At 40.9% G+C, this 209011-nt stretch carries 180 protein-coding genes, 7 tRNA genes, 1 other RNA gene, 3 pseudogenes and 2 riboswitches; of the genes and pseudogenes, 123 read left to right on the top strand and 68 right to left on the bottom strand.

Annotated features, from left to right (window positions below):
• Positions 1-3: 3 nt before the first annotated feature.
• From ACTG7Q_RS07065 to ACTG7Q_RS07005, 13 genes are all read left to right on the top strand, one after another.
• Positions 4-79 (top strand) — tRNA-Lys (locus tag ACTG7Q_RS07065).
• A 48-nt stretch (positions 80-127) separates the two neighbouring features.
• Positions 128-203, top strand: a tRNA-Lys gene (locus tag ACTG7Q_RS07060).
• Positions 204-424: 221 nt separating this feature from the next.
• A complete protein-coding gene (locus ACTG7Q_RS07055; RefSeq protein WP_439242295.1) occupies positions 425-2026 on the top strand; it encodes a transferrin-binding protein-like solute binding protein in 1602 nt (533 codons plus the stop codon).
• A 294-nt stretch (positions 2027-2320) separates the two neighbouring features.
• A complete protein-coding gene (locus tag ACTG7Q_RS07050) occupies positions 2321-2845 on the top strand; it encodes a prepilin-type N-terminal cleavage/methylation domain-containing protein (protein ID WP_439242301.1) in 525 nt (174 codons plus the stop codon).
• Positions 2842-3573, top strand: coding sequence for a hypothetical protein (locus ACTG7Q_RS07045; protein ID WP_439242293.1), 732 nt, complete (start codon positions 2842-2844; stop codon positions 3571-3573). The genes ACTG7Q_RS07050 and ACTG7Q_RS07045 overlap by 4 nt, the downstream gene beginning before the upstream one ends.
• Positions 3574-3579: 6 nt before the next feature.
• On the top strand, positions 3580-4266 hold the full coding sequence (locus tag ACTG7Q_RS07040) for a DUF2572 family protein (RefSeq protein ID WP_439242291.1): 687 nt from the start codon (positions 3580-3582) through the stop codon (positions 4264-4266).
• On the top strand, positions 4250-4546 hold the full coding sequence (locus ACTG7Q_RS07035) for a DUF5374 domain-containing protein (protein WP_439242289.1): 297 nt from the start codon (positions 4250-4252) through the stop codon (positions 4544-4546). Before ACTG7Q_RS07040 ends, ACTG7Q_RS07035 begins: the two co-directional genes overlap by 17 nt.
• A gap of 33 nt (positions 4547-4579) precedes the next feature.
• A complete protein-coding gene (gene recC, locus ACTG7Q_RS07030; RefSeq protein ID WP_439242287.1) occupies positions 4580-7984 on the top strand; it encodes an exodeoxyribonuclease V subunit gamma in 3405 nt (1134 codons plus the stop codon).
• A 72-nt stretch (positions 7985-8056) separates the two neighbouring features.
• Positions 8057-9277: an ROK family protein gene (locus tag ACTG7Q_RS07025; RefSeq protein WP_439242285.1), complete on the top strand. Its 1221-nt coding sequence runs from the start codon at positions 8057-8059 to the stop codon at positions 9275-9277.
• Between the two features lie 139 nt (positions 9278-9416).
• Positions 9417-9493 (top strand) — tRNA-Met (locus ACTG7Q_RS07020).
• Positions 9494-9514: 21 nt separating this feature from the next.
• Positions 9515-9597: transfer RNA gene (locus ACTG7Q_RS07015), tRNA-Leu, on the top strand.
• Between the two features lie 27 nt (positions 9598-9624).
• Positions 9625-9699: transfer RNA gene (locus ACTG7Q_RS07010), tRNA-Gln, on the top strand.
• 46 nt (positions 9700-9745) lie between these two features.
• A tRNA-Gln gene (locus ACTG7Q_RS07005) sits at positions 9746-9820 on the top strand.
• A gap of 15 nt (positions 9821-9835) precedes the next feature.
• Here ACTG7Q_RS07005 and birA read toward each other — a convergent pair.
• Complete coding sequence (gene birA / locus ACTG7Q_RS07000; protein WP_439242283.1) at positions 9836-10771, bottom strand: bifunctional biotin--[acetyl-CoA-carboxylase] ligase/biotin operon repressor BirA; 936 nt, start codon at positions 10769-10771, stop codon at positions 9836-9838.
• A 130-nt stretch (positions 10772-10901) separates the two neighbouring features.
• Between birA and guaB the strand changes: the two genes are divergently transcribed.
• The 3 genes from guaB (at position 10902) to guaA (ending at position 14337) form a co-directional block, all read left to right on the top strand.
• Complete coding sequence (gene guaB, locus ACTG7Q_RS06995) at positions 10902-12365, top strand: IMP dehydrogenase (protein ID WP_439242281.1); 1464 nt, start codon at positions 10902-10904, stop codon at positions 12363-12365.
• Positions 12366-12436: 71 nt separating this feature from the next.
• The gene (locus ACTG7Q_RS06990; RefSeq protein WP_439242279.1) at positions 12437-12757 is read left to right on the top strand and encodes a hypothetical protein; all 321 of its coding nucleotides are present in this window, start codon (positions 12437-12439) and stop codon (positions 12755-12757) included.
• 8 nt (positions 12758-12765) lie between these two features.
• Positions 12766-14337 carry a glutamine-hydrolyzing GMP synthase gene (gene guaA / locus ACTG7Q_RS06985; RefSeq protein WP_439242277.1) on the top strand — a complete coding sequence of 524 codons (1572 nt, stop codon included), beginning with the start codon at positions 12766-12768 and terminating at the stop codon, positions 14335-14337.
• 54 nt (positions 14338-14391) lie between these two features.
• On the opposite strand, the gene ACTG7Q_RS06980 is transcribed toward guaA, so the two are convergent.
• The 5 genes from ACTG7Q_RS06980 to ACTG7Q_RS06960 all read right to left on the bottom strand — a co-directional run bounded on the left by ACTG7Q_RS06980 (position 14392) and on the right by ACTG7Q_RS06960 (position 20360).
• On the bottom strand, positions 14392-15582 hold the full coding sequence (locus ACTG7Q_RS06980) for a ribosomal protein uL16 3-hydroxylase (RefSeq protein WP_439242275.1): 1191 nt from the start codon (positions 15580-15582) through the stop codon (positions 14392-14394).
• A 102-nt stretch (positions 15583-15684) separates the two neighbouring features.
• Complete coding sequence (locus ACTG7Q_RS06975; RefSeq protein WP_439242273.1) at positions 15685-16566, bottom strand: Rpn family recombination-promoting nuclease/putative transposase; 882 nt, start codon at positions 16564-16566, stop codon at positions 15685-15687.
• 136 nt (positions 16567-16702) lie between these two features.
• Positions 16703-17035 carry an RnfH family protein gene (locus ACTG7Q_RS06970; RefSeq protein WP_439242271.1) on the bottom strand — a complete coding sequence of 111 codons (333 nt, stop codon included), beginning with the start codon at positions 17033-17035 and terminating at the stop codon, positions 16703-16705.
• Positions 17022-19919: a bifunctional [glutamate--ammonia ligase]-adenylyl-L-tyrosine phosphorylase/[glutamate--ammonia-ligase] adenylyltransferase gene (glnE, locus tag ACTG7Q_RS06965; protein WP_439242269.1), complete on the bottom strand. Its 2898-nt coding sequence runs from the start codon at positions 19917-19919 to the stop codon at positions 17022-17024. Before glnE ends, ACTG7Q_RS06970 begins: the two co-directional genes overlap by 14 nt.
• A gap of 120 nt (positions 19920-20039) precedes the next feature.
• Positions 20040-20360: a DUF5339 domain-containing protein gene (locus ACTG7Q_RS06960; RefSeq protein WP_439242267.1), complete on the bottom strand. Its 321-nt coding sequence runs from the start codon at positions 20358-20360 to the stop codon at positions 20040-20042.
• Between the two features lie 500 nt (positions 20361-20860).
• Here ACTG7Q_RS06960 and ACTG7Q_RS06955 point away from each other — a divergent pair, with 500 nt between their 5' ends.
• Together ACTG7Q_RS06955 and cydB are read left to right on the top strand one after the other, a co-directional pair.
• Entirely contained in the window at positions 20861-22423 is a 1563-nt protein-coding gene (locus ACTG7Q_RS06955; RefSeq protein ID WP_439242265.1) for a cytochrome ubiquinol oxidase subunit I, read from the top strand.
• 14 nt (positions 22424-22437) lie between these two features.
• Positions 22438-23574: a cytochrome d ubiquinol oxidase subunit II gene (cydB, locus tag ACTG7Q_RS06950; protein WP_439242263.1), complete on the top strand. Its 1137-nt coding sequence runs from the start codon at positions 22438-22440 to the stop codon at positions 23572-23574.
• Positions 23575-23846: 272 nt separating this feature from the next.
• On the opposite strand, the gene cmoA is transcribed toward cydB, so the two are convergent.
• Together cmoA and ACTG7Q_RS06940 are read right to left on the bottom strand one after the other, a co-directional pair.
• Positions 23847-24572 (bottom strand): carboxy-S-adenosyl-L-methionine synthase CmoA, encoded by a 726-nt coding sequence (gene cmoA / locus ACTG7Q_RS06945; protein ID WP_439242261.1) that lies wholly within the window; start codon positions 24570-24572, stop codon positions 23847-23849.
• 111 nt (positions 24573-24683) lie between these two features.
• Positions 24684-24923 (bottom strand): hypothetical protein, encoded by a 240-nt coding sequence (locus ACTG7Q_RS06940; protein ID WP_439242259.1) that lies wholly within the window; start codon positions 24921-24923, stop codon positions 24684-24686.
• A gap of 231 nt (positions 24924-25154) precedes the next feature.
• Here ACTG7Q_RS06940 and aspS point away from each other — a divergent pair, with 231 nt between their 5' ends.
• The 8 genes from aspS (at position 25155) to ruvB (ending at position 31972) form a co-directional block, all read left to right on the top strand.
• Entirely contained in the window at positions 25155-26924 is a 1770-nt protein-coding gene (aspS, locus tag ACTG7Q_RS06935; protein ID WP_439242257.1) for an aspartate--tRNA ligase, read from the top strand.
• A 35-nt stretch (positions 26925-26959) separates the two neighbouring features.
• The gene (locus ACTG7Q_RS06930; RefSeq protein WP_439242255.1) at positions 26960-27523 is read left to right on the top strand and encodes a hypothetical protein; all 564 of its coding nucleotides are present in this window, start codon (positions 26960-26962) and stop codon (positions 27521-27523) included.
• The gene (gene nudB / locus ACTG7Q_RS06925; protein WP_439242253.1) at positions 27513-27950 is read left to right on the top strand and encodes a dihydroneopterin triphosphate diphosphatase; all 438 of its coding nucleotides are present in this window, start codon (positions 27513-27515) and stop codon (positions 27948-27950) included. The genes ACTG7Q_RS06930 and nudB overlap by 11 nt, the downstream gene beginning before the upstream one ends.
• 319 nt (positions 27951-28269) lie before the next feature.
• Positions 28270-29010: a YebC/PmpR family DNA-binding transcriptional regulator gene (locus ACTG7Q_RS06920; protein ID WP_439242251.1), complete on the top strand. Its 741-nt coding sequence runs from the start codon at positions 28270-28272 to the stop codon at positions 29008-29010.
• Between the two features lie 88 nt (positions 29011-29098).
• A complete protein-coding gene (locus ACTG7Q_RS06915; protein WP_439242249.1) occupies positions 29099-29641 on the top strand; it encodes an ACP-like domain-containing protein in 543 nt (180 codons plus the stop codon).
• A gap of 63 nt (positions 29642-29704) precedes the next feature.
• The gene (ruvC, locus tag ACTG7Q_RS06910) at positions 29705-30277 is read left to right on the top strand and encodes a crossover junction endodeoxyribonuclease RuvC (RefSeq protein WP_439242247.1); all 573 of its coding nucleotides are present in this window, start codon (positions 29705-29707) and stop codon (positions 30275-30277) included.
• Positions 30278-30337: 60 nt separating this feature from the next.
• On the top strand, positions 30338-30952 hold the full coding sequence (gene ruvA, locus ACTG7Q_RS06905; RefSeq protein ID WP_439242245.1) for a Holliday junction branch migration protein RuvA: 615 nt from the start codon (positions 30338-30340) through the stop codon (positions 30950-30952).
• A gap of 12 nt (positions 30953-30964) precedes the next feature.
• The gene (ruvB, locus tag ACTG7Q_RS06900) at positions 30965-31972 is read left to right on the top strand and encodes a Holliday junction branch migration DNA helicase RuvB (RefSeq protein ID WP_439242243.1); all 1008 of its coding nucleotides are present in this window, start codon (positions 30965-30967) and stop codon (positions 31970-31972) included.
• A 55-nt stretch (positions 31973-32027) separates the two neighbouring features.
• On the opposite strand, the gene ACTG7Q_RS06895 is transcribed toward ruvB, so the two are convergent.
• Positions 32028-33950 (bottom strand): hypothetical protein, encoded by a 1923-nt coding sequence (locus ACTG7Q_RS06895; protein WP_439242241.1) that lies wholly within the window; start codon positions 33948-33950, stop codon positions 32028-32030.
• Between the two features lie 186 nt (positions 33951-34136).
• Here ACTG7Q_RS06895 and metF point away from each other — a divergent pair, with 186 nt between their 5' ends.
• From metF to ACTG7Q_RS06855, 8 genes are all read left to right on the top strand, one after another.
• Complete coding sequence (gene metF, locus ACTG7Q_RS06890; RefSeq protein ID WP_439242239.1) at positions 34137-35015, top strand: methylenetetrahydrofolate reductase; 879 nt, start codon at positions 34137-34139, stop codon at positions 35013-35015.
• A gap of 148 nt (positions 35016-35163) precedes the next feature.
• Positions 35164-35940 carry an ABC transporter ATP-binding protein gene (locus ACTG7Q_RS06885; protein ID WP_439242237.1) on the top strand — a complete coding sequence of 259 codons (777 nt, stop codon included), beginning with the start codon at positions 35164-35166 and terminating at the stop codon, positions 35938-35940.
• A gap of 11 nt (positions 35941-35951) precedes the next feature.
• The gene (locus ACTG7Q_RS06880) at positions 35952-36806 is read left to right on the top strand and encodes an iron-siderophore ABC transporter substrate-binding protein (RefSeq protein ID WP_439242235.1); all 855 of its coding nucleotides are present in this window, start codon (positions 35952-35954) and stop codon (positions 36804-36806) included.
• Positions 36800-38710, top strand: coding sequence for a Fe(3+)-hydroxamate ABC transporter permease FhuB (gene fhuB / locus ACTG7Q_RS06875; RefSeq protein ID WP_439242233.1), 1911 nt, complete (start codon positions 36800-36802; stop codon positions 38708-38710). The genes ACTG7Q_RS06880 and fhuB overlap by 7 nt, the downstream gene beginning before the upstream one ends.
• A gap of 24 nt (positions 38711-38734) precedes the next feature.
• A complete protein-coding gene (locus ACTG7Q_RS06870) occupies positions 38735-40837 on the top strand; it encodes a TonB-dependent siderophore receptor (RefSeq protein ID WP_439242231.1) in 2103 nt (700 codons plus the stop codon).
• A 153-nt stretch (positions 40838-40990) separates the two neighbouring features.
• Positions 40991-41578 carry an aminoacyl-tRNA hydrolase gene (pth, locus tag ACTG7Q_RS06865; protein ID WP_439242229.1) on the top strand — a complete coding sequence of 196 codons (588 nt, stop codon included), beginning with the start codon at positions 40991-40993 and terminating at the stop codon, positions 41576-41578.
• 10 nt (positions 41579-41588) lie between these two features.
• The gene (gene ychF, locus ACTG7Q_RS06860; protein ID WP_439242227.1) at positions 41589-42680 is read left to right on the top strand and encodes a redox-regulated ATPase YchF; all 1092 of its coding nucleotides are present in this window, start codon (positions 41589-41591) and stop codon (positions 42678-42680) included.
• Positions 42681-42749: 69 nt separating this feature from the next.
• Positions 42750-43970 (top strand): DUF711 family protein, encoded by a 1221-nt coding sequence (locus ACTG7Q_RS06855; protein ID WP_439242225.1) that lies wholly within the window; start codon positions 42750-42752, stop codon positions 43968-43970.
• 127 nt (positions 43971-44097) lie between these two features.
• Here the strand turns inward: ACTG7Q_RS06855 and ACTG7Q_RS06850 are convergent, their stop codons facing one another.
• Entirely contained in the window at positions 44098-44442 is a 345-nt protein-coding gene (locus ACTG7Q_RS06850; protein ID WP_439242223.1) for a DUF496 family protein, read from the bottom strand.
• Between the two features lie 200 nt (positions 44443-44642).
• Between ACTG7Q_RS06850 and serC the strand changes: the two genes are divergently transcribed.
• From serC to recR, 5 genes are all read left to right on the top strand, one after another.
• Positions 44643-45725 carry a 3-phosphoserine/phosphohydroxythreonine transaminase gene (gene serC, locus ACTG7Q_RS06845; protein ID WP_439242221.1) on the top strand — a complete coding sequence of 361 codons (1083 nt, stop codon included), beginning with the start codon at positions 44643-44645 and terminating at the stop codon, positions 45723-45725.
• A 66-nt stretch (positions 45726-45791) separates the two neighbouring features.
• Positions 45792-46898: a histidinol-phosphate transaminase gene (hisC, locus tag ACTG7Q_RS06840; protein ID WP_439242219.1), complete on the top strand. Its 1107-nt coding sequence runs from the start codon at positions 45792-45794 to the stop codon at positions 46896-46898.
• Positions 46899-48203 (top strand): 3-phosphoshikimate 1-carboxyvinyltransferase, encoded by a 1305-nt coding sequence (gene aroA, locus ACTG7Q_RS06835; protein WP_439242217.1) that lies wholly within the window; start codon positions 46899-46901, stop codon positions 48201-48203.
• A gap of 97 nt (positions 48204-48300) precedes the next feature.
• Positions 48301-48630, top strand: a complete 330-nt coding sequence (locus ACTG7Q_RS06830; protein ID WP_439242215.1) for a YbaB/EbfC family nucleoid-associated protein — start codon at positions 48301-48303, stop codon at positions 48628-48630.
• An 80-nt stretch (positions 48631-48710) separates the two neighbouring features.
• Positions 48711-49310 (top strand): recombination mediator RecR, encoded by a 600-nt coding sequence (gene recR, locus ACTG7Q_RS06825; RefSeq protein ID WP_439242213.1) that lies wholly within the window; start codon positions 48711-48713, stop codon positions 49308-49310.
• 13 nt (positions 49311-49323) lie between these two features.
• Here the strand turns inward: recR and ACTG7Q_RS06820 are convergent, their stop codons facing one another.
• The 5 genes from ACTG7Q_RS06820 to clpB form a co-directional block, all read right to left on the bottom strand.
• Positions 49324-49947: a DUF1919 domain-containing protein gene (locus tag ACTG7Q_RS06820; protein ID WP_439242211.1), complete on the bottom strand. Its 624-nt coding sequence runs from the start codon at positions 49945-49947 to the stop codon at positions 49324-49326.
• Between the two features lie 109 nt (positions 49948-50056).
• The gene (locus tag ACTG7Q_RS06815; RefSeq protein WP_439242209.1) at positions 50057-50845 is read right to left on the bottom strand and encodes a cell envelope integrity protein TolA; all 789 of its coding nucleotides are present in this window, start codon (positions 50843-50845) and stop codon (positions 50057-50059) included.
• Position 50846: 1 nt separating this feature from the next.
• The gene (gene exbD / locus ACTG7Q_RS06810; protein WP_439242207.1) at positions 50847-51233 is read right to left on the bottom strand and encodes a TonB system transport protein ExbD; all 387 of its coding nucleotides are present in this window, start codon (positions 51231-51233) and stop codon (positions 50847-50849) included.
• Between the two features lie 18 nt (positions 51234-51251).
• Positions 51252-51707, bottom strand: a complete 456-nt coding sequence (exbB, locus tag ACTG7Q_RS06805; RefSeq protein ID WP_439242205.1) for a TonB-system energizer ExbB — start codon at positions 51705-51707, stop codon at positions 51252-51254.
• Between the two features lie 494 nt (positions 51708-52201).
• A complete protein-coding gene (clpB, locus tag ACTG7Q_RS06800) occupies positions 52202-54772 on the bottom strand; it encodes an ATP-dependent chaperone ClpB (protein WP_439242203.1) in 2571 nt (856 codons plus the stop codon).
• Between the two features lie 193 nt (positions 54773-54965).
• Here clpB and dapF point away from each other — a divergent pair, with 193 nt between their 5' ends.
• A complete protein-coding gene (dapF, locus tag ACTG7Q_RS06795) occupies positions 54966-55790 on the top strand; it encodes a diaminopimelate epimerase (protein ID WP_439242201.1) in 825 nt (274 codons plus the stop codon).
• Between the two features lie 82 nt (positions 55791-55872).
• Here the strand turns inward: dapF and ACTG7Q_RS06790 are convergent, their stop codons facing one another.
• The 3 genes from ACTG7Q_RS06790 to ACTG7Q_RS06780 all read right to left on the bottom strand — a co-directional run bounded on the left by ACTG7Q_RS06790 (position 55873) and on the right by ACTG7Q_RS06780 (position 57703).
• Positions 55873-56649: an ion transporter gene (locus tag ACTG7Q_RS06790; RefSeq protein ID WP_439242199.1), complete on the bottom strand. Its 777-nt coding sequence runs from the start codon at positions 56647-56649 to the stop codon at positions 55873-55875.
• Positions 56642-57343 (bottom strand): hypothetical protein, encoded by a 702-nt coding sequence (locus tag ACTG7Q_RS06785; RefSeq protein ID WP_439242197.1) that lies wholly within the window; start codon positions 57341-57343, stop codon positions 56642-56644. Before ACTG7Q_RS06785 ends, ACTG7Q_RS06790 begins: the two co-directional genes overlap by 8 nt.
• A gap of 63 nt (positions 57344-57406) precedes the next feature.
• Positions 57407-57703, bottom strand: coding sequence for a 5-fold beta-flower protein (locus tag ACTG7Q_RS06780; protein ID WP_439242195.1), 297 nt, complete (start codon positions 57701-57703; stop codon positions 57407-57409).
• Positions 57704-57913: 210 nt separating this feature from the next.
• On the opposite strand from ACTG7Q_RS06780, the gene ACTG7Q_RS06775 reads away from it, so the two are divergent.
• The 3 genes from ACTG7Q_RS06775 to ACTG7Q_RS06765 are packed head-to-tail and all read left to right on the top strand — an operon-like array spanning position 57914 to position 60216.
• Complete coding sequence (locus tag ACTG7Q_RS06775; protein ID WP_439242193.1) at positions 57914-58609, top strand: DUF484 family protein; 696 nt, start codon at positions 57914-57916, stop codon at positions 58607-58609.
• Positions 58609-59493: a tyrosine recombinase XerC gene (xerC, locus tag ACTG7Q_RS06770; protein ID WP_439242191.1), complete on the top strand. Its 885-nt coding sequence runs from the start codon at positions 58609-58611 to the stop codon at positions 59491-59493. The genes ACTG7Q_RS06775 and xerC overlap by 1 nt, the downstream gene beginning before the upstream one ends.
• Before the next feature lie 9 nt (positions 59494-59502).
• Positions 59503-60216 (top strand): HAD-IA family hydrolase, encoded by a 714-nt coding sequence (locus tag ACTG7Q_RS06765; RefSeq protein WP_439242189.1) that lies wholly within the window; start codon positions 59503-59505, stop codon positions 60214-60216.
• Here the strand turns inward: ACTG7Q_RS06765 and ACTG7Q_RS06760 are convergent.
• The 6 genes from ACTG7Q_RS06760 to lpcA all read right to left on the bottom strand — a co-directional run bounded on the left by ACTG7Q_RS06760 (position 60205) and on the right by lpcA (position 64866).
• Complete coding sequence (locus tag ACTG7Q_RS06760; RefSeq protein WP_439242187.1) at positions 60205-60630, bottom strand: EamA family transporter; 426 nt, start codon at positions 60628-60630, stop codon at positions 60205-60207. The genes ACTG7Q_RS06765 and ACTG7Q_RS06760 overlap by 12 nt on opposite strands.
• Positions 60631-61023: 393 nt before the next feature.
• Positions 61024-61707 (bottom strand): arginine ABC transporter permease ArtM, encoded by a 684-nt coding sequence (artM, locus tag ACTG7Q_RS06755; protein WP_439242185.1) that lies wholly within the window; start codon positions 61705-61707, stop codon positions 61024-61026.
• Positions 61707-62378, bottom strand: coding sequence for an arginine ABC transporter permease ArtQ (gene artQ, locus ACTG7Q_RS06750; RefSeq protein ID WP_439242184.1), 672 nt, complete (start codon positions 62376-62378; stop codon positions 61707-61709). Before artQ ends, artM begins: the two co-directional genes overlap by 1 nt.
• A complete protein-coding gene (locus ACTG7Q_RS06745; RefSeq protein WP_439242182.1) occupies positions 62378-63094 on the bottom strand; it encodes a transporter substrate-binding domain-containing protein in 717 nt (238 codons plus the stop codon). Before ACTG7Q_RS06745 ends, artQ begins: the two co-directional genes overlap by 1 nt.
• A gap of 30 nt (positions 63095-63124) precedes the next feature.
• Positions 63125-63853, bottom strand: a complete 729-nt coding sequence (gene artP, locus ACTG7Q_RS06740; RefSeq protein ID WP_439242180.1) for an arginine ABC transporter ATP-binding protein ArtP — start codon at positions 63851-63853, stop codon at positions 63125-63127.
• A 428-nt stretch (positions 63854-64281) separates the two neighbouring features.
• Entirely contained in the window at positions 64282-64866 is a 585-nt protein-coding gene (gene lpcA / locus ACTG7Q_RS06735; RefSeq protein ID WP_439242178.1) for a D-sedoheptulose 7-phosphate isomerase, read from the bottom strand.
• Between the two features lie 265 nt (positions 64867-65131).
• On the opposite strand from lpcA, the gene ACTG7Q_RS06730 reads away from it, so the two are divergent.
• Positions 65132-65503, top strand: a complete 372-nt coding sequence (locus tag ACTG7Q_RS06730; RefSeq protein WP_439242176.1) for a cytidine deaminase family protein — start codon at positions 65132-65134, stop codon at positions 65501-65503.
• Between the two features lie 51 nt (positions 65504-65554).
• Here the strand turns inward: ACTG7Q_RS06730 and ACTG7Q_RS06725 are convergent, their stop codons facing one another.
• Genes ACTG7Q_RS06725 through ACTG7Q_RS06715 form a run of 3 tightly spaced genes read right to left on the bottom strand, consistent with a single transcriptional unit; the run spans position 65555 to position 70748 of the window.
• Positions 65555-65947, bottom strand: a complete 393-nt coding sequence (locus tag ACTG7Q_RS06725) for a GFA family protein (protein WP_439242175.1) — start codon at positions 65945-65947, stop codon at positions 65555-65557.
• Between the two features lie 40 nt (positions 65948-65987).
• The gene (gene mfd / locus ACTG7Q_RS06720; protein ID WP_439242173.1) at positions 65988-69506 is read right to left on the bottom strand and encodes a transcription-repair coupling factor; all 3519 of its coding nucleotides are present in this window, start codon (positions 69504-69506) and stop codon (positions 65988-65990) included.
• A gap of 6 nt (positions 69507-69512) precedes the next feature.
• Positions 69513-70748 (bottom strand): DUF2254 domain-containing protein, encoded by a 1236-nt coding sequence (locus ACTG7Q_RS06715; protein WP_439242171.1) that lies wholly within the window; start codon positions 70746-70748, stop codon positions 69513-69515.
• A gap of 190 nt (positions 70749-70938) precedes the next feature.
• Here ACTG7Q_RS06715 and ACTG7Q_RS06710 point away from each other — a divergent pair, with 190 nt between their 5' ends.
• Positions 70939-71793 (top strand): Rpn family recombination-promoting nuclease/putative transposase, encoded by an 855-nt coding sequence (locus ACTG7Q_RS06710; protein ID WP_439242169.1) that lies wholly within the window; start codon positions 70939-70941, stop codon positions 71791-71793.
• Positions 71794-72131: 338 nt separating this feature from the next.
• Entirely contained in the window at positions 72132-76757 is a 4626-nt protein-coding gene (locus tag ACTG7Q_RS06705; RefSeq protein WP_439242167.1) for an exo-alpha-sialidase, read from the top strand.
• A gap of 59 nt (positions 76758-76816) precedes the next feature.
• Here the strand turns inward: ACTG7Q_RS06705 and ACTG7Q_RS06700 are convergent, their stop codons facing one another.
• Positions 76817-78835: a BCCT family transporter gene (locus tag ACTG7Q_RS06700; protein WP_439242165.1), complete on the bottom strand. Its 2019-nt coding sequence runs from the start codon at positions 78833-78835 to the stop codon at positions 76817-76819.
• Positions 78836-79179: 344 nt separating this feature from the next.
• Between ACTG7Q_RS06700 and ACTG7Q_RS06695 the strand changes: the two genes are divergently transcribed.
• From ACTG7Q_RS06695 to ACTG7Q_RS06660, 8 genes are all read left to right on the top strand, one after another.
• Complete coding sequence (locus tag ACTG7Q_RS06695) at positions 79180-79338, top strand: DUF1328 domain-containing protein (RefSeq protein WP_439242163.1); 159 nt, start codon at positions 79180-79182, stop codon at positions 79336-79338.
• A 140-nt stretch (positions 79339-79478) separates the two neighbouring features.
• Entirely contained in the window at positions 79479-81329 is a 1851-nt protein-coding gene (gene typA, locus ACTG7Q_RS06690; RefSeq protein ID WP_439242161.1) for a translational GTPase TypA, read from the top strand.
• A gap of 141 nt (positions 81330-81470) precedes the next feature.
• Entirely contained in the window at positions 81471-81731 is a 261-nt protein-coding gene (locus ACTG7Q_RS06685; protein WP_439242159.1) for a type II toxin-antitoxin system Phd/YefM family antitoxin, read from the top strand.
• The gene (locus tag ACTG7Q_RS06680; protein WP_439242157.1) at positions 81721-82029 is read left to right on the top strand and encodes a type II toxin-antitoxin system RelE family toxin; all 309 of its coding nucleotides are present in this window, start codon (positions 81721-81723) and stop codon (positions 82027-82029) included. Before ACTG7Q_RS06685 ends, ACTG7Q_RS06680 begins: the two co-directional genes overlap by 11 nt.
• A 144-nt stretch (positions 82030-82173) precedes the next feature.
• The gene (locus tag ACTG7Q_RS06675) at positions 82174-83196 is read left to right on the top strand and encodes an amino acid ABC transporter substrate-binding protein (protein WP_439242155.1); all 1023 of its coding nucleotides are present in this window, start codon (positions 82174-82176) and stop codon (positions 83194-83196) included.
• A 38-nt stretch (positions 83197-83234) separates the two neighbouring features.
• On the top strand, positions 83235-84413 hold the full coding sequence (locus tag ACTG7Q_RS06670) for an amino acid ABC transporter permease (protein ID WP_439242153.1): 1179 nt from the start codon (positions 83235-83237) through the stop codon (positions 84411-84413).
• 7 nt (positions 84414-84420) lie between these two features.
• Positions 84421-85548, top strand: a complete 1128-nt coding sequence (locus tag ACTG7Q_RS06665) for an amino acid ABC transporter permease (RefSeq protein ID WP_439242151.1) — start codon at positions 84421-84423, stop codon at positions 85546-85548.
• Between the two features lie 37 nt (positions 85549-85585).
• A complete protein-coding gene (locus tag ACTG7Q_RS06660) occupies positions 85586-86311 on the top strand; it encodes an amino acid ABC transporter ATP-binding protein (protein ID WP_439242299.1) in 726 nt (241 codons plus the stop codon).
• Between the two features lie 78 nt (positions 86312-86389).
• Here the strand turns inward: ACTG7Q_RS06660 and ACTG7Q_RS06655 are convergent, their stop codons facing one another.
• Positions 86390-87673 (bottom strand): citrate synthase, encoded by a 1284-nt coding sequence (locus ACTG7Q_RS06655; RefSeq protein ID WP_439242149.1) that lies wholly within the window; start codon positions 87671-87673, stop codon positions 86390-86392.
• A gap of 326 nt (positions 87674-87999) precedes the next feature.
• Between ACTG7Q_RS06655 and sucA the strand changes: the two genes are divergently transcribed.
• The 5 genes from sucA (at position 88000) to ACTG7Q_RS06630 (ending at position 94852) form a co-directional block, all read left to right on the top strand.
• On the top strand, positions 88000-90816 hold the full coding sequence (gene sucA, locus ACTG7Q_RS06650) for a 2-oxoglutarate dehydrogenase E1 component (RefSeq protein WP_439242147.1): 2817 nt from the start codon (positions 88000-88002) through the stop codon (positions 90814-90816).
• A gap of 29 nt (positions 90817-90845) precedes the next feature.
• Entirely contained in the window at positions 90846-92057 is a 1212-nt protein-coding gene (gene odhB / locus ACTG7Q_RS06645; protein ID WP_439242145.1) for a 2-oxoglutarate dehydrogenase complex dihydrolipoyllysine-residue succinyltransferase, read from the top strand.
• A 59-nt stretch (positions 92058-92116) separates the two neighbouring features.
• Positions 92117-93277 carry an ADP-forming succinate--CoA ligase subunit beta gene (gene sucC, locus ACTG7Q_RS06640; RefSeq protein ID WP_439242143.1) on the top strand — a complete coding sequence of 387 codons (1161 nt, stop codon included), beginning with the start codon at positions 92117-92119 and terminating at the stop codon, positions 93275-93277.
• Between the two features lie 9 nt (positions 93278-93286).
• Entirely contained in the window at positions 93287-94156 is an 870-nt protein-coding gene (gene sucD, locus ACTG7Q_RS06635) for a succinate--CoA ligase subunit alpha (RefSeq protein WP_439242141.1), read from the top strand.
• A 159-nt stretch (positions 94157-94315) separates the two neighbouring features.
• On the top strand, positions 94316-94852 hold the full coding sequence (locus ACTG7Q_RS06630; RefSeq protein WP_439242297.1) for a DUF5358 domain-containing protein: 537 nt from the start codon (positions 94316-94318) through the stop codon (positions 94850-94852).
• Positions 94853-94859: 7 nt separating this feature from the next.
• Here the strand turns inward: ACTG7Q_RS06630 and ACTG7Q_RS06625 are convergent, their stop codons facing one another.
• From ACTG7Q_RS06625 to ACTG7Q_RS06585, 9 genes are all read right to left on the bottom strand, one after another.
• Entirely contained in the window at positions 94860-97211 is a 2352-nt protein-coding gene (locus ACTG7Q_RS06625; RefSeq protein WP_439242139.1) for a DUF2357 domain-containing protein, read from the bottom strand.
• Between the two features lie 2 nt (positions 97212-97213).
• On the bottom strand, positions 97214-98875 hold the full coding sequence (locus ACTG7Q_RS06620) for an McrB family protein (RefSeq protein ID WP_439242137.1): 1662 nt from the start codon (positions 98873-98875) through the stop codon (positions 97214-97216).
• A 9-nt stretch (positions 98876-98884) separates the two neighbouring features.
• A complete protein-coding gene (locus ACTG7Q_RS06615) occupies positions 98885-100087 on the bottom strand; it encodes a DNA cytosine methyltransferase (RefSeq protein ID WP_439242135.1) in 1203 nt (400 codons plus the stop codon).
• Positions 100087-101148 carry a DNA cytosine methyltransferase gene (locus ACTG7Q_RS06610; protein WP_439242133.1) on the bottom strand — a complete coding sequence of 354 codons (1062 nt, stop codon included), beginning with the start codon at positions 101146-101148 and terminating at the stop codon, positions 100087-100089. Before ACTG7Q_RS06610 ends, ACTG7Q_RS06615 begins: the two co-directional genes overlap by 1 nt.
• 7 nt (positions 101149-101155) lie before the next feature.
• Positions 101156-101818 (bottom strand): NAD(P)H-dependent oxidoreductase, encoded by a 663-nt coding sequence (locus ACTG7Q_RS06605; RefSeq protein ID WP_439242131.1) that lies wholly within the window; start codon positions 101816-101818, stop codon positions 101156-101158.
• 133 nt (positions 101819-101951) lie between these two features.
• Positions 101952-102533 carry a division/outer membrane stress-associated lipid-binding lipoprotein gene (gene dolP / locus ACTG7Q_RS06600; protein WP_439242129.1) on the bottom strand — a complete coding sequence of 194 codons (582 nt, stop codon included), beginning with the start codon at positions 102531-102533 and terminating at the stop codon, positions 101952-101954.
• Positions 102534-102586: 53 nt separating this feature from the next.
• Positions 102587-103174 (bottom strand): D-sedoheptulose-7-phosphate isomerase, encoded by a 588-nt coding sequence (locus ACTG7Q_RS06595; RefSeq protein ID WP_439242127.1) that lies wholly within the window; start codon positions 103172-103174, stop codon positions 102587-102589.
• A 2-nt stretch (positions 103175-103176) separates the two neighbouring features.
• Entirely contained in the window at positions 103177-103551 is a 375-nt protein-coding gene (locus tag ACTG7Q_RS06590; RefSeq protein ID WP_439242125.1) for a YraN family protein, read from the bottom strand.
• Positions 103551-105296 carry a penicillin-binding protein activator gene (locus ACTG7Q_RS06585; RefSeq protein ID WP_439242123.1) on the bottom strand — a complete coding sequence of 582 codons (1746 nt, stop codon included), beginning with the start codon at positions 105294-105296 and terminating at the stop codon, positions 103551-103553. The genes ACTG7Q_RS06590 and ACTG7Q_RS06585 overlap by 1 nt, the downstream gene beginning before the upstream one ends.
• A 74-nt stretch (positions 105297-105370) precedes the next feature.
• Between ACTG7Q_RS06585 and rsmI the strand changes: the two genes are divergently transcribed.
• Both rsmI and cra read left to right on the top strand, forming a co-directional pair.
• On the top strand, positions 105371-106213 hold the full coding sequence (gene rsmI / locus ACTG7Q_RS06580) for a 16S rRNA (cytidine(1402)-2'-O)-methyltransferase (RefSeq protein WP_439242121.1): 843 nt from the start codon (positions 105371-105373) through the stop codon (positions 106211-106213).
• A 101-nt stretch (positions 106214-106314) separates the two neighbouring features.
• Positions 106315-107301, top strand: a complete 987-nt coding sequence (cra, locus tag ACTG7Q_RS06575) for a catabolite repressor/activator (RefSeq protein WP_439242119.1) — start codon at positions 106315-106317, stop codon at positions 107299-107301.
• Between the two features lie 34 nt (positions 107302-107335).
• On the opposite strand, the gene ACTG7Q_RS06570 is transcribed toward cra, so the two are convergent.
• Positions 107336-107902: a DUF1439 domain-containing protein gene (locus ACTG7Q_RS06570; protein ID WP_439242117.1), complete on the bottom strand. Its 567-nt coding sequence runs from the start codon at positions 107900-107902 to the stop codon at positions 107336-107338.
• 109 nt (positions 107903-108011) lie between these two features.
• Here ACTG7Q_RS06570 and ACTG7Q_RS06565 point away from each other — a divergent pair, with 109 nt between their 5' ends.
• The 7 genes from ACTG7Q_RS06565 (at position 108012) to truB (ending at position 114547) form a co-directional block, all read left to right on the top strand.
• On the top strand, positions 108012-108134 hold the full coding sequence (locus ACTG7Q_RS06565) for a hypothetical protein (RefSeq protein WP_439242115.1): 123 nt from the start codon (positions 108012-108014) through the stop codon (positions 108132-108134).
• Between the two features lie 52 nt (positions 108135-108186).
• Positions 108187-108263, top strand: a tRNA-Met gene (locus tag ACTG7Q_RS06560).
• A gap of 261 nt (positions 108264-108524) precedes the next feature.
• Positions 108525-108980 (top strand): ribosome maturation factor RimP, encoded by a 456-nt coding sequence (rimP, locus tag ACTG7Q_RS06555; protein ID WP_439242113.1) that lies wholly within the window; start codon positions 108525-108527, stop codon positions 108978-108980.
• Between the two features lie 35 nt (positions 108981-109015).
• Entirely contained in the window at positions 109016-110548 is a 1533-nt protein-coding gene (gene nusA, locus ACTG7Q_RS06550) for a transcription termination factor NusA (RefSeq protein WP_439242111.1), read from the top strand.
• 20 nt (positions 110549-110568) lie between these two features.
• Positions 110569-113082 carry a translation initiation factor IF-2 gene (gene infB / locus ACTG7Q_RS06545; protein WP_439242110.1) on the top strand — a complete coding sequence of 838 codons (2514 nt, stop codon included), beginning with the start codon at positions 110569-110571 and terminating at the stop codon, positions 113080-113082.
• A gap of 158 nt (positions 113083-113240) precedes the next feature.
• A complete protein-coding gene (gene rbfA, locus ACTG7Q_RS06540) occupies positions 113241-113630 on the top strand; it encodes a 30S ribosome-binding factor RbfA (RefSeq protein ID WP_439242108.1) in 390 nt (129 codons plus the stop codon).
• Positions 113630-114547, top strand: coding sequence for a tRNA pseudouridine(55) synthase TruB (gene truB / locus ACTG7Q_RS06535; protein ID WP_439242106.1), 918 nt, complete (start codon positions 113630-113632; stop codon positions 114545-114547). Before rbfA ends, truB begins: the two co-directional genes overlap by 1 nt.
• A 37-nt stretch (positions 114548-114584) precedes the next feature.
• Here truB and tyrS read toward each other — a convergent pair whose 3' ends face one another.
• The 3 genes and pseudogenes from tyrS to ACTG7Q_RS06520 form a co-directional block, all read right to left on the bottom strand.
• On the bottom strand, positions 114585-115775 hold the full coding sequence (tyrS, locus tag ACTG7Q_RS06530) for a tyrosine--tRNA ligase (RefSeq protein WP_439242104.1): 1191 nt from the start codon (positions 115773-115775) through the stop codon (positions 114585-114587).
• Positions 115776-115982: 207 nt separating this feature from the next.
• Positions 115983-116729, bottom strand: a pseudogene (locus tag ACTG7Q_RS06525) (Rpn family recombination-promoting nuclease/putative transposase).
• Positions 116730-116877: 148 nt separating this feature from the next.
• Positions 116878-117210 carry a helix-turn-helix domain-containing protein gene (locus ACTG7Q_RS06520; RefSeq protein ID WP_439242102.1) on the bottom strand — a complete coding sequence of 111 codons (333 nt, stop codon included), beginning with the start codon at positions 117208-117210 and terminating at the stop codon, positions 116878-116880.
• A gap of 123 nt (positions 117211-117333) precedes the next feature.
• Between ACTG7Q_RS06520 and ACTG7Q_RS06515 the strand changes: the two genes are divergently transcribed.
• From ACTG7Q_RS06515 to ACTG7Q_RS06380, 28 genes are all read left to right on the top strand, one after another.
• Positions 117334-117660, top strand: a complete 327-nt coding sequence (locus tag ACTG7Q_RS06515; protein WP_439242100.1) for a hypothetical protein — start codon at positions 117334-117336, stop codon at positions 117658-117660.
• 3 nt (positions 117661-117663) lie between these two features.
• Positions 117664-118722, top strand: a complete 1059-nt coding sequence (locus ACTG7Q_RS06510; protein WP_439242098.1) for a hypothetical protein — start codon at positions 117664-117666, stop codon at positions 118720-118722.
• A 35-nt stretch (positions 118723-118757) separates the two neighbouring features.
• On the top strand, positions 118758-119276 hold the full coding sequence (locus ACTG7Q_RS06505; RefSeq protein ID WP_439242096.1) for a hypothetical protein: 519 nt from the start codon (positions 118758-118760) through the stop codon (positions 119274-119276).
• Positions 119277-119306: 30 nt separating this feature from the next.
• Positions 119307-119654: a hypothetical protein gene (locus ACTG7Q_RS06500; protein ID WP_439242094.1), complete on the top strand. Its 348-nt coding sequence runs from the start codon at positions 119307-119309 to the stop codon at positions 119652-119654.
• Between the two features lie 110 nt (positions 119655-119764).
• Positions 119765-120709, top strand: a complete 945-nt coding sequence (locus tag ACTG7Q_RS06495) for a 2-hydroxyacid dehydrogenase (protein ID WP_439242092.1) — start codon at positions 119765-119767, stop codon at positions 120707-120709.
• Positions 120709-121914 (top strand): lipoprotein-releasing ABC transporter permease subunit, encoded by a 1206-nt coding sequence (locus ACTG7Q_RS06490; protein ID WP_439242090.1) that lies wholly within the window; start codon positions 120709-120711, stop codon positions 121912-121914. The genes ACTG7Q_RS06495 and ACTG7Q_RS06490 overlap by 1 nt, the downstream gene beginning before the upstream one ends.
• 513 nt (positions 121915-122427) lie before the next feature.
• Positions 122428-123111 carry a lipoprotein-releasing ABC transporter ATP-binding protein LolD gene (lolD, locus tag ACTG7Q_RS06485; protein ID WP_439242088.1) on the top strand — a complete coding sequence of 228 codons (684 nt, stop codon included), beginning with the start codon at positions 122428-122430 and terminating at the stop codon, positions 123109-123111.
• Between the two features lie 3 nt (positions 123112-123114).
• Positions 123115-124353, top strand: coding sequence for a lipoprotein-releasing ABC transporter permease subunit LolE (gene lolE / locus ACTG7Q_RS06480; RefSeq protein ID WP_439242086.1), 1239 nt, complete (start codon positions 123115-123117; stop codon positions 124351-124353).
• Positions 124354-124454: 101 nt separating this feature from the next.
• The gene (gene aroG / locus ACTG7Q_RS06475; RefSeq protein WP_439242084.1) at positions 124455-125534 is read left to right on the top strand and encodes a 3-deoxy-7-phosphoheptulonate synthase AroG; all 1080 of its coding nucleotides are present in this window, start codon (positions 124455-124457) and stop codon (positions 125532-125534) included.
• Positions 125535-125761: 227 nt separating this feature from the next.
• Complete coding sequence (locus ACTG7Q_RS06470) at positions 125762-127156, top strand: replicative DNA helicase (protein WP_439242082.1); 1395 nt, start codon at positions 125762-125764, stop codon at positions 127154-127156.
• A gap of 9 nt (positions 127157-127165) precedes the next feature.
• Positions 127166-128242 (top strand): alanine racemase, encoded by a 1077-nt coding sequence (gene alr / locus ACTG7Q_RS06465; RefSeq protein WP_439242080.1) that lies wholly within the window; start codon positions 127166-127168, stop codon positions 128240-128242.
• Positions 128243-128380: 138 nt separating this feature from the next.
• Positions 128381-130030 carry a glucose-6-phosphate isomerase gene (pgi, locus tag ACTG7Q_RS06460; protein ID WP_439242078.1) on the top strand — a complete coding sequence of 550 codons (1650 nt, stop codon included), beginning with the start codon at positions 128381-128383 and terminating at the stop codon, positions 130028-130030.
• A gap of 175 nt (positions 130031-130205) precedes the next feature.
• Positions 130206-131282 (top strand): LPS O-antigen chain length determinant protein WzzB, encoded by a 1077-nt coding sequence (locus ACTG7Q_RS06455; RefSeq protein WP_439242076.1) that lies wholly within the window; start codon positions 130206-130208, stop codon positions 131280-131282.
• 15 nt (positions 131283-131297) lie between these two features.
• Entirely contained in the window at positions 131298-132548 is a 1251-nt protein-coding gene (locus ACTG7Q_RS06450; protein ID WP_439242074.1) for an oligosaccharide flippase family protein, read from the top strand.
• Positions 132548-133003, top strand: coding sequence for an adenylyltransferase/cytidyltransferase family protein (locus tag ACTG7Q_RS06445; RefSeq protein WP_439242073.1), 456 nt, complete (start codon positions 132548-132550; stop codon positions 133001-133003). The genes ACTG7Q_RS06450 and ACTG7Q_RS06445 overlap by 1 nt, the downstream gene beginning before the upstream one ends.
• Complete coding sequence (locus ACTG7Q_RS06440; RefSeq protein WP_439242071.1) at positions 133000-134100, top strand: CDP-glycerol glycerophosphotransferase family protein; 1101 nt, start codon at positions 133000-133002, stop codon at positions 134098-134100. The genes ACTG7Q_RS06445 and ACTG7Q_RS06440 overlap by 4 nt, the downstream gene beginning before the upstream one ends.
• A 25-nt stretch (positions 134101-134125) precedes the next feature.
• Complete coding sequence (locus tag ACTG7Q_RS06435) at positions 134126-135466, top strand: DUF6418 domain-containing protein (RefSeq protein ID WP_439242069.1); 1341 nt, start codon at positions 134126-134128, stop codon at positions 135464-135466.
• A 31-nt stretch (positions 135467-135497) separates the two neighbouring features.
• Complete coding sequence (gene glf / locus ACTG7Q_RS06430) at positions 135498-136604, top strand: UDP-galactopyranose mutase (protein WP_439242067.1); 1107 nt, start codon at positions 135498-135500, stop codon at positions 136602-136604.
• A gap of 6 nt (positions 136605-136610) precedes the next feature.
• Positions 136611-137384 carry a DUF4422 domain-containing protein gene (locus ACTG7Q_RS06425; protein ID WP_439242065.1) on the top strand — a complete coding sequence of 258 codons (774 nt, stop codon included), beginning with the start codon at positions 136611-136613 and terminating at the stop codon, positions 137382-137384.
• A gap of 25 nt (positions 137385-137409) precedes the next feature.
• A complete protein-coding gene (wbaP, locus tag ACTG7Q_RS06420; protein WP_439242063.1) occupies positions 137410-138825 on the top strand; it encodes an undecaprenyl-phosphate galactose phosphotransferase WbaP in 1416 nt (471 codons plus the stop codon).
• Positions 138826-139044 carry a hypothetical protein gene (locus ACTG7Q_RS06415; RefSeq protein ID WP_439242303.1) on the top strand — a complete coding sequence of 73 codons (219 nt, stop codon included), beginning with the start codon at positions 138826-138828 and terminating at the stop codon, positions 139042-139044.
• A complete protein-coding gene (locus ACTG7Q_RS06410) occupies positions 138947-139927 on the top strand; it encodes an acyltransferase family protein (RefSeq protein WP_439242061.1) in 981 nt (326 codons plus the stop codon). Before ACTG7Q_RS06415 ends, ACTG7Q_RS06410 begins: the two co-directional genes overlap by 98 nt.
• Positions 139928-139934: 7 nt before the next feature.
• On the top strand, positions 139935-141020 hold the full coding sequence (gene rfbB, locus ACTG7Q_RS06405) for a dTDP-glucose 4,6-dehydratase (RefSeq protein ID WP_439242059.1): 1086 nt from the start codon (positions 139935-139937) through the stop codon (positions 141018-141020).
• A 2-nt stretch (positions 141021-141022) separates the two neighbouring features.
• Positions 141023-141901 carry a glucose-1-phosphate thymidylyltransferase RfbA gene (gene rfbA / locus ACTG7Q_RS06400; protein ID WP_439242057.1) on the top strand — a complete coding sequence of 293 codons (879 nt, stop codon included), beginning with the start codon at positions 141023-141025 and terminating at the stop codon, positions 141899-141901.
• Positions 141901-142776, top strand: coding sequence for a dTDP-4-dehydrorhamnose reductase (rfbD, locus tag ACTG7Q_RS06395; RefSeq protein ID WP_439242055.1), 876 nt, complete (start codon positions 141901-141903; stop codon positions 142774-142776). The genes rfbA and rfbD overlap by 1 nt, the downstream gene beginning before the upstream one ends.
• 9 nt (positions 142777-142785) lie before the next feature.
• Complete coding sequence (rfbC, locus tag ACTG7Q_RS06390) at positions 142786-143328, top strand: dTDP-4-dehydrorhamnose 3,5-epimerase (RefSeq protein WP_439242053.1); 543 nt, start codon at positions 142786-142788, stop codon at positions 143326-143328.
• A 150-nt stretch (positions 143329-143478) separates the two neighbouring features.
• On the top strand, positions 143479-145632 hold the full coding sequence (gene rlmKL / locus ACTG7Q_RS06385) for a bifunctional 23S rRNA (guanine(2069)-N(7))-methyltransferase RlmK/23S rRNA (guanine(2445)-N(2))-methyltransferase RlmL (RefSeq protein ID WP_439242051.1): 2154 nt from the start codon (positions 143479-143481) through the stop codon (positions 145630-145632).
• 147 nt (positions 145633-145779) lie between these two features.
• Positions 145780-146679, top strand: a complete 900-nt coding sequence (locus ACTG7Q_RS06380; protein WP_439242050.1) for a hypothetical protein — start codon at positions 145780-145782, stop codon at positions 146677-146679.
• Between the two features lie 114 nt (positions 146680-146793).
• Here ACTG7Q_RS06380 and lysS read toward each other — a convergent pair whose 3' ends face one another.
• On the bottom strand, positions 146794-148305 hold the full coding sequence (lysS, locus tag ACTG7Q_RS06375; protein WP_439242048.1) for a lysine--tRNA ligase: 1512 nt from the start codon (positions 148303-148305) through the stop codon (positions 146794-146796).
• Positions 148306-148379: 74 nt separating this feature from the next.
• Positions 148380-149478, bottom strand: a protein-coding gene (gene prfB / locus ACTG7Q_RS06370; RefSeq protein ID WP_439242046.1) for a peptide chain release factor 2 whose coding sequence is annotated in 2 segments (ribosomal slippage) — positions 148380-149402 and positions 149404-149478 — 1098 coding nt in all. Because the reading frame shifts where the segments join, the coding sequence is not laid out codon by codon here.
• Positions 149479-149638: 160 nt separating this feature from the next.
• Here prfB and dsbC point away from each other — a divergent pair.
• From dsbC to ACTG7Q_RS06295, 15 genes are all read left to right on the top strand, one after another.
• Entirely contained in the window at positions 149639-150328 is a 690-nt protein-coding gene (gene dsbC, locus ACTG7Q_RS06365; protein ID WP_439242044.1) for a bifunctional protein-disulfide isomerase/oxidoreductase DsbC, read from the top strand.
• A 66-nt stretch (positions 150329-150394) separates the two neighbouring features.
• Positions 150395-152119 (top strand): single-stranded-DNA-specific exonuclease RecJ, encoded by a 1725-nt coding sequence (recJ, locus tag ACTG7Q_RS06360; RefSeq protein WP_439242042.1) that lies wholly within the window; start codon positions 150395-150397, stop codon positions 152117-152119.
• A gap of 4 nt (positions 152120-152123) precedes the next feature.
• Entirely contained in the window at positions 152124-152837 is a 714-nt protein-coding gene (locus ACTG7Q_RS06355; RefSeq protein WP_439242040.1) for a thiol:disulfide interchange protein DsbA/DsbL, read from the top strand.
• Complete coding sequence (locus tag ACTG7Q_RS06350) at positions 152838-153539, top strand: 5'-methylthioadenosine/adenosylhomocysteine nucleosidase (RefSeq protein ID WP_439242038.1); 702 nt, start codon at positions 152838-152840, stop codon at positions 153537-153539.
• A gap of 135 nt (positions 153540-153674) precedes the next feature.
• Positions 153675-154871 carry a cystathionine beta-lyase gene (gene metC / locus ACTG7Q_RS06345; RefSeq protein WP_439242036.1) on the top strand — a complete coding sequence of 399 codons (1197 nt, stop codon included), beginning with the start codon at positions 153675-153677 and terminating at the stop codon, positions 154869-154871.
• A gap of 182 nt (positions 154872-155053) precedes the next feature.
• Positions 155054-155311, top strand: coding sequence for a phosphocarrier protein Hpr (gene ptsH / locus ACTG7Q_RS06340; RefSeq protein ID WP_439242034.1), 258 nt, complete (start codon positions 155054-155056; stop codon positions 155309-155311).
• 112 nt (positions 155312-155423) lie between these two features.
• Positions 155424-157151, top strand: coding sequence for a phosphoenolpyruvate-protein phosphotransferase PtsI (gene ptsI / locus ACTG7Q_RS06335; RefSeq protein WP_439242032.1), 1728 nt, complete (start codon positions 155424-155426; stop codon positions 157149-157151).
• 69 nt (positions 157152-157220) lie between these two features.
• Positions 157221-157721 carry a PTS glucose transporter subunit IIA gene (gene crr / locus ACTG7Q_RS06330; RefSeq protein ID WP_439242030.1) on the top strand — a complete coding sequence of 167 codons (501 nt, stop codon included), beginning with the start codon at positions 157221-157223 and terminating at the stop codon, positions 157719-157721.
• Between the two features lie 212 nt (positions 157722-157933).
• On the top strand, positions 157934-159529 hold the full coding sequence (locus tag ACTG7Q_RS06325; RefSeq protein WP_439242028.1) for an L-lactate permease: 1596 nt from the start codon (positions 157934-157936) through the stop codon (positions 159527-159529).
• Between the two features lie 32 nt (positions 159530-159561).
• Positions 159562-160725, top strand: coding sequence for an FMN-dependent L-lactate dehydrogenase LldD (gene lldD, locus ACTG7Q_RS06320; RefSeq protein ID WP_439242026.1), 1164 nt, complete (start codon positions 159562-159564; stop codon positions 160723-160725).
• A gap of 298 nt (positions 160726-161023) precedes the next feature.
• Entirely contained in the window at positions 161024-163681 is a 2658-nt protein-coding gene (gene aceE, locus ACTG7Q_RS06315) for a pyruvate dehydrogenase (acetyl-transferring), homodimeric type (protein ID WP_439242024.1), read from the top strand.
• Between the two features lie 129 nt (positions 163682-163810).
• A complete protein-coding gene (aceF, locus tag ACTG7Q_RS06310; protein WP_439242022.1) occupies positions 163811-165685 on the top strand; it encodes a pyruvate dehydrogenase complex dihydrolipoyllysine-residue acetyltransferase in 1875 nt (624 codons plus the stop codon).
• Between the two features lie 57 nt (positions 165686-165742).
• Positions 165743-167167 (top strand): dihydrolipoyl dehydrogenase, encoded by a 1425-nt coding sequence (gene lpdA, locus ACTG7Q_RS06305; protein WP_439242020.1) that lies wholly within the window; start codon positions 165743-165745, stop codon positions 167165-167167.
• A gap of 206 nt (positions 167168-167373) precedes the next feature.
• A complete protein-coding gene (locus tag ACTG7Q_RS06300) occupies positions 167374-167910 on the top strand; it encodes an NlpC/P60 family protein (RefSeq protein ID WP_439242018.1) in 537 nt (178 codons plus the stop codon).
• A gap of 164 nt (positions 167911-168074) precedes the next feature.
• Positions 168075-168641, top strand: coding sequence for a hypothetical protein (locus tag ACTG7Q_RS06295; protein ID WP_439242016.1), 567 nt, complete (start codon positions 168075-168077; stop codon positions 168639-168641).
• A 66-nt stretch (positions 168642-168707) separates the two neighbouring features.
• On the opposite strand, the gene ACTG7Q_RS06290 is transcribed toward ACTG7Q_RS06295, so the two are convergent.
• The 9 genes and pseudogenes from ACTG7Q_RS06290 to fdnG form a co-directional block, all read right to left on the bottom strand.
• Positions 168708-168959 (bottom strand): hypothetical protein, encoded by a 252-nt coding sequence (locus ACTG7Q_RS06290; RefSeq protein ID WP_439242014.1) that lies wholly within the window; start codon positions 168957-168959, stop codon positions 168708-168710.
• On the bottom strand, positions 168952-169923 hold the full coding sequence (hemH, locus tag ACTG7Q_RS06285; protein ID WP_439242012.1) for a ferrochelatase: 972 nt from the start codon (positions 169921-169923) through the stop codon (positions 168952-168954). Before hemH ends, ACTG7Q_RS06290 begins: the two co-directional genes overlap by 8 nt.
• Positions 169916-170341 carry a hotdog fold thioesterase gene (locus tag ACTG7Q_RS06280; RefSeq protein WP_439242010.1) on the bottom strand — a complete coding sequence of 142 codons (426 nt, stop codon included), beginning with the start codon at positions 170339-170341 and terminating at the stop codon, positions 169916-169918. The genes hemH and ACTG7Q_RS06280 overlap by 8 nt, the downstream gene beginning before the upstream one ends.
• Before the next feature lie 7 nt (positions 170342-170348).
• Complete coding sequence (ydiJ, locus tag ACTG7Q_RS06275; RefSeq protein WP_439242008.1) at positions 170349-173447, bottom strand: D-2-hydroxyglutarate dehydrogenase YdiJ; 3099 nt, start codon at positions 173445-173447, stop codon at positions 170349-170351.
• 119 nt (positions 173448-173566) lie between these two features.
• Positions 173567-174382, bottom strand: coding sequence for a pyridoxal phosphatase (locus tag ACTG7Q_RS06270; protein ID WP_439242006.1), 816 nt, complete (start codon positions 174380-174382; stop codon positions 173567-173569).
• Positions 174383-174411: 29 nt separating this feature from the next.
• Positions 174412-175311, bottom strand: a complete 900-nt coding sequence (gene fdhE / locus ACTG7Q_RS06265; protein WP_439242004.1) for a formate dehydrogenase accessory protein FdhE — start codon at positions 175309-175311, stop codon at positions 174412-174414.
• A gap of 197 nt (positions 175312-175508) precedes the next feature.
• Positions 175509-176210, bottom strand: coding sequence for a formate dehydrogenase subunit gamma (locus tag ACTG7Q_RS06260; protein WP_439242002.1), 702 nt, complete (start codon positions 176208-176210; stop codon positions 175509-175511).
• A 107-nt stretch (positions 176211-176317) separates the two neighbouring features.
• A pseudogene (gene fdxH / locus ACTG7Q_RS06255) lies at positions 176318-177211 on the bottom strand (formate dehydrogenase subunit beta); the annotation flags it as partial.
• Positions 177211-180273 (bottom strand): formate dehydrogenase-N subunit alpha, encoded by a 3063-nt coding sequence (fdnG, locus tag ACTG7Q_RS06250; protein WP_439242000.1) that lies wholly within the window; start codon positions 180271-180273, stop codon positions 177211-177213. The gene fdnG and the pseudogene fdxH, both read right to left, overlap by 1 nt.
• A 333-nt stretch (positions 180274-180606) precedes the next feature.
• Between fdnG and fdhD the strand changes: the two genes are divergently transcribed.
• The gene (gene fdhD / locus ACTG7Q_RS06245) at positions 180607-181431 is read left to right on the top strand and encodes a formate dehydrogenase accessory sulfurtransferase FdhD (protein WP_439241998.1); all 825 of its coding nucleotides are present in this window, start codon (positions 180607-180609) and stop codon (positions 181429-181431) included.
• Here fdhD and ACTG7Q_RS06240 read toward each other — a convergent pair.
• Positions 181428-182483: an ABC transporter substrate-binding protein gene (locus ACTG7Q_RS06240; RefSeq protein WP_439241996.1), complete on the bottom strand. Its 1056-nt coding sequence runs from the start codon at positions 182481-182483 to the stop codon at positions 181428-181430. The genes fdhD and ACTG7Q_RS06240 overlap by 4 nt on opposite strands.
• Before the next feature lie 74 nt (positions 182484-182557).
• Positions 182558-182659: riboswitch (TPP riboswitch) on the bottom strand.
• A 112-nt stretch (positions 182660-182771) separates the two neighbouring features.
• Here ACTG7Q_RS06240 and uvrD point away from each other — a divergent pair.
• The 4 genes from uvrD (at position 182772) to thiP (ending at position 188756) form a co-directional block, all read left to right on the top strand.
• Positions 182772-184982, top strand: coding sequence for a DNA helicase II (uvrD, locus tag ACTG7Q_RS06235; RefSeq protein ID WP_439241994.1), 2211 nt, complete (start codon positions 182772-182774; stop codon positions 184980-184982).
• 26 nt (positions 184983-185008) lie between these two features.
• Complete coding sequence (rarD, locus tag ACTG7Q_RS06230; protein ID WP_439241992.1) at positions 185009-185881, top strand: EamA family transporter RarD; 873 nt, start codon at positions 185009-185011, stop codon at positions 185879-185881.
• A 53-nt stretch (positions 185882-185934) separates the two neighbouring features.
• Positions 185935-186043, top strand: a riboswitch (TPP riboswitch).
• A gap of 56 nt (positions 186044-186099) precedes the next feature.
• Complete coding sequence (gene thiB, locus ACTG7Q_RS06225; RefSeq protein WP_439241990.1) at positions 186100-187113, top strand: thiamine ABC transporter substrate binding subunit; 1014 nt, start codon at positions 186100-186102, stop codon at positions 187111-187113.
• Entirely contained in the window at positions 187089-188756 is a 1668-nt protein-coding gene (thiP, locus tag ACTG7Q_RS06220) for a thiamine/thiamine pyrophosphate ABC transporter permease ThiP (RefSeq protein WP_439241988.1), read from the top strand. Before thiB ends, thiP begins: the two co-directional genes overlap by 25 nt.
• A gap of 55 nt (positions 188757-188811) precedes the next feature.
• Here the strand turns inward: thiP and ACTG7Q_RS06215 are convergent, their stop codons facing one another.
• Both ACTG7Q_RS06215 and adk read right to left on the bottom strand, forming a co-directional pair.
• Positions 188812-190776, bottom strand: coding sequence for an LTA synthase family protein (locus tag ACTG7Q_RS06215; RefSeq protein WP_439241986.1), 1965 nt, complete (start codon positions 190774-190776; stop codon positions 188812-188814).
• Positions 190777-191100: 324 nt separating this feature from the next.
• Entirely contained in the window at positions 191101-191745 is a 645-nt protein-coding gene (gene adk, locus ACTG7Q_RS06210; RefSeq protein WP_439241984.1) for an adenylate kinase, read from the bottom strand.
• A gap of 164 nt (positions 191746-191909) precedes the next feature.
• Between adk and ACTG7Q_RS06205 the strand changes: the two genes are divergently transcribed.
• From ACTG7Q_RS06205 to ACTG7Q_RS06195, 3 genes are read left to right on the top strand one after another with little or no spacing between them, the layout of a single operon-like run.
• On the top strand, positions 191910-192485 hold the full coding sequence (locus ACTG7Q_RS06205; RefSeq protein ID WP_439241982.1) for a VOC family protein: 576 nt from the start codon (positions 191910-191912) through the stop codon (positions 192483-192485).
• A 3-nt stretch (positions 192486-192488) separates the two neighbouring features.
• Positions 192489-192809: a hypothetical protein gene (locus ACTG7Q_RS06200; protein ID WP_439241980.1), complete on the top strand. Its 321-nt coding sequence runs from the start codon at positions 192489-192491 to the stop codon at positions 192807-192809.
• 18 nt (positions 192810-192827) lie between these two features.
• On the top strand, positions 192828-193289 hold the full coding sequence (locus ACTG7Q_RS06195) for a glycine zipper 2TM domain-containing protein (RefSeq protein ID WP_439241978.1): 462 nt from the start codon (positions 192828-192830) through the stop codon (positions 193287-193289).
• Between the two features lie 64 nt (positions 193290-193353).
• Here the strand turns inward: ACTG7Q_RS06195 and ACTG7Q_RS06190 are convergent, their stop codons facing one another.
• The 4 genes from ACTG7Q_RS06190 to ACTG7Q_RS06175 all read right to left on the bottom strand — a co-directional run bounded on the left by ACTG7Q_RS06190 (position 193354) and on the right by ACTG7Q_RS06175 (position 200643).
• Positions 193354-194229, bottom strand: coding sequence for a DUF808 domain-containing protein (locus ACTG7Q_RS06190; RefSeq protein ID WP_439241976.1), 876 nt, complete (start codon positions 194227-194229; stop codon positions 193354-193356).
• A 12-nt stretch (positions 194230-194241) separates the two neighbouring features.
• Positions 194242-195999 carry a 30S ribosomal protein S12 methylthiotransferase accessory factor YcaO gene (gene ycaO / locus ACTG7Q_RS06185; protein WP_439241974.1) on the bottom strand — a complete coding sequence of 586 codons (1758 nt, stop codon included), beginning with the start codon at positions 195997-195999 and terminating at the stop codon, positions 194242-194244.
• Between the two features lie 570 nt (positions 196000-196569).
• Positions 196570-198333 (bottom strand): ABC transporter ATP-binding protein/permease, encoded by a 1764-nt coding sequence (locus ACTG7Q_RS06180; protein ID WP_439241972.1) that lies wholly within the window; start codon positions 198331-198333, stop codon positions 196570-196572.
• Positions 198334-198399: 66 nt separating this feature from the next.
• Entirely contained in the window at positions 198400-200643 is a 2244-nt protein-coding gene (locus ACTG7Q_RS06175; RefSeq protein ID WP_439241970.1) for a TonB-dependent receptor, read from the bottom strand.
• A 243-nt stretch (positions 200644-200886) separates the two neighbouring features.
• Between ACTG7Q_RS06175 and ffs the strand changes: the two genes are divergently transcribed.
• Positions 200887-200984, top strand: an RNA gene (gene ffs / locus ACTG7Q_RS06170) — signal recognition particle sRNA small type.
• A gap of 25 nt (positions 200985-201009) precedes the next feature.
• Here the strand turns inward: ffs and ACTG7Q_RS06165 are convergent.
• On the bottom strand, positions 201010-202407 hold the full coding sequence (locus tag ACTG7Q_RS06165; RefSeq protein WP_439241968.1) for an MATE family efflux transporter: 1398 nt from the start codon (positions 202405-202407) through the stop codon (positions 201010-201012).
• A 58-nt stretch (positions 202408-202465) separates the two neighbouring features.
• Here ACTG7Q_RS06165 and ACTG7Q_RS06160 point away from each other — a divergent pair, with 58 nt between their 5' ends.
• Genes ACTG7Q_RS06160 through zevB form a run of 3 tightly spaced genes read left to right on the top strand, consistent with a single transcriptional unit; the run spans position 202466 to position 204702 of the window.
• A complete protein-coding gene (locus tag ACTG7Q_RS06160) occupies positions 202466-203077 on the top strand; it encodes a riboflavin synthase subunit alpha (RefSeq protein ID WP_439241966.1) in 612 nt (203 codons plus the stop codon).
• Entirely contained in the window at positions 203078-203707 is a 630-nt protein-coding gene (zevA, locus tag ACTG7Q_RS06155; protein ID WP_439241964.1) for a zinc transporter binding subunit ZevA, read from the top strand.
• A complete protein-coding gene (gene zevB / locus ACTG7Q_RS06150; RefSeq protein WP_439241962.1) occupies positions 203698-204702 on the top strand; it encodes a zinc transporter permease subunit ZevB in 1005 nt (334 codons plus the stop codon). Before zevA ends, zevB begins: the two co-directional genes overlap by 10 nt.
• Position 204703: 1 nt before the next feature.
• On the opposite strand, the gene nth is transcribed toward zevB, so the two are convergent.
• From nth to ACTG7Q_RS06115, 7 genes and pseudogenes are all read right to left on the bottom strand, one after another.
• Positions 204704-205339, bottom strand: coding sequence for an endonuclease III (gene nth / locus ACTG7Q_RS06145; RefSeq protein ID WP_439241960.1), 636 nt, complete (start codon positions 205337-205339; stop codon positions 204704-204706).
• A complete protein-coding gene (locus tag ACTG7Q_RS06140) occupies positions 205336-205983 on the bottom strand; it encodes an electron transport complex subunit E (RefSeq protein ID WP_439241958.1) in 648 nt (215 codons plus the stop codon). Before ACTG7Q_RS06140 ends, nth begins: the two co-directional genes overlap by 4 nt.
• Positions 205984-206164: 181 nt before the next feature.
• Entirely contained in the window at positions 206165-206737 is a 573-nt protein-coding gene (rsxG, locus tag ACTG7Q_RS06135) for an electron transport complex subunit RsxG (RefSeq protein WP_439241956.1), read from the bottom strand.
• A 2-nt stretch (positions 206738-206739) separates the two neighbouring features.
• Positions 206740-207828, bottom strand: coding sequence for an electron transport complex subunit RsxD (rsxD, locus tag ACTG7Q_RS06130; RefSeq protein WP_439241954.1), 1089 nt, complete (start codon positions 207826-207828; stop codon positions 206740-206742).
• Between the two features lie 38 nt (positions 207829-207866).
• A complete protein-coding gene (locus ACTG7Q_RS06125; RefSeq protein WP_439241952.1) occupies positions 207867-208178 on the bottom strand; it encodes a helix-turn-helix domain-containing protein in 312 nt (103 codons plus the stop codon).
• Positions 208165-208557, bottom strand: coding sequence for a type II toxin-antitoxin system RelE/ParE family toxin (locus ACTG7Q_RS06120; RefSeq protein WP_439241950.1), 393 nt, complete (start codon positions 208555-208557; stop codon positions 208165-208167). Before ACTG7Q_RS06120 ends, ACTG7Q_RS06125 begins: the two co-directional genes overlap by 14 nt.
• Positions 208558-208704: 147 nt before the next feature.
• A pseudogene (locus tag ACTG7Q_RS06115) lies at positions 208705-209011 on the bottom strand (electron transport complex subunit RsxC); the annotation flags it as partial.

Below are 209011 nucleotides of genomic sequence, written 5' to 3'. Positions count from 1 at the left end.
AGTGGGCCGTTAGCTCAGTCGGTAGAGCAGCGGACTTTTAATCCGTTTGTCGAAGGTTCGAATCCTTCACGGCCCACCACTTAATTAAATACCATTTTTTAACCCCAAAAATAATAACTTCCCAGACGGGTCGTTAGCTCAGTTGGTAGAGCAGCGGACTCTTAATCCGTTAGTCAAGGGTTCGAATCCCTTACGACCCACCACGATTTTACCCTTAACATTAATTTGTCATTTATGACAACATATTTAATTTTAACTTTACAACTTTTTAAAATCGCTTTATTATTAAATGAGAATTGTTTCTATTTTATATTAGGCAATTCTTAGGTTGGCAGATAAAGCAAAATCGTCTCACATGCACATTGCTTTTTTGCCATAAAATCTTAAACTTTTATTTATTTACCCATCTTTAAGAGGTCATGCTATGCAAACTCCATTCAAGCTCAGTGCGCTTGTTATCGCTTGTAGCCTTGCGCTTTCTGCTTGTAGCTCATCATCCGATGGCAATACATCAGATAAAACCAATAATGTGAATTCATCTAGTGTTGTAATCCCTCCCTCTAACCCACTAAAAGCCGAAGAACCTAAGGCAGAAGAACCAAAAGCCGAAGAACCAAAAGCTGAAGAGCCTAAAGCCGAAGAACCAAAAGCCGAAGAACCTAAGGCAGAAGAGCCTAAAGCCGAAGAACCTAAAGTCGAAGAACCAATCCATTTTGTTTACACTGCGCAAGAGCAAGAAAGCGTAGATAAAGCGGTTGACACAGCCAGAAATGCCAACTCCAAAACAGATAGTGCTTTTATTGCATCATTCCAAGCCACTAAAGCTGTAACCCGTGCGAATGAAACCCTCACAGCAGCCAATGCCGAAAATGAAACGGCCAAAAATACAGCGACTGCTGAAACAGCATCCGACAATGACAAACAAGCCTACCTAAATAAAGCAACAGCCTACGCCATGGCAGCAACGGAATCCTTAACAGCGGCGCAAGCAGCAGTTGAAAAAACGCAAGAGGCTGTCACAGCGGCTGAGGCGGCCAATACTTCCGTTGCTCAAGCATTAGCTCAAGCTGAAGACTTACTGAAAAAAGCACAAGCGGACAGTGAAAAAATCACTACCGATGCCAATATAACGGAAGAACAAAAAACGCAAGTCGCTGAGAATCTAAAAGCAGCAGAACTGGCTTATGAACGTGCTAAATATATTCAAAAAGAGGTGGCAGACAATCTTGAGTTAGCGAAGAAAGATAAAGAAAGTGTGGCGAATGCTATCTCTGAGGCTCAAAAAGCCGTGGATGCGGCAACAGCTGAAAAAGCAGCAGCAGAAGAATTAAATAAAAATATTGTCGTCACACCGTCTACCCCTAATGAATCACCAAAAAATGATACAAAAACGGTGTACTTAGATAAAGCGGCTGATTACAATAAAATTACCATCGATGGTGTTGACATTGATTTAGCCAGTGTGAAAACGGACATAACAACGGGTAATCCTCATTATGTTCGGTCTGTGTTTGCGGCAGATAAAGCAAGCATTGGATATCATTCTTCAGATTTTTCTGAAACAAGCGTTATCTCATCTCAAGTCTATGGCTTGCAACATGTCGTTGCGGGTGCGGCAAAAGTGGGTGATGCTCAGTATCTCTTCGTTCAAGGGGAGAAAACCAAAGCACCAACAGCAGGTTCAGCAACCTATGAGGGGGGTATTTTACGCTTTGCTCAGGCAAATGCCGATAATTTATTCCAAGAAGAAGGTGTTGCAACAGGTAAATTTGATGCAACCATTGACTTTGCTAATAAAACCATTTCTGGACAAATTCGAGATCATGGTTGGGGTGGTGAAGATCAGCCATTCTCTGGTACTGTCACAAGCGATGGATTTAATGCAACTTGGACAGATTCTGACAGCGGTAGCGGTTTAAATGGTCACTTCTATGGCGCAGATGCTGCAGAAGTCGGTGGCGACTTTAAACGCTCTGATTCATTCGGTGTGTTTGTCGGTAAAAAAGCCTCCCCTGAAGAAGAATAAGCGCTAGACGATCAGATCTCATCTGACAAATCAAGCTAAAAGATGAGAGTTTCCTGTTTAGAATCGGAATGTGAATATTCCATCTAAACAAACAAGGAAACTCTCATATTTGATCTTCGCTATTGGATAATGGTGATGAAGATCATCAAAAAATCATTTTCTTACTCTCATAACAAAACCTGTCAGTCACCCTATTTCCCCTCATTTTGTGATCTCCATTCCAAAAAATGATCCTGTTTCTTGCACCCTGTCTATTTTCTTTTTAAAGTGCGGTTAAAAAAAAGAGAAGATGTGATGAAAAATGGGTTTACTTTGTTGGAAATGATGATCACTTTGTTGATTATTAGCATATTGGCGTTGGTGAGCTTGCCTGCTTGGCAAGGGGATAATCAACGGATTTTAGCGAAAGAGCAACAGCGGTTATATTTGTTTTTACGTCAAATACAAGCACGAGTGGAAAATTCGAATCAAATTTGGTATCTCGTTCTGAATCGAGATAGCAGTAAGCAACGTTGGTGCGTGACGGCGCAAATTAAGTCAGACACAATTTGTGATTGTTTTCAGCCACATTTTTGCCCAGAAAATTTATCCGCCCAATTTTATTCACCGCTTACTCCACAACAGACCATGATTGTAGCGAAAGCCTATTATCCACAAAAATTAATTAGTTTTAATGGTACCAGAAATTCGTCAGATTCGGGCTGTTTTATGTTGCAAAATACGCAATCTCGAACCTTGTTTTCATTTTCTAATTTGGGGCGAATTCGTCTTAAACATGATCAGGCTGAGAATGCTTGTGGTGGGAGTGCTGAAGAATGAGGCAGTTTTATAAAGGACAAACTCTGTTGGGGTTAATGATCAGCTTGACGTTATCATCATTGTTATTGTGGGTTATCGTACAATTTTATACCGATTCACAACGGCAGAATCAACAGATGTTAAGGCGATTACAACTACAAACCGAATTACAACGGGCCTTGCAAACCATGGCAAAAGATTTACGGCGAGTAGGTTTTCGTGCGTTGTCCTCGAAAGTGACACAGGAAAATTTTTCTTTATTTGAACTGGATGAAATGGGAACCAGTGTGGGGATTTATCCCATGTCGGGTGAAAGTGCGGTGAAAAATAATTGTGTTTTATTTTTTTATGATTTGGATGCGAATGGTTGTTTAGGGTCGACTGCAAAACAATGTGCTAAAAACGAACAAAATGCCACCTCGGAAGTGGGGCGTGAGTTATTAGGCTATCGTCAAAACGGCTTGATTTTAGAAAGCCGTACTTATGGCAATAAAGCCAATACGAAGTGTAAAAAAGCTGAATGCCAGAGTTATTTGCAACAACAAGCCTGTCAGGATTTAGGTTGGACCAAAGTGTTGGATGAGGACAGTTATGAAGTGACGGCATTATCTCTTGACTGGTTAGATAATAGCAAGCAATACAAGGGGTTAAGTCTTTCTTTGGTTGGACGATTAAAGCAATATCCAGAGATTCAGTATGAAAGTTCGGTGGTGATTCCGTTGTTGAATCAACCATGGGCAAAGGAGTAATGTGGAATGCAAAAGTTAGCGAAAAAACACCGCGGTTTTGTGACTATGAGTTTGCTTATTTTACTTTCAAGTCTGTTATTGGTGGCCTTATGGTTTGATGATGAATATTTCCGCTTACATTCTTCCATGGCAATGCAACGGCACCGTTACGTTCAGCAACATAGCCGTTTACAACAACAATTTCAGCAACAGCAAGGACATTTGTGTGATACGTTGGCGTTAAGTGTAGCGGGAAATATGGCGAGTGTGGCGGTGACATCTGAAAATAGTGAAGAACATCAGCAATTTATCTGGTGTCAGCGACAAGCCTTATTTAAGAAATCGCCAACTAAAAATTTGAATGAGGGGCAATTTGAGAAATTTGTGGATCCCTCGGCATTTACATTATTCCAAGCCAATGCGATACAAAACCTTAAGGCGTTTCCGAGCGATAAAAGCAATGCGTTATTTTGGTTTGATCAAGCGAATACGGAATGGGAGCTTAGCAGCAACATTAATGGGGTGGTGATTGCCACGGGGGCGTTGCATATTGTGGGTAAGGGGAAAATCACGGGTGCGGTGATTACACAAGGGGCATTTAGCAAAGCGGATTCGGTGACCTTAACCTATAAAAAAGCGGTGGTCACGGACATTGTGCAAGGTTTCAGTCAATGGCAACAGGTGGAGAAAACATGGTATGATTTTATTCCCTAAATTTCAGCGAGGCATGAGTTTAGTGATCTTACTCGTGGCGCTTAGCTTATTTAGTGGCATTTTTCTGGCAATCAATCAATGGACGAGTCACCAACGGAAAACCGCCAATGAAATTTATCAACGTTATCAAGCGATTCAAATTGCGGAAAATCAGCAACAACGGCAATTTCTCGGCTTGCCTTGTGAAAACCAAGTGCAACAAAACCAACTGACTTTTAGCATTTTTTGTACGGGAAAACAGGTGAAAGTGCGGTATATTTTAGGTGAAATTAGTTTATAATGGAGGAAATTCATTCTCACCCATGGGGCTATTATGTTTAAAATTTATCATTCTAATGATCTTGACGTGCAAAAAGATATTTTATGTGAATTAATTAAGCGAGAGCCCTTGGATGATCCCTTTGAAACGGAAACCATTTTGGTGCAAAGCCCTGGTATGGCGCAATGGTTACAACTGCAGTTAGCAGAGAAACAAGGGATTGCGGCCAATTTCAAGTTTCCCATGCCAGCCAGTTTTATTTGGCAACAATATGTGGATAATTTACCAAATGTGTTGCCGAATGCAGTGGAGCAAAGCCAATTTAGTAAAGAGGCCATGACGTGGCGGTTAATGGGGTTGATTAAGCCACTTGATTTTCAACCTATTTTGCATTATCTACATTATTCGATTGATTCCGAACAACACAAACTCTATCAATTAGCCAGTAAAATAGCCGATCTCTTTGACCAATATTTGGTTTATCGACCTCAATGGATTACGGCTTGGGAACAACAGCAACCTGAGATCATTGTACAAGAGATTTTAAGCCAACAAAAACAGTTGGATGAATGTTTTAAACAGCAAATTATGCAAGATGTGGCGTGGCAAGGGAAATTATGGTGTGCTTTGATTGGCGAGGTTGCCAGTGAGGGGCATCTTGTACAACACCGTGCTAATTTATACCGTCAATATTTGCAATTATCGAGCTATAAAAATTTACCCAAACGCCTATTTATCTTTGGTATTTCCGCCTTGCCAAAAACTTATTTAGACACCTTGGCTGTGATGGCAGAACATTGTGATGTACATCTGTTCTTTAATAACCCGAGCCAATATTATTGGGGCGATATTGTAGATCCCACTTTTGCCCAAAAACGCGCGTTGAAAACCTTAACCAAACAGCAGAGTGGGCAAGCGATTTCCTTGTTTAACGACACGCAACTGGAAGATTATTTTGCCAATAAACAAGAATTAACGGCGGAAGATGAACATTTATCCATCGGTCATCCTTTGTTGGCCACTTGGGGCAAATTAGGACGGGATTTTTTCTATTTATTAAGCCGATTAGACAGCCAAGAAATTCAAGCCAATACAGAATTAACCGGTGATTCGCATTTATTAACCCAAGTAAAACGCAAAATTTTGCAGTTGGCACCTAGCCAAGGGAAATCGTTGCATTGGACAGCGCAGGATCCGTCTTTGTCTTTTCATGCTTGCCATAGTCCAATGCGTGAAGTGGAAGTCTTGCACGATTATTTATTACAATGTTTTCAACAAGATGAAGACCTTACACCAAAAGATATTGTGGTTATGGTGGCCAATATTGATCGCTACGCGCCTTATATTCAGGCAGTCTTTGGCCAGTATCAAGTAAAAATTCAAGATGCTAAAGGGAAATGGGGCGAAGATAAGCGTTATATTCCGTTTTCCATTGCGGATCAAACCTTATCCGAAAGCGATGTCTTGTTGGCGACGTTCTTGCATTTATTACGCTTAAAAGACAGTCAATTTAGTGCGGAAGACGTGTTGGCACTGTTAGATATTCCCGCAATCAGTCAACGTTTTTCGATCACCCTAGGGGATCTGGATAATTTACGCCATTGGGTCAAGGACAGTGGCATTCGTTTTGGATTGGAAAAATCCAGTACGCAAGGGGTGAATTTCAATGCGTGGCAAGCGGGGTTGGAGCGCATGTTATTGGGTTTTGCACTACGTGAAGAAAATGGTATTTGGCAACAAGAAAATCTGGGCTTTGATAATAGTTATGGGCTGAACAGTCGCTTAGTGGGGGCATTGGCTCGCTTTATTGAACAGTTACATAGCTGGCAAATCACCTTGTCTCAACCGCATACTGTGACGCAATGGGAAACAGCATTGACGGCGTTACTGGCGGATTTCTTTAGTGAGGAAGCGCATACCATCGACATGTTGCGTTATATTGAAAACAGCATTCAGCAAGTCAGCCAATCATTACAAGCGTGGCAAGTGGATGAACTTTTGACCACAGAGGTGATGGTGGATGTGTTGACGGAAAAATTAAATGCACCAGAGAATAGTTTAAAATTCTTGGTGGGGAAAGTGAGTTTTTGTACCCTCTTACCAATGCGATCCATTCCATTTAAAGTGGTGTGCTTGTTAGGTATGAACGAACAGGATTATCCACGCCATACGACGCCAAATAGTTTTGATTTAATGCAATATCACCGTCAAAAAGGCGATCGTTTTCGCCGTGATGATGATCGTTATTTGTTCCTTGAGGCCTTGTTATCGGCACAACAACGGTTATATATCAGTTATGTGGGGCAATCGATTATTGATAATTGTCCGTTAGAACCATCGGTGTTGGTTAATCAATTATTGGATTATTTGTATGATAATCTGGATGTGGACTGTCAACCGCAAGGCGATAAAAAAGCTTTGGTTCAATATCACGCCATGACCGCCTGGAGTGCGAAAAACTTTAGCGAAACGCACCGCACTTTTGCCAAACAATGGGCCAATATTGCCAATGTACATCAGCCACCGTTGGATTTTGTGCAAGCCGCATCTTCTTCAACTGAAGTCGATATGACGCCTGTCAAGATTGATTGTGAGCAATTAATTAAATTTGTGAAAAATCCCGTACAGTTTTTCTTTGAACAACGGCTTGGCGTGTATTATCGTGATCAAGATGAGCAGATTAGCGATACAGAATATTTTACCTTAGACGGTTTAGACACTTATCAAATTCAACAAGATTTGTTAATGAACGAAGATCTGGATATTGAACAATATTTTGCCAAATTAACCGTTAAAGGGCGATTGCCTCGTGGTGAATTTGCCCAGATTTACCAACAACAACTACGCTCGGATGTGGAACAATTTCGTACGGTGATTGCCGCTTATCAAGGCAAACCAATGGAAAGCCGTTACATTGATTTCACCTTTAATATTAAAGGACAACTGGTGCAATTAAGTGGTTACATTGATCGACTATTCAGCACTGAAAACGGTTTGCAACGCATTCAATGGCAAGCGGGCAAACACAAGGACAGCTATACCATTGAGAATTGGCTGAATTGGTTAATATTGCGTGTGTGTTCAGGAGATGAACCTTTGTTACCGGCTATTTTTTATGGGAAAGACAAGAAAAATTTAGTTGGGAAAACCTTTTTAACGGAGCCTGAATTTGCTCCTCAAGCGTTGTTGCAATCTTATATTGCGGATTATTTAGCGGGTGAACAACAGGTCGTGTTAGCGGTCAGTGATGGCATTAGCGGTTATTTAAAAAAAGAAACAGATAGCGCTAAGTACCAATTCATTCAAACCATGGCGGAGGGGGATAAATACAAAGCGGGTGATATTTATTGGCAGCGTATTTTGAAACAAACCGCAGACTTAAACAAGTATCTGGAAAAAATCAGCGAAAATACGGAAAAATGGTTTAGGGATATGTTGGATTCCACAAAATCTCTGTAAACTGCGGTTAATTTTTGCGATTTTTTCAGGTAAAATAACACAAATTTTATAGCGTAAAATAAGGATTGGCGGATGCGAATTAATCAAATTGTGAATGTGGATTTGGTTAAACAGATGAATAGTGCGGTGGTGTATAAATTAATCGACCAACAAGCACCGATTTCACGAATTAAAATTTCGGAATTAAGCCAGTTGGCACCGGCGAGTGTCACCAAAATTACTCGGGCATTATTGGCTCGAGGGTTAATTAAAGAAGTGGAACAGCAAGAATCCACAGGGGGCCGTCGTGCTACCTCGATTGTGGCAGAACAGAAAGCCTTTCGGACGTTACTGATTCATTTGGGGCGAGAAGAAATTGTACTGGCTATCATGGATTTGTCGGCCAAGTTGCTGAAATATCAGCATTTTGATTTGCCTGATATGTCGGATTTGAGCCATTTAGAAGATTTCTTATTTGAGCAATTAGACAAATTTATTGCCGATAATCAAGCAAAATCCAGTGAGTTGATTGCCATTGGCGTGACGGTTGCGGGGTTTGTGAATGGCCAAAATAATCTGATTGAAAATTTACCGCACTTTGCGCTTGCAGAACCTTGGGATCTGGTGCAACGACTCGAAGAACGCTTTCATTTACCGAGTTATATCGGGCAAGATGTGCGCAGTTTGGCCTTAGCAGAACATTATTTTGGTGTGACCAAAGATTGCTATGATTCTCTGTTATTACGCATTCATCGTGGTGTCGGGGCGGGAATCGTGATTAATCACGAAGTGTTTCAAGGCTACCGCAATAACGTGGGTGAAATTGGCCATATTCAGGTGGATCCGTTGGGAAAACGCTGTTTGTGTGGCAATGTGGGCTGTTTGGAAACCGTGGTCAGCAATGAGGCCATTGAAAATAAAATGCAACAAATGCTAGAAGATGGCTATCAAAGTAAATGGCTCTCATTAGAAAGCCATGATATTGAGGCGATTTGCAAAGCCAGTAATAAGCATGATGCGGTGGCGACGGAATTAATTGAACATGTGGGTGTGCAAATTGGCCGAGTGTTGGCCATGTCGGTGAATATGTTTAACCCTGAAAAAATCGTGATTTCGGGGGAAATTACGCAGGCAAAAAATACATTATTTGCTGCCATTCATCGGACGCTTGAAAGCCATGCGTTGCCCGCTTTTGTGAAAAATACGCCGTTAGTGGTGTCAGCATTACATCATGAAGATGTGATCGGCGCATTTGCGTTGGTGAAACGGGCATTGTTAGACGGCCGTTTATTGCAACATCTTTTGGAGGAGTAAGGCCGTATTTTAGGGCGATTTGTTTAATCTGTATTCGAACGAACGTCAATTTTGTGATTATCAGGAAAAAAGTGTTGACGTGTTAGCGTGAAATAAGCATAATACGCACCGCAACGCTGATTACGGTGACGCAAAATATGGCTACATAGCTCAGTCGGTTAGAGCACAACACTCATAATGTTGGGGTCGCAAGTTCGAATCTCGCTGTAGCCACCATTTTAAAGTGGTCAATATATTGCGGAAGTGGCGAAATTGGTAGACGCACCAGATTTAGGTTCTGGCGCCTGTGCGTGTGGGTTCAAGTCCCTCCTTCCGCACCATTTTCAGTTTGCAACTCTTTTAGTAGGTGGGGTATCGCCAAGCGGTAAGGCACTGGGTTTTGATCTCAGCATCCCTAGGTTCGAATCCTAGTACCCCAGCCATACTATTCAAATAAAACAAATCACTATCTGTTTAAGATAATTTAATTGGGGTATCGCCAAGCGGTAAGGCACTGGGTTTTGATCTCAGCATCCCTAGGTTCGAATCCTAGTACCCCAGCCATATTTCTAATGTTTTTTACTTTCTCCGCAACGACACTTCTCCACCATTAAACGTCAATAATTCACCATTATCAGTGAATAATTTTAAATAACCACGTTCATCAATGCCTTGTTCCACGCCTGAAATCACTTGTTTCTCGGTGATAATATTGACGGTTTCGCCAAAATAAGCATCAACCTCTTGCCATTTCCGTTGAAATTCCGCATCTATGCCAGTTTGCTCAAAGGTGTCTAATGCTTGATAAATCTGCTGGATCAACGCAATTAACAATGAAGTGCGGTCTATTTTAGGCAAAATTTCGGTTAAATTCGCCCAACGTTGGTCAATTTGTTGGTTATCTTTGGGAATATCCACATTTAACCCAATCCCCACCACCAAATTAAGTTGACCATTCTCGGTATGCGCAATTTCAATTAAAATGCCGGCTAATTTTCGGCCTTTTAACAAAATATCATTGGGCCATTTCAGCATAATGTCGGTACCGCCTAATTTGATTAACGCATGATTTATCGCCATGGCAACCACAGAACTTAAGCCATCAAGGGGCTTTCTGGCATCCACTTGCCAAATAAAACTCAACATTAACTGGCTTGCAAAAGGCGAAATCCATTGCCGCCCCCGTCGCCCTCGCCCTGCGGTTTGACATTCTGCAGTGCAAATATCGCCTTTGTTTAAGCGTTTGATATTTTCTAGCAGAAATTGGTTAGTGGAATGAATCACCGGACGGTAAAACACTTGATAAGGCAAACGCTGGCGTAATTTTTCAGGGTTTAATAAAGCGGTTTGGGGCAATAATTTTACCTCGCCAAGCGTGGTATCAAGATGAATCCCTTGTTGTTGTAATTGCTGAATTTGAGCCAATAATGCCTCGTCATCACAACCTAAAAGCGCGGTTAAATTTTCAAAAGAATAGGCTTGACCGTCGGCCAGTTTTTCTAATAAATCGTACATAGATTTCCTTTTTAATCCTGCGTTAAAAAAAGCCAGATTTTTCACAAAAATTCGTTCACAAAATAAGGTTAAATCTGTATAATGCGTTCGCAATATTTTATAGCATACACTTAAAAGAGAGAATATTGCAATGTTACGAATTAAGCAAGAAGCCTTAACTTTTGATGACGTTTTACTCGTCCCCGCACATTCCACCGTGTTACCCAACACCGCTGATTTGTCCACCCAATTAACCAAAACCATTCGCTTAAATATCCCAATGCTGTCTGCGGCAATGGATACCGTGACGGAAACCAAATTAGCGATTTCCTTAGCGCAAGAGGGCGGAATTGGTTTTATTCATAAAAATATGTCTATTGAACGCCAAGCGGAACGTGTGCGTAAAGTGAAAAAATTTGAAAGTGGGATTGTATCCGAACCTGTTTGTGTGCAACCCGATATGACCTTGGCGCAATTAGCCGACATTACCCAGAAAAATGGCTTTGCCAGTTTCCCTGTGGTGGATCATGCGGGCGAATTGGTCGGTATTATCACCGGCCGTGATGTGCGTTTTGTCTCAGATCATAGCAAAACTATTGCAGAATTTATGACGCCAAGAGAACGTCTTGTTACCGTGAAAGAAAACGCCAAACGTGAAGAAATCTTTGGTTTAATGCACCAACATCGTGTGGAAAAAGTGTTGGTATTAGATGCGAATGAGAAGTTAAAAGGCATGATTACCTTAAAAGACTATCAAAAAGCGCAAAATACCCCAAATGCTTGTAAAGATGAATTTGGTCGTTTACGTGTCGGGGCCGCTGTCGGTGCGGGTGCGGGCAATGAAGAACGCATTGAGGCGTTAGTGCAAGCGGGCGTAGATGTGTTATTAATTGATTCTTCCCATGGCCATTCTGAGGGTGTATTGCAACGAGTGCGTGAAACTCGAGCCAAATACCCCGATTTACAAATTGTGGCCGGCAATATTGCAACGGCTGAGGGAGCCATAGCCTTAGCAGACGCGGGCGCCAGTGCCGTAAAAGTCGGGATTGGACCCGGTTCCATTTGTACGACTCGTATCGTCACTGGCGTGGGTGTGCCACAAATCACCGCCATTGCCGAGGCCGCAGCTGCGCTGGCTGATCGTGGTATTCCTGTGATTGCTGACGGGGGGATTCGTTTTTCAGGTGATATTGCCAAAGCCATTGCAGCAGGGGCAAATTGCGTGATGGTGGGATCCATGTTTGCGGGAACCGAAGAGGCGCCGGGCGAAATTGAACTCTATCAAGGACGTTCTTTTAAATCTTATCGAGGTATGGGATCCTTAGGCGCCATGGCAAAAGGGTCTTCAGACCGCTATTTCCAATCGGATAATGCCGCTGATAAACTCGTGCCAGAGGGCATTGAGGGGCGAATTCCTTACAAAGGTTATTTACGTGAAATTGTCCATCAACAAATGGGCGGATTACGTTCTTGCATGGGCTTAACCGGCTCTGCCACCATTGAAGATCTTCGCACCAAAGCACAATTTGTACGAATCAGTGGCGCAGGAATTAAAGAAAGTCATGTGCATGATGTGACGATTACGAAAGAAGCGCCGAATTATCGCATGGGATAAGTAAAACTGCGGTCAAATTTCGTCGCATTTTTTTGAACGATTAAATATTGTTAACAAACAAGGAAATTAAAATGAAAAAATTTTTGCTATTGATTGCAACGATATTCTTTATGACGGCTTGTGCAAATGACTGGTCTGCTAGTGGTGTACCTGATGTGTATGAAGGGCAATCTCAAGAGAGTGTTTTAAGCACATTACAAAAAAATAACTGGGTTATTCTTAAACAAACTCAAGATGAACAAGGTAATTTATTTTTTATTGCACAAGGTAAGACAACAAAGCAATTTCAGAATCTTTTTGGATCAGATTGCCGAGAGGGTTCATTTGGCGTATATAAAAAAGAAGGATTGCAAATCTTAGAAACAAGAGCTTGTGAGAATACTAAAAAATAAGGTAAAAAATGAACAACATTCACCAACATAAAATTTTAATTTTAGATTTCGGTTCACAATATACCCAATTAATCGCACGTCGTGTGCGTGAAATTGGGGTATACTGCGAACTTTGGGCGTGGGATGTCACGGAAGCTCAAATCCGTGAATTTAACCCAACGGGGATTATTTTATCAGGTGGTCCTGAAAGTACCACGGAAGACAACAGCCCTCGTGCGCCAGAATATGTGTTTACCGCAGGCGTGCCTGTGTTAGGCATTTGCTACGGCATGCAAACCATGGCAATGCAATTAGGCGGTTTAACCGAAAATTCCGATCACCGTGAATTTGGTTATGCACAAGTGGATTTACAGGCAACTTGCCAATTATTCGCTCAATTAAATGATGATGTTAATGCCTCGCAACCTAAATTAGATGTATGGATGAGTCATGGCGACAAAGTGACTCGTTTACCCACCGATTTCCAAGTGACTGGCACCACGCCAACTTGTCCGATTGCGGCTATGTCAGACGAAAAACGCCGTTGCTATGGTGTGCAATTCCACCCTGAAGTGACCCACACCAAAAGCGGCTTGGCGTTACTCACCAATTTTGTGGTGAATATTTGTGGTTGCGAAACCAAATGGACGGCGGAAAATATTATAGAAGATGCCGTGGCCCGCATTAAAGCCCAAGTGGGGAATGATGAAGTTATTTTAGGCTTGTCTGGTGGCGTGGATTCTTCCGTCACGGCCTTGTTATTACACCGTGCTATTGGTAAAAATTTACACTGTGTATTTGTGGATAATGGTTTGTTACGCCTAAACGAGGGCGATCAAGTCATGGAAATGTTTGGTGATAAATTTGGCTTAAACATTATCCGTGTTAATGCCGAAGATCGTTTTTTAGACGCCTTAAAAGGTGAAAACGATCCCGAGAAAAAACGCAAAATTATCGGTAAAGTGTTTGTGGATGTGTTTGATGAAGAATCCCACAAACAAACCAACGTGAAATGGTTGGCACAAGGCACCATTTATCCAGATGTGATTGAATCGGCAGCCAGCAAAACAGGCAAAGCCCATGTCATCAAATCTCACCATAATGTCGGCGGTTTACCGGATTATATGAAACTTGGTTTAGTGGAGCCATTGCGTGAATTATTTAAAGATGAAGTGCGTAAAATCGGTTTAGCCTTAGGCTTGCCGGCTGAAATGCTGAATCGCCACCCATTCCCTGGCCCCGGTTTAGGCGTGCGTGTGCTAGGCGAAATCAAAAAAGAATATTGCGATTTACTACGTAAAGCCGACGCAATCTTTATTGAAGAACTTTACAATTCAGGCTGGTATTACAAGGTCAGCCAAGCCTTTACCGTATTCTTGCCGGTGAAATCCGTCGGCGTGATGGGGGATGGACGTAAATATGATTGGGTTGTTTCCTTGCGTGCCGTCGAAACAATTGATTTTATGACCGCACATTGGGCGCATTTGCCTTATGATTTACTTGGCAAAATCTCCAATCGGATTATTAATGAAGTGAGTGGGATTTCAAGGGTGGTGTATGATGTAAGTGGCAAACCACCGGCCACGATTGAGTGGGAATAACCAGTTTCTATCAATAAAGACAAAGAACCCCGATATATCGGGGTTCTGTTTATCTTACTCAATGACGACCCAGCCATCATCCACCCAGTTACAAATACTGTCTATCAACAAATCCATGTCAATATCGTCACTGGTTAATTGCTGAATGGCGGATAAATCAAGGTGTTCACCGTCTGCAAGGGCTTTTAAAATGGCTTTTTCCAACGGATTTAGTTCATCTAACCATTCGCCATTGGCGTAAATTTCTAATTCAGGTTGCTCTAAATACGCCAGTTTGCAATTATTATCCTGTGAAATCACCGCACTTTCTTGTTGCAATAATTCTAGAATTTCATCAGGATCAGCCATATCATCAGACACCAACATTTCATAACGGCGTGATGTGACGGTTTGAGCGAGAGCCTGTTGGAATAGGCGATCAAATTCAGGCGATTCAGATAATTTCTCTATCAATTTGCTTTTAATTGCTTGAATTTCGGGTTGCCCCAGTTTGCCTGTGGCTTGTGGGGTTTGCGCTAAACGTAATGGCAATAAAAACGCGGACAAATCAATATCAGGATTTTTATGACAAAAGCCTTTGTTCACGTTCTCTAAAATATCACTCAAATTCGGGTAACGCAGCCCAAAAGAAAAGGTTAAACAATCGCTTTCTGCCACGCCGTAATGGGACATTCTGGCGGGGACATACAAAATATCGCCCGGATTCATGACTTCATCAATCACCAACTCGCCCATATCATCAAAAATACGGATCGGCTGATTCGGCTTAAATTCGGTGCTCGGATCACACCATTTGCCCAACTGCCAACGGCGTTGACCGTAGCCTTGCACCAGAAACACATCATATTCATCATAATGTTTACCCACCGAACCGCCTTTCGGGGCGTAAGACACCATAATATCGTCCCGTTGCCATTGCGGAATAAAGCCAAAGGCTTGCCAAAGATCGCCCAGTTCCGTAGACCATTGTTCTAAATTTTGTACCAACACTGACCAACGTTCAGGCAAGTTTTCAAAATCTTGTTCGCTCAATGGACTAAAACTCACTTTCCAATCATCATCCGCATAAGTTTTCACCAGTCGTGCCGTCACATCTTCGTTTTGAGCCAATTCAATAATATCGTCGGGTTCAAATTGCCCCACAATTTGTGGCAAACCATGACGAATAATTAACGGTTTTTTCTGCCAATAATCTCGTAGGAAAATTTCAGGGGTGATGTGTTCGGGTAAGCAGTAATGCGTCATTTTTTATCCTTATGTGATTCTTTGAGGTTTTCACAGTTCTATATGATTAGCTAAAATGGACAAAAACCACAGTCAGGACTGCGGTCTTTTTTGAGTTTATATTTAATTGCGTAGTTTCTTGATTTCATCAATGGGCAGATGAATGACGTCGGAAATAGTTTGTATATCAAAACCACGTTCAAGCATGTTTAAGGCGCTTTCTTTTAAGGTTTCCAAACGTCCCTCTAGGCGGCCCTCCAAGCGGCCTTCTTGTAATCCCTGTTTTTTCCAGTACTCATGTACGGCATGTTCGTCCCATTTACGTTTTAAGCTGACATCATACATTTCTTTTTCCTCTTTATTGAGTTTGGTGTATTCGGCGATTTTAAATAATTTTTCAAAAATGGGTTTGCGTAAAAATGGCGACAGTTTGTCTAGTTTGGCCATGTTTTTTAATATATATAACCATTTATCTAAATCACTTTCTAGCGCTTTCTCACTTTTGTTGAAATTCAATAATTCAATATAGATGAAACCTAGTCTATCATAAAAGATCTCGCCTGTCTGCCTGTGACAAAGGCAAATATCGTGCAAATAATTTTGTGTATCAGAAAAACGAAAACCGTCCATGATGGCGATAACATAGGTTTCTGTAATGGCGTAGCCCCACGTATTTCTATCGCCTTTGGGGGCTTGGTCGGCGATAAGTTTACTGCGGTAATAAATGGTTCGTTGTTTGAAGTTGTCTTGATGGCTACGTTGTACTTCAATAATAAATTGGCTATCGTCATCTGCTGTACAGGTTAAATCGAAAATGACGGTACCGAATGTATCCGTATCACCTTGGTGTTCGTTTTTATTGTAAACCAAATCTTTAATGATTTTCCGCCCTTGGAATAAATCATTCAGAAAATCAATCAATAGATCTTTGTCGGTTTCTCTACCAAAAATACGTTTAAAGCCGTAATCGGTGGTCAGATCAATATAACGAGAATGTGCTTGCATAATAATATCCTTTTGTTATTTATACAATTGAATATTACTGTATGGTTAATATTGCTCAAGATGTTGAGTTCAATTTTGGAATCAAGATCACAAAAATTCGTTTTTGATGGGGCAAAACTGAGGGTTAACCAACATGTTAACAGCCCTCGTTTTTTATTTTCTCTAACTTTTTCTTCTCCGCCGCCTCTCTCGCCTGTTCTTCCGCCCGTTTACGACGAATTTCTTTCGGGTCGGCGAGTAACGGACGGTAGATTTCAATGCGGTCGCCTTGATTAACAGGATCAGTGAGTTTCACGGGGCGAGCGAATACGCCGACTTTGTTTTCTCGTAAATCAATGTCGGTGTATTGTTGCAAAATACCCGATTGTAAAATGGCGGCTTGTACCGTAGTGCCTTGTTCTACCTGTAATTTTTTTAAGAAATAGGATTTGGGGTAGGCGTAGGCGATTTCAATATCAATGGTTGTCATTAAAAAGTTCTTTCCAAATTTGCTGAATAAATAACCGCACTTCACTAAATTCACGGGTATCTACAATGGTTTTTTCACCCAGTAAATTAAGCTGATGAATACGGTTGCGTAAGCTCGTGTAGCAATCTTTAAGCTGTTCGGCAGTGTCTACATTTATCACTTGAAATTCTGCCATGTTGTCAAAAATTCGCACGTTATCTGACCAATAGGCTAACTCAGCGTTGTTTGGGGCATTGGCAAGCACCAAATATTGGGCGATAAATTCAATGTCCGTAATGCCACCTTGATCGGTTTTAATGCTAAATTTTTCGGGATCCGCATTGGCCAAATGTTGGTACATTTTATCACGCATTTCCAATACATCCGTTTTTAATTTGGGCAAATCTCGTGGTGTGGATAAAATTTCTGTGCGAATTTGTTCAAATTGTTGGCGTAATTTCGGCTCACCATACACGGCTCGAGTGCGTACGAGCGATTGATGTTCCCACGTCCACGCCTCATTTTGTTGGTACTGTTTAAAGGCAGCAAAGGAATTGCACAATAAGCCCGCCTCGCCTGATGGTCGCAAGCGTAAATCCACCTCATACAGCACGCCCGCACTGGTGTTCATACTAAAAATACTGACGATTTTTTGCGCAAGGCGAAGATAAAATTGAAAATTATCCACAGATTTTTTGCCGCCCTCCGTCTGTCCTTGCACGCCGTCATATAGGAATACCAAATCTAAATCAGATTTGTAGCCTAACTCAATGCCCCCGAGTTTGCCGTAACCTACCACCACAAAGCCTTTTTCATTCTCGTTTAAATGGGGTGGGCGACCAAAGCGAGCGGTGACTTGTTGCCAGGCTAAATTCACTACCGTTGCAATAATGGCTTCGGCTAAATAGGTGAGGTGATCGCTGACTTTCATAATCGGCAACACGCCAAGAATATCGGCAGCAGCAATGCGGAGCAGGGTAATTTGTTTAAATTGACGTAAAGCGTATAGAATTTGTTCTTCGTCATCTGGCGGCAAACGCAGCAAATATTGTTGCAATTCCGCAGGATATTGCTCAAAGTGCGGTGGATTTTGTAGGCTTTTTTGATCTAACAGTTCATCCAACAAAATCGGGTGGCGAGCCACTTGTTCGGCGATCATTTTGGATTGTGAACAGAGCGATAATAATTGGGTCAGTACCTGCGGATTTTCTACTAACAGCTCTAAATAGGTGGTGCGAGAGAGAATTTGTTGCACGATATTTAACATGCGTGGCAACAAGGTTAAATAAGCGGAATGGCTAAAAATTTGGCTAAATAATTGGGGCAATAATTGATTTAGGGTTTCTTGCCCACGATGGCCAATGACACGGTGTTCTAGCTCGTGACGGAATTTGTGTAAATGATCTAAGATTTCGTCAAAATGGGTTTCGGAAATGTGCTGTTCAGTGAGGAATTGTTCTATTTCCGCCTCATTCATTTCCAGCAAATCTTGCCAGCCGTTATCCATCTGACGTTCACTTTTTTCTTTTTCATCGCCAATTAATTCATCAAAAACGCACCGCACTTTTTGTTGATGTTGTTGTAATACGGCATAAAAACTGTCCCAATCTTGAATAGGATAACGCACGGTTTCGGGCTGATGTTCGGCGTTCAACTGGGTAAATTCGGCACAAGCGGTCACTAAACGTGCTTGATCCTGTGGATCCGTTGGCAATAGTTGGGTTTGCTTGTCATTAATGGCCTGTAACACATTTTCCGCACGGCGTAAAAACAAATAGGCTTGGGTGAGATCGTGGCGTTGCTCAGGCGGTAACAAGCCTAATTTTTCTAATTCTGGCAACAGGTTAAGCAGCGAATGTTGTTGCAAGCTGATTTCTCGTCCACCCCGAATTAATTGGAATACTTGCACAATAAATTCCACTTCACGAATGCCACCGGCCCCCAATTTAATATTATCCACTAAACCACGACGGCGAACTTCTCGCTCAATTTTGCCTTTCATTTCACGCAAAGATTGAATCACGCTGAAATCAATATAACGGCGATAGACAAAAGGGCGGAGCAGTTGGCGTAGGGCTATTGCGTTCGGATCTTGTGGATCATAACCCAAAATTCGCCCTTTAATCATGGCATAGCGTTCCCAATCTCGCCCTTGTTCTTGATAATAGGTTTCCATGGCGGCAAAACTTAACGCTAAGGCTCCACTGTCCCCAAAAGGGCGAAGTCGCATATCGGTGCGATACACAAAGCCGTCGGCGGTAAATTGATCTAAGGCATTGACTAAACGTTGCCCCAGTCGCACGAAAAATTTTTGATTATCAATGGCTTTGCGTCCGCCTATGGTTTCACCTACGGCGGGATACGTGAAAATTAAATCAATATCAGAGGAAAAATTCAGCTCAAATCCGCCCAGTTTGCCCATGCCTAAAATATACAGTTGCTGCGGATTGCCTTGTTCATCACAAGGCGTACCCATTTCTTGACAGGCTTGTTGATAAAGCCAATCTCTTGCCCCAATAATCAGGCTTTCGGCTAATTGTGACAAATGGATAAAAATGTGTTCTACGGTGCCTAAACTTAGGCTTTGGCAAATGCTCAAAATGGCCATTTCTCGGTTGCGGAATTGGCGTAGCGTTTTGTAAAATTGTTCTTCGTTATCTATTTGATTTAATTCATGATGTAATTGAGGAAAATATTGTTCCCCATCTGGTAATTCGGGTAAGATGTCTAAACATTCTGCTAAAAAGTGCGGTTGTTTTCTAAAGACTTCAAAGACGAAGTCTGACATGGCAACCGCATGGTTTAATTTGTCTAAAAGTGCGGTATTTTTTGCGAGCGTTTTTTCAGGGAAGTGGGTTTGAATAAGGTCTTGAAGTTTGGCTTTAGTTGTGGCGGTCGAGAGCATAATGGTATTTTCCCACGATTTGCTCCCTCTCCCTTTGGGAGAGGGTTGGGGTGAGGGGGTTCTATTACATTTTTTACCCTCACCCTAGCCCTCTCCCAGAGGGAGAGGGAATTGATCAGATTAGTTTGCTTGATCTTCAGTTGGTTTGTGTAGTTGGCTCAGTTTGGCTAAACCTTGATCACAACTTTTAATTTGGGTTGCCACTTCCATTTCTAGAATTTGTTTTTTACTTTGATTTAACTTGTTTTGAATGTTGTTCAGTTGTGTGTGCGTGCCGGGGCTATTTTGTGCCTCAACAAATAATTTTTCGGCCTCGTTGAACAATTTTTCACATTGTTCAGGCATTTTTGCTGTATTTGCGGCGGACACGGACAAACTTGCAAGTAACGATAATGCCATGGTTAAGCACAGTTTTGTGAATTTGGTTGTTGCTTTCATCATACTATTTTTTATCCTTAGATTCATTGCGTAGAATGGGAGTAAATTTAGTACACAATTCCCACGATTTTGGAGAAAATACCAGAGATTAAATTAAATGTCTATATTTTTTTGTCGTGAGTGATATTTCTTTAGGGGCAATCTTGAATATGATAGCGAGTAAAGAATAATGTTGAAATGTTAAAGATTTGTTAATAAATATTTAATTTTGCGACAGATCAAATGTGACAAAGCAAATAAATTTACGATTTTTTTGATTTAGATCTAGAAATGTGATCTAGTTAACATTTTTTCTGTTTTTTATCCGCATAAAAAGTAGTAGAATAGCCCCGATCTTGGATTATTTGGCTAATCTATTATTTATTAAATGAATAAAGATTGTTAAATAATTTGTATAAAAGGTTACTTTTGATGTGTAGTGCATTAAGAGAAAATCGGGGTGATTACGTTTTTGGACGATAATCGAAATATAATCTTGTAGCATATTTACAAGGAGTTGTGAGATGTTAGACGTTGTTGAACTATCTCGTTTGCAGTTTGCGTTAACTGCGTTATATCACTTCTTGTTTGTTCCGTTAACATTGGGTCTTTCCTTTATTCTTGTGATTATGGAAACCGCTTATGTGGCGACAGGCAAAGAAGTTTATAAAGATATGACTAAATTCTGGGGTAAGTTATTTGCCATTAACTTCGCCTTAGGGGTAACGACTGGTATCACCATGGAATTCCAATTTGGTACTAACTGGTCATATTATTCTCATTATGTAGGTGACATCTTCGGGGCTCCTTTAGCTATCGAAGCCTTGTTAGCTTTCTTCCTAGAGTCAACATTTGTGGGCTTGTTCCTCTTTGGTTGGGATCGCTTATCTAAAAAACAACATTTAATTTCTACTTACTGCGTCGCATTTGGTTCAAACCTTTCTGCCATGTGGATTTTAGTGGCAAATGGTTGGATGCAATTCCCAGCAGGTTCAGAATTTAATTTTGAAACCATGCGTATGGAGATGACCAGTTTCTTAGATTTATGGTTAAACCCAGCAGCACAACATAAATTGTTACATACCTTATCATCTGGTTATGTAGCGGGTGCCATGTTTGTGTTAGCGATCAGTGCATTCTACATCTTAAAAGGCCGTGATTTAGCTTTTGCTAAACGTTCTTTTGCGATTGCGGCGACCTTTGGTTTAGTGGCCACCGGTAGCACCATTATTATGGGTGATGAATCCGCTTATCAAACAGTAACCGATCAACCGGTAAAATTTGCCGCAATGGAAGGGGAATGGCATACACAACCTGCGCCAGCCTCTTGGACATTGTTTGCCATTCCAAATCAAGCAGAACGTAAAAATGATGCCGAAATCAAAATTCCATTTATGGGTGGTATGATTGCAACCCGTTCACTTGATGGCACTTACCCAGGCTTAATTGACTTAGAAGTAGCCAATACACAACGTGTTCGTAACGGTATTGTTGCCTATGGTTTATTAGAAGAATTGCGTGCTCAGAAAAAAGCGGGTCAAATTGACGAAGCAACCAAAGCACAATTCTTAGAAGCGCGTAAAGATTTAGGTTTCGGTTTATTATTAAAACGTTATACCGATAAAGTGGTAGATGCCACTGAAAGCCAAATCCGTGCAGCTGCTGCGGATAGTATTCCAAATGTCACCCCATTATTCTGGTCATTCCGTGTGATGTCAGGTCTTGCGGGTGTGATTGGTTTATTAATCTTAGGTGCATTTGTTCAAGCATGGCGTAATAAAACCGATAAAAGTGGCTTATTGCTCCGTGGTTTATTATGGGGCTTACCATTGCCATGGGTTGCCATTGAATGTGGTTGGTTCTTAGCCGAATATGGTCGTCAACCTTGGGCAATTCAAGATGTGTTACCTGTTGGTGTGGCCAACTCATCATTAGGTACGGGTGATCTTTGGTTCTCCATTGGCTTGATCTGTGCGCTTTATACTATTTTCTTAGTCGCAGAAATGTATTTAATGTTCAAATATGGTCGTCTTGGTCCAAGTGCATTAAAAACAGGTCGCTATTATTTTGAGCAATCAACTAAATAAGTAGGAGTTAGACGATGATTGATTATGAAATTCTACGCTTTATTTGGTGGATTCTTATCCTCGTATTGTTAATCGGTTTCTGTGTCACAGACGGTTTCGATATGGGCGTATTAACCTTATTACCATTCACCGGTAAAAAAGAAGTTGAAAAACGTGTTATGTTGAACACTATTGCACCGCATTGGGACGGTAACCAAGTTTGGTTATTAACCGCAGGGGGCGCAATGTTCGCCGCATGGCCAATCGTTTATGCCGTGTCTTTCTCAGGCTTTTATATTGCCATGATTTTGGTTCTAGCTGCCTTATTCTTCCGTCCTGTGGGCTTAGAATATCGTGCGAAAATCGATAATCCAACGTGGCGTAAAGCATGGGATGCAGGTTTATTCATTGGTGGTTTTGTGCCGTCATTAGTTTTCGGTGTGGCCTTTGGTAACTTATTACAAGGCGTGCCATTTGAATTCAACGACATTATGCAAATCAAATACACCGGCGGATTCTTTGAATTATTAAATCCATTTGCGTTACTTTGTGGCTTAATTAGCTTATCAATGTTAACCACACAAGGTGCAGCTTGGTTACAAATGAAAACCACTGCCGAATTACGCAATCGTGCAAGAGCTGTATCACAAGTAGGTGCTTTTGCTACCTTAGTGACATTTGTGCTTGCAGGTGTATGGTTATTATTCAAAGATGGTTTCATTGTAACGAGCGTGATTGACCACAATGCGGTGTCTTCACCATTAGGTAAAACTGTCGTACTTGAAACTGGTGCATGGTTCAGAAATTACAATGACTTACCAGTATTGTATATTTTCCCTGCCATTGCAGTGATTGGTGCGTTATTAAATATCGCCGCCTCTAAAGCGAACCGCTCTGGCTTTGCGTTCTTCTTCTCATCATTAACCATGTTGGGCGTGATCGTGAGCTGTGGTGTGTCTATGTTCCCATTTGTGATGCCATCCATTACGCATCCTGATATGAGCTTATTGATGTGGGATTCAACATCAAGTCACTTAACCTTAACCTTAATGTTCTACTTTGCATTAGTGTTTGTGGTAATTGCCTTGTCTTACACCATTTGGTCATACTACAAAATGTTCGGTCGTATCGATGCGAAATACATCGAAGAAAACAAAACGACAGCATACTAAAAAGGAGAATTACAATGGTATATGCAGCTTGGGTAATTGGTGTTTTAGCTACCGTTTGGCTTAGTGTCAAAGTGGTGACAAAACTCGAGGACAAAGGTTCATTTGACAAATAGTCAATGCCGATAAAGAAGAAAAACGCTGAATAAGTTATTATTCAGCGTTTTTGTTTGTCTTGCAGTGACGTACAAGGTTACGATTGTGTTGGCATTAGCCACGGCGTGGCGTAACCATGCTTAACCCCATACGTAAGTACGGGGCTATTGGTATGCGGACTATTTCACCGCCACCATGGATCCAAAATTAAAACACTGAAACCACAATTCCACTTGCGAAAATCCAATGTTTTTTAACCGCACTTTATGGGTATTGACGCTATCGGGTCGCATCACATTTTCCAGTGCGGTGCGTTTTTGGCTCACTTCTAATTCGCTGTAACCATTAGCACGTTTAAATTGATGATGTAAATCAATCAGCAAATTATCCACGTTTTCATCTTCAAAACGAAATTTTTCCGACAACACCAACACGCCATTTGGGTTTAAGCCTTGATAGATTTTTTCCAACAAGGTTTGACGATCTTCAGGTGGTAAAAATTGTAAGGTGAAATTTAAAATCACCATAGAGGCATTTTCAATGCTGATGTTGCGAATATCATCACAAAAAATTTCTACTGGAATCTCGCTATGATAGGCTTGAATATGCTGACGACAACGTTCTACCATCGGCTGTGAATTATCCACACCGATAATTTTCACGTTCGGTTGTTGAATATTTCGGCGAGCAGAAAGTGTCGCTGCGCCACGAGAACAACCTAAATCATAGACATGGCTATTCGCCGTGACAAAACGATTTGCCAACATGCCGATAGCTGTAATGATATTAGAATACCCCGGTACGGAGCGTTGAATCATATCGGGAAACACTTCCGCCACGTTTTCATCAAAAGTAAAATCGCCCAGTTTTTCAATGGGGGCGGAGAAAATTCGGTCTTTATTCATATGTTATTTATTTTTTTGCTCAGGCAATGATTTCAAGGCATAAATCGCAAAACCACATATCGCCATTGACATAAAAGCGAGAACCCAAATACCAATCGTTAGCCACATAGATTACTCCCCCTGTAAACGAAATTTATATTGGCGAATATAGCGCCCAGCTAGCAATAGAAAGTAAATGATAACCACTAATCCAATACTGCTAGATACTTTAAATATGCTATCACCTTGCCCGAATATTACCACAGGCAGAGCCAATATAGCAACTTTTGCAATATCTTCTATAATCTTTATCCAAGACTCTAGGGTTTCTTTTTCGATGGGTAGTTTGAATAAATTTAATAGCTCAATCATCTTATCTCCATTTAGTTGTTTATCGTCATTGGATATTATGTATGAACGAGAATGACGACAAGAGTTTGATTTCAATTTTGGAATCAAGATCGCAAAATTAGGTTTTTTGAGGGGCAAAATAGGGGGTAAAATGAAACCTCAACAAACTCTCATTTTTTAGAAGAAGTTTTATTTTTTTTCAGCTATAATTTACCGATTATGTTTAAAAAATAATTTTAAGGAAAACAGAATATGATGCGTACACATTATTGCGGTGCATTAAACCGTGACAATATCGGACAACAAGTGACATTAAGCGGTTGGGTGAATAAACGCCGTGATTTAGGTGGATTGATTTTTATTGATATGCGTGATGTAAAAGGCATTGTGCAAGTGTGTTTTGACCCGAAATATCCACAAGCCTTAGAGCAAGCCGCTAGCCTGCGTAACGAATTTTGTATTCAAATCAAAGGCGAAGTCATTGCTCGTCCTGATAATCAAGTTAATAAAAATATGGCAACGGGCGAAGTGGAAATTTTGGCGCACGAATTGGCTATTTACAATGTCTCTGACGTATTGCCGTTGGACTTCAACCAAAATAACACCGAAGAACAACGCTTAAAATACCGTTATTTAGATTTACGCCGTCCTGAAATGGCGGAACGTTTAAAAACTCGTGCGAAAATTACTAGTTTTGTTCGTCGTTTTATGGACGAACAGGGTTTCTTAGATATTGAAACTCCAATGTTGACCAAAGCCACGCCAGAGGGTGCAAGAGACTATCTCGTACCAAGCCGTGTGCATAAAGGCAAATTCTATGCCTTGCCACAATCACCGCAATTATTTAAACAGCTTTTGATGATGTCTGGTTTTGACCGTTATTATCAAATTGTGAAATGTTTCCGTGACGAAGATTTGCGTGCGGATCGTCAACCTGAATTTACCCAAATTGATGTGGAAACCAGCTTTTTAACCGCCCCTGAAGTGCGTGCGATAATGGAAGAATTGATCCACGGTTTATGGCTCAACACCATCAATGTGGATTTAGGCAAATTCCCTGTGATGACGTGGCAGGAGGCTATGGAACGTTTCGGTTCAGACAAACCTGATTTGCGTAACCCATTAGAAATGGTCACCATTTCTGACCTTGTGCGTGAGATGGAATTTAGCGTATTTAAAACGCCTGCCAACGATAAAGGCGGACGTGTGGCGGCAATTCGTGTACCAAACGGATCCACCATTACTCGCAAACAAATTGACGAATACACCCAATTTGTCGGCATTTATGGTGCGAAAGGCTTGGCGTGGTTAAAAGTCAATGATGTGAACGCAGGACTAGACGGCGTGCAAAGCCCGATTGCCAAATTCTTATCGGAAGAGGTGTTAAAAGCGATTTTAGATCGTGTCAAAGCCGAAACAGGCGATATTATCTTCTTCGGTGCAGACAAATGGCAAACCACCACGGATGCCTTAGGGGCGTTACGCTTAAAACTCGGTCGTGATCTCGGCTTAACTCGCCTAAACGAATGGCAACCACTTTGGGTGATTGATTTCCCAATGTTTGAACAGGATGAAGAGGGCAATCTTGCCGCCATGCACCACCCATTCACCTCACCAAAAGATTTCAGCCCAGAACAGCTTGAAGCGGATCCAACCAGTGCGGTGGCGAATGCTTATGATATGGTGATCAACGGCTACGAAGTGGGCGGCGGTTCGGTGCGTATTTTCGACCCGAAAATGCAACAAACCGTATTCCGTATTTTAGGCATTAACGAGCAAGATCAACGTGAAAAATTCGGTTTCTTATTAGATGCGTTAAAATTCGGCACCCCACCACACGCAGGTCTTGCGTTCGGTTTAGACCGTTTAACCATGTTATTGACAGGCACGGAAAATATCCGTGATGTGATTGCATTCCCAAAAACCACCGCAGCAGCGTGCTTGATGACCGATGCCCCAAGTTTCGCGAATCCGCAAGCCTTGGCGGAATTGGCGATTGATGTTAAAGCAAAGATTGAATAATTTTTGTAGGAAAAGCCTATATATTAGAGAGAAAAATGATGAATGATTTGACAGATACAATTAAAGAATTTTGGGTGGGTATTCAAAATATATTGATTAGTAATTTATGTATCGTAGGTTTCTTTTTTCTTATAGGCTTTTTTTCTAAGATCAATTATTTAGATCATCTTATTACTCATGATATTATTGTTAGCACGGTATTTCTTTATGTGGTTTTCGTTCTAGTACCCATATATTGTATTATTGACTGGCATAATAAAAATTCAGATAAAGAATTGACAAAACAATGGTGGTTTAAGGGATTCAATATTATTATTAGACCTGTTGGTGCTTTTTATTTATCTATTCTTATCAGTAATTTAATAATTAAATGCTTTATGGCTACTGGGGGATATAATTTGTTACTCTTACTTTGTATAGTGTGGACACAAATTTTATTAATAACGTTTCCTAAGTATAGTTATAAAGCAGATAATAATGCAATGAAGTGTAGAGGCTTTTTATTGGTTTCAACGCTGCTAATTTTGGCAATACCCTTTATTCAGGGATGTATAATTTTGTCTAATTATCTGACTTATTTTATTCATAATGTACTATAAAAATCCTAACTCCGTTTTAGTTGTGATTTACGCCCAAAACAGCAACAAAGTCCTCATGCTCCAACGCCAAGACGATCCCAATTTTTGGCAATCGGTAACAGGATCTTTAGCAGAGAACGAAATACCCGAACAAACGGCTATTCGAGAAGTATTAGAAGAAACAGGCATTGACATCAAAGCGGAAAATTTAGCACTTTTTGACTGCAACGAATGGATAACATTTGAAATTTTCCCGCATTTTCGGTATAAATATGCCCCGAATGTGACCCATTGCAAAGAGCATTGGTTTTTGTTGGCGCTGCCAGATGAGCAAGTTCCCCAATTAACGGAACATCTCGCTTATCAATGGTTAGAACCTAAACAAGCAGCCGAACTCACTAAATCACCGAATAATCGGCAGGCAATAGAAAAATATTTAATAACATAGAACCCTCACCCTAGCCCTCTCCCAAAGGGAGAGGGGAAGAATATAGGGAAACTGATTTCAAAAAGATCAGTAATGGGGCCCCGTCTGAACCGCCCTTGCGTTGGGGTATTTTGTAGGAAAGTTTTGCATGTTTGAGCGAAGCGAGTTCAAAACTTTCCGTTAAGCAAAATCCCCATAAGCAAGGAAAAGCAGTGAAGTCGGGGTGTACTTTCTTTTGCTTACTTTTCTTTGTACAAGCAAAGAAAAGTAAGTCGCCATCGGCGAAATCCGATATAACGAATAAAATAGACAACTTAAAAAATAAAAAGGAAACATACAAATGGCAGGACACAGTAAGTGGGCTAACATCAAACACCGCAAAGCCGCACAAGATGCACAACGTGGTAAAGTATTTACTAAATTAATCCGTGAATTAGTCACTGCGGCAAAAATCGGTGGCGGAGATGTCGGCACGAATCCTCGTTTACGTGCAGCAGTGGATAAAGCGCTTTCCAGCAACATGACTCGTGACACCATTAACCGTGCCATTGAGCGTGGTGTAGGTGGTGGCGATGACACCAATATGGAAACCAAAGTCTATGAGGGCTATGGACCGGGTGGCACAGCAGTGATGGTCGAATGTTTGAGCGACAATGCCAACCGTACGATTTCACAAGTTCGCCCAAGTTTTACTAAATGTGGTGGTAACTTAGGAACTGAGGGTTCAGTCGGTTATTTATTCAGCAAAAAGGGCTTGATCTTAATTGCCTCAGGGGATGAAGATGCGCTAACTGAAGCAGCCATTGAAGCAGGTGCAGACGATATTCAAGCGCAAGAGGATGGTTCTTTTGAAATCTATACGGCATGGGAAGATCTCGGTGATGTGCGTGATGGCATTGAAAAAGCCGGCTTTAAAATTGAGAATGCGGAAGTGACCATGATTCCATCAACCACGGTGGATCTTGATGCGGAAAATGCCCCGAAATTATTGCGTTTAATTGATATGTTAGAGGACTGTGATGACGTACAAAACGTGTATCACAATGCCGAAATCAGTGATGAAGTCGCCGCCTTACTTTAAGATAAATTTGTATTATCAGGTTTGATATGCTAGGATAAAGCTGTCTTTTTGAACAAGACTTTGCTTTTATTTTATTTAAGGAGATTTTATGAAATTAATTAAATTTATCCCTGCAATCTGTGCTGCTGCGGTGTTAGCTGCTTGTTCTTCTGGCCCAACTGAACAGGAAATGGCCGTTGCACAAGCAGAAAAACAAGCGCAAGCCATGGAGCAAGCCGCAAATACGGCCAATACACAAGCCGCTGAAATTGCTAAAAATATTGACGGTACCGCACAAGTCAAAGTACAAAAAGTACCAACGGTGAACAAATCTGTGGTGTATCGTTGCCAATCCGGTAAAGTCGTTACAGCAACTTATGCCTTTGAAAATAACGATCCTCGTGCAGTGAGTGTACGTTTAGGTAAAGGCAAAAAAGCATTAAAAGTATCATTGGCACGTGATGATAACAGCAAAGATACGGTTTCATTCGTTTCAGATAAGTATGAATGGAATGTGGATACGGGTTTAACTTTAGATAATTTCAACGGGGTTGATGCGATTCATTTCCTCAAAAAAGGCGCCGAATCCGATCAAATCTTAGCGAAACTTTGTAATGTGAATAAAACAGCAACAAAACGATTAAATAAATAATTGAAATCGGTTATGATAATTGGGTGGGGATCAAGCTCCACCCATTTTATTTTGTAGGACAATATGGCAATTATTTTAGGCATTGACCCCGGTTCCAGAGTGACCGGATATGGGGTAATTCGACAAACTGGACGCACATTAGAATATCTTGGTTCTGGTGCTATTCGCACCCAAGTGGACGATATGCCGACCCGTTTAAAACGTATTTATGCGGGTGTGACGGAAATTATTACCAAATTCCAACCTGATATGTTTGCTATTGAAGAAGTCTTTTTGGCGAAAAATCCCAATTCTGCGTTAAAACTCGGTCAAGCTCGTGGCACCGCCATTGTGGCCGCCGTTAATCAAGATTTACCCGTGTTTGAATATGCTGCTCGTTTAGTCAAGCAAACCGTGACGGGTATTGGCTCCGCCGATAAGGTGCAAGTGCAAGATATGGTTACCCGTTTATTAAAACTTTCCGACAAACCCCAAGCGGATGCGGCTGACGCCTTAGCCATTGCGATTACCCATGCGCACACCATTCAACATAGTTTGCACATCTCCCAAACCGCTCAACCCACAGAAACTCGTGAAAAATACACCGCACTTTTACGCACCCGTTATAGCCGTGGGCGATTTCGCTTGAAAATTTAACTGTTCTTTTATTCAGTTTTTAGTATAATAAAGCAAATTTTTTCAACAACGGAAACAACAATGATCGGTCGCTTACAAGGTAAACTTATTGAAAAACACCCCCCTGAAATTTTGCTAGACGTGCAAGGGGTGGGCTATGAATTGCTGTTGCCCATGACAAGTTTTTATGACTTACCTGAATTGGGGCAAGATTGCACTTTGTTTACGCATTTTGTGGTACGTGAAGATGCGCACCTTTTATTTGGCTTTTCGCATAAATCTGACCGCAGTTTATTCCGTGAATTAATTAAAACCAATGGCGTCGGGCCGAAGTTGGCGTTGGCGATTTTATCCGCAATGTCAGTGGCGGATTTTGCTTATGCCATTGAACATGAGGAATTATCTAAATTGGTGAAAATCCCCGGTGTAGGTAAGAAAACGGCGGAACGGCTGTTGGTGGAATTGAAAGGTAAATTTAAAGGCGTTGGGCAAGGGGATTTCTTTGTGGAAAGCACCCATTTACCTGCCGTTGAACGAGGTTCTTCAGCGGAAAATGTCGCTGCTGAAGATGCCGTTTCTGCACTTATTGCATTGGGTTATAAACCAACGGATGCGGAGAAAATGGTGAAAAAAGTGGTAAAATCCGATCTTTCTTCTGAACAATTAATTCGTGAAGCCTTAAAAGCAGCGTTGTAAGTGAGATAGAACATGATTGAAGCAGATCGCCTGATCAGTGGCGTGGCAAAATTAGATGATGAGGCGGTAGATCGTGCTATTCGCCCTAAATTGTTGGCAGATTACGTCGGGCAGCCGCAAGTTCGGTCGCAAATGGAGATTTTTATTCAAGCGGCAAAATTACGCCAAGATGCCTTGGATCATCTGTTGGTGTTTGGTCCACCTGGGTTGGGAAAAACCACGTTAGCAAATATTGTGGCCAATGAATTAGGCGTCAATATCCGCACCACATCCGGCCCAGTGCTAGAAAAAGCGGGGGATTTGGCGGCTATGCTCACCAATCTTGAACCCCATGATGTGCTGTTTATTGATGAAATTCACCGCTTGTCGCCCGCCATTGAAGAAGTGTTATATCCCGCCATGGAAGATTATCAACTGGATATTATGATTGGCGAGGGGCCGGCTGCTCGTTCGATTAAACTGGATTTACCACCCTTTACTTTGATTGGGGCAACTACAAGAGCAGGATCGCTCACGTCGCCATTGCGTGATCGTTTTGGTATTGTGCAACGCTTGGAATTTTATTCAGTAGAGGATTTAACCTTTATTGTGTCACGCAGTGCGAAGTATTTAAATCTTGAATTATCCGAATCCGCCGCCCTTGAAATTGCTCGCCGTTCAAGAGGCACACCACGGATTGCCAACCGTCTATTACGCCGTGTGCGTGATTATGCGGATGTCAAAAACCGCGGTGTGATTTCTGCGGATATTGCCCATGCAGCCTTGTCTATGTTGGATATTGATCAGGCCGGTTTTGATTATTTGGATCGCAAATTCTTAACCTCGATTATTGAACGTTTTGACGGCGGTCCCGTGGGGTTAGACAATATTGCCGCCGCCATTGGAGAAGAACGGGATACCATTGAAGATGTCTTGGAGCCGTATTTAATCCAACAAGGCTTTTTGCAACGTACACCAAGGGGACGCATTGCCACAAGCCATACTTATCGCCATTTTGGCTTAGAAAAATTAACGGAATAAGAAACAGGAAACGGGGGAGAGCGTTTCCTGTTTGATAGCCTGTTTTACGGTTTTCTTAATCCACCAGATCCGCATCAAACGGTTTGCCATTAAACAGCATATTGCCATTATCTAATTGAAAATCAAGATGATATTTACCATCTTTTAATTCAAAAAGTTCTTGTACGGCAGGCACTGCATACTGCCAAAAGTCGGTTTGTGGTTTTTCGCCTTTTGCCATATCTTCCGCCACGGTCATATCCAATTTCACTTGGCTATTTTCTCGATTACCAAGCAAGATCCCTAAATAACCTTGTGGCAACTCTGCGCTGAGATTGACACTGACTGGCATGGCTTTGCTCGTTGTCGGATAGGTGTCAAGGTTAGCAGAAATCGTAGCGTTGGACACCTTGATTGGCGTTTCCCAATAAGGCGTGGCGGTTTTTAGATAGCTCTCCATGGATAAATGGGTAACACAGATTGCGGCGTAGAATTGGCACAAATAGGCTTGCTTAAAATGAGGCGTCAGTAATTCTTCTGTGGGGAGATCTAAGTGCAATTTGCTGAACTGTAACTGTTCTTCATTTAACGCCAGTTTATCCAACGACAAATGATATTGTGTCGCTAACAGATCTTTTTTGACATCAGTACGATAGGTTAATTGCACATTGTCAGCGGTTCCCTGATCTTTTACCGAAATAGCCTGCGTTTTCACCGCACTTTCTAATTGGAAATGGGTATTTTCCGCCAGTTTGGTTAAATCCGCCAAAAATTTCGGATGATCTTTTTGTGGCGCTTGTTTGCTTTGTAAACTGGTGGGCAAATATTGGGTTAAAAATGCCACATAATCGTCCACATTAAAATGGGCAATTTTGTTTTCTGTGGCAAAATTTGTGCTAGACAAGGCAAAATCGTTGTCTTGATTGAGTGTCAGATTTTTCACATTGGCATTAAATGTTAATGTAGAATCTTGTTTATTTTGATGGTCAGAGGCAAAAACAAACTGGCTTTCTTTGGCATCCAAAATCGCCTTTTCATTTTCAGGCAAAATAAACCGTTCTACCGAAAGTTTGCTGTCCATTTTTTGATTATTATAAACAAAATCAAAAAATTGTTTGGTTAATTCGGTTAAATTAAATTGCTCAGATTGTAGCTGTTTTAACTGCTCAGGTAACGAGATATGCGACGGGATCCCTTGACGATTAATGGAAAATGCCACATTTTCGGCCCGCACTTTATCGTCATCAGATTTTGTGTTTCTGTTCGACAGATAAATCCCTTGCTGATTGAGCTGCTGATTTAAATCATAGCCCTGTTCGGCGATCTTTTTATGAATAATATAATGCCCTTTGACCAGACCAATATGGGTATTGTCTCCGTCTAATAAATTGATATCAATTTTTTTGGTTTTGACATCCGCACTGATTAAATCATATAAATTATCGCTAAGCGTGGTTAATAAGAAATTGCCTTTCAACTCCGTGATTTTCAACAATTTATCATAGTTGAAACCAGATAATTCCGTTTGTAATGCAATGGATTTGGATTGAATATCGTAGGAAAGTTCTGTGTCTAGGGTTTGTGATTTATTGGTGCCATCACGAAATTCGGTCAGCATACGAGAGCTTAACCCATCACTAAACACCGAAAATTGACTGGTAATGGTGTTTTTATCAATGGTGATATTTAATTGCTCATTTAATTTTTTAATCAAGGTTGGATTAAATTCCGATTCCGCACTAATCATCAACGGAAGTGCGGTTAATTTTGTGTGCATAAAATCGGTTTTTTGATCGTTTTGCTCAAGACTAAAGGTCAAATCCCGAGTGAAAAAGTCACTGTTACTTTCGGTGACGTTAATATTAAATTGATCTTTTAACTGGTAAGGAAATTTGCTAATGGTCTGATCGATTTGATAATTGGTATAAAATTGCGCCGCAATCCCCACCACGAGGGCGACCGTAGAAAAGCGGAGTAAGAATTTAATTTTTTTGTTCATGAGGTTCCCAATGAGTGCATTTATCTGGTGAAAGTATAGCGAATTTGTGAGGTGACTACAAATAACACTTATATGAATTCAATTCATAAAAAAAGTGAATTTTTTGAAATTGACGCATGTTTATGATTGCTTTACTTTATATCTCATGAAACACATTGATGGAATATGGATAACAGGAGTGAAATTATGAGCTACGCCAAAGAAATTGATACATTAAACCAACATATCGCTGATTTAGACGGCAAAATTAACGTTTCCTTTGAGTTTTTCCCCCCGAAAACAGAGAAAATGGAAGAAACCTTGTGGGCATCTATTCACCGTTTGAAAACCCTCAACCCGAAATTTGTATCAGTCACTTATGGGGCCAATTCAGGCGAGCGGGATCGCACACACAGCATTGTGAAAAGTATCAAACAACAAACGGGCTTAGAGGCGGCGCCGCATTTAACTGGCATTGATGCCACGCCTGAACAACTGCGCCAAATTGCCAAAGACTACTGGGACAGTGGCATTCGCCGCATTGTGGCATTGCGTGGTGATGAACCCAAAGGCTACGAGAAAAAGCCATTTTATGCCTCAGATTTAGTGGCGTTATTGCGTGATGTGGCCGATTTTGATATTTCCGTGGCAGCCTATCCTGAAGTACACCCAGAGGCGAAATCCGCTCAAGCAGATTTGATTAATTTAAAACGCAAAATTGATGCGGGGGCCAATCATGTGATTACCCAATTTTTCTTTGATGTGGAAAGCTATTTACGTTTCCGTGATCGTTGCGCCTCCATTGGGATTGATGCCGAAATTGTACCGGGTATTTTGCCGGTGACGAATTTCAAACAGTTACAGAAAATGTCGAGTGTCACCAATGTGAGAATCCCAAGTTGGTTGGCTAAGATGTATGAGGGCTTAGATGAAGATCAAACTACTCGTAATCTAGTTGCTGCCAGTGTGGCAATAGACATGGTGCGTGTGCTTTCTCGTGAGGGCGTGAACGATTTCCATTTTTATACCTTAAATCGTAGCGAATTGACTTATGCGATTTGCCATACGTTGGGTGTGCGACCGTAATGTATTTATCCTAAGAAAGCGGTAAAAATGCTTTCTTAGGATTTTCTTATAGACATAATAAAATATCTAATAAAAATCGTTTGCATTTTATACAAAATCCGACTAAAATGCTCAACCTTTATTTTCGGGTTTTTCTGTTAGGTTTTTTGTGTTTCAATTAGATCAGGTATCATTCGCCATTCCCACTGCCACGGGTATTCGTCAACTGCTTTCCCCGATTTCCTTACAATTTGAGCTCGGCAAAGTGTATGGCTTAATTGGACACAATGGGTCGGGTAAATCCACCTTAATCAAATTAATGGCTCGCCAGCAAAAATCTTCATTAGGGCAAATTCTGCTTAATAATCAAGCTATTGAACATTGGGGAAGTCGTGAGTTTGCCCGTGAAGTGGCGTATTTGCCACAACATTTGCCCACCAACACCCAACTCACCGCCAGAGAATTAATCGCTCTTGGACGTTATGCGTGGAATGGTTTGTTAAAAAGCAATCCACAGCAGGATCAAACTGCGGTGCAAAATGCCTTAGTTTTAACCCATACGGAGAAATTTGCCGATCAACAAATTGATGTGCTATCAGGTGGTGAACGTTCCCGCATTTGGCTGGCAATGCTTTTGGCTCAACAAAGCCGTTTTTTATTGCTTGATGAACCCTTGGCAGCGTTAGATATTGCCCATCAAGTGGAAGTGATGCAACTTATCAAAAAACTCAGCCGAGAGTTGGGTTTAGGCGTGGTGATCGTGATCCACGATGTGAATTTAGCGGCGGCATTTTGCGATGAATTGATCGCCTTACACTCAGGCAAACTGTTGGCTCAAGGCACACCTGAACAACTCATTACCCCTGATTCTTTACAACAAATTTATGGTTTGCAATTAAATGTTATCGCTCACCCTAATACGCAAGCCCCAGTGGTTTTTTATTAAGGCGAAATGCGATGCTAAAAATCTTATTAAAAAGCCTGTTTATTTCCTTATTGAGCCTAAAGGTTTTGTCTCAAATACCTGTTGCCACCTTAGATTGGACGGTAGCAGAAACCCTGATCTCCTTGGATAATCCGCCCGTGGCGATTGGTGATAAACCGAGTTATCAACGTTGGGTCGGTGAGCCAAAACTGCCTGCAAGCACCCTTGATCTTGGTCTGCGGATGCAGCCGAATAAAGAAATGCTGTCGCAAATCAAGGTGGATATGTTTATTAACAGCAATTTCTTTGCCAATTTAAGCGAAAGCCTACAACCGCTCGCCCCCACCCATTTAGTCAATTTTTATCAAGACGGCGATATTTGGCAAAATATGCAACATGCCACCCGACAAATCGGTGCGTTAATTTCGCAATCGGAAAACGCCGAAAAATTGATTGAACAAACTTTTGCCTATTTTGAACAGCTTAAAACCGAGCTTGAATCCTATCAACAACGCCCATTAGCGATTGTGCAATTTATTGACGCTCGCCATTTACGTTTTTATGGTCACCGTAGCTTATTTGGTGCGGTAATTGAAAAATTGGGGTTTAGCAATGCTTGGGCTAACACCGGCAGTCTATGGGGATCGGAAAATTTGGCAATTACTGAACTCGCTAAATTGCCTGCCAACACCCGATTAATTGTGGTGAAGCCCCACCCTGCGAATGTAGAAAAAGCATTGCAATATAATTCGTTATGGCAACAGTTGAACTTGTCAAAAGATCCGTTAATTTTGCCTGCCACTTGGACATTTGGTGCATTGCCATCAGCTCGTATTTTTGCCGAACGATTAGCCCAAGGATTAAAACAAGGCGGTGAATCATGGTAAAAAAACTGAATATCGCCCTTTGTTTCACCGCACTTTTATTGCTCAGTTGGCTTTCCCTATTGCAATTAAACGGCTCAAACGAATTTGCTACGCTTCTTTATAGCAACTACACCTTACCTCGATTGACAATGGCAATCTTAGCTGGGGCGGCATTGGGTTTAGCCAGCACCTTATTACAGCAAGTGATTAACAATCCACTGGCATCGGATAATACCCTTGCGGTTAGCTCAGGATCGCAATTTGCCTTATTTATTCTCGCCATTTTTGCACCGCAGTTTCTTTCGCTCGGATCGGTGCTTATCGCTCTGATTGGGGCATTATCCGCCTTGGCGTTGGTTTTCTTGTTGGCGTGGCGACAAACCTTATCCCCGTTATTAATGATTTTGGCAGGGCTTGTGGTCAACCTGTATTTAGGCTCATTTTCCGCTGTGTTAATGTTATTTTACCCCGAAGAAAGCCGTGGTTTATTGTTGTGGGGAGCAGGATCCTTAGTGCAAGAAAGTTGGTATGATAGCTTGCAGTTGCTGTGGCAATTAGGGTTAGCCATCGTCTGCACGGCGTTATTACTCCGCCCGTTGCAAATTCTGACCTTAAATGACAGCAATGCGAAAAGTTTGGGCGTACCCGTCAATCTGATTCGTTTTGCAGGTGTCGTGATTTCCGCCTTTTTAGTGGCAATCGTGGTCAGCCGTGTGGGTATGTTAGGGTTTATTGGCTTGGCAGCCTCGAGTTTAGTACGACAATTTGCTCTGACCAATTTGCGTTCTCGCTTAGTGCTTTCTGCTTATTTAGCGGCGATGTTGCTGTTAATCACCGATCTCATTTTGCAACTGATTGACTATTATTGGCATACCCAACTGCCAACAGGGGCTTTCACTGCTTTACTCGGCACGCCGTTATTGCTGTGGTTAATGTTTAATATGAAACATAACGGACGTTTGCAAGGGGAACAGGATGCTATCGCTCGCCATAAAACTGCCACAAAATTCACCGCGGTTTTGCTGTTGAGCTTGATGTTATTCGCCATTTTTGTGGCGTTACTCTTTGGCAAATCTTCACAAGGTTGGCAATGGAATACGGCACTTTTATCCTTGCGTTATCCACGCGTAGTGGTCGCTATTTCAGCTGGTATTATGTTGGCTTTAGCTGGCACCTTATTACAACGTTTAAGCCATAACCCAATGGCAAGCCCTGAATTATTGGGTATTACCTCGGGAACGGCGTTTGGTATTTTACTGGTGATCTTTTTCGTTGCTGCCCCAACCCAAGGGCAATTTTGGCTGGCTGGCGTGATCGGGGCATTGTTGGTGTTGAGCTTGATTATTGGGCTAAATTTACGCCACCAATTATTGCCCGAAAAAGTGCTATTAACAGGCATTAGCATTGCCGCCTTGTTTGATGCGGTACGACGTTTAGTGCTAGCATCGGGCGATTACAAATGGCAACAATTATTGGCGTGGACATCAGGATCCACCTATCAAGCTACGCCCACCTTAGCCATTGGCTCGCTATTGTTGGCGTTGGTGTTATTTTTATTCAGTTTACCTTTGCACCGCTGGCTATCTTTGCTGGCGTTGCAAGACCCGACCGCTCAAGCCCTAGGCTTAAATTTAGCCAAAGTGCGGTGGATTTTAATGCTATTTTCTGCGGTATTAATCGCCGCCTCAACCTTGCTCATTGGAACGCTGAGTTTCGTGGGCTTGCTCGCCCCTCATCTGGCTCATTTCTTCGGTTGGCATAAACCCAAAGCTCAACTAAGTGGTGCGGTGTTATTGGGGGCGACTGTGATGATTGTTGCCGATTGGCTCGGTCGTCAAATCTTATTCCCTTATGAAATTCCTGCAGGTCTAGTAGCAACCCTACTGGGTGGCAGTTATTTCTTAGTGATGATGCGTAAAATGTAACCTAACTTTTAAAAGGAAAGTAAAATGAAAAAAACCTTTGTTTATTCAGCAGCAGCCCAATTAGTACTAATTGGTATGGCAGGTACTGCCATAGCGGCGGATCAAAAAAACGATCAACTGGATCAAATTGATGTGGTCACAGACGGCTCAATGTTCCGTATGGGCGAAGTGCCATTCCACCAAGCCAAATCGGCGGTGGCAGTGACTCGTGAACAACTTGACAGCCAAAATGTGGACAAAGTGGATGAAATCGCTCGCTATCAAGCAGCTTTTGCCAACCAAGTATTTGGTAACGACACCAATACCAACTGGTTTAGAGTGCGTGGGGCGGAAGTCTCCCAAGCGGTCAACGGCTTGCCAACCTTTAGTTACGGCTTTTTCACCCCTTATGTGGACAGTTTCGGTTTAGAAGCCATTGAAATCACCAAAGGCGCAGATTCTCAAACCTTTGGTGCCGCCAATGCGGGCGGTTTAATTAACTATGTGACTAAACGAGCTCACAAAGAAAATATCGGTCACGGCGAATTTAAAACCACCTTTGGTAGCCATAATCAATACGGCTTTGGTGCGGATTACACAGGTAAAATCAGCGATGATGAAAGTCTGCGTTATCGTGTGGTGGCGAGCTATTTGCACCGTGAAGGGGACTGGGAAAATACGGAAAATGGCACGCTTTATATCGCCCCAACCTTGACGTGGGATATTAGCGACAAAACCCGTTTTACCTTATTAACTAGCTATCAGCGTGATCACGGTGTGCCGAGCTCCAACTTCTTACCACAAGAGGGAACCTTAGTGCCGTCACCAAACGGCTATATCAACCGTAATACCAACTTAGGTGATCCTGTTAATGATACCGAAACCAACCGCCAATACAACCTTGGTTACGAATTTAGCCACGATTTCGGCAACGGTTTGAACGTTAATTCAAGCTATGCTTATCGCCATATTGATAATTTCCACCGTGGATCTTACGCTTATCCATCTGCTTATAATGCGAACTGGGCACCACTTGCACCAAGTGCGGTAGGCTATGCGTTAGCTCGTGGTGTGGTATTCAATGACGGTAAAGCCCTTTCCCATTCCACCAACAACTATGTGACGTGGAATTATGATAATAGCTGGTTAAAAAATACCTTAGTAGTAGGAACAGACTATCGTCATAACAAAGTCGATGCACTTTACACCTTATTCGGTGGCACAACCGCAACCAATGTATTTGCCCCGTCAACAGGTTGGAATCAAGCTCAAGATGTGAGTGCTGCACCGCACGTACAAATTAAATCTCGTCAATTAGGTTTCTATTTACAAGATACTGCTCGTTTTGCGGAACATTATATTTTAGGCTTTGGGGTACGTCATGACCGTGCAAAACAAGATGAATATACTAGTACGCAAACGGTGAAAAATAACCATACTTCATACAACGCATCATTTATGTATGAAGCACCGTTCGGGTTAAATCCCTATTTCAGTTACAGCGAATCATTCAATTTACCAGTGGGATTAAGTGGCAATCAAAGCCTTTACGATCCGAATATTACTCGCCAATATGAATTAGGCTTGAAATATTTACCAGAATGGTTAGACGGTTCAATTTCTTTGGCAGGTTTCCGTGCGAAAGATACGGGTGCATTAATTAGCAACGGTATTGGGGCAACCGTAAGCAGTGCTGATCCAATTTACCGTAAAGGATTTGAGCTGCAAGCCGATGTCAATCTCACGAAAAACTGGGCAGCGACTTTAGCTTACACTTACACCAAATCTGAATCAAAATCTCAAACCACTGGCGAAAAAACACGTCAACCATTGATTCCAACCAATGTTATCGCCGCAAAAACAACCTACAGCGTTGATAATGGAGTTTTAAATGGTTTAACTGTTGGGGCAGGTATTCGTTATATCGGTTATAGCGTGACAGCGAAAAACTATTCGCTTTACTCGCACGCCCGTGTACCATCAGCCACCGTGGTAGATTTAATGGCACGTTATGACATTACCAAAAACTGGAATGCTCAAGTAAATGTGGATAATGCGGGTAATCGCCGTTATGTGGCAGGTTGCGATACTTACTGCTATTACGGTGCAGAACGCCGTATTACGGGGAATTTGAGTTATAAATTCTAATTAATCTTCCATAAGGTAAGGACTAAATCTGGCATCAGACAGGATTTAGTCCTTTTGTTTTTTAGGGATATGAAAACATCACATCGGAATACCGTGTAAAAACGCAAATTTTCCGCTATAATATCCCCCTATTTTTGACTAACGGAATCATCTATGTCTGAAATCAAATTAATTGTCGGATTAGGCAATCCTGGGGCAAAATATGAGGGAACTCGTCATAACGCAGGGGAATGGCTGGTCAATGAAATTGCTCGTTCACATAATGTCAGCCTGAAAGACGACAATAAATATTTTGGTAAAACTGCCAAGATTTCCACCGCACTTGGTGATGTATGGTTGCTTGTGCCAACCACGTTTATGAATTTAAGCGGTAAAGCGGTGGGGGCATTAGCCAATTTCTTTCGTATTCAACCTGAACAAATTATCGTGGCACACGATGAGCTGGATTTACCCTGTGGCGTAGCGAAAATCAAGCAAGGTGGCGGACACGGTGGGCATAACGGGCTGAAAGATATTATTGCGGTATTAGGTAATAACAAAAATTTCTATCGGATTCGTATTGGCATTGATCACCCCGGCAGTAAAGAATTGGTGGCGGGTTATGTCTTAAGCAAAGCTGCCCCAAAAGATCAGGAAAAAATCAACGCCGCCATTGACGAAGCCTGTCGTTGTGTGGACGTATTATTCAAAGACGGTGTGGTAAAAGCCACTAACCGATTAAACAGTTTTAAAGCAGAGTAAGGAATAAAAAATGGGATTTAAATGTGGTATCGTGGGTTTACCCAATGTCGGAAAATCAACCCTTTTCAACGCATTAACCAAAGCAGGTATTGAAGCGGCAAACTATCCGTTTTGTACCATTGAACCAAATACGGGTGTCGTGCCAATGCCCGATCCACGCTTAGATGCGTTGGCAGAGATTGTCAAACCTGAACGGGTATTACCAACCACAATGGAATTTGTGGATATTGCAGGCTTAGTGGCTGGAGCAAGCAAAGGCGAAGGCTTAGGCAACAAATTTTTAGCCAACATTCGTGAAACCGATGCTATCGGACACGTGGTACGTTGTTTTGAGAACGATGATATTGTTCACGTAGCAGGCAAAATCAACCCTGCAGACGATATTGAGATTATCAATACCGAATTGGCGTTAGCGGATTTAGACAGTTGTGAACGTGCCATTCAACGCTTGCAAAAACGAGCCAAAGGCGGTGATAAAGAGGCTAAATTTGAATTATCCATTATGGAAAAAATCCTGCCTGTGTTAGAAAATGCAGGCATGATTCGTGAAGTTAATTTAGATAAAGACGAACTTTTTGCGATTAAAGGCTATAATTTTTTAACCTTAAAACCGACCATGTACATTGCCAATGTGAATGAAGATGGCTTTGAAAATAACCCGTATTTAGATCAAGTGCGTGCCATTGCGGAAAAAGAGGGCGCAGTCGTGGTGCCTGTGTGTGCGGCGATTGAGGCAGAAATTGCGGAATTAGAAGATGATGAAAAAGTCGAATTTTTACAAGACTTAGGCATTGAAGAACCGGGTTTAAACCGTGTGATTCGTGCAGGTTATGCCTTGTTAAATCTACAAACCTATTTCACCGCAGGCGTGAAAGAAGTGCGTGCGTGGACGGTTTCCGTGGGGGCAACCGCACCGAAAGCTGCCGCCGTGATTCACACAGACTTTGAAAAAGGCTTTATTCGTGCCGAAGTAATCGCCTATGATGATTTCATCCAATTCAAAGGCGAAAATGGCGCAAAAGAGGCGGGCAAATGGCGACTTGAGGGCAAGGATTACATTGTGCAAGATGGGGATGTTATGCACTTCCGTTTTAATGTGTAAAACTACTTTATTTATTACCGCACTTTGATATGGTTAAAGTGCGGTAATTTTTTATTTTAAAGGAAAAATATGCAAACTTATCAACACAAAGCCCTGTGTCGAGTGCGTGCCATTACGCTTTTTTTAACCCTAACCAAGGATAAAAACCAGTGGCTCAGTGCGTTAAATCAAGCCAAAGCGGAATTTGATATTCTCGTGCCTGCCATTCAACAAAAAGGCTATACCGTACAATCTATTCGCATTGTCACTAACAGCTTTGGCGAATATTTGGATCTCACCAGTTTAGCCAGCGCTAAACAAGATTTAGCTTATTTGAAAGAGCTGTTATTACAGCTTAACGACAGCGGATTGCGGATCCGTTTTGCCATTGGTGAAGCCAAAACGGCGGAAGAAATCGCTCTGTTGCCTGAACTTATTGCGGATTATGGCGATTTATGCAATGCCTGTGTCAATGTGGAATTAGATCAAAATGGTATTTTAAACAACGATTTGATTTTGCAATCTGCTCAAGCTGTCAAACGCATTGCGGAAATCACGCCTCGTGGCGAGGGCAATTTTAATTTTACCGTGAATTTTAACTGCAAGCCGTTTATTCCTTATTTCCCCGCCAGTTATCATTCTAGTCAGTTGCCAAATAGTTTTGTGATCGGCTTGGAAACCCCTGATTTATTAGTCGCTGTATTAAAAGAACTATCGCCAACCCAACACAATGCGTTCTTCCAACAATGTTATGAGACCATGTCACAAGCCTTACAATATCATGTGGATGAAGTGTTAAGTGCGGTCAATTCCGTGCAAGATTCGTTGCATTTCCAGTTTGCGGGAATGGACAGCTCCGCTGCGCCATCAAAAAATTGTGCCTCCATGACAGAAGTGTATGAACTAATGGGCGTGCCGTATTTTGGCGCAGCCGGCACGGTAGAGGCCTCGTCATTATTAACCCGAGTATTTAAATCCGTGCAATATGTGCCGTTAGTGGGCTTTTCAGGTTTAATGCTCGCTGTGACGGAAGATTTAGGTCTGGCTGACGGCACACAAAAACAGCAATTTGATATTCGTGCCTTGCTCACTTATAGCGCTGTCTGTGGCATTGGTTTAGACACCGTACCAGTGGCGGGCAATGTAACGGTTGAACAAATCGCCGCATTAATGCGAGATACTGGCACTATGGCATTTCGCTTAAATAAACCCTTGACCGTGCGTCTGTTCCCGATTCCCCATAAACAAGTGGGTGAATTAACTGAATTTGACAGCGTTGATTTGTGTAATTGCCGGATTTTAGGCGTGTAATGAATGGGGAGTATACGCTCCCCAAAAAATTGTTATTTTAACAGTACCGTATGCTTAATAAAAAGAGTCTGTTTCTCAACGATTAAGTAGAGAAACAGAATCTTAATGTAATCGGATGAACAAAAAATTATTTCTCACTTTTGCCTAACAAGGCCGCATGTGCTTTATTTTGTTCTTTCATTTTTGCTTTGATTTCACGACGTTGTTTGGAAAGATCGGCATTTTTGATCATATAGTCATCCACACGGCCCTCATAGTCATCGTGCATATTACCAATAATGGCCCGTACATCGGCAATATTCATATCATCACGAATATAGTCATTTAAATTCTCAAGCAATAATAAACGTTTTCTGTTATCACGAATTTTACGATCGTTATCGCCAATTTCACGTAACAACTTATTACGTTGACGATATAAACGCACATATTCTAAAACGTCTTGGAAGGATTGTTTATTCACATTTTCCATAATTTTGTACTCACTATTAAAAAAGATAGCTTAATTTATCCTTTTTTGTCAGTTTCGTCAAAGTGTTAATGCAGAATTTATGGTTAAGATCAATTTTTTCAGGGGATTTCGTGAAAAATTCGTTGCCTATCGGCGGTTGTGGTGGTAAAACATAACAATTATTTTAATAGAAAATGCAACATTAAACACAGGAAGTCGCCATGACACAAATCTTTAATTTTAGTGCCGGTCCCGCAATGATCCCGACCGCCGTATTAGAACAAGCCCAAGCCGAATTAGTAAACTGGCAAGCACAGGGGACGTCAGTGATGGAAGTGAGCCATCGTGGCAAGTATTTTATGGAAATGATCACGCAGTGTGAAAAAGATTTACGTGAATTATTTCGGATTCCAGATAATTATAAAGTCTTGTTTTTACAAGGCGGTGCAAGGGGGCAATTTGCGGCGGTGCCAATGAATTTAGCCAATAACAAAGGCAAAGCCCTTTATTTGGTGGATGGACATTGGTCATCTGTGGCAGCCAAAGAGGCGGCGAATTTTACTCATGTTGATGAAGTAAATATCTTAAATTCTGACCGCACTTTGCGAGTAGAACGCTTGGATTTTACCGATATTGCCGAACAATATGATTATGTACATTATTGCACCAATGAAACCATTAGCGGGGTGGAAATCTTTGATGTGCCAAATGTGGGCAATGCGGTCTTGGTGGCGGATATGTCCTCTGATATTCTTTCTCGTCATATTGATATTAGCAAATTTGGTGTGATTTATGCCGGTGCTCAAAAGAATATGGGGCCGTCGGGGATTACTTTGGTGATTGTGCGTGAAGATTTAATCGGTCATGCTCGTAAGGAAACGCCGTCTATTTGGAATTATGCAGTACAAGCGAAATCCGATTCTATGATTAATACGCCCCCAACCTTTGCTTGGTATCTTTGTAGTTTGGTGTTTAAACATTTGTTAGCCACAGGCGGTTTGGATGCAGCTGAACAACGCAATCGTGCCAAAGCAGAATTGTTATATCATTATTTGAACAATAACAGTTTTTATCGTAATTATGTGGCAGAAGAAAACCGTTCTATTATGAATGTCACCTTTACCACGGATAATGACGAACTGAATGCCAAATTTGTTGCCGAGGCCACTCAAGCCGGCTTGCAAGCCTTAAAAGGCCATAAAGTCTTGGGTGGCATGCGTGCATCTATTTACAATGCAATGCCGATTGATGGGGTACAAGCCTTAATTGCGTTTATGCAGAAATTTGCACAAGAAAACGCTTAACATTTAATCTATCTATTGGGGCGAGCATTCGCCCAATTTACTTAACCTAAAGTGCGGTCAATTTTTATGAAATTTTTACCTTTAGCCAACCAAGGGGTGCAATCCTTGTCTCCTTATCAAGCAGGCAAACCCATTGAAGAATTAGAACGAGAATTGGGCATTACCAATATTATTAAACTGGCGTCCAATGAAAATCCTTTCGGTTTTCCGGAAAGTGCCAAGCAAGCGATTATTAACCAGCTTGATGAACTCACTCGTTATCCCGACAGTAATGGCTTTGCTTTAAAGCATTGTATTGCGGAAAAATTTGCGGTGCAGCCAGAGCAAATTACCTTGGCTAACGGCTCCAATGATTTTATTGAATTAGTGGCTCATACCTTTGCTACGGAACAAGATGAAATTATTTATTCGCAATATGCGTTTATTGTTTATCCGTTGATTACTAAAGCCATTAATGCCGTGGCTCGTGAAATTCCGGCGAAAAACTGGGGGCATGATTTAGACGGTTTTTTAGCGGCGATCAATGACAAAACCAAATTAATTTATATTGCTAATCCGAATAACCCTACGGGGAATTTTTTAACTGAAACTGAAATTGACGATTTTTTACGTCAAGTACCTGAACGCATTATTGTGGTATTAGACGAGGCTTACACTGAATTTACTGCAGAACATGAACGAGTGGATTCTTTTGGATTGTTGAAAAAATACCCAAATTTAGTGATTTCTCGCACGCTATCAAAAGCCTATGGTTTAGCAGGGTTGCGTATCGGTTATGCGGTGTCTAACCCTGAAATTGCCGATTTGTTTAATCGTGTACGTCAGCCATTTAATGTCAACAGTTTGGCACAAGCGGCAGCCATTGCGGTGTTAAAAGATGATGTTTTTGTGCAACAGGTGGCGGAAAATAACCGTTTAGAAATGCAACGTTACGAAACTTTTTGCCAACAGCATGGTTTGGATTATATTCCGTCTAAAGGCAATTTTATTACCATTGATTTTAAACAGCCAGCGGCGCCACTTTATCAAGCCTTGTTGCATGAGGGGGTGATTGTTCGCCCGATTGCCGGTTATGGCATGCCAAATCATTTGCGAGTGAGCATTGGTTTGCCGGAAGAAAATCAACGATTTTTCACCGCAGTTGAGACAATTTTACATAAGGCAGCTTTATAAATGGAAAAAATTACACTTAATCCCATTTCACGCATTGAAGGTACGATCAATTTACCCGGTTCCAAAAGCCTATCTAACCGTGCTTTATTATTGGCTGCTTTAGCTAACGGCACGACCAAAGTCACGAATTTATTAGACAGTGATGATGTTCGTCATATGTTGAATGCCCTTAAACAATTAGGCGTAAATTATCAATTATCCGAAGATAAATCCGTTTGTGAAGTGCAAGGTTTAGGCGGTGCATTTCAATGGCAAAGTGGGCTAGCCTTATTTTTAGGCAATGCAGGTACGGCAATGCGACCGCTTGCGGCGGCACTTTGTTTAGCCAGTCCAAATGCGACATCAAGTGAGATTGTGCTCACTGGTGAACCACGCATGAAAGAACGCCCGATTAAGCATTTAGTGGAGGCATTATTGCAAGCGGGGGCAGATATTCAATATTTAGAACAAGATGGCTATCCACCCATTGCTATTCGTAATACTGGACTAAAAGGCGGAAAGGTCAAGATTGATGGCTCGGTTTCTTCGCAATTTTTAACCGCACTGTTAATGGCTGCACCGCTCGCCACGGATTATATGGAAATTGAAATTATCGGCGAGTTAGTGTCTAAACCTTATATTGATATTACCTTAAATATGATGCAGATTTTCGGTGTCAACGTGGAAAATCAACAATATCAACGTTTTATTGTGAAAGGCAATCAGCAATATCAATCGCCACGCCATTTTTTAGTGGAGGGGGATGCGTCATCAGCGTCTTATTTCTTAGCTGCAGGGGCGATTAGAGGCAAAGTGAAAGTCACCGGTGTAGGGAAAAACAGCATTCAAGGCGACCGTTTATTTGCGGATGTATTGGAGAAAATGGGAGCAAAAATCACTTGGGGCGAGGATTTCATTCAAGCGGAACAAGGCGATTTAGTGGGCATTGATATGGATATGAATCATATTCCTGATGCGGCCATGACTATTGCCACCACCGCACTGTTTGCCAAAGGGGAAACCTGTATTCGCAATATTTATAACTGGCGAGTGAAAGAAACTGACCGTTTAACCGCAATGGCAACAGAACTGAGAAAGGTTGGGGCAACCGTAGAAGAGGGAGATGATTTTATTCGCATTCAGCCGTTAGCCTTGGATCAATTTAAACATGCTGAAATTGAAACCTATAACGATCACCGCATGGCCATGTGTTTTGCCTTGATTGCGTTGTCGAATACGGAAGTGACTATTTTAGATCCAAAATGCACGGCGAAAACATTCCCGACCTTTTTTGATGAATTTTTAGCCATGGCAACAGTGAATTAGCCGTAAGGTTACTTTATTACTTTTGCGGTTCGCTTGTAGAAAGTCGGTTGATACGCTAAAATACGCTCACTTTTTATCAATAAATAAGGAATAACAGATGTTAGGAAAAGGCGGCCTTGGTGGCTTGATGAAACAAGCACAGCAAATGCAAGAACGCATGCAAAAAATGCAAGAAGAAGTGGCTCAACTGGAAGTGACTGGTGAATCTGGCGCAGGGCTAGTGAAAATTACCGTCAATGGCGCACATAATTGTCGCCGTATTGAAATCGATCCAAGTTTAATGGAAGATGACAAAGAAATGCTAGAAGATTTAATTGCTGCAGCGTTCAATGATGCGGTTCGTCGTGCAGAAGAATTGCAAAAAGAAAAAATGGCAGGCTTAACCGCAGGGATGAATTTACCTGCTGGCTTTAAAATGCCGTTCTAACCCTCACCCAACCTCTCCCAGAGGGAGAGGCGTTTTTATCGCACTTTTTTAAAAGTGCGGTGTATTTCTAAGGAATTTCTATGCAAAGTAGTCCGCTATTGGAAAATTTAGTGGAACATTTACGTTGTTTGCCGGGCGTCGGGCCAAAGTCTGCTCAACGTATGGCTTATCATTTATTACAACGTGATCGCAGTGGTGGCATGAATCTTGCTCGAGCTTTAACGGATGCCATGTCAAAAATTGGGCATTGTGCTCATTGTCGTACTTTTACAGAAGAAGAAATTTGCAATATTTGCGACAACCCACGTCGTCAACATTCAGGTTTGCTTTGCGTAGTGGAAATGCCAGCTGATATTCAAGCCATTGAACAAACAGGGCAATTTTCAGGGCGTTATTTTGTGTTAATGGGGCATTTATCTCCCTTGGACGGTATTGGTCCACGAGAAATTGGGTTAGATTTATTACAACAGCGTTTGCAGTCTGAACAATTTAACGAAGTGATTTTAGCCACTAATCCCACCATTGAGGGAGATGCAACGGCCAATTATATTGCGGAAATCTGCCAACAACAGGGCATTAAAGCGAGCCGTATCGCTCATGGTATTCCAGTGGGGGGGGAGTTGGAAATGGTCGATGGCACCACATTAACTCACTCCTTTTTAGGACGGCGAGAGTTGTAGCAAAAGTGCATGGTTATGCACTTTCTTGTTGATTAAACCAAGTCACGTAATCAAACTGATCATAATATTTTTTGCCATTCCATCCCATATAATCAAACAGATCGCCCACTTGTTCTTGTGGCTCAAAGCCTTTGATATAAAAGGCAGATTTCAATTCTGGATAAGGTTTGTGGGTAAATACCACTTTGTGAGCAAAGGGGAGGGCGTCAAATTGTTGTAAATGCTGATAAGTGCAACCATCACGATCCGTCATGATAATAAACAGATTATCCCAATTGATCCGCTGTGAACGCTGTTGCCATTTTTGTTTGGCTTGTTGCTCCGTCGCATAGTGCATAAAGTGAATTTTAATATCGGCTAATTGTCCGATAGGATAATGTTTTTCGCTCTTTACAAAGGTTAATGGCTGATTTTTATAGTATTCAATATTGCTCAAATAACGAATAAAATCATCAGGTTCTAGATAAAGATTAACGAACGGCGAATTAAAGGGCTGATGAAGATCATGCAAAATTAAGGCACCGTTGCAATTACTCGAGATAACCGAAAAATTGCCATTTTTTAACCGCACTTGATTTGACTGATTAATGCCAAGACGGAAAGGTTTATTGATGATGTTTTGTATTTTCTTGAACATGGTTAAACACTCATAAAATAATTGATTTAATCGGGGTTATGTTATCATATTTAACCCAACAAAAAAGCTGAATTCAACCTATCTGAATTCAGCCTTTTAAGATAATAGACTATTGAATTTTAAATTGTACAGGCACGCTAACCGAACTTCCCATGCCTGCAGGACGAGGGCCAATGGATCTGGCACTTTGTACTGCTTGCAAGGCAGAATTATCTAAATCTTCCGAGCCTGATGATTTTGATACTCTGGCACCACTAATGGAACCGTCTGCAGCCAGATTAAACACAATCACCACCACGCCTTGCTTTCTCATCATTTTCGCACGTTGAGAATATTTTTTATGGCGTTCAATTTCACGTCTTAAGGCACTTTGATAAGCACTAATTTCTGACGTATTGTTACCACTTCCCGCTAAATTGGGGTTATTGGTTGTTGCTTTATTAGAAGTTGACGTCGCTTGTGAGTTTACCGCCGCATTTCCCTCCCTGACAGCGTCTGCTTTTACGGCATTAGGATCAGGTTTAGCAATCACTTTATTTACGGGTTCTTTGGGTTTTTCTTTCGGTTTTTCCTTAGGTTTCTCTTTCGGTTTTTCCTTTGGCTTTTCTTTTTTCTTCTCTGGTTCTTTCGGCTTTTCTGGTTTTGGTTTTAAGGTTGGATCCGCAACCACCTCCACTTTTTCCGGCTCGGGTTCTTTTTGCGGTTCCACTTCGGGTTCCGGCACGGGTTCCTCAACCGTCGTGGCCATCATCATTTGCATGGAGATACTGGTATCTAACACGCCAGCCACTTGATTGTTGGCAGTATCTTGATTCACCACAAGAGAGAGTACCGCCGCCACTAATCCACTGTGAACGCAAAATGAACCGACAAAACCCAGTAATGAATCTTTTTTCATCTTACTTGCCTTTGTCTTTCATGGTCACAATGGCGACATTGGTGATTTGATTTTTGGCCATTAAATCGGTAATCGACACAAAATCTTGGAATACCGCATTGGCATCCACTTTTAATGTCACTTTCTGGGTTTTATCCCAACTGGCCACTTCTTGTTCTAAGGCCTCTTGTGTAATGGGCTTATCGTTAAAAAAGATCTCACCTTGCTCAGTGACGGTTAATAATTTGGCCAAATCATCAGACTTAAAAGCCACGGTTTGTGAGGCTTTAGGCACGTTAACCTGGATTTTCCCTTGTGAAATAAAAGATGCAGTAATCAATACAATCGCCAGCAAGACCAGCATAATATCAATGAACGGAATAATGTTAATTTCATCAAATTTTTTCATTTAACCATGGCTCCGTCATTATTGTTCAATATGTTTTGAGCTATTTAATGCTTTCCATTTTAAACGGCTGACTTCCACTTTGCGTCCTAACGCACTGTAAAATACCATGGACGGAATCGCCACTAAAATACCGATAGCAGTGGCTTTTAAGGCTAAAGAAAGATGTAACATAATGGCGGCCGCATCAATATCCCCAGCAGAATTACCGAGGTCATAGAATGTTAATAGAATACCAATTACGGTCCCTAATAAACCAATATAAGGTGCGTTGGCCCCAATGGTAGAAATGATGGTTAAATGACGATTAAGATCGATATCTAAAGCATGAATATTACTGTAACTGCTGACTTTGATTTTGCTCAGAAAAATATAACGTTCAATCACAAACCAAACCATAACAAAGCTCATTAAGCAGAGTAATCCGATGATAATAAAATCACTGTAACTTTTTAAAAAATCAAATAATGCTGGCATAGCCACTTTCCTTGTCTAAATAATAAAAAACTAATTGATAATTAATTTCAATTGAATGGCGAATTGTAGCAAATTCATCCAATGAGATAAAGAATATTTTTTATTTTCAAGAAAATAACAAGAATTTAGGGGGAGAAAATAACAAACCCCTAGACATATAGACAGGGGTTTGTGTATAATTCCTTTCGTGCTATGGGGCAAGCAAAGTGCTACGCCAATAGCACTTTGCCCTATTTGTTACCAAGAACCGCCTTAGCAATATAGCACTAAGGAGGTGATTTATGTGAAAGCATCAGAAATTATTGCTCTGATAATACTAGCAATTCTGCTAGTAGGGGCAATCAGTTTAAGAACATTAGCGGTGTTTGATTTACTGATTGCAATTTTCAATAATATAGCCTAAACGGCTAGGAAGTGGGCAGGCTCGCTACCTGCTCACGACCTTTTTTAATTATAAGCCTTTCATTTTAAATTTCAAGTCCATGATTGTCCTTTTACTGAACAGTCACCACTTGACCATTCACATAATCCACCGTAATCACTTGATCAGGTAACAATTTACCCGACAAGATTTGTTGTGCCAATGGATTTTCGATTTCTTGTTGAATCGCCCGTTTCAATGGTCTTGCCCCATAAATTGGATCGTAACCCACTTCACCAATGAAATCTAACAAGGCATCACTAAATTGTAATTGATAGCCGTGATAAGCCATACGTTTAGTTAAGCGTGCTAATTGAATTTGAGCAATGGCTTTAATGTTTTCTCTGGCAAGAGGATGGAACACCACGGTTTCATCAATACGGTTGATAAATTCAGGGCGGAAGTGTGAACCCACCACGGACATCACAATTTCTTTCATGCCGTCATAACCCAAATCTTTGTTCTCTTGAATTAAATCTGAACCAAGATTAGAGGTCATAATCACCACCGTATTACGGAAATCCACGGTACGACCTTGTCCATCGGTTAATCGTCCATCGTCCAATACTTGCAATAAAATGTTAAACACATCGTGGTGTGCTTTTTCCACTTCGTCTAATAAAATGACGGAATACGGACGGCGGCGAACGGCTTCGGTTAAATAACCGCCCTCTTCATAGCCCACGTAGCCTGGAGGTGCGCCAACCAAACGAGATACGCTATGTTTTTCCATAAATTCGGACATATCGATCCGCACCATCGCATCTTCATCATCAAATAAGAAGTTCGCCAAGGTCTTGCAAAGCTCGGTTTTACCCACCCCAGTTGGACCTAGGAACAAGAATGAGCCAATCGGACGATTTGGATCAGAAAGCCCAGCCCGACTACGGCGAATGGCATTGGCAACGGCTTCCACGGCTTCACCTTGCCCGATCACCCGTTTATGTAATTCATCTTCCATTCGCAACAATTTTTCTTTTTCTCCCTCCATCATGCGAGAAACAGGAATCCCTGTGGCACGAGAAAGCACTTCAGCAATTTCTTCATCTGTTACACGATTACGCAACAAAGTCATTTCTTTACCATCAGCTTTATCCACTTCCGCTAACTGTTTTTCAAGATTTGGAATAATGCCATATTGCAATTCGGACATCTTATTCAAATCGCCAGCACGGCGAGCTTGCTCCATTTGGGTACGAGCATTTTCTAACTCTGCTTTAATATGTTGCGTACCAGAAAGGGCGGCTTTTTCGCTTTTCCAGACTTCTTCCAGCTCCGCATATTCCCGTTCTTTTTCCGCTAGCTCCGTTTCCAAGGTTGCCAAGCGTTTACGGCTGGCATCGTCTTCTTCTTTTTTCAACGCCTGTTGTTCCAATTTTAATTGGATAATACGGCGATCGAGTCTATCCAATGGTTGCGGTTTAGAATCAATTTCCATGCGAATGGAACTGGCTGCTTCATCAATTAAATCAATGGCTTTATCTGGCAATTGGCGATCCGAGATATAACGATGCGAAAGCGTTGCCGCTGCCACAATGGCAGGGTCAGTAATCTGTACGTGGTGATGCAACTCATAACGCTCTTTCAAACCACGCAAAATCGCAATGGTATCTTCCACAGTCGGCTCGTCCACAAACACTTTTTGGAAACGGCGTTCCAAAGCAGCATCTTTTTCAATATATTGACGATATTCGTCCAACGTAGTCGCACCCACGCAATGTAATTCGCCCCGAGCCAAAGACGGTTTTAACAGATTTCCTGCATCCATCGCCCCATCGGTTTTGCCTGCACCAACCATGGTGTGAATTTCATCAATAAATAAAATCACTCGCCCTTCTTCGGCAGCCAACTCTTTAAGCACGGCTTTTAAACGTTCTTCAAATTCACCGCGGTATTTCGCCCCTGCGATCAACGCCCCCATATCAAGGGAAAGCACTCGTTTATTTTTCAAACCCTCAGGTACTTCGCCGTTGACAATCCGTTGTGCCAAGCCTTCTACAATGGCGGTTTTCCCTACGCCCGGTTCACCAATTAACACAGGGTTGTTTTTGGTACGGCGTTGCAACACCTGAATAGCACGGCGAATTTCTTCATCACGCCCAATCACAGGATCGAGCTTGCCTGCTTCCGCCCGTTCGGTTAAATCAATGGTGTATTTTTGCAATGCTTGACGGCTTTCTTCTGCATTTTGATCGTCCACTTTCTGCCCCCCACGAATTTGTTTAATCGCCTGTTGTAAACTCTCTTTTTTTGCACCGCACTTGCGTAAAATCTGGCTCAAGCTACCGTTATCTTCTAATGCGGCTAACAAGAAAATTTCAGATGAAATAAATTTATCTTGTTGCTGTTGAGCGATTTTGTCGCAAAGATTTAAAATATTCACCAACTGCCGAGAAATCTGCACATCACCGCCATTACCTGATACTCGTGGTAACTTATTGAGTTCATTATTTAATTCATTGCGTAATAAACTCAAATTCACCCCAGATGCGGTTAAAATCGGAGTGATAGAACCGTCTTGCTGATTTAACAGTGCAGTCAATAAATGCACAGGTTCAATAAACTGATTATCTTTACCCAACGCCAAAGATTGTGCATCGGCAAGGGCTTGTTGGAATTTAGTGGTAAATTTTTCAATATTCATAGCATTTCCTTAAAATTAGGTTGTTGTTACTGTCAAGATCAATATGCTCCCAATTTTGGCAATTTCAAGGATTATGTTAAATTAAATTGTGATTTTTATCGCCTTTCTGCTAAAAACAAATACCGAGATTTACTCAACGCCCATTGCCCATTATAATGCCTAACAATAGCAACGAATTTTAAGGACGAAAACAATGCAGTTTTCAAAAATGCACGGCTTGGGCAATGATTTTGTGGTGGTGGATGCGGTGACGCAAAATGCCTATTTCCCCGAAGAATTGATGAAAAAACTCGCCGACCGCCATAGGGGAATTGGCTTTGATCAACTGTTAATCGTGGAACCGCCTTACGATCCCGATTTAGATTTTCATTATCGCATTTTTAACGCTGACGGTAGCGAAGTGTCGCAATGTGGCAATGGAGCGAGATGTTTTGCTCGTTTTGTCACGCTCAAAGGCTTAACCAATAAAAAAGACATTGCGGTCAGCACCGCAAAAGGCAAAATGATTTTATCGGTGTTGGACGATGACAATGTGCGAGTCAATATGGGTGAACCTATTTGGCAACCTGCAAAAATACCGTTTATTGCCAATAAATTTGAGAAAAATTATATCCTGCGAACCGAGATTCAAACCGTGTTCGCCGGTACCGTGTCGATGGGCAATCCGCACTGCGTGGTGCAAGTGGATGATGTGCAAACCGCCAATGTGGAACAACTCGGTCCCTTGCTCGAGAATCACGAACGTTTTCCTGAACGAGTGAATGTGGGCTTTATGCAGGTGGTCAATCGCCAACATATTAAATTGCGAGTGTATGAACGTGGTGCAGGCGAAACACAGGCTTGTGGCAGTGGCGCTTGTGCTGCTGCGGCGGTTGGCATTACGCAAGGCTTGCTAGATAACAACGTGCAAGTGGATTTACCCGGTGGCAGTTTGCAAATTGAATGGCAAGGGGAGGGGCAGCCACTGTATATGACAGGATCGGCAACCCATATTTATGATGGGGTGATTAAACTTTAGGGGATGTTTTTTCTGAATTTTGCCAAGTAAAAAATGCGTGATGAAATTAACCCCATCACGCATTTTATTGTTTGTTCTCTACTTATTTTTGCTTAAGTAACAATGCTTTAATTTCAGCAAGTTGTTTTTCTAAATTGTGAATCTGATGATGTAATTGTTCTTCACTGTTGTCAGATTTAATTTCATTCAGGGAATCAACAATAATACCAATCACCAAATTTAAAACCACATAGGTGGCAATAATAATAAAACTAATAAATACCGCCCAAGCATTAGGGTCTTTTTCCATAATCGGGCGTACAATTCCCATTGACCAACTTTCAAAAGTCATAATTTGGAATAGGGTATAGCAAGTTTCACTAAATGAACCAAACCATTCTGGAAAATCAGCACCGTATAAATTGGTGATTAAAACCGCATAGACATAGTAAACAATGCCTAATAAAACGGCGACGCCGAGCATGGGTTTAATGCTATTAATTAATGCCGTAGAAATACGTTGCATTTTGGGTACGACGGAAATAATCCGTAACACTCTCAATAAACGGAAAATACGGAATACGGAAAGAATGCTAGATTCAGCAAATAACGAGGCGGATACAATCAGAAAATCAAAGAGATTCCAGCCATTTTTGAAAAATTTGAGTTTGCTAACATAGAGTTTGAGAATAAGCTCAACGGTAAATATGCCCAAACAAATTTCATTGCTCCAATAGATTAAATCGGAAAATATGGCACTGAATTTAGGATTAGTATCTAGGCCTAAAACAACGGCATTGATGATAATAATCAACAAAATAAATTGATTAAATACCTTTCCATAGACGAAAGAAGCAATTTTTTCATTCACCTTATTCATGATGATGTTCCTTATTGTTGGGGTTTAATTTATCTTTAAATGAATGGTAAAATCCATACATATCAACAATTTTAGCCGTGCTATAAGTCAAAGGTGTTTGTGTGCCTGCAAAATCCTTGACCTTTAATTTTGTTTTCAAGGCTTGAATTTCTTCTTGATGTTCAAGGGAAAATTGATAGATAATTTCTAAAGAATGTTGATTAAATGCACCAAAACTACAATTTTTGTCTGAATAAGTTTTGGCAAGTTTTTTGAACGTTTGACTGAAATAAAAGTCGTAAGCAGGAGCAATAGCAAATACGCCTAATAAGATTTTGGTGACTAACACAATATCACGTTCATTATTTTCAATAATCCGTTTTTTCACCTCTTTATATAGTTGCAAAATACGCTCAAAATTCTCGGGTTTAATTTCTGTATCCCAAAGTGCGTTATCTTGTTTAAGAATAAAGTCCACCAACTCTTTTAAATAAAGTGGATTTTTTTGCAATAAAAAACTGGCTCGCAACATGCCCCAACTGGATAAATAGCCCCATAAAATATAGCAGCCTAATTTTACATCATGACGTGATGTGGTATTGCTTGGGTGAAAATGGGCATAACAAAAATCAAAAGAATAGTAACGATGTGTCATTAATGTACTTTCATCAACTAACGCATTGATGGTGCTTAAAAAATCGTCTTGCTTGGGCATTTTAATATATCCTTAAAAAACACGCCAATGTGCTAAAAGGTGCAACACATTGACGTGTTAGGGTTAGAAAATTTTTTTAATTAGAAAATGATAAACGGCGGCAATCATTGCATCTTTTTCTCGCTCAATGCCTTTAATGGTAAAATCTGAAACTTTGCCAATATTAGAATAGCGTGAATTTTGTACATATTGACCATCAACTCGTCCTAGTCGTGAAAAACGAGCATCTTCAATATAGTTACCATTAATTCGCCCTAGTCGAGAAAAGCGAGAATCTTCAACATAATCCCCATTAATTCGTCCTAAACGTGTATGACGAGAATCGAAAATATAACCATCTTTAAAATATTCACCTGCCATTTTTAACTCCTATTATGTGAAAATGTAAATTTAAGTAATTTGTTCTATTGAACAAACAATATTCTACAATCGTTTTTTTTTTGCACAATTGGAATTTTTTTAAAATTAAAATTAGGTTATTTGATGTGGATATTGGGATTGTCAATAATGGTTGAATGATGTATCTTTATTGCTATCGCATTTTGGGCTGAAATCTTAAGGAATAATGTTGTGGACGAAAATGAATTGGAACAACAGGTGGTAAAATTTCTGCAAAAAACACCGCACTTTTTTGCCCAACATTTGGATTTATTAGACAATCTGGTTATTCCCCATGCCCAAAAAGGGTCGCTGTCCTTAGTGGAAATGCAATTAGAACGCCAGCGTGAACAGATTAAAACGTTGCAAGCGGAGTTGGCGATTTTTCAAAATTTAGCCCATCAAGAACAGGATATTTTCTTTGCTTTAATGCCGTTACAGAAAAAATTAGCCTGTGCAGAAACCTTGGAACAAGGGGTGGATGTGTTAAATCAATGGGCGAAAAAATTTGATTTACAACAGGTTAAGTTATTGTTATTTCGGGATAAATGGCAAGGGGAACAGATCGGCGAAAATTATTGGTTAGATCGCAAAGGCTTTGAATGGATTCGTCTGGAACGCTTTGGCTTACGCCGTTTTTATTTGGGCGAATTAAGCAATCGGGAAAAATCCTTGCTGTTTTTCCTAGACGAATTGCCAGTGGGATCGGTGGCGTGCTGTTTATTGGGCGTGAAACCGAATCAACATCAAGCCAACGGCATTTTGCTGTTTTCCGCTCGAGATACACAACATTTTTACAACGGGCAAGACACCGCCTTTTTGTCCCATTTGGTCAATATCGTGGAACTGCATTTACACCGTTGGCTGTTCGCTTGTGAGAAAGAATAATGGAACAATGGCTACAAAAATACTATGATTTTTTGCGGATTGAACGCCAACTTAGCCCGCATACTTTGGAAAATTACCAACGGCAATTAACTGCCGTGTTGACGTTGCTCAATGAACAAGGCATTCAAACATGGCAACAGGTCACCCCAAGTGTGGTGCGATTTGTCTTAGCCAGTAGCAAAAAAGCAGGCTTACATGAAAAAAGCCTCGCTCTCCGTTTGTCGGCTTTGCGTCAATTTTTAAGTTATTTAGTGGTGCAAGAACAACTCAAAGTCAATCCTGCGGTCGGCATTTCTGCCCCGAAACAAGGCAAGCATTTGCCGAAAAATATTGATAATGAGCAAGTGGCTAAACTGTTGAATAATCAAAGTAAAGAGCCCATTGATATGCGAGATCGGGCAATGTTGGAATTGATGTACAGTTCTGGGTTACGTTTATCGGAATTGCAAGGTTTGGATTTAAGCAGTTTGAATTTACGCACTCGAGAAGTGCGAGTGTTGGGGAAAGGCAACAAAGAACGGATTTTGCCCTTTGGTCGCCATGCGTCAACCGCCATTCAAGATTGGCTCAAAGTGCGGTTATTATTTAACCCGAAAGATGAGGCCTTGTTTGTGAGTTCGCTCGGCAATCGCATGTCGCACCGTTCCATTCAAAAACGGATGGAAATTTGGGGAATTCGGCAAGGACTAAACGCACATTTAAATCCGCACAAACTGCGTCATTCTTTTGCGACTCACATGTTGGAGGCCAGTTCCGATCTGCGTGCAGTACAAGAATTATTAGGGCATAGCAATTTAGCCACCACGCAAATTTACACCCATTTGGATTTTAAACATTTAGCCGATGTGTATGATCAAGCACATCCTCGAGCTAAAAGAAAATAGGAAAATAGCATGATTTTTTACCGCACTTTGACCCCATTTAAAGTGATCAGTTTTGATCTTGACGATACGCTTTATGATAATGTGCCAGTGATTCATCAGGCTGAACAAAAATGTATTGAATTTCTGCGAAATGCCAGTCAAATTGCGGAATTTAGCAATGAAATATGGTTTGACTGTAAAAAACAGATTTTTCAACAAGATCCCATTTTCTGTGAAAATGTGACCCAATGGCGAATTAAAACGATCCATAGGTTACTGCAAAAATACGGTAAAAGTGCGGTGGAAATTGAGCAAATTTCGCAAGATTGTATTGCACATTTTCTCCATTGGCGACATCAAATTGATGTGTCACAACAAAGCCTTGATGTCCTCAATCAACTCAAACAACAGGTTCCTTTGGTTGTCATTACTAACGGCAATGTGATGCCTGAACGCATTGGATTAAATCAATTTGAGCTGGTTTTAACCGCCGGCGTACAAGGACGAGCGAAACCCGAACCCGAGTTATTTCAGCAAACGGCTCAACATTTCGGTATAAAACCGAGCGAGATTTTGCACGTGGGTGATAATTTGGACACAGACGTAAAAGGAGCAATTCAAGCAGGCTGTCAGGCGATGTGGTTGAATTTATCGGGCAAAGGGATTACTCAGTTTAGTGATGCAACGTTATTGCCAACGGTGGAAATAACGGATTTAGCCGAGCTGCTTTTATTACAAAGCTAAGACTAATACCCCAGATAAAATCAAAATCGATCCCATTAAAAGTTTCAGACTAAAGGGTTCACCAAGCACCACAATGCCTAAAATAATCGCAATTACCACGCTGAGTTTATCAATAGGTGCCACCCAAGAGGCTGGGGCAAGTTGTAAGGCACGATAATAACAAAGCCATGAAAGCCCAGTGGCAATACCCGATAGAATAAGAAAGGTGAACGGACGAGCCGCAATATGTTGGGGCAGTTGCCATTCGTTACGCATGGTGATAATGCCAGCTACCACAAAGAAAATGACGATAGTACGGATGAACGTCGCCAAATTGCTATTCATGCCCTCTACACCGAGTTTGCCGAAAATAGCCGTTAATCCTGCGAAAAAAGCAGAACCGATAGCGAACCAAAGCCAATTTGTTTGAAACATTGTTTTAACCCTCACCCTCTGACGATCACAAGGGCGTATGCAATACGCCCCTACATATACGAAGTATCCAAAATAGGACGCCATAATTTGTAGGGATGCTATATACTCGTCCGTTAAATTCAGTGGGCTGATACAGAGATCCGCCCCTGCAAGTCCCCGTCTTTGCCGCCTGAAAAGGATTTAATTTGTAGGAAAAGTTGTACTGTCTGAGCGTAGCGAGTTTACAACTTTTCCGTTAAGCAAATTGAATCCTTTTCAGGAAACAAGGCAAAATCGGGGTTGCCTTTCTTTTTGCTTACTTTTTCTTTGGCAAAGCAAAGAAAAAGTAAGTCGCCATCGGCGAAATCCGATCGTGATAATCCCAACAACAGCAATAAAAATAAGCAAAAACAATTACGCTTTTGTCACTTCCAACCGCTCAAACCGCAACACTCGTCTTTCCAAACGGCGTAAAAAATAAGTCGCAATCCCCGTAATCACAAGATAAATCAACCCTGCCAACCCATAAATCGTAATCGCATCATATTCCGTACCATACAACTGTTTCGCATAGCCCATAATATCCATAATCGTAATCGTGGATGCCAGTGATGTCCCTTTAAAGACTAAAATAATCTCATTAGTATAAGACGGTAAGGCTCGTTTTAAGCCATAAGGTACCAAAATTTTCAGCGTTTGCCAACGGCTTAACCCCAAGGCAGAACAGCTTTCCCATTGGCCTTTGGAAATCGCTTTCACCGCACCATGAAACAGTTGGGTTGAATAGGCGGCACTGTTTAATGCCAAGGTTAACATGGCACAAAACCAAGCGTCGGATAAGCATAGCCATAATGGACTATCCACAATCCATTGAAATTGCCCCGGTCCTGAATAAATCAGAAAGAATTGTACCAATAACGGCGTGCCAGTGAATAAAACTAGATAAAAATTCACCGCACTTTTTACCCATTTATTCCCCAAGGAAAGCAAAAAGGTCAGCACCAAGGCCAATAAAAAAGCAATCGTCAACGACACGGCGGTTAATAACAAACTGGCTGGGATCCCTTGTGCGATCACCGATAAATAATCTTGCCACATTATCTCACCCCACGCTCAAATTGGGTAAAACGCACTTCAAGTTTGCGAATAAACACTTGGCTAATCAAGGTAATCGCTAAATAAATTAACCCTGCGAGTGCATACCACGTAAACGGCTGATGGGTGCGAGTATTAATTAATTCTGCCTGACGCATTAAATCACTGACACCAATTAACGACACCAAGGCGGTATCTTTTAACAACACCAGCCATTGGTTGCTTAACCCCGGTAAAGCATGTCGCCAAACTTGCGGTAACACCAAGCGAATAAAGGTATAAGGCCGACTTAACCCCAGTGCAGCCCCACTTTCCCATTGCCCCACTGGAATCGCCTGAATAGCCCCACGCAAGGATTGCGATGCATAAGCGGCAAAAATCAGAGAAAGGGCTAACACACCGCAACTGAAGGCACTAAATTCTACATATTCACCGGTGATTTTCTCGACTAATTCCGTTGAACCGAAATAAATCAGTAAGACCACAATAATTTCGGGTAGCCCACGTAATAAACTGACGAATACTGCAGTGGGTTTTCGCACACAACTGGCTTTATTCATTTCAAGTGCGGTGAAAATCAGCGAAAAAAATAACCCCACAATCAGCGAACAGACCGCTAACCCTAAGGTCATTAGGGTTGCGGCGTACATTAAGGGCAAGTAATCGAAAAACATTATTTCGCCGTCATCCATTTATCATAGATTTTTTGATATTCGCCACTGGCTTTCACGGCAGCGAGACCTTTGTTGAGTTGATCGACTAAGTCTTTGTTTTTCAAATTCACCGCAATCCCTAAGCCATTACCGAAGTAGCTTGAATTTTCCACTTTTTCACCAGAAAAGGCCAAGCCCTCGTTGTTGTTAATCATATCTAACAATACTGGCATATCGCCGAAGATCGCATCAATACGGCCATTTTTAATGTCTAATACCGCTTCTTGCAAAGAGGCATAAGGTTTCGGGGTATATTGGGTTTCTTTCACAATATAGCTTTGGAAAGTTGAACCATTTTGTACGCCCACGGTTTTAATGCTATTAAAATCCACGCCTTTTTTGGCAATAAAGGTCGCTGCACTGGCAAAGTAAGCATCACTGAATAACACCTGTTTAGCACGAGCTTCCGTAATATCAATAGCCGAAATCGCCGCATCAAAACGTTTTTGTTTTAACCCTTGAATTAGAGCATCAAAGGCTTGATTTTGGAAAGTACAGTTGGCTTGAATTTCTTTACAAATGGCATTAGCCACATCCACATCCAAACCAATAATTTCGCCTTTTTCATTGGTCATTTCAAACGGCGGATAGCTTGCTTCCATGGCGAAACTAATATCTTGTGCTTGAGCAGCAAATGCGGTGCTAGCGAAAAGTGCAGTTAAAAGTAATTTTTTCATCATGTTATGTCCTTGTGATTAATATAAAAGTTAGTGAGAGAGATACTGTTTAAACTGTTCTGTTTGTGGATGTTCAAAGCAACTGGCGTCGCCCATTTCCACAATATGCCCCTGTTCCATATACACCACTTTGGTGGCGACTTTACGAGCCATGGCCACTTCGTGGGTGACGATCACTTGGGTAATCCCTGTTTCCTGTAATTCCTGAATAATCGACACGATTTGAGCCGTGATTTCAGGATCCAGTGCTGCCGTTGGTTCATCAAACAGCAACACTTGCGGTTTCATCATCAACGCCCGAGCAATGGCCACACGTTGTTGCTGACCGCCTGAAAGCTGTAATGGAAAGCGATCTGCATGTTCTGCTAAACGTAAACGTGTTAATAATTCGAGTGCTTGGCTTTTTGCCGTTTCCTTGTCTAACCCCAAGATCTTCATGGGGGCTTCGATTAAATTTTCTAATACCGTAAAGTGTGGCCATAAATTATATTGTTGGAACACCATGCCGACATTTTTACGTAATTGTAAAATCTGTTTTGGATCGCTTTTTTGGGATAAATCAAATTGATTATTTGCAATACTTAATTGCCCTGACGTTGGGACTTCTAATAAATTTAAGGTACGAATTAACGTACTTTTACCCGCCCCACTGGGGCCGAGTAATACCACGGTGTCACCGTCTTCTGCACTGAGGTTTATGTTGAACAGCGCTTGGCTTGAGCCGTAGAAAAAATTGAGATTTTGAACACTAATGGTCATTGGTGGATATTCTCTTTATTGGTTGAGTGAAAATATATTACTTATTTTTGCATAAGTATGCAATATGAAATGTTGAATTTGAATAAAAATTTATTGTTTTGGGGGAAGTGCGGTGGTTTTATTGATAATTTAAGGTTTATTGAGAGCGGGTTTCGCCACGTTCCTTACTTTTCTTTGCTTGTGCAAAGAAAAGTAACAAAAGAAACACACCCCGATTTTGCCTTGTTTCCTGAAAATGCTTTAATTTGCTTAACGGAAAAGTTGTAAACTCGCTACGCTCAGACAGTACAACTTTTCCTACAAATTAAAGCATTTTCAGGCGGCAAAGACGGGGACCCTGTTTTAGGCAGGGAAAAATGACGGGGGCGATACATAGATCCGCCCCGATGAGTGTGATTAAAATTTAATGGAAAACTGCGGTCAAAAATTTACGAATTTTTTGCCATTTCAAATTCAATTAACATCATTAAAATATGAATTACTTTAATATGAATTTCTTGAATCCGATCCGCATAACGGAAATGTGGAACACGGATTTCCACGTCGGCTAATCCTGCCATTTTTCCGCCATCTTTGCCTGTCATGGCAATGATTTTCATACCTTTGGCTTTAGCGGCCTCAATGGCATTTAAGATATTCTTAGAATTGCCGGAAGTCGATAAGCCAAATAATACATCACCTTTTTGTCCCACAGCCTCGACATAGCGAGAGAACACATATTCATAGCCAAAGTCATTACTCACACAGCTTAAATGGCTCACATCAGAAATCGCAATGGCAGGGTAGCCCGGACGGTTTTCACGATAACGGCCGGTTAATTCTTCAGCAAAGTGCATGGCATCACAATGGGATCCGCCATTTCCGCAAGAAAGCACTTTACCGCCTTGTTTGAAACTGTCGGAAATAAGTAAGGCTGCTTGTTGAATGAGTTTAATGTTGTTTTCGTCTGAAATGAATTTATTTAATACATCTTGCGCCTCAACCAGTTCGGCTTTAATTTGATCTAAATACATGATTTTCCCCTTTTATTGAATCAGGCTAATTTTGGTGGTTAAAATTGTATAGCAAAAAGGCCGTAAGGGTCTATTCTTTTTAAGAAAAATATAATAATCATTTCTATATGCTGTTGAAAGGGTTAGAATAACGCTCACACAAGAGGAGAAAAATCAATGCAAAAACAACTGAATATCCACTATGAAAATTTTAAATCATGCCATGAGTTAAATGATATTGAGAAAATCCTATTTGAGGTTGCCAGCTCTGCGAGAAAGAAAGCCTATGCGCCTTATTCCCATTTTTTTAGTAGGTTGTGCCATGTTATTGGAAAATGGCGAAATTATTTCAGGCAATAATCAAGAAAATGCAGCCTATCCATCAGGGTTATGTGCGGAAAGAACCGCTATTTATTGGGCATCAGCGAATTATCCGGATCAAAAGATTCTAAAAATATTTGTGGTCGGTGCACCAGAAGATGAAATGAAAAATAGCCCTGTTCCGCCTTGTGGGGCTTGTCGGCAAAGTATTTTGGAATACGAAACCAAACAAGCACAAAATATTGAAATCTATTTTGCGTCTATCTCTGGTGAAATTTTTAAAACGTATTCGATCAAAGATTTATTACCGTTTAATTTTGATGTGTCATTTTTGTAATGACGATCACACCCAAGTGATAGTGGGTTTACCCCACCTATCATCTAATCACTATGCCATTTTTTCCAACACTTCCGCTTCGGTCAATTTCGGTACATCATTTTTTAGTTCATAGAAAGACGGCTTTTTGTCGATAAAAATTTCGTCTTCCAAGGTAAACGTGGTTTGCCCGTAAAATAAGCCAGTGGAAACATAATAATGTTGCGTACCCAGCATGTGATAATAAAGATGTGAACCGCAATTTCGGCAAAATGCACGTTCTGCCCATGGGGAAGATTGATAACAAGCAATATGTTCGTTTCCTGTGGTTTCTATTTTTCCACTATGAAATGAAAATAATGGACCGCTGTTCCAGCGTTGACACATACCGCAATGGCAGACACTGGCGTTTTGATTATCGGCAACCGTGAGCGTGATTGCTCCACATAGACATTGACCTTTCATGATGTCATTCTCCTTTGATGATGTTTATCATCGTTCGATTTTACCACAAACTCTCCAACAAATTCTTGATAAATTCCAACCGCACTTTTGCCTGTTCTAGGTTGCAAGTAAAGCGAAATTTCGTTGGTCCATCAAATTTAAACACTGCAGGTTGCTGTTTGATTAAGGCTAAAAACTTCATCGGATCAATATCCGCCGTTGGGTTAAATTCCACAAAACCGCCGTGGGCGGTGCCGTCTATTTTAGTCACTTTGAGCGGTTTTGCCATTAATCGTAATTCGGCAATTTGCATTAAGTTTTGGGTCGGTTCGGGCAGAAGACCGAAACGATCAATCAATTCTACTTTTAGTTCATCAAGGGCGGCTTTGTTTTCTGCCCCTGCAATACGTTTATAGAAAGACAACCGCATATTTACATCGCCTAGATAATCATCAGGTAACAGGGCAGGTACACGCAAATCAATTTCCACTTGCTGTTGGGTGAGTTCGTCCAAACTTGGCTCACGCCCTTCTTTCATCGCTTTCACCGCACTTTCCAGCAATTCCATATACAGGCTAAAGCCGATGCTTTCAATTTGTCCGCTTTGTTCTTGCCCGAGTAATTCGCCAGCCCCACGAATTTCTAAATCGTGGGTCGCCAAAATAAAGCCAGCCCCGAGATTATCCAAACTTTCAAGGGCTTCAAGGCGTTTTACTGCATCTTTGCTAATCAATTTTGGTGGCGGTGTCAGCAAATAAGCGTAGGCTTGATGATGGGAACGTCCAACCCGTCCACGCAGTTGGTGCAGTTGAGCCAAACCGAAATTATCCGCCCGTTCAATAATAATAGTATTCGCCGTTGGCACGTCAATGCCTGTTTCAATAATGGTGGAGCAGACCAACACATTAAAACGTTGATGATAAAAATCCGACATCACCCGTTCAAGATCCCGTTCCCGCATTTGTCCGTGACCGATAGTCACCCTTGCTTCAGGCACAAGTGCGGTGATTTTTTCCGCACATTTTTCAATGCTTGCCACATCATTATGCAAATAATACACCTGACCGCCACGCAGGATTTCACGCAAAATGGCTTCCCGAATGGTGAGATCGTCCGCTTGTCGCACAAAGGTTTTAATGGTTAAACGGCGTGCTGGTGGCGTAGAAATAATTGACAGATCCCGAATGCCGTTCATCGCCATATTCAGCGTGCGTGGAATCGGTGTCGCAGTCAGGGTCAGAATGTCAATATTGGCACGGAGCTGTTTGATTTTCTCTTTTTGTCGCACGCCGAAACGGTGTTCTTCATCAATAATCAGCAAACCGAGATCGCTAAATTTCACATCCGATTGAATCAGTTTATGGGTGCCGATCAGAATATCCACCTTGCCCTCAGCGAGATTGTCCAAAATCTGCTTTTGTTGTTTGGCGGTTTTAAAGCGTGACACCATTTCCACATTGACCGGTAAATTAGCAAAGCGATCTTTGAAATTGTCAAAATGTTGTTGAGCCAGCAGCGTAGTCGGCACCAGCACAGCCACCTGTTTATGATTCATCACCGCCAAAAATGCCGCACGCATTGCCACTTCGGTTTTGCCAAAACCCACATCGCCACACACCAGCCGATCCATCGCTTTCGGTTGACACATATCGGAAATCACCGCATTAATTGCCATTTCTTGATCAAGGGTTTCTTCAAATGGAAACGTTGCCGCAAAGGCTTGATAGTCTTGTTTATCATATTGAAACGCAAAGCCTTTTTTTACTTCACGTTCGGCATACACATCAAGCAGTTCCGCTGCCACATCACGGATTTTTTCAGCCGCTTTGGAACGGGCTTTTCCCCAGGCATCACTGCCGAGTTTATGCAAGGGGGCGGTTTCATCGCTACCGCCCACATAACGGCTGATTAAATGCAGACTGGCGACAGGCACATACAATTTTGCATCGTTGGCATAAGTCAACAGCAAATATTCCGCTTTCACACCAGCATTTTCAAGGGTGACTAAACCGCCGTAACGCCCCACTCCGTGATCCAAATGTACCACTGCTTGTCCGATTTTTAGTTCTGCAAGGTTGCGAATGAGTGTATCGGGATTCACTGTTTTGCGTTTGTCACGGCTACGTTGTTGGACTCTTGAGCCTAATAATTCATTTTCAGAAATGATGGCAATTTTGACCGCAGTTTCTAAGATGAAACCTTGATCTAACGGGCTAATTTGTAGCCCGAACTTCGGCAATTTTTCGGGCGGACACATCGGTCCGCCCCTACGATTTATTTTATCGCTCAATCCTTGTAGGGGCGGATCTACGTATCCGCCCATATTATTCGGAGAAAATAATTGAATCTGTTTCGGCTTAATTTTTAACGGTGCCAACAAATCCAATAATGTTTCACGCCGTCCTTCGCTTTCTACCGAAAATAAAATCTTACCGTCAAATTGTTCGATAAATTGGCGTAATGCCTGTAATGACTCTTTTTGTTGGGCTTGAATTTGCAACTCAGGCAACGGACTTACGCTTAAATTGGTTTGCCGAATGGATTTTTTCAGCGTTTCGGTTTTTAACGAAATGCGTGGATATTGCTTCAAACGGCGGTTAATTTCGTCAATTTTGAGCCAAAGTTGATCGGGTGATAACAGCGGTCGCATTGGATCCACTTTGCGACTGTCAAAACGGCTTTCCGCATCTTGATAAAACCGCTCACCTTGGGTTTGATAGCCGTCAAGATCCACAAACAGGGTGTTTGGCGGCAAATAATCAAACAAGGTCGCCATTTGCTCAAAAAACAGCGGTTGCCAGTATTCAATGCCCGACACCAGCGTGCCTTTGCTCACTTGCTGATAAATATGCTCGGGATCACGGCGGATTTCGCCAAAGGTTTCCCGAAATTGGCTGCGGAAAAATTCAATGCCACGGCTATCGGTAGGAAATTCGTGAGCAGGCAACAGATTAATTTTGTCAATTTCAGTCAGCGTACGTTGGCTGTCCACATCAAAGGTGCGAATACTGTCAATTTCATCATCAAAAAAATCCAACCGAAATGGCTCGCTGCTCCCCATTGGGAACAAATCCAACAGCGAACCCCGTACGGCAAATTCGCCCACTTCCAATACCTGCTCCACCGCTCGATAGCCTGCATTTTCAAGGTTCAACCGCATTTTTTCAATATTTAGTCGATCACCTTTTTTAATCAACAGCACATTTTGGCTTAAAAAAGACGGCGGACAAAGGCGTTGCATTAATGTAGTAATCGGCAAAATCAGCACGCCCGATTTGGCTTGTTGCAAGTAAAACAGGCTACTTAGCCGTGCGGAAATAATGTCTTGATGGGGCGAAAACGCATCATAAGGCAAGGTTTCCCAATCGGGAAACAGTTGCACGGCTGGCAAAGTTTGGCGTAAAAGTTTTTCCAAACGCACCGCAGTTTTGCTGTCTTGCGTAACGATAACGGTTAACCCTTGATATTGCTGGGCAATTTGGCTTAAAGCAAAACTGTCTGCACCTGCAAGGACGTTGCCGAGCAGTTTGTGATCTTGGGGTTGAGTGGGGATAGTTAAATCAAAATAATCTATATTCATAAAATTTTATTGCGTGAATAGGGAGTCATGTTTTTGTTTTAATTGGAGAAAATCTTGCTCAAAGGGCAAGGTGGTTTTGGCACGTTGTAAATAGTCTTTGGCGGCGATTTGAGCATATTCTCGCAGTTCGGTTTCAGGGGCATTTTGCCAAATACCCGCTAAGACTTTTTGCATATTGAGATGGACTTCAAGTATTGCTCCGCCATCTCGGATAATCGGTGCAAAACAATCGGAAATAAAATCCTGACAGTTTAACGCATTGATAGATAAACGATTAAACTCGGGTTCTGACTTTTCTTCGGGCGACTGAATGAGTAATTTCATCACTTTTGTCATCACAATAATCGCCGTACCCGGATCATTGACCGCTGGCGACAAGGCACGCTGTGCCACTTCACTAAACACAATCAGTCCCCAACGAGGATCTTGTTGAAAAGTGCGTTGTTTATCCAACACAAAGGCTTGGCGAAAGTCATTTTCATTATCCGCTATATTATCAATTTCTGCCAAAACGGTATTTGGCATAATCAATTCACCCGTCCGTACTTTGATGTGTAAATAAGTATTTGACTTTTCAGCTAAAGATTGCAATTTGTTCATGTTTATATGAATTAAATAACCCGTGTCATTGGCGAGTAATTGGCAGGCTTGTAAACCAACCTTACTTTGCCACGTGGCACCCAGTTGCGGTGATTGACGATAATTCAGCAGGCTTTGTTCAGCACTTTGGTAGATTTTATCAAGAGTATTGCCCATACGACCGAGTTGAGAAAGGGTATAGACCCACGCAATTAACCGCATGATAACGTAAAGTAATATGGCAATGGTGCTAATAAAAATAATAAAGCGACCGTTTAAGGCGTAGAGTTCCAGCCCCAAGGCGGTTTTGGCAATAATGGCGTAAATTAACGCAGAAATAAAACTCGCAATGGTACGCCGACTGGCTCCGTCATTGACCACTAAATCCGTTGCTCTGGGTGTTGCCCCACTGGAGGCAGAGGCGACCGCAGAAACAATAATCGAAAGCGAAAATGTACTGACCGCCAACATAGACGTACTGATGATATTTAACAGGTTTTCGACAACTTCAAGATGAATTTCTGGCAAAATATGGGGTGGCAAGAAGGTATCCGCCAGATGGGCAGCAAAAGCGAATAAGATAGCAAAAATAGCGGAATAAGCCGGTGCCAACCAAAGCCGATTACTTGGTTTGCGTAAAATAAATAGCCAACGATAAAGCATGATAATACCCTAAAACACGTGAATAGCCTCTATCTTAAAGGAAAAAAGGGGGGATTGGCAATGGTTTCATTGTCGGGCATACTCCAACCACGATTTTTGTGATCTGTATTCCAAAAATGAACAAGGCTATTTGCAGTGTTGTTGCCGTTGTTCTACGCTGTCTTTAATTCAATCACATTAAGGACGCAGAATGAAACCCTCACGTTATATCGATCTCACCACAGATTACGGCTTTAAACGCATTTTTGGTACTGAACCTAACAAAGATTTACTGATTTCATTTTTGAACGAATTATTTAAAAGCAAAAAAGTCATCAAGGATCTGACTTATAACAAAAATGAACAAGTTGGCGACACTCTTTCGCAAGGTGCGGTGATTTTTGACCTGATTTGTACCGCCGATGACGACAGCCAATTTATTATTGAAGTGCAACGCAGTGCACAAGAAAATTTTAAAGCACGTACGTTATATTACGGTAGCAAACTCATTAGTGATCAAGCTCCCAAAGGTGAGCGAAGTGGTTGGCGTTATGCAATTAGTGAGGTCTATGTTATTGTGATTATGGACAGATTTCGCTTTTCAAATACTGACGATTATTTGCACGATATTTGCTTATGCAACCGAAAGACAGGCGAAATATTTTATGATAGACTGGGTTTTATCTATGTAGAGTTGCTGAACTTCCACAAAAAAGAAGAACAGCTAGAAACCGATTTAGAACGGTGGTTGTTTGTACTTAAAAATATGACAAAATTGGACAAACTTTCACCCTATCTAAGAAAACCGATTTTTGAGAAATTATTTAACATTGCTGAATATGCCAACTTTAGCAAGGAGGAAAAGAATATGTATGACGTTAGCCTAAAACGCAAATGGGACGAAGAAGCAGTAATGGATTATGCGGTGAAGCAGGGGGTACGGCAAGGTGAATTGAAAAATGCTAAAGAAAATGCAGTTAAAATGCTCTCTCGTGGTTTTGATGTACAGACTATTTCGGAGATTACGGATTTATCGGTGGAAGAGATTAAAAACTTGTTGAATTGATACCTTGTTACCCTGCACTATCGTACGGGGTTAAGAATCGTAACGATGCTTCGCATCTTTTTTTCTTTCTCCAAAATTTAGCCACGGAGTGGCGTGATTTGTTTAGCCCCGTACGAAAGTGTGGGGCAATTTTCTGGTTTTCCTCTATCATTTTTCTAAAATCCCTCTCGTTTTCCGTTAATTTTTACTTTTTTTTCAAAAATTTTGTGACGTAGTTCTCATTTTTGATATTTCCCGCTTTACTGGAGTTTTTTTTTTTTTGTATGATAGGTTTTGAATAAATAATTCAAAATTTGCTCTATTCTATCATTTCATTTACACCTTGTAAGGGGACAATTATGAAGAAGTTACTTAAAAAAACAGCATTATCTTTGTTAATTTCAGCGGCGATTAGCAGTTCAACTTTTGCAGTGGATTCAGTTTTCAATTATAGCGGTGATATGCCGTTTTCAAATGCAGTAGACGTGACTGATCAATTTAAGACTAATAGTATTTTTTCAAAAGATAGTGGGTCATTGACTTTCCGTTATAGTAATACGAAAGGAAATGGTGTTTATAGTATTTTAGGTGTATCTGATTCAAGCAAGCCAAATACTTATATTGCATTTTATACATCAAGAACCACTAAAAATGGTCAACAATATGACCAATATGGTGTTGAAATTCGTGATGCAAGTGGTAAAAATTTAATTCCAAATGCAGACTTATTGACGCCAACGATGGAGGCGAGCAATGACCTACGTACGATTACTTACACTGTTGATAAAGCTACCAATCAAATTAAAATTTATGTGGATGGGGGATTGCAAAAAACTTATACCGGTAGTACGAAATTTTTCAGTGATATTCCGACTTTAAATACGGCTTATGTGGGTAAAACTGCAAGAGCGGGTGGAAATAATTATGAAGTGACAGGTGACGTGTCTTATGCAGGAGCTACTGATAACGTGCTATCAGAAGATGTGATCGCAAAATTACATGAACAGTTGAAAGCTGAAGATGAAACATATAAAACAAAATGGACGGCTGAGCGTACCTATTTATCAGAAAAATCCTCAGGATTAGGTGCTTATAAAACGGAAAAAGAAGCTATTTTTAAAGGCACACAAGTTCCAGAAGGGGAAGGCGATGACGCCTACGGTTATCGTATTCCAGCTCTTTTAACAACCCAAAAAGGCACGGTAATTGCAGCAGCGGATAAACGTTATGCACACTGGTATGACTGGGGAAACATTGATACGATTATTCACCGTAGTTTAGATGGCGGTAAAACGTGGCAATCTGCAGAAACCGTAATTGATTTAGCAAGCCAACCTTATACAGTAGGCAATAATCCTGCTAATTCTGCTTTTTTAATTGACCCATTATTAGTTCAAGATCAAAATTCAGGCCGTATTTTTATGTTGGTGGATATGTTCCCTGAATCAAGTGGTTTCGGTAATATTAGTAATCAGGAAGGGGAAGGCAGTGGTTACATCACGATTGATGGTAAGTCTTATCAAAAATTAACCGATAGTGCTGGGAAAATCTATACTATTCGTGAAAATGGGGCGGTTTATAATGAATCCAATGAAAAAACGACCTATCATGTAGTGATAAATGGTGATGCTGATAAACATTTTAAAGATTTAGGTGATCTTTATGATGGTGAAAACCTTTTAGGTAATATTTATTTGTTATCTAGCTATGAAGGGAATCATAGTGCGCCGTTGAAAGCTCAAAAAACAGTTTCTTTATGGCTTACACATAGTGATGATGAAGGTAAAACGTGGTCCAATCCGGTCAACGTATCTCAACAAGTGAAAAAAGATTGGATGCGTTTCTTAGGGACTGGTCCAGGAACAGGGATTCAATTAAAAAATGGCAATTTAGTTATGCCAGTGTATTATACAAATACGCTGAATAAACAATCTGCTGCGTTGATTATTAGTGAAGATGGTGGTGTAACTTGGAAATTAGGGGAGTCACCAAATGATTACTTGTATAGTGATGAGGGTGGTTCAGAATATATTTCAGACAATTCTCAAGAATTAACAGAATCTCAAGTGATTGAATTAAATAATGGTCAATTAAAATTATTTTCTCGTAATCGTAGCGGTCACGTAAAAATTTCGACCAGTACAGATGGGGGTTATCATTGGACATCAGTTGACTCAGATAAAACCTTGGTTGATCCATATTCTCAATTATCTGTGATTAAATATTCTAAATTAATTGATGGTAAAGAATATATAGTATTTGCAAATCCACATGCGACGACTCGTTCAAATGGTAAGGCTTGGTTGGGTGAGGTACAAGAGGATGGTTCCATTGAATGGAAATATAGCACAGGTTTTGAAGCAGCAGATGATGCACAAGGGCAGTATGCTTACAACAGTTTAACTGAGTTACCAGATGGTTCGATAGGTATTTTGTATGAAAGTAAATCAGGTTGGGATATTCAATATGTGCGGTTTAATTTAGAAGAGTTATTCTGGCAAGGTAATTTTATCTATCGTGATGTCAGAGATAATACACATCAAGAAGTGACCCTAAACAGCCCACATGAAGAAACTTTCTACAAAATCGGCGACGGCGAAATGATTAAAGTCGGCAAAGGTAAAAACCTTGCAAACCTTGAAGTGCGTGAGGGAATTGCCACATTAAATCAAAGTGCGGATGAAAAGGGTGACAAACAAGCCTATGCAAAAGTTGACGTTAAAGCCAATGCCACTGTGCGTTTAGCCGATTCTGAACAGGTCAATTTCAGCAATTTAACCTTAGAGAAAGATGCCAATCTTGACCTTAATGGCGTAAATATTATGGTTAAAAATGGCGAGAATGAAGAAACCACCGGCTTACGCAGTACGGAAATGGTGGGGAATATTATCAACACTAAAGCCGATAGCGAAGCCACTTTTACTTATGCGGTGAATGGTAGCCACAAATTCAGCGGTTATGTAGGAAATGCTGGTGGTGATCTTAATTTAGTTTATGCCCCTGAAACTGCCGAAAGTAAATTGACCTTGTCAGGAACTGCGTTATTACATGATGTGACCGTAAACAAGGGGACATTGTTGTTTGCTGATAATGTGCAACATGCTGATAGCAATGCGATTTCTGTTGCTGGGGATGCGAAGTTTATTCATACTGGTGCATTAACTGTCGGTATCAATAACAATAACAGTGATATGTCCCAATGGGATCATGGTGCTGTGATTGTAGAGGGTGATTATCGCTCTGCCACACAAACCCCCGTGAATATCGTTCTTTCAGGCGATGTAACCGATGGGGTGTCCGATAAAAATAAAGATGGGCATTATGATGTGGATGAAGGCTTATCTTTGGTGAAAGTGTATGGTGATGTCGATCGCATTGATGCTTTTGCTTTAGGTACGGTGGCTGAAAAAGTAGAATCTGCTTATCAATTTGAATTGGTCAGTTTTGAGAAAGGACGTGCAGGTAATTACTACGATTATCAATTACATCGTAAATTAATCAGAGAAGACGGTAAAATGGTTAGTAATGTGGTTTATGCCCCATTGCCTAATGCTCCAGAAGTTATGCCAACGGAAGATTTGATCGCTTGGGATGTCGTGCCTGAAAATTACAGATTGTCTGATGGCACTGTGCCTAACGGTTTGAGTGGTAATGAAAATACGTTACCTGAGCTAGTCTTGACAGAAAATGGCGAAGTAGTAACAACGGAATTACCAGATGATTTGATTGTAACGGAAAATGGTAAAGGTGTAACCGCACCAGAATTGCCAAACGATTTAATTGTGACAGAAAACGGTAAAGGCGTAACAGCCCCAGAGTTGCCAAGTGATTTAATTGTGACAGCGAATGGTGAGGGGGTAACAGCACCAGAACTACCTAATGATTTGGTCGTTAGTCAAAATGGTGAGGGTGTGACAACAGCTTTACCTGATGATTTAATTGTTTGGCAAGTGCTTGCAGAGGGCCTTGCGTTACCTGATGGAACAGTACAAGATGGTTTAAGTGGAAATGAAAATACACTCTCTGAAGCACCAGACAGTGTTGTCGCAGCCGCCGCTGCAGCAGCAACCCAAGAGTCAGCTACTCGTTATCAAGTGGTTTCTCAAGTGCCATCTTACTTAGTCGCTAACTCTGCTGCTATGTATCAGGGTACCACCGTGCGTGATATGTTTACCGATAATCTTTGGGCGAAACAGAAAAAAGGGTTCTATGTTGAGCAGCGTCATACTCGTTCAGACTATAAAACCGATTTAGGTTTTGCGGATTATGGTTATAACTATGAATCCATTCAAAATACCACGTTATTTGGTAGCTATATGCCAGTATCTGATAGCACAGAATTACATGCTGGCGTGGCATTTAGTCAACAAAAAGTAACACCAAAAGCGGCAGATGGTTATAGTTCAACCAAATATAAATCTACTTCTTTGATGTTAGCGATGCACAATGAATGGAATAATGTGTTATTGAATACGCACCTTGGTATTCACTGGCATGATGGTAAAGTATCCGCCACAGAACGAAATATTGCTACCATTAAAGGCGAGCAATATCAAATTGGAACAGAATTGGGCTATAAATTTAAATTAGGTCAATTCTCTGTTACCCCAGTGGCAGGGTTAAGTTATCAACATTTTGATATGAGTATTGATGATAAATCTTCTGCACAGCTCAAGGTGCATACCGAGCCGTTTAAAGTGTTCAGCCAACATGTGGGTTCTTACTTTGGTTGGGAAAATGACCACGTTGATTTAAACGTTGGGGCATTGTATGAACATCATAACGAGAACAACAAACAAGTGGTAGTGAATGGCGACCGTTTCAATACGGGTAGCTTGGATAATGCCGTGGTGGTGAAAGCCAATGCAGATTTCAAATTAACGCCGCAATTTAGACTTGGTCTTCAAGTGAACCACCGTCATTCTGTGTCTGATTCAAAAGTGAAACAAACCAATGTCGGGGCGAAATTAGAATATTCATTCTAGTTAACGCAATAGTCAACAGGGCGGATAATGATTTATCCGCCTTGTCGTACATATGGCGATTACTCCGCCATATTTTCCACATCTGCTGTCATTAAGTCATGGGTGTCATCCATGGCAAGATTCATAAAGCGTTCGTATTGTTTTAATACGTCAGCAATCAATTCCTCTTTGGTCATGTATTGCACATCATAACCTTGACGACCGTCAATGAAGTAAGTAATTGGCTCGTAAATTTTGCTTTCGTCCATATTTGGTACGTTGGCATCATCAACCACTAAATCTGATAGCTCACGAGATTGGCATTCAATACCATATAAGAAATTACGTAAGTTTTCTTTAATCACTTCAAATTCTATTTTCGGATTTTTGCCGTCAATAAAGTTCATTTTGGCTGTTAAACCATGGCTTTCAAATTCAGTTACCAATTCGCTAAAGGCTGGGCGAGCGACTTTATTTAGGAAACGTCGGATGTCTTTACGATCCGTTGGATTAACGATTTTTTCTAAGCGTTCTTTCCAGTTTTTACCGCTCCAATTAGCACTGCCAGAGGAGAATTCTTTGTTGAAATATTGGGCGTCAATCATTAAACCTTTCCAAAGACCGATACATAAGATCAACATAATCAGCATAAACGGCAAGGCAATAATTAACGTCATGGTTTGCAAGGAATCAAGCCCACCAGAATAGAGCAGAGAGAGACCTAATACTGCCAACATAATGCCCCAAAATACACTTTGCCATTTCGGTGCTTTAGGTTCACCTTGCGAGGCAATATTGTTAAGCACGAGAATGCCTGAATCCGCCGAGGTGACAAAGAAAATGGAGATAATAATCAAGGCAATCAACGAAGAAAATGTGGTAAATGGTAAGTGTTGGAAGAAACCAAATAATAGTTGCTCCGTATTGCCACTGATTGCCGCCAATTCACCACCAGTTTGTTGGTCAACCCAAATAGCGGAACCGCCGAATGTGGTCATCCATAAAATGTTAAATAATGACGGCACAAAGAGTACGCCGAGAATAAATTCACGAATGGTACGGCCTTTGGAAATGCGAGCAATAAATAGGCCGACAAAAGGTGCCCAAGATGCCCACCATGCCCAATACAGCACCGTCCATCCACTTAGCCAACCTTGTTTATCCTGTTCATAGGCAAATGTACGGAAACTGATTTCTAATAATGAACTGAAATAATAACCTAGGTTTTCGGTTAAACCTGAAAATAATTCGAGTGTTGGGCCAAAAATGATGACAAATACCAATAAAATTCCTGCCAATACAAGGTTGGTTTCACTGAGAATTTTAACCCCTTTACCGACGCCAGAGACGGCAGAAATGACGGCTAATGTCATGGCAATAATCACCAATAAAGCCAGAGTGCCAAAGCTATTGCTATCAAATACGCCTAGGGCATTAAACCCAGCATTGACTTGCATTGCACCATAACCCAATGTGGTCGTTAAACCGAAAATGGTGCTGCATAATGCAACCGTATCAATGACATGTCCCCAGAATCCAGATAAGCGGTTTTTTAGCAAGGGATAGAAACCGGAACGCACGGTTAATGGTAATTTATAACGGAATCCAAAGTAGGCGAGTGCCAAGGCAATGACGGCATAAATTGCCCAAGCATGAATGCCCCAATGGTAGAATGTATTCATCATGGCCTCTTTGATCAATTCCGATTGATTTAAGCCTTGATGCACTGGATTAAGATAATGTAAAACAGGTTCAGCGACACCAAAATACATTAATCCAATCCCCATTCCTGCGGCAAATAACATGGCTATCCATGACACAAAAGGATATTCAGGTTCGTCACTATCCGATCCTAAGCGAATGTCACCTAATCGGCTAACGCATAAAAAGATTAAAAAGAGAAAGAAGATTGAGCCGGCTAGGATATAGAACCAACTAAAATTGGCAAACACCACTTGTTTAACGGCATTTAAGCTAATCCGAGCTTGTTCAGGGAAAAATCCACAGAAAATCACAACGGCTAGCACTAATATAGTGGTCGGAATAAAAATCGGGGCTTTTAAGGTGCTATTAGCACGCATTTGTTGTAACACATTCAAAAATAAGTTCTCCAAAAAATTTAACGAAAAATACCGCACTTTTTAGGCAATAAAGCAAAAAGTAGATGATATATGAAATAAAAATTAATTTACGACACCCTACAAGACAGGGGATTTAGTTAGATAGTTAAGTTGGCGAGAGTCCTTGCCAATCGTGGGCATAGATACCCAAAACTCGCTTATTATAATAAAAAATTTATAAAAATTCAAGTTTAAGCATTTTTTGATATAAAAATTCTCTTTATGTTAAATTTATGTTAAGGTAAAAGTGCTTTCTGAGTTCAAATAACAGGAAAGTCATGATATGGAAAGTATTTAATTAAAAACATAATAGGAGAATATTTATGCTACATTATTCAATTGTATTTTTTATTATTGCCATCATTGCTGGTGTGTTAGGTTTCGGTGGCATTGCCGGAAGTGCGGTGGGAATCGCTAAAGTATTATTTGGTGCCTTTATTATTCTATCCATTGTCTCGTTCATTTTTGGGCGTAAACGTTAAGCTAAATGGGTCTGCATGATTTAGTTGGATTATTTAATAGCTCATTGTGCAAAAAAGTTGTATAATTTGCGACCTTTCACCGTGCAGAGAAAAAGTGCGGTGAGAAAATTCAAAATTTTAAAACAATAGAAGACAACTTAATGGCAGATTTAGATATTAATAAATTGCGTAATATCGCAATTATTGCACACGTTGACCACGGTAAAACAACCTTGGTTGACAAACTTTTACAACAATCCGGCACCTTAGAAGCTGCTCGTAATGGCGATGGTGATGAGCGTGTGATGGACAGTAACGATCTTGAAAAAGAACGTGGCATTACCATTTTAGCCAAAAATACCGCAATTAACTGGAATGATTACCGTATTAACATCGTAGATACCCCAGGACACGCCGACTTCGGTGGTGAAGTGGAACGTGTACTTTCTATGGTGGATTCTGTATTACTCGTGGTAGATGCCTTTGACGGCCCAATGCCACAAACGCGTTTCGTGACACAAAAAGCCTTTGCCCATGGTTTAAAACCCATTGTGGTGATTAACAAAGTTGACCGCCCAGGGGCAAGACCTGACTGGGTAGTGGATCAAGTCTTTGATTTATTTGTAAACTTGGGTGCGACAGATGAACAATTAGATTTCCCAATTATTTACGCATCCGCTTTAATGGGCGTAGCCGGCTTAGAACACGAAGAATTGGCACCAGATATGACGCCATTATTTGAGGCTATTGTGGAACATGTTTCACCGCCAGCCGTGCATCTTGATGAACCGTTCCAAATGCAAATTTCCCAATTAGACTATAACAGCTATGTGGGCGTTATCGGTATTGGGCGTATTAAACGTGGTTCAGTCAAACCAAACCAAGCGGTGACCGTAATTAATAGCGAGGGTCGTACTCGTCAAGGTCGTATTGGTCAAGTATTAGGCCATTTAGGCTTACAGCGTTATGAAGAAGATGAAGCTTTTGCCGGCGACATCGTGGCCATTACTGGCTTAGGTGAACTGAATATTTCAGACACGATTTGTGACATTAATGCCGTGGAGGCCTTGCCTGCATTAAGTGTTGACGAGCCAACCGTGACCATGTTCTTCTGTGTTAACACTTCTCCGTTCTGTGGTAAAGAGGGTAAATATGTGACTTCTCGCCAAATTTTAGAACGCTTAAATAAAGAATTGGTGCATAACGTGGCATTGCGTGTGGAAGAAACCCCAAACCCAGATGAATTCCGTGTGTCAGGTCGTGGCGAATTGCATTTATCGGTGTTAATCGAAAATATGCGTCGTGAGGGCTATGAATTAGCCGTATCCCGTCCGAAAGTGATTTATCGTACCATTGACGGCAAAAAACAAGAGCCATTTGAGCAAGTCACCATTGATATTGAAGAACAACATCAAGGTTCGGTGATGGAAGCCTTGGGTATTCGTAAAGGCGAAGTGAAAGACATGCAACCAGATGGCAAAGGCCGTACACGTTTAGAATACGTGATCCCAAGCCGTGGTTTAATCGGTTTCCGTAACGAATTTATGACCATGACTTCCGGTACTGGCTTGCTTTATTCCACATTTAGCCATTATGATGACATCAAACCAGGTGAAATCGGGCAACGTAAAAACGGCGTATTGATTTCTAACGCCACAGGGAAAGCCTTGGGTTATGCCTTATTTGGTTTGCAAGAGCGTGGTAAATTGATGATCGATCACGGTGTGGAAGTGTATGAAGGTCAAATTATCGGGATTCATAGCCGTTCTAACGATTTAACCGTGAACTGCTTACAGGGTAAAAAACTGACCAATATGCGTGCGTCAGGTAAAGATGATGCGATTGTTTTAACCACGCCAGTGAAATTCACCCTTGAACAAGCTATTGAATTTTTGGATGATGATGAATTAGTGGAAGTCACGCCAACCTCAATCCGTATTCGTAAAAAATTACTGACGGAAAATGATCGTAAACGGGCGAATCGTACCACGGTGAGTACGAGTATTCATTAATTCAAAAATAATGTAAATATCGACCGCACTTTTGTGATATGACAGAAGTGCGGTTTTTTTCTGGTGTTTTTTGTATTGACATAATTTTCTAATCGCACCATAATAAACACTAAATTAAACACGATTAAAAAGGTGATAATCATGCCAAGTACTATTCTAACCAATACCATTGCCAGTATTACTGAACTAAAAATTAACCCGATGGCCACTGTCGCCGCAGGTGAGGGCGGAGCGGTTGCTATTCTTAATCGCAATGAACCTGCATTTTATTGTTTACCGCCAGCATTGTTTGAACGCTTTATGGATATGGTTGAAGATATGGAATTAGCCGAAATTGTGCGTGAACGTGAGAATGATGAAGAAATTGAAGTAAACCTCGAGGATTTACTCAATGAACTATAAACTTATTTTCAAAAAAGAGGCAATGAAAGAGTTAAAAAAATTGGATAAAACGATTGCTCATCAATTGTTAAAGAAATTACAAGAGCGTTGCCAACAACCGCATATCCCCAGTGCTAGATTGAATAATATGCCTAACTGTTACAAAATCAAACTACGCAAATCAGGCTATCGCTTGGTTTATCAGGTGATTGATGAACGTATTGTGGTTAAAGTGATTGCCGTGGGTAAACGTGAACGTTCGGAAGTCTATGAGATGGCGATGATTCGTTTGCAGGATAAGGATGAAACATTGCATTAAAACTGACTAAAAAGTGCGGTATTTTTTACGCCATTTTCCTCTTATAACCAAATCATCTTTGATATGCTGTAATTTTATTTGCTTATATACTCTTTTTTTATTAAAGTTGACCCAATTTAATTTTTAGCCCTTTTGGAGAACTTTATGAAAAAATTAACCTTATTAGCTGCCACCGTGGCGACCGTATTGAGTAGCAATGCTTTTGCTGCTGACACTTCAACCTTAGATACCGTAAAACAACGTGGTCATGTGATTTGTGGTACCACCACTGGCTTTGCCGGTTTTTCTGCACCTGATGATAAAGGCGAATGGAAAGGATTAGATGTGGATTTATGTAAATCTGTGGCGGCTGCGGTGTTTGGTGATGCGACTAAATTTAAAACCGTGCCGTTAAATTCTCAACAACGTTTCACCGCACTTCAATCGGGTGAAATTGATGTATTAACGCGTAACACGACGATTACCCAACAACGTGATACTGCACTGGGTTTACAATCTCCTGGGGTAAATTTCTATGACGGACAAGGTTTCTTGGTGAAAAAAGATCTTGGCGTGAAAAGTGCCAAAGAATTAGATGGCGCAACTATCTGCTTACAAACGGGTACATCAAACGAAAATACCTTAGCAGACTGGGCGAGAGCGAACAATATTAAATATACGCCAGTCGTATTCGATCAATTTAACGAAGTCGTCAATGCCTTTGCGTCTGGTCGTTGTGATGTGTATTCTACGGATGCGTCAGGTTTAGCCTCAATTCGTATTTCACGTTTATCTAACCCAGATGATTATGTGGTGTTACCTGATTTAATTTCTAAAGAGCCATTGGCACCGTTTGTACGTCAAGGTGATGCACAATGGTTTAACATTGTGAAATGGACATTACAAGCCCAATTTAATGCAGAAGAATTAGGCTTAACCAGTGCCAATGTGGATGCGCAATTAAAAAGCGAAAATCCAAATATTCAACGTTTGTTAGGCGTGACGGAGGGAACCGGTAAAAATCTAGGTTTAGACGACAAATGGGCCTACAATATTATTAAGCAAGTGGGCAATTACGGCGAAAGTTTTGACCGCAATGTGGGTAAAGACAGCCCATTACAGATTCCACGTGGATTAAATAATTTGTGGACGAATGGCGGTTTACATTACGGTTTACCGATTCGTTAATTTCTCCGATATTAACTAAAAAATAGAGGGGCGTTAGTATGACGCCCCGTTATTATATAATGAAAAAAATCTCATTTTCTTTGAACGACGCCAATACCAGAGCTTGGTTATATCAAGCGCTGATCTTGGCGGTCGTGGTTTATTTTGTTTGGTATTTAGTCGATAATACCCTGCATAATTTGGCCGCTCGCAATATTCAAACGGGTTTCGCTTTTTTAGATAAAGAGGCGGGCTTTGCCATTGGTGAATCCTTAATTGACTATAATCTGACGGATACTTATTGGCAAGCCATCAAGGTCGGAATTTTTAATACCTTACTGGTCTCTTTTGTTGGGATTGTATTGGCTACATTTCTCGGCACGGTTATTGGCGTAGCTCGGCTTTCTGCCAACTGGTTAGTCAATAAATTGGCGGCGATTTATGTAGAAGTGATGCGGAATATCCCATTACTGATTCATTTATTCTTCTGGTATTCCTTACTCACTGAAAATTTACCCGGTCCTCGTCAAGCCTTAAACCCGATAGACGGGGTATTTCTATCAAATCGTGGTATAAAAATCCCTGCTTTAATAGGGGATTCGGTGTCTTGGATGCTCGTTGGCCTATTATTTGCGCTCATTGCCTCGGTTATTTTCTCCTTTTGGGCGAAACATAAACAAAATAAAACCGGAAAAACTACCGCCGTTTTTTCGATTAGCTTGGCTTTTTTTGTGATATTCCCTGTATTGGCAGCATTATTATCAGGTTGGCAATTGGACGTCGTCAAACCCGAACTTAAAGGATTTAATTTTGTTAACGGTTGGCATTTTAGCCCTGAACTGGCGGCGTTATTGCTCGGTTTAGTGCTGTACACGGCGGCATTTGTGGCCGAAATTGTGCGTTCGGGTATTCAAAGTGTGAATAAAGGCCAATGGGAGGCTGGGGAATCTTTAGGATTGTCTCGGTTCAAAACTTTGCGTTTAATTATTATGCCACAAGCGGTGCGGGTGATGATTCCTGCTATGAGTAATACCTTTATGAACTTCACTAAAAACAGCTCATTAGCCGTAGCTATTGGTTATCCAGATATTGTGTCTATTGTCAACACGATGTTAACCCAAACCGGACAAGCCATTGAGGCAGTGATGATCATTATGTTGGCGTATTTTACCATCAGTATTAGCATTGCGATTTTTATGGCGTGGTATAACAAACGTATGGCATTAGTAGAAAGGTAGGGAAACGATGAATTTAAGCGAAAAAAACACCGCACTTTCTGCACCGCAATCACTCTCTGAGCCTTTGCCAGCTCGTCCGCCACAACAAACTGGCGTGGGATTGTGGATAAAACAGAATTTATTTGCCACACCTGCACATGGTTTGGCCACGATTTTAGTGTTGTGGTTCTTACTCTTTTCTATTCCTGCTGTGGTGGAATGGGGTTTGTTACAAGCGAATTTCACCGCAGACAGCGGGCAGGCCTGTCATGCCTCAACAGGAGCTTGTTGGTCCTTTGTGCAGCATAAATACCGCATGATTTTATTGGGCATTTATCCTTTTGATGAACAATGGCGACCGTTTATTGTGTGCATTTTGTTGATTGGCTTGATTGTTTTGAGTGCCATTCCACGTTTTTGGCGAAAATCTTTAGTCGGTATTTGGCTTGTCGTGTTGGCCATTTGTGGCGTGCTTATGCACGGCGGTTTGTTTGGTTTAACTGAAGTAGAAACCGCACGTTGGGGCGGCTTGCCCATCACGTTGATTTTGGCGATTTTCGGGATTTTATTTGCCACGCCATTAGGCATTTTGCTGGCTTTAGGTCGCCGTTCAGACATGCCAATTATTCGTTCATTATCCATTACGTATATTGAACTGGTGCGTGGCGTGCCCTTTGTCAGTTTGTTATTTATGGCCTCGGTGATGGTGCCGTTGTTCTTTGCGGATGGTTTTTCATTGGATAAATTACTTCGTGCGCAACTTGCCGTGATTGTGTATGTGTCCGCTTATATTGCCGAAGTGGTGCGTGGTGGGTTGCAATCCATACCGAAAGGACAATTTGAGGGCGCCGCCTCGTTAGGGTTGAGTTATTGGCAAAGTATGCGACTCATTATCTTGCCACAAGCCTTAAAAGTGGTGATTCCACCGTTAGTGAGTATTTTTATCTCGATCTTTAAAGATACCTCGTTGGTGGTGATTATTGGCATTTATGATTTAACCCTCTCGGCCAAAGTCGCTTTAGCGGATCCGCAGTGGCAAGGTTTTAGCGTAGAGGCTTACGTCTTTATTGGGTTTATTTATTTTATTTTTTGTTATGCGATGTCTCGTTACTCTCGTTATATTGAGCAACGGTTAGAGTTGGCCAGACAGCGTTAATTAAAGCAATATAAGGAGCGAATTTGTGTCTAAAGTCATGGTGCAATTAAGCAATGTGAATAAATGGTATGGTGATTTCCATGTCCTGAAGAATATCAATCTCAGCGTGAATGAGGGCGAGAAAATCGTGATTGCAGGGCCATCAGGATCGGGTAAATCAACCATGATTCGTTGCATTAACGGCTTAGAACATCATCAAAGCGGGGAATTGACCGTGAATGGCGTGGTGTTAGATAACAATGTGAAACACTTGGAACAAATTCGCCGTGAAGTGGGCATGGTGTTCCAACATTTTAATTTATTCCCGCATTTGACGGTATTGGAAAATCTGACCTTAGGGCAAGTTTGGGTGTTAAAAAAGAACAAACAAGCGGCCATTGATACCGCCTTAGGCTATTTAGAACGGGTGAAAATTGCCGATCAAGCCAATAAATACCCTGGGCAATTATCGGGTGGACAACAACAACGTGTGGCGATTGCACGCTCTTTGTGTATGTCACCGAAAGTGATGTTATTTGATGAACCCACTTCGGCACTGGATCCTGAAATGGTGAAAGAAGTGTTAGATGTGATGGTAGAACTGGCCGAACAAGAACGTATCACCATGTTATGCGTGACCCATGAAATGGGCTTTGCTCAACGAGTAGCGGACTCTGTGGTGTTTATGGATCAAGGCAGTATTATTGAACAAACGCCACCGGATGAATTTTTCCGTCAGCCAAAATCTGAACGAGGACGTCAATTTCTGGCGCAGATTTTGTAGGACGAAACAAGCTAGACGAGATAAAAAGAGAAAGTGCGGTGTTTTTCACCGCACTTTTTGTTGAGATCATTGAGTTGATTATTCTCTATCGGTTTCCAATTCCCGCTCAGTATAACCCGTATACACTTGACGTGGGCGCACAATTTTTAAGGTGCCGAAATCGTACATTTCTTTCCAGTGGGAAATCCAACCCACGGTACGACCTAAGGCGAAGATCACGGTAAACATGGACACTGGAATACCAATGGCTTTTAAGATAATACCGGAATAGAAATCCACATTTGGATAGAGATTGCGATCAATAAAGTATTGATCGGTTAAGGCAATGCGTTCTAATTCCATGGCTACTTGTAATAATGGGTTGTTAATGCCTAATTCTTGTAATACTTCATGACAAGTTTCACGCATGACTTTGGCACGAGGGTCGTAATTTTTATACACACGGTGACCAAATCCCATTAAACGGAACGGATCCTTTTTATCTTTGGCTCGAGCAATAAATTCAGGAATACGATCCACGGTGCCGATTTCTTCTAACATTTTAATACAAGCCTCATTGGCCCCGCCGTGTGCAGGTCCCCAAAGGGAGGCAATCCCCGCTGCAATACAAGCAAATGGGTTAGCACCAGAGGAGGCGGCTGTCCGTACGGTGGAGGTTGACGCATTTTGTTCATGGTCAGCGTGCAGAATCAAAATGCGGTTAATGGCTTTTTCCAATACAGGGTTGACGACATAAGGTTCGCACGGGGTGGCAAACATCATATACAGGAAATTGCCCGCATAAGAGAGATTGTTTTGTGGGAACATGAACGGATGCCCAATGGAATATTTATAACACATGGCGGCCAAGGTTGGCATTTTGGCTAACAAACGAAGTGCGGTTAAATTACGGTGTTCTTCATCACTCACATCTAATATATCATGATAGAATGCGGCCAAGGCACCACTGACCCCACACATCACGGCCATGGGGTGTGAGTCACGACGGAAACCGTGGAAAAAACGGGATAATTGTTCGTGAACTAAGGTATGTCTACGCACCACTTGGCTAAATTCCGCATAATCGTCTTTGTCGGGGAGTTCGCCATAAAGTAATAAGAACGCCACTTCTAAATAATCGCAATTCATGGCAAGGTCATGAATTGGATAACCGCGGTGTAATAAAATCCCTTGTTCACCATCAATATAGGTAATTTCCGATTTACACATGGCGGTGGACATTAAACCGGGGTCAAAGGTGAATAAGTGATTTTTACTGAGTGCTTGCACATCAATGGCATCATAGCCCAAACTGGCTTTATGTATCGGCAAATCAAATTCTCGACCATCACTTAAACTTAGTTTTGCTGTTAAATCAGACATGGTTCACTCCTTTTGTCATTTGTTGTGTTTATGTTATGTTTTTGTGAACGTCATAGGTGTCTATTAAAGGATAATGATAGTTTAATAGATCGCATGATGGCGTTCCAAATTTGGTTTAAAAATTAACATAGTCTAAATATAACTCTATTTTGTATGTTTTGTCTGCAAAAAAGTATGTAAATTTTTTGTTAAATTTCAAAAGTGTGACGTAGATCATATTTTTCTTTTTCAGAATAAGGTAAAGTTACACTAATTTAGATGAGATTTATCACTTCTAAATTTTTTGTGTATGATGGATATTAAAATTTAATATAGGTAGGAACACGATGCAGAAGAATTCATTTCAGCAGTGGCTCGATCAAAGTGCGTTGTCTGGTGGCAATCAGGCTTATATTGAAGATCTTTATGAGCGTTATCTTGAAGATCCTGATTCTGTGGAACTGAGTTGGCGAGATGTTTTTGATCATTTAGCCAAAAACACGACGACGTCAAGTCAACCTGAACAAGCCCATTCGCCGATACGTGAGTATTTTCGTCGCTTAGCGTTGGAAAAATCACCCAAAGGGGTCACGGTGATTGATCCTAAAGTAGGGGAACGTTTAACCAGCGTATTAAGATGGCTCAACGCTTATCGCTATCGTGGGCATTTATTAGCGGATGTTGACCCGATTAATTTACGGGAAAAACCGGATGTTCCCACGTTAGATTCTCGCTATTATAATCTGACTGAGGCGGATCTTGATGAAGTATTTGATTTAAGTGGTCATATTTTCCACAAAGAAAAAATCAGTTTGCGTGAATTGGGGGAAACCTTAAAGAAAACCTATTGTGGCAGAATTGGCTTGGAGTTTATGCACGTCAATGATTTAGATGCACGGATTTGGTTACAACAACAAATAGAAAATTGGGTAAATGCACCGCACTTTAGCCAAACCGAGCAGGAAAAATTATTAGCCGAGCTGACCGCTGCAGAAGGTTTGGAGCGTTATATTGGGGCAAAATTCCCAGGGGCAAAACGGTTCTCCTTAGAGGGCAGTGATGCCTTTGTGCCGTTAATTAAAGAAATTATTCGTCATGGGGCGAAACAAGGCACGGAAGAAATGGTGTTCGGCATGGCACACCGTGGACGTTTGAATATGTTGGTGAATGTGCTAGGTAAAAAGCCGGCGGAATTGTTTGATGAATTTGCCGGTAAACATCATGGTAATGGCACCGGTGATGTGAAATACCACCAAGGTTTTTCTTCGGATTTTATGACGGATGATGGTCTCGTGCATTTAGTGTTGGCTTTTAACCCATCGCATTTAGAAATTGTCAGCCCAGTGGTCACCGGTTCCGTGCGAGCCAGACAAAAACGCATTGGTGATGATGATCATCGCAAAGTGCTAGCGGTTACGGTGCATGGTGACAGTGCGGTGGCAGGTCAAGGGGTGGTACAAGAAACCTTGAATATGTCTGATGCTCGTGGCTATACGGTGGGCGGTACCATTCGTATCGTCATTAATAACCGAATTGGTTTTACCACTTCATTCCCGAAAGATACACGTTCTACCGTTTATTGTACCGACATTGCCAAAATGATTGAGGCACCGATTATTCATGTGAACGGTGATGATCCAGAGGCGGTGGCCTATGCAGCTCGTATGGCGGTGGAATTTAGAACTTTATTTAAGCGTGATATTTTCATTGATTTAGTGTCTTATCGTCGTCATGGGCATAATGAGGCAGATGAACCGTCCGCCACCCAACCAATGATGTATAAAAAAATCAAAGCCCATCCAACACCACGTCAAGTCTATGCCGACAGACTGATTAACGCCGGCGTGATCAATAATGAAAAAGCCACTGGATTTATCAATAATTACCGTGATGCCTTGGATCGTGGTGAACGAGTGGTGCCTGAATGGCGTGAAATGAATTACGATAAAGTGGATTGGTTGCAGTTCTTAAATCCAGAATGGAATGCGACCTATGAAAGTCGTTTTGACACACAACGCTTTAAAGCCTTAGCGGCAAGCATTTCACAATATCCAGAAACGCACCCGATTCATTCTCGCGTGGAGAAAATTTACGCCGATCGTGCCTTAATGGCTAAAGGCGAAAAATTGCTCGACTGGGGCATGGGCGAAACCATGGCGTACGCCACCTTGTTAGATGACGGTTATCATATCCGTTTATCCGGTGAGGACTGCGGACGGGGGACATTCTTCCATCGTCATGCGGTGCTACACTGTATTAATGACGGAACAGGCTATGTGCCATTATGTCACCTGCATGATAAACAAGGTAATTTTGAAGTATGGGATTCTGTGCTTTCCGAAGAGGCGGTACTGGCCTTTGAATATGGCTATGCCACCACCACGCCGAAAACGCTCACTATTTGGGAGGCACAATTTGGTGATTTTGCCAACGGTGCACAAGTGGTGATTGACCAGTTTATCAGTTCGGGCGAACAAAAATGGGGCAGAATGTGTGGTCTGGTGTTATTGCTCCCACATGGTTATGAGGGACAGGGCCCTGAGCATTCTTCTGCTCGGTTGGAACGCTATTTACAACTTTGTGCGCAACACAATATGCAAGTTTGCGTACCGTCCACGCCAGCCCAGATTTATCATTTATTACGCCGTCAAATGTTGCGTACGGTTCGCCGTCCATTGGTGGTGATTTCACCAAAATCCTTGTTACGTCATCCGTTAGCGGTGTCTGCTCTGGAAGAATTAACCTACGGTACATTCCAAAATGTGATTGGTGAAATTGATGAGATTGATCCAAAACAAGTGAAAAGAGTGGTGTTCTGTTCGGGTAAAGTGTATTACGATTTATTAGAACGTCGTCGCAAAAATAATCAAAGCGATGTGGCGATCATTCGGATTGAGCAACTTTACCCTTATCCAGAGGACGAAGTGCGGTCTATTTTGGGGGATTATTCTCATGTGAAAGATTACGTGTGGTGCCAAGAAGAACCGTTAAATCAAGGCGCATGGTATTGTTCTCGTCATAACTTTATGCAAAGCATTCCTGCGGATGCGAATTTGCGTTATGTGGGACGACCGGCCTCCGCCTCACCGGCAGCTGGTTACATGGCGTTACATAATGAACAGCAACAAAATTTAGTCACCGAGGCGTTGACGTTATCGGCTTAATTTTAATACACAATTAAAAAGGAAATATTATGAGTGATTTAGATATTCTTACCCCAGTATTACCGGAAAGTGTTGCGGACGCAACGGTGGTTAAATGGCATAAAGCGGTGGGTGAAACCGTCAGCCGTGATGAAATTTTAGTGGAAATTGAAACGGATAAAGTGGTGCTAGAAGTACCGGCCAGTGCGGACGGTGTGGTTGCGAGCATTGCTGAAAACGAAGGGGCAACAGTGGTGAGCAATCAGGTTCTTGGTAAATTAAGTACCGAAGTGGATGGTGCTCGTGCCTCCGCGCCAGTCGCTACAACCGAGGCCACCCCTGCGGATCGCCAAACCGCTAATTTAAATCCAGATTCACAAGATCATCAAGAAGATTTAAGCCCCGCTATTCGTCGCTTAATCGCAGAACATGATCTTGACCCGAAAGCCATTAAAGGTTCCGGCGTAGGCGGTCGAATTACCCGAGAAGACGTAGATCGTGCTTTAGCAAATCAATCCCAAACTGCGGTACAAACTGGTGGAGATTTCTCACAAGCCAATTTACGCAGTGAAAAACGTGTGCCAATGACTCGCTTACGTAAACGTGTGGCAGAACGCTTGCTTGAAGTAAAAAATACCACCGCCATGTTGACTACGTTTAACGAAGTGGATATGCAACCGATTATGCAATTGCGTAAAAGCTATGGCGAAAAATTTGAAAAACGCCACGGTGTACGCTTAGGCTTTATGTCTTTCTACGTGAAAGCTGTGGTGGAGGCGTTAAAACGTTATCCAGAAATTAATGCCTCTATTGATGGTGATGATATTGTTTATCACAATTATTTTGACATCAGTATTGCGGTATCGACGCCACGTGGTTTGGTGACACCGGTATTGCGTGATTGTGATCAAATGAGCATGGCCGAAATTGAAAAAGCAATTAAAACCTTAGCGGAAAAAGGCCAAAATGGTAAATTAACCGTGGAAGAATTAACCGGCGGTAACTTTACCATTACCAACGGTGGCGTATTTGGCTCCCTCATGTCCACACCGATTATCAACCCACCACAGAGTGCGATTTTAGGCATGCACGCTATTAAAGATCGTCCGATTGCGGTAGAGGGTCAAGTGGTGATTCGCCCAATGATGTATCTCGCCCTTTCTTACGATCACCGTTTAATTGACGGACGTGAAAGCGTGGGGGCGTTAGTGACGATCAAAGAATTGCTTGAAGATCCAACCAGATTATTATTGGATATTTAATTTTTCGATTATTTTCGTGGGGCAGCCATGCCCCTAACATCAAATAAAAGGGACAGTCCATGAATTTACATGAATATCAATCCAAACAAATTTTTGCACAATATGGTTTACCGGTCAGTGAGGGGTATCCTTGCCAAAATGTTGAGCAAGCCATTGACGCCACTAAAAAATTGGGCGGTTCTGCTTGGGTCGCTAAATGCCAAGTTCACGCTGGCGGACGGGGTAAAGCGGGGGGCGTAAAAGTGGTGAAATCCACTGACGAAGTGCGGTCATTTTTTGACAAATTTTTAGGTCAACGTTTGGTCACTTTCCAAACCGACAGCCGTGGTCAACCGATTAATACCATTTACGTAGAAGCCTGTGCCGACGTGAAAAAAGAACTTTATTTAGGTGCCGTGATTGATCGTAGCTCACAACGTGTGGTGTTTATGGCATCAACGGAGGGCGGTATGAACATTGAAGAAGTGGCTCAAAAAACACCGCACTTATTACACAAAGTGGCCATTGATACCTTAATTGGTGCACAACCTTATCAAGGTCGTGAGTTAGCATTCAAATTAGGCTTAACAGGCAAACAAGTGGCTCAATTTGCACATTTATTTACCCAATTAAGCAAAATGTTTATGGAAAAAGATTTGAGCTTATTAGAAATCAACCCATTAGTGATTTTACAAAATGACGACTTACATTGTTTAGATGCCAAAATCGTGGTGGATGACAATGCCTTATACCGCCAACTAGATTTAAAAGCCATGCAAGATCCAAGCCAAGAAGATGGTCGTGAAGCAGAAGCAGAAGCCTTAAGTTTAAACTATGTGGCCTTAGAGGGAAGTATTGGCTGTATGGTGAACGGAGCAGGGCTTGCTATGGGCACCATGGACATCATCAAACTGCACGGTGGCCAACCCGCCAACTTCCTTGATGTGGGTGGTGGTGCCACCAAAGAACGTGTGGCAGGTGCATTTAAAATTATTCTGTCTGACCCTAATGTGAAAGCTATTTTAGTCAATATTTTCGGGGGCATTGTGCGTTGCGACTTGATTGCAGAGGGCATTATTGCGGCAGTCAACGAAATCGGTGTCAGCGTGCCGGTGGTGGTACGACTTGAGGGCAATAATGCGGAATTGGGGCGTGATATTTTAGCCAAAAGCGGCGTGAATATTCTGGCCGCCAAAAGTTTAACAGATGCCGCTGAACAAGTGGTCAATGCAGTGAAATAAGGAGCGGTTATGTCAATTTTAATTAATAAAGATACCAAAGTCATTTGCCAAGGTTTCACTGGTGGTCAAGGCACCTTTCATAGTGAACAAGCGTTAGCCTACGGCACGCAATTAGTGGGCGGCGTATCACCGAATAAAGGCGGCACCACGCATTTAGGGTTACCTGTCTTTAATACGGTGCGTGAGGCGGTGGAGCAAACTGGGGCAACGGCGAGTGTAATTTATATCCCTGCACCATTCTGTAAAGATGCGATTTTAGAGGCCATTGACGCAGGGATTAAATTAATCGTGTGTATCACCGAGGGCATTCCAACGGTGGATATGTTAACCGTGAAACAAAAACTGGCGCAAACCGATGTGGTGATGATCGGACCAAACTGCCCGGGGATTATCACGCCAGATGAATGTAAAATCGGTATTATGCCGGGTTATATTCATAAAAAAGGCCGTGTGGGGATTGTTTCTCGTTCTGGTACGTTAACCTATGAGGCGGTGAAACAAACCACCGATAACGGTTTTGGTCAATCCACTTGTGTGGGCATCGGCGGTGACCCAATTCCGGGTTCTAACTTTATTGATATTCTCAAACGTTTCCAACAGGATCCAGAAACTGAGGCGATTGTGATGATCGGCGAAATCGGCGGTTCAGCGGAAGAAGAGGCGGCGGCTTTTATCAAAGCGAATGTAACGAAACCTGTGGTCTCTTATATTGCCGGGATGACCGCACCAAAAGGCAAACGCATGGGGCATGCAGGGGCGATTATCAGTGGCGGGAAAGGTACTGCCGCTGAGAAAATTCAAGCCTTGCAAGACGCAGGCGTGACCACGGTGCAAAGTCTGGCTGAAATTGGTGAGGCATTGAAAAAATTGTTGGGATAGTTAAAGCTACGTCCTCAATCTTAAACTGCGGTGTAAAAATATTGATTTTTTTACACCGCACTTTTTTGTGATGTGATTGACGAAATCAATTTTCCCTTTAAAATAGGCTTAGGGTTTTATTTCAAGGATATTATTGTGTTTAAAAAATTCTCTCTTTCAATGCTCTTGCTTTCCTTAACGGCTTGCAGTTTTGGTGATAAACAATCTGCAATTCCTGCAGAATATGCTGGTGCGGCCTATGAACTATCAGATAGCAATGCACAAAAATGGGCGTTTGTGGCTAAACAAACGGAGCAATGTATTTATCCGAATTTAACTCGAATTCAATACGAGCATTTTCAAAAAGAAGATAGCTACATTCATTCTCAATATGTGTTTTTCTATCCTTTAGAGGACATTATCGGCGAAGATAACGTCAAAATCATTCAAGGCGATCAAAAAGCCATGGATTATGCCACCTATCAATTTAAAAAATACAAATCTAGAACGGATGTAGAAAATCTGGAAAATAAACAATGTGCCGTATTACGTACTAAAGCCCGAGATGATTTGGCCGTAGTAAAAGGTGAGCGTAAATCTGCCATGGTGGAAGAAAACAAAGAAAACGGCACTGCAAACGCAAATACCAAAGCCGCCACGGACGATAATAAATTCTTTTTTGATATTATTAAGTGGGGAGCCGCATTGTTGTTGTAGTTTTTTGTTAGTCAACATCCAACAAATCATCATATAAGGTTTCTAATTGATGGAAATCATTTGTCTTTTCGAGTTCAGTCAATGATGTCAATTTCAGGCAATCTCTAAATCTATCTAGAGGAATTGCCTGAATAGCTTGTTTCAAGGCAATCGGGTTGCCTAAATGGAACAAATAATAATCCTCCGAGCTTGTATTTTCTTTGCCTAATAGGGTGCCAAATTGCTTTTGTAATTCACTTCGTTTTGCTTTAATCACAGAATGCACAGGATAAACAAAGGTAATTTTATAATGCTGCCTGTCATCTGGGTAAGCAATGGCTAAATAACTGACTTCAGACATCAAAAGTGCTTGAATATTCTGTTTAAAGATTGTTGTTTTGGTATGGTAATACTGTGCTTTTCCTGTCAAAAAACGTTTAATATAGTTTTTATCACGATCATCCCCCAAACGAATGGTGAGAGTGAGATCATGGTGATAGCGTTGTTTCATACCTGTATAAGAAATATGGAATGTTTCCTGTAAAGAGAGAATATTTTCGGATTCAACATTTTGTGGGTAAACCACATGGCCATTCAACTGTTTTTTTAAAAAGGCTTTCAGCCACGCTTGGCCTTGATCTTTTTCTGAGGGCAATAATGGAAAAGCACCGATCCCAACTTCTCGAATAGAAGTGGTGTAGGGGTTTTCATTTTGGTTATGCTTATCTTGAATAAAATAGCCTGGGTATAAGGCATAAGCGCCAAAAACTGGTCGAGATTTTTTTAATAAGGACTTTTGCTCTTGATAAATTAGCGCATCCCGATAGCGGTGCATCTGGTTGATGGCATCATCAGGTACTAAATCTTGCGTATATTTTTCTTGCTTATTTTGATCGGAAACTTTAATCCGATATTTTGCATCAAATATAAAAACAGATCTATTGCCATTTTTGAGAGTAATCTCCAACAAAATATCGGGTTTTTGGGTCACTGTATAGGATATGATTTGATGCTTGCTCTTTTTTCCAAAACTAGGTTCATGAGCGAGTTTAATTTCAATCCCCTTGCTATTTTTAAAGCGAAACGCCCCTCCAAACCCATCTCTTAACCCCCATTCTCCAGTTGGCTTTTGTTCGAGTCTATTTTTATTGGATTCTACAAGATGAAAGCCCAAATCAAATAACATATTTTTGATCGTAATAAAGCACCATATCTCATAAAGTTCTTCAATAGATTTCATGGAAATATGCTTGTTTTCCCCAAAGAAATCTAAATAATACTTCATTTCTTGCCAAATCTGATAGACTTGGCTATACCCTGATTTTTGCTGTAATGCAAGGCTTGAATGGGTCGGTATTTCTGCGGGAATATTTTTTAAGAAACTAAATTTCTTTAATTTTGCTAAAGGTTTGAGCCAATTTTCTAAATCGTTTTTTAGGTAGTCAGAAAATTCTTCATTTTTCTTATCAATAAAAATTGCTTGAAGAATCTTGTTGAGCTGTTTATGGCTTTGATCAATGACAAATTTAATAAACCGATTTTCAGGTGTATCGGTACTTAAATATTTAGCATTGACAGGATAATGATGATGATATTCTTGGTTATGTAAGTGCTCTCTACATTTTTCTGCAATACGAGGGCTTAATTTTCCTTTGATTTTGTCCGCCTTGACAAAACGCTGATTATCTCTCAATTTATTGTGTGGTTGCTGTTCAATTATTTTGAGATTTTTCTCAAAATTGATTCTTAAAGTACGAAAATGGGCAAGCCAAAACAGAGGAAAATTCCTCCGCACTTCGCTTTGTTGGCTGTCGTTTTCTGTTTTGCTTAAAAAGTTAAAGCGTAATAATGGAAATTCTTTATCAATTTTTTCATAAATTTCAGGTAAATCGGTATCTAGAATGATTTTCGTTGGCAATACTCGAAACGTTAATTCAACCCGTTTTACGACAGATTTTTCTAACTGATAAACAATAGGTAAACTAAACCAACCTAAGTTATTCCCTGTAGACACATTGCCTTTAAATTGATTGGCTTTAAACGGCGGTTTATTGGGATAAAATCGATCATTAATACCTTTGAGATAATGCACCACTTTGGCAGAAACTAACTTAGTTTTAAAAGTGAATTCAAAGGAATATTCACAGTTCTCAAAGAAAATAGGCTGTTTGAACGTGATTTTATTTTCAAGGATTTGAAGTATTTCATCCCCGCAGTTTGCTTGCTGAACATCAATTCCCTCTATATAGCAATATTCTGGCGTCAACGCTTGGTTGCGCTGATCAAATAATGCCGTTAAACTTTTTTGGCGATTATCCACCGCAATAGCATAAATCGTCAAATCAAAGTCATCAGTTTCAAGGGTTAGATATTCTTTCATGATTATGGCCAGAATGAAGTGAAATCAAAATAGTCTAATTTTTCTAACATATAAGCAAGTTTTTTCTGACTACGGCATTCAATCTGTTCGCTCGTCAGGCGTAATAAATCGATACGTTTATTTTGCAAAATAAAATTTAGTTCTTCTTTCAGCAAACTATCTAATTCTTTTAACACATTGCTTTTTTCCCCTTTACTGGATGAGTTTTCTACGGTTTCACAATACAATTTATCAATACTTCCCTCAATACGAGGTAACACTTTCATCATTAAAAAATCATCCCACAAAGCCTGTAATTCAGCCTCACTTTGAGGTTGAAAACAAATTACGCTCAGTAATAATTCATTCAATGCACGATAGGCTAATTCAAATGGCGTGTTGATTAAAATTTGATTAATCTTTGTGAGAAATTGCACACTTTTTTCAATATAAATATCATTTAGCTTATATTCTCTGGCACTGGAATAAATCGGGTAGGAGAGTGCTTTATTTACGGTGTTTGGTGAGAAATATTGATCAAATTTATTGGGATAGAATTCATTAAAGTCAAAACTTAACGCCCGATCTAATACTTTACGAGAAAAACCATGGGTTGTTTCATCCATATTTACCGTGCCGGCGACGATTAAGTTAAATGGCAAAGGGATACCATATTGGCTGAAATAGGCGACTAAAACTGGATCTTCGGTTAATTCCAGTTCATTTAAAAAATCCTCATTTTTCTCAAATTTTTTAAAATCTTGAGAGCTGAAGATCGGTTTAGATTGGTAATAAAAATGATCGTTGTTTTGTTTCCATTCTCTGGTTTCTAAAATAGAAAGGTAATCCGCAAAATATTGCTCCACCGGCGCTAAATTCATTTCATCCAAACAAAGCCAAAATGGTCGAATTTGTTCAATTTGAGAAAGATGTAATTTAACACGATTTTGCTCAAATTCTGGCTGTACGGTGATAATTTCTTTCCATGCTTTGATCAGAAATTGCAGTAAAGGGGTAACAATATAACGATCTTGACCAGATAAACGAGAAACATAACCCAATAAATCAGAGGGTTCATGCCAATCGGGACGAACGGGTACTAAGCAATAATTATCCCCATTTTGTCCAGTTATTTCCGCTTGTTGTGCGACAAAACGGGTTTTACCTGTGCCAGAAATGCCGGCAAGAATGAGGAATGGTTTTGGGAGGCGTGTACTAATATTAGTTGATTTGTGGCTAGCTTTTCTATCTATAATAACATTAGTTACTAGATTATTAGATTTTCCTCTTGAAGGAAAATCTAATAATAATCTCTCATAAACAGACCCTTTCTCTACTACGGATAAATTAATATTACTCTCGTGTCTGTATACACAGATAATAGTTTCAGGAGATAATAATTTGTTATATCCAATAAATTCGCTTAGTCCACTTAATGATAATCTGTGTTCTGATTTTGATGGTGGTCTTGAATATGTTACATGTACAATTCTATTTTCATTTATAATGTTTAGCGTAATCGTTTCATTTACTTCAGGATGCTGATGAACGTCTCTATCAGGAAAAAATATTTCCCTTGCCTCGGTAGGTACAAGTAGAAATGACCCTCGTCCAGTTCCATTTTCAGTTTGGCTAATTCCTAGCTCATTTGCATTAACTTTGTGTATCCAAACTAGTTTACTCATAATTTATCCTTATTTGTATTTTGTTAAGATCTTTTCTAATATTATTGCTATTTTCTTTGCAAATAATGGCGGAACCGCATTACCGATCATTTTGTATTTAGCTCCCATAGATCCCATAAATTGAAAATCATCAGAAAAAGACTGAAGTCTAGCAGCCTCTCTGACTGTAATACTTCTCCCTTGTTCTGGATCTGGGTGAATATGCCTTAATCCATCTTTATATAAATGAGCAGGAATAGTATTACTAGGCATGTTTTCTCGTAGTACATGGTATTTGTGTACATTAGATAATTTACCTGTTGCTTGGGTATAAATTTCTTGTAATGCTTTTGTGCTAGTATATTTATTTTCTCCATTTCTTATATCATTAGCTAGCATTTGGAAGATCTTTATATCTCTTAGACTATGGAATCTTGGCTCGTGATCTGTCAATGTATTTTTATCTGATGATATATGAGAAACTTTTCCTGCTTGATAAGTCGGGTAGAGTTTAGGTAAATCAGATATAGCGTCATGTACTGTTTTAGTTTTTTCTTTATTTTTATTCATTTCAGAATAAAATTCTGAAATCATTTCTTTATGGCTAGTAAATTTTTCTTTATTGACCGCAATTATTATAACCCTTTTTCTTTTTTGTGGAACACCAAATTCAGAGACATCAAATATAGCCTCTTCTTTAATATTTTCTGATATAGCATACCCTGCATTATTAAAAGCTAATGAGATGCGATCTAAAATAGGTTTTCCATCTGGCGTAGCACTAAGCATGCCCGTCACATTTTCAAATATACAGGCTAAAGGTTTAAATTCTTCAACTATTCTAATATAGGATTCAAAAAGGTAGTTTCTATAATCATCTTTCATTCCATTATTATCTCTGATTCTCCCTGCAATAGAATATGCTTGACAAGGAGGGCCACCAATAATGACATCAACATTATTTTTATCAATAATTTGCTTTAGGCCAACAGATGAGCCATAAATAGGATCATGATGAAACCCATTTATAAGTTCTTGAGTTCGTTGTAGATCAAAATGGATAATTATATCTTTAACATTGTGGTACCCCCATTTTTTTTCTAGCCTATTTCTAAGCACTTCTAATGGTTGTTTATCCCATTCAACGCCAGCTAATAAATTATATTTATTACTTTGTTTAAAGCCATCTGTTAGCCCCCCACAGCCTGCAAATAAATCTATTGTATTAAGCATTATTGATTATCCAATTCTAATATTTTCTTACCAATTACATATCCTAATAATGGAGGAACTGCATTACCAATCTGCCTGTATTGTTGGGTTTTATTACCTTTAAATTCAAAATGATCAGGAAATGATTGTAATCTCGCATTTTCTCTTGCCGTAGGTATTCTATTCCAACGATAGTGGAAATGATTTCTATGGCCCGTATCAATGGTTTTTGATGGTTTCTGGCTGTGGTATCTTGTCCACGCCTCATTAAATTTTCTTGAATTACCTACACCATCTGGAAGATCTTTGTGATTTCCGCCCTCTGGAACTTGTTTGATAACATTAATAACAAGATCTGTGTGTTTTGTACCAGTATGATTTAAAAGTTTATTAGATTTTTGTCTCATCATTTTTTGGTATTCAGAGCTAGGTTGCTTGGTATAATCACTAATATCTTGACCTAAAGAATATTCTAGGCTTGGTAAATCTCCAATTGCTTGTTCACAAGTTACATAATTATCAGGGCTATTTGTTGCTTGTGGAAATTCAAATACATCACCATTTAAAACACCTACAAAAAACATTCTTCTTCTTATTTGTGGTACGCCATAATCAGGTGCATATACTAGTTTTTCTGAAACAGAATATCCTAATTTATTAAATTCATTTATAATCGCATTTCTAGCTTTTCCTCCATATAGCGTTTTAATGCCTGGAACATTTTCAATAACGATATATTTAGGTTTTATTTTTTCAGCTAATTTAAAAACAGAATAGAATAACTTATTTCTTATATCATGTTCATTTCGTTTGCCTGTTAAAGAAAAACCTTGGCAAGGAGGGCCCGCAACAATTAAATTAATTTTTTTATTTCCAATTTCATTAACAATTGTTGTAATACTTTCTTCTTGAGATAAATCTAGATTTAATGCTTTCGCATGTTTGTGGTTGTGGGAGAAAGTATCTAACGCAGATTGTTCTATATCTACACCAATAACACATTCAAATCCAGCTTGCTCAAAGCCAAATGACAATCCTCCGCAACCAGAAAATAAATCAATAAGATATTTTTTTTTACTCATGAGATGTTTACTCAACCCATTCAATCACGTCATCCACTGGCTTGCGGTGTTTTTTCTTAATCTCTTTATTACGATATCCAAACGTCACCATGCAAGAGACGCCGTATTCATTGAGATCAAATACCCTTTCTTCGGATAAAATACGGTTCACTTCATCATAGTTAAATCCCTCAATGGGGCAGCTGTCAATACCAATTAAAGCTGCGCCAGTCATCATGTTGCCGAGAGCGATATAGGTTTGTTTGCTACACCAATCAAATAAAGTGCGTTCGCTTTCAAGGATTTTAATGTCATCTTGTTGGAATGATTTATAGCGGACGACCGTAGCCGCCATTTGTTCTGGCGTGAGGCCTCGTTGTACTAGGGCATTGCGTAAGAAGTCACTGTCATAGCGTGCATTCTTTTTAGCTAAGATCACCACTAAATGGCTTGCCTCATGAATCGGGTGTTTGATCCCCCAACTGACTGGGGCGATTTTTTCACGCAGTGCGGGGTTTTGCAATACAATAAATTTCCACGGTTCGGATCCCACGGAACTAGGAGAAAGACGGCCTAATTCCAGAATATAGTCCATGTCCTCTTTGGGAATTTTACGTGCCGGATCGTAGGTGCGACAAGCGGCACGGAAATGAAAGGCATCAAGTACCTGTTGTTTATGGATATTGGTCATTTGTTATCCTGTTTTTATAAAAAAATCAATAAAATAAACCGCACTTTACATGCGGTTGAACCGAGTACAGGCGTACTCGGCGCATTTAACACAAGACGCAACGCATGGTGATTATCGTTGCTTGGGGAAATTGTTAATTTAAGTATTTAAAGACTTTCACCACTTTTTCTACGCCAGATACTTTACGTGCCACTTCTGCGGCTGCAGTGCCTTGATCTTGGGTGACGTTACCGAGTAAAAAGACTTCTTTATTTTCGGTAATCACTTTGATATCGGTGGTTTTCACTGCAGAATCAAGCAACATGTTGGATTTAATTTTGGTGGTAATCCAACTGTCTTGCGCTTTTTGTGTGGCGCTAATTGGCGAGCCAGTACGCATTTCATTGTAAACATCACCCACATTTTCTACGCCTTTGGCTAAACCCGTGGCCACTTCTTTCAGGCTTTCTTCTGGCACTTGACCGAGCAATAAGATACGATTGCTGTAAGAGACAACAACAACACGTCCTTCTGCTTTGATCTGTTCATCTTTGGTGACGGCATCATAGACTTTCAGTTCTAAGGTTTCATCATCTACTTGCGTGCCCATTGTTCGTGGATCTGTACCTACTTTGGTCGCCACAGCGGCTCCTCCTAATCCTAAAACAACACAACCTTGTAGAATGACGCTTGCGGTTAAGAGCATGCCGAGTTTTTTTAAGCTATTCATTTTCATTTAATTTACTCCTTAAATAATCTGTTATAGTCTGTGGTTTGTGAACGAATTTGTCAACTGCTTTGTGTAAACAAAGTATGATCAATGAGTTCACACAGGGCGTTAATCAGAAATAAATGCCCCTCTAAAATACGGCTTTCTCGATTGCTTGGCACGGAGATTTCTAAGTCATTTTCCGTTAATAATCCACGTAAATGATCGCTATTATTACCCGTTAAAGCGATTACTGCAATTTCTTTGGTAAAGGCCTGTTGTACCACATTTAAAATGGGTGATTCATTACCAAGAGGGGAGAGGGCAACTAAAATATCACCTTGTTGTGCCACGGCATTAAATTGGCGTTGCAGCAAGGTTTCGTTTGGGTTATCAGCCATAATCGCTGAACCAATAGCGCCCTCGAGGCTTAATAGCACGGAGGGAAAACTGGGCCGTTCTAATTCGTAGCGATTGATTAAATTAGCCACTAAACATTGTGCATTGGCATAGGAACGGCCTAATCCGCACACAATAATTTTATGCCCGCTTAATAAGCAAGTGACCATATTTTGTGTGGCCAGACAAAGGTTGTTGGCTAAAGACTTTGAGGCCGCAATTTGAATTTGAATATTTTCGGCAAAAAGATCGTTAATTTTTGTTAGCATGATTAATCCAAAAAATTAGGAATCCATTCAAGATCATCTACTTGTTGACCAAAGGCCACCAAATCAAAACGGCAATCGGCATCTTCAAGACTTTGTCCTCGTTGAATCAGCCATAAATTGGCGGCGTCTTGCCATTTTTGTTGTTTGCGCCAATCGACACTGTCTACTGCGGAACCAAAATGATCGTTTTTACGTTGACGCACTTCCACAAATACAATAGTGTCGCCCTCTAACATAATCAAATCAATTTCACCGCACTTAAAAGATTGATTGGCGGCCACAAAGCGTAGCCCTTGTTGTTCTAAAAAGAGGCGAGCATAGCGCTCAAATCTCGCCCCTTGTTGTTTGGTCGAACGGGTGAGTTTGGCCGAGAACATTAGTTTTTAATGGTATTGATATTGCCATCTTGGTATTGGAACCAAGTCATATCACGTTCAATATTACAGTTCGGGCCAGCGCTAAGTTTACCCGTTAATCCACTCACAGAATAACCGGGAACTTGACGTAATTCATTGAATTTATTAATTAATAACCACGCATCTGCACCCATGGCATATAATCGCATTAAGGAATAGTCACCACCAGTTTTGCTTTCAATCGTTTTATATTGTTCAGAATCCGTTTCTTTAAAGAATGGAATATCACTAAATTGTAACCCATTCATTTGTAAACGGTATTCTGGCGTATTGTTGGCGGAATTACTGCGAGAGCTAGCGTATAATGTGAGATTTGGATTGACATTGTCAATTACGGATTTGAGTTCGCTTAATTGTTCGCTTAAGGCCACAATATACATAGCTTCCGCTTGTTTACTGGCGCCTTCTTCTAAGGCAAGTGCAATATCTTGTGCTTGATTATAGAAACGGATATTGGCATCGGTGCCAGACAGTTGTTGCCAACGTACGGTAAAAGCACTGGCGGTGCGTTGCCCTAAGTCAGATTGCGGCACCATGACTAACGGAGAGCGAATGTTATCATTCCACATTTTATCGGCAGCAGATTCGGCTTCATCTTCAGGGGCTAAACCATAATAACAAAGCTGACTGACAGCACGAGCATTTGGGGTGGAATTTAAAGCTAACACATTCAAGCCTTGAATGCTGCTTGGGTTACTTAACACCACATCCACATTGTTTTTTAACAATGGCCCCACGACAGCCATGGCGCCCGATTGTTTGGCTTGTTCAATGGCAGTTGGAATATCCGTTGTCATGGTATCAATCACATCAACTTGAATATTGCTCTCACTTTCACTTGTTTCACCTTTGGCGTTATCGAACCCCGATTTCACGGTACTACCGATTAATTGTGCATCCCCGCTTAAAGGCAATAACAATGCTACTTTGTTGACTTGTGTTTGTTGGAAATTGGATAAACTTTTTAATTCTGTTGGGAATAAATAGGCCGCACTATGGGTTGAGTAAGCGGTTTTCCAATTTTGTAAGGCTTGGCTTAATTGGGTTGGTTGATTAATGTTGTCATTGTAGGCTTGCGCTAAAGCGAGCCAACCGCCTAAGGAAACATCCCCGTCAGCAGATGTACTGTTTACGGTGCCTTTATTGGTTTTGCGTAATAACGCCCAAATGTCGTCAATATTGTCTTGTTTGCGTTGAACGTCAGTAAGATAGCTGTCAATTTTAATACGGGCTTTGACGGCATCCATAAATTGATTTTGGTTTTCCGCAATACGTGCGGAAACTTCATAATAACGGGCGCTTTGTGACGGGCTAAGTTGCGCCAAATTAATCAATTTTAATTGGCTTTCGGCTTGGCTATTCTGTTGTTTGGCCGCAGAAATATGGGCGTCAATAATGGATTTATCTAATAATTGTTCTGGCGTGAGTTCTTTGAGATTTAACTCTGCTAATAAGGCCTCGGCTTGCGCCACTTTATTTTCCGTGATTAAGACACGAGCGGCTAAAAGTTTATAGGTTTGTTTATCTTCTAATTCTTGGGTTTGGGCTATTTTATTCATATAAAAATCGGAACTGGCATTGGCGTCCAATTTTAAGGTTTGATCAAAGTCACTTCCGAATAAGTTTGTACAGCCTGCCAATAACACAGGAAATAAAAGTGGCATTAAACGTTTTTTAAATTTCGTCCCTTGTAATAGAATAGACATAATAACTCCGTGATAAGAAAGAAGTGTAGATCTTACTTCGCTCATCAATTAAAAGCAATAAAAGAAGAGATAAAATGACAAATTCAGGGACTTTATATATCGTTGCCACGCCCATTGGCAATTTACAAGACATTACGCAACGGGCATTAGACGTATTTTCCAAGGTGGATTTAATTGCAGCGGAAGACACCCGTCATAGTGGTTTATTATTAAGCCATTATGGTATTAAAAAGCCGTTTTTTGCGTTACATGATCATAATGAACAGCAAAAAGCGGATTTATTAGTGGAAAAATTACAACAAGGGCAAAATATTGCCTTAATTTCCGATGCGGGTACGCCACTCATTAGCGACCCGGGGTTTCACTTAGTACGAAAATGTCGTCAAGCACATTTAAATGTGGTGCCATTGCCGGGGGCTTGTGCGGCGATTACCGCCTTATGTGCCTCGGGTATTGCCTCCGATCGTTTTTGTTTTGAGGGCTTTTTACCCGCAAAAAGCAAGGCACGCCGAGATAAATTGGAAAACTTAGCCAAAGAAGACCGCACGTTGATCTTTTATGAAAGTACACACCGTATTGCAGACACCTTGGCGGATGTGGAAACCGTATTGGGAGCAGATCGTTATGTGGTGCTTGCCCGAGAAATCACCAAAACATGGGAAACGATTTCTGGCGATCACGTAGGGAATTTGCGCCAATGGTTAGCGGAAGATCCCAATCGTACCAAAGGCGAAATGGTGTTAATTATTGAGGGGTATCGCCAAACGGAGAATGAGGCATTTGATCCACAAGTCGTGAAAGCCTTACAATTAATTAGCCAAGCATTGCCGTTAAAAAAAGCAGCGGCGATTGTGGCAGAACTTTATGGCGAGAAGAAAAATGCCTTGTATCAATATGGATTAGCGCATTTTGGTTAAAATTTTGCGATCTAGATCAAACTTTTGAAAATCAATGCTTTATTTATACTGGATAATGAATTTATAATCAACACTGGGAATTTTGCAGTATTGAGGGAACGATGAAGTTAGAGGAATTAGCCAAATTAGCTGGGGTGTCACGCACCACGGCCAGTTATGTGGTCAATGGAAAGGCCAAGCAGTACCGAGTAAGTGATAAAACCATTGCCAGAGTCAAAGCATTAATCCATGAACATGACTTTAGGCCCAATGCCTTGGCAGCGAGTTTACGAGTGGGTAGAAGTCGCACGATTGGGTTAATTATTCCTGACTTTGAAAACATGAGTTATGCCAAAATTGCCAATCAATTAGAAAATCGTTGCCGTGAGAATGGTTATCAGCTCTTGATCGGCTGTTCTAATGATAACGAACACAATGAAATGGGCTGTGCAAAACAACTGTTGCGGCGTAATGTGGATGCGTTAATTGTATCCAGTGCATTGGCCTCTGATCACCCGTTTTATGCAGAATATGCTCATAAAGTCCCCGTGATTGGGTTTGACCGCCGAGTGAATGCGGAAAACGTGTTAAATGTGCTGACTAATGATGAACAAGATGCGTTCCACTTGGCAGAAAAACTTTTTCAACATGCCTATGACAAGGTGCTATTTTTAGGCGCTTTGCCCGAATTACAAACCAGTCGAGAACGGGAAGTTGGCTTTCGTAAAGCCCTCGAAGTGCGGTCAAAATCGGCTGAGTTTTTATATGCCGATCATTTCCATAAAGAAAGTTGTGCTAAAACCTTTTCGCAATGGTTAAGCCATAATCCGTTGCCTGACGCTATTTTTGTGACCTCGCTCACCTTATTGCAAGGTATTTTCAGCGTGTTATTAAGTCAACGTAAATCAATTCCAAAAGAATTGGTGATCGCTACCTTTGGGAATGATGACATGTTGGATTTACTTGAAAATAAGGTGATTTGTAGCGTACAAAATCACCATAAAGTCGTGGATTCCTTGTTGGATCTCACATTTAAACGCTTACAGAGCCAAGCTCATGTGGCCAATTCAACCTTGTTGGTTCGAGAGATTGTCTGCCGTAATACTTAAGGTGCATTTTCGCACCTTATGGCCTCATGCGAAGTTATAGCATGCCCGCATCTACTGACAATTTACCCGGTTCAACCGTAATGCCTTTGGCAAATTTTTTGATGAGGGCATCTCTCACTTTGCTGTCGTCTAGGGTATAAATCGGCATACTGGATAATAACGCTCCAATGCTGTCACTTAAAAACGGCATAACTGATTGGAGTTGGGCGGCGTAATTATCTGGTGAACCTGACCAACGTAAAATTCGTAGATCTTTTAAATACACTTCGCCTTTTTCTGCATTATAGTAGGGAATGGTGTCAAAGGTGAGGTTTAGTTTACCGGCATAAATTTTATTGCTGAGGTTAAGTGAACTGTCAATGGTACCAGTGAGTTCCACACGTCCCGAATTATTTTCACCGATTTTGGCTTGTAGATTTTCAACTTTGTAATCCATGCTGAATAAACCTGGTAGGCCGAGTTTGTCTTCGACATTTAATTTTTCCGCTAAATAATGATTCACTTCGCTTTCGCTGATAGAAAAAGGATTGGCAGCTTGTGCTTGCGAATAAGTGAATACACCAAGGACGAGGCTACAACAGACCATAAATTTGTTAAACATAAGGATTTCCTATTTGTTAATGAATGTTTGCTAAAATAAATTTTTTATATCTTAACAGTTTTTGCGAATTGCTGTACAATTTTCCTTTAATTTAATATTAGGAAAGATGATGAAAAAAAGTATTTTGTTGATATTAGCAGTGAGTTTGCTTTCTGCTTGTACGTTTGGTGGTGGTTTCGGTGCAGGCAATGGCGGAGCTGGCGTTTCTCTTGGTACAGGGATTGGATTTTAAAAAAGACTTGTATTTTCACAAATTTTATGTATAATATGCCCCATATTTCGGACGCGGGGTGGAGCAGCTTGGTAGCTCGTCGGGCTCATAACCCGAAGGTCGTTGGTTCAAATCCGGCCCCCGCAACCACTTTCTGAAAGGTTTATAAGTCAGAAAGGAAATAAAGGTTCAGTGAAACCCAAATTTGGAATTTGGGTTTTTTTGTACGTAAAATTTGGACATTTACACTGGGCTTTTAGGCCCTTTTTTTGTGCCTGTTTAAGATAAAATGTAGGGGCGTATGGCATACGCCCAAAACCGATTGAACCGCAGGGCGTATGCAATACGCCCCTACATGATTATGGGTGATTATCGGCTATAACGTGACAAAGGGAAAAACAAGGATAATCAATGGCAACATTAGAACAAAAATTAACAGAATTACTACAAGATTCCGTGCAAGATCTCGGCTGTGAGCTGTGGGGAATTGAATGTCAACGCACTGGTCGTTTTATGACCGTACGTTTATTTATTGATAAAGAGGACGGTGTGGGAATTGAAGACTGTGCCGATGTCAGCCGTCAGGTGAGTGCGATTTTAGATGTGGAAGATCCCATTGCGGATAAATACAATTTGGAAGTGTCCTCACCGGGTTTAGATCGCCCATTGTTTACCCTAGCACAATATCAACGTTATGTAGGCAAAGAGATTAGCGTACATTTACGTATTCCGGTGGCGGATCGTCGTAAATGGCAAGGCATATTGGAAAAAATTGACAATGATATGTTGACCTTGATGGTGGATAATCAACCGCAAACCTTGGTGTTTGGCAATATTCAAAAAGCCCACGTGGTGGCAAAATTTTAATGACTGAATTTAACTATTAAAAGGATAATGAAAAAATGAGTAAAGAGATTTTATTTGCAGCGGAAGCTGTGTCTAACGAGAAATCCCTACCGAAAGAAGTGATTTTTGAAGCCTTAGAAAGTGCCATTGCACTGTCAACTAAGAAGAAACATGCACAAAAACAAGAGCGTTTAGGGGTGGAAAAACCGTCTGAAATTGATGTGCGTGTGGTGATTGATCCAAAAACCGGTGAATTTGATACATTCCGTCGTTGGATGGTGGTGGAAGAAGTCACTAACCCGACGAAAGAAATTACTTTAGAGGCTGCTCGCTTAGATGAACCTGAGATTCAGTTAGGCGATTTTGTGGAAGATCAAATTGAATCCGTGGCCTTTGACCGTATTACCATGCAAACCGCTCGCCAAGTGATCAGTACCAAGATTCGTGATGCAGAACGTAGCCGTGTGGTGGAACAGTTTATCAGCGAAGAAGGCAAAATCGTGATTGGTACGGTGAAAAAAGTCAACCGTGAAACCATTATTTTAGAATTAATTGGGAACAAAGAAGATCCGGTGAAAGCCGAGGCCGTGATTGTGCGTGAAGATATGTTGCCACGTGAAAATTTCCGCCCCGGTGACCGTGTGCGAGGCGTGTTATACAAAGTCAGCCCTGAAAGCAAAGGGGCGCAATTATTTGTTACTCGTGCCAAACCGGTGATGTTAGAAGAATTATTCCGTTTGGAAGTGCCAGAAATTGGCGAAGAAGTGATTGAAATCAAAGGCTCCGCACGTGATCCCGGTTCAAGAGCGAAAATTGCTGTGAAAAGCAGTGATAAACGCATTGATCCCGTGGGTGCCTGTGTGGGCATGCGTGGGGCGAGAGTGCAAGCCATTACCAATGAATTAGGTGGTGAGCGTGTGGATATCGTGCTTTGGGACGACAATCCGGCACAATATGTGATTAATGCCATGGCCCCTGCGGATGTGAGTTCTATCGTGGTGGATGAAGATAATCATTCCATGGACATTGCGGTTGAGGGAGCGAATTTGGCCCAAGCCATTGGTCGTAATGGACAAAATGTCCGTTTAGCCACGCAGTTAACTGGCTGGACATTAAATGTGATGACCACCGATGAGTTAAATGAAAAACACCAAGCGGAAGATAATAAAATCTTAAAATTATTTATGTCGGCCCTTGAAATTGATGAAGATTTTGCACAAATCTTAATTGATGAAGGTTTTACTTCTTTAGAAGAAATTGCTTATGTGTCGGTCAGTGAATTAACCGCTATTGACGGTTTAGAAGATGAAGATTTAATTGAAGAATTACAAACCCGAGCTAAAAATGTGATTACCGCCACGGCGTTAGCGGAAGAAAAAGCCTTGGAATCGGCACACATTGAAGATCGCTTATTAAATCTTGACGGCATGGAACGCCATATCGCCTTTAAATTGGCCGAGCAAGGTATCGTGACACTGGAAGAATTAGCTGAACAAGGTGTTGATGATTTAGCAGAAATTGAAGAATTAAGCCCAGAAAAAGCCGCTGAATTAATTATGGCAGCACGTGAAATCTGTTGGTTTAGTTAATCGTTGTAAGGAGAAACAGTATGACAGATAAAATAGAAAATCAAGCCCCTAAAAAATTGAGCTTACAACGCCGTACCAAAACCACAGTGAGTACGACTACACCAACAGGTAAAGCCAAAGCGGTACAGGTTGAAGTGCGTAAATCACGTAAAATTGACACTGAGGCGGCTAAAAAAGCAGCAGAAGAGGCTCGTTTAAAAGCACAAAAAGAGGCAGAACAAAAAGCCCAACAACAAGCGAAAAATGAGGCCGCTCAGAAAGCGAACGAAAAAGGCAAAAAAGAGCTGGAAATCAAATCGGATTTAGTCAAAGCCAAAGTGGAATTGAAATCTAAACCAGAAAAAAGTGCGGTGCAAAAACCGTTAGATCCAGAAAAAGAAAAACGCCGTGCAGAAGAGGCAGAATTACGTCGTAAAGCGGATGAATTAGCCCGCCAAAAAGCGGAAGAACAAGCACGCAAAGCGGCCGAAGAGGCCAAACGCTATGCGGAACGTGATGACAGCAGCGAAAGTAGCAGTACAGAAGAATTTGCGGATTATCATTTAACTTCAAGCTATGCTCGTGATGCGGAAGAAGAAAATGTTCGTCGCAATGAAAGCCGTGGCCGTGGGGGTAAAAATAAAGTTACTAAAGCCAAAAAAGGCGGACGTGATGACGATAAAGGCAATAAAAATGAACGCCAATCGGATCGTCGCAACCAAAAAGATTTTAAAGGCAAAGGTAAACAAGGTAAAAAAGGCAGTTCCATTCAACAAGCCTTTACTAAACCTGCGGTAGCCGTTAACCGTGATGTGGTGATCGGTGAAACCATTACCGTGGCAGAATTAGCCAACAAAATGGCGATTAAAGCCTCTGAAATCATTAAAACCATGATGAAAATGGGCGAAATGGTGACCATTAACCAAGTGATTGACCAAGAAACCGCACAACTGGTGGCGGAAGAATTGGGTCACAAAGTGATCTTGCGTAAAGAAAATGAGTTAGAAGAATCCGTCTTAGGCGACCGTGATATTGAGGCAGAAAAAGTCAATCGTGCCCCAGTGGTGACCATTATGGGTCACGTTGACCACGGTAAAACGTCGTTACTTGACTATATTCGTAAAGCCAAAGTGGCTGCCGGTGAGGCCGGTGGAATCACCCAACATATCGGTGCGTATCATGTTGAAACCAAAGGAAAAGTGATTACTTTCTTAGATACGCCGGGACATGCGGCCTTTACTTCCATGCGTGCTCGTGGTGCGAAAGCCACGGACATTGTGGTGTTGGTGGTGGCGGCTGATGATGGCGTAATGCCACAAACCATTGAGGCGGTCCAACATGCGAAAGCCGCCGGTGTGCCGATTGTGGTGGCCGTGAATAAAATTGATAAACCTGAGGCCAACCCCGATCGTGTAGAGCAAGAATTATTGCAATATGAAGTGGTTGCTGAAAAATTTGGTGGTGACGTGCAATTTGTGTATGTGTCCGCTAAAAAAGGGACGGGCGTAGATGAATTACTTGATGCGATTCTATTGCAATCTGAAGTGCTTGAATTAACCGCGATTAAAGACGGTATGGCAAGCGGTGTGGTGATTGAATCTTACTTAGACAAAGGCCGTGGCCCCGTGGCGACGATCCTTGTTCAATCGGGAACGTTAAACCGTGGCGACATTGTACTTTGTGGTTTTGAATACGGTCGTGTACGTGCGATGCGAGATGAAAACGGTAAAGAAATTGACAATGCCGGCCCATCTATTCCAGTGGAAGTGTTAGGCTTATCTGGCGTACCAGCCGCTGGTGATGAGGCCACCGTGGTACGTGACGAGAAAAAAGCACGTGAAGTGGCATTATATCGTCAAGGTAAATTCCGTGATGTGAAATTGGCTCGTCAGCAAAAAGCCAAATTGGAAAATATGTTTAGCAACATGGCCGAGGGCGATTTAGCCGAATTAAACGTGATCGTGAAAGCCGACGTACAAGGTTCCGTCGAAGCCATTGTTCAATCTTTACAAGAACTTTCAACCGACGAAGTGAAAGTGAAAGTGGTGGGTTCTGGTGTCGGTGGTATTACTGAAACAGACGCAACCTTAGCCGCTGCATCTAATGCAATTATGGTCGGCTTTAATGTCCGTGCGGATGCGTCTGCTCGTCGTATTATTGAAAATGAACATATTGATTTACGTTATTATTCTATTATTTATGAATTGCTTAACGAAATCAAAGCCGCCATGAGCGGTATGTTACAACCTGAATTCAAACAAGAAATTATCGGCTTGGCAGAAGTGCGTGACGTGTTCCGTCATCCAAAATTTGGTGCGATTGCTGGCTGTATGGTGACAGAAGGTGTGGTGAAACGTAACAATCCAATCCGTGTATTACGTGATAACGTGGTGATTTTTGAGGGCGAATTAGAATCTCTCCGCCGTTTCAAAGATGACGTAAGCGAAGTGCGTAACGGTATGGAATGTGGTATTGGTGTGAAAAACTACAACGATGTGAAAGTCGGCGACCAAATCGAAGTATTTGAAGTGGTTGAAGTGAAACGGACGATTTAATATTAAAACCCTTTACCCTCACCCCTGCCCCTCTCCCAAAGGGAGAGGGGGAAAGTGCGGTTAAAAAGTGAAGAATTTTGATATCCTTTAAATCGTTCCCTCTCCCTTTGGGAGAGGGTTAGGGTGAGGGTATTGAGGGCAAATTTTAAGAGAAAACAATGAGCAAAGAATTTAAACGTGCCGACCGAGTCGCACAAGAATTACAAAAAGAAGTGGCCATTATCTTGCAACGAGAAGTCAAAGATCCACGCATTGGCATGGTTACCGTATCGGACGTGGAAGTCTCCCGAGATTTAGCCTATGCCAAAGTCTTTGTCACGTTCTTGTTTGATCATGATGAAACCGCCATTGAACAAGGCATGAAAGGGCTTGAAAAAGCCACGCCTTATATTCGTTCATTACTGGGCAAAGCCATGCGATTACGCATTGTGCCAGAATTGCATTTTGAATATGATCGTTCCTTGGTGGACGGCATGCGGATGTCGAATTTAGTCAGCGATGTGATTCGTCAGGATCAAGCTCGCCACGTGGAAGATAAGGAAGCATAATGTCCCGACCACGCAAAAAAGGCCGTGATATTCACGGCGTTTTTTTATTGGATAAACCGCAAGGCATGTCCTCTAATGATATTTTACAGAAAGTCAAACGCCTTTATCAGGCCAATAAAGCCGGCCATACCGGTGCATTAGATCCTTTAGCCACCGGCATGTTACCTATTTGTTTAGGCGAGGCCACCAAATTTAGTCAATTTTTATTGGACGCAGATAAACGCTATATCGTTACCGCAAAATTAGGCGAACGCACCGATACTTCTGATGCCGAAGGTCAAATCGTACAAACCCGAGAAGTGCGGTCAAAAACAGCGGAAATTCTCACCGCACTTGAGCATTTTCGTGGCGACATTATGCAAGTGCCGACCATGTTTTCAGCCTTAAAACATCAAGGCAAACCCTTGTACGAATATGCTCGCCAAGGTATTACGGTAGAACGTGAGGCTCGCCCCATTACTATTTTTGAACTGAATTTCATTGGCTATGAATCACCCTATTTAACCCTTGAAGTTCATTGTTCCAAAGGGACTTATATCCGTACTTTGGTGGACGATTTAGGCGAACATTTAGGCTGTGGCGCCCACGTCACCATGCTCCGCCGTACTGCGGTGGCCGATTATCCCGCGGAGAAAATGTTAACTTGGGAACAGTTGCAAACCCTAGCTGAACGCCAAGATCTTGCGGTTTTAGATAGCCATTTATTATCTGTGGATAGTGCTGTTTCAAAACTCCCCATGCTGACATTAACCGCAGAGCAAACCCGAGCGGTTGGCTTTGGGCAACGAGTGAAATTTGAAAATAGCCAACAACTTTATGGTCAAGTGCGGTTATTTTCTGATGAGAATTTGTTCTTAGGTGTCGCAGAAATTAATGCGGATAATGTGATTCGGCCGAGTCGAATGGTGAATTTGTAGATTAGGGGGGCATGTTGACATGCCCCTTTTTACGTGATTATTTCACCGTCACTCTAGCAAACTTCCGTTTACCTACTTGATAAACTGCCGTTGTTCCAGCTTGAATCGTTTGTTTCACATTATCCACCGGCTCACCATTGATTTTCACCCCACCTTGTTGAGCAGCACGAATGGCCTCAGAGGTGGATGGCACTAACCCCGCTTCTTTTAACAAATTGGCTAAACCGATTTCGCCTGTAAAGGTAAATTCCGGCATTTCATCCGGCATGGCTCCTTTTTGGAAACGATTGATAAACTCTTGCTCCGCCGCATCAGCAGCCGCTTGATCATGGAAACGTGCGATAATTTCTTTAGCGAGTAAAATTTTCACATCACGTGGATTTTTACCATTTTCCACATCGGCTTTTAATTGAGCAATTTCGGCTAATGGACGGAAAGACAGCAAATCATACCAATCCCACATTAATTCATCAGAAATGGACATCACTTTACCAAACATCTCATTCGGTGTGTCGGCCACGCCAATATAGTTGCCTAAAGATTTGGACATTTTTTTCTCACCGTCTAAGCCCACTAATAATGGCAAGGTAATGGCGACTTGTGGTTTTTGTCCGTTGGCTTTTTGTAATTCACGACCGATTAACAAATTGAACGTTTGGTCTGTTCCGCCAAGTTCTATGTCTGCCTGTAAATGCACGGAGTCGTAACCTTGTAATAACGGATAAATAAACTCGTGAATCGCAATAGGTTGTTGATTAGCAAAACGTTTTTTGAAATCATCACGTTCTAACATACGAGCCACGGTATAGTTAGACGCTAAACGAATCATCCCTTCTGTACCAAGCTGTCCCAACCATTCTGAGTTGAATACGATTTGGGTTTTTTGCGGATCAAGAATCTTGAAAATTTGTTGCTTATAGGTTTCTGCGTTGCGTAACACATCTTCACGTGTTAACGGTGGGCGAGTCGTATTTTTGCCTGATGGATCGCCGACCATGCCAGTGAAATCACCAATTAAAAACTGCACCTGATGACCTAACTCTTGGAACTGGCGTAATTTATTGAGAACCACCGTATGGCCTAAATGAATATCGGGTGCGGTTGGGTCAGCCCCTAATTTTACACGCAAAGGGCGATTTTCTTTTAATTTTTCGATTAAATCTTGTTCGGAGAAAATTTGATCAATACCGCGTTTTAGTTCCGCGAGAACAGTATTCAAGTCTGCCATTTTGCATTCCTAATAAAAATAAAATAAAGGTTACATTATAGGGAAATTCAAGTAAAGATAAAGGGCAGAATGTGATATTTTCACAAATATCAATCAATTTACTAATTTATCGACATCTTCAACGGAAACGCCAATATACTTAGCAATCGTTTTTGTATCTAAACCGAGAGCTAGCATATTGAGAGCATTTTGTTTTAGGATTTCTAATCATCCTTTTTGAATCCCTCTCGATTCAGCCGATGTCAGCAAGGAATATTCGTCCCATTTGCGTTTTAAACTCACATCATACATTTGTTTTTCTCCCTTATTTAGGTTGCTGTATTCGGCAATTTGAAACAGTTTTTCAAAAATAGGCTTATTTAAATAGCGTGGCAACTGATTTAAATCTGCCATATTTTTTAATACATACAACCATTTGTGTAAATCGTTTTCTAGCTTATCTTCTGTTTTATTGAAATTCACTAACTCAATGTAGATAAATCCCAGTCTATCATAAAATATCGACCCAGTATCCTGATCGCACAATCGAATATTATGCAAATATTGACTGTTGCTTGCAGATAATCTGAAATTATCCATTAGCACAATCACATATACCTCGCTAATATCATAACCCCACTCATGGCGATTTCCAACAGGGGCTTAGTCGGCAATGAGTTTGCAACCGTAGTATAACATACGTTGTTTGAGGTTATTTTGATCACTACGTTGTACTTCAATAATAAATTGGCTGCCGTCATCGGTTGTACAAGTGAGGTCAAAAATTACCGTGCCGAGACTTGGCATACTGCCCACATGCTCATTCTTATTATACACCAAATCTTTAATTACTTTCTTGCCCTGAAATAAATCATTCAAAAAATCAATTAGCAAGTCTTTGTTTACTTCTGTACCAAAAATACGTTTAAAACCGTAGCCCGTGGTGAGATCAATATAGCGAGAGGGGTGTTTCATTGTATAGCTCCATTTTGCGGTGAATGGAAACATTATTAAGTGCGGTGAAAATATCGCAAGATTTTTAGTTTAATTTTGGAATGGAGATCACAAAAATGGGAATTTTCAAGGGGAAAACGTGGGGGAATAGGGCGGGTACCCGTTGTCGCTAGTGTGTAAATTCCTTGATAAAAGCAATTAAATGAATTTTTTGTGAGGGTGTTAATGCTAACCAATGGCGATCCAATTCATCCTGATTCCACTCCGCCATTTCCATACAATCCGCAAAAAAATAGCTAATTGGCGTTTTAAGAAAGGTCGCAATAGCGACTAAATGAGCCACATTGATTTTGTTGGTGCCACGTTCGTAGCGGGAAAGTTGGGGTTGGGACATGTCTACACACTCCGACAATTTTTCTGCGGTATAGCCCAACTCACGACGTTTTTGCTGAATTCGTTGTCCGATTTTGCGATCAATTTCACTCGGAAGAAATTTTGCCATTTTTGTTCTCACTTTAATTTATGCGTTTATTGCATATTTTTAGTGATTTTTATGCTTGCAAGAAGAAGTATAAAGGCATATTATTATTAATAAATATTCATTTATGTAATTAAAGGTGACAAAGTGAACGATGTAACAGCAGAAACAGAGCAAAATAAGCAAGAGAAGAAAATGGATCGAAAAGGGTATATCCTTTTCTTCTTGGTTTATTATCCATTTTCTATTTTGGCATTTTTACTATCTTCTGCAACAGGTATTAGACTCCCCCTTGTTATAGGGATTTGTTTGGCCGTTAGATGGCACTATGTACGAATGAGATGTGTGGATATAGGGTGGAGAGGCGAATGTACAGCATTGTTAATCACTTTCCTGATGATATTACCCATTATAGATATATTTTTTCATATTTTGTTAATGGTTATTAAATCTAAAGATTTAAATGAGGAATAGATTATGAATAAATTTAAAATGGCAGTATGTTTTTTTATTTTTATTGGTTGTAATTTATCACAAAGTGCATTTTCAACTATTAGAGCTACTGAACAATTGGCTTATGGTATAAATCAAACTTATGCGTACTATGTATATGAAATGTACCATCTTGACAAAATTGGTAAGAAATTCCCTAGCTTATATTTACAAACAAAAGAGGTTAAAAATAACTTTGTCAGAGAATTTTTACCTTCTATTGATAACATGACGAATTATATATCTAAATTCCCTAACCTAGATGCAGAAAAGTTTAAACAAAAAATATATTCAGACCTAGATAAAAAACATAGTTCTTGGCTTGTTGATCAAAATTCAGCGTTGGGTTTTCTAGAAATGACAAAAGAAGAAATAGGAAATAAGAAAAAATTACCTGAAAACGTTTTGAAAACTCTCTTGATTTTTAATCCAAAATATGAAACACAGCCAGAAATGGAGTTAAAAGATGGATATTCTTATAAATATGTTAGCAATACCCCAAAAACAAAAGGGTTAACTGTATCTTTAGATTTGCCAATAAGTTGGACTGGGAAAGATAGCTCTCAGCCTCATGTTATTCAGAGTTTTAGAAGCCAAAATGGTCAGGGATGGGGGGAGTTTCATATAATTGTAGCAAATTTGCCGATTAAGTCTGGCGATGCGAAATTTATAAACGAAATAATTGATACACATGTATTTACTGAAGAAGAATTAAGAGAAATGATATATACTGTTTTACCTGATAAAAAAGCAACTGATTTAAAAAATGTTGGAACAACAAAATTAAATAATCACCCTGCAGTTTGGTTTACTAGTATTCATGAAGAAAAAAAGAAAATTGACATCCAAGGAAAAAATAATATTCCAGATTTTAATGGAATAACAGAGAAAAAATCATATTTGGTTTTTTATGATGATAAGAGGGGTATGTTAATAGGAAGTATTTTAACCAAAATAAATGGTAAAGAAATTGGTCCTTTATTTTCACAATATGAGAAATTATTTGACACTATGGCAAGTAGTATTATTATACATAATAAGTAATATTAATTAAAAATTAACAAAACAGTGGATGGATTATGCCAAATAAAATACTAACTGATGTATCCCCAACAGCTCGCTGGGTACTATTACTGCCAGCATCTATTATAGCTTATTTTGTCGCCAAATTAATCGTATATGTCATTATTTGGATGACGCTATCTGGTGATATGCGATCAGATGATTATAGCAATGCTGATAGTTTAATATGGTTGTTTTCAGGGGCGATAAAATTTATCTTTAGTATCGCAGGTGCCTTTGCCTATACCTATGTATTTACCGCTATAGCTCCAGTGTCTAAAAAGCATAATTTAATTACCGCTATTATAGCGGGGACTTCATTGTTTATCTTGTTGTATGTAGTTCCTTTGCTTACATCAACTTTTATGGGGTATAAATACATACCTTTTAGCTTATCCACAGCATTTGAAATGATTGCTAGCTTTATTGGGGTTGGTATCGTGATTTATCAAATTTACAGCTTTACAAATAAGACACCGCTGCCATCTGATAATGGAAATCCACTTAGTAGAAGTGATAGAATAGGCAAAGGGTAATTTATTGTAAAAATTGATAGGGACAAATCTATGAAAGATGCACTGCTACTTATTGCACTCATTGTTATTGGCTTTTTGGGGTCATCCTATGAAGCTAATAAACAAAGGTCAAAAGAAGTGAATATATTCTACAATGAAGTAGAAGATTGTTTAGCGGATGAAGAAGTAGAATTTGTTAAAACGCCACTTGAATTATTTCAGCAATGTCGATTTACTAACGATACTTTGGATGATATTGAAGATTGTATGGCAAATCAAGAAATAGAATTATCTATGGGCATGAATGAGTACTTTCAGCAATGTAAAAAGAATGTTGGCGATTACTATGATTACATAAATGATATGCAAGATGATGGTCGTGAGCCATTTGTAAGATAATAAACAAAATACTGTATTTTTTCACTGTAATTTCATAATAATTACTACAAATCCTCCTAAAAAGCTGCTAGAATCCCTTTATTATCTATCCAAAGTAAAGGGAGCATCCTATGAAAAAAATCGTTTTTCTTGACAGCACCGCATTACCAAAACACATTCCCATTCCACGTCCCAATTTTGAACATCAATGGGTCGAATTTGAACACACTTCTGCTGAACAAGTGTTAGAGCGTGTGGCAGATGCGGATATTGTGATTACCAGTAAAGTGGTGTTTAGCCGTGAAATTATGGCTCAATTACCCCAATTAAAACTCATTGCATTGACGGCTACTGGTACAGATAATATTGACAAAGTTGCAGCGAAAGAATTCGGTATCGCCGTTAAAAATGTTGCGGGTTATTCAGCGGTAACCGTGCCAGAACATGTGTTAGGCTTTATTTTTGGCCTAAAACACAGTTTACATTTGTGGTATAAAGATCAGTTGCAAGGTAAATGGACGGAGAGCAAACAATTCTGCTATTTTGATCATCCTGTGCAAGATGTACGTGGTTCAACTTTAGGCGTATTTGGTAAAGGTTCGCTTGGTTCAGAAGTGGGACGATTAGCCACGGCTTTGGGTATGAACGTGCTTTATGCTGAACATAAAAACGCCACTCAATGCCGTGAGGGTTACACGCCTTTTTATGATGTGTTAGCACAAGCGGATGTGTTAACTTTGCATTGCCCATTGACGCCAGAAACGAAAAATCTCATTAATGCGGAAACCCTTTCTCATTGTAAAAAAGGGGCGTTGTTAATTAATACTGGACGTGGCCCATTAATTGATGAACAAGCGGTGGTGGACGCGTTAAAAAGCGGACAACTTGGTGGCGTGGCCATTGATGTGTTAGGTAAAGAACCACCGGCTAAAGATAATCCATTAATTGTAGCCAGTCAGACTTTGCCGAATATTATTATCACCCCACATATTGCTTGGGCGTCCGATCAAGCCGTGGAGATTTTAGTGGATAAAGTGCGGTTAAATTTAGAAGAATTTGTGAGAACTGGTAAATAATGAGCTTAGGCATTTCAGCATTTATTGCCTTACGTTACTGGCGAGCCAAAAGTGCGGATCGTTTTGGACGATTAGTGACTAACCTTGCCAGTAGTGGTATTGTGCTTGGCGTGATGGCGTTGATTATTGTTTTATCGGTGATGAACGGATTAGAACAACATCAAAAACGCCAAGTTTTATCCAGCTTACCCCATGCTATTGTGATGAAAAAAAATGGGCATTTTTCCACTGCACAATTTCAATCGGAATTGCCTGATTTAAGTCAACAGAATGTGATAAACGGTGTGACGTTGATTAATAGCACAAAAGCTATTTATCAAACGGCAAACGGTGTGAGTGCAGGTCAAGTGATTGGGGTGAAACAGCCGAGTGATGATCATTTATTAGACTATTTAGATCAAGGCAAATTAGATCATTTATTGCCAACCGGTGAATTTAAATTAATTATTGGTTCACAATTAGCTCAAAAATTAGACGTGCAAGTGGGTGACAAAATTCGCCTAATGTTAACAGAAAATAGCCAATATACGCCTTTAGGTCGAATCCCTATGCAACGCTTGTTCACCGTGAGTGAGATTTATTTTGCCACGAATGAGGCATCGGGTTATGAAACCTTTGCAAACTTAGCGGATATTGGGCGTTTAATGCGAATTAGACCTGAAAATGCACAAGGCGTACGATTATTTCTGAAAGATCCTTTTCAAATCACTGAACTTACCCAAATTTTCCCCGAAGATCAATGGAAAATTGATGATTGGCGAAGTCAAAAAGGCGAATTTTTTCAAGCGGTACGCATGGAAAAAAATATGATGGGCTTATTAATTAGCTTAATTATCGTGGTGGCGGTGAGCAATATTATTACCTCATTGAGTTTAATGGTGGTGGATAAACAGGGTGAAATTGCAATTTTACAAACCCAAGGCTTAACTAAAAAACAAGTGCGGTGGATTTTTATTCTACAAGGTTTTTTTGTGGGATTAGTGGGAACCTTGATCGGTGCCGTGTTAGGCGTGTTGATCACTCTGTATTTAGGCGATATTGTTAATGCTATTAACCCTGTGGGTATTTATTTACCGACCGAGATTAATCTATGGCAGATTGCGGTGATTGTGGTGTTTTCGTTGGGATTGTCGTTGGTATCGACGGTTTATCCGGCGTATCGGGCGAGTCGGGTGGAGCCTGCCGAGGCTCTGCGGTATGAATAATCGGTTTCGCCGATGGCGACCGTACTTTCTTTTGCTTGTGCAAAAGAAAGTAGGCAAAGAAAAGCACACCCCAACTTCACCGCTTTTCTTTGCTCGTTTGGCATTTTCTTCACGCTAAATTTTGAACTCGCTTCGCTCAGACATGCAAAATTTAGCTAAAAATGCCAAGTCGCAAAGGCGGTTCAGATGGGGCCCCGATTTTTTAACCGAGCATGATTAAAAGTGTGGTGTATTTATGAAAAGTTTTAATTTTTTCACCGCACTTGGTTTTGTTAATTATGGGGGCCCCGTCTTTGCCGCCTGAAAATCATTAAATTTGTAGGAAAAGTTGTACTGTTTGAGCGAAGCGAGTTTACAACTTTTCCGTTAAGCAAATTTAATGATTTTCAGGAAACAAGGCAAAATCGGGGTGTGCTTTCTTTTTGCTTACTTTTGCTTTGCACAAGCAAAGAAAAAGTAAGTCGCCATCGGCGAAATACGATTTTAATAAACCAATAATTTAAAGAATATAAAATGAACAATGAAACATTATTAACCTGCAAAAACATCACCAAACACTACCACGACGGCGAAACCAAAACCCAAGTCCTCAATGACATCAATTTCGCCCTTAACGAAAAAGAACTGGTCGCCATTGTCGGCTCATCAGGTTCGGGCAAAAGTACCCTGCTTCACACCCTCGGCGGACTGGATCAACCGACCACAGGCGAAGTGTTTATCAAAGGGCAATCGCTACAAAAAGCAAGTAGCGATGAATTAGCCAAATTACGTAATCAATATCTCGGTTTTGTGTATCAATTTCATCATTTAATGGCGGATTTCACCGCACTTGAAAACGTGATGATGCCAATGTTAATCGGCAATCAAAACAAAACCGAAGCTAAAGATCGGGCGGAAAAGATCTTAAAATCTGTTGGACTTTCGCACCGCATTTCTCACAAACCGTCAGCCTTATCAGGCGGTGAACGTCAGCGTGTGGCGATTGCAAGGGCGTTAGTCAATAATCCAGCGTTGGTATTGGCGGACGAACCAACAGGGAATTTAGACCGAGCTACCACCGAAAGTATTTTTGAGTTAATTCAACGACTTAATCAAGAACAGGGCATCGCCTTTTTATTGGTCACGCACGATTTGCATTTGGCAGAAAAATTACAACGTCGCATGATTATGCAAGACGGCGTATTGCGAGCGGAGTAGGCGATGAATACCGCATTCTTAATTAGTTGGCGTTACCAACGAGCCAAGCAAAAAAATCATTTGGTTTCCCTGATTGCATTTTTCTCTACACTCGGCATTGCATTGGGCGTGGCGGTATTGATCGTGGGATTGAGTGCCATGAATGGGTTTGAGCGAGAACTGAATAACCGTATTTTAGCCGTTGTTCCTCATGCTGAAATTATATCGGCGGAAAATCAGCCCATAACTGACAAACAACAATTAGTCAGCACCTTGCAACAAGTACCCAATATTCAAGGCGTATCGCCTTTTGTCAGTTTTACTGCTTTAGTGGAAAATGGGGCAAAAATGAAAGTGGTGCAAGTGAAAGGCGTGGACAAAACAGCACAAGATACGGTCAGCCGACTAGGGGATTTTGTTCTCGATCAAGCGTGGCAATCGTTCTCTCATCATTCAGGCTTAGTATTAGGCTACGGCATTGCCAAAGAGTTAGAGGTACAAACAGGCGATTGGGTGACATTGCTGATTTCGCAAAATAATGGTGAAGACATGGCACAATCAAGTCGTGAGCGGATTCAGGTGTCGGGAATTTTACGTTTAGACGGTCAACTTGATCATAGTTATGCCCTCATGCCGTTAGCCCAAGCACAACAATATTTAGACTACAATGCCAATCAAATTTCAGGTGCCGATCTGAAAGTGGCGGATCCGTTTAACATGAATAGCTTGGATTTTTCTGCGTTAAACAGCTATCCACAATTACTCAATTTACAAACTTGGGTGAGCAAATTCGGCTATATGTACCGTGATATTCAACTGATCCGTACCATCATGTATATTGCCATGGTGCTAGTGATTGGGGTAGCCTGCTTTAATATTATTTCCACGCTGATTATGGCGGTGAAAGACAAAGCGGGCGATATTGCGATTATGCGAACATTAGGGGCAAACAACGCCTTTATTAAACGCATTTTTGTCTGGTATGGCTTACAAGCAGGCATGAAAGGCTGTTTAATCGGCATTGTGTTAGGGGTATTTTTAGCCTTAAATTTAACCGCACTTATTCAAGGTTTAGAAAGCCTGATTGGACGAAAATTATTGTCTGACGGCATTTACTTTGTGGATTTCTTACCAACAGAATTACATTGGCAAGATGTGCTATTCGTGTTGGTTTCAGCATTATTATTGAGTTTATTGGCAAGTCTTTACCCAGCCAATCGAGCTGCAAAATTACAACCTGCTCAAGTATTAAGCAGTTATTAAAATAATTGCATTGTACTAGTTTACTAGTGCAGAGATTAATGCTACATTAACAGCATGTTTACACGGAAAGTGTTTTATTGATTTTATGAGAGTGATGAATTATGGTAAAAAGTAAAAATGAAATTCGTATTGCGAATGACGATACTCGTATTGGTAAAATTGAACAATTATTACCCCCAGTTGCGTTATTAGAAAAATATCCAGCTAGTGAGATTGCCGTTGAAACAGTGAAAACGGCACGTTCTGAAGCACATAATATTATTCATGGTGAAGATGATCGCTTGTTAGTGGTTATTGGCCCTTGTTCGATTCATGATCCAAAAGCAGCAATGGAATATGCTCAACGTTTAAAACCATTGCGTGATAAATATCAAAATAATTTACAAATTATCATGCGTGTATATTTTGAAAAGCCTCGTACGACAGTAGGTTGGAAAGGGTTGATTAACGATCCGTATTTAAACGACAGTTATGCGTTAAATGACGGTTTGCGTCTAGCACGTAAATTATTAGCCGATATTAATGATTTAGGCTTGCCGACCGCTGGCGAATTTTTAGATATGATCACGCCGCAGTATGTGGCGGATTTAATGAGTTGGGGAGCGATTGGTGCAAGAACCACTGAATCGCAAGTTCACCGTGAATTAGCGTCTGGCTTGTCTTGCCCTGTGGGCTTTAAAAATGCCACCAACGGCGGCGTAAAAATTGCCCTTGATGCCATTGGATCCGCAGAGGCAACACACCATTTCTTATCGGTGACAAAATTCGGCCATTCCGCTATTGTCTCTACCAAAGGTAATCAGGATTGCCATATTATCTTACGTGGTGGCGATAAAGCCACCAATTATGACGCAGAAAGCATTGCCAAAGTCTGTACCGATATTGAAAAAACAGGACATATTGGTCACGTTATGGTGGATTTCAGCCATGCCAACAGCAGCAAGCAATTTAAACGTCAAATGGACGTATGCCAATCTATCAGCGACCAATTAGCCCAAGGCTCAAAACAGATTTTTGGTGTGATGGTAGAAAGCCACTTAGTAGAAGGTCGTCAAGATTTAGTTCCGAATAAACCACTCACTTACGGGCAAAGTATCACCGATGCTTGTATCGGTTGGGAAGACACCGAAATCTTGTTGCAACAGCTTGCAGAGGCGGTTGAGGAAAGAAGAAAAGGGTAATTTATTCAGTGAGATAGAAGTGCGGTGGAAAAAATAAGAGTTTTTTCACCGCACTTTTTTGTTTTTGGGCATTTAGCCATTATTGTTTATAATTTGATTATACCAGATTTTTAACCTTTCCAACTAGATAAAAAAATTCCCTTATTTAAACCGCACTTTTCCCTTAAAAAAATAGTGAATTTGGTATATGATATACGAAAAATTTTATTATTTTTGAGATAGATTTTATGGCCAAGAAACCGACGTCCACACGAGAGCAAACGCTAGAGCAAGCCAATATTCCGCCGCATTCCATTGAGGCGGAACAGGCGGTGTTAGGGGCGGTGATGTTGAATAATCAGCATTGGGAAAATGTGATTGAGCGTGTGGTAGCGGATGATTTTTATACGGCAGCACATCGTTTTATTTTCCGTGAAATGGACATGTTGGCTCGTCAGAATTCACCGATTGATTTGATTACCTTAGATAAATCCTTGAAAGATCGAGGGGTCATTGATGAAGTGGGTGGGTTTGCTTATTTGGCTGAATTATCTAAAAATACGCCAAGTGCAGCGAATGTGAATGCTTATGCGGAGATCGTGCGAGAAAAAGCCATTTTGCGTGAACTGATTGGCGTGGGGAATAATATTGCTCAGATGGCCTATCAACCGAAAGGCAAAGATGTCAAAGATATTCTTGATCAGGCCGAGCGAGAAGTGTTTCAAATTGCGGAAAAACGCACCTCTGAAAACGAAGGGCCAGAAAATGTGTTGCCGATTTTGGGACGTACCATTGATCGCATTGAAATGTTGAGAAATATGAAAAACAATGGTTTAACGGGCGTGTCGACAGGGTTTATTGATTTAGATCACATCACATCAGGTTTACAGAAATCCGATTTGATCATTGTGGCGGCGCGTCCCTCCATGGGAAAAACGACTTTTGCCATGAATATTTGTGAGAAAGTCGCATTAGAAAATGAAAAACCCGTGTTAGTGTTCAGCTTGGAAATGCCTGCAGAAAGTATTATGATGCGTTCTTTAGCCTCTTTATCAAGGGTGAGTTTGAAGTCGATTATGACAGGTAAAGTTGAGGCTGATAGGGATTGGGCGAGTCTGTCGTCCGCAATGGGACTTTTCACCAGAACCCCCAATATGTTTATTGATGATTCCTCTGGGTTGACGCCGACAGAATTGCGTTCCCGTGCTAGACGAATATATCGTGAGAATGGCGGATTGAGCCTGATTATGGTGGATTATTTACAATTAATGCGAGCCCCCGGTTTTGACAATAACCGTACTTTGGAGATTGCTGAAATTTCTCGTTCTTTGAAAGCGCTTGCTAAAGAATTAGAAGTGCCAGTAATGGCCTTGGCGCAGCTTAACCGAACCTTAGAAAATCGTCCGAATAAACGGCCTGTGAATTCAGATTTACGTGAATCAGGATCTATTGAGCAAGATGCGGATTTAATTATGTTTATTTATCGTGATGAAGTTTATAATCCAACGGAAGAAAACAAGAATAAAGCCGAGATTGTGATTGGTAAGCACCGTAATGGCCCAATCGGGCGTGTTCCGTTGATATTCCAAGGGGATTTTTCACGCTTTGATAATGCCGCACATAAACTTGATGATGAAGATTAAGAAGAAAAAATGAAACCAGCCACCGTAAAAATTAGTTCAGTTGCACTGAAACATAACATTCAAAAAATTAAACAAAAAGCACCGCACAGTAAGTTAATTGCCGTGGTGAAAGCCAATGCCTATGGGCATGGGGTTGAATTTGTCGCTCGAGCCGTAGAAGAAAGTGTTGATGGTTTTGGCGTCGCTCGTTTAGAAGAAGCCTTAACCTTACGTTCTAATGGGATTATTAAACCGATTTTATTGTTAGAAGGCTTTTTTTCCGCTACCGATTTGCCGATTATTGCGGTGAATAATATTCAAACCGTCGTGCATAATCAGCAACAATTAAGTGCATTACAACAAGCGGATTTACCTAATCCGATTAAGGTCTGGTTAAAAATTGATACTGGTATGCACCGTTTGGGCGTGCATTTAGATGAAGTGGATTATTTCTATGATGAATTGCAACAATGTCAAAATGTGCAACCACAAATCGGTTTTGTCAGCCATTTTAGCTGTGCGGACGAATTAGAAAGCGGTTATACCGAGTTACAATTACAACGTTTTTTACAAGCCACCGAACATAAACAAGGTGAACGCACCATTGCTGCATCAGGCGGTATTTTATTTTGGCCACAATCCCATTTAGATTGGATCCGCCCTGGGATTATTATGTATGGCGTGTCGCCAACCAATACACCGGCCGACATTTACGGCTTAAAACCGGTGATGACTTTAACCTCCTCCTTGATTGCTGTGCGAACGCATCAAGCCGGTGAACCAGTGGGGTATGGGGGTATTTGGGTCAGTGAAAAAGACACCAAAATTGGCGTGGTGGCGATTGGTTATGGTGATGGTTATCCACGCAATATTCCCGTAGGCACACCGGTATTTATTAACGGTCGCCGAGTGCCAATCGTGGGACGAGTTTCCATGGATATGGTGACGGTAGATCTGGGGGCTGATTGTCAAGATCAAGTGGGTGATGAAGTCATTTTATGGGGCAACGAATTACCTATTGAAGAAATTGCCAGCATGTCGGGGATATTGAGTTATGAATTAATGACTAAATTGACACCACGAGTATTAACAGAATATGTCGATTAATCAGAATATTACCCCCTCTCCCTCTGGGAGAGGGCAGGGGTGAGGGTAATATAATATTAAAATGGTTTAAACCCTCACCCTAACCCTCTCCCAGAGGGAGAGGGAACGAATTATTAATCATTAAAAAAGGAAATTACAATGAAAAACATCAATCCAACGTCCACCGCAGCGTGGAAAGCCTTAGAGCAACATAAAGCGACTTTTGCTAAAACCACGATTCAACAACTTTTCGCACAAGAACCCAACCGCTTTGCAGATTATTCATTAACCTTTAATGATGAAATCTTAGTGGATTATTCTAAAAACAATATTAATCAAGATACCCTGAAATTATTACGTCAATTAGCGGAAGAATGTTCCCTTTCTACTGCGATTGAAGCGATGTTTACAGGCGAAAAAATTAACCGTACCGAAGATCGTGCCGTATTACACACCGCACTTCGTAACCGTTCAAACACACCAGTTTTAGTGGACGGTAAAGATGTTATGCCAGATGTCAACGAAGTCCTTGCTAAAATGAAAGGTTTCTGCCAACGTGTGATTTCAGGCGAATGGAAAGGTTACACTGGCAAAGCTATTACAGATGTGGTGAATATCGGGATTGGTGGTTCAGATCTTGGTCCTTATATGGTCACAGAAGCGTTACGTCCCTATAAAAATCATTTAACCATGCACTTTGTGTCTAACGTAGACGGCACGCATATTGCGGAGACCTTGAAAAAAGTGAACCCCGAAACCACACTTTTCTTAATCGCCTCTAAAACATTCACGACGCAAGAAACCATGACCAATGCAGGATCGGCTCGTGACTGGTTCTTAGCACAAGCGAAAGATGAAAACCAAGTGGCAAAACATTTCGCCGCACTTTCTACCAATGCAACCGAAGTGGCAAAATTCGGTATTGACACTGACAATATGTTCGGTTTCTGGGATTGGGTAGGCGGTCGTTATTCTTTATGGTCAGCGATCGGTTTATCTATTGCCTTATCCATTGGTTTTGAAAACTTTGAAGCCTTATTATCTGGCGCCCATGAAATGGATAAACATTTCCGCTCTGCACCGATTGAGCAAAATATTCCTGCCACATTGGCCTTAGTCGGCTTATGGAACACCAGTTTCTTAGGGGCACAAACCGAAGCAATTTTACCTTACGACCAATATTTACACCGTTTCGCGGCGTATTTCCAACAAGGTAATATGGAATCCAATGGTAAATATGTGGGACGTGATGGCAAAGTGATCACCAATTACCAAACTGGCCCAATTATTTGGGGTGAACCCGGTACCAATGGTCAACATGCGTTCTATCAATTAATTCATCAAGGCACCAGTTTAATTCCTTGTGATTTTATTGCTCCGGCTAAAACTCATAATCCATTAGCGGATCATCACGAGAAATTACTCTCTAACTTCTTTGCTCAAACGGAAGCTCTTGCGTTTGGTAAAACCCAACAAGAAGTCGAAGCAGAATTTGTCAAAGCCGGTAAGAATCTTGCTGATGTCGCAGATATTGTGCCATTTAAAGTATTTACAGGTAACAAACCCACCAACTCAATTTTAGTGCAAAAAATTACCCCATTCACATTGGGGGCATTGATTGCCATGTATGAGCATAAAATCTTTGTACAAGGTGTGATTTTCAATATCTTTAGTTTCGACCAATGGGGCGTGGAATTGGGTAAACAGCTTGCTAACCGTATTTTACCTGAATTAAAAGACGGCGAAAAAGTGGCGAGTCATGATAGCTCAACTAATGGGTTGATTAATCAGTTTAAGGCGTGGCGCTAAACATTTTTTGAAATAATTTATGAGGTCTTTCTCTCTATTTAGGGAAAGACCTTTTTATTTTTATTATAATTTATTGTTTACAAAAGAATTTATAGTCATATGCAAGCTTGCTTGCTTGCTTGCTTGCTTGCGAGTATAATGGTCGGACATGTTATATTTTTGTGGGAATGAGAGAATGAGTAATGAGGTTACACTAAATAACAGCAACGATGAAATTGATTTAATAGAACTGTTTAAAGCCTTGTGGCATAAGAAAGTTTGGATTGTTTTATCTAGTTTTGTTTTTGCGTTAATTGCAGGAATTTATGCCTTTACCGCAAAAGAGCAATGGACATCAAAAGCGGAGATTATTCCACCGAAAACCGTTGATTTAGGTGAATATTTAACCGTTAGACGAGAATATGCTCGAATTCTTGGTGCGGAGTTTGATGCGGGAGCATTGGGCAGTGCATTATATTCAAATTTTAATCAGCTTATTTATTCTCTTGATGAAAGAGTGGATTTTTTAAAAAATTCCGAATTATTTAAGGAATTATCTAAAGATCAAAGTGAAGAACAAAAAATCAGAACATTGAATATGTTAGCGACAGAAAGTATCACATTGACTAAGCCTGATCCAAAGAAAAATCCTGATGCTATTGGCAATAAAGTTAGTCTTTTCGCAGAAAAACCCGCTTTAGCACAAGCCACGCTCGCAAAACTGATTGATACAATCAACCAAAAAGCATTACAGTTGGACTTTGATAATTTTAAGGTGTGGGTTAATGAGAAAATCACAGATTTAAATTTTGAGAAAGAAAAAATTGAATGGGATCTTAAAACTCAAGAAAATGTACAGCTTAAACATCTGGATAAAGCTTACGAAACAGCGACAAAAGCAGGTGTTAAAGAATATTCACAATTTGGTGGAGATAGCACAACAGCACAAAATGTAGTGGTGAGTGATGCAAAAGTACCCTATCAATTTATGTTAGGACAAAAATACTTGAAAGCACAAATTGATGTTGAACACGAAAAAGGCATTATTTATCCAACACGTTATTATGAAATTCAGAAACAGCTAGATCAGTTAGCTCCGTTAGTGCCTAAGTTAGAATCTGTGAAAGCGCAGTCTTATCATTATTTGAGCTCGCCAGATTATCCTGTGAGCAGAGATAAGCCGAAGAGGGTATTGATTGTGTTGATCGGGGCGTTGTTAGGATTCATGTTATCTTGCTTAGTAATATTAGTAAGAAAAGCGTTTGTTAAGTAGATTCTCGTTAAACGAATGATAAATAATTTATTTAAACATACCCTTGTTAAAAACCTGATTGCATTATTGTTTGTTCAAGTTGCTAATTATCTTGTGCCACTACTGGCTTGGCCTTTGCTTGCAAAAGGCTTGGGTTTAGAGCAATTCGGTAGTTTAATGGTGCTGTTTTCTATTTGCACATTGGCTTATATTTTAACAGACTTTGGCTTTAATTTATCGGCAACACATAATGTAGTGCAATATAAAGAAGATAGAAACTATATTAAACAGTATATTGCTAATGTGTTTACACTAAAATTGGTTTTTGCAGTGTTTGCAAGTGTAGTGGCAGTAATTTATATTATATTTAATTTACTTACACCAATTTCACCTTTAAATACAATGAGTATTGTGTGGATTGTTGCTATTATTCTTGCCCAATCGTTACACTGTATATGGTTCTTTCAAGGCATTGAAAAGATGAAATATATCACCATTGCAAATATGGTTGCAAAGATGGGATATGTTGTCATTTTATTTGTATTATTTTTATTTTATAAAAGTATAAACCTTGCTCTGTTTTGCTTTTTTATTAGTCAGCTTGTAGTGAGCATTATCTATTTAGTTTGCATTTATAAAGAAGATTATCAAATCGGTATACCTAATTTAAGTGGAATGTGGCAAGAGCTGAAATATAGTTTTTCGTTCTTTTTTTCCAGAGTGGCGGTTTCGGTTTATACCGCCGCAAATGTCTTAATCTTAGGGCATTTTCAAGGTAGTAGTATCGCAGGTTTATATGGTTCTGCTGAAAAATTATATGGTGCTGGAACAAGTGTGGCGGGGATTGTATCGCAAGTATTGTTTCCGCATTTAACACGCACAGGGAATTTAAAATTATTAGTTAAAGTGGTTTTCGCTTTAATTATGCCTGTGGTGGCCGGCTGTTATATTGTCGGATTATTTGCTAATGATTTAATGGCGTTGATTTTTGGAGAAGATTTCAGGCAGGCAGGCGAATATTTTCAGCTATTTTTGGTATTGCTGTGTATTTCATTTTTCTCTGTGATTATTGGTTATCCTGGGTTTTCGGCAGTTAAGAAAATTAAGTTTGCTAATTATACGGTGATGTTTGGGGCAGCCGTTCATTTATTAGGGTTATTTGCCCTATATTTAAATAACGCGATTACCGCAAGAAATATATTATTGATGATTATTGCCACTGAATGTATAATTTTAGTATTGCGATGTGGTGGGTTAGTTTATTTTAGTAAGAATAAGGTTACATAATGAAAACAGTTATTACTTATGGAACATTTGATTTATTTCATATTGGTCATTTGAGATTATTAAAAAGATTAAAATCTTTGGGTGATAAGCTAATCGTTGCTGTATCAACCGATGAATTTAATGAAGGCAAAGGAAAAAAAACAATCATTCCTTATGCACAAAGAGCGGAGATTGTTGAAAATATTGGCTGTGTAGATCTTGTAATTCCTGAAACTAGTTGGGAACAGAAAATTGTGGATGTTCAGAAATATAACGTTGATATTTTTGCTATTGGTGAAGATTGGTTTGGTAAGTTTGATTTCTTAAAGGAATATTGCGATGTTGTATATCTTGAAAGAACTCAAGGGATATCTTCTACTCAGTTAAAACAAACTTTAAAAACGTTTTCTATTTCTAAAGAAGAAATTTTTAAAGCGTTTGAGATATTAGAACAATTAAAAAGTGAATTAGAATGAGAAGAATATTGAAATTATGTATATATACTGTAATCGCCATTTTTGGTTGGATACTTTATACCCTGTCTTGGGTATTTCCTAGAAACTCCAATAAAATAGTTTTCGGAACTCATACTGGAAATTTTACTGGAAATGTAAAAGATTTATTTATAGATCATAATTTTTATGATGGGGCAGAGAAAATATTTATATATAGAAATAACTCAATAAAATCTAAACTAGATAAGTTAGGTGGAGATTATTCCTATTACCCGTTACTGAGCGTTAAGGGTATTTTTCATTCTTTAACAGCTGGAACATTTGTGTATTCTAGCTATGTTTCTGATATTTCTTTTTGGTTATCTAATGGCGCTAAATTATTTAATGTTTGGCATGGCACACCATTGAAAAAGATTGAAAGAGATGTTAATACAGGATTCTATTCAATAAGAAATAAGTATGAGTATGTTTTTAAATATATATATCCACATTTATATGTAAAACCTAGTAAGTTATTGGTTTCTTCTGAGTATGAAAAAGCTTGTTTTAGAACCGCATTTGACATAAAGAATGAACACGTTTTTATGGAGTCTTTTCCTCCTCGGTTAGGGCATTTGCGCAATATTTATCAACACGAAAATTGCAGTGGAAAGTCTATCATTCTTTATGCTCCGACTTGGCGAGATGACACATCTTATTCTTTTTATCGATTTTGTGATTTAGATAAATTAAATAATATACTAAAAAGTATTAATAATATATTAATTATTAAACCGCATCCTTCGGATAAATCTCAACATATAAGAGGGGAATATAGTAATATAAAATTAGCTGATGTTAATGAAGATTTTTATACGCTTGTAGAATTTGCAAGGCTAGTTGTTACAGATTATTCTTCTGTTATGTTTGATTGTTTTTACTGTGATATTCCAGTTATATTGTTTTGCCCTGATTTAGATCATTATCTGCGTAATAGTAGAGAGTTTTATGTTGATATTGAAAAACTACCATTTGTTCTTATTAATGACGATAGTGAATTTATTGATTATCTTGAATGTGGAGAATTTAACAATTATAAAAATGATAAGTTTAAACCATATGATTTTTATATGGATTAGTTAAATGTAATAAAAGGTCTATTTTATGATGTGTCTGAAACTTACTAAATTTGTTTTAGAATTTTGGTTTTTACTATTCTGCTTTGGAAATATATCTAATTTTATTGGTGTAAATGATTTTATTCTTTTTTCTTTTTTTCTAGTTATTTTATTCTTAGAATTTTTGCTACATCCCAAGAGAAGCTTTGTTAATTTGTTAAATTTTATAACAATTATATTAAATATATTGGGGGTTTTTGCAATTGAGCACTCAGATAGTAGTTACTATCTCTATGAAATAGAACAGTGGATTAGTAAAGAAGGTAGTATATCTTTATTATTATTATATCAGTATTTTTTTCTTTTGGGGATTAATTTTGTTATAAGAGAAAAATCTTTATCTAGGTTGTCTTTTAGTAAAATATATTATAAGAATATTTTCCTTGTGGGATTATATTTAATGCTATTTGTTACCTATGGTGTAATTATAAAATATAAACCAGCCCCTATATTAGGTGTTGACAGGTTTGCTTATGATAAAGAGATTTTAGGTATATTTGGTCAGATTACAAATTTACTTTTTTACTTTGCTTTAGGGCTTGGGGTGCTTTATTTTTCAGAGAAAAAAAAACGTTATCTTATCCTTCTGGGGTTGATAATTTTTTCCTTTTTATTAAAAGGTCATAAATTTTGGAATTTAATAGAAATCATTTTTTTGTTTTTTATTCCTTATGTTATATATATCATTAGAGATAAAGCTATAAAGCTTATTTTAAGAGTTTCTATTGGTCTATTATTTTTTATATTCTCAGCTATTAGTATAAATGTGTATTATTTTCCCTCTTTTGAACCTTTAGATTATGCAAGACAAAGGTTGTCTCAAGAAGGGCAGTTATGGTGGTCGACCTATAAGAATTATACGGATGAGATTAGATTGAATGAAATTTCTGAAGAGCTTTCCACTTATGTAAATTATAATGAATATAACCAATATTATGTAGGGATGTATAAAGTGATGAGGCTGAATACCACTCCTGAACGATTTGAATGGAAATTAGATAAGTTATCTAGGTTTACATATTCTACACCTTCATTGATATTTTATCATCTTGGAAGCTATTTAGGTATTTTTGCAATGCTTATATTAGGTATCTTGTTTGGTGGATGGTTTAAGTTGGTGTTTTACTCAATATCATCAGGAAATTTAATTTTGACAATTATTTCATCTAGGCTGTTTTATATTTTGAGAAAGGGAGTTAAGGATGGGGATTTATACAAATTCTTTTCTGTGGAATTTGTACTTTTGTTATTCTTTATATTGATTGTTTGGATCGTACATAGTTATTTTATTAAAAGTAGAAGTTATTTGATTAATAAGACCAATTAACTTGTGAGAGATTTCTTAGAGAGAACTTTATATGAAAAAATATGATTATTTAATTGTGGGTGCTGGTCTATTCGGCTCAATTTTTGCTTATGAAGCCACAAAACGTGGCAAAAAATGTTTGGTGATTGAAAAACGTAACCATATTGGCGGTAACTGCTACACGCAAAATGTTGAAGGGATTAATGTGCATAAATATGGCGCACATATTTTCCATACTAGCAATAAAGTGGTGTGGGATTATATCCAACAATTTGCGGAATTTAACCGTTTCACCAACTCGCCGGTTGCTCGCTATCAAGATGAATTGTATAGCTTGCCGTTTAATATGCTGACATTTAATAAAATGTGGGGCGTGATTACCCCTGAACAGGCAAAAGCAAAAATTCAGGAACAAATCAAGCAAGAAAATATTACCGAGCCTAAAAACCTTGAAGAACAAGCGATTTCTTTGGTCGGACGTGATATTTATGAAAAATTGATTAAAGGTTATACCGAAAAACAATGGGGACGTAAATGTACTGGATTGCCAGCCTTTATTATTAAGCGTTTGCCTGTTCGCTACACTTACGACAATAATTATTTCTATGATACTTACCAAGGTATTCCGATTGGTGGCTATACAGGTATTTTTGAAAAAATGCTTGCGGATATTGAAGTAAAACTTGGTGTGGATTTCTTTGCCGAGCGTGAACAGTATGAAGCATTAGCAGAAAATATTGTTTTCACAGGTATGATTGATGAATATTTTGGCTATCAATTTGGTAAATTGGAATATCGCAGCCTGAAATTTGATAATGAAGTGTTGGATACAGACAATTATCAAGGTAATGCAGTAGTGAATTATACTGAATCGGAAGTGCCTTATACACGTATTATTGAGCATAAACATTTTGAGTTTGGCACACAAGAAAAAACGGTGATTACTCGTGAATATTCAAAAGAATATGAAAATGGCGATGAACCGTATTACCCGATTAACGATCAACGCAATAATGAAATGTATTCACAATATAAAGCCTTAGCAGAACAGCAACAAAATATTATTTTTGGTGGTCGTTTAGCACAATATAAATATTTTGATATGCACAATATTATTGCCGAAGCATTAGCTTGTGTAGAAAACCATTTTAGAGATTAATACAATATGCAAAGCCAAGTAAAAATTATCGTAGCCACGCATAAGCCTTATGAATTTCCGAACGTGGATTATTATGTCCCCATTCATGTTGGGAAAGCCATTAAACAAAATGATTTTGCTGTAATGGGTGATGATAGTGGTGAACATATTTCATTGAAAAATTCATCATTCTGTGAATTGACCGCTCTTTATTGGGCGTGGAAAAATCATTTTTTTGATGATGTAGATTATGCAGGTTTGGTGCATTATAGACGTTATTTTGCTGGTAATGGTTTGTCTTTAAAAGGGAAAGCCATTGCCTCAGAGCAAGAATTGTTGTCTTTACTGAAAAGCTATGATTGTGTTGTATCTAAAAAACGTAATTATGTGATTGAGAGCGTTTATGACCACTACAAAAATGCCCACGAGCAGAAAGATTTAGATTTAGTCAAAGCGATTATTCAACAAGATTATGTAGATTATATTCCTGCTTTTGAACAGGTGATGAAAGGTAAAACATTGCATTTGTTTAATATGTTTGTGATGAAAAAAGAGATGTTTTACGCTTATTGTGAGTGGATGTTTGATATTCTATTTAAACTTGAACAGCAGATTGATATTTCAAATTATGATGCTTACCAAAAACGAGTATTTGGTTTTCTTTCTGAGCGTTTGTTTAATGTTTGGTTGGTTAAGAATAATGTTAATTTGGTTGAACTGAAAGTATCTAACCTTGAAGGTGAGAATTTATTCAAAAAAGCGGTTGGCTTGTTGAAAAGAAAGTTTTTGAAAGGCTTATAGCACGAAACTATTTAGGAACTACATTATGAATAAACAAATGTTATCTAAGTTGATCATCGCCTCTGTGGATTTTTTCTCTATTTTTATCTCTTTTTTATTATCATTAGAGATACTTTCTTTATTCACAGGTGAGATCTCTCGCTATATTCCAAATGGACAACTAGATGATCGACTTGTTATTCATTTAGCTTTGAGCATTTTTGGCGTAGCATGGTTTTGGATTAGGCTTAGACATTATACTTACCGTAAACCATTTTGGTTTGAGCTGAAAGAAGTTATACGGACATTACTGATTTTGGCTGTATTTGAGCTTGCGATTATTGCATTCTCTAAGCTACATTCTTCTCGTTATTTATGGGTATTAACTTGGTCTATCGCACTTTTTATTGTGCCTTTTTTGAGAGTGACAGTTAAGAAATTATTGATTTATAAGAAATATTTTGTGAGAGATACCATTATTATTGGATCAGGAAATAATGCGATTGAAGCCTATAACGCATTAAAAAGTGAGCGTTATTTAGGGTTTAATATTAAAGGTTTTGTTGAAACAGAGCATAATGAATTGTCCGAACTAGGGTTGTCAAATCAGATCTATTTAGATGATGAAAAATTATCTTTGCCTGATTTTAACAATATTCAATATATTATTGCTTTAGAAGATAATCAGAGTGAATTACAAAGTTCGTGGTTGAGAAAATTGTCAGTAAAAAACTGCCGCTTTGTCTCTGTTATTCCAACATTGCGTGGCTTGCCGTTATATAGTACAGATATGTCATTTCTTTTTAGCCACGATGTAATGTTACTGCGTATTAATAATAATTTAGCTAAGCGTTCATCAAGATTCTTAAAAAGAACAATGGACATTGTTTGTTCGATATTGATTATTATAGGTTTGTCGCCGTTACTACTAGCATTATTGTTCTTGATTAAAAAAGACGGCGGCAATGCTATCTATGGGCATGAACGCATTGGACGAAATGGAAAGCCATTTAAATGCCTAAAATTTAGATCAATGGTAACTAATTCTCAGGAAGTATTAGAGAATTTATTAGCTACAGATCCCGAAGCTCGTGCAGAATGGGAAAAAGATTTTAAACTCAAAAATGATCCGAGAATTACGAAAGTAGGGAAATTTATTCGTAAAACCAGTTTAGATGAATTGCCACAATTATTTAACGTATTAAAAGGTGAAATGAGCTTGGTTGGACCTCGCCCTGTTATTCAAGAAGAGCTTGAGCGTTACAATGCCGATGTAAATTATTATTTAATGGCAAAACCAGGTATGACAGGACTGTGGCAGGTCAGCGGCCGTAATGATGTTGATTACGACACCCGAGTTTATTTTGACTCTTGGTATGTGAAGAACTGGTCTTTATGGAACGATATTGCGATTTTGTTTAAAACAGTGAATGTAGTGTTGAAAAGAGATGGAGCTTATTAAATGAAATCATTAAATACAACTTATTTTGAGCGAATAGATCATTTAAGATTTTTTGCAGCAGTGCTTGTAATTTTTCACCATCTAAGGGGAAATCTACCAAAAGATAATTTACAATTTTTTATTGACGGAAATAATAATTTTGCGACAATGGCTACACAATGGCTACACGGGCGTAAGTTTATTTATTTTTCTTACAGGTTTTTTGTTTTGTATTATTAGTGATTATGGCAATAAGAAAATAAATTATAAAGGATTTGTTTATAATCGGATTCTAAGAATATTTCCAATGATGATTCTAATGGTTTTTATTGTTATTACTTTAAGCCGTAAAGATTCAACACCAATGGATATATTTAGAATACTAACATTACAATTAAATACTGGGCAATCTTATACAGGCTGGGGACACGACTTTTATCCAACTGGACCGATTTGGACAATAGCCGTTGAGTTTCAATTTTATTTGTTGTTTCCGTTCTTTGCCCTGTTTTTGTCAAAGTACGGATTAAGATATTTAATCGCTGTCGTAATTCTAATTATGGGAATTCGCTATAATGTGGCTCTTATTAGACCGACAAGTTATTATAACTTTTATCATACAATTTTAGGACGGTTAGATCAATTTGTATTAGGTATGATCTTTGCTGTATTGTATAAGAGAAAGTATTTTGAATTTTTATCATCTAAATTGGTTTCGTTATTTGTTGTATTGAGTGCGTTGTGCTTATTACTATTTATGTTTACGCATTTTACCAATAAGAATATACCAATATTTATTTCTTTATCTTTTACAATAGAAGGTATTTTATGGGGCATGGTGGTTGTTTCTTATTTAAAAGTACGTTTGCCAGAGATAAATTGGATCAATGTTGGATTGGCTAAGTTAGGTGAAATAAGTTTCTCACTTTACTTGTTGCATTTGCCGATTAGCGATATGTTGAATAAATTATTTGGATTAAAAGGGGCTACGACATTAGGCGAGTCATTAATGATGTCATCTTTAAAATTGATTCCTATAATACTAATATCTTTCTTGACATTTTATGTCATTGAAAAACCATTTATGTCGTTGCGAGTGAGATATACTTCTGAAAAAACATAAAATTACTATGAAAATTCTAGTAACAGGCGGTGCTGGCTTTATCGGCTCAGCAGTGGTTCGCCATATAATAAGCCACACAAACGACAGTGTAATCAATGTGGATAAGCTTACTTACGCTGGTAACCTTAATTCCCTGAAAGGAATGAACGATAGCCCACGCTACGCCTTTGAGCAAGTCGATATTTGCGATAAAACTGCCCTTGAGCAAGTATTTGCGAAATATCAACCCGCTGCCGTGATGCACTTAGCCGCAGAAAGCCACGTTGATCGCTCCATTGACGGGCCAGCTGCCTTTATTGAAACAAATATTATCGGCACTTACACTTTGCTTGAAGTGGCTCGCCATTATTACCACGGTTTGAGTGGTGAGAAAAAAGCGGCGTTTCGTTTTCATCATATTTCCACCGATGAAGTGTTTGGCGATTTGCACGGCACGGACGATTTATTCACCGAAACCACGCCTTATGCCCCAAGCAGCCCTTATTCTGCGTCCAAAGCGTCCAGCGATCACTTGGTGCGTGCTTGGCACCGCACTTACGGCTTGCCAGTGGTGCTAACGAACTGTTCGAACAACTACGGGCCTTTCCATTTCCCTGAAAAACTTATTCCACTCGTGATTTTAAACGCCATTTACGGCAAGCCGTTGCCGATTTATGGCAAGGGCGATCAAATTCGTGATTGGTTGTTTGTAGAAGATCACGCCCGTGCTTTGCATTTGGTGTTGAGCAAAGGCGAAATTGGCGAAAGCTATAATATCGGTGGACACAACGAGAAAACAAATTTAAGCGTGGTGGAAACCATTTGCGACATTTTGGATAGTCTAAAAGGTAGCGAGAAACTCGCTAAATTTGCACCGCAGTTTGTACATATTGGTTCATTCCGTGAGCTGATTACCTTTGTGCAAGACCGCCCTGGACACGATAAACGTTATGCGATTGATGCCACTAAAATGCAGCAAAAACTCGGCTGGAAACCGGTTGAGACCTTTGAAACAGGCTTGCGTAAAACCGTGGAATGGTATTTAGATAATCAAGAGTGGTGGCAAGCGATTCAAGACGGTAGCTACAATCAACGTTTAGGCTTGGGGGAATAACGATGAAAGGTATTATTCTCGCTGGTGGATCAGGTACTCGCCTGTACCCCATTACCCGTGGTGTATCCAAGCAACTTCTGCCTGTATACGACAAACCGATGATTTATTATCCACTTTCGGTACTAATGCTGGCAGGCATTCGGGAAATTTTGATTATCACCACGCCTGAAGATAACGACAGTTTTAAACGCTTGCTTGGGGACGGTTCAGATTTTGGTATCTCGCTAGAATACGCCGTGCAACCGAGTCCTGACGGCTTGGCACAGGCGTTTTTGATTGGTGAAGACTTTATTGGCAACGACAGTGTTTGCTTGGTGTTGGGCGATAATATTTTCTACGGTCAGCATTTTACCGCAAGCCTACAAGAAGCGGCTCGTTTTGTGCAAAACAAAGGCGCAGCGGTGTTTGGCTATCAAGTGAAAGATCCTGAACGTTTTGGTGTGGTGGAATTTGACGACAATTTCAAGGCGTTATCCATTGAAGAAAAACCGCTCAAGCCAAAATCCGATTGGGCGGTAACGGGGCTGTATTTTTACGATAATCGAGTAGTGGAATTTGCCAAACAGGTGAAACCGTCCGCTCGTGGCGAGTTGGAAATTACCACGCTCAACGAGATGTATCTCAACGATGGCACGCTCAATGTGCAACTGCTCGGACGTGGTTTTGCTTGGCTTGACACGGGCACGCACGAAAGCCTGCACGATGCGGCGGCATTCGTTCGCACTATTGAAAATATCCAAAATGTGCAAGTAGCGTGTTTGGAAGAAATTGCGTGGCGAAATGGTTGGCTGACAACTGAACAGCTTGAAACCCTTGCTAAGCCGATGGCGAAAAATCGCTATGGTCAGTATTTACTTCGCTTAGCAAAAGGGGGCAAGTAATGGCAAAATTTTTGATTACTGGCTCAAAAGGGCAAGTCGGCTTTCAACTACTTAAACAGCTCTCAGGTAAAGCCGATGTGTTAGCGTTAGATCGTGATGAGTTGGATATAACGGATAAAGATGCTGTATTGCATATCGTTGAGCAATGGCGACCTGATGTCATTATTAACGCCGCTGCACATACCGCTGTTGATCGTGCTGAAAGCGAACCTGAACTTGCCCACGCCATTAACTGTTTAGGGGCAGAGAATTTGGCGATTGCCGCCGCTCAAGTCGGGGCAGCAATTTTGCATATTTCTACTGATTATGTGTTTGATGGCAAAAAATCCGCCCCTTATGTGGAAACCGATTCGCTCAATCCACAATCTGTATACGGCAAAAGCAAATTAGACGGCGAAGTTGCCGTAATAAACGCTAACCCACGCCATATTATTTTGCGTACCGCTTGGGTGTTTGGCGAACACGGCAATAATTTCGTTAAAACGATGTTACGCTTAGCACAAAGCCGTGATGAACTTGGCATTGTCGCCGATCAATTCGGCTCACCCACTTACGCAGGTGACATTGCTAACGCCTTAATTCGTATCGCCTTTGCAATTTTAGATGGCTCAACTGCCTTTGGCGTGTATCATTTCAGCGGTTCGCCTTATGTAAACTGGGCGGAATTTGCTGAAGGGATTTTTAGCCAAGCCGTTTTGCAAAATGTGCTAAAAAAAGCACCGCACATTAAACAAATTACGACTGCCGACTATCCGACCCCAGCCAAACGCCCAGCTAATTCACGCTTGGATTTAAGCAAAATCAAAGCAGAATTTGGCATTGAGCCGAGTGATTGGCGAAAAGCGTTAGGCAATATTCAGGCGTATACTGCCTAAGGATAACAAATGAAAATAATTGAAACCCAAATACCCGATGTTAAATTACTTGAGCCACAAGCTTTTGGCGATGAACGTGGCTTTTTTATGGAAACCTTTCGTGATGAATGGTTTAAACAAAATGTGGCGGATCGCACTTTTGTGCAAGAAAATCATTCCAAATCCGTCAAAGGTGTGCTGCGTGGTTTGCATTATCAAACGGAAAATACGCAAGGCAAATTAGTGCGAGTGGTGCAAGGTGAAGTGCTTGATGTCGCCGTGGATTTACGCCATAGCTCACCGACCTTTGGGAAATGGGTCGCAGAAGTTTTATCCGCTGAAAACAAACGCCAACTGTGGGTTCCCGAAGGCTTTGCACACGGTTTTTATGTGTTAAGCGAAACTGCGGAATTTGTGTATAAATGCACCGATTATTACAACCCTAAAGCAGAACATTCTTTGATTTGGAACGATCCGACAGTCGGCATTGACTGGCAGCTGCAAGGCGAACCGAGCTTGTCAGCGAAAGACTTAATGGGAAAAACATTGCACGAGACCGTATTATTTAATTGATAAGATTAGGGCAATATCGTCATGGGTATTGCCTATATTTTATATATAGAAATAGGTTATTTCACTGTCTAGCAAATCACTTATAACTTCGTTGAATAAGGATTTAATGCTATAATCCCCCCCAATTTCCAATCTATTTAGAGAATATCCATGAAACAACTTTTCGCTACCACTGCACGTGGCTTTGAAGAATTACTGAAAGTCGAACTCACCACATTAGGGGCAACGGAATGTCAGGTAGCACAAGGTGGTGTGCATTTTATGGCTGATGATGAAACACAATACAAGGCGTTATTGTGGTCACGTTTAGCCTCTCGCATTTTATTGCCGATAACACAAAGCAAAATTTACAGTGATTTAGATCTCTATTCTACCGTTGTATCGCAAGACTGGTTGTCGCATTTTGATGAAAGATGTCGTTTTTTAGTGGATTTTAACGGCACAAACCAAGACATTCGCCACACTCAATTTGGCGCTATGCGTGTGAAAGATGGTATAGTGGATTATTTTGAGCGACAAGGCAAAGCTCGTCCTGATGTGGATAAAGACAATCCAGATATTCGCATTCATGCTTATTTACATCGTGAAAATTTTATCCTTTCTCTGGATTTAAGTGGTGATGCCTTGCATTTACGTGGCTATCGTGAAGAAACAGGCATGGCACCTTTGCGTGAGACGTTGGCGGCGGCTATTGTGTTACGTTCTGGTTGGAAAGCGGGAACGCCCTTACTTGATCCAATGTGTGGTTCTGGCACCTTGTTAATTGAGGCAGCTCAAATGGAGGCGAAAATTGCACCGCAGTTGCATCGTATGCACTGGGGATTTGATTTCTGGAAAGGGCATAATGTCGCTGCATGGGAAAAAGTAAAAGCAGAGGCCGTTGCATTGGCTGAAACGGAATGTCATAAAAATCCGCAACCGCATTTTTACGGCTTTGATTTGGATCATCGTGTTTTACAAAAAGCCCAACACAATGCACAACAGGCGGGGGTGGCACACCTCATTCAATTCAAGCAATCAGATGTGGCAGCGTTAAAAAATCCTGTCTCACAAGATGAAAAAGGTACGGTGATTTGTAATCCGCCTTATGGTGAACGTTTAGGTACGACGCCGGCGTTGATTGCTTTATATTCTGTATTAGGCCAACGTTTGAAACAACAATTTGGTGGGTGGAATACGTCTATTTTTAGTTCAGAACAAGGCCTGTTAGATTGTTTGCGATTACGTTCTCATCGCCAATTTAAAGCGAAAAATGGCCCATTAGATTGTGTGCAAAAAAACTATCAAATTTCTGACCGCAGTTTGAGCGAACAAGAGCCACAAAGTGCGGTACAAAATCTTGAAGTTTCGGCAAATCAGCACGTTGCAGAGGATTTTGCCAATAGATTACAAAAAAATATCAAGAAAATTGAAAAATGGGCAACACAGCAAGGTCTACAAGCCTATCGATTATATGATGCGGATTTGCCCGATTATAATTTAGCTGTGGATCGCTATGCGGATCATATTGTGGTGCAAGAATATGCGCCACCGAAAAATATTGATGAAAATAAAGCACGCCAACGCTTATTGGACGCAGTGACGGCTACCCTTGCTGTGACAGGGATTGAAACCAATAAGCTGATTTTAAAAGTGCGTCAAAAACAAAAAGGCAAAAATCAATATGAAAAACTTGCCAACAAAGGTGAGTATTTTTATGTGGAAGAATACGGCGCAAAATTATGGGTCAATTTGACCGATTATTTGGATACGGGATTATTTTTGGATCACCGTTTAACCCGCAAAATGCTCGGCGAAATGGCGAAAGGCAAAGATTTCTTGAATTTATTTGCTTATACTGGATCGGCGACCATTCATGCAGCCTTAGGCGGGGCGAAATCGACCACGACCGTTGATATGTCAAATACCTATTTAAACTGGGCGGAGCAGAACTTAATTTTAAATGGTTTAGAGGGTAAACAGCACCGTTTAATTCAAGCAGATTGTTTGCAATGGCTAGAAAAATGTGATCGTGAATTTGATTTGATTTTTGTGGATCCGCCGACGTTTTCAAATTCTAAACGGATGGAAGATAGCTGGGATGTGCAACGGGATCATATTAAATTAATGAAAAATCTGAAACGGATTTTACGCCCAAATGGCACCATTGTTTTTTCGAATAATAAACGGGGCTTTAAAATGGATTTTGAGCGTTTAGCTGAACTTGGATTAAGTGCGGTGGAAATTTCGCAAAAAACCTTGCCATTGGATTTTGAACGCAATAAGCAGATTCATAATTGTTGGCTAGTGAGTTTTGCTGATTAAGGGAAATAAATTTGCTGTCTCAAACAGAAAAAGTATATGTCTAAAATAGACTGGAAGATAGCCAATTTTTCAAGGATTATAATCCTTTTAGTTGTTATTGACATAACAACTAAAACATGACGAATACACTTATCAAGGATTTTTATTATGAAAAAATTACTGTTAGTTTCTCTTATTGTTTTTTCAGTGACCAGTTGTGCTGATTTTAAAAGTTCAATGAATGGCATGATGAATAATTTCTCCTCTTACAGTATTCCAGTATCATTAAATAATGAAACATTTGTTGAAAAAGTCGTTAAACAGGTTTATCCGACCGCATATTACACATTGAATGGAAATGGGGAAAAATATTTGGTCACACCTGATAAAGAATCTGGTAGTGAACGTCCTATTTACGCTGATGTAAAAGATATTAAAACTGAAAATAATGAGAAACGTTATGTTTTAATTTCCAAATACGCTGGAAATGTAACTTCTGGAGAACAGGAAAGCGCTTACTTGGTTATACTTAATCGGGAAGATGATAAATGGGAATTAGATCTTAAGGTGGATCTTAAAAATTTTTTTCCAGTAAAGGAAGAATTATCTCAGTTAGGCGACCTGAAGTTTATTGACATCGGATATAATAAAGTTGCATTCAAAAATGATATTTTTTATGGGTCAGGTAAATTTAATAATATTGGGCTAGGTTATTTAGTTAATGAAAAATTATATAGTATTAGTATAGATGCTTGCCCTTCATTTTTCCCACATAGCATGGGAACGCAATCAATGCCTGTTTATAGCTGTGAATTTAAAGTAAGAAAAGATTTAGTGCCAGTTGGTGGTTATTATCCACTTGAATTTAGTTATTATTTGGAATCACCGCATATTGAATATACGAGTGGAGAAGATAAACGAAAAAAAGCAAATGCAATTAAGCCAAAATTAGTCGTTAAATTTGATACCCAAACTCAATCGTATAAATTCCCTACTGATTTTGAACAGTTGATTAATAAAAATAATGATCTGCGAACCTTCAACTTTTATGATTATTTCAAAAAATAAACTTAGCTGTAAAAGTGTGGGATATGGCAAAACAGGCAAAATTTCTAAAATGATCTGAACTCAAAAAAATAACCGCACTTTGATCACAAAGTGCGGTTAAAATTTCTTTCTTTTTTACGCTTTATTCTTCATCGCTGGGAACAAAATCACATCACGAATTGACGCAGCGTTAGCAAATAACATTGCCAAACGGTCAATACCTAAGCCTTCACCTGCTGTTGGTGGTAAACCGTGTTCAAGGGCAACCACGAAGTCATCATCTTTAAACATTGCTTCATCATCACCTGCATCTTTTGCTGCCACTTGTGCATCAAAGCGTTCCGCTTGATCTTCTGCATCGTTAAGTTCGGAGAAGCCATTACCAATTTCACGACCACCAATAAAGAGTTCAAAACGATCGGTCACTTCAGGATTGTCATCATTACGGCGTGCCAATGGTGAGATTTCCGCTGGGTGAGCCATTAAGAATGTTGGCTGAATTAAGTGATGTTCTGCCACTTCTTCAAAAATCGCATTGACGATAGAACCTAAACCCCAAGATTTTTGTACTTCAATACCCAGTTTTTTGGCAACAGCTTTAGCACGATTGAAATCATAAAGATCGTCTTTTACAATGCCTTTATCTGCACCGTATTTAAGCACTGCATCGTGCATGGTAATACGCTCAAATGGTTTGCCGAAATCAAATTCGTATTCGCCGTAAGGCACAATCGTCGTACCCAGAATATCAAGGGCTAATTTGCGTAGCAATTCTTCGGTGTTATCCATTAAATCGTGGTAATCCGCATAGGCTTGATAATATTCAATCATGGTAAATTCAGGGTTATGACGCACAGAAACGCCCTCATTACGGAAATTGCGGTTTAATTCGAATACTCGTTCAAAACCACCCACTACTAAGCGTTTTAAATACAACTCAGGGGCAATACGCAAGTACATATCAATGTCTAAGGCATTGTGATGGGTTACAAATGGACGTGCTGCCGCACCACCAGGGATTACTTGCAACATTGGGGTTTCCACTTCAATAAAGCCTTTACTCAGGAAAAATTCACGCATACCTGAAATGACCTTAGAACGAATAATAAACGTGCGGCGAGAATCTTCGTTCGCAATTAAATCTAAATAACGTTGACGATAGCGGATTTCTTGATCGTTTAAACCGTGGAATTTATCCGGTAATGGGCGTAATGCTTTGGTTAATAAATGTACTTCTTTAGCTTTAACCGTGAGTTCATTGGTTTTGGTTTTAAACAATGTGCCTTTGACACCAACGATATCGCCTAAATCCCACTGTCCTACGTCCTCTTTGTAAACGCCCTCAGGTAAATTATCACGTGAGATATAAAGCTGAATTTTGCCACTCATATCTTGGAGCGTAATGAATGTCGCTTTGCCCATGGCTCGGCGAGTCATGATACGGCCTGCCACAGCTACTTCAATATCCTGAATTTTTAAAATTTCGCCATCTTTGTAGTCGTGCCAATCGTGTAGCTCTTCTGCTAACGCATTACGGCGGAATGTGTTCGGGAATGCATTGCCTTTTGCTCGTAATGCTTTTAATTTTTCACGGCGGACGGCCATTTCACCATGAAAATCCAGTTCTGTTGTTTGTTGTTCTGACATATTGGTTACCTTTTAAATATTGATTATGTTTTTTGGGCGTATGCAATACGCCCCTACAATTTTTATAAAATAGATTACAATCCCGCCTTTAGGCTTGCTTCAATAAAACGATCTAAATCGCCGTCAAGCACCGCTTGGGTATTGCGATTTTCCACGCCCGTGCGTAAATCTTTAATCCGACTATCATCTAATACATAGGAACGAATCTGACTGCCCCAGCCAATGTCGGATTTGCTTTCTTCCAAGGCTTGTTTATCGGCATTTTTCTTCATCATTTCCATTTCATATAGCTTGGCTTTGAGCTGTTTCATACATTGATCTTTGTTTTTGTGTTGCGAACGGTCGTTTTGACATTGCACCACAATACCGCTTGGAATATGGGTAATTCGCACCGCACTTTCGGTTTTATTCACGTGCTGACCACCTGCTCCCGAGGCACGATACACATCAATGCGTAAATCCGCTGGATTGATGTCAATATCAATATCATCATCAATTTCAGGGTAAATAAAGGCAGCCGCAAAAGAGGTGTGACGGCGATTATTGCTATCAAACGGGCTTTTGCGCACTAAACGGTGAATGCCAGTTTCTGTACGTAACCAACCGAAAGCATATTCGCCAGACACCTTAATCGTGGCTGATTTTAGCCCAGCCACATCACCATCAGACACTTCCATTAATTCGGTCTTAAAGCCTTTCGATTCGGCCCAACGTAAATACATACGTAATAACATTTCTGTCCAGTCTTGTGCCTCGGTGCCGCCTGAACCTGCTTGTAAATCTACATAGCAATCACAAGCATCATGTTGACCGCTGAACATACGTTGAAATTCTAATTTGGCTAACTGCTGTTCAAGTTCGTCCAATTCTGCAACGGCCTCGTTAAAGGTTTGTTCATCTTCGCCCTCAATGGCTAATTCTAACAATCCGTCAACATCTTCCAAACCTTGATCGAGTTTTTTTATCGTGTTTACGACTAATTCAAGGGCAGATCGTTCTTTGCCTAAGGCTTGGGCTTTTTCGGGTTCATTCCAGACTTCAGGCTGTTCCAATTCGGCATTGACTTCTTCTAGCCGTTCGACTTTAACATCAAAGTCAAAGATACCCCCTCAGCACTTGAGTGCGTTCGGCGAGATCGGCGATTTTGTTTTTTACTGGGTTAATTTCAAACATAATAGGATTTCTTTCATATCGTAAACCCTGAATTATAGCCTATTTAGGGTCGATTGTGTAGTAGTTGAAACAGTCTGTTATCGGTTAAATAGTTAAATTCAATAGAAAGTTGTGATAAACTAGGCGACGAATATTTAATAATAACCATGGAAAGTAAAAAATGTACAAAATTTTCACCGCCGTTTTGCTCTCATCTGTCGCAGTATATGCAGCAGCCGATAATAACGCAATTATTGCCAAGTTGAACAAAATGGGCGTGCAACAAGTTGAAGTTAAAGATTCGCCGATTTCAGGCCTAAAAACCGTGAATACGGAAGAAGGTATTTTATACGTGAGTGAAGATGCCAATTATGTGTTACATGGTAAATTGTATGAACTCACCGATAAAGGCCCCGTAGACGTGTCAGCCAAAGCCTTAATGGGTACTTTAGAAAGTTATAAACAAGATATGATCATTTACCCCGCCAAAAATGAAAAACACGTGGTGACGGTATTTATGGATATTAGTTGTTATTATTGCCATAAACTCCATGAACAAATTAAGGCTTACAATGAGTTAGGCATTACCATTCGTTATTTGGCGTTCCCCCGTCGTGGTGTGGCGTCAAACGATCAAGTGGCACAACAAATGGAGGCGATTTTCACCGCCAAAGATCGGGTTCAAGCGTTAAATGATGCGGAACAAGGCAAGTTGCCAACGCAGTTGAAAACACCGAATATGGTGGCTAAACATTATAAATTGGGCGTGGCATTGGGCGTGCAAGGTACACCGGCGATTGTCACTGAAAATGGTGAAGTGATCGGTGGTTATTTAGAACCGAAAGCATTATTAGCTGAATTAACTAAATAAGCCATAACCTAGGGTGCAGCGCATGAATGCACCCTACAATGATTAATTAATAATAACAATATTCCCGTGAATAAAATCATTCAAAGAAGAGAAGTGCCAACAGGTTCGCCTGTTTGTGATAATCCCTTATTAGATCGTTTATATCGTTCCCGTCATATTCAAAACGCACAACAATTAGATCGCACGTTGCAATCAATGTTGTCGCCACATTTATTATCAGGCATGCAAACTGCGGTGCAATTATTGGCAGATTCTCGTGATAAAAAAATCGTGATTGTGGGGGATTTTGATGCGGACGGGGCGACCAGTACGGCCTTAGCGGTATTGGCTTTGCGCCAGTTGGGTTTTACGGATGTCAACTATTTAATTCCCGATCGTTTTGAACAAGGCTACGGCTTAAGCGTGGCGGTGGCGGACATGGCATGCCAACAAGGTGTGGAGGTGTTGATCACGGTAGATAATGGTGTGGCCTCTTTGGAGGGCGTAGCCTATTTAAAACAACGTGGCGTGAGCGTGGTGATCACCGATCATCATTTACCGGCGGAACAACTGCCTTGTGCTGACGCTATTGTTAACCCAAATTTAGTCGGCTGTGATTTTCCCTCTAAGTCATTAGCGGGTGTCGGCGTGACCTTTTATGTGATGTTGGCGTTGCGTGCCAAATTACGTGAAATGGGCGTATTTGATAGTCAAACCCAACCGAATTTCACTGAATTATTGGATTTAGTCGCTTTAGGCACCATTGCGGACGTGGTGCCGTTAGATCAAAATAACCGCATTTTGGCTTATCAAGGCTTGTTGCGAATTCGGGCTGAACATTGCTGTTATGGCATTCGTGCTTTAGCGGAAGTGGCGAATAAAAATATTCATCAATTAACGGCCAGTGATTTAGGTTTTTCCATTGCGCCTCGTTTAAATGCAGCCGGGCGATTGGATAATATGTCCATTGGGGTGGAATTGCTGTTAAGTGACAACATGGAACAGGCGAGATCCTTGGCGTTGGAATTGGATGAATTAAACCAAACCCGCAAAGAAATTGAGCAAGGCATGAAATTAGAGGCGTTAGAAATTTGCCGAAAATTAACCGCACTTAACCGTGAAAAACAACTGCCTTTGGGCGTGGCACTGTATCAATCGGATTGGCACCAAGGCGTGTTAGGCATTGTTGCCTCACGTATTAAAGATCAATTTCATCGTCCTATTATTGCCTTTGCACAAGATGGTGATGACGTGTTAAAAGGTTCCGCCCGTTCGGTGGAGGGCTTGCATATGCGTGATTTATTAGAACGGGTTCATCAACGTCACCCAGAGATGATTTTAAAATTTGGCGGTCATGCCATGGCGGCGGGGTTAAGTATTCGAGCAGAATTATTTGAGCAATTTCAATGCAGTTTTAATGAGGTGGTCACCGAATGGCTAGGGGATGAAGAATTGCAAGGTACCTTGTGGACGGATGGCGAATTGCCACCCTCTTTGTTCAATTTGCAAACGGCCGAAATCCTCAAACAAGCCGGCCCTTGGGGACAAGCCTTTCCTGAACCTGTATTTGACGGCGAATTTAAAATTTTGCAACAACGTTTAGTGGGCGAACGTCATTTAAAAATGTTATTAGAGCCTAAACAGGGCGGACAACTGATTGATGCCATTGCTTTTAACGTGGATACTCGTTATTATCCTGATCAGTCGATTAAATGTGCAAAATTAGTCTATAAATTGGATATTAATGAATTTCGAGGTAATCGGGATATTCAATTATTAGTGGATTATATTGAACCGATCATGTTAGTGTAACATTATGAAATATATTGCTTTGTTATTTTTATTATGTTGGAATGCGACGGCGTGGGCGGAAGAAAACCCCGTGCCATTGGCGTCCCATAGTGAAGATCAGGCGACGGAGATGGCCGTTGAGCAAACCGATAACAATGCGGAACCTTTTCAAGACGGCAAGGATTATTTTTCTTATAGTACGCCAGTGAATGTTCAGTTAGAAAAAGATCGTGTAAGAATTCAATCTTTTTTTGCTTACGATTGTCGAACTTGTGTGAATGTGCAAGATATTCTTACCCTCTATAAAGAGCTGAATGCGGATAAGGTGAATTATGAAGAATATCCGATTGCGACAGATGATGTCCTTTATAGCGCCCAAGTTTTTTATAGTTTACATCAATTAAAACGTGATGATGTGTCCGATCTCTTATTATTTGAAACCACGGACGCAACACGTTATGCCGAGTTGGCGAAATGGGATAATTTGTTAGCTTGGTTACAACAAAATAATATTGATTCTCAGCAATTTGACGAAATTTTTTATGCGAATTCAACCATTAAGTTAGTCAATTCAGCGATTGCTCGTACGGAAAAATATGGCGTATTCACCTATCCTTTTGTGGTGTTGGATGGCAAATATGTTTTAACCATCAGCACACTTTATAATGATGATTACACCTTTGCGGTGCTTGATTATTTGGTGAATAAATTAATGAACAACAAACAAAACGAGAAATAAATGAAGATAGGTATTGTCGGTGCCATGGCACAAGAGGTAGACATTCTGTTAGGGTTAATGACCGAAAAAACAGAAACCAAGGTCGCAAGTGCGGTGATTTTTGAGGGCAAAATTGCGGGCAAATCCGTGGCGTTAGTCCAATCGGGTATTGGTAAAGTGGCGGCAGCGATTGGCACAACAGCTTTATTGCAAATGGCTAAACCTGACGTGGTGATTAACACAGGATCGGCAGGTGGCGTGGCCACAGGGCTAAACGTCGGAGATATTATTCTTTCCACCGAAACCGCTTATCATGATGCAGATGTGACGGCCTTTGGCTACGTGAAAGGGCAGTTACCCGCTTGTCCACCTCGTTTTATTTCTGATGAAAAATTGACCGCACTTGCAGAACGTATTGCACAACGTATTGCACAACAACAAGGCCATTCAGTACAACGTGGCTTGATTTGTTCGGGCGATAGCTTTATTGCAGGTGGCACAGCGTTAGCGCAAATAAAAGCGGATTTTCCAGCGGTTTGTGCGGTGGAAATGGAGGCGGCGGCTATTGCGCAAGTCTGTCATAGTTTTGCCGTGCCATTTGTGGTGGTGCGTGCCATTTCTGATGCGGGGGACGGTGAGGCCAGTATGTCTTTTGATGAATTTTTACCTTTGGCCGCAAAAATGTCCTCACAAATAGTATTAGGCATGTTGGCAGAGTTATAAATCAAGTAAATCGTCCCCTCTCCCTTTGGGAGAGGGCTAGGGTGAGGGTAAAATTGTGGTTAAATAACGCTTACCCAAACCCTCACCCCAACCCTCACCCAAAGGGAGAGGGGGTAAGTAAAAGGAAACAATAACATGAGCAAAAAACATTCATTAGCAACCGCCTTAGTGCATACAGGGAGAACTAAACGATTTACACAAGGCGCAGTCAACCCAGTGATTCAACGGGCGTCTTCTTTGGTTTTCGATAGTTTGGCCGACAAAAAACAAGCCACGATTAACCGTGCTAAACAAGCCTTATTTTATGGACGCCGTGGTACCCTAACCCATTTTGCATTGCAAGATCTGATGTGTGAAATGGAGGGTGGGGCGGGCTGTTATTTGTATCCTTGTGGCGCCGCAGCCATTACTAACAGTATTTTAGCTTTCGTAAAAAGCGGTGATCATATTTTAATGTCTGGTGCGGCCTATGAGCCTACGCAAGATTTTTGTCATCAAATGTTGAAAAAAATAGGGGTGGAAACCACCTTTTATGATCCCATGTGCGGTGCAAAAATTGCCGATTTTATGCGGCCGAATACGACGGTTGTATTCCTTGAAACCCCAAGTTCATTGACTATGGAAGTGCCGGATGTACCTGCGATTGTGCAAGCGGTGAGAGCAGTGAATCCGGATGTGGTGATGATGGCGGATAATACGTGGGGCGGTGGTATTTTGTTTAAAGCCCTTGAACATGGCATTGATATTTCCATTCAAGCAGGCACCAAATATTTGGTGGGGCATTCGGATGCCATGATTGGTACAGCGGTATCGAATGCGCGTTGTTGGGATCAGTTGCGTGAACATTCCTATTTAATGGGGCAAATGGTGGATGCTGATACGGCTTATATGACGGCCCGAGGCATTCGTTCGTTAGTCGTCCGTTTTAAACAGCATGAAGAAAGCAGCGTGAAAGTTGCCATGTGGTTGGCGGAGCAACCTGAAGTAAAAGCGGTTTATCACCCCGCCTTGCCAAGTTGCCCTGGTCATGAATTTTTTGCTCGTGATTTTGTGGGTTCATCTGGCTTGTTTTCTTTTGAGTTAAAACAAAAATTAACGCCACAGCAACTTTCTGATTTTATGGATCATTTTGAATTATTTAGCATGGCCTATTCATGGGGTGGCTTTGAAAGTTTAATTTTATATAACCAACCAGAAGAGATTGCCAAAATTCGCCCGAATATTGACCGCACTTTAAGCGGGACGTTGATTCGTGTGCATATTGGTTTTGAGTCCGTGGATGAGTTGATTTCAGACTTAAAAGCAGGGCTGAAACGATTAAACTTGGGTTAAATATTAATAATTCGTTAACATTTGGCGGTTATTTATACTATCTCACTGTTATTTTTCGATTTTCATCAATTTTAGCGTGATCCCATCGCATTAATCGCTTAGAATAAGATAGTTTACTATGAGGCCTGAAGTATTAAGCCAAATAGTGTTCGTTTTCATTATCATCAAAAAGAGGAAACATCATGTACTCAAAAGACGTTGAAATTACCGCAGCAAGCGGTTTACACACTCGCCCTGCCGCTCAGTTCGTAAAAGAAGCGAAAGGATTTACTTCAGATATTACGGTGACTTCTGCGGGTAAAAGTGCAAGCGCAAAAAGTTTGTTTAAATTACAAACTTTAGGTTTAACCCAAGGTACAGTGATTACCATTTCTGCGGAAGGTGAAGATGCACAAGCCGCTGTGGATCATTTAGTGGCATTAGTCCCTACTTTAGAATAATTTTAGTTTAGCCATATACATTTTCTTCTCTTCATGGATTTGTTGCATTAAGAGAAGTGGGATGTTGTGGCTTTTATTTTATTACCCTTTCATTTTAGTCAGAAGGTAAATTATGATTTCAGGAATTCCAGCCTCTCCAGGTATTGTTTTCGGTAACGCACTCGTCCTTAAAGAAGAAAAAATTGTGCTTGATATGCACAAAATTACAGATGATAAAATTGATGAGGAAATCGCTCGTTTTTATCAAGGACGCACGGACGCCGTTGAACAACTTAGTTCTATTCGTGATCGTGCATTTAAATCCTTAGGGGAAGATAAAGCTGCCATCTTTGAAGGTCATTTGATGATCTTAGAAGACGAGGAATTGGAAGAAGAAATCATTGATTATTTACGTTCAAATAAAGTCAATGCCGCCGTGGCAGCGAGCAAGATTATCGATCAGCAAGTGACCATGTTGTCTGAAATTGATGATGAATATTTAAAAGAACGTGCCGGCGATATTCGGGATATTGGTAATCGTTTGATTAAAAATATTCTCGGCATGAAAATTGTGGATTTAGGTGATATTAATGAAGAAGTGATTTTGGTTGCTTATGATTTAACGCCATCTGAAACGGCACAGTTAAATTTAGATAAAGTGTTAGGTTTTATTACCGATATTGGTGGTCGTACTTCACATACTTCCATTATGGCACGTTCTTTGGAATTACCAGCGATTGTCGGGACAAATAATGTCACTGAATTAGTTAATACCGGTGATTTTTTAGTATTAGATGCGGTGAATAACCAAGTATTAGTTAATCCAACGCAAGCTGAAATTGATTCGTTAAAAGCGGCACAAGAAAAATTAGCCGCCGAAAAAGCCGAATTGGCCAAATTAAAAGATTTACCGGCCATGACATTAGACGGTCATCGTGTGGATGTGGTGGCCAATATTGGGACCATTCGTGATTGTGATGGTGCGGATCGTAATGGCGCAGAGGGTGTTGGTTTATACCGTACCGAGTTTCTATTTATGGATCGTGATCAGTTACCAAGCGAAGAAGAACAATTTATTGCTTATAAAGAAGTGGTTGAGGCCATGAATGGTCGTCTTGTGGTATTGCGTACCATGGACATTGGTGGTGATAAAGAATTACCGTATTTAAATTTACCTAAAGAAATGAATCCATTCTTAGGTTGGCGTGCGATTCGTATTGCGTTAGATCGTCGTGAAATTTTAACCGCCCAATTACGTGCCGTGTTACGTGCCTCCGCCTTTGGTAAATTAGCGGTGATGTTCCCAATGATTATTTCGGTGGAAGAAATTCGTGAGCTGAAATCTGTTATTGAAACCTTGAAACAAGCATTACGCAACGAGGGCAAAGCCTTTGATGAAAATATTCAAATTGGTGTGATGGTGGAAACCCCATCAGCAGCGGTGAATGCCAAATTCTTAGCCAAAGAAGTGGATTTCTTCAGTATTGGTACCAATGACTTAACCCAATATACCTTAGCGGTTGACCGTGGTAATGAAATGATTTCTCATTTATATAATCCATTGGCGCCGTCGGTGTTAGGTTTAATCAAGCAAGTGATTGACGCCTCTCATGCGGAAGGCAAATGGACGGGTATGTGTGGTGAATTAGCCGGTGATGAACGGGCCACTGTCTTATTGTTAGGTATGGGCTTAGACGAATTCAGTATGAGTGCTATCTCTGTGCCAGCCATTAAGAAAATTATTCGTAACGTCAATTATCAAGATGCCAAAGCATTAGCAGAGCAAGCGTTACAACAACCAACTGCGGTGGAAATTGAGAAATTAGTAGACGATTTCTTAAAAGAAAACGCATTTAACTAGATACAAAGCAAAGATTTTGGGTTAAAATACGCAAAATCTTTGTTCATATAGCAAGCAGGAGAGTAAAAAATGGGATTTTTTGATAAATTATTTGGTGCAAAAGAAAGTCACGCTGTTGAAGTGGAAATCTATGCGCCACTTTCAGGTGAAATTGTGAATATTGAAGATGTACCAGATGTCGTTTTCTCTGAGAAAATTGTTGGTGACGGTATTGCAATTCGCCCGAACAGTAACAAAATTGTGGCACCTGTTGATGGTGTGATTGGTAAAATCTTTGAAACCAACCATGCGTTTTCAATGGAATCTAAAGAGGGCGTTGAATTATTCGTTCACTTTGGTATTGATACCGTGGAATTAAAAGGTGAGGGCTTTACCCGTGTGGCTAAAGAGGGCCAAACCGTTAAACGTGGTGACACGGTGATTGAATTTGATCTTGCTTCATTAGAACAAAGAGCAAAATCTGTGTTAACCCCTGTGGTGATTTCTAATATGGACGAAATCAGCCATATTAGTAAAAAAGTGGGTGATGTGGTTGCCGGTGAATCGGTGGTTTTAGTATTGAAAAAATAATACGATATTATTTATTTAAAGGCTCGCCATTGGCGAGCTTTTCTATTTTTAACGCCGTAAAAATCAACGTATAGCGATAGATTGAATGTAAAATAAGCGATTGTGTTGTAAAAATGTAACGCAGATCACAAATTTGTAACTTTCTTCTGTTTTTATTTTGAGATTCTTATAGAATACCCGACCTATTTGCCGTGTTTTTTAGAGAGGTTTCTATGGCGTTATTTTTAAGTATTTTTCCAATTGCATTGCTCATTTATTTAATGGTTAAACGCAATCCTGTTCCGTCCTATATTGCGTTGCCAATGATTGCAATATTGGTTTATTTAATTAAGGTTTTTTATTTTGATGCTGATTTAGTGTTGGTTAACGCCAATGTAGTATCGGGCTATCTTTCCACCTTAGTGCCGATTACGGTTATTTTTGGTGCGATCTTATTCCACAGAACCTTGGAAGATTCTGGTGCCATTAATACCTTGCGTAAATGGTTAGCCACCATCAATCCAAATCCAGTAGCACAATTAATGATTATTGCATGGGCATTTGCTTTTATGCTTGAGGGCGCCAGTGGTTGGGGCACACCGCCTGCTATTGCAGCACCGATCTTAATTGGTTTAGGGTTTAAACCGTTCCGTGTGGCTTGTTTAGCGTTAGCCATGAACTCCATTCCTGTGTCTTTTGGTGCGGTAGGTACGCCAACGTGGTTTGGCCTTTCGCCACTCAATTTACCTGCTGAACAAATTCTTGAAATCGGTGGCATGACAGCGTTAATCCATGCCGTAGCCGCTTTAGTGATCCCTGTGATTGCGTTATTATTTGTGGTAGAGTGGAAAGACGTTAAACGTAACATTATTTTCGTTTACATCAGTATTCTTTCTTGTGTGGTTCCCTATGTATTACTCGCACAATTTAACTATGAATTTCCATCATTGGTGGGTGGGGCAATCGGTTTATTAATTTCCATTGCCGTGGCTAATTTTGGCATTGGCTTAGTGAAAACGGAGGCTTCTGAGTATGCAGCAGCCGTGACGAAAGGCGAAGTATTTAAAGCATTATCGCCAACCTTATTGCTTATTACGTTGTTAATTTTAACTCGTTTACCGCAATTACCTTTTAACGCCATGATTCAAGATAAAACACCATGGATCAATGCGTCATGGGGTTATTTAGGTGATTTTGCGATTACCAAAGGTTTAGTGTTTTCATTAAGTAATATTTTTGAAACCGGTGTATCGGATAACTACCGTTTACTTTATGTACCAGCGTTAATTCCGTTTGGTGTGGTATCATTACTGACTTTCTTCATTTATCGTTTAAGTGTAAAATCCGTACACCAAATTGCCATGCGCAGTATTAAACAAGGTATTCGACCATTCTGGGCCATGTTTGGTGCTTTGGTGATGGTGAAATTAATGACCATGGGTGGTGACAGTTCAATGGTGAAAATTATCGGTACAGGTTTTGCCAATGTTGCCGGTGAATCTTGGACCTATTTCTCTGCTTACTTAGGGGCTATTGGCGCATTCTTCTCTGGTTCAAATACCGTATCTAACTTGACCTTTGGTGGTGTACAAATTTCAACCGCAGAATTAGCCGGCTTAAATGTTTCGCTTATTTTGGCTTTGCAATCTGTGGGCGGTGCCATGGGGAATATGATCTGCGTAAATAACATTATTGCGGTAAGCACCATTGTGAATTTACCGAACCAAGAGGGTGAGATCTTGAAGAAAACCGCGATCCCAATGTTTATTTATGGCATCATTGCGGCACTGGCAGCGACCTTTATTGTGCCAATGTTCTATTCGATTTAACAAAATAATAATTTATAAGAGAGGTATAAAATATGATTATTTCATCAGCCAATGACTACCGTGAAGCGGCCAGACGCAAAGTTCCGCCATTTATGTTCCATTATGCGGATGGCGGTTCTTATGCAGAACGTACCTTAGAACGCAATGTGACGGATTTAGCCGATATTGCGTTAAGACAACGTGTATTAAAAGATATGTCACAATTAGACACGGAAATTGAGCTATTTGGCGAAAAATTATCGATGCCTGTGGCATTAGCGCCTGTCGGTGCATTAGGTATGAATGCCCGTCGTGGTGAAGTGCAAGCGGCACAAGCGGCGGATAATAAAGGCATTCCATTTACGCTATCTACCGTGTCGATTTGCCCGATTGAAGAAGTGGCGCCGGCCATTAAACGCCCAATGTGGTTCCAACTTTATGTGTTGAAAGATCGTGGCTTTATGAAAAATGCCTTGGAACGTGCGAAAGCCGCCGGTTGTTCTACCTTGGTATTTACTGTGGATATGCCAACCCCAGGCGCTCGTTATCGTGATATGCACTCCGGCATGAGTGGCCCATATAAAGAAATTCGCCGTGTATTACAAGGCATGACTCACCCATTCTGGGCGTGGGACGTGGGTATTAAAGGCAAACCGCACACCTTAGGCAATGTGTCTACTTATATGGGAAAACCAATTAATCTTGATGACTATATCGGTTGGTTAACCCAAAACTTCGATCCGTCTATTTCTTGGAAAGATTTAGAGTGGATCCGTGAGTTCTGGGACGGCCCAATGGTGATCAAAGGCATTTTGGATCCCGAAGATGCGAAAGATGCGGTGCGTTTTGGTGCTGATGGTATTGTGGTATCAAATCACGGTGGTCGCCAACTTGATGGCGTGCTTTCTTCAGCCCGTGCCTTGCCACCAATTGCGGATGCGGTGAAAGGGGATATTAAAATTCTTGCTGATTCGGGCATTCGTAACGGATTAGACGTCGTACGTATGATCGCATTAGGAGCAGATGCCACCATGCTTGGTCGTTCATTTGTTTATGCCCTTGGTGCGGCGGGCCGTGCGGGGGTGGAAAATATGTTGGATATTTTCAAAAAAGAAATGCGTGTCGCCATGACCTTAACCAGTAATCAACGAATTAGCGACATTACGTCTCGTGCGCTTGTGGATTACGAAAAGTTATTGACTGACGCAACAAAATAACCCTGAAAAAATCACCGCACTTTCTGCGGTGATTTTTCTTTTAGGGGCGATTCAACGGGAGGAACGGTTAAAGTGCGGTCAAAATTTTACTTATTTCGTGATATTTCAAAAAAATAATGTTAAAATTTAGTGAAATATCGCTATGCTTGATTAAAAAAATCTAATAAAATTTAAAAAATTTTTTAAATGGATGAGAAAAGCGCATTCACTAATCAAGAGAGTAGCAATTTAGTTATCCACCCGTCGTTTGGCAACAGGCTAAACATAATTTTATTAACATCAAAATAAGGAAAAGACTATGTCAGAAATCGTGAAGAATGACGTAGATCCAATCGAAACTCAAGATTGGCTATTGGCGATTGATTCAATTATTCGTGAAGAAGGCACAGAACGAGCTCAGTTTATTGTTGAGCAAATCATGCAACATGCTCGTAGCCAAGCCGTTCCTCTCCCAGCCGGTGCAACCACCGCTTATGTAAATACCATTCCTGCCTCAGAACAACCTCCTTACCCAGGTAACAAAGATATTGAACGTCGTGTTCGTTCTGCGGTGCGTTGGAATGCGATTGCCATGGTATTACGTAGTCAGAAAAAAGATTTGGATTTAGGTGGCCATATTTCTACCTATCAATCTGCGGCCTCTATGTATGAAGTGTGTTATAACCATTTCTTTAAAGCGGCGACAGAAAAAGACGGCGGCGATTTAATTTTCTCTCAAGGCCATGCGGCACCTGGTATTTATGCCCGTGCCTTTGTAGAGGGACGTTTAACCGAAGAACAATTAGATAATTTCCGTCAAGAGGCCTTTGTGGATGGATTATCTTCTTACCCACACCCGAAATTAATGCCTGAGTTCTGGCAATTCTCTACCGTATCTATGGGATTAGGCCCAGTGAATGCGATTTATAGCGCCCGTTTCTTAAAATATTTACATAACCGTAATTTAAAAGATACCTCTAACCAAAAAGTCTATGCGTTCTTAGGCGACGGTGAAATGGACGAAATCGAATCTAAAGGGGCGATTACGGTTGCAGCTCGTGAAAAATTAGATAACTTAATTTTTGTGATTAGCTGTAATTTACAACGTTTAGATGGCCCAGTACATGGTAACGGTAAAATCGTTCAAGAATTAGAGGGCTTATTCAGCGGTGCAGGTTGGGAAGTCATTAAAGTATTATGGGGCAGCAGTTGGGATAAATTATTTGCCAAAGATACCTCTGGTAAATTAGCGCAATTAATGATGGAAGTGGTTGATGGCGACTACTTAACATTCAAGTCCAAAAATGGTGCTTATGTACGTGAACACTTCTTCGGTCGTTATCCAGAAACTGCGGCATTAGTGGCTGACTGGACTGATGATGAAATTTGGGCATTACGCCGTGGTGGTCATGACAGTGAAAAAATGTATGCAGCCTTTGCTAAAGCGCAAAAAGCCGACAAACCGGTGGTGATTTTATCACACATGGTGAAAGGTTATAAAATCCCAGAGGCGGAAAGTAAAAACACCGCTCACCAATCGAAAAAAATGTCATTGGATAGCTTAAAAGGTTTCCGTGATCATTTCCATTTGCCATTAACTGATGAGCAAGTAGAAAAATTAGAATACATCAAATTTGCAGAGGGTTCAGAAGAATATGAATATCTGCACAACCACCGTAAAGCCTTAAATGGTTATGTGCCGGCACGTCGTAAAGCATTTGATGTGGAATATAAAGTGCCTGCATTGTCAGAATTCCAAGCCTTGTTAGAAGAACAGCCACGTGGTATTTCTACCACGATGGCATTCAGCCGTGTGTTAAACACCTTATTAAAAGACAAAAATATCGGTAAAACTATCGTGCCAATTATTGCGGACGAGGCTCGTACTTTTGGTATGGAGGGATTATTCCGTCAAATCGGTATTTACAGCCCAGCAGGTCAAAACTATGTTCCATCTGACCGTGAATTAGTGGCTTACTATCGTGAGGCAACAGATGGCCAAGTATTGCAAGAGGGTATCAACGAATTAGGGGCCACCGCCTCTTGGGTCGCCGCAGCAACCTCTTACTCTGTCAATAACTTACCGATGATTCCATTCTTCGTGTATTACTCCATGTTTGGTTTCCAACGTGTAGGCGATATGATGTGGTTAGCCGGTGACCAATTAGCTCGTGGTTTCATGATCGGCGGTACATCAGGCCGTACAACCTTAAACGGTGAGGGCTTACAACATGAAGATGGTCACAGCCATATTCAAGCGGGCGTGATTCCAAACTGTATCACTTACGATCCAGCCTTTGCCTTTGAAGTGGCCGTCATTATCCAAGACGGTATCAACCGTATGTACGGTGAAAAACAAGAAAACGTGTTCTATTACATCACTACCTTAAACGAAGTGACTGAACAACCTGCTATGCCAGCCGGTGCAGAGGAAGGTATTCGTAAAGGTTTGTATAAATTTGAAACCGTACAAGGTAAAGGCAAAGGCCACGTTCAATTATTAAGTTCTGGTGCCATTATGCGTCATGTGCGTACAGCGGCTCAAATCTTAGCCAATGACTACGGTGTGACAGCCGATGTATTCAGTGCGCCATCATTCAATGAATTAGGCCGTGAGGGAGCAGACGCAGTACGTTGGAACTTATTACACCCAACCGAAACACAACGTGTACCTTATGTGGCACAAGTTTTAGCGGATTTACCAACAGTCGCATCAACCGACTATATGAAACTTTATGCGGAACAAATCCGTGCTTATGTACCAAGCAAACATTATCATGTGTTAGGGACAGACGGTTTCGGTCGTTCAGATGGTCGTGAAAACTTACGTGAACACTTTGAAGTGAATGAGTATTATGTGGTTGTGGCTGCATTATCTCAATTAGCGAAAGAAGGCACCATTGAGGCGAAAGTGGTTGAACAAGCCATTGAAAAATACGGTTTAAAAACAGAACGTGTTAATCCGTTATACGCTTAATAAAATCATTGCATAACGTGGGAGAGATTTTCTCTCCACGTTATATAATTCATGAGAATGGTTTTAAAGTGCGGTGAAAAAACAGCTATTTTTGTCTGTTAGCCGCAAGCACAGAGAAGGAAGATAAAAATGTCAAAACAAATTCAAGTGCCAGATATTGGTAGTGATGAAGTCACCGTAACGGAAGTGATGGTGAATGTGGGCGATACCATTGCAGTGGATCAATCCATTATTAATGTTGAGGGGGATAAAGCCTCAATGGAAGTCCCTGCCCCTGAGGCCGGTGTCGTAAAAGCGGTTTTAGTGAAAGTGGGCGACAAAGTGTCAACAGGCACGCCAATGCTCGAATTAGAGGCGGCCGGTGCAGCACCTGCTGCTGAAGCACCAAAAGCCGAAACCGCACCTGCGGCAGCGCCAACCGCCTCCGCAGTGGTTGAAGTGAATGTGCCAGATATTGGATCTGACGAAGTTAACGTGACCGAAATCATGGTTAAAGTGGGTGATAAAGTCGAGGTGGATCAATCTATCATTAACGTTGAGGGTGACAAGGCCTCCATGGAAGTGCCAGCCCCAATCGCAGGCGTGGTGAAAGAAATCTTAATTAATGTTGGCGATAAAGTGGCCACCGGTAAATTGATTATGAAATTTGAAACTGGCTCTGCCCCTGCAGCGGCTGCACCTGCTGCACAAGCGCCTGCGGCGGCTCCAACACAATCCGCCGTGAAAGAGGTTAATGTCCCAGATATCGGTTCTGATGAAGTTAACGTGACTGAAATTATGGTCAATGTCGGCGACAGTATCAGCGAAGAACAATCTTTAATTACCGTTGAGGGCGATAAAGCCTCAATGGAAGTGCCTGCACCGTTTGCCGGTGTAGTGAAAGAAATTTTAGTGAAATCAGGCGATAAAGTCTCAACGGGTTCATTAATTATGAAATTTGAAGTGGCGGGTGCCGCACCTGCACCCGTTGCACAAGCAGCAGCGCCAGCACCAAGTGCGCCACAATCTGCGCCTGCCACCCCTGCACAATCTCTTGCACCTGTCAATCAAGATAGCGTGACAGCAAGTAGCACCTTTGCACATGCAACGCCAGTGGTTCGTCGTTTAGCCCGTGAATTTGGCGTGAACCTTGATAAAGTGAAAGGCACAGGTCGTAAAGGTCGTATCTTAAAAGAGGACGTTCAAGCCTACGTGAAAGCAGCGATTGCAGCCCTTGAAAGTGGTGCGTCAGCAAATTCAGGTGCCGCTAATGGTGCCGGTTTAGGCTTGTTACCATGGCCGAAAGTAGATTTCAGCAAATTTGGTGAAGTGGAAGAAGTTGAGTTAACACGTATCAACAAGATTTCTGGTGCGAACTTACACCGTAACTGGGTGATGATTCCACATGTGACACACTTCGACCGTGCGGATATTACGGATTTAGAAGATTTCCGTAAAGAACAAAACAAATTAGCGGAAAAACAAAAACTCGACGTGAAAATCACTCCAGTGGTATTTATCATGAAAGCCGCTGCCAAAGCCTTGGAGGCATTCCCTCGCTTTAACAGCTCCATTTCTGAAGATGGTCAACGCTTAACCTTGAAAAAATATGTCAATATCGGCGTGGCCGTGGACACACCAAACGGTTTAGTGGTGCCAGTGTTCAAAGATGTGAACAAAAAAGGCATTATCGAGCTTTCCCGTGAATTGATGGAAGTGTCCAAAAAAGCCCGTGCAGGTAAATTAACTGCCTCGGATATGCAAGGTGGCTGTTTCACTATTTCCAGTATTGGTGGCTTGGGTACCACGCACTTCGCACCGATTGTCAATGCACCTGAAGTGGCGATTTTAGGGGTATCTAAATCTGAAATGGCACCAGTGTGGAACGGTAAAGAATTTGCTCCACGCTTGATGTTACCTTTATCTTTATCTTTCGATCACCGTGTGATTGATGGTGCCGATGGAGCGAGATTTATTAGCTTTATTGGTGGTGTATTAGCAGACTTACGCCGTTTGGCAATGTAATTAACGGTATACAAAAGTGCGGTATTTTTTCACCGCACTTTTATACAAGGAGAACACATGAGTAAAGAAATTAAAACACAAGTCGTCGTATTAGGTGCGGGTCCTGCGGGTTATTCAGCGGCTTTCCGTTGTGCAGACTTAGGTTTAGAAACCGTGCTTGTTGAACGTTATTCCACTTTAGGTGGGGTTTGTTTGAACGTGGGTTGTATTCCATCTAAAGCCTTATTACACGTTGCCAAAGTGATCGAAGATGCGAAACATGTTGAACATCATGGGGTTTCTTTTGGCGAACCGACCATTGATTTAGACCAAGTGCGTGCCGGTAAAGACGGTGTGGTTAGCCGCTTAACGGGCGGTTTAGCGGGCATGGCCAAAATGCGTAAAGTGAACGTTGTTGAGGGTTGGGCAAGATTTGTCGATAGCCACACGTTAGAGGCGAAAGACCGTGAGGGCAACCCAACCACAATCAAATTTGATAATGCGATTATTGCCGTGGGTTCACGCCCAATTCAATTACCGTTTATTCCACATGAAGATCCACGTGTTTGGGATTCCACAGATGCCCTTGCATTACGTGAAGTGCCAAAACGTTTGCTTGTCATGGGTGGTGGTATTATCGGTTTAGAAATGGGGACCGTGTACAGTTCGTTAGGTTCACAAATTGATGTGGTGGAAATGTTTGATCAAGTGATCCCTGCCGCAGATAAAGACATTGTGAAAATCTACACCAAACGCATTGAGAAAAAATTCAACCTGTTACTTGAAACCAAAGTGACGGCCGTGGAAGCCAAAGCAGATGGTATTCACGTTTCCATGGAGGGCAAAGGCGCCAACGAAACTCGTGTGTATGACGCCGTGTTAGTGGCGATTGGTCGTACGCCAAACGGTAAATTAATCGAGGCCGAAAAAGCAGGTATCGAAGTAGATGAACGTGGTTTCATTCGCACCGACAAACAAATGCGTACTAACGTGCCACATATTTATGCGATTGGTGACGTCGTGGGTCAACCAATGTTAGCGCATAAAGGTGTTCACGAGGGACATGTGGCAGCCGAAGTGATTGCAGGCAAAAAACATTACTTCGATCCGAAAGTGATTCCATCTATTGCTTATACTGAGCCAGAAGTGGCTTGGGTCGGTAAAACCGAAAAAGAATGTAAAGCGGAAAATCTGAACTACGAAGTGGCCAACTTCCCATGGGCGGCGTCTGGTCGTGCGATTGCCTCTGACTGTGCAGATGGTATGACCAAGTTGATTTTCGATAAAGACAGCCACCGTATTTTAGGGGGCGCCATTGTCGGCACCAACGCCGGTGAATTGTTAGGTGAAATCGGTTTAGCCATTGAAATGGGTTGTGATGCGGAAGACATTGCGTTAACCATTCATGCTCACCCAACTTTACATGAATCTGTTGGTTTAGCGGCGGAAGTCTTTGAGGGATCAATTACTGACTTACCAAATGCAAAAGCGAAGAAAAAATAATGTTTTGCGCTAAAAAATAATAAAATAGGCACCGCACTTTTTTAAAGTGCGGTGATTTTTTTTAGATTTTTCTTTTTTGTTTAGGCCATAACTTGAATAAAAATGAGAAATTTACCGTAAAATTTGCATAAATCATGAATAAAGTCTGGCTATTATGAATATAATCGGGTAGTATTCAAGATGTTTTTGATTTTGAATAGATAATTATGTTAAAGAAGATATTAATGTTAGTCAGCTTGCTGATGTTGACGGCTTGCTCAACGAGTTCGAGGCCACAGGCCAAGGCGGTTAGTCAATCAGACGATGCTGAATTGACCCATTTAATTGTGGGCTTGAAAACCAATAAACCCAATTTGAATGTGTTGACGAGTTCATCTCATTCGCCCGCACAATATAAAAATCTAGAATCCGTTTACAACCAATGGGCGGGAACTCGCTATCGTTTAGGTGGTACGGGATCACGTGGTATCGATTGTTCTGCGTTTATGCAAAAAACCTTTGCCATAGCCTTTGGTATGACGTTGCCACGCTCAACTTCTGAACAGCAATATTTAGGCAAGCGAATTCAAAAGAACGAATTAAAGAAAGGGGATTTAGTGTTTTTCCGTAAAAATCGTCATGTGGGGGTTTATATGGGAAATGGGCGCTTTATGCACGCCAGTACGAGTCAGGGGGTCATCATAAGTTCATTAAGTGAAAATTATTGGGCCAGAACCTACACCCAATCTCGCCGTATTCTGTAAAAGAACGGTTATCGCTATTTTACCAATGTGTTGATAACCTTGATGATTATTTAAATATAAACCTATTTAAAAAACATCAACTATTTTCTAAAAAACTATTGTATTTATTTTTATCTACGGTAACATCAAAATAAAAAATAAATATAATAAAAAAGGAGTTTAATATGCTCAGTAATAAAATTAAATTAGGTTTAATTTGTGGTTCTTTATTTTTAATTTCACAAAATGTTTTTGCTTATGGTTGTAATGATCTGTACCTTCCAAAAGAGTCATATTGCACACCTGATGGCAGCAAACTATTTAAATATGGTGAAGTTACTCAAGAAATGAAAAATATAAAAAGTACATTCAGGGGAAAAACTTACACTTACAAAGATTTAATTAAACCATTAAATTCTAATGAATTGATCGGAATTAAGGAATTTACAAAAAAAATTGAAAACTTTAATTTTGCACTAGAAGATAATTTACATGCTATAAAAAATTATTCTCAACTTGAAGAACTATTAAAAGTTAGAGGTGATTACTTAGAACAAATTTTAAATAATAAATTCTATAATAATAGCATAATAAATGACTTAATTGACATAGATAAAAAAATAATCTCTATTTTTGATAAATTCAAAGTCAGTCCAGAAAATCAGAAGTTATTTAAAACAGGTTCAGCAGAAAAACATAGAACCTTAGAAATTATGAATAATTATATTAAAATTACTCAATATGGAATATAACTAAAAAAGGCAATAATTTATTATAGGCTCGAATCTTTTTAAAAAGTAAAAAGCAATAATTTGAGCCTATAACAAAATTTGTGTTTCTACATCAACTTTCTTCCATTCACTAGGCTCTGTTAAATGCTGAATTACATATTGAACTAATTCAAACCCTTTCAACATATTCAACTGTTGCAAATTAAACTGCTGACCAGTTTTAATTTCCTGCTGTTGCTTTTTAGCCTGTTCCTTTTTTTCTTCCAAATTCTGCACCAAATTTGCCACCACATTCATCACATGAAATAAATTTTCAATATCTTTTTCATCACTAATCACGCGCTAAACGACTGTTCACCAAATTTGCCATCATTTCAATATGTGCCTTGCTGGCATTTAAGGCGGGAATATATTGATAGCGTTTGCCCCCGTTTTCCAAGAAATAGCCTCGGTTTTCTTGGTCAATTTCTTCTAAGGTTTCTAAACAATCTGCTGAAAAACCAGGGCAAATGACGGCCAGTTTTTCAATGCCATTTTTGGCTGCGGTTTGCATAAATTCATCTGTGTAGGGTTGTAACCATTCTTCTTTACCAAAACGAGATTGGAACGTCATGTTCCATTGGGTTTCCACCAGTCCTAATTTATCCACCACGGCCAAGGTGGTTTGGCGACAATGTTCAGGGTAATAATCACCTCGCTGTTCATAGCGAACGGGAATGCCATGATAAGAAAACAGCAAAAAGTCATCCTCTTGCATTTGTGCTCGAATACTGTTGGCGAGAGCGTTAATATAATGTTCATCTAAATGATAAGAGTGAATAAATTCAAACGGCACAATATGGCGTTGGCTTTTTAGGGCTTGCGCAAAGGCGTCCAATACAGAGGCCGTGGTGGTGCTGCTGTATTGCGGATACAGCGGTAACACAATGATTTTTTCCACCTGTAAATCTAACAAATTTTGCACCGCACTTTGCATGCTTGGATTGCCGTAGGTCATGCCAAGTTCAACGATAATATTTTGATTTTTATCCGTAAAATAATCTTGCAACGCCTGTTTTTGTTGTAAGCTAGTAGCCAGTAGGGGAGAACCTTGCGCTGTCCATACGGCTTGATAGTTTTTGGCAACACGCTTAGATCGTTTCGGGAGAATGAGGCCATTTAAAATAGGCCACCAACGCCATTTGGGTAAATCCACTACACGAGGATCACTTAAGAACTGGCGTAAATAGGGTTTGATCGCTTGCGCTGTGGGGGCGTCAGGCGTGCCGAGATTGGCGAGTAATACACCGACTTTTTTATTCATTATGGATCACCGAAAGGGTTAAACGAGAAACGCAACAGAGTTTATGTTCTTCATTGCGAATATCAATTTGCCAAATCTGTAAGGTACGGCCAATTTTTACTGCGGTAGCCCGTGCCGTGACGGTTTCGCCTTTATACACAGGGCGTAAATGGCTGGCATTGATTTCTGCCCCCACCACAGCTTGTTGGTTTTCTGTGCAACAATGTCCCGCTGCCGATCCCACGGTTTCGGCGAGGGCGGCGGAAATCCCACCATGTAAAATTCCGACGGGTTGCATGGTTTTTTCATTGACGGGCATACGGGCTTCAAGCCAATCTTCGCCTTTGGCACTAAATTCAATGCCTAAATGTTGAACAGCACAGTTGATACAGGCTTGATTGAGATCATCAAGGGTAAATTCACGTTTCCAAATACTCATAATTTTCCTAATTAAATAACGTTAATAATGCTTGAACGGGGTGTTTTGGCTTAAAATGGTCAAAACGATTCACTTGGCTACGGCAAGAATAACCCGTGGCTAAACAGCGTTCTGGATTTTTGCCTTGTAATTTCGTTTGCCAAGATTGCTGATAAATAGCTTTTGACATGGCTTGATTATTCACATCATGGCCGAATACGCCAGCCATGCCACAACAACCGACATTTTGCACTTGCAAGGTTTCACCAAAGGCCGCAAAAATTTGTTGCCATTGTTGCGGACTGGTTGGCATTAACGTGGATTCGGTACAATGCGCAAATAATTGCCAATTTTCTTTTGTGGTTTCTGGCTTTAAACTGCGGTGAAAATCTTGCAATTTTTTCACCGCACTTTCAATCTGGGTGGAATGCAGTTGTGACATTAGCCACTCGTGAGCGGTGATAACTTGAAATTCCCCTCGATCTTCGCCTAAGGTTTCCTTATATTCGTCCCGATAGGACAGCACAATGGCGGGATCCACGCCCACCAACGGCATGCCTAATTTTGCCACACGATTTAAAAAGTCAGCTTGATGTTTGGCAGTGCGAGCAAATTGCCCTAAAAAGCCTTTGATATGTTGCGCTTTGCCATTCGGTTTAAAAGGTAACAAAATTGCCTGATAGCCAAGTTTTTGGCACAAAGCGACAAAATCACGTACCACTTTGGCATCATAATAAGAGGTATAAGGATCCTGTACGATCAACAACATATTGGCTTTGGCAACCTCGGATAGGTTTTCCAACTGTTCCAAGGTTTTCCCCTGATAGCCAATTTCCACTAATTGTTGTTGTAAATTCGGTTGTGATAACAGTGGTAAATCCACCATGCCTAAGGTTTTTTCCACCATTTTTTGCACCGGTTTTAATTGGGTGAAAAAATTAAAAAATTGCGGCGCTTTCGCCATATAAGGGGCGGCAATTTCTAAATTCGCCACCACATAATCTTTAGCGGGGCGCAAATAGCGTTGATGATAAAAATAGAAGAATTTGGCACGGAAACTTGGCACGTCAATTTTAATTGGGCATTGGCTAGCGCAGGCTTTGCACGCCAAACAGGTATCCATGGCAAATTTGACTTCGTGGGAAAAATCATATTCCTGTTTTTGCTTGAAAGAATGGCGGATTTTTTGCACAAATTCGGCCAGTTTAATGGACGATTTTTTGAATTCTAATTGCTCCGGTTGAACCTGTTCATTTGCCATTAAACGCAACCATTCACGCACCATTGCTGCCCGCCCTTTCGGCGAAAACACCCGATTTTTGCTCACTTTCATGGACGGACACATCACGCTATGTACATCAAAATTAAAGCACAATCCGTTGCCATTACAATTCATGGCGCCTTTAAATTCTTCCCGCATTTTAATTGGAATTTGTCGATCTTGATCGGCACGCATTGGCGAAAGCAAACCATACAGCTTGTCCGTACAGTCTAACGGCATGCAAATTTTACCGGGGTTTAACCGATTTTGGGGGTCAAATAAGGTTTTCACATAACGCAATTCTTGCCACAGTTCAGGGGTAAAAAATTTCTCACCATAGTAAGAACGAATGCCCTTGCCGTGTTCGCCCCAAATTAACCCGCCGTATTTTCGGGTCATGTCGGCTACTTGATCGGAAATTTGTTTGAACAATTTCACTTGCTCAATATCCGTTAAATCCAAGGCGGGACGCACATGTAAAACGCCCGCATCCACATGGCCAAACATGCCATATTGTAAATTGTGGCTATCAAGCAACGCACGAAATTCTAAAATATAATCGGCTAAATTTTCCGGTGGCACACAGGTATCTTCCACAAAAGGAATGGGTTTAGCCCAACCTTTGGCATTGCCAAGCAAGCCCACCGCTTTTTTGCGCATAGCATAAATGCGCTCAATGGAGGTCAAATCATGGGTGACTTGATAACCGATAATATCGTCTTGTTGATGGGCGATTTTGTGGTCTAATTGTTCACAAAGTGCGGTGACAAATTGCTGAATTTTTACCTGATTATTGCCCGCATATTCCACGATATTCAAACCTAAAATTGGATTATCTTCCTCTTCCTTGAGCAAATCTTTAACCGAATGCCACACAATATCTTCTTTTGCCAAGCCTAACACTTTACTGTCCACGGTTTCCACCGACAACGCATTGGCTTGCACCATAAACGGGGCATTCCGTAAGGCAGAATTAAAGGAACGATATTTCACATTAATCAGGGTGCGATATTGGGGAATTGGCGTGAGATCTAACACCGCCTCACAAATAAACGCCAAAGAGCCCTCGGAGCCGGTTAAAATTCGGGTTAAATTAAATTCGCTTTCGTCATCATTAAAGACATTTTTCAGATCATAACCGGTTAAAAAACGGTTTAATTGCGGCAAATCATGCAAAATAGCTTGCCGTTTGGCTTGGCAACGGGTAAAAATTTCTTGATGTAAATGACGACCTTGGGCCGACAAAGTGTCAGGCAAATGATCAGAAAATCCCTCGGTTTTTACAGCAGTTGTGTCTAAAATTTCACCATTCATCAACACCGCACGCAAGCCCAACACATGATCGGAGGTTTTGCCATATTGCAAGGATCCTTGTCCTGAGGCGTCGGTGTTAATCATACCGCCGAGCGTGGCTCGGTTACTGGTGGAGAGTTCTGGCGCAAAAAATAAGCCGTGCGGTTTAAGATATTGGTTAAGCTGATCTTTCACCACGCCCGCTTGCACTCGTACCCAACGCTGTTCCACGTTGAGTTCTAAAATCCCCGTCATGTGACGAGAAAGATCCACAATGATATTGTTATTCAGTGATTGCCCGTTGGTTCCCGTTCCGCCACCACGAGGCGTGAATGTCAGCGTTTGGTATTTTTCTTGTTGCGCTAACTTGGTTAAACGCACCACATCTGTCACGGATTTCGGAAATAAAATGGCTTGCGGTAACAGTTGATAAACACTGTTATCGGTGGCAAGGCTTAAACGATCCGCATAATGAGAGGCCACATCTCCCTCAAAGGCTTGTCGCCGTAAATCATTCAAATAGTCGACGACAAGGGGATTGATCTGAGGAATATCTTTCAAACGGGGTAGCATAAAATCACTCGAGTAAAATAAAAAGTAAACAATGCGGATTTTAGCATATTAGACGGAATAGAAAAGGACAAGTTTTATTTGTATGGCACAAGTTTTAGTTTGTGCCATACGCAGTGAGATTACAGTAATTTTGCCAACAGGTCGGCAATACCATTTTCATCATTCGCCGTCGTCACAAATTTTGCTTGATCTTTGACTTCTTGCTCCGCATTGCCCATAGCCACGCCATAACCGACAGCGGTGAGCATACTGGTGTCATTGTGGTTATCGCCAAAGGCAATCACTTCTTGCGGATCCACTTGCCATTGTTTGAGTAAATCTAACAATTTTCCGCCCTTGCTATTGCCATTATTCGCAATATCCACACGGTCAATCCAAGACCATTCGCAACTAAATTCAGAAACCGGCAAATTTTGCACCGCACTTTCCATATCCGCACGATTTGGCGAGCTGATCACAAATTTCCAGATTTGTTCTTTTGGATGATGGAAAATTTCCGCAAAATCGCTCACTTGACGCACATTTGGACGCACATGCTCAGGACAACTTGCCGCCCATTGGGTAAATTTGGTCATGTGATCATTCAATTTTTCGTAATTCATGGCATCACGGCTGTACATCAATAAATCCAAATGATGTTGCTCCGCAATTTTTAACACAGTTTCACATTGGCGAGCAGAAAGCGGATTAGCCAATTCTACTTCGTCTGTGGCGGGGTGATAAATGTAAGTCCCGTTACAGCAAACAATCGGGGTGTCTAATTGTAATTCATGGTAATAAGGTTTGACGGCGGTGTGATGGCGTCCCGTCACAATCACCACTTTTACGCCTTTGGCTCGAGCCGCCGCAATGGCTTGTTTGCTACTGTCTAAAATTTGCCCTTTGGTATTGAGCAAGGTGCCGTCTAAATCAAAGGCGATTACTTTGTATGTCATGTTGTTATCCTTAAAGTGTAAAATTAAATCTATTCTGCGGGGAACATAAACGGATTTACCCCGCTACGGGCAAAGCCTTTTTCTTCCATTTCAATATCTAAGAAAATACTGGCGAGATCGTCGGCGACGGCTTCCACATAAGGGTCTTTTTCTTGATACAGGATTTTCAAATAGCTATGGCAACCACCGCAACTTTCAGTGCGTACCGCAGATTGATCTTTGTCGAGCATCCAATATTCCAATTCTTTGGATTGGTCGCAGTTGGTGCATTTGGCTCTCACCACGTTCCATTCGCTTTCGCATAGGGAACAGTGCAAATAGCGTAAGGCTTGTTCGGTGCCGAAGTGAATAATGCTAGACACGGGGGCAGATTGACAAACTGGGCAGTAGTGCAAGCCCTCGCTACTTTCTTGTTGTGTATTGTGTGACAGATATTGGGTGAGTTGTAACCAATACAGCGATAATGCAGCCCAAATAAACACGGCTTTATCGCTACTGACTTGGGCATAATCTTGTGCCAGTAATTTATCGGCCAACTGTTCGATTTCTTCCGTGGCGGCTTTTTCTAGGCTGTCGATAGTGCCTAGCATTTGTTCGTTGGCCTCTGGTTTGATTTCGCTTAATAGTGCGGTTAAATAATCACGCCATTGTAGACTACGTTGCCAAGTTTTTACGTTTAATGGCTGAATGTCAGCGGTGATTTCAGCGGGTTTGGTGAGTGGATTTTCTTGTAAAATTAATAGTTGTGCATCCACAATTTTGGCCGCAAATTCAAGATAATCAGCGAACGGATGATCTTGAGCTAAATCACGTAAGCGCTTAGCTCGGCGTTCGTAGATATTTTTAGTGTTGGCAAACAGCAAAGGTGGCTGTTGAAAGGAACTTGCTATTTGTTTGATTTCATTTTCTGGGAGTATTCGGATTGCCATAATGTTCTCGTTAATCGGGTTTCTTTTTATGTAAAAAAGTGCGGTTAATTCTACCGCACTTTTGAAGTAATTTATACCCCCTCTCCCTCTGGGAGAGGGCTGGGGTGAGGGTTATCTTAATCTTCGGTTTTGTTTTACCCTCACCCTAACCCTCTCCCAAGGGGAGAGGGGACTTTTTTGGGGGAGAAGTAATCGGCTTACTCAGCCACTTGAGCAGCTTTTTTATTCTCCGCCACTTCTTTTTCAAGCTCTGGTAACACTTCTTCCTTAAACCATTTCGGGTGGTGTTTTTTCGCCCAGCGTACGGTGACCCACCCCTCGACCATACCACGAATGGATCCTTTCACCCAAAACGCCATATACATGTGTACCATAATCCCTGTAAACAAGGCAAAGGCACTGGCAGAGTGGAGCAGGATCGCAATACGAATTACCGGAATCGAGAAGTTATGACTGAAGTATTGACGCCACATAATAATCCCTGTTGCAAGCAAGGTAAACATGGCTAAAATCAAGGTCCAGAATAACATTTTTTGGCCGAGATTGTATTTGCCGTTGTAAGCCACATCATGCTCATGACCGAGTAATACCTGTTTGGTGCCCTTTAACCAGCGAATATCATTTTTCTCTGGAATATTATGATGCCAATAAGTCAGCACCATAATAATAAAGGCGACAAACATTAAAATGCCCGTGAATGGGTGTACCGCACGAGCAATGGCAGGCGTACCGAGAATGTAAGTTAGCCACGCAAAGTCAGGGAAGAAAAAGGCCAAACCTGATAAGCCGGTGGTGAAAAAGCAAATCACCAACAGCCAATGTGCCACACGAGCAGGGGCTTTATGACGAATAATACGTGTATCTTGCGTAATTTCCGTCAGTTTTTCATGTTCACTCATTATTTATCCCCCTTGTTGGCTTTTTTCGCCAGTTTTTCTTGCTGTTTCTTGGCTTTCTGTTCTTCTTTTTCTCGTTTTTTCTGGGCCTTACGTTCGGCGATTTCACGATCTTCTTGTTCAAATTTTTCAAAATGATCATGAACATCTTCTTCCACGTTTGGTCCAACGCTTACATAGTGAGCGACTTCGGCGAGTAATAAACCACCCATTGCCACGGCTGCGGCAGGTTTGAGCAAGTCTTTCCAGATTTCCACAGAAAGATCCACGCTTGGATTTTTTGGCAAGCCAGAATACAGTTCAGGTTTATCCGCATGATGTAAAACATAAATAACATGCGTGCCACCCACGCCCTCAGGATCGTAAATGCCGGCATTTTCGTAGCCACGTGTTTTGAGTTCTTTCACACGTTCTTCGCCATAATGCAACATGTCTTCTTTCGAACCAAAACGAATTGCACCGGTTGGGCAGGTTTTTACGCAAGCCGGTTCTTGTCCCACATTGACCCGATCCACGCAAAGGGTGCATTTATAAACACGATTGTCTTTTGGATTCATCCGTGGAATGTTGAACGGACAGCCTGCAATACAATAACCACAACCAATACATTTATCTGATTGGAAATCCACAATACCGTTAGCGTATTTAATAATCGCCCCCGGTGATGGACAGGCTTTTAAACAGCCCGGTTCGGTACAGTGCATACAACCGTCTTTGCGGATCAACCATTCTAGACGATCATTTTCCTCCACTTCTTGGAATCGCATTACCGTCCATTGTTCCGCATCCAGATCGATAGGGTTGTCGTAAATCCCGACACATTCTTGTGGTGCAGTACGAATATCGTTCCATTCTGAACAGCCCACCTGACAGGCTTTACAGCCAATACAGGTGGTGACATCAATCAGTTTTGCTACTTCCACCACATGCGAACGAGCATGCGGCGGGGGAGTCACAAAAGAAGTTGCTGAGCTTTTAACAATGCTTTGTTCTTGTACTGTCATTATGCGGCCTCCGATACTTTTTCAATGTTAACCAAGAATGTTTTATATTCTGGCGTTTGGGTGTTGGCATCACCGACACGGCTCGTTAAGGTGTTCACCAAGAACGATTTTTTACCCACGGTGGAGAAACCACCATGAATTGGAATCCCCACGGTATGGATTTTTTTGCCATCTACATCAAGGGATTTAACTCGTTTGGTCACCACGACTTTGGTTTTGATAAAACCACGTTTCGAGCTTACTTTCACGGTGTCGCCTTGTTTCAAGCCTTTTTCAGCCGCCAAGTCTTCACTGATTTCCACAAACGGCTCTGGTTGAGCAATCATATTTAACATGGATTGTTTGGTCCAGAAGTGGAAATGCTCGGTTAAACGATAAGTGGTGCCTACATAAGGGAATTCATCAGAATGACCGAAACTGGCTTTATCATTTTCCAAAATTCGTGCCACAGGGTTAGACACCACATTTGGATGCAATGGATTGGTGCCGATCGGCGTTTCAATCGGTTCGTAATGTTCAGGGAATGGCCCCTCTACAATTTTATCCAACGAGAATAAACGGCTCACACCCTCTGGTTGCATAATAAATGGCGTCACATTGCTATTTGGCGGTGCCGTACCGAAGTCGGCAATATCCACATAGTTCCAGTTTTTACCGTTCCATTTCACTAACTGACGTTTTGGATTCCATGGATTGCCTGCTAAGTCAGCCGACGCACGGTTATACACAATACGGCGGTTCAACGGCCAAGCAAACGCCCAACCAAGGGTGTTACCTAAGCCTGATGGGTCGCTATTATCCCGATTGGCCATCATATTGCCTTTTGGTGTCCATTGACCCGTATAAATCCAAATCACGGACGACGTTGAGCCATCATCACGTAATTGGGCAAAACTGGATAACAGATCGCCTTTTTTCGCAATCAAATTACCTTGTGCGTCATACAGATCTTCCAACGCATAACCATTGTTTTCTTTGGCCAGTTCGTCGGCTTTTGGTTCAAGCGGATTAGCGTAGTTCCATGTCATGGCCTCAATGGTTTCCACTGATGGACCGCCCTCTTTATGATACATTTCCAACATCACTTCACGGATTTCAGATAAAATATCCACATCCGGTTTAGCCTCTTTTGGTGGCTCGGCGGCTTTCCAGTGCCATTGTAACCAACGGCCAGAGTTAGCAATGGAGCCATCTTCTTCGGCGAAACAAATGGTTGGTAAACGAATCACTTCTGTTTGAATATCCGCTGGATTCACATCATTAAATTCACCGTGGAAATTCCAGAACTCAGAGGTGTCTGTCGCCAATGGGTCACAAATAATCAAGAATTTCAATTTTCGCAACGCACTTGAAATCTTATTTTTATCAGGATAAGAGGCTAACGGATTATAACCTTGACAGATATAACCGTTGATTTTGCCTTGATCCATTAAATCAATAAATTGCAAGTGATCCAGTTTCTTTTTGTACTGTTTTGGCAAATTGTGATAACCAAATTCATTGTCTTTGGTGGCGTTATCCCCATAGAACGCTTTGAGCATACTCACCATAAATTTCGGTGTGTTTTGCCAGTAGTTCATCTGCCCCTCTACGGTAGCTTTTGGGGTAATCCGTTTCAAGAACGCCTCAAGGCTCACATCATTCTCTGTTGGCAACGGAATATAACCCGGCAACATGGTTGGGAACAAGCCCATATCCGTAGAGCCTTGTACGTTAGAGTGTCCACGTAACGCATTGACACCACCACCAGACACGCCAATGTTACCTAATAACAATTGGATCATGGCCATCGAACGAATATTTTGTGTGCCGACAGTGTGTTGTGTCCAACCTAAAGCATACAAGAACGACGCTGCCCGATCAGGGGCGGCGGTGGAGGCAATGGTTTCAGCAAATTCATAGAACGCTTTTTGTTTGGTACCACAAATACGTTCTACCATTTCAGGGGTGTAACGTTGCACGTGTTGTTTCAAGAGATTGATGACACAACGTGGATGTTGTAAGGTCATATCCCGTTTCGGTTGACCGTTTTCATCTAATTGATAGGACCACGTGGATTTATCATAGCTACGTTTTTCAGCATCATAGCCAGTGAATAGACCATCTTCAAAACCAAAACCGTCGTTAATCAAGAAACTGGCATTGGTATAATGTTTTACGTATTCGTGTTGAATTTTATCGTTGTCTAACAAATACTTAATGACACCTAATAAGAGTGTAATATCCGTACCTGAACGAATAGGCGAATAGAAATCCGCTACCGCTGCTGTACGGTTAAATCGGGGATCCACCACCATTAATTTGGCTTTATTATGTTTTTTGGCTTCAATGACCCAGCGGAAACCCACAGGGTGAGCCTCTGCGGCATTACCGCCCATCACGATAACGACATCTGCATTTTTAATGTCAACCCAGTGATTTGTCATGGCACCGCGACCAAATGTTGGAGCAAGACTTGCTACCGTTGGTCCGTGTCAGGTACTCGCTTGGTTGTCTAAAACTAACATCCCCAATGCACGCCCGAATTTATGGGTCAGCATACAGGTTTCGTTACTGGCCGCTGAGGCGGCTAATAGCCCCGTGGTTGTCCAACGATTGACTGGCGTCCCTTCTTCGTTGACCGATTGCCAGTTGGCATCACGGTCATCTTTGAGTAAACGAGCGACTTTATGAATAGCCTCGTGCCACGAAATGCGTTCCCATTTATCGGAACCCGGCGCACGGTATTCAGGGTATTGCAAGCGGTTTGGACTGTTGACATAGTCGAGTACGCCCGCCCCTTTCGGACATAACGCCCCACGGCTCACTGGATGATCAGGGTCGCCCTCGACGTGAGTGAGTTTACCACGGGCATTCATTGCACCGTCACCAAGACTGTACATCAGCATCCCACAGCCGACCGCACAGTAAGTACAGGATTGGCGTGTTTCTTTGGCTCGTAAAAGTTTATATTCACGAGGCGCAGCCAACGCCGTTGCGGGCATTAAACCTAATGCCGCCACAGACGTTCCCGCCATACCACCTGCACAGACTTTAAAGAACTTACGTCTTGATATCTGCATAGATAATCCTTATCCAACAAAGTTGGAAATAGAGGTAGAAATAAAATGAAAATCTTATAAAACGATTGACATCGTTTTTCGCTTTTGTTGTTAATAAAAAGTTAAAAATCACCTTATAGCATACAATAATTGTAGAAAAAAATCCAGATTTAGCATGTGAATAATGTTGATGCAGATCACAAAATTGACATTAAATTCTTTCTAAAATCAATAGAATAATAATTATTCTCAATTGTTGGATAGGGTCAACATAACAAATTGGATTAACATTGCAGTTTCTTTGATTAATCGGTAGAATCTTTACATCTAAAAATGGTCAATTTTACAGAATCTATGTTTCAAACAAACGCTTTTCCCGCATACCAACAACGTCAGATTCATACTTTGAGAAAATCCTCAGAGGGAGAATTAACAATACAAACCCAAGCAGACTTTTTAGCCGTAGAAACCCCTGTCGCTCTAGTCTATAACGGCATTTCTCACACCGTGATGATGTGTACGCCGAGCGATCTGGAGGATTTTGCTTATGGGTTTTCTTTAACCGAGGGGATTATTGACAAGCCGGCGGATATTTATGGCGTGGACAGAGTGGAAAGTTGCCAAGGTATTGAGGTGCATATTGAATTGGCGAGCCGTTGTTTTATGCGTTTGAAAGAACACCGCCGTACCTTGACAGGCAGAACAGGCTGCGGTATTTGCGGTTCAGAACAATTAAGCCAAGTGAGCAAAAAATTGGCAAAATTACACCGCACGTTGACCTTTGATATTCACCGATTAGACGACTGTTTAACGCAAATTCAACAGGCGCAAATGTTAGGCAAACAAACGGGGTCAACCCATGCGGCGGCGTTTTTCGATCCGCAAGGCAAGTTGTTGGCGATTCGGGAGGATGTGGGGCGACATGTGGCATTGGATAAATTGTTAGGTTGGCACGCCAAAACTGGCAAACCCCAAGGCTTGGTGTTAGTGACCAGTCGGGCCAGTTATGAAATGGTGCAAAAAACCGTGACTTGCGGTATTGAAATGCTGGTGGCGATTTCGGCTAGCACCGATCTTGCGGTAAACATGGCGCAAGATTGCGATCTCACCCTGATCGGTTTTGCACGAACAGGGCGAGCCACGATTTATCACGGCGAAGTGCGGTTAAAATACGATTAATTTTTTGGCGTATCCGATTGGGTTTTGGTGACTTCGAACCATTTTTCTAACAGGCGTTTACTTTCTTTATCCGAACCAAAACGAATAAAATCAATATCAATGAGTTTTAATTTTGTCGGATCGCTTGCTTTGGGTGACGGTTGAGCGTGAATATTGGTGGGGATTTGATAAGAATCACCTTGTCGCCATGGAATTTCCTGAGCCTCTGGACTCATCACCCAATCAATAAATAATTTGGCGTTATCAGGATTTCTGGCCCCTTTAATGATACTCGCCGCCCCCAACGTATAACCTGCCCCCTCGCACGGTAAAATCCCTTTTACAGGGGCGCCTTTGTCTTTTTCTCTCACATAACTGTGCATAAAGCTAATGTCTACGGCGACTTCGCCCGTGGAGAGGCGATTGGTGGCTAAACCGCTTTTGGTATATTGTGTCACGTTACGGTGCAGTTTTTGGAAATAATCAAAGGCTTTTTCTTCGCCCCAAAGTTGCACTAAGGTACTTAAAAAGGAATAGCCCGTGCCAGACACCCGAGGATCGGGATATTGCACCTGATCGTGAAAAGCGGGATCGAGCAAATCGGCAAAGCATTTGGGTGCTTGAATGCCTAATTTAGCCAGTTTTTCCGTGTTTACCCCGATCGCTAATTCCATTAAATAGACAATGGAAATATGATGATTTAGTTTGGTCATCAGCGGTTGAAATTGAGGCATCACATCCGCTTGTAAAGGGGAACGATAGGGTTCGAGCAAACCTTGATCGGCTGCTTGCAAATGTGGCTCTAGTGTACCGCCATACCACACGTCGGCTTGTGGATTTTTCTTTTCTGCTTTGATTTTGCCTAGCACAATTCCCGTGCTATCACGGATAAATTTAGCGTCCACATTGTACTTTTTAGCAAAGGCTTGGGTCACTTTTTCGCAAGTGGTATTTTGCACACTGCAATATACCGTGAGTTTGCCCTCTGCATAAGCATGAGAAAGGGGGTTCATTGCCACTAAAGCAGTACAAAGTGCGGTGTATTTTAGACTGGTTTTGATAGGGTTTTGCATTAACTTATCCTTAATGTTGATGATTAAAATAAGCTAACAGGAATTTGGCTAAGAATGGGACAAAAAGATGATTGATGTTCCGTCCGTTAGTTTCCTACGTCAGCATTAACTGTATCAGGTTCACGGGTATTTTCTCAGCGACTCATTAAAAAAGGGTCGCACCCCGACTAACTACGAGCCTTACTATATGATCGAATTTTGTTGTTGTAAAGCATAAAATTTTAATTGTTTTCCGTGAAAAAACTCGCTATACTGCACTGTAAATAAAAACAGATAAAAGTGATCGTTATGGCAGATATTTCAGAATTACTGGATGGATTAAATGATAAACAACGTGAGGCAGTTTCCGCCCCGTTGGGGAATTATCTTGTGTTAGCGGGGGCGGGTAGTGGTAAAACCCGTGTGTTAACGCACCGTGTGGCTTGGTTGGTTGCGGTAGAAAATATTACCGAGGGGAGCATTATGGCGGTGACCTTTACCAACAAAGCCGCTGCCGAAATGCGTCAGCGAATCCAATCTACTTTGGCGCAATATTCGCAACGTAATCTATTTTCCATGTGGGTGGGGACGTTTCATAGCATTGCCCACCGTTTATTGCGTTCCCATTATGCCGACGCCAAATTGCCACAGGATTTCCAAATTTTAGACAGTGAAGATCAACTGCGCTTGGTTAAACGGCTGTTGAAATTACACGGCTATGACGAGAAAAATTTCCCGCCGAAACAGGCCTGTTGGTTTATTAATAAGCAAAAAGACGAGGGATTACGCCCCCATCAAATTGAAGTCAGCCACAACCGAGAAACGCAAGAATGGGTGCGGATTTATCAGATCTATCAAGAAACCTGTGATCGTTCTGGTTTGGTGGATTTTGCTGAAATTTTGTTGCGAGCCTATGAATTATTTGCGCATAATCCGTTGATTTTACAAAGTTATCAACGCCGTTTTAGTCAAATTTTGGTGGATGAATTTCAGGACACTAATACGATTCAATATGCGTGGATCAAATTACTCGCAGGCAAAACGGGTCAGGTGATGATTGTGGGGGATGATGATCAATCTATTTACGGTTGGCGTGGGGCGCAAATTGAGAATATTCAACGTTTTTTACGTGATTTTCATCAAGCACAAACCATTCGGTTAGAACAAAATTACCGTTCAACGGGCAATATTTTACAATCGGCGAACCAATTAATTACCAACAATAGCAATCGGTTAGGCAAGAACCTGTGGACCAGTGGTGAGCAAGGGGAACCCGTCGGGATCTATGCGGCATTTAATGAATTAGATGAGGCCTTGTTTGTGTCGGCGCAAGTGAAAATCTGGCTAGAAGATGGCGGACAATTACATGATTGCGCCGTGTTATATCGCAGCAACAGCCAGTCTCGGGTGTTGGAGGAGGCCTTTATTCGAGCGGATATTCCTTATCGTATTTATGGCGGTATGCGATTCTTCGAGCGGCAAGAAATTAAAGATGCCTTGGCGTATTTACGCTTAGTGAATAATCCACATGATGATGCAGCCTTTGAACGTGTGATTAACACGCCAACCCGTGGCATTGGTGAGCGCACCTTGGAAACCTTGCGTGAACTTACTCGTGAACGTCAAATTACCCTGTGGCAAGCGACCCAAGTGGCGATCACCGATAACAAATTGGCAGGACGAGCGGCCACGGCGTTGTTGCGTTTTGTGGAATTAATTAACGCCTTGGCATTAGATACCAGCCAAATGCCTTTATTTGAGCAAACAGATTTTGTGATTAAGCAATCTGGTTTGTATAAAATGTACCAAGAAGAAAAAGGCGATAAAGGCGAAGTGCGGATCGAAAACTTGGAAGAATTGGTGTCCGCCACCCGTGAATTTATTAAGCCTGCGGAGGCGGAGGACATGACCGATCTCACCGCCTTTTTAACCCATGCCTCCTTAGAGGCCGGTGAGGAGCAAGCCAGTCCACACCAATCTTGCGTACAAATGATGACCTTGCATTCCGCCAAAGGCTTGGAATTTCCACGGGTATTTATGGTGGGCGTTGAGGAGGGGATTTTCCCAAGTAAACAATCCTTATTTGATTTAGAACGATTGGAAGAAGAACGCCGTTTGGCCTATGTAGGAATTACCCGAGCCAAGCAAAAATTGACGATTTGCTATGCGGAAAGTCGCCGTTTATATAATACTCAAGAACAACATCTTCCCTCTCGTTTTATTAATGAACTGCCAGAAGCCTGTTTACAAACCATTCGTTTACGTGGCACGGTGACGAGAGCCTATAATCAGCAAAAAGTGGACGATCACGCCACGCAAAGTGCGGTGCAAAATAACCGTCTTTTTGCACCACATGGCAGCGGTTGGCAAAAAGGGCAGAAAGTGCGTCACGCCAAATTTGGTCAAGGCACCATTATTAATATTGAGGGTGAGGACAACAATACCAGGTTACAAATTGCTTTCCAAGGGCAAGGAATTAAATGGCTGATTGCGCATTTGGCGAAGTTAGAACAGATTTAACGAAATAAGGCATAAAAGGCGAAATTATGATAAAAGGGGTAATTTTTTCCGTCACAGCGTCGTTGTTATTTGGCGTTATTTATTACCTTTCAACGGTGTTACAACCTATGGCGGGCGATGTGTTATTGGGTTGGCGCACCTTGGTCACGTTGCCTTTTTTACTGGTTATGCTTTATGTAATTAAACAACATCAGGTATTCTTGCAATTTCTGATTCAGCTCAAAAATCAACCCCATTTATGGTTAGTGTTATTGGTCACGAGTGCCAATATGGGGATCCAAATGTGGTTGTTCTTGTGGGCGCCAGTGAATAACCGAGCCATTGAAGTGTCCATGGGGTATTTATTAATGCCGTTAATTATGGTGTTGATTGGGCGCTTTTTATACAAAGAACGGATTTCCAAAATCAAAGCCTATGCGGTGTTGTTTGCAGCCATTGGGGTGTTAAGCAAAATTATTTTATCAGGCACATTTTCATGGGAAAGTGCCTTGGCTTGTTTGGGATATCCGCTGTATTTTGTGATTCGCCGGCGTTTTAATATTTTACATTTTTCTAGCTTTGTGATGGAAATGATTCTGTTGTTACCCATTTCCATTTATTTGGCAAGCCAAGCAGATATGAGTTGGATTCAGTCGCAAAATCCATATATTTATGTTTGGTTAGCGGTATTAGGCATTGTCGGTGCGGTGGCTTTAGGCGTGTATGTGTTGGCGAGCCAATCCTTGCCAATGAATTTATTTGGTTTATTGAGTTACCTCGAACCCTTTAGCATGTTTACCGTGTCATTTTTAATTGGCGAACGTTTAGAAAGTGATTCTTACCTGTTAATGGCGGGCTTATTTATTTCTATTTTGTTATTGATATTTGACGGTGTGTTGCGAATTCGGCAAAAAAGTTAATGTTTTATGAGCAAGTTAGTTGTCAAAGTCGCATAAAAACGATTAAACTAATGTTGTTCTCATCGGGGTGCAGAGTTAACCATCAGGTTAATCAGGCTGAGAAAATACCCGTAGAACCTGAACCGAGTAATATCAGCGTAGGGATTTGGGAAACGTCAAAAAATATTGTCTATTTTGACCGCACTTAAATTCCTTTAATCATCATTAAAGGATTTTTTATGTCTAGAGTAAAAACACTGTCTTTTTTCACCGCACTTTCTGCCATTTCCACTAGCGTATTGGCGTCTTTACAACCACTGACCGTCTATACCGAGGAGTTCTTTGGGGCGGATTGGGGACCCGGCAATGAAGTCAAACAGCTTTTTGAAAGTGCCAACCCGCAATGTTCCGTTATCTATAAAGTCTTTGATAGTCGTAATACCATGTTTAACCGTTTACGTGTGGACGGTAAAAAAACGCCGGCTGATGTGGTGATTGGATTGGATAATTTCCAACAAGAGGCCGCACAGAAAAGCGGTTTATTTGCCAAAACTGCGGTGGATTTAACCGCACTTTCCTTGCCTTTTGCTTGGCAAGATCAAACCTTTATTCCCTATGAATTTGGCCAGTTTGCCTTTATTTATGATAAAAATAAACTGACTAACCCGCCGAAAACCTTGAAAGAATTAGTGGAACGCCAAGATTTGCGGGTAATCTATCAAGATCCTCGCACCAGCAGTATGGGACGGGGGTTTTTGGTTTGGTTAAATCAAGTTTATCCGCCAGATCAAGTGGAACAAGCATGGAAAACTTTGGCGAAACATACGGTAACGGTCGGAAAAGGTTGGACGGAAACCTATGGGGCATTTTTAAAAGGGGAGGCGGATGTAGTCTTTAGCCACAGCACGTCGCCGATTTATCACCAATTACATGATAAAACCGATCAATATATGGCCACCGAATTCAGTGATGCTGCATTGTATCAAGTGGATACCGTGGCGAAAATTGATAAGCCAAACAGCCCTGCGAATCAATGTGCCGATAAATTTATTGATTTTATGGTGAGCGCCGAGGCACAAAAGGTGTTAATTCCGAAAAATGTCATGCTTTCCGTCAGTTCAGCGAAAATTGAACCGCACTTTGATCAACTGAAAGCCCATCAATTTGAAGTGAAAGCCTTACCCTTTGATAACTTGACCGATCAGGCGATCAAAGGCTGGACGGAACAATGGCAAGCGGTCTTAAGTCAATAAACCTGTCCGCTTTTTGGGCGCAAGGTAAACAAACCTTTCGCCAGTTAAAAGGACGACATTATGTGAGCGGGCTACTGGTGTTTGGGCTGTTATTCAGCTTATACGCCAATAGCCTGTTTGCGGTGTTTGACTTCGGACGTGAAAGTTCACAGGGGCATGTGTGGCAACAGTTATGGCAAGCCGTGACCGAGGGACGTTATGTTCGCCAAGTCCTCTTTTTTAGTTTCTGGCAAGCGGGCTTATCCGCATTGTTATCGGTATTCTTTGGCGCTTGGTTGGCTCGGGCGTTTTTCTATCAACCATTCTGGGGAAAAAAGGCGCTGTTACGTCTGTTCTCGCTCACCTTTGTATTGCCCTCCTTGGTGGCGGTGTTTGGGATATTGGGCGTTTACGGCGCCTCGGGTTGGTTAGCGCAATTTTGTGCGTGGCTCGGTGTGATATGGCGACCAGATATTTACGGACTCAGTGGCATTTTGATTGCCCACTTGTTTTTTAATATTCCCTTGGCCATGCGGTTATTTTTGCAAGCCTATCAGGGGATTCCCATTCAACAACATCAATTAGCTGCGCAATTAGGCATTCGCAGATGGGCGTTTATCCGTTGGGTGGAATGGCCTTATTTGCGTCAGTCTATTTTGCCGGCCGTTGTGTTGATTTTTATGTTGTGTTTCACGAGCTTTGCTATTGTGTTAGTGTTAGGTGGTGGGCCGAAATTTACCACCTTAGAAGTGGCGATTTATCAGGCGATTATTTTTGATTTTGATTTAGCCAAAGCCACGCAATTTGCCTTGTTGCAAGGCATTTGCTTTTTTGTATTATTTGCCTTAAGCACGTTGTTAGGGCGAAATACCGAAACACAGTTAGATCAATCTCAGTATTGGGTGGCGAAACAATCAAGTGCGGTGAAATTCGGCCACGTTTTTTTATTGCTGTTGTTTTCAGTTTTTTTGTTACTCCCTTTACTGAATACCTTGTGTCGTGCGGTATTTTCCCCTGCCATATTATCTGTTTGGCAACAATCTGCTTTATGGCTAGCCATGGGCTATTCGTTCACCCTTGCCCCTTTATCTGCGTTATTGGCCTTATTGTTGGCGGTAGGGCTGTTATTATCTTCACGTCGATTACAATGGATTGGCTTATCTCGTTTTTCTAATGGCGTGATCAATATTACTTTGGTCATGCTCGCTGTTCCCATGTTAATGTTGGCAACCGGTTTATTTTTGTTGTTGAAAGAATGGCAATTTTCCACCGCACAATTATTTGGATTAATTATTTTATGTAATGCCGTACTCGCCTTGCCTTTTGTTATGCGAATTTTGGCGGTGCCGATGACACATAACCTGATTTATTATGAACGCCTTTGCCAATCGCTCGGCGTGACAGGTTGGCAACGGTTCAAATGGATTGAATGGCAAGCCTTGCGTCAGCCGGTGAAATATGCCTTTGCGTTGGCGAGTTGCTTGTCCTTGGGGGATTTCACGGCGATTGCCTTATTCGGCAATCAAGATTTTAGTTCCTTGCCTTATTTGCTTTATCAACAATTAGGTAGCTATCGAGGCGAGGAGGGCGCCGTGACGGCATTGGTGTTGTTAGTGAGCTGTTTTGTCGTGTTTTCTTTGGTGGAAAGCGAAAAATCTGTCTAATTATTAATAAGGTTTAAGATAAAAATCAGGCGCCCGAGTTGGGCGCCTGATGTCATTATTTCTTCGTTTCCGCCGAACGATAAAGATGCAATTTATAGGCATAACTTCCCCATAGCGAGTAGGCTAAGGCTTGTTTTTGCATTGTTTCATTGTTGGCGATTGGGGTTAAAGTGGCGCTGTCTTTCGCATAAACATAGCTTTCGGCCGGTTTACCTTGTTGTAAAATCGCCGCCTCTAACTGGCCATTTTGCATACGCATGTAACCAAAGGTTTTATCATATTGCATTAAGGCACGGTTTGGATCTGCGGGTTGGGTGAGATCATAGCCGAGCATTGGATAATTGCCACTGACGCCAATTAATGAAAGGAGCGTCGTTGGCATGTCAATTTGGCTGACTAAACGAGGGTCACGTTTTGGAGCAATGTCTTTACCCAAAATCAATGCCGGAATATGGAAATGTTGAATTGGCACCAAGGCGGCACCACCCACACGAGAATCATGATCAGCGATAATCAAGAAAATCGTATCTTTCCAATAATCCGCTTTTTGGGCTAATTCAAAGAACTGTCCCGTGGCAAAATCGGCATATTTCGCCGCATTATTTCTTGTGGCTTGCGGTTGTTCGTAGAGTTCAATTTTATCCGCTGGAAATTCAAAGGGATCGTGATTGCTTGAAGTGAACACTAAGCTAAAAAACGGTTTGCCTTGTTGGTGTAATTGACTAAAGGTTTCATGGGCTTTCGCAAACAAATCTTCATCACTGACGCCCCAAGTGCCGGTGAAATTGGGATTGACGTAGTCTTTTTCATCAATAATTTGTTGGAAACCATTGCCATAGAAAAAGCTCGCCATATTATCGAAGTGTTTTTCACCGCCATAGATGAAAGAGGTATGATAACCTTGTTGGCTGAGCAGTTCGGCAATGGTGAAAAAGCCTTGTTGACTGCCGGGTAATTTCACCACGGAACGGGCAGGCGTTGGCGTAAAGCTCGCCGTGACGGCCTCAATACCTCGTACAGAACGGGTACCGGTGGCATATAAATTTTCAAATAACCAACCTTGTTTAGCGAGTTCATCAATTTTCGGCGATAAAGGTTTGCCCCCTAATGTACCAATAAATTGTGCGCCAAGGCTTTCTTCCAAAATAATCACGAGATTTTTCGGTTTGCCTTGATAGGTAGCTTGGTTGTGGGTAAGTGTTGGTAATTCGGTTGAAATATAATCGGAATCTGGGCGGTTGCGTACAGATTTTAAGGTGCTAATCACTTCTTCTAATGGCATTTTCCCGTAGATTTCCGCTGCGTTGCCCTCGTCTTTCATTTGTTGCACCGCAAACAGCAAGGAATAGCCAGAACTCAACACCAAGGAATTCACCAAGGGATCGGGTGAAAAAGCCACCATAGCGGGATTAATCCCACGATGTTGTAAACTCGATCTGGCGCCTAAAAAGGTGATCCCACCGATTAATAAAAAGACCAACGGGCGAGTGATTAAATTCCCATGCCATTTCGGGTAAGCCACATTTTTAAAGGCATAATTAGCCAATTTCCAAAATAAAAAGGCACAAAGTGCGGTTAAAATGGGGGCAGAAATTAAAGCACTTAAATGCCCATTCCACAGCATGGTAAACACTTCTTTCGGGCTAGATAAGTATTCAACAAAGAGGCGATTAGGACGGAGATCGTAAGTATTAATAAAGGCCGGTGTGGCAAATTCCATAAATAAAAAGAACGTGCTTTCAATCACCAAACCAATTTTGACGATAGACTGAACAACCTGTCCCGCTTTTCCTTTGCCACTGAATAAAACGCTTAAAATAATCAGCGGAGCAAAAAGCCAACAGAGTGCAGAAATATCAATACGCACACCGTTTAAAAGGAGTTGGAACCAATTTCCCAGTTCACCAATACGTTCACTTTGCCATAAACCAAGGGCAACACGGCTGATCGATAAGAGAATCAAATTGGTGAGGAAAAAAATAAATAAAGGATAAAGAGGACCTGAAATACGTTTGAACATAGTGAATTTCCTTGAATTTAATCCCTGTCTTTGTTTCCTGAAAATCTATAAATTTTTAGCAAAATGGCAAAAACGAGCGTAATTTTTGGATATAATACTGGTTTATCTTTACGCCCGTAAACGGGGCCCCGTCTGAACCGCCTTGGCGAGTTGAAATTTTTAGGTAAAATCGCCTTGTCTGAGCGTAGCGAGTTGCGATTTTACCGTTAAGAAAATTTCAACCAAGCCAAGAAAAGCGGTGAAGTCGGGGTGTGCTTTTCTTTGCCTACTTTCTTTTACACAAGTAAAAGAAAGTAGGGTCGCCAACGGCGAAACCCGTTTTTATTACGCCAAAATACGATCTAATTCCGCACTCACTTCTTCCACCTTTTGGGTGCCATCTAAACGAAAATACTGCGTATCACTCGATTTCGCCTCAGCCTGATAATAATCCACTAACGGCTTAGTCGTACTGTGATAGACTTTTAAGCGATCTAACACGGTTTCAGGTTTATCATCCGCACGAATAATCAAATCTTCACCCGTCACATCATCTTTACCCTCCACTTTCGGCGGGTTGTAAACCACATGATAGCTACGGCCAGAGGCTTGGTGTACTCGGCGACCGCTCATACGTTCAACGATCACTTCATCTGGTACATCAAATTCCAACACATAATCAATGCGAATGCCGACGGCTTTTAATGCGTCTGCTTGTGGAATAGTGCGTGGGAAACCGTCTAATAAAAAGCCGTTTTCGCAATCGGTTTGGGCCACACGGTTTTTCACCAAGGCAATAATTAAATCATCTGGGACTAATTGCCCTGCGTCCATTAAGGTTTTGGCTTGTTTACCTAAATCTGTTCCCGCTTTAATGGCGGCACGTAACATATCACCGGTTGAAATTTGTGGAATACCGAATTTATTCATAATAAATTGCGCTTGTGTTCCTTTTCCAGCACCAGGGGCGCCTAATAAAATAATGTTCATTATGTTCTCCAATAATTAAAAAAGTAAAATTTCAGACAATATAACCTTATCTCGGTCATTTGACAAGTAGGCGTATTATAGGGGAAATTTTCATATTCTCTTAGCGATAATTGAGATATGATAATGGATTGACGATATTTTAGGCTTATTAATAGGACGTAAGAATGACAGTTTCTTTATTCACTTGTTCAGATTTAGCCACTGAGGCTGATTTTGTGCATTTTCAACAACAAATTCATCAATTAGCCCAAGCCATGCAACTTGATCTCGCTCAATATGAGATAGATCATGTGGCGATTCGAGTAAATAGTGAAGATAATGCTAGAAATTGGTTGGCGTTATTGACGAAGTGCGGTACAATTTTAAGCGATAATATCGTCAATGGGCGGCGCATTTATTTAATTCTGTTAGATGCACCTTTGCACATTTTGGGGCAATCCGTGGATATTGTCGAATTACCGTTTCCTAAAAATACCTGTTATCCTTTGGAATCATGGGAACATATTGAGATTGTCATGCCATTTAATGAGGGGGAAAGTATCTCACAATGGCTTTGTCGTCTTGAAGAAAAATTTTTATGGAACCAATTAACAACTCTACATGTCAAAGTGAGTGAACCAAAAGTCGAGGGTGAGCAATTGCCGAATCCCTCTATTGCTGTGAGTTTTGCCGATAAACGTGAAAATCCAGTGTGTATCAAGGTTCACCCCTATAACATTAAAACGATTATTGAGGTTTAGTGAATGAAAAAAATTACCTTAGCATTAGCAGTATTCGCTGCTATGGGATTATCTGCTTGTGCAAATCATAATGCGGATGATAATTCTTATAAAGGTACCGTGTTAGCAACACAATACGAAGGTAACAACTTAAAATTAGTGGTTGCACAAGATAACTGTGACTCAAACAAAGCGGACAGTACCGCACAGCAAACAACAGTCACTGTACAATACAATTCTGATATTGTCGTGGGTTCTTGTGTGCGTGTATCAGACAATGGCGTAGATAACGTATCTCGTTCAGAATCTCGTTCTTGGTTATCAAGAACAGGAATCTTTTTATAATTTAAAGGTTAAATCAATATGAAAAAAATCACCTTAGCGTTAGCCCTTTTTACCGCAATTGGCGTGACAGGTTGTGCTAATACTGACATTTACAGTGGTGATGTGTATTCTGGTAATCAATCCAAAGAAGCACGTTCAATTTCTTATGGTACTATTGTTTCCGCACGTTCTGTTAAAATTCAAGCAGATAACCAAGGTGTGATTGGTACTGTGGGTGGCGGTGTGCTTGGTGGTATTGCAGGATCTGGCATCGGTGGCGGTACAGGCCGAGGCGTTGCAAGTGCAGTTGGCGCCATTGCTGGCGCCATGATTGGGAGTAAAATCGAAGAAAAAGCGTCTCAAGTGGATTCTTTAGAGCTCGTGATCAAGAAAGATGACGGTAATGAAATCGTGGTCGTACAAAAATACGATGCGAGCCTGACGGTAGGGCGCAAAGTGCGTATTGTCGGTGGTTCAACACTGAATGTTTCTGCCATGTAAACATTGATTTACAGAGAAAAAACCCTTTGACAATGTGCAAAGGGTTTTTTATTAGCCAATTTGTTTAACTGGATGAACGCTTAAATAAGTGCATTAAAGGGAGCACAACAATACAACAAATGGCACCAATCAATAAGCCTACTACCAATTCAGTTAACCAAGACAACTGACTGCTCATTTGCAAACTTTCAATAAAATGATGTAGTACGGGCAAATAATGCACAAAAATTCCCCCACCAACTAAAAACATGGCAATCACCCCAATAACCGAGAGGGATTTCATAAACCAAGGCATAAAAAACAGTAAGAATTTACCGATTTGTTGTGCAACAATATTGTCTTTTTTGATTAACCATAAACCAATATCATCGAGCTTAACAATCAGCCCGACCAAACCATAGACGAAAAAGGTAATACCGATGCCCACCGCTAATAAGGTTAAGATTTTGGTTAATATATCGGCCTCTTGAATAGAACCTAAGGCGATAATAATAATTTCTGCCGACAGAATAAAATCGGTTTTAATGGCGCCTCGGATTTTTTCTTTTTCATTGCTTTGAGAAAGCGTTGAAGTGCGGTCTATATTTTCGTGATTTTTCGCAAAGAACGTATGAAGTAACTTCTCCATCCCCTCAAAACACAAATAGGCACCGCCGATCATTAATAGAATATTAATTAAAGACGGTAAATAAATGGCCAACAATAAGGCAAGGGGAATTAAAATCGCTTTGTTCCATAAGGATCCTTTTGCCACCGCCCACACAATCGGCAATTCTCGACTGGCCGCCACATCTTTACCACTGACTTGAGTGGCATTGAGGGTTAAATCATCACTGATCACGCCAACCGTTTTTTTGGCGGCCATTTTGGTCATTAATGCGACATCATCTAAGACTGCAGCAATATCATCAAGTAAGGTAAATAAGGAACTAAATGCCATTTTTACTTCCTATTATTGCCAATTTTCACGTTTGGCTTTTTGCAATTTTGCATAAGCCGCTAACAATTTTTGATGTGCTTCAAATTTTTGCAAATGTTCATCATCAGCTAATAAATCATAGAATGGATTACCACCATCAACAGCAGACCAAGCAAAATCCACCGCACTTTTGCCGTACATTTTCTCAAACACCTCACGATATTGTTCAGGATCACGAGTTTCGTCTAGGTATAATTCAATCGAACTGATTAAACAACGATAGTAGTTGGCACGTTCTGGCGTGAAAACGGAGCTGTTCATATTATATGTCCAGTTTGCCCAGTCTAAGGCTAATTCTAAATCGCCTAATGCCAGATAAAGCATGGATTTTAATTCCCCTACTCGTAAGGTCGTCCAACCTGAATTTGGTGGTGGCACGATACCGATAAATTCACGTACACGAGTGGCATCATCAATGCCTTGATCGTCTAATTCATCCAATAATTCTTGATAAGTCTCTGCATCATGGTGGAAGTGCGGTAAATCTAATAGGATTTCTCGCCATTCCATGCCCATATTATTATTGGCGTAAACCAAATCATCCGCAGGGTAAATATCCGACATTGACGGCACGATAATACGACAAGCATACACATCTAAGTGATTGTAATCCATGATATAGACTTCTTTACCGTTGGCATTAAAGATAGACATGAGATTATGATATTCTTGTTCCGTAGTGCCTGAAAAATCCCAATGTACAAACGGATAATCGGCTTGTTGTTTAAATAGATCCCATGAAATTAAGCCACTGGAATCAATAAAGTGTGTTTCTAAATTGGCGTGTTCTGCCACATCATCATTATTAAAGGACGGTGGCGTAAACACATCAAGATCTTTTAAACTACGACCTTGTAAAAGCTCTGTCACTGTTCGCTCAAAAGCCACTTGGAAATTAGGGTGAGCACCAAATGATGCAAAACAAGTGCCGTTATTCGGATTCAATAAAATCACACAAATGACCGGATATTTTCCCCCCAATGACGCATCATAGGCTAAAATCGGAAATCCCTCTTGTTCAAGTTTTTCAATCGCTGCTTGAATGCTCGGATATTGTGCGATCACATTGTCTGGAATTTTCGGTAAGCTAATCGCCTCGGCGATAATACGGTTTTTGACATAACGTTCAAAGACTTCGGATAAACCTTGCACTCGAGCCTCGTTTTTGGTGTTACCAGCCGACATTCCGTTGGAGACATACAAATTAGCAATAATACTTTGTGGAATATATACGGTTTGTTGATCCGATTGACGCACATAAGGCATGGCCACAATCCCACGATCATAATTACCGGATTGTAAATCCACTAATAATTCAGGGGTAAGTTCTCCTTCGGGATCGTAATAGCCGAGTAAATAGTCGTCTAAAATCCCGTCGGGTAACAGATCTTCATCTTCAATTTCAAACCATTTTTCAGTCGGGTAGTGAACAAAATCGCCATTGGCAATGTCTTGTCCTAAATAATAATCCGCAAAGAAATAGTTGGTAGAAAGACGTTCAAAATATTCACCTAGAGCGGAGGCCAAGGCCGCTTTTTTGCTTGCTCCTTTACCATTGGCAAAACATTGTGGACAATCTTTGTCACGTACATGCACAGACCAGACATTAGGTACAGGATTAAGCCATGAGGCTTCTTCAATATTAAAACCAAGTGCGGTTAATTTTTGTTGAAATTTTGCAATACTGTCTTCAAGGGCAGCGTCTTTGCCGGGGATAAAGGTTTGTGTCATGAAATTTTCCTATTAGTTAATTTGTTAAATAAATATTGGGTTTCGCCCAAAGGGCGACCTACTTTTTTTGCTGTTTAGGTGTGGATTTCGCCCCACTGGGCGACCATACTTTCTTTTGCTTGTGCAAAAGAAAGTAGGCAAAGAAAAGCACACCCCGACTTCACCGCTTATCTTTGCTTATTTGGTATTTTTTTAACGCTAAATTTTGAACTCGCTACGCTCAGACATGCAAAATTTAGCTAAAAATACCAAAACGCAAAGGCGGTTCAGACGGGGCCCCAATTTGATCGAGCGTAATGAAAGTGCGGTGCAAATATAAAAAATATTTTTAAATTTACAAATTAAATAAAATAACGCTCTAATAAACAGGGCCCCGTCTTTGCCGCCTGAAAATTCATAAATTTTTAGGAAAATGGCGGCTGTCTGAGCGTAGCGAGTTCAGCCATTTTCCGTTAAAAAAATTTATGAATTTTCAGGAAACAAGGCAAAATCGGGGTCGCCTTTCTTTTTGCTTACTTTTTCTTTGGCGACGCAAAGAAAAAGTAAGTCGCCCATCGGGCGAAACCCCGATTAAATCCGACACACCCCAAGATCAAACACCTTATTATGAAACTGATGTAGTGTACCACGATGTCCAATACTTAACACAATCATATTCGGTAATTTTTCTCGAATTTTACGATAAAGAATATATTCCGTTGGCTCATCCAGTGCAGAAGTCGTTTCATCTAAAAACACAATATTCGGCTTGGTTAAGAAAATCCGAATAAACGCCACACGTTGTAATTCCCCAGGGGAAAGGGTAGCTTGCCAGTCATTTTCTTGATCCAACGCATGAATATAATTACTCAAACGGCATTTCTCCATATAGCTTTCCAAATCGGCATGGTATGGATCGATATTCGGATAACAAATTGCCTGACGTAACGTACCTTGTGGCATATAAGGGCGTTGTGGCAAAAATAGCACATTGGCATTGCATGGTCGTTCACAATAACCAAAGGTTTCAAAAGGATAAATTCCGGCAATAGCTTTTAATAACGTGGTTTTGCCCGCCCCAGACGGCCCTTGAATTAATAACGCATCACCGGCATTTAGTTCTAAATTGACCTGTTGTAACAAGACTTCGCCCTGTTGATCTTTTAAGCCAAAATCTTGTAAACGAATGCCCAAGCCACATTCCGTTGGTTGAACAATTTGCTCATTATCCAGTTCATCTAGGGTAAACATAAAACCATATAAACGGTTTAAACGTGCTTGATATAAGGTAAATTGTTCGTAAAACAAACGAAAAAACGACAATGCACGCATTAACCGGTTAAAGGCTTGCACGGTTTGATGCATGTCGCCCAAGGTGGCAAGCCCTGCAAAAAACCGGGGAGATTGCAACATTAAGGGCAAAATCATGGCGAATTGAGTGACGCCAGTATTAAAACCGTCTAAGCCTAACATACGACGCACGATTGCCCAACGGTTTTCAATAATCGTATTAAATTTTGTTTTTAAGTGGGCTTGTTCTTGTTTTTCGCCGTCATAAAAGGCAATACTCTCCGCATTATCTCGTACTCGAATAAGCGAATAGCGATAGTCCCCAGCATATTTTTCTTTGGCATAATTGAGTTTAATTAACGGATAACCAATCCACACGGAAAGGGCGGTCGCCATGATAATAAAAATGTAGATAAAAAACACCGCACCTTTAGGAATGTCGAAACCAAACAGGGGCAATAGACCCGATAATCCCCACAAAATCAGGGTAAATTCAATGATCGATACGAGTGAACCGATAACGCCATCCAGTAAATCAACGGTGCCAGTAATAAATTCTTTGGCATCTTGTTCAATACGTTGATCGATATTATCGGGCAAGTCTTTTTCGTATTTAATTCGATAGTAATTTTTATTTTGTAGCCAGCGATTGAGCATTTGTTCGTTCATTTTTTCTAACCAACGAATCTCAAACACCTGACGCACCAAATAATTTAAAATAGAGTGGATAATTTTAAAGCCGACCAACATGGCATTCAGCAATGCGAAGAACCAAAAGGCCTCGGCTTTTTTGTCTTGTAATGAACTGTATAATCCATTGTAAAAGAAAGAGTTAAGTACACTAATTCGGACTTCTAATAGAATAAATACCAACAATAGCAGTATCAAACCAAGGGTTTTAAGTGGATGGCTATTTTTGACGCAAGGCTGGGTAATGAGCCAAAATTTTTGCCCAAAAGGCGTTTTTCGCAATAAAAGTGCGGTACAAAATAGCCCTAAACTGAGCCAACAGAGGGCAGAAAGTAGCCAAGTAAAACTGTTATTTAATTCTGTTTGCCAGTTCATAATATATCCGATAATACAACAAAAGGGGCAGTTTAGCCGCCCCTTATGAATAAGTCAAAATGTAAATTAGAATGAGTATTCAACCGTTGTCCAATAGGTTCTTGGCATACCTAATACCGCAAAGCTACGGTCGTATTGACCACGTTGGACTTGCCAGTAGGCTTTGTTGAATAAGTTTTCCACTTGCGCTCTTACGGTGATAGCGTGACCATTACCTAATTGGGTATGGTATTTCGCTCCTGCGTCCACTAAAGTGTATGATGGGAAAGCGTAAGTTTTTTGCGAATCTTGGTAAGATTTACCAAAGTGTTGTACATTGGTGCTTAAGGTTAAGCCTTGGATAAATGGTGTATCCCATTCAATGCCAGCTTTACCCACCCAACGTGGATTTGCCACTTGATAACCATCGACCAAATTGTCAGCATAGTTTGGATAATCTTTCACTTTAGATTGTAAGTACATAATGCCTAAACTTGGACGCACCGTTTTATCTAACAGGTTCGCATAGATATTAAACTCAATACCACGGTTGCGTTCGATACCTTGGGAATCCCCAGCCGATGCACCCGAATTAGCGAAGTCCGTACCGCTTGTTGTGTTACCACGCCAGTAACCTTCACGACGAACTTGGAATACGTTGAGTGAAGTGACGACATCACCCCAGTTTTTACGCACACCTAATTCTAATTGACGGCTAACACGTGGTTTTGACATTGTTGTATTACCACTGTCATCGGTTTTAATGTCCGCAGGTTCTAAATCTTCCATATAGTTACCGTAGAACACGAGGTCAGGGTTAGGTAAGTAAGACACCATAAACATTGGGCTAAAGCGATGTGCATCACCTTTCGCTTGTGTGATATTATTTTTATAAGATGCCCATTGGAAACGACCACCTAAAGTGACACGGAATTTATCTTCCGCAAAGCCAAGTGTATCTGATAGAGCAAGGCTGTTTGCACGGATCGTTGCATCTAAGTTTGGATCAGTTTCAAAACCATTACTAAATACATTGCCTTGTGGAATGTTAGCTAATTGTTGGGCTAAAGTTTGGCCTGCTGCATTGCCATAAGGATAAATGGTTAAGTTTTGGTTTGGTGCTTGAGATGTACCACGATAGGTTTGACGACGACGATCAATGTGATCGAATGAGGTACTCCAGTTGTGGCTTACTGAACCTGTTGAGAATTCACCGCGAGCGGCTAAGTTACTGCTTAAGGTTTGGAAACGTTGATCGGTCATACGAGAACGTCCCGCATTGTAAGATTGACCATCTGTAGATGGGGTAGCAGAAGCAAAGTTACCATAATAACGAGCATCGTTATAACCGACTCCGCCCGAAATTTGGAAGTTATAGTCTGTATAGTAGTCAAAGGTCAGCATATTGGTTTGACTACGGGTATCTTGTGCTTGCCAACTTGGTTGAAGATTATTTTCACCGTCTAAGGCATCAAATAAACGTCCTTGAGCATTTTGAATATCTTGAATACGTGCACGACCGCCCTCGGTTTTACGTTTCGCATAGAAACTATCGAAAGACACATAAAGTTTATCGCCACTATAATCCGCATTTAAAGAAAATTCTTTATTGTCTTCCCAGTAGCCTGTGCGAGGGGTATCGCCTTCACGCATTTTACCATTCACACGCACACCGAATTGTTTTCCATCGCCAAAACGTTGACCTAAGTCAAATGTACCTTGTAAACGATTGTCGCTGAAATAGCCTACACCCACTTTACGGTTGCCTTGATCACTGGCACGTTTGGTTTCAATATTGACGGCTCCTGCTGTTGCACCCTCTGGATCCATGCCTGAAAGTGCGGTGTTTCCGCCTTTAATTAATTGTACAGAGTCCGCATACACGCTTGATGTGCCTTGTGTACCGTACATGCCAGCCAAGCCGTTAACGCTAAATTGACGAGCATCTAATTGATAACCACGGAAATATAAACCGGTTAAGGTATTGGTTTCACCACCAAATTGCCATGTTGAGGCATCTTTTTTTGCCACCACGTCAACAAGGGTGCGAGCTTGTGTATCATCTAACACTTTTGAATCGTATTTGACTACCGTCACAGGGGCGGTGAAGTTAGTGGCACGACCTAATAAACCTAAGTTTACGCTGTCTTGCAATTTACCGTCACTGGCAACAGAATAAGAACGATAGCTTGCTGGTTCGTGAATACTGTCAGAAACTTCAATCGCATCAAGTTGTTCTGTTGCTTGCTGAACGGTTTCAGCAAAAGCACCAAAAGAAACACCGGCGAAAAGTGCGGTGTAAACAACGCTAAATTTAAATGTGGAACGCATTAGGTTATCCTTACATAAAGTTCATAAAAAAATAGTCTAAAAAGTAGACCGCTTAAAAAAGTTGGGCGATTATAAAGTAAACGATAATTTATTGCAATAACCTAATAAGATTTATTATCATTTTAATAAAAAAGAATGGATAAAAGTGCGCTAATGGTCCTGCTAAATTTAAATAGTTGCAATTCATTGCAGTTTATAGCATAATCCGTCCCCTAAGCATTTTATGCTTATCCTATGGAAACCTTTTCGGTCTTTCGCAATGGTGTCTGGTTTACCCGGTCAGGTTCGGAAGAAAGCAGCCAAAGTCAGAATTTCTGTGTGCCGAGAGGAGCTGGAAAGGTTTCCACCTTTTTTTACCGCACTTTTCTATTTAATCTGTTCTAATTTTGTTAACAACTGTTCATCCGATTGGCGTTGTATTTTCCACATGCGATATAACAACAGAATCGCCGCCGCAGTCAATGCCACCACAAACCCAATCCAAAAGCCTAATGCTCCCAAATGCGGTACGATAATATCAGTCATAGCCAGTCCATAACCAATCGGCATGCCTAACACCCAATAGCAAAAAATTGTGATATACAAAATGGCTTTGGTGTCTTTATAACCCCGTAACACGCCACCGGCGACAACTTGCAAGGTGTCGGAAAATTGATAGAGGGCAGCGATAATTAACAGGGAACTGGCTAAGGCAATCACGCTCGTGTCAGTGACAAATAATTGCGCAATTTGTTCTCGCCAGAATAGGGTGACAAAAGCGGTGATAATAGTGATATTCAGCCCGACGGCAAAGGCAATATAAGACACTTTTTTTGCCTCAGACGGGGATTGTTCGCCTAAGCGTTGCCCCACCAAAATCGTGGTCGCCATGCCTAAGGACATAGGGAACATAAACACAAAAGAACTGGTGTTTAAGGCGATTTGATGACTGGCCACCATGGCGGTGCCTAGTGGCGATAAAAATAAGGACGTCAACGCAAACAAGGCCACTTCGGCCCAAAGGGCGACCGCAATGGGAAAACCGAGTTTGAGTAATTTTTTGAGCGTTGTCCAATCAGGTTTTTCAATCATCTGATCGAAAAGGCGAATATCACGCAAATGGCGAGAACGGCGGCTGTATGCGATCATCATGAAACACATTGCCCAGTTCACAATAGCCGTGGCAATGCCACAACCGACTGCCCCGAATGCGGGTACACCGAATTTGCCGTAAATAAACACATAATTAAGCGGAATATTCAGTAATAAGCCAATAAAGGTAATCACCATGGCGGGTTTGGTTTTCGCCACGCCATCATTGAGGCAACGGAAATTAATCAACAATAAATACGCCGGCAAGCCAAACAACATGGCATGTAAATAACCGACAGTAATCGTTGCCAAACGTTCTTCCATCTGCATGGCGTGAATAATCAGATCACTGTGATAAATCAGCCCGCCCAATGGCAAGCAAACCAGCAGAATAATCCATAAGCCTTGGCGTACTTGATGGGCAATGCGAGAACGTTGATTGGAACCGTTTAAATAGGAAATGGTCGGCGGGAGGGCGAGTAATAAACCATGCCCAAATAATACCAAGGGAAACCAGATGGATGCCCCCACGGAAATGGCCGCCATATCTGCGGCACTGACTCGTCCTGCCATAATGGTGTCCACTAATCCCATGGAATTTTGGGCGATTTGAGCGAGCAAAATCGGCATGGCAATTTGAATTAATTTTTTTGCTTGCGCATGATATTGTGGCCAATGGTGAATTTTTTGCATACAGAATCCGAGTTTGCTTTATAATAGAGAAAATTTTTAATTCGCTAAGTGAGTTTATATGTTTACAGGTATCGTGCAAGGTATGGCACAACTTCATTCTATCATTGAAGAAACTAATTTTAGAACACATCAGATAAAAATGCCACAGGAATTACTGGCTGACTTACAACTCGGCGCCTCGGTGGCACATAATGGCGTATGTTTAACCGTCACCAAGGTGGACAATGATCTGGTGAGCTTTGATTTAATGACTGAAACCCTACGTATTACCAATTTAGGGGAACTAAAGGTTGGCGAATGGGTCAATATTGAACGAGCCATGAAATTCGGGGCAGAAGTGGGCGGGCATATTTTGTCTGGCCATGTGTATTGCACCGCCCAAATATCCGCCCATAAAGTGAGCGAAAATAATCTGCAAATTTGGTTTGAATTGCCAGATGAAACGGTGATGAAATATATTTTAACCAAAGGCTTTATTGCGGTGGATGGGATTAGTTTGACCATTGGCGAAGTGAACGGTAAGCAATTTTGTGTCAATCTGATCCCCGAAACCCTTGAACGGACGATTATTGGCAAAAAAATGGTAGGAGATCGAGTAAATATTGAAATCGATCCGCAAACACAAGCCATTGTGGACACCGTAGAACGTTATTTAACCACGAGAATGTAAATGAAAAAAATCCTGTTATTTTTCACCGCACTTTGGGCTTTTAGCCAACAGGTGTATGCACATCCGCATGCGTTTATTGGCATGAGAACCACGCCATTGGTGGAAAAAGACGCATTAATCGGTTTTTCGGTGAAGTGGTTGCTAGACGAGGCCAGTTCTGCTGAACTTTTGTACGATTTGCAAGTGGCACACAACGATCCAAGTGTTAAACAAGCCATTGTGGATGACATGATTAAAAATACGGTATCGGAACATTATTTTAGCTATCTCTATGATAAACAAGGCAATCGAGTAAAATATACCTCGCACCCCGCCCATTATGATATTCAAGCGGTAGGGAACCAAATTTTATATCAATTTGATTTCTTTTTATCTCAACCGCAGCCCTTAAAAGACAGTGAGTTTATCTTGATGATTTACGATCCGACCTATTATGTGTCTATGTTCTATGACAATAAAAGTGCGGTGGATTTTAGCAAACTTCCGTCAAATTGCCATGGCGATATGGTGGATCAAACTGTGGATGAAAAAACCAAACAATATGCGAAATCCTTAGATAAAACCCAACGAGAGGCGGATTTTTCGCTAGGTAAAGAATTTGCTCAAAAAGTGATTTTGCAATGTCAATAACGGTCAAAAAATTCAAAACCCTGTTGTTATTATGTCTGTTAATCGCAGGCATCACGTTGCTATTTCCCTATTTATTTAAGCAAGTCGTGCTATGGCAACGGGAATTTAATCAACTGTTATCAGACAATCTACATCAAATTAAACAAGCCCCAATTTATGCCGGCACCAGTCTAATTTTGGTTAGCTTTGGCTATGGCGTGTTTCATGCGCTAGGGCCGGGTCATGGCAAATTTATTATGACCAGTTATTTGTCGCTACATGAATCCAAAATTCTCGCGAGCATGCGGTTAGCGTTTTTTTCTTCCTTAATGCAAGGCGTGGTGGCGATTGTGGCGACCAGTATTGTGGTGGTGCTGTTAAATTTATCTTCGTCTTATTTTAAAGCCAGTCAACTTTGGCTTGAACGAGGCGCTTATGCTTTGATTTTCTTACTGGGTTCGCAATGGATAATTCAAAGTGGCAAAAAAATTTGGCAAATTCAACGCAAGCCAAAAATTCTGCAAATTAAACCAGTCGCCGATAATCAGATTTTAAAAAGTGCGGTGCAAAATCCGCCAGTTTTTTTCTCTCATATTCATGATGAAAATTGCGGTTGTGGGCATCAACATTTGCCTGCTGAAGATCAACTTAGCCAAGCCAATAGTTTAAAATCACAATGGTTGATTATTTTAAGCATTGGCATGCGACCTTGTACAGGGGCGATTTTTATTTTATTTTTATCCTATATGCTCGATCTTTATCTGTGGGGCGTGGTGGCGACAATGGCCATGGCGGTAGGAACGGGAATGACGTTATCTAGCTTTGCTTTAATGGTGCAATACGCCCGAAAAACCGCTGTTCGGGTAGGAAAATGGTATTTATCACCCACCGCCAAAAGCCAATTTTCATACTGGCTAAAACTGGCTTTCGGTTTGCTATTAATGGGGTTTGCCGTGAGTTTGATTTATGCCACCACTTTGCAGAGCAGTGGCGGCGCAGGATTATTTGGGCGGTAAGTTAAACTTCTGTCTTATCCTTAAACTCACATAAATCTTCAATCAAGCACGATCCGCAACGGGGTTTTCTGGCAATACAAGTATAACGACCGTGCAAAATCAGCCAATGATGAACATCCACTTTAAATTCCGCTGGCACGACTTTAAGCAATTTTTCTTCTACTTTCACGACATCTTTACCTGGTGCAAAGCCTGTGCGGTTAGCCACTCGGAAAATATGGGTATCTACCGCAATAGTCGGATGTCCGAAAGCGGTATTAAGTACCACGTTGGCGGTTTTTCGTCCTACGCCTGCCAAGGCCTCTAAGGATTCACGATTTTCAGGCACTTGCGAGCCGTGTTTATCTATTAAGTCTTTGCAAGTTTTGATGATATTTTCGGCTTTGCTGTTAAATAGTCCAATGGTTTTGATGTACGCTTTCAAACCGTCTACGCCCAGGGCATGGATTTTTTCGGGCGTATTTGCCACGGGGAACAGTTTGTCGGTGGCTTTGTTTACCCCTTTGTCGGTGGCTTGAGCGGATAAAATCACTGCAATAAGTAGCTCAAACGGCGAACTAAAATTTAGCTCGGTCGTTGGGTGCGGATTGTTATCACGTAACCTTGTTAAAATTTCAATACGTTTTTGTTGGTTCATTTTTTCTGTTCAATCTTATTCTTAAACGCCAAAATCAAGCCTAAACCAATAAACGCCCCTGGGGGCAAAATGGCGAGTAACAGATTGCTGTCATGGTGAAAAAGCTCAATGCGTAACACTTTCGCCCAATCACCAAGCAATAAATGGATACCGTCAAATAAGGTGCCATTACCGAAAATTTCACGTAATGCGCCGAGTAAAAACAGGCTTAAGGTCATGCCTAAACCCATGGCAAAGCCGTCAAAAGCAGAATGTAATAGGGCATTTTTGCTCGCAAAGGCCTCGGCTCGTCCGATTACGATACAGTTGGTGACAATCAGCGGAATAAAAATCCCCAAGGCTTGATAAAGACTGTATGTGTAAGCATTCATCAGCAGTTGCACCACGGTTACGGTGGTGGCGATAATCATCACATAAATCGGAATACGAATTTCGTGAGGAATTTGCTTGCGAAACAACGACACCATGGTGTTGCTGCAAATTAACACAATCATGGTCGCCAAGCCTAAACCTAGGGCATTTGTGGCGGAATTGGATACCGCCAACAATGGACACAGGCCGAGCAGTTGCACGGTGGCAGGGTTGTTTCGCCATAAGCCTTGCAGAAACAGGCTCCGCCAAAGGCTTTCGGTTTTTTCTGTCATAATATTCTCTTTACCCTCACCCTAGCCCTCTCCCAGAGGGAGAGGGGATGGTTTTGAGGGAATTAAATTCTTTTTGAAAATTATCTCACCCGAAAAGAAGAGCTATTTTTTAGGATCGATAAATGTTAATTATCCATTTTACGTTCCCTCTCCCTTTGGGAGAGGGCTAGGGTGAGGGTCATCAATTCCCCAACACCGCCAACGCACTGCGTTTCACTTGATTCACCACGGCTCTTGGTGTAATCGTGGCTCCAGTAAACTGATCAAATTGCCCGCCATCTTTTTTCACCGCCCAATCGGCAAGATTTTCTTGGCTGATTTTTTTATGGCTAAAACTTAAAATCCAATCGGAAATGCGTGTGTCAATTTTATCCCCGAGTCCAGGAGTTTCGTGGTGTTCTAATACTCGCACGCCTAAAATTTCGCCATCAGGGGTCATGCCAATTAATAAACGAATATTACCCGAATAACCATCTGGTGCCGTGGCCTCAATGGCATAAGCGGAAAGTTTTCCGTTTAAAAGTGCGGTGCAAATTTTATCAATTTCTCGGCTATTGGATAGTTGGCAATTTTGCATCACGTCATTGTCAAAATAGGCTTGCGGAATCACTTGCAATAACAAGTCATGCTGTTGCTTGGCAATCACCGCATCAATTTTATCTTTGGTGAGTAAATACACGCCCCCCGAAATGGCGGAACAGAGTAGGGCGACAAAACCAAGTAACAGCCCATATTTGCTGATAATTTTCCCCATATTTATGATCTTCTCCCTTGCCCAATTTGATGCCCCGCCACTCTCGGACGGCTGTAATGGTCAATTAACGGCACGCAAATATTCGCCAGTAAAATGGCAAATGCCACTCCGTCAGGGTAATTGCCGTAGAAACGAATTAAACCCACTAACAGGCCGGCTAATGCCCCAAAAATCAATTTGCCTTTTGGCGTAATGGAGGCACTGACGGGATCGGTGGCGATAAAAAATGCCCCGAACATGGTTGCTCCGGTAAATAATTGCCAAATAGGACTGGTGGCATGAGGTGAAAGCACAAAATTCAGGCAAGCTAAGGCAAAAAGTGCGGTTAAAAACGCCACAGGAATTTGCCAATGAATGATTTTTTTCCAAATTAAAAATAGCCCACCCAGTAAAAATGCCAAATTGACTTGCGTCCAACCGATACCGTTCAAGCCAGAACTGAATGGCAGAATATCGCTGAAAATCGGCGATTGGCTTAAATCTTGCAGAGAAAATACCGCACTTTTCATTGCTGTTTTTACCGTGTCTAACGGCGTCGCAGAGGTGATTCCGTCAATACTTGCGACTAATTGATGTAGACTAAAGCCGTCGGTGGTCATGCCCGAAAAAATCAAACGGCAACTGTCCGCCAAGGTCGGTGGTTCGTTAAGCAAGGAAAGTGGCGGTAACCAAGCTGTCATTTGCACCGGAAAAGAGATCAACAACACCACATAGCCCACCATAGCAGGGTTAAAGAGGTTTTGTCCCAATCCACCATAAACATGCTTACCTAAAATTACCGCACAAAATGTGCCGATTAAAATCACCCAATAAGGCGCATAGGGCGGAATCGCCATGGCTAAAATAAGGGCGGTTAATGTGACACTAAAATCGGCAATATAAAATAAAGCCGGTTTTTTGCGTAAATAGGTGACGCCATATTCCAATAGCAAGGCAAAACTCACCGCCAACGCCACTTGAATTAACACCCCAAAGCCAAAGAAATACATCTGCACACCCAACGCTGGTAGCATGGCAAATATCACCCACAGCATAATGCGAGCGGTGAGCTTGCCCGAATGGGTATGAGGGGAACTGGCAATTCTAAACATAGTATTCCTTTTCGTTTTTATGGGCGGTTTCGCAAGTCTTAGGCAATGGCATCAATGCCTTTTTTCTGTACAATATTCAACAATTTCAACGCCGCCCCCGTAGGCTTTTTCACCCCACGCTCCCACGCTGAAACTAGACTTTTACTCACATTTAAATGAAGTGCGAAAGTGCGTTGTGAAATGCCTTCTTTAGAACGAATCTCGCAAATTTCGTTGCTAGAAAGTGGGTGTACAGGGACAAGGCAACTTTTGTCAAATTCTTTCATCGTTTTTTCATCAACGGCACCAATTTCATATAAATCCACCACGTGTTCGTGGATTTGCTGTGCGATAATACTACGATATTTCATTGTTAATCTCCTTAAGAAAGATTTCTATTAATTTCCCTTGTTTAAGGTAACCTTCAATGGTTGCATTTGAATAATTAAAATACATTTTCGCCAGTTTTTTTAGATCAAGAAGATCTTCTCTGGAAATATTTTCTTTATCACTTTTCTCAAAAATAGATACAAAAAAGCAATTTTGGTTAATTTTATAGAAAATCAACGAACGATAACCCGAAGATCGTCCTTGTCCCTGTTTGGCGATACGTTGTTTGATGACGTTTCCGCCTAAATCAGCATCAATTAAGCCTTTTTCGGCTCGCTCAACGGCATCAATCAGTAAACTGTCGTCAATGCCTTTTTTATTCGTAAATTCCGCAAAGGCTTTGGTTTTAAATAATCGCATAATTATCCGTTATCTCTCTTGTAATGGCAAGGTGAGATTGACGGTAAATTAGAACGCACATTTTACCTAACAAGAAATCTCAATTTTGGAATAGAGATCACAAAATTGAGATTTTTATGGGGTAAAACAGGGGGGCAAATTTTCTCATTACTCTGCGTTGTTGGGATTATTTTTAGCCTGTTGAGCGGCTTTTTTTGCTTTCGCTCTTGCAATCGCTGCCGCCACCGCTGCTTTTTTCGGATTCACTTCAGCGTTGGTTTCGGTTTCTAGTGGTTTTTCAGCGATTGGCTCAACAGCTTGATTTTGTTGAGCTTGTTTTTTGGCTTTTGCTCTTGCAATCGCTGCCGCTACTGCTGCTTTTTTCGGATCCACTTCAGCGTTGGTTTCGGTTTCTAGTGGTTTTTCAGCGATTGGCTCAACAGCTTGATTTTGTTGAGCTTGTTTTTTGGCTTTT

This window comes from Lonepinella sp. BR2474 (assembly GCF_051851555.1).
GTDB lineage: Bacteria > Pseudomonadota > Gammaproteobacteria > Enterobacterales > Pasteurellaceae > Lonepinella.
The sequence above is the reverse complement of the archived record's forward strand: the minus strand, read 5'-3'. Positions and strand labels throughout refer to the sequence as shown.

Excerpts from the sequence above, each read along its gene's own strand:
- ACTG7Q_RS06350 (WP_439242038.1), top strand. The coding sequence starts at position 152,838 with ATGAAGATAGGTATTGTCGGTGCCATGGCACAAGAGGTAGACATTCTG.
- ACTG7Q_RS06680 (WP_439242157.1), top strand. The coding sequence starts at position 81,721 with ATGAACTATAAACTTATTTTCAAAAAAGAGGCAATGAAAGAGTTAAAA.
- ACTG7Q_RS06730 (WP_439242176.1), top strand. The coding sequence starts at position 65,132 with ATGCGCCTTATTCCCATTTTTTTAGTAGGTTGTGCCATGTTATTGGAA.
- ACTG7Q_RS06790 (WP_439242199.1), bottom strand. The coding sequence starts at position 56,649 with ATGAATAAGGTGAATGAAAAAATTGCTTCTTTCGTCTATGGAAAGGTA.
- ACTG7Q_RS06445 (WP_439242073.1), top strand. The coding sequence starts at position 132,548 with ATGAAAACAGTTATTACTTATGGAACATTTGATTTATTTCATATTGGT.
- lysS (WP_439242048.1), bottom strand. The coding sequence starts at position 148,305 with ATGTCAGAACAACAAACAACAGAACTGGATTTTCATGGTGAAATGGCC.
- zevA (WP_439241964.1), top strand. The coding sequence starts at position 203,078 with ATGAAAAAAATCCTGTTATTTTTCACCGCACTTTGGGCTTTTAGCCAA.
- ACTG7Q_RS06850 (WP_439242223.1), bottom strand. The coding sequence starts at position 44,442 with ATGGAAAATGTGAATAAACAATCCTTCCAAGACGTTTTAGAATATGTG.
- rfbC (WP_439242053.1), top strand. The coding sequence starts at position 142,786 with ATGAAAATAATTGAAACCCAAATACCCGATGTTAAATTACTTGAGCCA.
- glf (WP_439242067.1), top strand. The coding sequence starts at position 135,498 with ATGAAAAAATATGATTATTTAATTGTGGGTGCTGGTCTATTCGGCTCA.
- ACTG7Q_RS06695 (WP_439242163.1), top strand. The coding sequence starts at position 79,180 with ATGCTACATTATTCAATTGTATTTTTTATTATTGCCATCATTGCTGGT.
- ACTG7Q_RS06615 (WP_439242135.1), bottom strand. The coding sequence starts at position 100,087 with ATGCTTAATACAATAGATTTATTTGCAGGCTGTGGGGGGCTAACAGAT.
- ACTG7Q_RS06815 (WP_439242209.1), bottom strand. The coding sequence starts at position 50,845 with ATGAAAAAAGATTCATTACTGGGTTTTGTCGGTTCATTTTGCGTTCAC.
- artQ (WP_439242184.1), bottom strand. The coding sequence starts at position 62,378 with ATGTTTTTCGATTACTTGCCCTTAATGTACGCCGCAACCCTAATGACC.
- ACTG7Q_RS06625 (WP_439242139.1), bottom strand. The coding sequence starts at position 97,211 with ATGAAAGAATATCTAACCCTTGAAACTGATGACTTTGATTTGACGATT.
- cydB (WP_439242263.1), top strand. The coding sequence starts at position 22,438 with ATGATTGATTATGAAATTCTACGCTTTATTTGGTGGATTCTTATCCTC.
- nudB (WP_439242253.1), top strand. The coding sequence starts at position 27,513 with ATGTACTATAAAAATCCTAACTCCGTTTTAGTTGTGATTTACGCCCAA.
- ACTG7Q_RS06585 (WP_439242123.1), bottom strand. The coding sequence starts at position 105,296 with ATGTCTATTCTATTACAAGGGACGAAATTTAAAAAACGTTTAATGCCA.
- dsbC (WP_439242044.1), top strand. The coding sequence starts at position 149,639 with ATGTACAAAATTTTCACCGCCGTTTTGCTCTCATCTGTCGCAGTATAT.
- ACTG7Q_RS06195 (WP_439241978.1), top strand. The coding sequence starts at position 192,828 with ATGAAAAAAATCACCTTAGCGTTAGCCCTTTTTACCGCAATTGGCGTG.
- guaB (WP_439242281.1), top strand. The coding sequence starts at position 10,902 with ATGTTACGAATTAAGCAAGAAGCCTTAACTTTTGATGACGTTTTACTC.
- ACTG7Q_RS06975 (WP_439242273.1), bottom strand. The coding sequence starts at position 16,566 with ATGCAAGCACATTCTCGTTATATTGATCTGACCACCGATTACGGCTTT.
- thiP (WP_439241988.1), top strand. The coding sequence starts at position 187,089 with ATGGCAAGCGGTCTTAAGTCAATAAACCTGTCCGCTTTTTGGGCGCAA.
- ACTG7Q_RS06325 (WP_439242028.1), top strand. The coding sequence starts at position 157,934 with ATGGCGTTATTTTTAAGTATTTTTCCAATTGCATTGCTCATTTATTTA.
- metC (WP_439242036.1), top strand. The coding sequence starts at position 153,675 with ATGAGCAAAAAACATTCATTAGCAACCGCCTTAGTGCATACAGGGAGA.
- lpcA (WP_439242178.1), bottom strand. The coding sequence starts at position 64,866 with ATGTATTTAGATCAAATTAAAGCCGAACTGGTTGAGGCGCAAGATGTA.
- ACTG7Q_RS06665 (WP_439242151.1), top strand. The coding sequence starts at position 84,421 with ATGAATTTAAGCGAAAAAAACACCGCACTTTCTGCACCGCAATCACTC.
- ACTG7Q_RS06425 (WP_439242065.1), top strand. The coding sequence starts at position 136,611 with ATGCAAAGCCAAGTAAAAATTATCGTAGCCACGCATAAGCCTTATGAA.
- ACTG7Q_RS06470 (WP_439242082.1), top strand. The coding sequence starts at position 125,762 with ATGGCCAAGAAACCGACGTCCACACGAGAGCAAACGCTAGAGCAAGCC.
- ACTG7Q_RS06630 (WP_439242297.1), top strand. The coding sequence starts at position 94,316 with ATGCTCTTGCTTTCCTTAACGGCTTGCAGTTTTGGTGATAAACAATCT.
- wbaP (WP_439242063.1), top strand. The coding sequence starts at position 137,410 with ATGAATAAACAAATGTTATCTAAGTTGATCATCGCCTCTGTGGATTTT.
- ptsH (WP_439242034.1), top strand. The coding sequence starts at position 155,054 with ATGTACTCAAAAGACGTTGAAATTACCGCAGCAAGCGGTTTACACACT.
- ACTG7Q_RS06570 (WP_439242117.1), bottom strand. The coding sequence starts at position 107,902 with ATGTTTAACAAATTTATGGTCTGTTGTAGCCTCGTCCTTGGTGTATTC.
- recC (WP_439242287.1), top strand. The coding sequence starts at position 4,580 with ATGTTTAAAATTTATCATTCTAATGATCTTGACGTGCAAAAAGATATT.
- rimP (WP_439242113.1), top strand. The coding sequence starts at position 108,525 with ATGGCAACATTAGAACAAAAATTAACAGAATTACTACAAGATTCCGTG.
- ACTG7Q_RS06295 (WP_439242016.1), top strand. The coding sequence starts at position 168,075 with ATGCTCAGTAATAAAATTAAATTAGGTTTAATTTGTGGTTCTTTATTT.
- ACTG7Q_RS06520 (WP_439242102.1), bottom strand. The coding sequence starts at position 117,210 with ATGGCAAAATTTCTTCCGAGTGAAATTGATCGCAAAATCGGACAACGA.
- ACTG7Q_RS06715 (WP_439242171.1), bottom strand. The coding sequence starts at position 70,748 with ATGCTTTATCGTTGGCTATTTATTTTACGCAAACCAAGTAATCGGCTT.
- hemH (WP_439242012.1), bottom strand. The coding sequence starts at position 169,923 with ATGAATAAAAAAGTCGGTGTATTACTCGCCAATCTCGGCACGCCTGAC.
- ACTG7Q_RS06880 (WP_439242235.1), top strand. The coding sequence starts at position 35,952 with ATGCTAAAAATCTTATTAAAAAGCCTGTTTATTTCCTTATTGAGCCTA.
- truB (WP_439242106.1), top strand. The coding sequence starts at position 113,630 with ATGTCCCGACCACGCAAAAAAGGCCGTGATATTCACGGCGTTTTTTTA.
- adk (WP_439241984.1), bottom strand. The coding sequence starts at position 191,745 with ATGAACATTATTTTATTAGGCGCCCCTGGTGCTGGAAAAGGAACACAA.
- ACTG7Q_RS06280 (WP_439242010.1), bottom strand. The coding sequence starts at position 170,341 with ATGAGTATTTGGAAACGTGAATTTACCCTTGATGATCTCAATCAAGCC.
- serC (WP_439242221.1), top strand. The coding sequence starts at position 44,643 with ATGACACAAATCTTTAATTTTAGTGCCGGTCCCGCAATGATCCCGACC.
- rsxG (WP_439241956.1), bottom strand. The coding sequence starts at position 206,737 with ATGGGGAAAATTATCAGCAAATATGGGCTGTTACTTGGTTTTGTCGCC.
- dapF (WP_439242201.1), top strand. The coding sequence starts at position 54,966 with ATGCAGTTTTCAAAAATGCACGGCTTGGGCAATGATTTTGTGGTGGTG.
- sucD (WP_439242141.1), top strand. The coding sequence starts at position 93,287 with ATGTCAATTTTAATTAATAAAGATACCAAAGTCATTTGCCAAGGTTTC.
- clpB (WP_439242203.1), bottom strand. The coding sequence starts at position 54,772 with ATGAATATTGAAAAATTTACCACTAAATTCCAACAAGCCCTTGCCGAT.
- ACTG7Q_RS06940 (WP_439242259.1), bottom strand. The coding sequence starts at position 24,923 with ATGATTGAGCTATTAAATTTATTCAAACTACCCATCGAAAAAGAAACC.
- aroG (WP_439242084.1), top strand. The coding sequence starts at position 124,455 with ATGGTAAAAAGTAAAAATGAAATTCGTATTGCGAATGACGATACTCGT.
- rfbD (WP_439242055.1), top strand. The coding sequence starts at position 141,901 with ATGGCAAAATTTTTGATTACTGGCTCAAAAGGGCAAGTCGGCTTTCAA.
- ruvA (WP_439242245.1), top strand. The coding sequence starts at position 30,338 with ATGATCGGTCGCTTACAAGGTAAACTTATTGAAAAACACCCCCCTGAA.
- rsxD (WP_439241954.1), bottom strand. The coding sequence starts at position 207,828 with ATGTTTAGAATTGCCAGTTCCCCTCATACCCATTCGGGCAAGCTCACC.
- cmoA (WP_439242261.1), bottom strand. The coding sequence starts at position 24,572 with ATGAATAAAGACCGAATTTTCTCCGCCCCCATTGAAAAACTGGGCGAT.
- ACTG7Q_RS07035 (WP_439242289.1), top strand. The coding sequence starts at position 4,250 with ATGATTTTATTCCCTAAATTTCAGCGAGGCATGAGTTTAGTGATCTTA.
- ACTG7Q_RS06355 (WP_439242040.1), top strand. The coding sequence starts at position 152,124 with ATGAAATATATTGCTTTGTTATTTTTATTATGTTGGAATGCGACGGCG.
- ACTG7Q_RS06760 (WP_439242187.1), bottom strand. The coding sequence starts at position 60,630 with ATGTTTCAAACAAATTGGCTTTGGTTCGCTATCGGTTCTGCTTTTTTC.
- ACTG7Q_RS06710 (WP_439242169.1), top strand. The coding sequence starts at position 70,939 with ATGAAACCCTCACGTTATATCGATCTCACCACAGATTACGGCTTTAAA.
- ACTG7Q_RS06200 (WP_439241980.1), top strand. The coding sequence starts at position 192,489 with ATGAAAAAAATTACCTTAGCATTAGCAGTATTCGCTGCTATGGGATTA.
- rbfA (WP_439242108.1), top strand. The coding sequence starts at position 113,241 with ATGAGCAAAGAATTTAAACGTGCCGACCGAGTCGCACAAGAATTACAA.
- ACTG7Q_RS06605 (WP_439242131.1), bottom strand. The coding sequence starts at position 101,818 with ATGACCAATATCCATAAACAACAGGTACTTGATGCCTTTCATTTCCGT.
- ACTG7Q_RS06215 (WP_439241986.1), bottom strand. The coding sequence starts at position 190,776 with ATGTTCAAACGTATTTCAGGTCCTCTTTATCCTTTATTTATTTTTTTC.
- ACTG7Q_RS07040 (WP_439242291.1), top strand. The coding sequence starts at position 3,580 with ATGCAAAAGTTAGCGAAAAAACACCGCGGTTTTGTGACTATGAGTTTG.
- ACTG7Q_RS07050 (WP_439242301.1), top strand. The coding sequence starts at position 2,321 with ATGAAAAATGGGTTTACTTTGTTGGAAATGATGATCACTTTGTTGATT.
- nth (WP_439241960.1), bottom strand. The coding sequence starts at position 205,339 with ATGAACCAACAAAAACGTATTGAAATTTTAACAAGGTTACGTGATAAC.
- rfbB (WP_439242059.1), top strand. The coding sequence starts at position 139,935 with ATGAAAATTCTAGTAACAGGCGGTGCTGGCTTTATCGGCTCAGCAGTG.
- ACTG7Q_RS06670 (WP_439242153.1), top strand. The coding sequence starts at position 83,235 with ATGACGCCCCGTTATTATATAATGAAAAAAATCTCATTTTCTTTGAAC.
- ACTG7Q_RS06165 (WP_439241968.1), bottom strand. The coding sequence starts at position 202,407 with ATGCAAAAAATTCACCATTGGCCACAATATCATGCGCAAGCAAAAAAA.
- artM (WP_439242185.1), bottom strand. The coding sequence starts at position 61,707 with ATGTGGCAAGATTATTTATCGGTGATCGCACAAGGGATCCCAGCCAGT.
- ACTG7Q_RS06450 (WP_439242074.1), top strand. The coding sequence starts at position 131,298 with ATGATAAATAATTTATTTAAACATACCCTTGTTAAAAACCTGATTGCA.
- ACTG7Q_RS06980 (WP_439242275.1), bottom strand. The coding sequence starts at position 15,582 with ATGACGCATTACTGCTTACCCGAACACATCACCCCTGAAATTTTCCTA.
- ACTG7Q_RS06765 (WP_439242189.1), top strand. The coding sequence starts at position 59,503 with ATGATTTTTTACCGCACTTTGACCCCATTTAAAGTGATCAGTTTTGAT.
- uvrD (WP_439241994.1), top strand. The coding sequence starts at position 182,772 with ATGGCAGATATTTCAGAATTACTGGATGGATTAAATGATAAACAACGT.
- rsmI (WP_439242121.1), top strand. The coding sequence starts at position 105,371 with ATGACAAATTCAGGGACTTTATATATCGTTGCCACGCCCATTGGCAAT.
- ruvC (WP_439242247.1), top strand. The coding sequence starts at position 29,705 with ATGGCAATTATTTTAGGCATTGACCCCGGTTCCAGAGTGACCGGATAT.
- rfbA (WP_439242057.1), top strand. The coding sequence starts at position 141,023 with ATGAAAGGTATTATTCTCGCTGGTGGATCAGGTACTCGCCTGTACCCC.
- ptsI (WP_439242032.1), top strand. The coding sequence starts at position 155,424 with ATGATTTCAGGAATTCCAGCCTCTCCAGGTATTGTTTTCGGTAACGCA.
- ACTG7Q_RS06955 (WP_439242265.1), top strand. The coding sequence starts at position 20,861 with ATGTTAGACGTTGTTGAACTATCTCGTTTGCAGTTTGCGTTAACTGCG.
- infB (WP_439242110.1), top strand. The coding sequence starts at position 110,569 with ATGACAGATAAAATAGAAAATCAAGCCCCTAAAAAATTGAGCTTACAA.
- lolE (WP_439242086.1), top strand. The coding sequence starts at position 123,115 with ATGAATACCGCATTCTTAATTAGTTGGCGTTACCAACGAGCCAAGCAA.
- ACTG7Q_RS06855 (WP_439242225.1), top strand. The coding sequence starts at position 42,750 with ATGCAAACTTATCAACACAAAGCCCTGTGTCGAGTGCGTGCCATTACG.
- ACTG7Q_RS06190 (WP_439241976.1), bottom strand. The coding sequence starts at position 194,229 with ATGGCATTTAGTTCCTTATTTACCTTACTTGATGATATTGCTGCAGTC.
- ACTG7Q_RS06620 (WP_439242137.1), bottom strand. The coding sequence starts at position 98,875 with ATGAGTAAACTAGTTTGGATACACAAAGTTAATGCAAATGAGCTAGGA.
- ACTG7Q_RS06565 (WP_439242115.1), top strand. The coding sequence starts at position 108,012 with ATGAAAAAAAGTATTTTGTTGATATTAGCAGTGAGTTTGCTTTCTGCT.
- xerC (WP_439242191.1), top strand. The coding sequence starts at position 58,609 with ATGGAACAATGGCTACAAAAATACTATGATTTTTTGCGGATTGAACGC.
- birA (WP_439242283.1), bottom strand. The coding sequence starts at position 10,771 with ATGTACGATTTATTAGAAAAACTGGCCGACGGTCAAGCCTATTCTTTT.
- ACTG7Q_RS06380 (WP_439242050.1), top strand. The coding sequence starts at position 145,780 with ATGAAAAAATTACTGTTAGTTTCTCTTATTGTTTTTTCAGTGACCAGT.
- ACTG7Q_RS06180 (WP_439241972.1), bottom strand. The coding sequence starts at position 198,333 with ATGAACTGGCAAACAGAATTAAATAACAGTTTTACTTGGCTACTTTCT.
- ACTG7Q_RS06870 (WP_439242231.1), top strand. The coding sequence starts at position 38,735 with ATGAAAAAAACCTTTGTTTATTCAGCAGCAGCCCAATTAGTACTAATT.
- ACTG7Q_RS06590 (WP_439242125.1), bottom strand. The coding sequence starts at position 103,551 with ATGTTCTCGGCCAAACTCACCCGTTCGACCAAACAACAAGGGGCGAGA.
- fdhD (WP_439241998.1), top strand. The coding sequence starts at position 180,607 with ATGTTTCAAACAAACGCTTTTCCCGCATACCAACAACGTCAGATTCAT.
- ACTG7Q_RS06920 (WP_439242251.1), top strand. The coding sequence starts at position 28,270 with ATGGCAGGACACAGTAAGTGGGCTAACATCAAACACCGCAAAGCCGCA.
- ACTG7Q_RS06915 (WP_439242249.1), top strand. The coding sequence starts at position 29,099 with ATGAAATTAATTAAATTTATCCCTGCAATCTGTGCTGCTGCGGTGTTA.
- lpdA (WP_439242020.1), top strand. The coding sequence starts at position 165,743 with ATGAGTAAAGAAATTAAAACACAAGTCGTCGTATTAGGTGCGGGTCCT.
- ruvB (WP_439242243.1), top strand. The coding sequence starts at position 30,965 with ATGATTGAAGCAGATCGCCTGATCAGTGGCGTGGCAAAATTAGATGAT.
- pgi (WP_439242078.1), top strand. The coding sequence starts at position 128,381 with ATGAAAAACATCAATCCAACGTCCACCGCAGCGTGGAAAGCCTTAGAG.
- ACTG7Q_RS06990 (WP_439242279.1), top strand. The coding sequence starts at position 12,437 with ATGAAAAAATTTTTGCTATTGATTGCAACGATATTCTTTATGACGGCT.
- ACTG7Q_RS06785 (WP_439242197.1), bottom strand. The coding sequence starts at position 57,343 with ATGCCCAAGCAAGACGATTTTTTAAGCACCATCAATGCGTTAGTTGAT.
- ACTG7Q_RS06500 (WP_439242094.1), top strand. The coding sequence starts at position 119,307 with ATGAAAGATGCACTGCTACTTATTGCACTCATTGTTATTGGCTTTTTG.
- ACTG7Q_RS07045 (WP_439242293.1), top strand. The coding sequence starts at position 2,842 with ATGAGGCAGTTTTATAAAGGACAAACTCTGTTGGGGTTAATGATCAGC.
- thiB (WP_439241990.1), top strand. The coding sequence starts at position 186,100 with ATGTCTAGAGTAAAAACACTGTCTTTTTTCACCGCACTTTCTGCCATT.
- ACTG7Q_RS06440 (WP_439242071.1), top strand. The coding sequence starts at position 133,000 with ATGAGAAGAATATTGAAATTATGTATATATACTGTAATCGCCATTTTT.
- metF (WP_439242239.1), top strand. The coding sequence starts at position 34,137 with ATGAGCTACGCCAAAGAAATTGATACATTAAACCAACATATCGCTGAT.
- ACTG7Q_RS06705 (WP_439242167.1), top strand. The coding sequence starts at position 72,132 with ATGAAGAAGTTACTTAAAAAAACAGCATTATCTTTGTTAATTTCAGCG.
- hisC (WP_439242219.1), top strand. The coding sequence starts at position 45,792 with ATGAAATTTTTACCTTTAGCCAACCAAGGGGTGCAATCCTTGTCTCCT.
- fdhE (WP_439242004.1), bottom strand. The coding sequence starts at position 175,311 with ATGGCAATCCGAATACTCCCAGAAAATGAAATCAAACAAATAGCAAGT.
- ACTG7Q_RS06240 (WP_439241996.1), bottom strand. The coding sequence starts at position 182,483 with ATGCAAAACCCTATCAAAACCAGTCTAAAATACACCGCACTTTGTACT.
- ychF (WP_439242227.1), top strand. The coding sequence starts at position 41,589 with ATGGGATTTAAATGTGGTATCGTGGGTTTACCCAATGTCGGAAAATCA.
- ACTG7Q_RS06270 (WP_439242006.1), bottom strand. The coding sequence starts at position 174,382 with ATGACATACAAAGTAATCGCCTTTGATTTAGACGGCACCTTGCTCAAT.
- ACTG7Q_RS06610 (WP_439242133.1), bottom strand. The coding sequence starts at position 101,148 with ATGAGTAAAAAAAAATATCTTATTGATTTATTTTCTGGTTGCGGAGGA.
- ACTG7Q_RS06415 (WP_439242303.1), top strand. The coding sequence starts at position 138,826 with ATGAAATCATTAAATACAACTTATTTTGAGCGAATAGATCATTTAAGA.
- ACTG7Q_RS07025 (WP_439242285.1), top strand. The coding sequence starts at position 8,057 with ATGCGAATTAATCAAATTGTGAATGTGGATTTGGTTAAACAGATGAAT.
- rarD (WP_439241992.1), top strand. The coding sequence starts at position 185,009 with ATGATAAAAGGGGTAATTTTTTCCGTCACAGCGTCGTTGTTATTTGGC.
- tyrS (WP_439242104.1), bottom strand. The coding sequence starts at position 115,775 with ATGGCAGACTTGAATACTGTTCTCGCGGAACTAAAACGCGGTATTGAT.
- exbB (WP_439242205.1), bottom strand. The coding sequence starts at position 51,707 with ATGCCAGCATTATTTGATTTTTTAAAAAGTTACAGTGATTTTATTATC.
- ACTG7Q_RS06160 (WP_439241966.1), top strand. The coding sequence starts at position 202,466 with ATGTTTACAGGTATCGTGCAAGGTATGGCACAACTTCATTCTATCATT.
- ACTG7Q_RS06495 (WP_439242092.1), top strand. The coding sequence starts at position 119,765 with ATGAAAAAAATCGTTTTTCTTGACAGCACCGCATTACCAAAACACATT.
- ACTG7Q_RS06505 (WP_439242096.1), top strand. The coding sequence starts at position 118,758 with ATGCCAAATAAAATACTAACTGATGTATCCCCAACAGCTCGCTGGGTA.
- crr (WP_439242030.1), top strand. The coding sequence starts at position 157,221 with ATGGGATTTTTTGATAAATTATTTGGTGCAAAAGAAAGTCACGCTGTT.
- ydiJ (WP_439242008.1), bottom strand. The coding sequence starts at position 173,447 with ATGCTACCCCGTTTGAAAGATATTCCTCAGATCAATCCCCTTGTCGTC.
- artP (WP_439242180.1), bottom strand. The coding sequence starts at position 63,853 with ATGACCATTAGTGTTCAAAATCTCAATTTTTTCTACGGCTCAAGCCAA.
- ycaO (WP_439241974.1), bottom strand. The coding sequence starts at position 195,999 with ATGACACAAACCTTTATCCCCGGCAAAGACGCTGCCCTTGAAGACAGT.
- ACTG7Q_RS06685 (WP_439242159.1), top strand. The coding sequence starts at position 81,471 with ATGCCAAGTACTATTCTAACCAATACCATTGCCAGTATTACTGAACTA.
- sucC (WP_439242143.1), top strand. The coding sequence starts at position 92,117 with ATGAATTTACATGAATATCAATCCAAACAAATTTTTGCACAATATGGT.
- zevB (WP_439241962.1), top strand. The coding sequence starts at position 203,698 with ATGTCAATAACGGTCAAAAAATTCAAAACCCTGTTGTTATTATGTCTG.
- odhB (WP_439242145.1), top strand. The coding sequence starts at position 90,846 with ATGAGTGATTTAGATATTCTTACCCCAGTATTACCGGAAAGTGTTGCG.
- aceF (WP_439242022.1), top strand. The coding sequence starts at position 163,811 with ATGTCAAAACAAATTCAAGTGCCAGATATTGGTAGTGATGAAGTCACC.
- lldD (WP_439242026.1), top strand. The coding sequence starts at position 159,562 with ATGATTATTTCATCAGCCAATGACTACCGTGAAGCGGCCAGACGCAAA.
- ACTG7Q_RS06125 (WP_439241952.1), bottom strand. The coding sequence starts at position 208,178 with ATGAAATATCGTAGTATTATCGCACAGCAAATCCACGAACACGTGGTG.
- pth (WP_439242229.1), top strand. The coding sequence starts at position 40,991 with ATGTCTGAAATCAAATTAATTGTCGGATTAGGCAATCCTGGGGCAAAA.
- ACTG7Q_RS06140 (WP_439241958.1), bottom strand. The coding sequence starts at position 205,983 with ATGACAGAAAAAACCGAAAGCCTTTGGCGGAGCCTGTTTCTGCAAGGC.
- guaA (WP_439242277.1), top strand. The coding sequence starts at position 12,766 with ATGAACAACATTCACCAACATAAAATTTTAATTTTAGATTTCGGTTCA.
- lolD (WP_439242088.1), top strand. The coding sequence starts at position 122,428 with ATGAACAATGAAACATTATTAACCTGCAAAAACATCACCAAACACTAC.
- ACTG7Q_RS06260 (WP_439242002.1), bottom strand. The coding sequence starts at position 176,210 with ATGAGTGAACATGAAAAACTGACGGAAATTACGCAAGATACACGTATT.
- ACTG7Q_RS06970 (WP_439242271.1), bottom strand. The coding sequence starts at position 17,035 with ATGACAACCATTGATATTGAAATCGCCTACGCCTACCCCAAATCCTAT.
- ACTG7Q_RS06725 (WP_439242175.1), bottom strand. The coding sequence starts at position 65,947 with ATGAAAGGTCAATGTCTATGTGGAGCAATCACGCTCACGGTTGCCGAT.
- ACTG7Q_RS06820 (WP_439242211.1), bottom strand. The coding sequence starts at position 49,947 with ATGTTCAAGAAAATACAAAACATCATCAATAAACCTTTCCGTCTTGGC.
- ACTG7Q_RS06830 (WP_439242215.1), top strand. The coding sequence starts at position 48,301 with ATGTTAGGAAAAGGCGGCCTTGGTGGCTTGATGAAACAAGCACAGCAA.
- ACTG7Q_RS06300 (WP_439242018.1), top strand. The coding sequence starts at position 167,374 with ATGTTAAAGAAGATATTAATGTTAGTCAGCTTGCTGATGTTGACGGCT.
- ACTG7Q_RS06655 (WP_439242149.1), bottom strand. The coding sequence starts at position 87,673 with ATGTCTGATTTAACAGCAAAACTAAGTTTAAGTGATGGTCGAGAATTT.
- mfd (WP_439242173.1), bottom strand. The coding sequence starts at position 69,506 with ATGAATATAGATTATTTTGATTTAACTATCCCCACTCAACCCCAAGAT.
- ACTG7Q_RS06510 (WP_439242098.1), top strand. The coding sequence starts at position 117,664 with ATGAATAAATTTAAAATGGCAGTATGTTTTTTTATTTTTATTGGTTGT.
- fhuB (WP_439242233.1), top strand. The coding sequence starts at position 36,800 with ATGGTAAAAAAACTGAATATCGCCCTTTGTTTCACCGCACTTTTATTG.
- ACTG7Q_RS07055 (WP_439242295.1), top strand. The coding sequence starts at position 425 with ATGCAAACTCCATTCAAGCTCAGTGCGCTTGTTATCGCTTGTAGCCTT.
- ACTG7Q_RS06595 (WP_439242127.1), bottom strand. The coding sequence starts at position 103,174 with ATGCTAACAAAAATTAACGATCTTTTTGCCGAAAATATTCAAATTCAA.
- ACTG7Q_RS06930 (WP_439242255.1), top strand. The coding sequence starts at position 26,960 with ATGATGAATGATTTGACAGATACAATTAAAGAATTTTGGGTGGGTATT.
- ACTG7Q_RS06435 (WP_439242069.1), top strand. The coding sequence starts at position 134,126 with ATGATGTGTCTGAAACTTACTAAATTTGTTTTAGAATTTTGGTTTTTA.
- ACTG7Q_RS06490 (WP_439242090.1), top strand. The coding sequence starts at position 120,709 with ATGAGCTTAGGCATTTCAGCATTTATTGCCTTACGTTACTGGCGAGCC.
- ACTG7Q_RS06175 (WP_439241970.1), bottom strand. The coding sequence starts at position 200,643 with ATGCGTTCCACATTTAAATTTAGCGTTGTTTACACCGCACTTTTCGCC.
- exbD (WP_439242207.1), bottom strand. The coding sequence starts at position 51,233 with ATGAAAAAATTTGATGAAATTAACATTATTCCGTTCATTGATATTATG.
- alr (WP_439242080.1), top strand. The coding sequence starts at position 127,166 with ATGAAACCAGCCACCGTAAAAATTAGTTCAGTTGCACTGAAACATAAC.
- aroA (WP_439242217.1), top strand. The coding sequence starts at position 46,899 with ATGGAAAAAATTACACTTAATCCCATTTCACGCATTGAAGGTACGATC.
- ACTG7Q_RS06960 (WP_439242267.1), bottom strand. The coding sequence starts at position 20,360 with ATGATGAAAGCAACAACCAAATTCACAAAACTGTGCTTAACCATGGCA.
- dolP (WP_439242129.1), bottom strand. The coding sequence starts at position 102,533 with ATGAAAATGAATAGCTTAAAAAAACTCGGCATGCTCTTAACCGCAAGC.
- recR (WP_439242213.1), top strand. The coding sequence starts at position 48,711 with ATGCAAAGTAGTCCGCTATTGGAAAATTTAGTGGAACATTTACGTTGT.
- ACTG7Q_RS06455 (WP_439242076.1), top strand. The coding sequence starts at position 130,206 with ATGAGTAATGAGGTTACACTAAATAACAGCAACGATGAAATTGATTTA.
- sucA (WP_439242147.1), top strand. The coding sequence starts at position 88,000 with ATGCAGAAGAATTCATTTCAGCAGTGGCTCGATCAAAGTGCGTTGTCT.
- nusA (WP_439242111.1), top strand. The coding sequence starts at position 109,016 with ATGAGTAAAGAGATTTTATTTGCAGCGGAAGCTGTGTCTAACGAGAAA.
- ACTG7Q_RS06780 (WP_439242195.1), bottom strand. The coding sequence starts at position 57,703 with ATGGCAGGTGAATATTTTAAAGATGGTTATATTTTCGATTCTCGTCAT.
- rlmKL (WP_439242051.1), top strand. The coding sequence starts at position 143,479 with ATGAAACAACTTTTCGCTACCACTGCACGTGGCTTTGAAGAATTACTG.
- ACTG7Q_RS06205 (WP_439241982.1), top strand. The coding sequence starts at position 191,910 with ATGACAGTTTCTTTATTCACTTGTTCAGATTTAGCCACTGAGGCTGAT.
- typA (WP_439242161.1), top strand. The coding sequence starts at position 79,479 with ATGGCAGATTTAGATATTAATAAATTGCGTAATATCGCAATTATTGCA.
- aspS (WP_439242257.1), top strand. The coding sequence starts at position 25,155 with ATGATGCGTACACATTATTGCGGTGCATTAAACCGTGACAATATCGGA.
- ACTG7Q_RS06895 (WP_439242241.1), bottom strand. The coding sequence starts at position 33,950 with ATGAACAAAAAAATTAAATTCTTACTCCGCTTTTCTACGGTCGCCCTC.
- glnE (WP_439242269.1), bottom strand. The coding sequence starts at position 19,919 with ATGCTCTCGACCGCCACAACTAAAGCCAAACTTCAAGACCTTATTCAA.
- ACTG7Q_RS06675 (WP_439242155.1), top strand. The coding sequence starts at position 82,174 with ATGAAAAAATTAACCTTATTAGCTGCCACCGTGGCGACCGTATTGAGT.
- cra (WP_439242119.1), top strand. The coding sequence starts at position 106,315 with ATGAAGTTAGAGGAATTAGCCAAATTAGCTGGGGTGTCACGCACCACG.
- ACTG7Q_RS06120 (WP_439241950.1), bottom strand. The coding sequence starts at position 208,557 with ATGCGATTATTTAAAACCAAAGCCTTTGCGGAATTTACGAATAAAAAA.
- ACTG7Q_RS06660 (WP_439242299.1), top strand. The coding sequence starts at position 85,586 with ATGGTGCAATTAAGCAATGTGAATAAATGGTATGGTGATTTCCATGTC.
- aceE (WP_439242024.1), top strand. The coding sequence starts at position 161,024 with ATGTCAGAAATCGTGAAGAATGACGTAGATCCAATCGAAACTCAAGAT.
- ACTG7Q_RS06745 (WP_439242182.1), bottom strand. The coding sequence starts at position 63,094 with ATGAAAAAATTACTTTTAACTGCACTTTTCGCTAGCACCGCATTTGCT.